General features: G+C 71.6%; 192 protein-coding genes, 1 tRNA gene, 10 pseudogenes and 2 CRISPR repeat arrays (2 of these 205 running past the window's edge). Of the genes and pseudogenes, 135 read left to right on the forward strand and 68 right to left on the reverse strand.

All coding sequences use genetic code 11. The annotated features are described in order from the left end of the window. Positions 1-801: the 3' portion of a patatin-like phospholipase family protein gene (locus tag OG900_31960; GenBank protein ID WUH96005.1), read on the forward strand. The gene continues 165 nt to the left of window position 1, outside the view; only the last 801 of its 966 coding nucleotides appear in the window; its start codon lies off the left edge, out of view; it ends in the stop codon at positions 799-801. Positions 802-829: 28 nt separating this feature from the next. Continuing rightward, positions 830-3,475: a hypothetical protein gene (locus OG900_31965; protein WUH94295.1), complete on the forward strand. Its 2,646-nt coding sequence runs from the start codon at positions 830-832 to the stop codon at positions 3,473-3,475. Between the two features lie 21 nt (positions 3,476-3,496). Here the strand turns inward: OG900_31965 and OG900_31970 are convergent, their stop codons facing one another. Next, positions 3,497-5,656, reverse strand: coding sequence for a hypothetical protein (locus tag OG900_31970; GenBank protein ID WUH94296.1), 2,160 nt, complete (start codon positions 5,654-5,656; stop codon positions 3,497-3,499). Positions 5,657-5,676: 20 nt separating this feature from the next. Continuing rightward, the gene (locus OG900_31975; protein WUH94297.1) at positions 5,677-6,774 is read right to left on the reverse strand and encodes a toll/interleukin-1 receptor domain-containing protein; all 1,098 of its coding nucleotides are present in this window, start codon (positions 6,772-6,774) and stop codon (positions 5,677-5,679) included. 169 nt (positions 6,775-6,943) lie between these two features. Here OG900_31975 and OG900_31980 point away from each other — a divergent pair, with 169 nt between their 5' ends. Continuing rightward, positions 6,944-8,167 (forward strand): CHAT domain-containing protein, encoded by a 1,224-nt coding sequence (locus OG900_31980; GenBank protein ID WUH94298.1) that lies wholly within the window; start codon positions 6,944-6,946, stop codon positions 8,165-8,167. 81 nt (positions 8,168-8,248) lie between these two features. On the opposite strand, the gene OG900_31985 is transcribed toward OG900_31980, so the two are convergent. Next, positions 8,249-9,487, reverse strand: a complete 1,239-nt coding sequence (locus OG900_31985; GenBank protein WUH94299.1) for an IS256 family transposase — start codon at positions 9,485-9,487, stop codon at positions 8,249-8,251. 1,234 nt (positions 9,488-10,721) lie between these two features. Here OG900_31985 and OG900_31990 point away from each other — a divergent pair. Then, positions 10,722-10,892, forward strand: a pseudogene (locus OG900_31990) (ISL3 family transposase). 429 nt (positions 10,893-11,321) lie between these two features. On the opposite strand, the gene OG900_31995 reads toward OG900_31990, so the two are convergent. The 3 genes from OG900_31995 to OG900_32005 form a co-directional block, all read right to left on the reverse strand. Next, positions 11,322-12,559, reverse strand: a protein-coding gene (locus OG900_31995) for an IS3 family transposase (protein ID WUH94300.1) whose coding sequence is annotated in 2 segments (ribosomal slippage) — positions 11,322-12,233 and positions 12,236-12,559 — 1,236 coding nt in all. Because the reading frame shifts where the segments join, the coding sequence is not laid out codon by codon here. A gap of 346 nt (positions 12,560-12,905) precedes the next feature. Further along, the gene (locus tag OG900_32000; protein WUH94301.1) at positions 12,906-13,709 is read right to left on the reverse strand and encodes a nucleotidyl transferase AbiEii/AbiGii toxin family protein; all 804 of its coding nucleotides are present in this window, start codon (positions 13,707-13,709) and stop codon (positions 12,906-12,908) included. Then, positions 13,709-14,032 carry a hypothetical protein gene (locus OG900_32005; protein WUH94302.1) on the reverse strand — a complete coding sequence of 108 codons (324 nt, stop codon included), beginning with the start codon at positions 14,030-14,032 and terminating at the stop codon, positions 13,709-13,711. The genes OG900_32000 and OG900_32005 overlap by 1 nt, the downstream gene beginning before the upstream one ends. A gap of 45 nt (positions 14,033-14,077) precedes the next feature. On the opposite strand from OG900_32005, the pseudogene OG900_32010 reads away from it, so the two are divergent. The 5 genes and pseudogenes from OG900_32010 to OG900_32030 all read left to right on the forward strand — a co-directional run bounded on the left by OG900_32010 (position 14,078) and on the right by OG900_32030 (position 18,588). Further along, positions 14,078-14,203, forward strand: a pseudogene (locus OG900_32010) (type IV secretory system conjugative DNA transfer family protein). Between the two features lie 331 nt (positions 14,204-14,534). After that, entirely contained in the window at positions 14,535-15,518 is a 984-nt protein-coding gene (locus OG900_32015) for a hypothetical protein (GenBank protein ID WUH94303.1), read from the forward strand. Between the two features lie 644 nt (positions 15,519-16,162). Then, complete coding sequence (locus OG900_32020) at positions 16,163-16,594, forward strand: hypothetical protein (GenBank protein ID WUH94304.1); 432 nt, start codon at positions 16,163-16,165, stop codon at positions 16,592-16,594. A gap of 102 nt (positions 16,595-16,696) precedes the next feature. After that, positions 16,697-16,927 carry a hypothetical protein gene (locus OG900_32025; GenBank protein ID WUH94305.1) on the forward strand — a complete coding sequence of 77 codons (231 nt, stop codon included), beginning with the start codon at positions 16,697-16,699 and terminating at the stop codon, positions 16,925-16,927. Positions 16,928-17,193: 266 nt separating this feature from the next. After that, positions 17,194-18,588 carry an IS30 family transposase gene (locus tag OG900_32030; GenBank protein WUH94306.1) on the forward strand — a complete coding sequence of 465 codons (1,395 nt, stop codon included), beginning with the start codon at positions 17,194-17,196 and terminating at the stop codon, positions 18,586-18,588. A 598-nt stretch (positions 18,589-19,186) separates the two neighbouring features. Here the strand turns inward: OG900_32030 and OG900_32035 are convergent. Beyond that, positions 19,187-20,458 carry a ThiF family adenylyltransferase gene (locus OG900_32035; protein ID WUH94307.1) on the reverse strand — a complete coding sequence of 424 codons (1,272 nt, stop codon included), beginning with the start codon at positions 20,456-20,458 and terminating at the stop codon, positions 19,187-19,189. Next, on the reverse strand, positions 20,433-20,708 hold the full coding sequence (locus OG900_32040) for a multiubiquitin domain-containing protein (protein ID WUH94308.1): 276 nt from the start codon (positions 20,706-20,708) through the stop codon (positions 20,433-20,435). The genes OG900_32035 and OG900_32040 overlap by 26 nt, the downstream gene beginning before the upstream one ends. A gap of 207 nt (positions 20,709-20,915) precedes the next feature. On the opposite strand from OG900_32040, the gene OG900_32045 reads away from it, so the two are divergent. Further along, on the forward strand, positions 20,916-21,227 hold the full coding sequence (locus OG900_32045) for a hypothetical protein (GenBank protein WUH94309.1): 312 nt from the start codon (positions 20,916-20,918) through the stop codon (positions 21,225-21,227). Beyond that, positions 21,224-22,324, forward strand: coding sequence for a hypothetical protein (locus OG900_32050; GenBank protein ID WUH94310.1), 1,101 nt, complete (start codon positions 21,224-21,226; stop codon positions 22,322-22,324). The genes OG900_32045 and OG900_32050 overlap by 4 nt, the downstream gene beginning before the upstream one ends. A 294-nt stretch (positions 22,325-22,618) precedes the next feature. Here the strand turns inward: OG900_32050 and OG900_32055 are convergent, their stop codons facing one another. Then, on the reverse strand, positions 22,619-25,588 hold the full coding sequence (locus OG900_32055; GenBank protein WUH94311.1) for an AAA family ATPase: 2,970 nt from the start codon (positions 25,586-25,588) through the stop codon (positions 22,619-22,621). Between the two features lie 245 nt (positions 25,589-25,833). Here OG900_32055 and OG900_32060 point away from each other — a divergent pair, with 245 nt between their 5' ends. Next, positions 25,834-30,129, forward strand: a complete 4,296-nt coding sequence (locus tag OG900_32060; protein ID WUH94312.1) for a WD40 repeat domain-containing protein — start codon at positions 25,834-25,836, stop codon at positions 30,127-30,129. Between the two features lie 62 nt (positions 30,130-30,191). On the opposite strand, the gene OG900_32065 is transcribed toward OG900_32060, so the two are convergent. Further along, entirely contained in the window at positions 30,192-31,058 is an 867-nt protein-coding gene (locus OG900_32065) for a hypothetical protein (protein ID WUH94313.1), read from the reverse strand. A 653-nt stretch (positions 31,059-31,711) separates the two neighbouring features. On the opposite strand from OG900_32065, the gene OG900_32070 reads away from it, so the two are divergent. The 3 genes from OG900_32070 to OG900_32080 all read left to right on the forward strand — a co-directional run bounded on the left by OG900_32070 (position 31,712) and on the right by OG900_32080 (position 35,186). After that, positions 31,712-33,295 (forward strand): IS1182 family transposase, encoded by a 1,584-nt coding sequence (locus tag OG900_32070; GenBank protein WUH94314.1) that lies wholly within the window; start codon positions 31,712-31,714, stop codon positions 33,293-33,295. Between the two features lie 252 nt (positions 33,296-33,547). Then, positions 33,548-33,862, forward strand: coding sequence for a hypothetical protein (locus OG900_32075; protein ID WUH94315.1), 315 nt, complete (start codon positions 33,548-33,550; stop codon positions 33,860-33,862). A 5-nt stretch (positions 33,863-33,867) separates the two neighbouring features. Beyond that, positions 33,868-34,200: direct repeats of the CRISPR family, unit length 29 nt; unit sequence CGGACCACCCCCGCCTGCGCGGGGAGAAC. Between the two features lie 659 nt (positions 34,201-34,859). Further along, complete coding sequence (locus OG900_32080) at positions 34,860-35,186, forward strand: helix-turn-helix domain-containing protein (GenBank protein ID WUH94316.1); 327 nt, start codon at positions 34,860-34,862, stop codon at positions 35,184-35,186. 57 nt (positions 35,187-35,243) lie between these two features. Here the strand turns inward: OG900_32080 and OG900_32085 are convergent, their stop codons facing one another. Then, positions 35,244-36,398, reverse strand: coding sequence for a tyrosine-type recombinase/integrase (locus OG900_32085; protein ID WUH94317.1), 1,155 nt, complete (start codon positions 36,396-36,398; stop codon positions 35,244-35,246). Positions 36,399-36,493: 95 nt separating this feature from the next. Here OG900_32085 and OG900_32090 point away from each other — a divergent pair. The 12 genes and pseudogenes from OG900_32090 (at position 36,494) to OG900_32145 (ending at position 48,079) form a co-directional block, all read left to right on the forward strand. Next, positions 36,494-36,665: pseudogene (locus OG900_32090) on the forward strand (pirin family protein). A 301-nt stretch (positions 36,666-36,966) separates the two neighbouring features. Continuing rightward, positions 36,967-38,343 carry an IS1380 family transposase gene (locus tag OG900_32095; GenBank protein ID WUH94318.1) on the forward strand — a complete coding sequence of 459 codons (1,377 nt, stop codon included), beginning with the start codon at positions 36,967-36,969 and terminating at the stop codon, positions 38,341-38,343. Between the two features lie 465 nt (positions 38,344-38,808). Then, the gene (locus tag OG900_32100; protein ID WUH94319.1) at positions 38,809-39,498 is read left to right on the forward strand and encodes a response regulator transcription factor; all 690 of its coding nucleotides are present in this window, start codon (positions 38,809-38,811) and stop codon (positions 39,496-39,498) included. 417 nt (positions 39,499-39,915) lie between these two features. Further along, a complete protein-coding gene (locus tag OG900_32105; GenBank protein WUH94320.1) occupies positions 39,916-40,701 on the forward strand; it encodes an AfsR/SARP family transcriptional regulator in 786 nt (261 codons plus the stop codon). A gap of 109 nt (positions 40,702-40,810) precedes the next feature. Then, positions 40,811-41,011 carry a hypothetical protein gene (locus OG900_32110; GenBank protein ID WUH94321.1) on the forward strand — a complete coding sequence of 67 codons (201 nt, stop codon included), beginning with the start codon at positions 40,811-40,813 and terminating at the stop codon, positions 41,009-41,011. Positions 41,012-41,170: 159 nt separating this feature from the next. Continuing rightward, positions 41,171-42,751 (forward strand): acyl-CoA carboxylase subunit beta, encoded by a 1,581-nt coding sequence (locus tag OG900_32115; protein ID WUH94322.1) that lies wholly within the window; start codon positions 41,171-41,173, stop codon positions 42,749-42,751. Continuing rightward, positions 42,748-42,966: an acyl-CoA carboxylase subunit epsilon gene (locus tag OG900_32120; GenBank protein WUH94323.1), complete on the forward strand. Its 219-nt coding sequence runs from the start codon at positions 42,748-42,750 to the stop codon at positions 42,964-42,966. The genes OG900_32115 and OG900_32120 overlap by 4 nt, the downstream gene beginning before the upstream one ends. A gap of 49 nt (positions 42,967-43,015) precedes the next feature. After that, positions 43,016-43,927, forward strand: a complete 912-nt coding sequence (locus OG900_32125; GenBank protein ID WUH94324.1) for an MBL fold metallo-hydrolase — start codon at positions 43,016-43,018, stop codon at positions 43,925-43,927. Between the two features lie 34 nt (positions 43,928-43,961). Continuing rightward, positions 43,962-44,591, forward strand: a complete 630-nt coding sequence (locus OG900_32130) for an antibiotic biosynthesis monooxygenase (GenBank protein WUH94325.1) — start codon at positions 43,962-43,964, stop codon at positions 44,589-44,591. 86 nt (positions 44,592-44,677) lie between these two features. Then, positions 44,678-46,384, forward strand: a complete 1,707-nt coding sequence (locus OG900_32135) for a tryptophan 7-halogenase (protein WUH94326.1) — start codon at positions 44,678-44,680, stop codon at positions 46,382-46,384. Then, positions 46,381-46,905 (forward strand): flavin reductase family protein, encoded by a 525-nt coding sequence (locus OG900_32140; GenBank protein ID WUH94327.1) that lies wholly within the window; start codon positions 46,381-46,383, stop codon positions 46,903-46,905. Before OG900_32135 ends, OG900_32140 begins: the two co-directional genes overlap by 4 nt. A 25-nt stretch (positions 46,906-46,930) precedes the next feature. After that, positions 46,931-48,079, forward strand: coding sequence for a hydrolase (locus tag OG900_32145; protein ID WUH94328.1), 1,149 nt, complete (start codon positions 46,931-46,933; stop codon positions 48,077-48,079). Between the two features lie 96 nt (positions 48,080-48,175). On the opposite strand, the gene OG900_32150 is transcribed toward OG900_32145, so the two are convergent. Continuing rightward, entirely contained in the window at positions 48,176-48,976 is an 801-nt protein-coding gene (locus tag OG900_32150; protein ID WUH94329.1) for an SDR family NAD(P)-dependent oxidoreductase, read from the reverse strand. A gap of 123 nt (positions 48,977-49,099) precedes the next feature. Here OG900_32150 and OG900_32155 point away from each other — a divergent pair, with 123 nt between their 5' ends. Genes OG900_32155 through OG900_32185 form a run of 7 tightly spaced genes read left to right on the forward strand, consistent with a single transcriptional unit; the run spans position 49,100 to position 55,994 of the window. Continuing rightward, entirely contained in the window at positions 49,100-49,543 is a 444-nt protein-coding gene (locus OG900_32155; GenBank protein WUH94330.1) for a nuclear transport factor 2 family protein, read from the forward strand. A 14-nt stretch (positions 49,544-49,557) separates the two neighbouring features. Then, positions 49,558-50,829 (forward strand): beta-ketoacyl-[acyl-carrier-protein] synthase family protein, encoded by a 1,272-nt coding sequence (locus tag OG900_32160; GenBank protein ID WUH94331.1) that lies wholly within the window; start codon positions 49,558-49,560, stop codon positions 50,827-50,829. Further along, a complete protein-coding gene (locus OG900_32165) occupies positions 50,826-52,103 on the forward strand; it encodes a ketosynthase chain-length factor (GenBank protein ID WUH94332.1) in 1,278 nt (425 codons plus the stop codon). Before OG900_32160 ends, OG900_32165 begins: the two co-directional genes overlap by 4 nt. 10 nt (positions 52,104-52,113) lie before the next feature. Further along, a complete protein-coding gene (locus OG900_32170) occupies positions 52,114-52,371 on the forward strand; it encodes an acyl carrier protein (protein WUH94333.1) in 258 nt (85 codons plus the stop codon). Then, positions 52,368-53,321, forward strand: a complete 954-nt coding sequence (locus OG900_32175; protein WUH94334.1) for an aromatase/cyclase — start codon at positions 52,368-52,370, stop codon at positions 53,319-53,321. The genes OG900_32170 and OG900_32175 overlap by 4 nt, the downstream gene beginning before the upstream one ends. After that, the gene (locus OG900_32180; protein ID WUH94335.1) at positions 53,318-54,865 is read left to right on the forward strand and encodes a fatty acid--CoA ligase family protein; all 1,548 of its coding nucleotides are present in this window, start codon (positions 53,318-53,320) and stop codon (positions 54,863-54,865) included. The genes OG900_32175 and OG900_32180 overlap by 4 nt, the downstream gene beginning before the upstream one ends. Then, positions 54,858-55,994, forward strand: coding sequence for an esterase FrsA (locus OG900_32185; protein WUH94336.1), 1,137 nt, complete (start codon positions 54,858-54,860; stop codon positions 55,992-55,994). The genes OG900_32180 and OG900_32185 overlap by 8 nt, the downstream gene beginning before the upstream one ends. Positions 55,995-56,039: 45 nt before the next feature. On the opposite strand, the gene OG900_32190 is transcribed toward OG900_32185, so the two are convergent. Further along, positions 56,040-56,528, reverse strand: a complete 489-nt coding sequence (locus OG900_32190; protein ID WUH94337.1) for a MarR family transcriptional regulator — start codon at positions 56,526-56,528, stop codon at positions 56,040-56,042. A gap of 67 nt (positions 56,529-56,595) precedes the next feature. Here OG900_32190 and OG900_32195 point away from each other — a divergent pair, with 67 nt between their 5' ends. After that, a complete protein-coding gene (locus tag OG900_32195) occupies positions 56,596-58,302 on the forward strand; it encodes an MFS transporter (GenBank protein ID WUH94338.1) in 1,707 nt (568 codons plus the stop codon). After that, on the forward strand, positions 58,299-58,613 hold the full coding sequence (locus OG900_32200; protein WUH94339.1) for a hypothetical protein: 315 nt from the start codon (positions 58,299-58,301) through the stop codon (positions 58,611-58,613). The genes OG900_32195 and OG900_32200 overlap by 4 nt, the downstream gene beginning before the upstream one ends. Before the next feature lie 153 nt (positions 58,614-58,766). Here the strand turns inward: OG900_32200 and OG900_32205 are convergent. After that, positions 58,767-58,880 (reverse strand): annotated as a pseudogene (locus tag OG900_32205) (IS5/IS1182 family transposase). A gap of 460 nt (positions 58,881-59,340) precedes the next feature. On the opposite strand from OG900_32205, the gene OG900_32210 reads away from it, so the two are divergent. Next, on the forward strand, positions 59,341-59,667 hold the full coding sequence (locus OG900_32210; GenBank protein ID WUH94340.1) for a helix-turn-helix domain-containing protein: 327 nt from the start codon (positions 59,341-59,343) through the stop codon (positions 59,665-59,667). Between the two features lie 57 nt (positions 59,668-59,724). Here OG900_32210 and OG900_32215 read toward each other — a convergent pair whose 3' ends face one another. Both OG900_32215 and OG900_32220 read right to left on the reverse strand, forming a co-directional pair. Continuing rightward, on the reverse strand, positions 59,725-60,174 hold the full coding sequence (locus OG900_32215) for a hypothetical protein (GenBank protein WUH94341.1): 450 nt from the start codon (positions 60,172-60,174) through the stop codon (positions 59,725-59,727). Positions 60,175-60,448: 274 nt separating this feature from the next. Then, positions 60,449-61,237: a DUF2846 domain-containing protein gene (locus OG900_32220; protein ID WUH94342.1), complete on the reverse strand. Its 789-nt coding sequence runs from the start codon at positions 61,235-61,237 to the stop codon at positions 60,449-60,451. A 539-nt stretch (positions 61,238-61,776) separates the two neighbouring features. Here OG900_32220 and OG900_32225 point away from each other — a divergent pair. After that, positions 61,777-62,529 (forward strand): GNAT family N-acetyltransferase, encoded by a 753-nt coding sequence (locus OG900_32225; GenBank protein ID WUH94343.1) that lies wholly within the window; start codon positions 61,777-61,779, stop codon positions 62,527-62,529. A 53-nt stretch (positions 62,530-62,582) separates the two neighbouring features. On the opposite strand, the pseudogene OG900_32230 reads toward OG900_32225, so the two are convergent. After that, positions 62,583-62,836, reverse strand: a pseudogene (locus tag OG900_32230) (hypothetical protein). A 57-nt stretch (positions 62,837-62,893) separates the two neighbouring features. Between OG900_32230 and OG900_32235 the strand changes: the two are divergent. Next, positions 62,894-63,373, forward strand: coding sequence for a diadenosine tetraphosphate hydrolase (locus OG900_32235; protein WUH94344.1), 480 nt, complete (start codon positions 62,894-62,896; stop codon positions 63,371-63,373). A gap of 154 nt (positions 63,374-63,527) precedes the next feature. On the opposite strand, the gene OG900_32240 is transcribed toward OG900_32235, so the two are convergent. The 3 genes from OG900_32240 to OG900_32250 all read right to left on the reverse strand — a co-directional run bounded on the left by OG900_32240 (position 63,528) and on the right by OG900_32250 (position 64,574). Further along, complete coding sequence (locus tag OG900_32240) at positions 63,528-63,815, reverse strand: hypothetical protein (GenBank protein WUH94345.1); 288 nt, start codon at positions 63,813-63,815, stop codon at positions 63,528-63,530. A 126-nt stretch (positions 63,816-63,941) separates the two neighbouring features. Beyond that, complete coding sequence (locus tag OG900_32245) at positions 63,942-64,127, reverse strand: hypothetical protein (GenBank protein WUH94346.1); 186 nt, start codon at positions 64,125-64,127, stop codon at positions 63,942-63,944. Between the two features lie 78 nt (positions 64,128-64,205). Then, positions 64,206-64,574 (reverse strand): SDR family NAD(P)-dependent oxidoreductase, encoded by a 369-nt coding sequence (locus OG900_32250; protein ID WUH94347.1) that lies wholly within the window; start codon positions 64,572-64,574, stop codon positions 64,206-64,208. Between OG900_32250 and OG900_32255 the strand changes: the two genes are divergently transcribed. The 4 genes from OG900_32255 to OG900_32270 all read left to right on the forward strand — a co-directional run bounded on the left by OG900_32255 (position 64,473) and on the right by OG900_32270 (position 68,557). Next, a complete protein-coding gene (locus OG900_32255; protein ID WUH94348.1) occupies positions 64,473-64,967 on the forward strand; it encodes a winged helix-turn-helix transcriptional regulator in 495 nt (164 codons plus the stop codon). The two genes, OG900_32250 and OG900_32255, sit on opposite strands and share 102 nt — an antisense overlap. A 121-nt stretch (positions 64,968-65,088) precedes the next feature. Further along, on the forward strand, positions 65,089-65,823 hold the full coding sequence (locus OG900_32260) for an alpha/beta hydrolase (GenBank protein ID WUH94349.1): 735 nt from the start codon (positions 65,089-65,091) through the stop codon (positions 65,821-65,823). 70 nt (positions 65,824-65,893) lie between these two features. Further along, positions 65,894-66,877, forward strand: a complete 984-nt coding sequence (locus OG900_32265) for a hypothetical protein (GenBank protein WUH94350.1) — start codon at positions 65,894-65,896, stop codon at positions 66,875-66,877. Positions 66,878-67,093: 216 nt separating this feature from the next. Further along, positions 67,094-68,557: a glycoside hydrolase family 6 protein gene (locus OG900_32270; GenBank protein WUH94351.1), complete on the forward strand. Its 1,464-nt coding sequence runs from the start codon at positions 67,094-67,096 to the stop codon at positions 68,555-68,557. Positions 68,558-68,653: 96 nt separating this feature from the next. Here OG900_32270 and OG900_32275 read toward each other — a convergent pair whose 3' ends face one another. Together OG900_32275 and OG900_32280 are read right to left on the reverse strand one after the other, a co-directional pair. After that, positions 68,654-69,046, reverse strand: a complete 393-nt coding sequence (locus OG900_32275; protein WUH94352.1) for an ATP-binding protein — start codon at positions 69,044-69,046, stop codon at positions 68,654-68,656. Positions 69,047-69,226: 180 nt separating this feature from the next. Next, positions 69,227-69,502, reverse strand: a complete 276-nt coding sequence (locus tag OG900_32280) for a hypothetical protein (GenBank protein ID WUH94353.1) — start codon at positions 69,500-69,502, stop codon at positions 69,227-69,229. Positions 69,503-69,874: 372 nt separating this feature from the next. Between OG900_32280 and OG900_32285 the strand changes: the two genes are divergently transcribed. From OG900_32285 to OG900_32295, 3 genes are all read left to right on the forward strand, one after another. Next, complete coding sequence (locus OG900_32285; protein ID WUH94354.1) at positions 69,875-70,249, forward strand: hypothetical protein; 375 nt, start codon at positions 69,875-69,877, stop codon at positions 70,247-70,249. A 147-nt stretch (positions 70,250-70,396) separates the two neighbouring features. Then, positions 70,397-71,020 (forward strand): histidine phosphatase family protein, encoded by a 624-nt coding sequence (locus OG900_32290; protein ID WUH94355.1) that lies wholly within the window; start codon positions 70,397-70,399, stop codon positions 71,018-71,020. Positions 71,021-71,303: 283 nt separating this feature from the next. Further along, on the forward strand, positions 71,304-72,032 hold the full coding sequence (locus tag OG900_32295) for a Crp/Fnr family transcriptional regulator (protein ID WUH94356.1): 729 nt from the start codon (positions 71,304-71,306) through the stop codon (positions 72,030-72,032). Here the strand turns inward: OG900_32295 and OG900_32300 are convergent. The 7 genes from OG900_32300 to OG900_32330 form a co-directional block, all read right to left on the reverse strand. Next, on the reverse strand, positions 71,965-72,453 hold the full coding sequence (locus OG900_32300; GenBank protein ID WUH94357.1) for a hypothetical protein: 489 nt from the start codon (positions 72,451-72,453) through the stop codon (positions 71,965-71,967). The genes OG900_32295 and OG900_32300 overlap by 68 nt on opposite strands. Continuing rightward, positions 72,450-73,553, reverse strand: coding sequence for a hypothetical protein (locus OG900_32305; protein ID WUH94358.1), 1,104 nt, complete (start codon positions 73,551-73,553; stop codon positions 72,450-72,452). Before OG900_32305 ends, OG900_32300 begins: the two co-directional genes overlap by 4 nt. Then, on the reverse strand, positions 73,553-75,505 hold the full coding sequence (locus OG900_32310) for a dynamin family protein (GenBank protein WUH94359.1): 1,953 nt from the start codon (positions 75,503-75,505) through the stop codon (positions 73,553-73,555). Before OG900_32310 ends, OG900_32305 begins: the two co-directional genes overlap by 1 nt. Before the next feature lie 40 nt (positions 75,506-75,545). Further along, the gene (locus OG900_32315; GenBank protein ID WUH94360.1) at positions 75,546-77,528 is read right to left on the reverse strand and encodes a dynamin family protein; all 1,983 of its coding nucleotides are present in this window, start codon (positions 77,526-77,528) and stop codon (positions 75,546-75,548) included. A 5-nt stretch (positions 77,529-77,533) separates the two neighbouring features. After that, positions 77,534-79,456, reverse strand: a complete 1,923-nt coding sequence (locus OG900_32320; protein ID WUH94361.1) for a dynamin family protein — start codon at positions 79,454-79,456, stop codon at positions 77,534-77,536. A 147-nt stretch (positions 79,457-79,603) separates the two neighbouring features. Then, entirely contained in the window at positions 79,604-80,653 is a 1,050-nt protein-coding gene (locus OG900_32325; GenBank protein WUH94362.1) for an ABC transporter permease subunit, read from the reverse strand. Positions 80,654-81,059: 406 nt separating this feature from the next. After that, the gene (locus tag OG900_32330) at positions 81,060-82,244 is read right to left on the reverse strand and encodes a pentalenene synthase (protein ID WUH94363.1); all 1,185 of its coding nucleotides are present in this window, start codon (positions 82,242-82,244) and stop codon (positions 81,060-81,062) included. Between the two features lie 348 nt (positions 82,245-82,592). Here OG900_32330 and OG900_32335 point away from each other — a divergent pair, with 348 nt between their 5' ends. The 3 genes from OG900_32335 to OG900_32345 all read left to right on the forward strand — a co-directional run bounded on the left by OG900_32335 (position 82,593) and on the right by OG900_32345 (position 87,482). Then, positions 82,593-85,517: an AAA family ATPase gene (locus OG900_32335; GenBank protein WUH94364.1), complete on the forward strand. Its 2,925-nt coding sequence runs from the start codon at positions 82,593-82,595 to the stop codon at positions 85,515-85,517. Positions 85,518-85,664: 147 nt separating this feature from the next. After that, positions 85,665-86,528, forward strand: coding sequence for a helix-turn-helix transcriptional regulator (locus OG900_32340; GenBank protein ID WUH94365.1), 864 nt, complete (start codon positions 85,665-85,667; stop codon positions 86,526-86,528). Between the two features lie 126 nt (positions 86,529-86,654). Continuing rightward, a complete protein-coding gene (locus tag OG900_32345; protein ID WUH94366.1) occupies positions 86,655-87,482 on the forward strand; it encodes an SAM-dependent methyltransferase in 828 nt (275 codons plus the stop codon). A gap of 18 nt (positions 87,483-87,500) precedes the next feature. On the opposite strand, the gene OG900_32350 is transcribed toward OG900_32345, so the two are convergent. Both OG900_32350 and OG900_32355 read right to left on the reverse strand, forming a co-directional pair. After that, positions 87,501-88,412 (reverse strand): helix-turn-helix domain-containing protein, encoded by a 912-nt coding sequence (locus tag OG900_32350; protein ID WUH94367.1) that lies wholly within the window; start codon positions 88,410-88,412, stop codon positions 87,501-87,503. Between the two features lie 96 nt (positions 88,413-88,508). After that, positions 88,509-88,769 carry a DUF397 domain-containing protein gene (locus OG900_32355; protein WUH94368.1) on the reverse strand — a complete coding sequence of 87 codons (261 nt, stop codon included), beginning with the start codon at positions 88,767-88,769 and terminating at the stop codon, positions 88,509-88,511. A gap of 475 nt (positions 88,770-89,244) precedes the next feature. On the opposite strand from OG900_32355, the gene OG900_32360 reads away from it, so the two are divergent. From OG900_32360 to OG900_32370, 3 genes are all read left to right on the forward strand, one after another. Beyond that, positions 89,245-89,547: a helix-turn-helix domain-containing protein gene (locus tag OG900_32360; protein ID WUH94369.1), complete on the forward strand. Its 303-nt coding sequence runs from the start codon at positions 89,245-89,247 to the stop codon at positions 89,545-89,547. A 43-nt stretch (positions 89,548-89,590) separates the two neighbouring features. Next, entirely contained in the window at positions 89,591-90,067 is a 477-nt protein-coding gene (locus tag OG900_32365) for a GNAT family N-acetyltransferase (protein WUH94370.1), read from the forward strand. 343 nt (positions 90,068-90,410) lie between these two features. Continuing rightward, the gene (locus OG900_32370) at positions 90,411-93,425 is read left to right on the forward strand and encodes a beta-galactosidase (protein WUH94371.1); all 3,015 of its coding nucleotides are present in this window, start codon (positions 90,411-90,413) and stop codon (positions 93,423-93,425) included. A 60-nt stretch (positions 93,426-93,485) separates the two neighbouring features. Here the strand turns inward: OG900_32370 and OG900_32375 are convergent, their stop codons facing one another. After that, entirely contained in the window at positions 93,486-94,169 is a 684-nt protein-coding gene (locus OG900_32375; protein WUH94372.1) for a hypothetical protein, read from the reverse strand. A gap of 40 nt (positions 94,170-94,209) precedes the next feature. After that, entirely contained in the window at positions 94,210-96,207 is a 1,998-nt protein-coding gene (locus tag OG900_32380) for an alpha/beta hydrolase family protein (GenBank protein ID WUH94373.1), read from the reverse strand. A gap of 75 nt (positions 96,208-96,282) precedes the next feature. Here OG900_32380 and OG900_32385 point away from each other — a divergent pair, with 75 nt between their 5' ends. After that, complete coding sequence (locus OG900_32385) at positions 96,283-96,552, forward strand: hypothetical protein (protein WUH94374.1); 270 nt, start codon at positions 96,283-96,285, stop codon at positions 96,550-96,552. 234 nt (positions 96,553-96,786) lie between these two features. Continuing rightward, positions 96,787-97,743 carry a DUF642 domain-containing protein gene (locus OG900_32390; protein WUH94375.1) on the forward strand — a complete coding sequence of 319 codons (957 nt, stop codon included), beginning with the start codon at positions 96,787-96,789 and terminating at the stop codon, positions 97,741-97,743. Positions 97,744-97,783: 40 nt separating this feature from the next. Here the strand turns inward: OG900_32390 and fahA are convergent, their stop codons facing one another. After that, positions 97,784-99,016, reverse strand: coding sequence for a fumarylacetoacetase (fahA, locus tag OG900_32395; protein WUH94376.1), 1,233 nt, complete (start codon positions 99,014-99,016; stop codon positions 97,784-97,786). Between the two features lie 170 nt (positions 99,017-99,186). Between fahA and OG900_32400 the strand changes: the two genes are divergently transcribed. The 6 genes from OG900_32400 to OG900_32425 all read left to right on the forward strand — a co-directional run bounded on the left by OG900_32400 (position 99,187) and on the right by OG900_32425 (position 106,167). Next, positions 99,187-100,665, forward strand: a complete 1,479-nt coding sequence (locus OG900_32400; GenBank protein WUH94377.1) for an SDR family NAD(P)-dependent oxidoreductase — start codon at positions 99,187-99,189, stop codon at positions 100,663-100,665. A 757-nt stretch (positions 100,666-101,422) separates the two neighbouring features. Next, entirely contained in the window at positions 101,423-101,860 is a 438-nt protein-coding gene (locus OG900_32405; protein ID WUH94378.1) for an SRPBCC family protein, read from the forward strand. Between the two features lie 96 nt (positions 101,861-101,956). Beyond that, positions 101,957-102,352, forward strand: a complete 396-nt coding sequence (locus OG900_32410; GenBank protein ID WUH94379.1) for a glyoxalase — start codon at positions 101,957-101,959, stop codon at positions 102,350-102,352. Between the two features lie 338 nt (positions 102,353-102,690). After that, complete coding sequence (locus OG900_32415; protein WUH94380.1) at positions 102,691-104,445, forward strand: multicopper oxidase family protein; 1,755 nt, start codon at positions 102,691-102,693, stop codon at positions 104,443-104,445. A 69-nt stretch (positions 104,446-104,514) separates the two neighbouring features. Further along, the gene (locus tag OG900_32420; GenBank protein ID WUH96006.1) at positions 104,515-105,513 is read left to right on the forward strand and encodes a zinc-dependent alcohol dehydrogenase family protein; all 999 of its coding nucleotides are present in this window, start codon (positions 104,515-104,517) and stop codon (positions 105,511-105,513) included. Positions 105,514-105,555: 42 nt separating this feature from the next. Then, complete coding sequence (locus OG900_32425; GenBank protein ID WUH94381.1) at positions 105,556-106,167, forward strand: hypothetical protein; 612 nt, start codon at positions 105,556-105,558, stop codon at positions 106,165-106,167. Between the two features lie 35 nt (positions 106,168-106,202). Here OG900_32425 and OG900_32430 read toward each other — a convergent pair whose 3' ends face one another. Both OG900_32430 and OG900_32435 read right to left on the reverse strand, forming a co-directional pair. Further along, positions 106,203-106,967, reverse strand: coding sequence for an alpha/beta hydrolase (locus tag OG900_32430; protein ID WUH94382.1), 765 nt, complete (start codon positions 106,965-106,967; stop codon positions 106,203-106,205). A gap of 68 nt (positions 106,968-107,035) precedes the next feature. Then, positions 107,036-107,123, reverse strand: a tRNA-Leu gene (locus OG900_32435). A 188-nt stretch (positions 107,124-107,311) separates the two neighbouring features. Here OG900_32435 and OG900_32440 point away from each other — a divergent pair. The 4 genes and pseudogenes from OG900_32440 (at position 107,312) to OG900_32455 (ending at position 109,579) form a co-directional block, all read left to right on the forward strand. Next, positions 107,312-108,649, forward strand: coding sequence for a M20/M25/M40 family metallo-hydrolase (locus tag OG900_32440; protein ID WUH94383.1), 1,338 nt, complete (start codon positions 107,312-107,314; stop codon positions 108,647-108,649). A gap of 148 nt (positions 108,650-108,797) precedes the next feature. Next, on the forward strand, positions 108,798-109,031 hold the full coding sequence (locus OG900_32445; GenBank protein WUH94384.1) for a chaplin: 234 nt from the start codon (positions 108,798-108,800) through the stop codon (positions 109,029-109,031). 128 nt (positions 109,032-109,159) lie between these two features. Continuing rightward, positions 109,160-109,396 (forward strand): annotated as a pseudogene (locus tag OG900_32450) (chaplin). Next, positions 109,373-109,579 (forward strand): annotated as a pseudogene (locus OG900_32455) (chaplin). The pseudogenes OG900_32450 and OG900_32455 overlap by 24 nt, the downstream one beginning before the upstream one ends. Before the next feature lie 515 nt (positions 109,580-110,094). Here the strand turns inward: OG900_32455 and OG900_32460 are convergent. Further along, positions 110,095-110,283 (reverse strand): DUF5703 family protein, encoded by a 189-nt coding sequence (locus OG900_32460; GenBank protein WUH94385.1) that lies wholly within the window; start codon positions 110,281-110,283, stop codon positions 110,095-110,097. Between the two features lie 47 nt (positions 110,284-110,330). On the opposite strand from OG900_32460, the gene OG900_32465 reads away from it, so the two are divergent. Then, positions 110,331-110,939: a hypothetical protein gene (locus OG900_32465; protein ID WUH94386.1), complete on the forward strand. Its 609-nt coding sequence runs from the start codon at positions 110,331-110,333 to the stop codon at positions 110,937-110,939. A 66-nt stretch (positions 110,940-111,005) separates the two neighbouring features. Here OG900_32465 and OG900_32470 read toward each other — a convergent pair whose 3' ends face one another. Both OG900_32470 and OG900_32475 read right to left on the reverse strand, forming a co-directional pair. Then, positions 111,006-113,570, reverse strand: coding sequence for an AAA family ATPase (locus OG900_32470; protein ID WUH94387.1), 2,565 nt, complete (start codon positions 113,568-113,570; stop codon positions 111,006-111,008). 32 nt (positions 113,571-113,602) lie between these two features. Then, complete coding sequence (locus tag OG900_32475) at positions 113,603-114,583, reverse strand: aldo/keto reductase (protein ID WUH94388.1); 981 nt, start codon at positions 114,581-114,583, stop codon at positions 113,603-113,605. Between the two features lie 129 nt (positions 114,584-114,712). Between OG900_32475 and OG900_32480 the strand changes: the two genes are divergently transcribed. Further along, positions 114,713-115,762: an LLM class F420-dependent oxidoreductase gene (locus OG900_32480; protein WUH94389.1), complete on the forward strand. Its 1,050-nt coding sequence runs from the start codon at positions 114,713-114,715 to the stop codon at positions 115,760-115,762. A gap of 45 nt (positions 115,763-115,807) precedes the next feature. On the opposite strand, the gene OG900_32485 is transcribed toward OG900_32480, so the two are convergent. Then, the gene (locus OG900_32485; GenBank protein WUH96007.1) at positions 115,808-116,419 is read right to left on the reverse strand and encodes a hypothetical protein; all 612 of its coding nucleotides are present in this window, start codon (positions 116,417-116,419) and stop codon (positions 115,808-115,810) included. A gap of 225 nt (positions 116,420-116,644) precedes the next feature. Between OG900_32485 and OG900_32490 the strand changes: the two genes are divergently transcribed. The 4 genes from OG900_32490 to mshC all read left to right on the forward strand — a co-directional run bounded on the left by OG900_32490 (position 116,645) and on the right by mshC (position 120,193). Then, positions 116,645-117,343: an MSMEG_4193 family putative phosphomutase gene (locus OG900_32490; GenBank protein ID WUH94390.1), complete on the forward strand. Its 699-nt coding sequence runs from the start codon at positions 116,645-116,647 to the stop codon at positions 117,341-117,343. Between the two features lie 148 nt (positions 117,344-117,491). Then, positions 117,492-118,082, forward strand: a complete 591-nt coding sequence (locus OG900_32495) for a DUF3090 domain-containing protein (GenBank protein WUH94391.1) — start codon at positions 117,492-117,494, stop codon at positions 118,080-118,082. After that, positions 118,046-118,864, forward strand: a complete 819-nt coding sequence (locus OG900_32500; protein ID WUH94392.1) for an SCO1664 family protein — start codon at positions 118,046-118,048, stop codon at positions 118,862-118,864. Before OG900_32495 ends, OG900_32500 begins: the two co-directional genes overlap by 37 nt. 99 nt (positions 118,865-118,963) lie before the next feature. Beyond that, positions 118,964-120,193, forward strand: coding sequence for a cysteine--1-D-myo-inosityl 2-amino-2-deoxy-alpha-D-glucopyranoside ligase (mshC, locus tag OG900_32505; GenBank protein WUH94393.1), 1,230 nt, complete (start codon positions 118,964-118,966; stop codon positions 120,191-120,193). 182 nt (positions 120,194-120,375) lie between these two features. Here mshC and OG900_32510 read toward each other — a convergent pair whose 3' ends face one another. Beyond that, positions 120,376-120,630 (reverse strand): DNA-binding response regulator, encoded by a 255-nt coding sequence (locus tag OG900_32510; protein ID WUH94394.1) that lies wholly within the window; start codon positions 120,628-120,630, stop codon positions 120,376-120,378. Between the two features lie 322 nt (positions 120,631-120,952). Here OG900_32510 and OG900_32515 point away from each other — a divergent pair, with 322 nt between their 5' ends. Continuing rightward, positions 120,953-121,951 carry a helix-turn-helix domain-containing protein gene (locus OG900_32515; protein ID WUH94395.1) on the forward strand — a complete coding sequence of 333 codons (999 nt, stop codon included), beginning with the start codon at positions 120,953-120,955 and terminating at the stop codon, positions 121,949-121,951. Between the two features lie 48 nt (positions 121,952-121,999). Here OG900_32515 and OG900_32520 read toward each other — a convergent pair whose 3' ends face one another. Both OG900_32520 and OG900_32525 read right to left on the reverse strand, forming a co-directional pair. Continuing rightward, positions 122,000-122,995, reverse strand: coding sequence for a PAC2 family protein (locus OG900_32520; protein WUH94396.1), 996 nt, complete (start codon positions 122,993-122,995; stop codon positions 122,000-122,002). An 84-nt stretch (positions 122,996-123,079) separates the two neighbouring features. Beyond that, positions 123,080-124,054, reverse strand: coding sequence for a hypothetical protein (locus tag OG900_32525; GenBank protein WUH94397.1), 975 nt, complete (start codon positions 124,052-124,054; stop codon positions 123,080-123,082). A gap of 171 nt (positions 124,055-124,225) precedes the next feature. On the opposite strand from OG900_32525, the gene OG900_32530 reads away from it, so the two are divergent. From OG900_32530 to OG900_32560, 7 genes are all read left to right on the forward strand, one after another. Next, entirely contained in the window at positions 124,226-125,551 is a 1,326-nt protein-coding gene (locus OG900_32530; protein WUH94398.1) for an L-fuconate dehydratase, read from the forward strand. Then, entirely contained in the window at positions 125,548-126,354 is an 807-nt protein-coding gene (locus OG900_32535) for an SDR family oxidoreductase (protein ID WUH94399.1), read from the forward strand. The genes OG900_32530 and OG900_32535 overlap by 4 nt, the downstream gene beginning before the upstream one ends. A gap of 90 nt (positions 126,355-126,444) precedes the next feature. Further along, positions 126,445-127,482 (forward strand): sugar ABC transporter substrate-binding protein, encoded by a 1,038-nt coding sequence (locus OG900_32540; protein ID WUH94400.1) that lies wholly within the window; start codon positions 126,445-126,447, stop codon positions 127,480-127,482. 6 nt (positions 127,483-127,488) lie between these two features. Continuing rightward, entirely contained in the window at positions 127,489-129,057 is a 1,569-nt protein-coding gene (locus OG900_32545; protein ID WUH94401.1) for a sugar ABC transporter ATP-binding protein, read from the forward strand. Next, a complete protein-coding gene (locus OG900_32550) occupies positions 129,054-130,091 on the forward strand; it encodes an ABC transporter permease (protein ID WUH94402.1) in 1,038 nt (345 codons plus the stop codon). Before OG900_32545 ends, OG900_32550 begins: the two co-directional genes overlap by 4 nt. Positions 130,092-130,180: 89 nt before the next feature. Continuing rightward, complete coding sequence (locus OG900_32555) at positions 130,181-131,170, forward strand: aldo/keto reductase (GenBank protein WUH94403.1); 990 nt, start codon at positions 130,181-130,183, stop codon at positions 131,168-131,170. A 3-nt stretch (positions 131,171-131,173) separates the two neighbouring features. Then, positions 131,174-132,004: an amidohydrolase family protein gene (locus OG900_32560; protein ID WUH94404.1), complete on the forward strand. Its 831-nt coding sequence runs from the start codon at positions 131,174-131,176 to the stop codon at positions 132,002-132,004. Positions 132,005-132,400: 396 nt separating this feature from the next. Here the strand turns inward: OG900_32560 and OG900_32565 are convergent, their stop codons facing one another. Together OG900_32565 and OG900_32570 are read right to left on the reverse strand one after the other, a co-directional pair. Beyond that, entirely contained in the window at positions 132,401-133,072 is a 672-nt protein-coding gene (locus OG900_32565; GenBank protein ID WUH94405.1) for a FadR family transcriptional regulator, read from the reverse strand. Between the two features lie 99 nt (positions 133,073-133,171). Continuing rightward, positions 133,172-133,969 carry a helix-turn-helix domain-containing protein gene (locus tag OG900_32570; protein ID WUH94406.1) on the reverse strand — a complete coding sequence of 266 codons (798 nt, stop codon included), beginning with the start codon at positions 133,967-133,969 and terminating at the stop codon, positions 133,172-133,174. A 67-nt stretch (positions 133,970-134,036) separates the two neighbouring features. Here OG900_32570 and OG900_32575 point away from each other — a divergent pair, with 67 nt between their 5' ends. Together OG900_32575 and OG900_32580 are read left to right on the forward strand one after the other, a co-directional pair. Beyond that, complete coding sequence (locus OG900_32575; GenBank protein WUH94407.1) at positions 134,037-134,600, forward strand: TIGR03086 family metal-binding protein; 564 nt, start codon at positions 134,037-134,039, stop codon at positions 134,598-134,600. Then, on the forward strand, positions 134,597-135,355 hold the full coding sequence (locus OG900_32580; GenBank protein WUH94408.1) for a hypothetical protein: 759 nt from the start codon (positions 134,597-134,599) through the stop codon (positions 135,353-135,355). The genes OG900_32575 and OG900_32580 overlap by 4 nt, the downstream gene beginning before the upstream one ends. Positions 135,356-135,368: 13 nt before the next feature. Here the strand turns inward: OG900_32580 and OG900_32585 are convergent, their stop codons facing one another. From OG900_32585 to OG900_32600, 4 genes are all read right to left on the reverse strand, one after another. Beyond that, positions 135,369-136,979, reverse strand: coding sequence for a glycerol-3-phosphate dehydrogenase/oxidase (locus tag OG900_32585; protein WUH94409.1), 1,611 nt, complete (start codon positions 136,977-136,979; stop codon positions 135,369-135,371). Positions 136,980-136,989: 10 nt separating this feature from the next. Continuing rightward, the gene (gene glpK, locus OG900_32590; GenBank protein WUH94410.1) at positions 136,990-138,546 is read right to left on the reverse strand and encodes a glycerol kinase GlpK; all 1,557 of its coding nucleotides are present in this window, start codon (positions 138,544-138,546) and stop codon (positions 136,990-136,992) included. A 62-nt stretch (positions 138,547-138,608) separates the two neighbouring features. Then, entirely contained in the window at positions 138,609-139,397 is a 789-nt protein-coding gene (locus tag OG900_32595) for an aquaporin family protein (protein ID WUH94411.1), read from the reverse strand. A gap of 203 nt (positions 139,398-139,600) precedes the next feature. After that, a complete protein-coding gene (locus OG900_32600; protein WUH94412.1) occupies positions 139,601-140,365 on the reverse strand; it encodes an IclR family transcriptional regulator in 765 nt (254 codons plus the stop codon). Positions 140,366-140,590: 225 nt separating this feature from the next. On the opposite strand from OG900_32600, the gene metH reads away from it, so the two are divergent. From metH to OG900_32640, 8 genes are all read left to right on the forward strand, one after another. Next, positions 140,591-144,109, forward strand: a complete 3,519-nt coding sequence (gene metH, locus OG900_32605) for a methionine synthase (GenBank protein ID WUH94413.1) — start codon at positions 140,591-140,593, stop codon at positions 144,107-144,109. A gap of 222 nt (positions 144,110-144,331) precedes the next feature. Beyond that, the gene (locus OG900_32610) at positions 144,332-145,048 is read left to right on the forward strand and encodes an HAD family phosphatase (protein ID WUH94414.1); all 717 of its coding nucleotides are present in this window, start codon (positions 144,332-144,334) and stop codon (positions 145,046-145,048) included. A 315-nt stretch (positions 145,049-145,363) separates the two neighbouring features. Next, positions 145,364-146,941, forward strand: a complete 1,578-nt coding sequence (locus OG900_32615) for an ABC transporter substrate-binding protein (GenBank protein ID WUH94415.1) — start codon at positions 145,364-145,366, stop codon at positions 146,939-146,941. A 119-nt stretch (positions 146,942-147,060) separates the two neighbouring features. After that, positions 147,061-148,080: an ABC transporter permease gene (locus OG900_32620; GenBank protein ID WUH94416.1), complete on the forward strand. Its 1,020-nt coding sequence runs from the start codon at positions 147,061-147,063 to the stop codon at positions 148,078-148,080. Then, positions 148,080-149,123 (forward strand): ABC transporter permease, encoded by a 1,044-nt coding sequence (locus tag OG900_32625; GenBank protein ID WUH94417.1) that lies wholly within the window; start codon positions 148,080-148,082, stop codon positions 149,121-149,123. Before OG900_32620 ends, OG900_32625 begins: the two co-directional genes overlap by 1 nt. Beyond that, positions 149,120-150,181 carry an ABC transporter ATP-binding protein gene (locus OG900_32630; protein WUH94418.1) on the forward strand — a complete coding sequence of 354 codons (1,062 nt, stop codon included), beginning with the start codon at positions 149,120-149,122 and terminating at the stop codon, positions 150,179-150,181. Before OG900_32625 ends, OG900_32630 begins: the two co-directional genes overlap by 4 nt. Beyond that, the gene (locus OG900_32635) at positions 150,165-151,520 is read left to right on the forward strand and encodes an ABC transporter ATP-binding protein (protein ID WUH94419.1); all 1,356 of its coding nucleotides are present in this window, start codon (positions 150,165-150,167) and stop codon (positions 151,518-151,520) included. Before OG900_32630 ends, OG900_32635 begins: the two co-directional genes overlap by 17 nt. Positions 151,521-151,546: 26 nt before the next feature. Continuing rightward, positions 151,547-153,142: an ABC transporter substrate-binding protein gene (locus OG900_32640; protein WUH94420.1), complete on the forward strand. Its 1,596-nt coding sequence runs from the start codon at positions 151,547-151,549 to the stop codon at positions 153,140-153,142. 100 nt (positions 153,143-153,242) lie between these two features. Here the strand turns inward: OG900_32640 and OG900_32645 are convergent, their stop codons facing one another. Both OG900_32645 and OG900_32650 read right to left on the reverse strand, forming a co-directional pair. After that, positions 153,243-153,914 (reverse strand): response regulator transcription factor, encoded by a 672-nt coding sequence (locus OG900_32645; GenBank protein ID WUH94421.1) that lies wholly within the window; start codon positions 153,912-153,914, stop codon positions 153,243-153,245. A gap of 19 nt (positions 153,915-153,933) precedes the next feature. After that, positions 153,934-154,806 (reverse strand): PD-(D/E)XK nuclease family protein, encoded by an 873-nt coding sequence (locus OG900_32650; GenBank protein WUH94422.1) that lies wholly within the window; start codon positions 154,804-154,806, stop codon positions 153,934-153,936. A gap of 125 nt (positions 154,807-154,931) precedes the next feature. Between OG900_32650 and OG900_32655 the strand changes: the two genes are divergently transcribed. From OG900_32655 to OG900_32665, 3 genes are all read left to right on the forward strand, one after another. Next, a complete protein-coding gene (locus OG900_32655) occupies positions 154,932-156,152 on the forward strand; it encodes a site-2 protease family protein (GenBank protein ID WUH94423.1) in 1,221 nt (406 codons plus the stop codon). 85 nt (positions 156,153-156,237) lie between these two features. Beyond that, positions 156,238-157,149 carry a tRNA (adenine-N1)-methyltransferase gene (locus OG900_32660; GenBank protein WUH94424.1) on the forward strand — a complete coding sequence of 304 codons (912 nt, stop codon included), beginning with the start codon at positions 156,238-156,240 and terminating at the stop codon, positions 157,147-157,149. A gap of 184 nt (positions 157,150-157,333) precedes the next feature. Beyond that, on the forward strand, positions 157,334-157,933 hold the full coding sequence (locus OG900_32665; GenBank protein ID WUH94425.1) for a hypothetical protein: 600 nt from the start codon (positions 157,334-157,336) through the stop codon (positions 157,931-157,933). Positions 157,934-157,997: 64 nt separating this feature from the next. On the opposite strand, the gene OG900_32670 is transcribed toward OG900_32665, so the two are convergent. Continuing rightward, positions 157,998-158,288, reverse strand: coding sequence for a ferredoxin (locus OG900_32670; GenBank protein ID WUH94426.1), 291 nt, complete (start codon positions 158,286-158,288; stop codon positions 157,998-158,000). Positions 158,289-158,529: 241 nt separating this feature from the next. Between OG900_32670 and arc the strand changes: the two genes are divergently transcribed. The 5 genes from arc (at position 158,530) to prcA (ending at position 164,004) form a co-directional block, all read left to right on the forward strand. Next, entirely contained in the window at positions 158,530-160,296 is a 1,767-nt protein-coding gene (gene arc / locus OG900_32675) for a proteasome ATPase (protein WUH94427.1), read from the forward strand. A gap of 93 nt (positions 160,297-160,389) precedes the next feature. Continuing rightward, complete coding sequence (gene dop / locus OG900_32680; protein WUH94428.1) at positions 160,390-161,901, forward strand: depupylase/deamidase Dop; 1,512 nt, start codon at positions 160,390-160,392, stop codon at positions 161,899-161,901. Positions 161,902-162,023: 122 nt separating this feature from the next. Further along, entirely contained in the window at positions 162,024-162,242 is a 219-nt protein-coding gene (locus OG900_32685; GenBank protein WUH94429.1) for a ubiquitin-like protein Pup, read from the forward strand. Positions 162,243-162,349: 107 nt separating this feature from the next. Further along, positions 162,350-163,195 (forward strand): proteasome subunit beta, encoded by an 846-nt coding sequence (prcB, locus tag OG900_32690; protein WUH94430.1) that lies wholly within the window; start codon positions 162,350-162,352, stop codon positions 163,193-163,195. A gap of 65 nt (positions 163,196-163,260) precedes the next feature. Beyond that, positions 163,261-164,004 carry a proteasome subunit alpha gene (gene prcA, locus OG900_32695; GenBank protein ID WUH94431.1) on the forward strand — a complete coding sequence of 248 codons (744 nt, stop codon included), beginning with the start codon at positions 163,261-163,263 and terminating at the stop codon, positions 164,002-164,004. 393 nt (positions 164,005-164,397) lie between these two features. Here prcA and OG900_32700 read toward each other — a convergent pair whose 3' ends face one another. After that, positions 164,398-165,405 (reverse strand): LacI family transcriptional regulator, encoded by a 1,008-nt coding sequence (locus OG900_32700; protein ID WUH94432.1) that lies wholly within the window; start codon positions 165,403-165,405, stop codon positions 164,398-164,400. Between the two features lie 526 nt (positions 165,406-165,931). Here OG900_32700 and OG900_32705 point away from each other — a divergent pair. The 12 genes from OG900_32705 (at position 165,932) to OG900_32760 (ending at position 178,049) form a co-directional block, all read left to right on the forward strand. Further along, positions 165,932-167,179, forward strand: coding sequence for an MFS transporter (locus OG900_32705; GenBank protein ID WUH94433.1), 1,248 nt, complete (start codon positions 165,932-165,934; stop codon positions 167,177-167,179). A 9-nt stretch (positions 167,180-167,188) separates the two neighbouring features. After that, positions 167,189-168,550 carry a Pup--protein ligase gene (pafA, locus tag OG900_32710; protein ID WUH94434.1) on the forward strand — a complete coding sequence of 454 codons (1,362 nt, stop codon included), beginning with the start codon at positions 167,189-167,191 and terminating at the stop codon, positions 168,548-168,550. 163 nt (positions 168,551-168,713) lie between these two features. Next, positions 168,714-169,736 (forward strand): FKBP-type peptidyl-prolyl cis-trans isomerase, encoded by a 1,023-nt coding sequence (locus OG900_32715; GenBank protein ID WUH94435.1) that lies wholly within the window; start codon positions 168,714-168,716, stop codon positions 169,734-169,736. A 40-nt stretch (positions 169,737-169,776) separates the two neighbouring features. Next, positions 169,777-170,148 carry an FKBP-type peptidyl-prolyl cis-trans isomerase gene (locus OG900_32720; GenBank protein ID WUH94436.1) on the forward strand — a complete coding sequence of 124 codons (372 nt, stop codon included), beginning with the start codon at positions 169,777-169,779 and terminating at the stop codon, positions 170,146-170,148. Between the two features lie 81 nt (positions 170,149-170,229). Next, a complete protein-coding gene (locus OG900_32725; GenBank protein WUH94437.1) occupies positions 170,230-171,168 on the forward strand; it encodes a WYL domain-containing protein in 939 nt (312 codons plus the stop codon). A gap of 78 nt (positions 171,169-171,246) precedes the next feature. Then, positions 171,247-172,206, forward strand: a complete 960-nt coding sequence (locus OG900_32730; GenBank protein ID WUH96008.1) for a WYL domain-containing protein — start codon at positions 171,247-171,249, stop codon at positions 172,204-172,206. Next, positions 172,196-172,462, forward strand: a complete 267-nt coding sequence (locus tag OG900_32735) for a CpXC domain-containing protein (GenBank protein WUH94438.1) — start codon at positions 172,196-172,198, stop codon at positions 172,460-172,462. Before OG900_32730 ends, OG900_32735 begins: the two co-directional genes overlap by 11 nt. 11 nt (positions 172,463-172,473) lie before the next feature. Next, entirely contained in the window at positions 172,474-172,677 is a 204-nt protein-coding gene (locus OG900_32740) for a hypothetical protein (GenBank protein ID WUH94439.1), read from the forward strand. 235 nt (positions 172,678-172,912) lie between these two features. Next, positions 172,913-173,191 carry a Sec-independent protein translocase subunit TatA gene (gene tatA / locus OG900_32745; GenBank protein ID WUH94440.1) on the forward strand — a complete coding sequence of 93 codons (279 nt, stop codon included), beginning with the start codon at positions 172,913-172,915 and terminating at the stop codon, positions 173,189-173,191. A 104-nt stretch (positions 173,192-173,295) separates the two neighbouring features. Further along, on the forward strand, positions 173,296-174,219 hold the full coding sequence (gene tatC, locus OG900_32750) for a twin-arginine translocase subunit TatC (GenBank protein WUH94441.1): 924 nt from the start codon (positions 173,296-173,298) through the stop codon (positions 174,217-174,219). A 19-nt stretch (positions 174,220-174,238) separates the two neighbouring features. After that, positions 174,239-175,126 (forward strand): diacylglycerol kinase, encoded by an 888-nt coding sequence (locus OG900_32755; GenBank protein WUH94442.1) that lies wholly within the window; start codon positions 174,239-174,241, stop codon positions 175,124-175,126. A gap of 97 nt (positions 175,127-175,223) precedes the next feature. After that, entirely contained in the window at positions 175,224-178,049 is a 2,826-nt protein-coding gene (locus OG900_32760) for a DEAD/DEAH box helicase (GenBank protein WUH94443.1), read from the forward strand. Between the two features lie 7 nt (positions 178,050-178,056). Here the strand turns inward: OG900_32760 and OG900_32765 are convergent, their stop codons facing one another. From OG900_32765 to OG900_32785, 5 genes are all read right to left on the reverse strand, one after another. Then, positions 178,057-178,611 carry a hypothetical protein gene (locus tag OG900_32765; protein ID WUH94444.1) on the reverse strand — a complete coding sequence of 185 codons (555 nt, stop codon included), beginning with the start codon at positions 178,609-178,611 and terminating at the stop codon, positions 178,057-178,059. Positions 178,612-178,682: 71 nt separating this feature from the next. Next, the gene (locus OG900_32770) at positions 178,683-180,314 is read right to left on the reverse strand and encodes an allophanate hydrolase (protein ID WUH94445.1); all 1,632 of its coding nucleotides are present in this window, start codon (positions 180,312-180,314) and stop codon (positions 178,683-178,685) included. 307 nt (positions 180,315-180,621) lie between these two features. Continuing rightward, complete coding sequence (uca, locus tag OG900_32775) at positions 180,622-184,191, reverse strand: urea carboxylase (GenBank protein ID WUH94446.1); 3,570 nt, start codon at positions 184,189-184,191, stop codon at positions 180,622-180,624. Then, complete coding sequence (locus tag OG900_32780) at positions 184,188-184,805, reverse strand: DUF1989 domain-containing protein (protein WUH94447.1); 618 nt, start codon at positions 184,803-184,805, stop codon at positions 184,188-184,190. Before OG900_32780 ends, uca begins: the two co-directional genes overlap by 4 nt. Then, complete coding sequence (locus tag OG900_32785; GenBank protein ID WUH94448.1) at positions 184,805-185,599, reverse strand: urea carboxylase-associated family protein; 795 nt, start codon at positions 185,597-185,599, stop codon at positions 184,805-184,807. The genes OG900_32780 and OG900_32785 overlap by 1 nt, the downstream gene beginning before the upstream one ends. A gap of 142 nt (positions 185,600-185,741) precedes the next feature. Here OG900_32785 and OG900_32790 point away from each other — a divergent pair, with 142 nt between their 5' ends. Beyond that, complete coding sequence (locus OG900_32790; protein WUH94449.1) at positions 185,742-186,353, forward strand: TetR/AcrR family transcriptional regulator; 612 nt, start codon at positions 185,742-185,744, stop codon at positions 186,351-186,353. A gap of 210 nt (positions 186,354-186,563) precedes the next feature. Here OG900_32790 and OG900_32795 read toward each other — a convergent pair whose 3' ends face one another. Then, positions 186,564-188,111 carry an amino acid permease gene (locus tag OG900_32795; GenBank protein ID WUH94450.1) on the reverse strand — a complete coding sequence of 516 codons (1,548 nt, stop codon included), beginning with the start codon at positions 188,109-188,111 and terminating at the stop codon, positions 186,564-186,566. A gap of 325 nt (positions 188,112-188,436) precedes the next feature. On the opposite strand from OG900_32795, the pseudogene OG900_32800 reads away from it, so the two are divergent. From OG900_32800 to OG900_32810, 3 genes and pseudogenes are all read left to right on the forward strand, one after another. After that, a pseudogene (locus OG900_32800) lies at positions 188,437-189,018 on the forward strand (PadR family transcriptional regulator). Between the two features lie 363 nt (positions 189,019-189,381). Continuing rightward, positions 189,382-190,410: an ATP-binding cassette domain-containing protein gene (locus OG900_32805; protein ID WUH94451.1), complete on the forward strand. Its 1,029-nt coding sequence runs from the start codon at positions 189,382-189,384 to the stop codon at positions 190,408-190,410. Further along, the gene (locus OG900_32810) at positions 190,407-191,186 is read left to right on the forward strand and encodes an ABC transporter permease (protein ID WUH94452.1); all 780 of its coding nucleotides are present in this window, start codon (positions 190,407-190,409) and stop codon (positions 191,184-191,186) included. Before OG900_32805 ends, OG900_32810 begins: the two co-directional genes overlap by 4 nt. A gap of 83 nt (positions 191,187-191,269) precedes the next feature. On the opposite strand, the gene OG900_32815 is transcribed toward OG900_32810, so the two are convergent. Further along, on the reverse strand, positions 191,270-192,118 hold the full coding sequence (locus tag OG900_32815) for a siderophore-interacting protein (protein WUH94453.1): 849 nt from the start codon (positions 192,116-192,118) through the stop codon (positions 191,270-191,272). A 449-nt stretch (positions 192,119-192,567) separates the two neighbouring features. Here OG900_32815 and OG900_32820 point away from each other — a divergent pair, with 449 nt between their 5' ends. Both OG900_32820 and OG900_32825 read left to right on the forward strand, forming a co-directional pair. Further along, positions 192,568-193,023, forward strand: coding sequence for a hypothetical protein (locus tag OG900_32820; GenBank protein ID WUH94454.1), 456 nt, complete (start codon positions 192,568-192,570; stop codon positions 193,021-193,023). Positions 193,024-193,100: 77 nt separating this feature from the next. Further along, on the forward strand, positions 193,101-196,055 hold the full coding sequence (locus OG900_32825; protein ID WUH94455.1) for a M48 family metalloprotease: 2,955 nt from the start codon (positions 193,101-193,103) through the stop codon (positions 196,053-196,055). Between the two features lie 96 nt (positions 196,056-196,151). On the opposite strand, the gene OG900_32830 is transcribed toward OG900_32825, so the two are convergent. Next, positions 196,152-196,295 carry a hypothetical protein gene (locus tag OG900_32830; GenBank protein WUH96097.1) on the reverse strand — a complete coding sequence of 48 codons (144 nt, stop codon included), beginning with the start codon at positions 196,293-196,295 and terminating at the stop codon, positions 196,152-196,154. On the opposite strand from OG900_32830, the pseudogene OG900_32835 reads away from it, so the two are divergent. The 5 genes and pseudogenes from OG900_32835 to OG900_32855 all read left to right on the forward strand — a co-directional run bounded on the left by OG900_32835 (position 196,252) and on the right by OG900_32855 (position 206,510). Beyond that, positions 196,252-196,933, forward strand: a pseudogene (locus OG900_32835) (discoidin domain-containing protein). The gene OG900_32830 and the pseudogene OG900_32835 sit on opposite strands and share 44 nt — an antisense overlap. Positions 196,934-197,590: 657 nt before the next feature. Next, positions 197,591-199,222: a cellulase family glycosylhydrolase gene (locus tag OG900_32840; protein WUH96009.1), complete on the forward strand. Its 1,632-nt coding sequence runs from the start codon at positions 197,591-197,593 to the stop codon at positions 199,220-199,222. Between the two features lie 176 nt (positions 199,223-199,398). Then, complete coding sequence (locus tag OG900_32845; GenBank protein WUH94456.1) at positions 199,399-201,093, forward strand: MFS transporter; 1,695 nt, start codon at positions 199,399-199,401, stop codon at positions 201,091-201,093. A gap of 107 nt (positions 201,094-201,200) precedes the next feature. Further along, positions 201,201-202,196 (forward strand): LuxR C-terminal-related transcriptional regulator, encoded by a 996-nt coding sequence (locus tag OG900_32850; protein WUH94457.1) that lies wholly within the window; start codon positions 201,201-201,203, stop codon positions 202,194-202,196. Positions 202,197-202,364: 168 nt separating this feature from the next. Continuing rightward, the gene (locus OG900_32855) at positions 202,365-206,510 is read left to right on the forward strand and encodes a carboxypeptidase regulatory-like domain-containing protein (GenBank protein ID WUH94458.1); all 4,146 of its coding nucleotides are present in this window, start codon (positions 202,365-202,367) and stop codon (positions 206,508-206,510) included. Positions 206,511-206,759: 249 nt separating this feature from the next. Here OG900_32855 and OG900_32860 read toward each other — a convergent pair whose 3' ends face one another. From OG900_32860 to OG900_32870, 3 genes are all read right to left on the reverse strand, one after another. Then, complete coding sequence (locus OG900_32860) at positions 206,760-207,449, reverse strand: GntR family transcriptional regulator (GenBank protein ID WUH94459.1); 690 nt, start codon at positions 207,447-207,449, stop codon at positions 206,760-206,762. A gap of 157 nt (positions 207,450-207,606) precedes the next feature. Then, positions 207,607-208,386: a polysaccharide deacetylase family protein gene (locus OG900_32865; GenBank protein ID WUH94460.1), complete on the reverse strand. Its 780-nt coding sequence runs from the start codon at positions 208,384-208,386 to the stop codon at positions 207,607-207,609. 188 nt (positions 208,387-208,574) lie between these two features. Beyond that, positions 208,575-209,516, reverse strand: coding sequence for a 5'-3' exonuclease (locus OG900_32870; GenBank protein ID WUH94461.1), 942 nt, complete (start codon positions 209,514-209,516; stop codon positions 208,575-208,577). A 48-nt stretch (positions 209,517-209,564) separates the two neighbouring features. On the opposite strand from OG900_32870, the pseudogene OG900_32875 reads away from it, so the two are divergent. Continuing rightward, positions 209,565-210,203: pseudogene (locus OG900_32875) on the forward strand (helical backbone metal receptor). Here OG900_32875 and OG900_32880 read toward each other — a convergent pair. Beyond that, positions 210,173-211,426, reverse strand: a complete 1,254-nt coding sequence (locus OG900_32880; protein WUH94462.1) for a TDT family transporter — start codon at positions 211,424-211,426, stop codon at positions 210,173-210,175. The pseudogene OG900_32875 and the gene OG900_32880 overlap by 31 nt on opposite strands. 197 nt (positions 211,427-211,623) lie before the next feature. Here OG900_32880 and OG900_32885 point away from each other — a divergent pair, with 197 nt between their 5' ends. Further along, positions 211,624-212,502: a LysR family transcriptional regulator gene (locus OG900_32885; protein WUH96010.1), complete on the forward strand. Its 879-nt coding sequence runs from the start codon at positions 211,624-211,626 to the stop codon at positions 212,500-212,502. A 65-nt stretch (positions 212,503-212,567) separates the two neighbouring features. Beyond that, complete coding sequence (locus tag OG900_32890) at positions 212,568-213,569, forward strand: DUF2510 domain-containing protein (GenBank protein ID WUH94463.1); 1,002 nt, start codon at positions 212,568-212,570, stop codon at positions 213,567-213,569. A 90-nt stretch (positions 213,570-213,659) separates the two neighbouring features. Here the strand turns inward: OG900_32890 and OG900_32895 are convergent, their stop codons facing one another. Beyond that, positions 213,660-214,862, reverse strand: a complete 1,203-nt coding sequence (locus tag OG900_32895; protein ID WUH94464.1) for an amino acid deaminase/aldolase — start codon at positions 214,860-214,862, stop codon at positions 213,660-213,662. A gap of 755 nt (positions 214,863-215,617) precedes the next feature. Here OG900_32895 and OG900_32900 point away from each other — a divergent pair. From OG900_32900 to OG900_32915, 4 genes are all read left to right on the forward strand, one after another. Continuing rightward, positions 215,618-216,595, forward strand: coding sequence for a hypothetical protein (locus OG900_32900; GenBank protein WUH94465.1), 978 nt, complete (start codon positions 215,618-215,620; stop codon positions 216,593-216,595). A 94-nt stretch (positions 216,596-216,689) separates the two neighbouring features. Beyond that, a complete protein-coding gene (gene mycP / locus OG900_32905; protein WUH94466.1) occupies positions 216,690-217,925 on the forward strand; it encodes a type VII secretion-associated serine protease mycosin in 1,236 nt (411 codons plus the stop codon). Continuing rightward, positions 217,916-218,650: an SseB family protein gene (locus tag OG900_32910; protein WUH94467.1), complete on the forward strand. Its 735-nt coding sequence runs from the start codon at positions 217,916-217,918 to the stop codon at positions 218,648-218,650. The genes mycP and OG900_32910 overlap by 10 nt, the downstream gene beginning before the upstream one ends. Before the next feature lie 142 nt (positions 218,651-218,792). Then, a complete protein-coding gene (locus OG900_32915; GenBank protein ID WUH94468.1) occupies positions 218,793-219,581 on the forward strand; it encodes an MIP family channel protein in 789 nt (262 codons plus the stop codon). A 13-nt stretch (positions 219,582-219,594) separates the two neighbouring features. Here the strand turns inward: OG900_32915 and OG900_32920 are convergent, their stop codons facing one another. Beyond that, positions 219,595-219,948 (reverse strand): DUF1844 domain-containing protein, encoded by a 354-nt coding sequence (locus OG900_32920; GenBank protein WUH94469.1) that lies wholly within the window; start codon positions 219,946-219,948, stop codon positions 219,595-219,597. A gap of 356 nt (positions 219,949-220,304) precedes the next feature. On the opposite strand from OG900_32920, the gene infC reads away from it, so the two are divergent. From infC to OG900_32960, 8 genes are all read left to right on the forward strand, one after another. Beyond that, a complete protein-coding gene (gene infC / locus OG900_32925; protein WUH96011.1) occupies positions 220,305-220,973 on the forward strand; it encodes a translation initiation factor IF-3 in 669 nt (222 codons plus the stop codon). Between the two features lie 109 nt (positions 220,974-221,082). Next, on the forward strand, positions 221,083-221,277 hold the full coding sequence (rpmI, locus tag OG900_32930) for a 50S ribosomal protein L35 (GenBank protein ID WUH94470.1): 195 nt from the start codon (positions 221,083-221,085) through the stop codon (positions 221,275-221,277). 98 nt (positions 221,278-221,375) lie between these two features. After that, complete coding sequence (rplT, locus tag OG900_32935) at positions 221,376-221,759, forward strand: 50S ribosomal protein L20 (protein WUH94471.1); 384 nt, start codon at positions 221,376-221,378, stop codon at positions 221,757-221,759. Positions 221,760-221,909: 150 nt separating this feature from the next. Continuing rightward, positions 221,910-222,770 carry an RNA methyltransferase gene (locus tag OG900_32940; GenBank protein WUH94472.1) on the forward strand — a complete coding sequence of 287 codons (861 nt, stop codon included), beginning with the start codon at positions 221,910-221,912 and terminating at the stop codon, positions 222,768-222,770. A gap of 42 nt (positions 222,771-222,812) precedes the next feature. Further along, positions 222,813-224,015, forward strand: a complete 1,203-nt coding sequence (locus tag OG900_32945) for an ATP-binding protein (GenBank protein WUH94473.1) — start codon at positions 222,813-222,815, stop codon at positions 224,013-224,015. Positions 224,016-224,197: 182 nt separating this feature from the next. Next, entirely contained in the window at positions 224,198-225,319 is a 1,122-nt protein-coding gene (gene pheS, locus OG900_32950; GenBank protein WUH94474.1) for a phenylalanine--tRNA ligase subunit alpha, read from the forward strand. Further along, a complete protein-coding gene (pheT, locus tag OG900_32955) occupies positions 225,319-227,802 on the forward strand; it encodes a phenylalanine--tRNA ligase subunit beta (protein WUH94475.1) in 2,484 nt (827 codons plus the stop codon). Before pheS ends, pheT begins: the two co-directional genes overlap by 1 nt. 97 nt (positions 227,803-227,899) lie before the next feature. After that, a CRISPR array of direct repeats spans positions 227,900-228,071; the repeat unit is 22 nt; unit sequence CGCGCAGTTCCCCGCGCCCCTG. Between the two features lie 497 nt (positions 228,072-228,568). Then, entirely contained in the window at positions 228,569-229,780 is a 1,212-nt protein-coding gene (locus tag OG900_32960) for a serine/threonine-protein phosphatase (GenBank protein WUH94476.1), read from the forward strand. On the opposite strand, the gene OG900_32965 is transcribed toward OG900_32960, so the two are convergent. Then, entirely contained in the window at positions 229,714-230,325 is a 612-nt protein-coding gene (locus tag OG900_32965; protein ID WUH94477.1) for a TetR/AcrR family transcriptional regulator, read from the reverse strand. The two genes, OG900_32960 and OG900_32965, sit on opposite strands and share 67 nt — an antisense overlap. A 105-nt stretch (positions 230,326-230,430) precedes the next feature. Between OG900_32965 and OG900_32970 the strand changes: the two genes are divergently transcribed. Next, positions 230,431-230,686, forward strand: partial view of an ABC transporter permease gene (locus OG900_32970; GenBank protein ID WUH94478.1) — the 5' portion only. The gene runs 617 nt beyond the window's last position; the window shows 256 of its 873 coding nt (coding positions 1-256); the start codon lies at positions 230,431-230,433; the stop codon falls past the right edge of the window.

Below are 230,686 nucleotides of genomic sequence, written 5' to 3' on the forward strand. Positions count from 1 at the left end.
CTGTCGATCTACTTCCAGGATCTGATCAGTCCGCAGTTTTTAGACTTCCGCAGAGTCCTCCGGGGCAGGAGCGTGCTCAATCTGCCGTATGCCTTCGAGGTGTTGGAGACTGGCAAGCCACTGGACTACGAGGCGGTTCTGGCATCTCCGGTGCCCTTGCAGGTGATGATCACCGATGTCGACGCGATCAGGACGCTGAGCGTCAAGGACTTCGCCGACCGCGCTGACCTGCGGGAAGCCCTGCAGTCGTCCTGCTGGCTGCCCATCGCAGTGAGCGGGACCTACTCCTTCCGAGGCAGGCGCACGGTGGATGGCGGAGTCCTGACAGCTCATCCTTTCATGATCGCGCAGGAGGAGTGCACACACGTCCTCTCGCTGAGCACCCGGGCCATGGCGCCGCCGAGAAACAGGATGTCGCTGATGAACCGGATTGTCAGCTGCTACCTGGAGCGGCTGCGTGCGGGACTCGGCTCCGGATACCTGTCGGCCGTCTCTCACTACCGATCCGAGCGTGTGCGGCTCGCCGAGCAGCGCTTGAGGCCGAGCGGGCCGCCCTACGTACTGGACCTGGCGCCGACCTACGGAGCACCGGAGGTGAGCCGGCACGAGGTAAACCCCGGCCGACTGCTCCTGGACGGAGCGGCGGTTGGGCACGAGATCGTGCACTGGGCGGTGGAGGGAACCTACATTCAGGCGGTGCCGCGCATGATGCTCGGCACCTCGGACGACCGGCGCACTGCGGTCGGCACACAGAACATCACCACGGCACCAGTCAGTCGGCTCCGCGACGGAGAGGGCTGAGCCGGTGGCGTACGAGGTACTCAGAAGCGTGTTCAAGCTCGCCGAGTCCGAATGCCATGTGGTCGGGCCACCCCCTGACCGGGCTGGCCTGATCGAGAGGATGCGTGAAATCCGGGAGGCGGTCGAACAAGTGGGTGCGGGCTCGGTCGGTGATCCGGGATCCGGAAAGGCCGAGACCGAGAAGAGGAGGACCGAACAGGGCTGGCGGACCGTGCTGGCGACTGCCCCGGTGGACTCCTACCGCTTTCAGGTCTACTACGGTGCGGAACTGATCCGGGCGCATCCCGCCGGACCTTCGGAGGAACGGGCGGCAGCCGACCCGCCTTCCGCTCGGGAGGAGTGGGAGACGCCCGAGCAACTTGCTCGGCTGGTCACCGGGTTCCTGAGCGGACAGCCACCGCAGGCGGAACATGAGGAGGAGGCCGAGTGGGTGGCGGGATGCCTGGGCGTGCTTGCCCTGACTCTCCTCACCCTCAAGGACGCCGAAGAGCGTCGCGATCTCGACATAGCCACCAGAACTACTGTGAAGCGGACTCGCGCGCTTTTCGCGGCCTCGGCCAACCGCATGAACGTGGCAGCGGAGTTGCTTCGGTTCTCGTCCGTGCGGGAGGCGATCAGGGACATCTACCGTCCGCTCGCGCCGGATGAGTTCCTGGCGACGGCCGAGGACGACCAGGCAGCAGTCCCGTTCAATCGCTACGATCCCGAGTTTGCCAAGTACGACCAGAACCGGAACGTCTGGTCGGCGTTTCCGTTCTCCCAGCTCCGCTTCCTGGAGTTCGGCACCACCTCGGTCGTTTTGGAGGCCCCAGTCGTCGGCTCGGACCCGAGAGCGCAGAACGGCACGGGGTTGCAGGTGCTCAAGTGCGTCCTCCTCCCGTACGCAAGCACCCCGGCTGTGGCCGAGGCGACCCTGAAGTACCACGAGACTTACGGCAACCTCGTGGTCAAGGACGCAGATTCGAAGGACGTCCAATGCAGGGAGGTGGTCCGGGTGGAGGCCAGTTCCTCTAACTGGATTGTCATGGACAAGGCCGAGGGCCGGACTCTGCACGACCTGCTGAGTGCGCTCGTGGAGACCAAAGCCGACGGAACTTCCGAGGTGAACGGGCGCGCGCCTTACCGACTGCTGCCTCACGGACTTCGCCGTAGCTGGGAACTGCCCCGGCTTCGGTTGGTCAGCGAGGTGATGCCGGTTCTCCTGGATGCCCTGCGCTCACTTTACGCGGCAAGGGCGGCGGACCCGCCGAAGTCGGCCGAGTCGAACTCGGTCCTAACGGGAGCAGGCACGCGGCCGGAGACTCCGGTCGCTCCGCTGTGTCACGCGGACCTCAATCCCAGGAACGTCATGGTGCTGGAGAAGCCGCCCGTGAACGGGCTTCGCGTCTTCCAGGTCACTCTCATCGATCTGGGCCGCAACCACCTGCTGGGTCGAGGGCCGACCGCCCGGCAGCGCACGGACGGAATCTACATCGCACCGGAGGTCCCGCAGGGCCATAAGCCGGACGCCCTTGCCGACCTCTATGCGATCGGCCAGATCATCATCGGGCTCTGCGGAGTGGGCCGCGGCCAAGACGGCACCGTCCCGGACACCCTTTACTCAGTCACACCCACGCTGGCTCGACTCCTAGAGGACCTCATCGACCCGGTGCCGGAGCGACGGCTGCGTCTCTTCGCTGCCGTACGCCGACAGCCGGGGGACTCCAAGCCCACCTCGTTCTCGCTGGACCGTCTGAAGCAGACGCTCGAACAGGAGTTGAAAGCACTGGAGGAGGCTGAGTCCCGCTCCGGACTCCTCCGGGAGGTCGGTCCGCTTCATGCGGCGTACCTGATTCTTGCGCCGCTCTCGGCTTCGCCTGGCCGGCTTGGTCGGCTGCTCAAAGCCCGGAACAATCAGAAGGAAGCGTCGATACAGCGCAATGACGAATATGTGCGGTGGCTGGCCGTCTGGTCCTGGGCCAATGCCGTTTCCTGGGGTCTTTGCCTACTGAGCCTGGCGCTCCTGACGCTCTCGGACGCCGCGGTGCCGATCCCCTGGCCGACGGTGATCGCGAACGCACAGCACTCGGCCGGCCTGGCGGACCGATTGGCAGCCAGACTGACCGGATTCACCTTCGCCCTCTGCGCGGTGAAGTACTACCAGGGCATCTATGCCGGACTGACCGTGCGATGGGCGCAGTCACGAAGCCGCAGCGCATGGTGGGCCGAACTGTGGGTGCGGTCGAACGCGCTGCTCGTCGGCCTGCTGGTGATCCCGGTGAACCTGCTGATGCCGCACGCCTGGACGGTGGCCAGTGCCCTGGGCCTCACCAGTGCCTTCTTCGTGAACAGGAGCGGCTACGCCTACGCCCGTTCGGTTGTCGTGTCATCCGATGGCGCGCTCATCGCGCAGGACCCGGGCCGCATCCCAGGGTTGGCCATGTACCGGGACTGGGGGCCCTCCATGCTCGTCTACGTCGTGGTGGTCTGGGTGTTCGCCGTGCTCATCAACCTTCACGTGCTCAGGGACGTCCCCGCTTACGCGAGCGTCGTCTCGGCCATCAACCTCGCCCTCTTCTACCTGTTGAAGTGCGCCATCGACGCGATTCCCGTCAGGGCCGCACTCACCCGGTGCTACCTGGCGGCCGAGCGACTGCACCTGGGCCACCCAGGAGACGAGAAGACACACGTGTGACGGCCGGTAGTGTGCGTACGTTCACCGGCTGAGTTCCCGACCCAGCGCACGCAGGCGCGCGGCGAGGTCGGGCTCGCTGTGGTCGAGCGAGTCGAGTTGCGCCGTCCACAGCTGATCGCGCCAGCGGACGCCCCGGCCTGCCTCGAGCATCGTGGTGGCGACATCGAGATCGCCCACGGCGAGCGCGGCGGCGGCGGCGTCGGAAGGCAGACTGTTGAAACGTATGAGTGCGGTGTCCCGATCGGAAGGAACGAGCCCTATCCACGCCGCGCGCTCGGCGAGCTCGATCGCCAGGCTCAGCGCGGGGAAGGCGGCCCCGGTGTCACCGGAGGCGCGGACCGAAAGGTCGCCCAGTCGCCACGCGGCGATCATGCGGTCCTGCGGGTTGGTGGCGGCGTCGGCGCTGATCTCCTCAGTGGTCTCGATCGCCGCAAGCAGGTCCTCCCGGACTCCGGACGCTTCATAGGCGGCGACGTGGGCGTTTGCGAGATTTCCCAGCACTGACGTGCGGTTGGCATGCCCGTCCGGCAGCGCGTCCAGAGCACGACGCTGGATGGCAACGGCATCAACGATCCCGTCCGGATCATGACGGAACTCGGCTCGCATGAGCACGGCGTTTCCGAGATTCGACAAGTAGCGGGAAGAGAAGATCGAGTTGGCACCGCTCAGGTCCACGGCCTCGGCATGGCTCTCCACCGCCTCGTCGAGCCCGTCCGGATCGTCCCTGATCTGGGCTCGGGACTGGAGGGCGGCGCCCAGGTTCGTGAGGTGGCCCGCCCGCTCTGCCGCTGAGAAATCGTGCCTGCCGACAACCGTCCGCAGTGCTCTCACCGCGTTGTCCAGGTCAGGCACCCACCGGTTGCGCAGGCCGCGCAGGACCAGGACATTGGCGAGGTTGGACAGCCGCCGCGCATGTTCCGGATGCTCCGGCGGAACGGTGAGGTTGACCGCAGCGGCCATCGCCCCGATCGACTTGCTCAGGTCGGTGCCCCGGCTGGTCAGCAGGTAGCGCGCCTGCAGGATCAGGCCCCACGCTGCCAGTGCGCCGACGCTGCGCGGGTTGCCCTGGCCCTGGATTTCCATCGCCTCCTGCGCTGCCTCCGCGGCTCTGTCGAGCAGATCTGGGTCTCCCGTGCGGACGCTGGACATACGCAGGATCTCAGCGAGGTTCGTCAGCCGATCGGAGCGCTGAGAGTCGGCCGCCTCCGTGCTCTCCAGCGCCCGCTCGGCATGGACCAGCGCCTGATCGAGGATGGATCCCGCCGTGGAGTCCGTCTCGGCCCAATGCGTCATCCTCACCGCGAGATTGCTGTGGATCAGAGCTCGGGTGCGATCCGACCGGGAGGTCTGCGACAGCGCGGTTTCCAGGAGCTCCAGTGCCTTGCCGAAGGCTGTCGGATCGCGAGCGGCGATGGCCCGGTCGGTTAGCGCGTTGCCCAGATGGCAGAGTCGTTGGGGCAGTTCGGGACTTCCCAGAGGCGTCGCCCGGATCGCCGCGTCGAACCAGCCAATCGACTCGTCCAGTGGGCCGGCCTCCCCGGTCAGCCTGGCCCGGTCGACCAGGGCGCCGCCCAGGATGGCGGCTATGGCCGGCCATCGCTGACTGCCCGGTTTGGCCGTGCCGACCGCCTCGCGAGCGGCTTCGACCGCGCGGGCGTTGTCCACCGCCGACCATCGGGCGGTGGACAGACCGCGCAGCGCTTCGGCGAGGTTGGCAAGGAATTCCGGTCTGGGATCATTGGGCCCCGCGGCGACGACGGCCCGCTCCAGGATGTCTACTGCTAGGTCCAGGTCTGCCGGGTCGTTCCGCGCCCGGCTCCGTCCGGCGAGCGCCGTCCCGAGTGTGGCCAGACAGGTGGGAAAGAGGACTGAGCCGGAACCGGTCAGTTCGACGGCCTCAAAAAGTGCGGCGACCGCGCTGTCGAGATCATCAGCAGAGCGCCGAGTGATGAGCACATTGCTGTAATTGAGTAGGCAGAGCGCCCGATCCGGATGGTCACGGCTGGTGTCGGCGACCGCCTCGCGCAGTACGGTCGTCGCGCGTTCGAGGCCGTCGGGGACGAGGCCCGCGAGCCACAGCCGTCGCAGGGTTGAGCCGAGTCGCGCGCGGGCAGCTGGAATACGCGGATCATCGGGCGGGAGGGTGCCGATCCAAGCTTCGAGGCCACGTGCCGAGTCCACCGGGTCCTGCTCCCCTGCGCTCATTCGCCGTGGCCAGCACGGATCGTTCGCACCAAGCCCTTGATCCCGTCCTCAGTAAGACTTGGTACGAGAAAGTGGTCGGCGTCATGGGGCTGCAGGCCCACCGGGATCTCCGCCACAGTCCGGCCCTGCAGCACGATGGGAAGGATCTTGCGTGTCCAGCGGATCCGGTTGTCGTGCATGCCTTCCATTAGCAGCCTGTACTCGCACTGCACTCCTGTGTGGGTCCGCTCGTCCAACTCGTACAGGCCAGCCGCCCGGTAGACGGAGGAGGCGATGACAAGCACGTAGTCACTCCGCATGACCCCAGTCGTCATCCACTCGTTCCAGTCGCGCCGCACGGGCGACTGCTTCTGGTCTACCGTGACGTCGATCCCCTGGGCCTCCAGTAGTTCGCACAGTGCCAGCACCATGGCCTGATGAGCGTCGTCGTCCCAGGCGTAGGAGACGAACGCTCTCGGGCATCCGACCGCCACCCGGTGGACGACTGTCCGCGGGGCGGCCGTCTGCCGGTCGGGGAGGGTGATCGTGAACACATCCGGCCAGGAGGCCTCGTGCAGCCCGTCCCGCTCCTCGGAGGGAAGTGAAAACCTTGCCGTCGCGAGCACCGGGACCTTGCGGCGGTCAGGGGGAACGAGCAGTAGCATCCAGCCCGTCCGCGATCCTGCTCGTACGGTACTCCCCGCGGTGCCGAGGTGCCGCCAGCGCAGAGTCGAGCCGTTCAGTCCGAAGACCTGGATCTCCGGTCGCACAGCGGGCAACTGGATGTCCGATACCAAGCCGGTGGCGCCGCGCTCCTGTGGGGTAAACAGCAACCGGCTGTCGAGCGCATAGATCCGCGCCTCGTCGAGACGGTCGATGTGCTGTGGTATCGCGTCGTGGACGGTCGTGACGTCGTCGGCGAAAGTGAAGCCGATCTCGAACCAGTCCGGACCCGGGGCGTCAGGCTCGATGTCCAGATCGTAGACGATTCGGACGAGATAGGCGGAGAGCCCGCTGTGGCTCTCCGGAACGGGTTCGACCGCGTCGATCTGCCACGCGCGCAGAGTGATCGACCCGATCTCGGCTCCCGACGGGGCCTGTTCGGTTCTTCGCACCGCATGTTCCGTCAGGAGGAGCGGGATGTCCCCCAAGGGTGGTAACGCGACGTCATCGCCAAGGGAACCCACGACACCTCAGATCAATGGCACAGAACATATGGGAACGTACGAATCTGGAGCAGCTTTTGAGCCAGCATAGCTTTGTCGGAACCGGAGGCGGGGGAGTATGACCAACGACGGAGAAAACTGGATCGATCGGCGCCGGGCTCTGGCCCGGGAATGGGACGAGCTCGTGGAGCTGGTCCGGTCCAAGCCTGGGTTTGCGGACTTCATGAAGCGGCCGCAGCTCGCGTCGCTGCTTCCGGATGCCGGGTGCGTCCCCATTGTCATCGTCAACGTCAGCCGGTGGCGGTGCGACGCTCTGATTGTCACCGAGCACGGGATCCAACCGGTGTCGCTGCCGGATCTGGATGCGGCCACGGTTCGCAGTCGCGTGAGTGACTATCTGAACGTCCTTGATGATCGCGGTCGCGGTCCTCTGCCGAAGGGCTTCCGCGAAGCCAAAGCGGAATTGTCGGCGCGGAGGCGGGAGAAGGAGGAGACGGTCCGGACAACTATGGAGTGGCTCTGGGACACCGTCGCCTGTCCTGTAATGAACGCGCTCGGCTTCGAGCCGGGAAAGGCCGACTTGCCTCGTCTGTGGTGGTCCCCGACCGGAGTCCTGACGCTGCTTCCCCTGCACGGCGCCGGCTATCACGACGGATCGGGCAGGACGGTTGTCGAGCGGGCCGTCTCCTCCTACACACCCACGCTCCAGGCCTTAAGCCGCTCAACGCTCGCCTCCCCCTCCCGCTCTGGCGCCGATCCGGAACTGCTCGTGGTCTCGGCTTCAGAGAGAGTGGGCTCTGCCGCGTTGCCAGAGGTGGAAAGGGAGGTGAAAATGCTGCGCGACCTCCTCGCTGACCGGTGCAGGGTCATTTCCGAGGACACGGCCACACCTGGGAGCGTGCTCGACGCGATGGCCGGGAAGAGCTGGGTGCACTTCAGCTGCCACAGCCACCAGGACCTGGAGGACCCGACCTCGGCCGCGCTGGTCCTGAACGGCGGTCGGCTGCGCATCGGCGACATCAGCGCCAGGAATTTCACAGGCGACCTCGCCTATCTGTCCTCCTGCCTGTCGGCGACCGGGGGGACTCACCTGCCCGACGAGGCAGTCACCCTGTCTGCGGCGCTCCAACACGCCGGCTACCGACATGTCATCGGCACGCTCTGGATGGTCCGTGACGACATCGCCGCCGACGTCGCAAAGGCCTTCTACACCTCACTCGCCGCAGTCGGCTTCGATGCTGACCGCGCGGCTTCGGCCCTGTACCAGGCGGTCACCGAGGTTCGGGTTCGACGGGATCTGCCGCTTGTGGACTGGCTGGCCTATACCCACACCGGCCCGTGAGAGTGCTTCGGAGAGGTTCGGCGCTGGGTCACGTCCGCTGGAGTGGTGTATCGACGGCCACTCGGCGATCTTGTTTTGAGGCTATGCGGTGAGTTCGGTGGGCAGGGCGGTCTCGTCGGTTTCTGACCCGATCGAGTGGAGGCGGGCTTTGGCGAGCAGGTCGAGCCCCATGTAGCGGCGGGCTTCGGTCCATTCGTCGTTCTGCTCGGCCAGGACTGCGCCGACCAGGCGGATGAGTGCGGTGCGGTCGGGGAAGATCCCGACGACGTCGGTGCGGCGGCGGATCTCCTTGTTCAGGCGCTCCTGCGGGTTGTTCGACCAGATATGCCGCCAGATCTCGCGGGGGAAGGCGGTGAAGGCCAGCAGGTCATGCTGGGCGGTGTCCAGGTGTGCGGCGGCCTTGGGGAACTTCGCCTCCAAGGCGTTCAGCACGTGCGTCATCTGGGCTTTCACCGCATCGGTGTCGGGTTGTTCGAAGACCGTCCGCAGCAGGGTGGCCACCCAGGGCTGGGCGGATTTCGGCACTTGGGAGAGCAGGTTGCGGGCGTAGTGGGTGCGGCAGCGCTGCCAGGACGCGCCGGGCAGGACCGCCCCGATCGCATTGACCAGGCCGGTGTGGGCGTCGGAGACGACGAGCTGGACTCCGCTCAGGCCGCGGGCGGTCAGCGAGCGCAGGAACGCCAGCCAGCCGGCGCCGTCTTCTGCGGTGGCGACGTCGATGCCGAGGATCTCGCGGTGCCCGTCGGCGTTGACTCCGACCGCGACGAGGGCGTGGACGTTGACGGTCCGGCCCTGCTCGCGGACCTTCTGGGTGAGGGCGTCGACCCAGACGAAGGCGTACGGGCCTGCGTCCAGGGGCCGGTTGCGGAACGCGGTGACTTGCTCGTCCAGGTGCTTGGACATGGCGCTGACCTGGGATTTCGACAGCTGGGTGACGCCGAGGGACTGGGCGAGTTTCTCGACACGGCGGGTTGAGACGCCGAGGAGGTAGGCGGTGGCGACCACGGAGATGAGGGCTTGTTCGGCCCTGCGGCGCCGTTCCAGCAGCCAGTGCGGGAAGTAGCTGCCTTGCCGCAGCTTGGGGATCGCGAGTTCGACGGTGCCGGCGCGGGTGTCCCACTCCCGCGGGCGATAACCGTTGCGGTGGTTGACGCGCTCGTCGCTGGCCTGCCCGTACTCGGCGTTGCAGAGCGCGTCGGCCTCCGCCGACATCAGCGCGTCGGCGAACGTCTTGATCATCGCGCGCAGCAGGTCAGGACTCGCCGAGGCCAAGTTCTCCTCGGTCAGGGCGTGCAGGGGCAGACTGTCATGTGCGGTCATCGTGCTGATCTCCTTCGAGGCTTAGACACTTCGAAGATCAGCCGGTGGCCGTCTCTCTATGCGGGCACCAACCCGGACGCCGGGACAAACCCCCGGATCAGGTCCAACCCGCTACACCACTTCCAAGGACGCAACCCGGCGCTGCGAGGAGTTACCGCACGTCGGGTAGTGTCGAAGTGTCTTTCAGGCAGTGCGGATCCGCCCCGACAGCCCGATCGCGTTCCTTGTCGTTAAGTCGATGCTGCTCACCGGCTTCGACGCGCCGCGTAAGAGGACGAGTGGAAGTGGGCCGCGTTCGACATGCCTCCGGCTTGCCCAGACCCTTGCCGTCAGTCCCCTGGCCGTCGGCCCCGACGCTCCGATGCGGGGGAAGGGCCTGCTGGTTCTGACTCTGTAAGGATCGGCCGGACAAGTACCAACAGGGTCCTATCGCATCTGAACCTGCCGCGACGAGCCCCGATACACGCCCGTACCCATGCCGGAAGCGCGTCGCGAGCGGGATGATTGGGATCAGACGGAGCATCGCACAGCTCCACGAGTATCTGCGGAGCGATCTCGCCAGGCTCGCAACTTGAGCGGCGAGGGGGCTTCAGCAGGATGCGGCTGCGGGAACATCGTCCGCGTCCATGTGCTGGCCCACGCTCGACGCGAAGCGGCCCAGTTGGCTGTGGGAACAGAAGAAGAGGTGGCGTTCGGCGACGAGGATCTGCACCAGGTTCATCAAGTCGACGGTCTGGCGCGGGACGTGGATCTCGCGGTCCACCGGGCCCACGGCGATCATCTGGAGGGGGCTGATCGGCAAGACGACGGTGCGGGCATCTCCCAAAGCCATGCCCAAGGACAGCCGCGTGCCGGCGCGCCCGAGGGTGACCGCGGGCGGGTCTCCGATCAGGAACTCGCCCTCCGTGGGGAGCACGACCTCCAGGCCCGAGTTGCCGGTGATCTGGTGGGCCATCTCGTACATTTCCTCCATGCGCACCCGCAGCAGCGCACCGCTGTTGTATGTCTCGACGGAAGGGGCGAGCCATTTGTCGGTCACCCACTCCATCCCTTGCGGGCCCATCGGGTGAAGCCCGGACACTTCCACAGCTGCCGCCTGGAGGAAACCGAGGCGCTCCGAGAGCGGGTCCGTACGGTGACTGGCTCTGTTCCGTAGTCGGTGGTGACGGTAGGTCACGGACGTCGTTGACGTATCACTGCTGTCCGCAGCGTCAACCTGCCCCACCTGCAAAGCTTCTGCAACGGCCTCGAACTCGACCGCGCCGCTGTCAATGCCGGCCTGACCCTCCCCTGGAGCAATGGCCGCACCGAAGGCGTCAACACTCGAACAAAGAGGATCATGCGGCAGATGCAGGGCCGAGCAGGATTCGAACTCCTCCGCCACCGCATCCTGCTCAGCCCATAGGCACACAACGTCACCACCGACTACGGAACAGAGCCAGTCGCTGGACAGACCCCTCGACTCTGTGGGCTGCCCACCTACACGCAGGCGCCTGACACCCAGATTCCACCCGGGGTTCGGCACGGCTCCTTGCGCGTCTGTCGGCATCTGCTCCTGCCATAGCCACCAGGGTCAGTAGGGAGGAACAGCGCGCGGCTCGCCCATCTACTGTGTGGCATCTCGACAAGGGACCAGTGGGTCTGTACTGGTGACCCGAGCCGCCACCGGTGGCCGGTCGGTGGCCGGACGCCTTTGGACGACGTAACCCGAGGCAGCACAGGCCAACCAGGCGTCGGTGCTCTGATCAGGCAGAACGGCACCAGGTGGCACTGCCTGGCACCACGTAACACGACCTCGGGCCTTCCCCCATGAAGGTGGGCACGCGGTTATTGATCACGCGGCGAGTGTGAGTTTAGCGGTGTGGTGTCGGTGTTCGTATTCGTTGGGGCTGAGGTAGCCGTTGGCGGAGTGCCGGCGGCGGGTGTTGTAGCGGGTCAGCCAGGCGAAGACAGTCCGACGGCAGGTGTCGGAGTCGCCGTAGTCGGTGGCGCCCTGGAGGGTCTCGCGTTTGAGGGAGGCGTGGAAGCTTTCGCAGGCCGCGTTGTCGGCGCTGGTGCCGATCGCGCCCATCGAGCGGGTGACCCCGAGCTGGTCGCAGAGGTCGGTGTAGGCCCGGGATCCGTATTGCGCTCCGTGGTCGCAGTGGAACACTGCGCCGTCCAGGCGGCCGCGGGTCGAGGCTGCCATCCGCAGTGGGTCGGTGACCAGACTGGTGCGCATGTGGTCGGCGATGGACCAGCCCATGACCTTGCGGCTGAAGCAGTCCAGCACGGTCGCGAGATAGAGGAACTCCCCGCCTGCGAGCGGGAGATACGTGATGTCGCCCATGTATTTGCGACCCGGCTCGGTGGCGGTGAAGTCCCGCTGGAACAGGTCTGGGACCGGTGAGGCTGCCGGGTCCGGGACGGTGGTGCGCACGCGTCTGCGCAGGCGGATGCCGGTGATGGAGAACGTCCGCATGATCCGGGCGATCCTCTTTTCGTTGACCCGCTGCCCTTTCTCGCGGAGCTCGGCCGTGATTCGCGGGGAGCCGTAGGCGCCGCCGGACTCGCCGTGGATCTGACGGATCTCCTCGGCCAGGATCCGGTCCTGCCGCTGCCGGGTGGCCCGGGCCTCGGCGCCGGCGAGCCACTTGTAGTAGCTGGACCGGTTCACGTCCAGGACCTGGCAGAGCCGCTTCACCTCGTAGGTGTCCCGGTGGTCGTCAACGAACTGGAAGCGGCTGATCACCAGTTCGTCTCTCCGGCGAAATACTTGGCCGCCTTGCGGAGGATGTCCCGCTCGGTGGCGAGCTTGCGCTCACTTGCCTCGAGTTCGGCCACCCGGGCCTCCAGCTGTCGGACCCGCTCGTGCGGATCAGCGGACGGCACGGCCTCCCGGGGCTGGGCGCCCGGCTTCGCAGCCGCGGCGGTGATGCCACGGCGTTCGCGGTCCCGCAGCACCCACTCCCGCAGGGTCGCCCGGTTGACGCCCAGGTCAGCGGCGATGTTCTTGTAGATCGCCCCGGGTGTGGACTCGTACAGGGCCACGGCATCGGCCTTGAACTCGTCCGAGTAGTCCTTCATCGCCATCGGCGGTCTTCTCGCTTCCTCCGGATCAAGCAGATCCAGTATCAGCGTGTCCACCACTCAGGGGGAGGCCCCCTTCGCCAACGGAATCAGACCTACGCATTACGAGACCGTGAGCGATCGTGCTGCGTGATGCCGGGTCGTGCTGGCTGATGCTGTTCTGCCTGATCAGAGCACGTGCGAGTTGTTGGCTTGTGCTGCCCCGTGTTACGTCGTCCGAAGGCGTCCGGCCACCGGCTGGCCACCGGGAGGGTTTCGGGCCACCAGTACGGCGCGCTTGGCCTCTTGTCGAACCCCTCCAAGTACAAGGGAGCACATCCGGTAGAAGGCCGCTGCCCTCCCAGAGCGCTCAACGCCTACGGTTGTGATCGCTGTCCGGATGCTCCCGGCCGACCCTCTCCTGCTTTCCAGACGCAGAATCGGGCGGCGGAACACCGTCTCGGGCTGCGCGCGCCCCTTCCGTAGCAGGCGAAGAAGCACGTGCAGCCTCCGCACGAGCACTGTCCGCACGTGGGCTCTGCAACTCCTGCCGCCAGTCATCGAACTGTGCGCGAATGCCGTCGACCCTGGCTTGGTCGACCCCGTAGACCAGGAACTGCCGGTCACTGAATCGCCCGGCGCCAGCGAACATCTGGGCCAGGACAGTTTTGTCGAAGCCCGAGTCCCGCTCGGCCGCGAGCTCGATCAACCGCTCCCGCGTATACCCGGCCTGGACAAGAGCGTCGACATCGATAAAGTCACGGGCTTCAGCGCGAGAGAACAGCGCCTCCATTTTTCCTGCCGCTACGTCATCCCGATGGAGTACCGGCCCCCACTCGGAGGCCACCGGTGACTGCTGAAGGAACTCCGCAACCAACTCGATCTTGGTGTCGTGCCCGCTCACCGGATCCGTGACCATCAGCCGCACATACGTGTCAGCCTGCTGGACGATCTCCACCCGATACCCGTGCTCACGGAGGACACTCACGATCCGTTCCGTGGCGGCCGGCATTTCGCCCCGCCGTTCAATCGGCGCGAACAGGTCCACATCATCGCTCAGTCGCTGGACGATGTGGTGCGCCTGAACGGCGTACCCCCCAGCCAGAGCGAAGCCGAAATCCTCGCTGAGCGCTTCGAGACCGAGACGAATCAGCCGCAGGTGCAGGTCGTCCACTACGCGGCAGCCGCCCGCCGAGCCGCAAGCTCCGGGAACCGGCACTCCCACAGCGCCCTCACCGGGGCCGGCAGCACAAGCTGCCCCCAGAGGCGACGCAAGGTACCGTCATCGAGATACGCCTCAAGGTCCTCTCGCGAGCGCGCTTCACGCAGGATCCTCTCGTACATCACGGCAAGATCCGCCGCGTCCGCGAGTTCGTACTCGTATGCGGGCCCCCAGTCGAGATACCGGGGCAGCCGGACAAGACCCTCCGTAGGCCCGGCCAGCTCCTCCAGCGACTCAGGCACCACATACAATCGCGCCTCCGCATACCTGCTCATGACACCAGCATGCCCCATCCGACGATCGCCCGCGAAGCACTCACCATGCGCGCCGCCGTGATCGTCGCCGAACGCTCCGGCGGACGCCTCGCACCGCCCGCACTGTGCGTGTTGGACGAGGCCGCCAACGTCTGCCGGATCTCCAAACTCCCAGACCTGCACTCCTACCTGGTACCTGGGCAGCGGCTTCACCTGGGGCGCCCGCAAGGGAAAGCTCACCCGCCCGACCCCGCCACCTCAAGGTCCAGGCCGGCCACCGGCGCCTCCAGCCGGGCACTGGAAAGCCCCCGCCGTTCGCCCCGCCGAGCAGCCCAGCCAGCCGTTCCCTCGGCGCCGTCACCACAACCCTGCCCTCCACCCCCTGCGGGGTCCGTCGTTCTCGGCTCGATCCTGCGAACCCGGCGACACCGCCGGGACCGTAACCGTAGATGGGCCCCGAACGAGGGCTCATGTCCAGGTCTCGTGATGCGAGCCGCAACGCCTGTCGGTAGTCTGCGTGGACGTGAGCGAGTACCAGTACTACGAGTTCCAGGCCATCGACCGACCGTTGACGGAGGTCGAGCTCGACGGAGCGCGGGCGCTGTCGAGCCGGGCCACAATCAGCGCGACGCGCTTCGTCAACGAGTACCACTACGGCAACTTCCGCGGCGATGAGCGCAAACTCATGGAGCAGGTGTACGACGCCCATCTGTACTTCGCCAACTGGGGCTCCCGGCGCCTGATGCTGCGCCTGCCCACCACGTTGCTGCCCGCCCGCAGCGCCGAACCGTACTGCGCGGAAGACGCCTTGACCTGCTGGACCAGGAAGGGGCAATTGCTGCTCGACTTCTCCTACGCGGCCGAAGACGGCGGCGAATGGGACGTCGAGACCTCCTTCACCCTCGCCTCCTTCATCCCCCTGCGCACCGAACTCGCCGCAGGCGACCTGCGCCCCCTCTATCTGGCCTGGCTCTCCGCGCTCACCCGCTGGGAGCTGGAGGAGGACGTCGACGAGGACGAATACACCTCCACCATCGAGCCTCCCGTACCCGCGGGCCTTGGCCAACTCACGGGCCCGCAGCATGCTTTGGCGGACTTCCTGCGCATCGACCCGCACCTGCTCACCGCGGCCGCCCTCACCAGCGGTACCACCCTTCCCAGGCAATCGACGAGGACGCACTCGCTGCCTGGATCCGCGCCCTTCCGCAACCAGAGAAAGAAGCCCTGCTGCTGGACGCCGCCCTGGGCACCACCCCGCAGCCAGGCCCCGCACTCCTGGCCCGCCACCGCGCCGCGTCCCGCGGCACAGCCGAACAGTCCACCGCTGCCCCACGCCGCTCAGCCGCAGAGCTCCTCGACGTCGCCCACGAAGTACGCAGCGAGCACATCCGGCAGCAGCAACAGGCCCGCGCCGAGGCCCACCATGCCCAACAACTGGCCCGCGAGGGCCACCTGGACCACCTGGCCGAGAACACCGAGCAAGCCTGGCAGGACATCGCCAACCTGATCGGAAAAAAGCAGCCCGCCCCCTACGACGCCGCCGTCGCCCTTCTGAAGGATCTCCGCGACATCCACGACCGGGCGGCCACCCCCGGGGAATTCGCCCAGCGCCTCAACAACCTGCACGAGCGGCACCACGGCAAGCCCTCACTGATGCGACGCCTCGCCGACGCAGGATTGACAACCCGCTGAGGCACGCTCAAGGCCTCATCGCGGGCATCACTCAATGGATTCCGCACCCAACGCGGCCTGAGGCGCAGGAAGTCCATTTCGAGAACCACTTGCGGTACTGAGTACCGCTCCCGTACGGTACTCAGTACCGCAAGGCTACGTGCCCTCCGACCACATTCGCCAGGACGGCACCGCACCACCACTACACCAAGCCCGTCGGTATCCTGAACGGCGACTTCACCGACCTTGAGGAATGGAAGATAACACCCGGTACATCAAGGCCGAGCAGCACGATCACGCCGCCCAGCACCGACAGCGAGGCCACCGCAGGCAGGTGGCGAGGCGAGTGGATCTGTGCCCGCATCCCCGCACCGGCGCTGTTTGCGCTCCCCGCAAAACAGGGCGCCCTTTCACCTGCCCAGCCCCGGCCCTGGTGCACCCCGCGTCCGGACCCTCGACTGCGACCAGGAGCAGCCCGACATGAGCACCAACGACAAGTACCGCCGCCTCCGCACCTTCACCGGTCAACAACTCCGCGAGGCCGCGATGGACCTCATCGACCACCTTGAACGCAGTCAGGCCGCCGCTCAGGGATCCGTCGCATCGTCCACGCTCATCGCCCTTGCCCAGGACTATGACGAGGCCACTACCGACTCGCACCGCGCCCTACTCGCCTCCCACATCGCCGAGAGCATCCCCCTTGCGGAGGCCGGCACGATCCGCCGCGCCGCCGAAGCCATCAAGCTCGCCACCCCCGGCATCATCTGTCGCGCCGCCGCCGACGGCATGGAACCCAACGCCATCGCCCGCGAACTCGGCGCCACCGGCTCATACGTCCGCCGCATCCTCCGCGAAAACCCCGCTCTGGCCGCCGACGCCGCCAAGACCCGCGCCGCCGCCGACAACGAATGACCCACCGCTGGTGGCCTGGGATCTCTCGCCAGCCGGCGCCGAGGCCACCCGAGTGGGACTGTTATCGGAACCCTCACCGGATACCTCAGCTTTCGCGCGGACATGTTGCTGATGCCGGGTATCGCCCTCGCTGTCATGGCACCGATCTCGCTTGCCCTTGGTTGGATGTTCGCCGGGCGCATGCTGCGTACGCACCTCGACACCGGCCAAGCGGTGCTGGTCATTGCGAACACCGGATTCGTGGCCCCGCCCGACAGGGCGCAGCGTCTCTTCGAGCCGTTCCAGCGGCTGCAGCTAGTATCCGACAACGCTCATCACGGGCTCGGCCTGTAGATCGTCCGCGCCATCGTGGCCGCGTACTCCGTTGAGCCAAACGGTACTCAGGCCGGAGAGCGGTCCGATGGTCGAGATCACGTTCCCAGCTGCCGAAGCGAACCCCAACCCGCCGGCTGAGGCCACCCGCAGAGAAGAACGGGCGGGCGTCGTGCGCAGTCCGGCCGCAGACGATGCGACGGCGGGCATGGTCTTCCACTGGGATCACGGGACATAGGGCGGATTCAACTGGTCGTCGCAACACCTCGTGAACAGGGAGGTGTTGGATGGTGCGTCGTCAGCAGGCAGCGGACCGGGCGCTGCGTCCGAAGCTGAAGTCTCCGGGGCATCCGAAGTATCAGCGTCATGTCGAGGCGGCGTTCTGGACGGAGATCGCCAAGGGCCTTCTGCCTGAGGAGGCCGCCGCCGTCATCGGTGTGGCGCCGGCGGTCGCGACGCGCTGGTACCGCCAGTGTGGCGGCATGCGACCGTTCGATTCGAAGCCGCCCTCGGGCAGGTACCTGTCGTTTTCCGAGCGAGAGGAGATCGCGTTGCTCAGGGCACAGGGCAAGGGAGTGCGCGAGATCGCTCGAGACGTGGGTCGTAATCCGGGCACGATCTCCCGTGAGCTGCGACGCAACGCCGCGACAAGAAGTGGGAAGCTCGACTACCGGGCGTCGGTGGCGCAGTGGAAAGCAGATTTGGCTGCCCGGCGTCCCAAGACGGCGAAGTTGGTCGCCAATCCGAGGTTGCGCGCCTACGTCCAGGAGAGGCTGTCCGGCCAGATCACCACATCTGGCGGCCTGCCGATCGCGGGACCGGTGACGGGCTCGTGGACGGGCCGGAACAAGCCGCATCGCAAGGATCGTGAGTGGGTTCAGGCATGGAGTCCAGAGCAGATCGCGAACCGGATCAAGCTTGATTTCCCGGATGATGAATCCATGCGCATCAGTCACGAGGCGATCTACCAGGCCCTCTACATTCAGGGCCGCGGGGCGCTGAAACGCGAGCTCATCCTGTGTCTTCGGACCGGTCGCGCTCTGCGTGCGCCTCGGGCGCGTTCACGGCGGAAGACCTGGGCGCACGTCACGCCCGAAGCGTTGATCAGCGAGAGGCCCGCCGAGGCCGAGGACCGCGCTGTCCCCGGCCACTGGGAGGGGGATTTGATCATCGGGCTGGAGCGTTCCGCGATCGGCACCGTTGTCGAGCGGTCGACCCGGTTCACCATGCTGGTTCATCTGCCCCGCGAAGAGGGATACGGCACGATCCCTCGAACGAAGAACGGCCCCGCACTTGCCGGCTACGGAGCGATCTCCATGAAGAAGGCACTCGCCAACACGATGTCGATGCTCCCCGAGCAACTGACGCGGTCGCTGACATGGGACCGCGGCAAGGAAATGTCGGCGCACACGCAGTTCAGGGTCGAGACCGGTATCCCCGTGTTCTTCGCCGATCCGCACAGCCCATGGCAGCGAGGAACGAACGAGAACACCAACGGACTCCTGCGCCAGTATTTCCCGAAGGGCACCGACCTCTCGCGCTGGTCCGCCGAAGAAATCGAAGCCGTTGCTCACGCGCTGAACACCAGACCCCGCAAGACACTTGGTTGGAGGACCCCGGCCGAGGCATTCAACGAGCAGCTACTCTTGCTCCAACAAGCCGGTGTTGCAACGACCGGTTGAGTCCAGTTAGAGAACTCTGTGATCTTGGAAGCCTGTGCTTGTCTCGTTCCCAATGACCGTAGGACTGGGAAATCGCCGCGGCCCGGAAGCCCTACAACTCCGCCGAAGCGCTGACAGCAATCGCAGCTCATGATGTGGATGGCGTCCGAGATGACCGGCGTGAAGTCCGCGGCCTTCCTCCGGTGCGTTCAATCGATCGTGCGGGAGGGGCGTCGCATGCGCTTCCAAATCCGCCGCCACCAGTGCGCCTGCCCCGTCAGTGGCTGTAGTACCGCCTCGACTTGCGCGGCGCGATCGCGGGAGCTAGCGGCTCGTGTGGCCGCTGCCGAGACTTGCGGCAGCCACACGATGCGGTCGTTCCGGACGTAGTAGTGCGATCGACACTGCTGCTGTCCGTTTCCGACGGACGGTCGCAGGGACACAGTGCCGTCGAAGGTCAGGGCCCAGTCGTGTGGTCCGAACGGTGTGACGACCCTCGACCCGCATCCGCACGCGCACAGATGGACCGCAGTTTCGAACGGCATCGAGATGTACAGGTTACCCGGCTCGGGTTCGGCCGGGATGTACTCGGTGAACACCGGTGTCAGGGCTCGAGCTTTCACGCGGCGGCCTCCGACTTGTCCCCAGCGTCAGCACTAGTCAGGGTCGGCTCGGCACCAGGTTCGACGCGTTCGTCCTGGGTGGTAGAGGCGCCGTAGCGGCTGTAGAGCCCATTCGAGTCGACCGCGTAGACGGTGTGCAATTCACTCTCGGTGTCGGCATAGAACCCGAGGTACTTCTTGTACCGGAAGATGGCCAAGTTCGCAGTGAAGGAGTTCAACTCGGCGACCTGCAGATTGGTGTCGTACTCGGCGTCCTCTCCGGAGAAGTACGAGACCAGCCCATCTCGCTCGATGTGCTCGGTGCGACCCGGAAGAGATGCCGTGATACGCACCTGTCCGTCGATGCCGTCGGCGTCCTTGCTGACCCCGACTCCGGTATCGATGAACGGGACGCCGTTGACGGTCAGTGCCTCGATGATGACCTTCTTGTCCTGACCAGTGTCCATCGCGAGAAACACGAAGTCAGCGTCGAGTAGTTCGCCAACGTTTTTCGAGGTGATGTTCACTGGGTGAGCCTCGATGCCACGACGCATCCGCGAATACATCCGCTTGAAGTATTCGACCTTCTTCAGGCTCTTCTGCAGGTCCGCAAGGCTCGCGACACCGGGTGCCCGGAAGGCGTTGTGCGTGTGGAAAACATCACCGTCGTAAAGATGAAGCGTGTGTATCGGGGTTTTGGCAAGTAGGTCGAGCAGGTACGCGCCGGTACCCCCGAGACCGACGATCACCACCTTCTTCAGGGCGAGGTGTGCATTGACCTCGGTGATACCAGCCCTGCTGGAGAAGGTGTCGAGGTAGAGGAATACACCGTCGGCTTCGTCGGTCTCGATAGGATTGAAGGTCAGTGGGGTCGCCTCGGGGTCGATAGCCTGGGCGGGCCCGATGACCATCGCGGCGTAGTAGGTGACCTTCTCGTAGTAATCCGGATAGCTGCCGCTAGGCTTCTGGGAAAACCCGCAGTTGGCGGTGAGGTCCGGACTGGCGGACCACTTCTGAACGTCGTCGTTTACGAGCCCGTCAATGGCATTGCCATTCTTATCGTGGGGCATCCCGCCAACGAAACACATCACGTGGGTGCTGGGGGTCGTCGTGGTGTCGCCGCATAGATCCAGTGGGCAGAGGAAGGATCCCCACTGAACCTGAGCAGCGTCGTCCACGAACGGGATGTCGTCGATGACGAGGAACCCGTTGACGACCCGGACGGCGTACCCGTCCTGGACCAGGCGAGTCAGGTCGGCGCTCTTACGAACGAGTTGTGAGCCGGACATTGAAGCGCGTGCCCTTCTTCTTGACCTCCACGGACTCGCCGACGAGCAGCGTGCCATCCCCACCGTGGGGTGTGATGGCGTTGCTATAGGTGACGGTGAACATTGCTTGCGGGTCGTGACCGGGGTACGCGAGCTGCCCGAGTCTGTCGTAGGTCACGGTGTCGTGGTCGAGGGTGACCCGCGTGCCGTTGATGATCACCTCGAACTCCCTGTCCTTCTTGTTGTCGTCCTGCCCATGAGCGGATGCCACAGCCATGACAGTCCCCTTTCGTCATGCCCTCCGCTGGTCGGTGGGCATGACGCGAGTGTAACATAGACGTGATCACCCCATGGGTGAAGGCCTTCATGTGAGTAGCATCTAGCCGCTGTCAACGACCGTGGGCTTCGGTGGGGCCTGTAACATCCGCACGGGGCAGGCCGGCACGTCGTCAGCCAATAGGTGATGGAGAGTGGACACGTGGACCGGGAGTACATGGATGAGGAGTTGCATCGCCTCGCCACGGACCCCGGATTCCGGCCGGACGGCTGGAGCGCGCAGGAGGTCTCGGACTTTCGCGTCCTCGTTCAGTGCACGCGGGCAGCGCGGCTCGACACCGACCTGCGGAACTCGCGCATGCTGCGCATCCAGCCCGGTGACCGCCACGACCTGAGCAAGGCGCGAGCAACGTTGAGTTCCGGCCGCGTTATCAACCTGACGTTCAAGAGCACAGAGAGCCACAGCGCCGTGACTTTCGAGCTATTGACTCCAGAGATGGAAACCTTGCGATGAGCAACCCTCCACACGACCCGCTGCCAATTGCCCAGGTGCCGGTTGGCGAACTCCTCGGGAGGGAACTTGAGGCCAGAGACTGGTCTCAGGCGGATTTCGCTGCGGTTCTGGATCGCCCGACTCAGTTCGTCTCCGAGATCATCACCGGAAAGAAGGAGATCACCAGGGAATCGGCGGCGCAGATCGGCGCCGCCCTTGGCCATACAGCCGAGTACTGGCTTAACCTTCAGGACCAGTACCTGCTCGCCGAGCAGTCCAAGAACAAGAACACCCAGGTCAAGCTGGATGAGGTGCGTCGACGTGCCCGCCTAAACGACAAGGGCCCGATCCAGCTGTTGATGAAGCGCGGCTTCCTCACCGGCACGACCTTGGATGCCCTCGAGGCCGAGGTGAAGGAACTGTTCGAACTGGATTCCCTGGATGACGAGCCCAGATTCGCAGCGGCGGCGAGGCGCACAAACCGTAGCGGCGACATCAGCTCACTACAGCGAACATGGGTTGCGTGCATCAGGAGGGAAGCCCGCAAGTTTCCGCCGCAGGATAGATACTCCGCGAAACGCCTGAGGAAGCTTGCGGGTGCCCTTTCACGGACACTCAAGTCTGCCGCCGACTTCGAGGATCTACCCAACCAGTTGAGGGCGGTTGGTGTGCGCCTAGTATATGTCGAATCGCTTCCGGGCGCCAAGATCGACGGGTGCGCGATGCTGGTCGATGGGTATCCGGTCATTGGCTTGTCAGGTCGCGGCAAAAGGCTCGACAAGGTCCTATTCACCGTGTTGCACGAGATCGCGCACATCCTGCTTGACCACGTCGACTCCGAGCACCTCATCGTCGAAGGACTCGATGACGTTCAAAGCAACGAAACGGGGTGGGAGAAGGACGCAGACAGTGAGGCCACGCAATGGGTGTTTCCACACGGAATGCCGGACGTCCCAGCCCGCATCGGCGCACATTGGGTCAATCAGACGGCCGCTGAACTTGGAGTGGCACGCATCGTCATCGTCGGCCACCTTCAGCACCGCCGTCGCCTTGACTGGAGGACAACACTGGCGAAGAACGCTCCTTCGGTAAGCGGCGCTCTCGAGGCGTGGGAGTAGCTAACTAGTGGGGCCCTGCCATTATTCGAGGACCCTCTGCTCGTCAAGGAAGCGATCAGAGCGCTCACGATTGGTTGGCCTGTGCTGCCCTGTGTTACGTCGTCCGAAGGCATCCGGCCACCGGCTGGCCACCGGAGGTGGCCATGCGTCGACGCAAGGGCATTGTCAGCACCCCACAGGGGCGTAGTCGCGCCGGCGTTGCTGCCGACTGGAGGACCCCTAAAAACTCTCCTTCATCCCAGCGGCAGCGCCAGTTCCGTGAGCCTGACTTAGCTAGGAGAGCGCCCCCACGGCTCACCGGCTTCTACCAGAGCGGATGAGGTGATCGGCAAAGGCGAGGTCGCCGCGGAAAGCCAGGATCTCGTCGTCGATGCCGACGAACAGCTCGCCCTCGGCGGAGACGTCCAAGACGCGGATCGGTCGATCCAGCAGCAGGATCTCCTTGCTGTCGCCGCGTCCCGGGTACCACAGTCGTACCGTCCCGTCGGTTCCCCCTGTGAAGACCATGAGATCGTTTGCGCTCTGCCGGGTGCTCACGGCGGTCACCCGTCCGTTGTGCGCCCTTCTCTCGTCCGCAACGAGGTGCCGGTTGATGACGTCTTCGATGATCAAGGTTCCCTCCGGGGTACCCAACGCCACCACTAGGCGGCCGTGCAGTGTGCCCTCCGCGGAGATGACCCCGTCCGGTGCGAACCGGGGGAAAGCCTCCGCGAACCAGTGCCCCGCGTCGATCAGTCGCGGCGCCTGGGGGTCCCAGATGGAGCGGGTTCCGTTGGAGTCTTCCAGGAGCGCCACCGTACGACCTGCCAGGTCGTATCTGCGCGCCGCCACGAATACGCCCGGGTGGGGGGACAGCCGCTCCTCGCGCTCTCCTGTTGAGCCGTTGAGGACCGCGTGGCGGTCGCCGTCGTCGGACAGGACGAGCAGCGCGCTCCGATTTCCGGCCGGCAGAGCGATGATCCGGCCGGGAGACACCGGGCCCCGCGCCGTCCACCACGGCTGCCAGGGCAGGCTGGGCTCGTGACGCGGCGTGGCAAGCCGGTGTGCGAGCTCGCTGAGGCCGGTCCGGACCGCGGTGAGACTCGCGGCGAATCGCCGGTGTTCCAAGGCAGGCCGGCGGTCCAGCAGTGAAGCGAGCAGGGGAGCCGGGAAGGGCGCCGTGAGGTGGCCGTCCCGCAGTACATCGTGGACCGCCGGGGGATCGGCCCGGAGCAGGAACTCGGGATCGTCCAGCACCTCTTGGGCCCGCTCGGCGGCGACGGCCAGGGCGGCGCCGTGCCGGAGCAGGTAGGGCTCGGCCAGCGACCAGTCCCGGGCCTCGCGGGGGCCCAACGGCGCCAGCAACGGGTCCAGCAGATCGCGGCGCCAGGTGTGATGGCCGGTGGAGCGGGTGAAGCCGCCCAGCAGATGGTCGCCGATCGACTGGTGGAAGAGCCGGTACAGCGTCGTGCCGTCGGAGTCGGTGACCGTACGCAGGTAGAAGCGCCCCGCCGTCAGGGTGTCCCGGATCTCCTGCTCCGAGGCGACCGGCCCGGCGTCGCCGTTCTCGATGAACAGATGGGCGATCCGGGTCAGGACCGATGCCGGCATGCCCAGGCCCCGGGCGGATCCGAGCGCGGTGAGAACAGGACGGAGCCAGAACCGCCCCGGCTGGGAGCGCAGGTCGAGTTCGAGCACCCCGATCGGATCGCGGGGAGCCTGCCGGGCGGCTTCGGCGGCTTCCTCCCAGTCCATCACCGGCATGCCGGCGTGGGAGACGATGAAGTAGCGGGTGCAGAGACCGGCGACGAGAAAGCCGCCCCATCCGCGCGAGCCGGGGCCGGTCAGTGCGGCGGCGAGCTCATCGGCAAACGCCGCGACGACCGACCCCCGTGACCGGTACTCCCGTACGGTGCGCAGGATTCCGGTCACATAACTGCGCAGGTCCGCTGCCAGGACGCTCGGCGGTACGGCGTCCAGGTCGATGAGCAGCCCGCGGCGCAGCGCCTCGTCCAGTAAGGGGCGGAACTCGGCGTAGTTCCGAGTGGCCACGAGCACGCGCGCCGCGGGCCCGCCGCCCGGGCGACGCTGCTGTGCCAGGGGGAGCAGGAGCTCTTCCATGACGTCGACGCCCTGGACCATTTCGTCCAGCGCGTCGATCACGATGACCGGTGGTCCAACGAGATGCCTCAGTGCGTCGACCAGTTCCGCCGGGGACCGTGCGGGCAGGTCGAGTTGGTGGGCGATGGACCCGCAGATCTCGGACAGGTCCCGCTGACGCGCGTGCACTGCCGCGAAGCCCCGGACGGCCTCGCGCGGCGCGTTCGCGGCGCGCGACCACAGTTCCCGGCTCGCCTCGCGCAGCCGGGGATGAGCGGCGCAGACCAGGAGTCCGAGCAAGGCTGATTTGCCAGCGCCCGGTGAGCCCGTGACCACGGCGAGGCTCTCGTCCGCGTCGCCGTGGTCGAGCCATGCCGTCAGGGCTCGCAGTTCCCTGTCCCGCCCGGCGAACTGGCCGACCACACCGTGTCCGTACTCGGCGACCGCTGAGCTTCCGGAGGCGCGTTCCATGAAGTGCGAGGGGTCGAACCCTTCGTCGGCCCCCTCCAGGAACGGCAGCACCGCGGGATCGAGGGTCGGGCGCAGCCGCCCGCGCGACTGGCCGCCGGCGTAGGCGGGATTGGGAAAGAAGGGCGGGTCGTCGAGTTCGAAGGACGGGTCATGGGCCGATGTCCAGATACTCGCTGGCGACGATCCCGCGCCGGCGATCTGCCGCCGGATCTCGCGGGCGACCGTCGGCAGCGGCACGCTGGCCATGCTTGGGTCGATGCCCAGGTCACCGGCGCGCAGGCGACGCAGGACCGCGGCGGCGGCCCTGCTGAGGGCTCCGTCGATCTGCGGGTGGTCCCGTCCGTCGGTCGCGATCAGCCATGTCCTCGGCGAGGTGTCCGGTATCCGTGGCCTGTCCGGCAGCCGATCACCGGCCTGGCACGCGTCGAGGAAGAACAGCGTGGCCGGGGCATCCGGTCGGCGCTGGATCCGGCGCAGCCAGCCCTCGCCGCCGCGGCCGTCGGGGTCCGCCGGCCCGGAGGCCGACTCGGAGCGCGGCTCGGAGGTCCCGTGCCCGACGAGGTGCACCACGCAGACGTCGTCGGGATGCCGACGCACGAGGAAGTCCTCGACGCGGCGGCCGACTTCCCCGGACGGGGTCTCGAAGGAGGTGGTGCACGAGTAGCCGACCGACTCCAGGGCCTCGGCGAGTTCCCGTACCCGCGCTGCGGCCAAAGGCAGCGGCGGCCCCTTGCGTGAACGCCATGCGCCGGAGTCAGGATCGGACGGCACGTCGTGGCCGCCCACAGCGATGCACAAAGCCACGCGCCTGACCGGCGAGTTCAACGGCAGACCTCCGCTCCGTCCTGCTGACGACCCCAGCGTAGACCCAGGTCTCTCGCGTCGGCCTCGCTTCGCAGGGCATTCCAGTAGCCTGGCCCGAACAGCGTGGACATCGGACGATCGCCGAGGATGTTCGGATGCCGGACGGCCCCCAGGAACCCCGGGAATACCTGGGAAAGGCGATAAGCCTGGCCGTCTACGAGTTCGGCGCCGGTTTTCGCGGATTGCCTTTCCATGACGAGACGTCGGCACTGCGTTCCGCCCTTGAGTCAGCCGGCTACGACCTTGAGGTCCATGACGGGTTGAGCGCCGCGGAACTCGGCACCGCTGTACGGGACTTCCTCAAGGCCCCCGGCCCGCAGGCGCGGATTGTGCACGTCCTCACGCACAGTGCGCGTCCGCAGCCCGACGAGCAGCTGCATGCGGTGGGTTGCGACGGCAGGTACACCGAGGAGACCAATGTCCTGCGCTGGCTCTCCCTCGTCGACACGTACACCGACGAACCGCCGTACACCCTGTTCCTGCTCGACCTGTGCAACGCGGGCCAGGCGGCCTGGCCGGACTGGATCGGCAACGCGGTCGCCGAGCACCGCGCGTGGGTCATCGCGGCCACCCACGAGCAGGATGCCGCGTACAACGCCCGGCTGACCGGAGCACTGGCCGAGATCCTCGGCGGCCTCAGCGCGGAGCCTCCGTCGCTCGACCTGGACACGCGGTCTCCGTACGTTCCCTTCGACGTACTGGTCGCCTCCACGCGTGCGCTGGTCGACGTGTTCGGAAACGGACCGGGCGCGCTGCCGCAGCGGGTCACCGCCACTCCGTACGACGGCAGTTACCCGCCGCTGCCGTTCTTCCGCAATCCACGGGCACCGGTCGCCGCCGTCCAGCTGGACGAGATCCTGGACATCGGCCACTGGCAACGGGCGTCCACCGGACGCCTGTCGGCCTGGCCGCACAAACGCGGTGTCGGCTTCACCGGGAGAGCGCGTGAACTCGGGGAGCTCGTCGGCTGGCTGGACGCCACACTCGACGCCGACGCGCAGGTCGGCTGGCTCTACCTCGTCACCGGGCGACGCGGCTCGGGCAAGTCCGCGCTCCTCGGTATTCTCGTCTGCGCCACCCACGAGGACTTCGGGAACGGTGACGACCAGATCTGGCTGTCGGCGTTCGGGGCCCGGGCACCTTCGCGGCACCCCCGCGGCCGGTTCGCCGTCGCGCATGTCCGAAGGCGCGGCCTGATGGCCGTACTGCGGTCGCTGGCCCGGCAGTTGAGGCTCGACGGTCAGCTGGAGGAGGACCAGAGCGAGGCTTCCATGGCGCGGAGCCTGCGTGACGCCATCGCTATGCGGCCGGACCCGCCGGTGATCGTCATGGACGCCGTGGACGAGGGCGACGACCCGGTGGCGTTCATCGATGAGCTCATCCGGCCGCTGGCGGCGCCCCGCCCGGACGGCAGACCCCTGGCCTACTGCCTGATCGGCATCCGCGACGAGGAGTACGCCGAGTATCTCCGGCCGCTGGCCCGTGAGTTGGACCAGTACGTCGATCTGGAATCGATAGCCGCCGACACCCTGCGCAAGGACGTGTCGGACTACGTGGCGACGCTCGTGCGCATGGACAATGCTTACGCCGGCGGCCGGTTCACCACCGCCCGACCGGACTTCGCCGCCGGCGTGGCCTCGTCCCTGACCGACAGGGCGCCCGACCGGCGCGGCGGCGAGTTCCTGATCGCCGGGCTCTACACCCATCATGTGCTGTCCCTGGCATGGCCCGCCTTCGAACAGGCGACCGCCCGGGAGCGCGGCGCCCAGGTGCCGCGCGATCTGTCGGGCGTGCTGGAGATGGATCTGGGCTCGCGGGCCGCCGTACGGCCCTGGCGGCGTCCGCTGCTGGCGGCGCTCGCCCACACCTACGGGGCGGGCATGCCGGCGGAGGTCGTACGGACCGTCGCCGGGCTGTGGGGTCCGGCCGGGCCGCCGCCGGAACCCGGCGAAGTCCGCGAGATGCTCGACGGCGAGGGTTTCTACCTGCGCGTTTCCGCCGACACCGACGGCACGGTCCTTTACCGGCTCTACAACCAGGGACTCGACGAGCACCTCAAGGGCCGCCCGGGTGATGGGGACCGGGAGACGCGGCCCGGGAGCCTGCTCGACGCCATACTCCGCTCGGCGCACACGACCGTCCTTGCGCGTCCGCAGTGGTCCGAGGCGGGCCCGTACGTTCGCCGGCATGCCGCCCAGCACGCCGACGACGAGGGAAGGCTGCCGGAACTCCTGGCCGACCCCGGGTTCCTCATCCATGTCGACGTCGACCTCCTCAACCCGCTGCTGGCACGCCAGGAGACCCGGCCCAGCGGACCCGAGGCACTGCTGCTCCGGATGGCGCCGGCCCGGCTGCGGGATCTGTCCTTCGGCGACCGACGGCAGTTACTCGGGCTGGAGGCGATGCGCTGGGGACAGGCCGTGTTGTCCCGGGACCTGATCGACACGCCCGCTCGCGGCGCCCCGAAGGCGGCCGCGGCACCTCTGTGGTCCAGCGGCTCGAATCTCGACGCCCGGCAGGTCTACCTCTTCACGGAACACAAGGAAGCCGTCAACACGGTGATCGTCGCCGACCTCGGGGACCGGCGCGTCACGGTCTCCGCCGGAGCGGACGGCACCATCCGGCTGGCGGACCTGCACGACGGACGCCCGCTCGGTGAACCCATGGTCGGCCACACCGCCGAGATCACCGCCATGGCGGCGTGCACGCTGCTGGATCAGCCGGTCCTGCTGACCGGCTCGGCCGACCAGACGGTCCGGATGTGGGATCTGCGGACCCTCCAGCCGCTGGGCGAGCCGTTCGTGGGCCACACGGACATGGTGACCGCCCTGACCACCTGTGTGATCGACAGGGAACTCCGGCTCGTCACGGGGTCCGCCGACACCACCGTCCGGGTCTGGGATCTGCGGACCCGTCAGCCGCTGGGTGAGCCTCTCACCGGCCACACCGACACGGTGACCGCCCTGGCCGTCGGCACCATCGGCAGGAAGTCCAGGTTGATCAGCGGATCGGCCGACCGGACCGTGCGGATATGGGATCCGGCGGACCACCGCCCCACGGGTGAGCCTCTCGTGGGCCATACCGACACGGTGACGGCCCTGGCGGTCTGCGCGGTGACGGGCAAGCCGCGGCTGATCACCGGATCGGCGGACCGGACCGTACGCATGTGGGATCTGGCGAGCAGGCGGCCCGTAGGGGGTCCGCGCCGGGGGCATGCCGATACGGTCACTGCCCTCATCGCCCTTAGGCTCGCGGGCAAGCTGACCGTGTTCAGCGCGGACGCCACCGGACAGATCCGGCGGTGGCCGGTGCGAGGCTTCCCCGCGAGCGGCGCCGTCCTACGGGGTCACGCCGGTGCGGTCACTGCCATGGGCTGTGACCAAGCGGAGGATCCCACGATGTTCGTCACGGCCGGCTCGGACGGCACTGTGCGGGGCTGGGATCTCACGACGCCGGCGGACGTGGCCGCCCCGCCACCCGGTCACAGCGGCCCGGTGCGCCAGTTGGGGTGCTTCGCGTTCGGCGACCGCCGGGTGGGCATCAGCGCAGCCAGCGACCGGACCGTCAGGTTCTGGGAGTTGGGCGACGGCAGCCCGGTCGAGGACCTTCCGGCGATCACCGTCGCCTCCGGCCCCACCTCCGTCGGCTGCTCGCCGGACGGCCGCCTTCTGGTGGTCGGCACACAGAACGGCTCGGTGCTCGTGCACCGCCTCGACGGCCCCTCACTGGTCTTCCCACCGCCGAGCCGAGCCGGGGTCGTCACAGCTGTCGCCTGTACGACGGTCGACGGTGTGTCGTACGCCGTCACCACCCATCAGGAGGGCACGGCGCAGATATGGAATCTGGACGCGATGGAGCTGGTGGGCAGCCTGTCCGGCCACACCGCGGCCATCACATCGGTCACCTGCACCGTCCTCCGCGGGGTACCCACCGCCGTCACCACCGGCTACGACCGCACCGTCCGGCTCTGGGACCTGCTGACCGGTAAGGAGTCCGGCCGCCTCACCGGCCACACCGCGGCCATCACGTCGGTCGCCTGCATCATCATCGGCGGCGTCCCCAACGCTGTGACCGCCGGCGCCGACGGGACCGTCCGGTTGTGGGACCTGCTGACGGGTGAGGAGTCCGGCTGCCTGACCGGCCACACCGACACCGTCACGTCGGTCGTCTGCACCGTCCTCGACTCTGTCCCCACCGCTCTGACGACCAGTTGGGACCGTACGGCGCGATTGTGGGATCTCACCACCGGCCGCCAAGTAGTCCGACTCGTCTTCCCCGAGATCGTTCAGAGCGGCTCGTGGCTCCCTGGGGAACGGCTTCTGGTGGGATTCGGCATGGATGTGGCCGCTTTCTACGTCGGCGGTCTGTACGACGACGACGACGAGGACTGACCCGACCGGCTCCATAGGCGGCCGCTTCGCAGGCGAAGGCGCTTCGGTAACGGCGAGGCGGTTCAGGGCAGATACGTCTGGAGGACCTCGGCGAACTTGCGGCACCCCAGGTAGTTCTTCACGGAGTGCGGGTTGGCGACGTTGAGCGACACCTGGATGTCCTCGTCCAGCCCATCGAACCTCTCCGTCAGGCGTCCGGCGGGCAGTGCCACGGGGTCACCGATCTCCGCGAGGTTGACCCATGTGCCGACGCCCGGCGGTCGGATACCTCTCGCGCCCGGCTTCGGGTCGAGACGCTCGAAGACCACCCGCGGCACACCCAGTGGGCTGCCCAGCGTCACCAGCAGCTCGATCCCCTTCCCCAGATCCGAGTCCGCGCAGAGCGCCTCGTACACCACCACGCTGCCCAGGGAGTGCGCCAGCAACGTCCGCGGCCGGTGGCGGCGGATCGCCTCGGCGACCCGCCGCCGTGCATTTTCCCTCCGCTCTCCGTGGTCCGGTCCGAAATAGCTCGCAAGATCGCCGGAAAGGCGCGAAAGAATTCCGCAGAGCTGCTCTCCATAATGATTGACAACGAATGCGGCGGGCTTGCCCACAGCCCATTTGTGCGCGGCGTTCTGCGAAAACTGCTCCGCACCGAATCGCTCCCGGCTGATCTCCTCGACCCATGTGACGAAGAGTTCCTGTCCCAGCGAGCCGAGGTGCTCCGGGTCTTCGGGGCCCATCGCGACGTCCCCCGCGAGACAGTCGGCGTAGTAGCCGATCGACACCGCACCGGGCGGCTGTCGTGTGGGCGTGTACTTCGCCACGCCCCTGTCGATCCAGGCCGTCCAGTCCACGCCCATGGCGTCCGCAGCCGCAGCGGGATCCTCACCTGCCCGCCGGAAGTACGCGATCTTGGATATTCCGTGCACCCCGAGAACTGACATCACTGCCCCCTGAACGACCGTCCGCTACCGAATTGTCAGCGTATCGGTCATCGTGGCCTAGCCCCGGCCCGAACTCCTGATCCGCTGTGTCCTGCGGTCGTTCGGCCACAGCGCCGCCCCTTGGACTCAGAGAGTCACGCTAGGTGCCTTGTCGGAACTCAACAACACCTCAGCCTTACGCAGCCTGAGTTCCGGCAGCACCGTTGCACGCTTCCTGCACAGATGGCCACCGGATGGCCACCGGGCCCAGCCTTCGGAGCGATGACTAGAAGGCGCATAGCCATAAAGCCGCAGGTCAGAGTAACTACGCCGAGAAATGGCTACCGTCGGCCAACCGGAGAGCTACGCATTACGATGCGTAGACTACACGTGTCCGATTAGCCCGAATTCCATGGTCATCCGAAACAAGAAACCCCAGGTCAGAGGCCCGACCTGGGGTTTACCGTGGAGCCGCCTTCGGGATTCGAACCCGAGACCTGATTCCGTTGGCGAAGTAGCTGAGTGTGGTTGTGGGACATTGGTGACGCTCGCCCACTAGGGGTGGGTGTGGCCTGTGTTGGGGGCGGACTGTGTTGCGGCCGGTGGGTGTGGGGGAGATTCCGGAGGACACGGCTTCGTTGGCTCGGCGGGTGCATCCTCGGGGGACCGATGAGATGCGGGTCCGGGATGCTTTGGGTCCGCTGTTCACTGATGAGGACTTCACGTCGGGCGAGTTCGAGGGCATGTACTCCTCGCTCGGGCAGCCGGGTCTGTCACCGGCGTTCCTCCTGGTCGTGACCATCCTGCAGTTCCGGCACAACCTCGCCGACCGTGAGGTTGCCCAGGCCGTCGCAGACCGTATCTCCTGGAAATACGCGCTCGGCCTCGGGCTGGACTACGCGGGTTTCGACTTCTCCGCCCTGTCGGAGTTCCGCTCCCGCCTGGCGCAGGAGGGCCGGGCCGACCGGCTGCTGAGCCTGATGGTGGAACGCCTCAAAGAGGCCGGGCTGGTCAAGGCCGGCGGGCGCCAGCGCACCGACTCCACGCATGTCATCGCCTGCGTGCGGCGGCTGAACCGGATCGAGAGCCTGGGCGAGGGACTGCGGGCGGCACTGGAGGAGATCGCTCGGACCAGCCCCGGCTTCATCGTCCCGCTGCTCCGGCCGGGCTGGGACGAACGCTACGGCCGCAAGGTCGAGACCAGCCGTCTGCTGCGCCGCAAGAACGCCTCCGCCGACAAGCTGGTCGAACGGATCGGCGTGGACGGCCTGTCGTTACTGGACGCCATCGACGCCGATCCCACCGCGGCCTGGATGAACCAGTTGCCGCAGGTCACCTTCCTGCGGACGCTGTGGGACCAGCACTTCCAGCGCACCGCCGCAGGGCGTCTGCGCTACAAGGACGTCAAGGAACTGCCTCCGGCCTCGGAGCGGCTGCACTCGCCCTATGACCCTGATGCCCCCTACAGCACCAAGGGCGACACGGAATGGGTGGGCTCCAAGGCGCATCTGAGCGAGTCCTGTGACGAGGACCTCCCGCATCTGGTCACCGATGTCCACACCACCGGCGCGACCGATCCGGACGTCACCACCACCACCGTGATCCAGGACCGGCTCATCGCGCGGGGCCTGGCGCCGGGCGAGCACCTGATGGATGCCGGGTATCCCAGCGCGGAGGCCATCGCCGCCTCCGCCCAGCGTGGAATCTCCCTGATCGCGCCGGTCATTGTCAGCACCGGCCGCAACGCCCGCGCCGGCACCTTCACCCCCGCCGACTTCACCGTCGACTGGGACGCCGGTACCGCCCGCTGCCCGGCCGGTGCACTCAGCCGTTCCATGAAAGAGGATGACCGTGGCCTGATCAGGTTCGCGTTCTCCCGGAACGACTGCGGCCCCTGCCCGGTCCGTGACCGGTGTACCCGGTCCAAGAACGGCGCTGCCCGCAACATCGCCGTCCATCCGCAGCCGGTGCACGAGGCGAGGACGCGTGCTCTCCAGGCCCAGGGCACCGATGAATGGCTGGCCACCTACAACGCCCGGGCCGGGATCGAAGGCACCATCTCCCAGGCCGTCCGGGGCCCTGGCCTGCGACGTTCCCGCTACCGGGGTCTCCCCAAGGTCCATCTGCAAAACGTCCTGACCGGCCTGGCACTCAACCTCACGCGCCTCGGCGCCTACTTCAACCCCACCGCCACCCCCACGACGCGTCCCAGCAGAATCCGCGAACTATGCACCGCTTACGACCTCACCGCGGCCTGACCTCAACCAGCCGACTTCGCCAACGGAATCAGGTCTCGGGTTCGAATCCCGAAGGCGGCTCACCAAAACCCCTAGTGTGAAAGCGCGCAAGACCTGAGCGACTGACGGCGACGGAGCCGCCCCGCTTCCCACCCCACGACGAGAGGGGCAGCACCCCCAAAGGTGCCCCTTCGTCGCGTCACCCCCGTCCCGAGGGCGTTGGCGACAGCTTCCAGCCCAAGGACATTCGCCGCCTCGACCAGTTACGACATCGTGCGGCTCGATCAGCTCGTTCGCCAACTCGGCTGCGTCCGAGCCTGTGAGAACGCGGTGGATCACAAGGCTCGGGTCCGATTGCGGTGCTTCGCCCAGTGCGTCCGCGCCTTCTCCACCAACGATGATCAGGTGGAACAGTCCGGTCTTGGCGGCGACTTTGCCGACCTGCTGATGCCAGTACAAGGCTTCTGGTCCCAGTTCCGCCATGCGTTCGAGGACCGCCAGCCTTCGACGACCTACGCCGATGTCGGCCAGCCACTTCTTGCCCCAGTCCGGGATGCCGCCCATGCCGGCCACGACGTCGACGGGTAGCTGCTCGGACCACCCCCGCCTGCGCGGGGAGAACCCGACCGCGACCGACAAGTCCATCAGGACCTGCGGACCACCCCCCCTGCGCGGGCAGAACGCCGCCGGCGGGTGACGGCGCTGATGCCTCGTCGGACCACCCCCGCCTGCGCGGGGAGAACGTGAGCAGGGTCGCAAACCGGGATCAAATCCGCGGGCCACCCCCGCCTGCGCGGGGAGAACCGCCGCACGCGGCCGCCGCCGCTGCCCAGCTTCGGACCACCCCCGCCTGCGCGGGGAGAACGTAACGGCGCCCCGGCCATACGGGGCGCCGTGCGGACCACCCCCGCCTGCGCGGGGAGAACCCCTCTACCACCTGCGGGTTTAGAGAGGGTTTGCAATCCCTTGACTCGGCAACCGCAGGCTCATGAGATGAGTCTGGCAGAAGCCGGAGCACAGACGTTGAGGGGGCAGTACGGAGAGGGCCTGAGGGGTGTGCGCGGTGTTGCTGTTGCCACTGAATGACCGTCAAGTCTCCAGCCCCGAAGCGGCTCCCGCGGAAGGCTCGGGCTCGCTGGAGCGTCGTGTCAGGGACGGTGCCAGCGCCCGCTTTCGCCAAGGACTTTTTCGGGGACTTTCAGCTCTGTCGGAGGGACTTCGGAGGGACTTTTTGCTGTACAAGCCTGGAAGGCTCCGACAGAGCTGAAAGACGAGAAGTCACAGGTCAGGGCCGAGGGATCAGCACGTCGATGACGTTGACCGCGAGGCCGCCGCGGGCGGTCTCCTTGTTTGACCTTCAAGGGGTTGCGGCGAACGGGGAGCAGCGGCAGTGGTCTTTGCGCGAGCGGAGGTTGCCCGTCATGCGTAGAAGCGGTCGACGGTTGGCGCTGGTGCTCTCTGGGCGAGTGGAGGCGGTCCAGCGATTGTTCCGGGAAAGGCCCGGCGTGGCTTTGTGCGAGTGTGCGACCTTCAGTCCCCCTGACAGTCGGCTGTGCGCCGGGTGCTCGGTGGCAACCAGTAGTTGGTGACCGTCATCCTTGCGGATCGGCGGCCCTTTACCGGGATTCGGCGGCCCGTCCAAATCCGCGGTGAACAGGCACGGTTCTGGCCATCCGGGCGGATCTGCTTGGCGCGGGTCGACGAAGTAAGGGAGCTGCTCATGCCGACGGCGCAGTTTACGGACGCCAAAGAGACGGCCGAGTACTTGAACATGTCGGTCCAGTGGGTGTATCGCGAGGCGCCGCGGGTGGGGTTGGTGCCGTACAAGTTCGGGAGGGGGATGAATGCGAAGATCCAGTTCAAGGTTTCCGAGGTACAGGCATGGGCCAGGCAGCGGCGGACTGCCGGCTGATCTCGTGGTGCCGACGGGCCCTCTTGCCTTGACTGGGGCAGGAGGGCCCGCCCTTGGTCATGCAGCCAGGCCGAGGTCCAGGATCTTGGCGGCCTTGTTGATCGAGCCGGGCATCAGGCGGCGGTAGATCCTGAAGGTGATGTCGAGGCTCCGGTGGCCCATCCACTCGGCGACGTCGGTGATGGGTATGCCGTGGGAGAGGCAGTTCGAGGCGAAGAAGTGGCGGAAGCCGTAGAGGGTCATGCCGTCAGGAACCTCTACGGCTCCGGACTTCTTGATGCGCTGCCACTGGTTGGACAGGCAATAGTACGGATACGGCTGGCCGGAGTCGCGCGGGTGGGGCAGCAGGTACCCGTCCACGGTGCCGTGGGTGTCCGCGTACTGCTGGATGGATTTGCGGACCCTGGCGGGCAGGGGGACGTCCCGGTACTCGCCCGTCTTGCGGTGCTTGAGCCTGGCGTAGGTGTTGGTGGTCTGGTTGACCTGCTCGCGGACGCGGTAGGTGTCGTCGGCGACGATGTTGTCGATGTGGACCGCGGCTGCTTCGCCGTTGCGCAGGCCGCAGCCGCTCATGAGCTCGGCGATCAGGCCGAAGGCGTCATCGCCTACCGTTCGCAGGCCATCGAGCTGGGCCAGGGACGGGATCACCGCACGGCTCGGGTCGTATTGCGGGGGCTGGACACCATCCAGTGGGCTGTCGTCGTAAAGGCCGAGCCGGTGGGCGTCGAGAAGGATCGCCTTGAGCTTGTCGAAGGCGTTGGACTGCGTCGCCAGACCGACGCCGCTTCGCTCCATGGACTGGATGAAGGCGTCGACGACTTTGTGGTCGAAGCTGCTCATCCGGCGGCTTGCGAACGCGGGCAGCAGGTGGTGTTTGAGGAGGGAGTCCAGGTGCCGCAGTGAGCCGTCGGCGAGGTGGCGCTGACCAGCCCGCCACTCGGCCGCGAAGTCGGCGAACTGCATGGGGCCGTACTTGCGGATACGTTCTGCCTTGCTCCGGTTGTGGGTCTGGGACTTCTTGGCGCGGAAGATGTCGGTGAGCCGCTCGATGGCAGCGTCCTGGCTGGTGAAGCCGGATTCCTCGACCTGTTTGCCGGAGGCGTCGCGGCACCTGATCTTGTAGGTGTGGGGGCACTTCGACCAGCGCGAGGCGGGGTGCTCGCACTCCTTGAAGAATGCGCCCATTCCATGGGGCAGTGCCTTGGTGGCCATCCCTGTTCGACTCCTCGGCGTCCAGTGCTGACGTTTTGCTGACCGCCGAGGGTGGTTCACCCTCCTGAGCTGGGAAGAGTCCCCAACTGTGTGGTATGTGGTGGAACTTCGTCGGCCGCACGGGCGACGAGATCGCCCAGGCCCGCACCGAATGGCAGGACGGCACCCGCTTCGGCGAAGTCCACGGCTACGCCGCCCCCCGCCCCCCGCCTCCCGGCCCCCGACCTCCCCCCGACCCCGCTCAAGCCCCGGGGACGTGTGCGCTGACCTGGTAAGTCCCGCCGGGCAGGCGACTGCCGAGACGTACCCTGACGGACGACCTCACCCTCCAACGGACATCGTGCCGTGGGTGCGCGGACGAACCCTGCCGGCCTGATTCGTGTGCACCGACACTTCGCGTGTGAGACCGGCTGTGGCTACCTGTGCCAGAACCAATGCTGACTTAGCCTCGGGCTTTCATGAAGCGGGTTGTCCGATGGGTGGTCAGGCAAGCGAAAAGTGCCTCTGACCAGCAAGAACGAGGATTGTGGAGGTCCTTGTTCCTGCCACCGCCGGAGGCACTTCCCAGGTGAAGAAGGGTATCGGGTCCTGTCCCCGCGTCCGCGTTGAGGGCGGTGGCCGGGCGGTGGTGTCCCAGGCCGGGGCCGTGCTCCTGGTCGAGACAGTCCGCAGGGCAGGGCTTGACCAGGCGATATCGGCGGCGCTGACGCCGTGGCGACGCCCGAGGGCGGTGCACGATCCTGGCAAGATCCTGCTGGACGTGGCCCTGGCGGTCGCTATGGGCGGGGACTGCCTTGCGGATGTCGGAGCGCTGCGGGCAGAACCGGCCGTGTTCGGCCCGGTGGCCTCCGACCCGACCGTCTCCCGACTCATCGACACCCTCGCCGCGGCCGGGCCGAAGGCCCTGTCCGCGATAAGAGCCGCGCGCGCTCAAGCGCGTGAGCACGTCTGGAACGTGGCCAAGAGTGCGGCCCCGGATGCCGCAGGACAAGTGATCGTGGACCTGGACGGGGTGCTCGTGCCGGCGCACTCCGACAAGCAGGACGCCACCGCGACCTGGAAGAAGACCTTCGGCCACCACCCTTTGACGGGGTTCGTCGACCACGGCGGTGGCGGCAGCGGGGAGCCGGTGGCCGGCCTGCTGCGGCCGGGCAACGCCGGCTCCAACACCGCCGCCGACCACATCACCACGACCCGACTCGCCCTGGCCCAGCTGCCGAAGAAGTACCGGCGTGGACGCGAGACGCTGATCCGTACCGACTCTGCAGGCGGCACCCACGAGTTCGTTGCCTGGCTCGCCCGGCGGGGCCGGTGGCTGTCCTACTCGGTAGGCATGACCGTCACCGCCGCTGTCCACCAGGCCGTCCTCAAGGTTCCGCCCGCCGCGTGGACGGTGGCCGTCGAGCCGGGCGGCGAGATCCGCGACGGAGCCTGGATCGCCGAACTCACCGGCGACTGCCTCAAGGGCTGGCCGAAGGGAGTGCGGCTGATCGTCCGCAAGGAACGCCCGCACCCCGGCGCCCAGTTGCGGATCACCGACGCCGACGGTTTGCGCGTCACTTGCTTCGCCACCAACACGGCGGACGCTCCGATGGCCGCACTCGAGCTGCGGCACCGCCGGCGAGCCCGAGCCGAGGACCGCATCCGGGCCGCCCGTGCCACCGGCCTGCGCAACCTGCCCCTGCATGACACCGCACAGAACAGGATCCGGCTGGAGATCGTCCAGATAGCCCTCGACCTCCTGGCATGGATGCCCATGCTCGCTCTGACCGGCGAAATCCGCAGGTGGGAGCCGCGCCGACTCCGGCTCCGCCTGTTCTCTGCCGCCGCCCAGCTCGTCATGACCGCCCGCCGCCAGCACCTGAGATTCGCCCGCCATTGGCCCTGGACCGACGTGATCACCGACGCCCTGGCACGGCTCGAAACTCTCCCGAACCCCGGCTGACCAGCCCGTTCCCGTCCCTGCGAGCAGCAACATGCCGACCGGAGCCGTGGAACCCGGCGCCCACCCGACGCGACAGCCGGGCCATCAACCTGACCACCACCAGCCCAACAACCGAAACGGCCCGCCAAAGAAGCCGACGAACCGTCACGAAAGATCGAGGCTAACCAGTTGAAAAATCACGTTGATTCACACTGACAACACCTCCAGGACCGCCCTGACCAGCAGGCTGGCCGCATCGGCGATACCGACAGCCAGCCGCCGGAAGCCGAGGACGTGATTCCAGTCCGTGATGTCAGCCTGTGATATCGTCGGCTACTCGGAAAACATGGGGGAGACATGGAAATAAACCGCAGGCCGGACATTGACTCCGCAATATGGAATTCGGAAGTCCGTTTACCCGGGCGTCCGGGCCAGTGCGGCTTTCCGGGCGCTCGCCAGTCCTCCTCAATGGCCTGCGGAGATTGAGTGACCCGGGGATCTGTACGGATCGTCGTGGTCGACGACCACCGCCTCCCACGCGAAGCGCTCTGTCACGTCCTGGACTCCGAGCCGGACCTGGAGGCCCACGGCGTGGACTCCGGGGCGTCCGCGGTGCGGGCGGTCCGCGAGTGCCGGCCGGACGTCGTCCTGCTCGACATCGAGATCTCCGGCACGGACGCGGCCGTGACCGTGCGGGACTTGCTGGCCTGCGGCCGACCTGTGGGCATCGTCGTGCTGCACGCGCGGCGCGACCTGGTGCTGATGCAGCAGTTGCTCGATCTGGGCGTGCGGGCCTACCTGCACAAGAGCGTCAGCCAGGGCCTGCTGCTGTCGACCATCCGGGACGTTGCTGGGACCAAGGAGGAGACGGCCACCATCACCGTGCTGCCGGGCAGTGCGCGGGGGGATGCCGAGGCGCCCCGGCTGCCGCCGCCCGCCCCGGAGGCATGCGCCGCCCACCTTCTGTCGGCACGGGAAGTGGAGGTGCTGACCCTGGTGGCCGATGCACTGACGAACCGTCAGGTCGCAGCCAGGTTGGACATCACCGAGGCCACAGTCAAACGCCACCTGCGCAACGTCTTCAACAAACTGGGCGCCACCTCACGCATCGACGCGGTCAACAAGGCAGTCGACGCTCTGGCCGGCTGGCCCGCGACAGCGCGCGAGGGCCGGTAAGCCGCCCGCGGGTATCCGGGAGATGCCCCCAAAGGGGCCGCCCGCGGGTATCCGGGCGATGCCTCCAAAGGGGCACCATCGCCCCTCGACGGCGGGCAGGAGACGCACCACCCGCCATTCCGCGACCAGAAGCGGACACATCGCCCGCATTCCGCCTACGGAGTGAATGTTCCCGACAGGTGCACCGTTCGGCAACAAGGATTTAACAATCTGCGGACCCTTGGGTATCCAAAGGAGTACTCTCCCTGCTCCTTTGGATTTGCGCGGCGCTCGAGAAGCGCTCAAGCAGACCTTGAGCGGCTCTGGCGCAGGGGCCGATAAAAAGGCATTGTGGCCTCGGCGGGCTCGGAAAATCGTTGAAAGCGAATCGAGACCGCGTCGAGGAGAACGTTACAACTTTGACCGGGGGAACAGATCGTGGTCACGTTCAATGTGCTCGGGCAGTTAGAGGCCATCCAAGCTGGGCGCGACTTCGCGCCCACCGCGCCGCGGGTGAAGGCGGTACTGGCGCTACTGGCGCTCAACGCGAACCGGGTGGTCAGCACTGACACCCTGTTCGCGGAACTGTGGGGCGACCGGCCGCCGCGCAGCGCGGCCACCACCCTGCAGACCTACGTTTACCAGTTGCGCCGCATCCTGGACGCGATCCCGCAGGGCGAGCAGTGCTGCGGCATCGTCACCCGGGCTCCCGGCTATGTGCTGTGCGTCCCCGACGGGCGGATCGACGCCGACCGCTTCGTCGCCCTCGCCGACCAGGGCCGCGCCCTGTGGCGGCAGGAGCGCGTCGAGGAGGCCGCCGAGCGGCTTCGGCAGGCGCTCGGCCTGTGGCGCGGCCGTGCCCTGGCCGACATCAACCCGGGGCCGGAGCTGACCATCCACAGGGCGCACCTGTGCGAGCTGCGCCTGCGCGTCCTGGAACTGCGGATCCAGGCCGACGCCCGGCTCGGCCAGCACCACGAACTCATCCCCGAACTGCGCTCGCTGGTCGCCGAGCACCGGCTCAACGAGCGGCTGCACGCCCAGCTGATCGACTCGCTGCGCCAGGCGGGCTTCCGCGCCGAAGCCCTGCAGGCCTATCAGAACCTGCGCCGAGTGCTGAGAACCGAGCTCGGCCTGGAGCCCGCTCAAGAGGTGCAGCGCCTGCAGGCCGAGGTGCTGGGCGGGGTCCGCAGCGGCTCGCTGACCGCCCTGCGCACCGGCTGACTTCCCGTCATCCGGCCGACCGGCCCGGGGCCGGCGCACTGCCCCACCCCGGGCCGGTCTGCGGCTGCCCGCGGACCGGCCCGGGTCGGAGTCGGTCACCGCCTTCCCTGTGCTGGCCCGGATCCTCTCCGACCGCGGGCTCGTCGATACCCGATGGGGTGCCGTGAACCTGGCGATGGCCGGCGTCGGCGACGTGACCGCCTGGTGCCCGCTGGGCGGGATGGCCGCCCAGGTGCGCAACGACTCGCCGCTGAACGCCGGCCTGTCGCTCGGGGTCATCGGCTCCCGCTGTTCGCAGTGCCGGTGGTGACAACCCCGGTGACCACGGTGTCCACCGGCCGGCTCCTGCGCCTGCTGCGGCTCGACCGCCTCTCGAATGCCTCTGGAGGCGGCTTGCCGCCGATCGAATCCCCCGCCCAGACTCGGAAAACGGCCGAGGCACGTCAGCAACAGAAACGGGGAGGGATCGATGGGTGATCGCGACACAGCAATTCCGGCAAGTGCGATGCGGCAACGCGTCGACGAATTGCGCGACTTGAAACAATCCGTCCTGGACGGCCCGAATCCGGCGGCCACCGAGCGCCAGCACGCCAAAGGAAAGCTGACCGCTCGTGAACGAGTCGCCCTGCTGCTCGACAAGGACTCGTTCCAGGAGGTGGAACCGCTTCGCCGGCACCGGGCCAGCGGATTCGGGCTGGAGAGCAACCGTCCGCACACGGACGGTGTGGTCACGGGGTGGGGGACGGTCGAGGGCCGTACGGTGTTCGTGTACGCCCACGACTTCCGGCTGTTCGGCGGCGCGCTGGGCGAGGCGCACGCCCAGAAGATCCACAAGATCATGGATCTGGCCATCGCCGCGGGCGCGCCGCTGGTGTCGCTGAACGACGGCGCGGGCGCCCGGATCCAGGAGGGCGTTTCGGCGCTGGCCGGCTACGGCGGGATCTTCCAGCGCAACACCCGCGCCTCCGGGGTGATCCCGCAGATCTCGGTGATGCTCGGCCCGTGCGCGGGCGGCGCGGCGTACTCGCCCGCGCTGACCGACTTCGTGTTCATGGTCCGCGAGACCTCACAGATGTTCATCACCGGCCCGGACGTCGTGCAGGCCGTCACCGGCGAGAAGATCACCCAGAACGGCCTCGGCGGCGCCGACGTGCATGCCGAGTTGTCCGGGGTGGCGCACTTCGTCTACGACGACGAGCAGTCCTGCCTGGAGGAGGTGCGCTACCTGCTGTCGCTGCTGCCGCAGAACAACCGGGAGCAGCCGCCCTCCGTGGCAGCCGAGGACCCGGTCGACCGGCGCGGCGAGTCGCTGTACGAACTGGTGCCCGCCGACGGCAACCGTCCGTACGATATGCGGGCGGTGATCGAGGAGCTGGTCGACGACGGCGTGTACCTGGAGGTGCACGAGCGCTGGGCGGCCAACGTGATCTGCGCCCTGACGCGGCTCGGCGGGCGGGTGGTCGGCATCGTCGCCAACCAGCCGCGCTCACTGGCCGGGGTGCTGGACATTGACAGCTCGCAGAAGGCCGCCGGTTTCGTGCAGACCTGCGACTCCTTCAACGTTCCGATCGTCACCCTGGTCGACGTCCCAGGCTTCCTGCCGGGCGTCGCCCAGGAGCACGACGGCATCATCCGGCACGGCGCCAAGCTGCTGTACGCCTACTGCAACGCAACCGTCCCGCGGATCTCGGTGGTGCTGCGCAAGGCGTACGGCGGCGCCTACATCGTGCTGGACTCGCGGTCGATCGGCGCAGACCTGGCGCTGGCCTGGCCGACCAACGAGATCGCGGTGATGGGGGCCGACGGGGCCGCCAACGTCATCTTCCGCCGGGAGATCGCCGCCGCCGAGGACGGGGAGGCGGTGCGCAAGGCGCGCACCGAGGAGTACCGGACCGAGCTCATGCACCCGTACTACGCGGCTGAGCGCGGCCTGGTGGACGACGTCGTCGACCCGGCCGAGACCCGCGCGGTGCTGATCCGCAGCCTGGACATGCTCGCCGCCAAGCACGCCGACCTGCCGATGCGCAAGCACGGCAACCCGCCACAGTGAGCGGCCCCGCCGCCGACGAGCGGGCGCTGCTGCGAATCGAACGCGGGCGCCCGACTCCAGAGGAGACGGCAGCGGTGACCGCAGTGCTGCTCGCAGTGGCGGCCCGCAGTGCCGCGGAGCAGCCCGGGAGGCCGTCGCCCGCAGCCGCCCGCTGGTACCGCTGGGAGCGCACCGCCGCGTTCCGGCCCGGGCACAGCTGGCATCTGGTCCGATGATCAGGGCCGCTTCGAGCGGCCGTCGAGCGCCTGGGATGAGAGTGACGGCATGGCAGCTTTCACCGGTGAATCACGACTCGAAGAGATCGCCGACGGGGTCCACGCCTTCGTACAGCCCAACGGCGGATGGTGCCTCAACAACGCGGGGCTGGTGGTCGACGGCGACAGCACCCTGCTGATCGACACCGCCGCCACCGAAGCCCGTGCGGGCCGGCTGCGCGAGCTGGTCGCGGGCACCGCGCCGCAGCTACCGCAATTGCTGGTCAACACCCATTCGCACGGCGACCACACCTTCGGCAACCACCTCTTCCCGGAGGCCGTGGTGGTGGCCTCGGAGGAGACCAGGCAGGAGGCGGTCCGCACCGGACTGCACCTGACCGGCCTGTGGCCCGACGTGGACTGGGGTGCGGTCGAACCAGCCGTGCCCCAGGTCACCTTCGCCGACGGGCTCACCCTGCACGTGGGCGCGCAGGAAGTGCGGCTGCGCGCCCTCGGGCCTGCGCACAGCGCCGGCGACACGGCGGTGTGGCTGCCCGAGCGCCGGGTGCTGTTCACCGGCGACCTGGTGATGAACGCGGTCACCCCGTTCCTGCTGAGCGGCTCCGTCGCCGGCCTGCGCGATGCCGTGGTCCGGCTGCAGGCGCTCGGCGCGGCGACCGTGGTACCCGGGCACGGCCCGGTCGGCGGACCGGAGCTGCTCGACACCACCGAGCGGTACCTGGTCTGGCTGCTGGATGTGGCCAAGGCCGGCCTCGCGGACGGACTGGACCCGCTGGCGGCGGCCCGCGCCGCCGACCTCGGCGAGTTCGCCGGGTTCCTGGACACCGAACGCCTGGTGCCCAACCTGTACCGCGCCTACGGCGAACTGCGCGGCGGACGCCCGGAGGACTTCGCCGGCATCGACGAGATGGTGCGCGGCATGGCCGAGCTGCACGGCGGCTTCCCCGCTTGCCATGCCTGACGACACGACGATTCCCACGGGAGAGGACGGACGAGTGAGCACGAAGCACGAGAGCGGCCCGGTCACCCTGATCGCGGTGCTCGAAGCGCCGACCGAGAACACCGAGGAGTTCATCGGGGGCTGGCGCAGCCACCTCGGCACCCTGCGCGCCGCGCCCGGCTTCCGCGGTGCCCGGCTGCACCGCGCGCTGCGCGCCGAGCACCGCTTCCAGCTGGTCGCGCTGGCCGACTGGGCGAGCGCCGCGGACCTCGCCGCCGCGGCGGCCGGCGAGCAGCGCGGGCCGGGTGCCGAGACGTACGCCAAGACCGTCCACCGGGGGGTGTACCGGGTGATCGGCGAGGTCGTGTCCGGGCAGCAGCCGGACGGCGCGGGCGTGACCATGATCAACGCCTTCGAGCTGCCCGACGAGCGGGTCGAGGAGTTCCTGGGCGCCTGGCGGCCCCGGGCACAGCGGGCCAGCGAGTCGCCCGGATTCGTCGGCCTCCGGATGCACCAGGCAGTCGGCGACGCCTCGCTGCCGCTCGTGAACGTCGCGCGCTACGCAAGCGTCGAGGCGTGGAAGGCGCTCCAGGCCGACTCGGAGTTCCAGGCCCGAAAGGCCGTCAACCCGCCGTACGCCACGGCCAATCCCGGCCTGTTCGAGGTAGTCGCCGAGGTCTCCTGACCGCCGGCTGCTTCCACGCAGGCTTGAGCGGGCCGCGAGAGTGCCCGCCCAGACTTCTTGACGACGTGAAATCAGCAGGAGGAGTGATGGTGGATCAGGCTACGACCGATGTGTTGATCCTCGGCGGTGGGCTCGCGGGCCTCTCGCTCGCGGTCCAGCTCAAGAAGGCACGTCCGGAGACGGATGTGGTGGTCCTCGACAAGCGGGAGGGCCTGGCGCCGGAGGCTGCGTTCAAGGTCGGCGAGTCGACGGTGCCGGCGGGTGCGCACTACTTCGCCGACATCGTCGGGATGAAGGATCACCTGGACAAGTTCCACCTGAGGAAGAACGGCCTGCGATTCTTCCAGCCCGCCGGCGGCAACGAGGACCTGACCAAGCGCGTCGAGCTGGGTCCGCGGGACTACCCGGCCCACGACAACTACCAGATCGACCGCGGCCGGTTCGAGAACGAGCTGACCCGGATGGCGCTGGAGGCGGGTGTCGACCTGCGCCAGGGCGCCGCGATCACCGACGTCGAGGTGCGCGGGGGCGGCGACCACACGGTTGCCTTCACCCAGGGCGGCAAGGAGCACTCCCTCACCGGCCGCTGGCTGGTCGACGCGGCCGGCCGCGCCCACTTCGTCAAGCGCAAGCTCGGCCTGTCCCGCGATGTGAAGCACACCATCAACGCCTCCTGGTTCCGGCTGACCGGCGGCATCGACCTGGAGGAGTGGGGCAAGGACAACCCGCAGTGGATGGAGCGGATGAGCCGTACCGGCATCCGCAAGTTCTCCACCAACCACCTGATGGGCGACGGCTACTGGGTGTGGCTGATCCCCCTGGGCTCGGACCACATCTCGGTCGGCATCTGCGCCGACCCGCGGATCCACCCCTACGAGGAGATCCAGACCTTCGAGAAGGTCCAGGAGTGGCTGCGTGCCAACGAGCCGCAGCTGGCCGAGGTGGTCGACGGTCGCACCGGCGACGTCGCGGACTTCATCGCCCTGAAGGACTTCGCGTTCGGCACCGAGCGGGTCTACTCGCCGGACCGCTGGACCCTGGTCGGCGAGGCGGGCGCGTTCGCCGACGCGTTCTACTCCCCCGGCTCCGACATGATCGGCTATGGGAACAGCGTCACCACCGATCTGGTCACCCGGGACTTCGCGGGCGAGGACATCACCGAGCGGGCGGAGTTCTACAACGACTTCCACCTGCGCACCTTCGACTTCGTGCTGTCCAAGGTCGAGGACCACTACCTGGCCTTCGGCAACCCCGCGGTGATGGTCCCCAAACTGTGCTGGGACGCCATGCTGAACCACGTCGGCGTGGTGCTGGTCTTCGTCCAGAACCGCTACCTGGACTACGACTTCATGCGGCGGGTCCGAGGGGACATCGACAAGCTGTTCGCCGTCAACGAGGCCGTGCAGCAGGTCTTCCGGGACTGGAACGTGCTGGAGAAGACGGTCACCGACCTCGCGGCCAAGGCGTACAAGGCGGCCAAGGCGATCAAGGACAGCCACGCCACCCTGGTGGTCGACTACACCGACGACGAACTGGCCGCCGAGCTGACCCGCAACGTGGCGGTCGCCGAGGCGCTGGCCGTCTCGATCTTCCACCGCGCGGCCCGCAACCTGGGCGTCACCCCCGACCCGCAGGTGCCGGTCAACCCGTACGCGGTCAGCCTGCGGCCCGACGACTGGCAGTCTGGCGGCCTGTACGCCGGGAAGGTGCTGCTGACGCTGGCTCAGGCGGAGGATATCTCCGAGGGCAGCCAGGGGCTGTTCGTCGACCCGCTGCTCGACGTCTCCGCATGAGCAAGCACGGCGCGACCGGCGTGCTCCAGCCGGACCCGGCCCTGGTGGACCCGCAGGCGCTGCGCAGCGTCTGCTCCAACTGGGTCTCCGGCGTCACCGTGATCACCAGCGGCAGCACCGAGCAGATGGCGGGGATGACCGCGAACTCCTTCACCTCGGTGTCGCTGGACCCGGCCCTGATCCTGGTCTGCATCCACAACGACTCCAGCGAACTGCCGCTCTTCCGGCGCACCGGCGCCTTCGCGGTCAACATCCTGGCCGCCGACCAGGAGGACCTGTGCCGGTCCTTCGCCAGCCGGCAGAGCCGGCACAGCACCAAGGCCGACACCCGGCCCGGGATCACCGGCGTCCCGGTGCTCGCCGACGCGCTGGCCTACCTGGAGTGCCTGGTCCACCGCGAAGTGGACGGCGGCGACCACGTGATCGTCATCGGCAAAGTGGTCGACCTGGCCGTGCAGCGCGAGGAGGGGCCGCTGGCCTTCTTCCGCAGCACCTTCCACCGGCTGCCGGCCGCCTCCTGAGCACCCGAGAACGAGGAGAAGACAGATGCCCACCGCCGGGTTGTTCACCGCCGCGGCCGCGCTGGCGCCGGCCGCGGGCCGCCGCGCCGAGGCCGCCGAACGGGTCCGCGAAGTAGACGCCGCCGTGATGGGGGAGATCGTCAGGGCGGGTTTCGCCCGGCACTTCGCCCCAGCGGCGGTCGGCGGCGCCGCCGGCACGTTCACCGAACTGGTCGATGCGGTGGAGGTGATCGCAGAGGAGTGCCCGGCCAGTTCGTGGTGCGCCTCGCTGATCGCCTCCATCGCCCGGATGGCGGGAGGGTTCCTGCCCGAGCAGGGGCAGGCGGAAGTCTGGGCCTCGGGCCCGGACGCCGTGCTGGTGGGATCGGTGACGCCGTTCGGCACCGCCCGGCCTGCTCCCGGCGGCTGGCTGGTCGCCGGCCGGTGGCCGTACATCAGCGGCGTCGGCTACTCGGACTGGGCCCTGATGTGCGGCCTGGTGGAGTCCGGGGCGGACGGCCAGGCGCGGCTGTTCGCCCTGCCGCGCTCCGCGTACCGGATCGAGGACACCTGGCACAGCGTCGGCATGGCCGCGACCGGCAGCAACACCCTCGTCCTGGACGAGGTGTTCGTGCCCAGCCACCTCTCCTTCGATCGGGCCGACCTGTTCGCCGGACGCACCGTCGGCGCCTGGGGCGATTTCGCGCCGGTCTGCCACCGCGTCCCGCTCCAGGCGGTCAACGGGCTGATGTTCGCGGCGCCGGCGGTCGGTGCCGCGCTCGGCATGGTCCGCACCTTCACGGCGTACTTCATCGACAAAGTCGGCAACGCCCCGCAACTGCCGGGCACCACGGGGGTGCAGGGCGTGCGGGGCTCCGCCGAGCAGGCGCTGGCCCGCTCGGCCGGCGAGGTGGACGCGGCCCGGCTGCTGCTGGGGCGGGCCGCCCGGCTCGCCGACGAGGGCGTCGCCACCAGCCCGCTGGACACCACCCGCAACCTGCGGGACTGCGCGCTCGCCGTCGACCTGTCGGTGGCCGCGGTAGACCGGCTGTTCCGGCAGTCCGGCACCCGCGGGCAGTCACTCTCCGGTTCGATGCAGCGGCTGTGGCGGGACGTCACCGCGATCTCCACCCACGTGGCGCTGCAGTTCGAGCCGGCCGCCCGCGGCTGGATCGACCAGGTGCTCAAGGCCTGAATCCCCGCGGCCCGCCAACGCCCGGGCGCCGGGACTTCGGTAGAAGTCCCGGCGCCCGGGCGTTGGCGGGCCGTTCGGCTCTACGGGCCGGACCGGTCAGTAGTTGCCGAGGCCGCCGCAGACGTTCAGCGCCTGCGCCGTGACTGCGGCGGCACCCGGGGAGACCAGGTAGGAGACCATCGCGGCCACCTCGCTCGGTTCCACGTAGCGGCCGAGCGGCACCCGGGTGGTGATCCGGCTGTGCACCTCCTTCTCGTCCACGCCCCAGATCTCGGCGTAGTGCTCGCGTACCCGCTCGGCCATCGGGGTCTCCACGAAGCCCGGGCACACCGCGTTGACGGTGATGCCGGTCTTGGCCAGCTCCAGGCCCAGCGACTTGGAGAAGCCGACCACGCCGTGCTTGGAGGCGGTGTACGGCGCGGCGTGCACCACGCCCTGCTTACCGCCGGTGGAGGCGATGTTGACGATCCGTCCGGTGCCGCGCTCCAGCATGCCGCCGCGGGTGAGCGCGGTCTTGGTCACCAGGAAGACGCTGTTGAGGTTGGTGTTGATGACGTCGAACCACAGTTCGTCGGAGACCTCGACGGTGGCTCCGCCGCCGGGCCGGCCGGCGTTGTTGACCAGCACGTCGAGTCGCCCGTAGCGCCCGACGGTGGCGGCGACCAGCGCCAGCACCTCCTCGGGTGAGGTGACGTCGCAGGTGCTGCCATCGACGTCGAGGCCCTCAGCGCGCAGCTCGACGAGCGTGTCCTGGAGCGTCTTGTCGGTGCGGGCGCACAGGTAGACGGAGTAGCCCTGACGGGCCAGGGCGCGGGCGATCTCGTGGCCGATGCCGCTGGTGGCGCCGGTGACCAGCGCGACCTCGCGCCCGGTGGCGCTGGAAGTGGATGCAGTCATGCACACCACCGTCGCGGTCGCGGCTCGGGGCCCGGTCGAGCCCCGCTCCAGTCCTGCGGCGTCGAGTCGTCCTCGACCACGGCTCTTGGGCGCGCTTGAAGACTGATCGCATTCAACGGTCCTGTGAAGGAGTTCGAGGAGATGGAGCCGACCGGCGTCAGCGCCGAGTTGTACGCAGAGGTTCTTCAGTACTACGCCCACCAGATGCAAGCGCTGGACGGTGGGAAGGTGGAGGAGTACGCCGCCACCTTCACCGAGGACGCGGTCTTCGGCCACACTCCCGGCCGCGAGCCGGCGCGCACCCGGGCCGGGATCCTCGCCGACCTCTACGAGGTGCGCGAGCGGTTCACCGCAGACCCGCAGCAGCGGCGTCACCTGTTCACGATGGTCGATGTCGAGCAGCCGGCAGACGGCCGGCTCCGCGTCACCTGCTACGCGCTGGTGCTGACCACCCGGCCCGGCAACGGTCCGGAAATGGTCCGCAGTTGCGTCGTCCACGACGTCCTGGTCCGCGAGGACGGGCAGTTGTGCAATCAAGAGCGGCTCGTCGACCACGACGGTTTCTGAAAGGGGTGGTTGTGATGAGCCGACGCGTGGTCATCACCGGGATCGGTGTACGCGCCCCGGGCAGCCAGGGCACCAAGGAGTTCTGGGATTTGCTCACCTCGGGCCGCACTGCGACCCGGCGGATCAGCTTCTTCGACCCGTCGCCGTACCGGTCGCAGATCGCCGGCGAGACGGACTTCGACCCGGTGGGGGAGGGCCTCACCCAGCGGGAGGTCCGCCGGATGGACCGGGCCACCCAGTTCGCCGTGGTCTGTGCACAGGAGGCGATGCAGGACAGCGGTCTGGACTTCGCGGGCGTCGACCCGTCCCGGGTCGGCGTCACCCTGGGCAGCGCGGTCGCCGCCGCGACCAGCCTGGAGCGCGAGTACCTGGTGCTGTCCGACTCCGGACGGAACTGGCTGGTGGACAGCGAGGAACGGCTGTCCCCGCACATGTTCGACTACCTGGCGCCGAGCGTGATGCCGGCCGAGGTGGCGTGGAAGGTCGGTGCGGAGGGGCCGGTGTCGCTGGTCTCCAACGGCTGCACCTCCGGGCTGGACGCGGTCGGGCACGCCCTGCAGCTGATCCAGGAGGGCTCGGCCGACGTGATCGTCGCCGGCGCCACCGACACCCCGATCACCCCGATCGTGGTGGCCTGCTTCGACGCGATCAAGGCCACCACCGCCCGCAACGACGAGCCGGAGACCGCCTCCCGCCCGTTCGACCGCTCCCGTACCGGCTTCGTGCTCGCCGAGGGCGCCGCGATGTTCGTACTGGAGACGGCGGAGTCGGCGCTGCGCCGCGGTGCCCCGATCTACGCCGAGGTCACCGGCTACGGCACCCGCTGCAACGCGTACCACATGACCGGTCTCAAACCGGACGGTCGGGAGATGGCCGAGGCGATCCGGGTCGCTCTGGACCAGTCCAGGATCAACCCCACCGACGTGGACTACATCAACGCCCACGGCTCCGGCACCAAACAGAACGACCGGCACGAGACCGCGGCCTTCAAGCGCGCCCTCGGCGACCACGCGTACCGCACGCCGATCAGCTCGATCAAGTCGATGGTCGGACACTCGCTGGGCGCCATCGGCTCGGTCGAGATCGCCGCCTGCGCGCTCGCCATCAAGAACGGCGTCGTCCCGCCCACCGCCAACCTGCACGAGGCCGACCCCGAGTGCGACCTCGACTACGTCCCGCTGACCGCGCGCGAGAAGAACATCGGCTCTGTGCTGACGGTCGGCAGCGGCTTCGGCGGCTTCCAGACCGCGATGGTGCTGCGCCGACCGACCGGGGAGATCCAATGACCAGGACCGTCGTCACCGGGATAGGTGCGATCGCCGCCAACGGCCTCGGCACCCAGGACTTCTGGGCTGCCACCAAGCAGGGCCGGCACGGCCTCGGCGAACTCACCCGCTTCGACCCGGCGAAGTACCCGGCACGGCTGGCCGGCGAGATCCGCGGGTTCAACGCTGCGGACCACCTGCCGGACCGGCTGCTTCCGCAGACCGACGTCTCCACCCGGTACGCGCTGGTCGCGGCCGGCTGGGCGCTCGATGACGCCGAGGTCGACCCGGCGGGCATGGTCGACTACGACATGGGCGTGGTCACCGCCAACGCCCTCGGCGGCTTCGAGTTCACCCACCGCGAGTTCCACAAGCTGTGGACCGAAGGCCCGCAGACGGTCAGCGTCTACGAGTCCTTCGCCTGGTTCTACGCGGTGAACACCGGTCAGATCTCCATCCGGCACGGCATGCGCGGCCCGTCCACCGCTCTTGTCACCGAGCAGGCCGGCGGCCTGGACGCCATCGGCCACGCCCGGCGCACCGTGCGCCGCGGCACCCCGCTGGTGCTTGCCGGCGGTGTCGACTCCGCGCTCGACCCGTGGGGCTGGGCCTCGCAGATCGCAAGCGAGCGGCTGTCCACCGGCACCGACCCGGACCGCGCCTACCTGCCCTTCGACCGGAACGCCGCCGGCTACGTCCCCGGCGAGGGCGGCGCCCTGCTGGTGCTGGAGGACGCCGAGGCGGCGCTGCGACGGGGCGCACCGCAGATCCTCGGCGAGATCGCCGGTTACGCCAGTGGCTTCGACCCCGCGCCGGGCTCCGGCCGCCCGCCGGCGCTGCGCCGCACCATCGAAGCGGCGCTCGCCGACGCCGGGGTGGCGCCCGATCAGGTCGACGTGGTCTTCGCCGACGCGGTCGGCGTGCCCGTACTGGACCGCGCGGAAGCGGCCGCGCTGCGCGCGGTGTTCGGCGCCGGCGCGGTGCCGGTGACCGCGCCGAAGGCCGCGTCCGGCCGCACCTACGCGGGCGGCGGTCCGCTGGACGTCGCCGCCGCGCTGCTGTCGATCCGCGACGGGGTGATCCCCCCGACCGCGGGCACCCGCGAGGTGCCCACCGAGTACGGCATCGACCTGGTCAGCGGCCAGGCCCGCGAGGCGACCGTGCGCACCGCGCTGGTCGTCGCCCGCGGCCTGTGGGGCTTCAACTCTGCCGTCGTGGTCCGCGCCTGGGCCGCCGACACCGCCGACGCGGGCACCACTGCCACCACCACTGCCACCACCAACGACGTTGCCTGAGGAGATAGTTGTGACCATCACTGTGACCGAGATCTGGCGCATCATCATCGCGAGCGCCGGCGCCCCGGAGGCCGGCGTCGGCGAGGTCGACTTCGCCGACATCTCCTTCGACGAGCTGGGCTACGAGTCGCTGGCGCTGATGGAGACCGCCTCCGCGATCGAGCGCGAGTTCAGCGTGTCGGTGCCGGACGAGCTGCTCTTCGAGGCCCGCACGCCGCGCGAGCTGGCCGAGCTGGTCCGCTCCGCGAAGGAGGCAGCGGCCGCATGAGCCCGATCATCCGAGAGACGGAGCACAGCCGGGTGGTACGCGCCCCCGCCGCCCGGCTGTACGCGCTGGTCGCGGACGTCAGCCGCTGGCCGGTGGTGCTCGGGCCGTGCGTGCAGGCCCGGCAGACCGAGCAGCACGGCGCCGACGAGCGGATCGAACTGTGGGCGCAGACCAACGGCAAGGTCGCGACCTGGACCTCCCGCCGCACCCTGGACCCGCAAGGCCTGCGGATCTCCTTCCGGCAGGACCGCTCCACCGCGCCGGTCGCCACCATGTCCGGCGACTGGTCCTTCCACCCGGCCGGCGACGGCCGGACCCGGATCGTGCTGACCCACGCCTTCACCGCCGTCGACGACGACCCGCAGTCGCTGGACTGGATCGCCCGCGCGGTGGACCGCAACAGCACCGAGGAGCTGGCCGCACTCGGCGAGTTCGCCGAACGCCCGTACCCGCTGGAGCAGTCGGTCTTCTTTTTCGCCGACCGGGTGGAGGCGGCCGGGGTCTCCCCCGCCGACGTGTACGACTTCGTCTACCGCTCCGACCTGTGGCCCGAGCGGCTTGCGCACGTCGGCCGGGTCGACCTCACCGAGGACCCGGCGGGAGTGCAGCTGATGCAGATGGACACCATCACCCGCGACGGCGCTACTCACACCACCGCCTCGATCCGGCTGTGCGTCCCCGGCGAGCGGATCTCGTACAAGCAGACCGTGCTGCCCGCCCTGCTGTCCGGGCACAGCGGTCTGTGGGAGTTCGAGCAGGCGCCCGGCGGCACCGTGATCGTCTCCCACCACGCCGTGGCGGTCGACCCGGCCGCGGTGGAGCGGGTGCTCGGCGCGGGCACGACCTTCGAGCAGGCGTGCGCGCACGTCCGCGACACCTTGGGCGCCAACAGCCGCGCCACCATGGAGGCGGCGTGCGCGTACACGGCATCGGTGGTGGGGCGCCCATGACCCTGACGCGCAAACTTGTCGGCCTCGCGCTCTCCCCGGACGCCGAGGCCGACCGGGTGTGCATGGTCGCGGGCACCCGCTCGCTGACCCGGCGCCAGGTCCGCAACGAGGTGGCCCGAACCCAGGCCGACCTCCTTGAGCGCGGCCTGGCTCCGGGCCGGCGGGTACTGGCGCTGCTCGACCACGGCCCGGAGGCCGTGTTCTTCCTCGCGGCGGCCAGCTCGCTCGGCCTCCGTCTGATGATGCCCTACGGACTGCAGGCGGCGGCGCTCCCCGAGTGGCTGTCCGTCGCGGACGCCGCCAAGCCCGACGCGGTACTGCATTTCAAGCGCGACCGGGTCGGGCTGGACGTGCTGCGTGAGCGCTGCGGCACCGTGGTGGAACTGCCGTTCCGCGCCGACGAAGCGCCCGAGGCCGCAGTGGAGGTGGTCCACCCCGAGCCGGTGGAGCACTTCCTGGTGCTGTTCACCAGCGGCACCACCGGCAATCCGAAGGCGATCAGCATCGACGAGGCGCACGTCTGCGCCCGGGTCGGCTGGGTCACCCGGACCATGGGCTACGGCCCGACCGCCCGGATCTTCATGACCGGGCTGATGAACAACACCACCGGCGTGATCAACTCCTTCGGCGCACTGCTGCACGACGCCGTCGTGGTCTTCCCGGAGACCCCCGACGCCGCGCAGTGGCCCGAGCAGGTGGCCCGCCACCGGGCCACCCACCTGGCGCTGCGGCCGGTGGCGCTCAAGCAGTTCGTCGCCGCCGCAGCCACCGGCGAGGACGACCTGTCCTGCCTGCGGGTGGTCTCCTACGGCGGGGCGGCCGTCCCCCGGGCAGTGCTCGAACGGGGCCGCGAGCTGGTCGGCTGCGACTGGATCCAGGGCTACGGCCTGACCGAGACCTATGGCCCGTTCTGCTTCCTCGGCGAGCAGGGCCACGCGCAGGCGCGCTACCTCAAACACGTCTACTGCATCGGCCGGCCCGACGACTCCCTCGAAGTCCGGCTGGGGCCGGTGGTCGGCCATCCGGAGGGCGTTGGGGAGATCCTGGTCCGCGGCGCGACGGTGATGGAGGGCTACGCGGACGTTGCCACCGGCGTCGTCCAGCCGGTCGGTGAATGGCTGCGCACCGGCGACCTCGCCGAGTGGAGCCCCGACGGCGACCTGGTCCTCAAGGGCCGGATCTCCGCGGTGCTGCTCAGTGAGAACGGCCACCGCATCTACCCCGAGGAGGTCGAGGGGGTGCTCGCCGGCACCCCCGGGGCGGACGAGGTCGTGGTGGTCGGCCTGCCCAACCCGAACGGCCCGCACGAACTGCCGGTGGCCTGCCTCTGCGGCCCGATCGGCGAGCGCGGCCCCGAAGAGCTGCGCGCCCTGGTCACGGCCGAACTGCGCGGCGCACTGGCCCCGGAGAAGTGGCCGGACCGGATCTGGGCCACGTCCGAGCCGTTCGACCGCAGCGCCAACGGAAAGATCATGCGCGGCGAGGTGGCCGCGGCCGTCGACCCGGCCCGCATCGTGCTGCTCGGAGGTGAAAGCGGTGGGTGAGGCCGCGGAGCGCCTGCGGGTGCCCGAGCATATGTACCGCGCGCTCGGCTACCTCTTCCCGCGGCTGGCCTTCCTCAACGCCCGGTACGCCCCGCAGGTGCACTGGGGCGACATCGCGGCAGCCCTGGACGGCTTCCCCGCCGATGACCTGGACCTCGCCTCGGCGCGGTTCTGGAACCGCTGGCGGGAGCGCTGGACCGCCCAGGCCGAGGGCTGGACCGCCCTCGCCGAGGCGTCCACCACGGTGGCCGGCCGCTCCCGCGCGCTGCGCAGCGCCGCGGCCGCCTACCACTGGGCGGAGTTCCAGTACTTCGACGACCGGGAGGTCAAGCACCAGCTGCGGCAGCGCATCCGGGACTGCTTCCTGGGCAGCCTGGCGGGCACCGACCTGGAGGTCACAGAAGGGGAACTGCCCGGCACCGGCGCGGGCTACTGGGTGCTGCGCACCAAGGCGATGCGGGAGTCCGGCGAGCCGCTCCCCGCCGTGCTCCTCTGCAACGGCCTGGACTCTGCCACCGAGGTCGAGGTGGTGGCGCTGGCCGAGGCGTACCTGGAGCGCGGCATCGCCGCGGTCCTCTTCGAGGGCCCCGGGCAAGGGCTGCGGCTTGGCCGCACCCCGCTGCTGGTGGAGATGGAGCGGGTGGTTGCGGAGCTGCTGGAGCGGCTGAGCGCAGGACCGGAGATCGAAACCAACCGGCTGGCCTTCGCGGGCATCAGCTTCGGCGGCTATCTGGCACTGCGGGTGTCCAGGGAGCTCGGCGAGCACTTCCGATGCGTCGTCAACTTCGGCGGCGGACCGGCACTCGCGAAATTCGACAGCCTGCCGCGCCGGCTGAAGGACAACTTCCGGTTCGCCTTCGACGCCGGACCGGGCGCCGACCTGCAACCGCACTTCGACCGGCTGGCGCTGGAGCCGGGCCCGGCGCCGGCCACCGAGGTGCTGAGCATCTCCGGCGCGCTGGACGACATCTTCCCGATCGAGGGGCTGTACGACCTCGACCGGGCGTGGTCGGGCCGGCACTCGCTCGAGGTGCACCCCAGGGAAGCGCACACCAGCCTCAACCTGATCAACTCCTACACCCTGCGCACCGCCGACCTGGTCGCGGACCGGCTGGCCGGACGCGCCTGACCGAGGGGCCGGCCGGCGATCCGCCGGCCGGCCCCTCGTGCATGGTCAGCCGTGCGCTGCGGGGGCGGCGTCGACCGCCAGCAGCCCGGGGTGCAGGGCGTGATCCAGTCCGGCGTGCACGAAGACCCGCTTCAGCAGGGCGACGAAGATCTGCGCCTCGTCCGGCTCCAGCCCGCCGAGCAGCCGGGTCTCGAAGCCGCTGACCAGGGCCTCTGCCTCGGCGTGCAGGCTGCGGCCGGCCGGCAGCACGTGCACGGCGTGGGCACGGCGGTCGGTGGGATGGCGCCGACGCTCCACCAGGCCGCGCCGCTCCATCTCGTCGACCAGGCCGACCATCACGTTCCGGTGCACCTTCAGCTGTCCGGCGAGCTGGTGCTGGCTGAGGCCGTCCGCCTCGATCAGCAGGTTGAGCAGGCCGAACTGGCGTGGGTGGATGCCCAGCGGGGCGAGCACGTCCACGAGCTGCCCCTGCACGTGTGTGCTGAGGTGGGTCACGACGCAGGCGGGGTGGTCGAACAGCAATTGAGTACTCACGCCAGTTATTGTACCTCCGAGGTATACTCACCTTGAGGGATAGACACTCAATGGGCATACTTCTCGCATGACCCAAGAAATCTCCGCAACGACTCCCGCCGCGTCGCCGGGGGAGGCCCCGGGCGCCGCCCCGCCCGACCCGAAGCGCCGCCTGGCCTTCGCGGTTGTCCTGATCGCCGGGTTCATGGACCTGGTCGACACGACGATCGTCAACGTCACCGTCCCGACCATCCAGAGCGACCTGCACGCCGACTACGCCCAGGTCGAGTGGGTCATCGCCGCGTACGTGCTCTCGTTCGCCGTCCTGCTGATCCTCAGCGGCCGACTCGGCGACATCTACGGACGCAAGCGCGTCTTCCTGGCCGGCATGGCCGCCTTCACCGCCGCCTCGCTGCTGTGCGGCGTCGCGGTCAACCCCGAGATGCTGATCGTCTCCCGGTTCCTCCAGGGCGCCGCGGCCGGCCTGATGGTCACCCAGATCCTGGCGATCCTGCACGTGGTCTTCCCCGCGGACGAGCGCGGCAAGGCAGTCGCCGTCTTCGGCGCGGTCACCGGCTCCTCGGCAGTCTTCGGCCTCGCCCTCGGCGGCGTGGTCGTGCAGTGGAACCTGTTCGGCTGGGAATGGCGCCCGATCTTCCTGGTCAACGTCCCGGTCGGGATCGCCGCGCTCATCGCCGGCGCCCTGGTGATCCGCGAGTCCCGCGCACCGCGGCGCCCCAAGCTCGACCTGCTCGGCATGCCGATGGCCATCGCCGCTGTGGTGCTGCTGGTCTTTCCGCTGACCGAGGGCCGCCGCCTCGGCTGGCCCGCCTGGACGTACGCGATGGTCGCCGGCGCGCTGGTGCTGCTCGCGCTCTTCCTCGCCTACGAGAAGCGCCGCTTCGCCAAGGTCGGCTCCGCGCTGGTGGAATTCGGGGTGTTCCGCTCCCGGTCGTTCTCCGTCGGCATGGCGATGTGGTTCCTGTTCTGGATCGCGGTCGGCGGCTTCTTCTTCGTCTGGACGCTGTTCCTGCAGCAGGGCCTCGGCTGGACGCCGATGCACGCCGGCCTGACCGCCGCCACCTTCGCCATCGGCGTCGGCATCGGCGCGGGCAACGCCCCCGACAAGCTGGTGCCGAAGTTCGGCCGCAACGTGCTGGTGGCGGGCGGCGTCGTCAACGCGATCGGCTTCGTCACCTTCTCCGTCCTGGTCGCCGAATACGGCCACCGCCTGGCGTCCTGGCAGATCATCCCGGTGCACATCGTCTCCGGCGTCGGCTTCGGCCTGATCGTCGCTCCCACCCTGGACCTGCTGCTGGGACAGGTCCCCGGCGAGCAGGCGGGCAACGCCTCCGGTTTGCTCAACACCGTCCAGCAGCTCGGCATGGCGCTCGGTGTGGCGCTGACCGGTGTCATCTTCTTCGCCCAGGTCGGCAACACGGCGGACCACGCTGCCGACCAGGCCGCCCCAACGCTGAAGTCCGCGCTGAGCAGCGCCGGCGTCACGGCACAGGACCAACTGGTGGCCGACCTTCGCAGCTGCGTGCGACAGCGCGCCGACTCGGTCGACCCGAGCAAGGTCCCGGCCGTCTGCCTGAAGGACGACCCGAAGGCGGCCGGCGCCTTGACCGGCGCCATCGCCCGCGCCGACTCGGTCAGCTACTCTTCCGCGTTCCGCACCGTCCTGCTGGTGGACGCCGGCATCCTGCTGATCGTCGCCGCCGGCTTCCTGACCCTGCCCAAGCAGTCCCGGCCCGCCGCGGCGGTCGCCGAAAACATCGAGGTGACGGTATGAGCATCCCGAAGAACGTCCTGGTCCTCGGACGCGAGCGCCACCTGGTCGACGCCTCGACCGGCATCATCGAGTCCAGCGGCTTCGAGGCGGTCGGCGTGACGCACGACGAGGAGGCCCTCGCCCTGCTGGACACCGGCCGGTTCATCGCCGTCCTGGTCGGCAGCGGCGTCGAGTGGGAGTCCCGCCCGTCGGTGCGCGAGCACGCCGCCCCGCACGGCACCGTGGTCCTCGAGGCCCAGCGCATCCCGATGCAGACAGTCCAGGACCACGTCCGCGACGTGATCGTCCCGCGCCTGCAGCAGATCGCCTAGGACTCGCACGGCCGCAGACCGGGAGTCCATCGGGCCGCATCCGCCGCCCGGCAGATGCGGCCCGTGTCCCCATCCTGCTTCGCCGCATCCTGCGGGGTGGTGGCCCGCGCCGACCGTGGCCTTCACCCGCGGGTACTGCTCGGACAGGCTGCAGACGCCCTCGACCTTGAGCGCAGTTTGATCACGCATACGGCCAGGCCGGAAGGCGCCGGTCCACAGGGTGCGGCCCGTGCCATCGCAGATCACGGTGGCCTTCTTGGTGTTCTGGGCCGCCGTACCGCGTCTCGCATCTGCCGCTTCGACCGGGGATTCGAACTGCCCGAGTCCGAGTACAGCTGGCCCGCCACCCTCGACAGAACTGCAGACCGGAGACCGCAGGTCAGGGCTGCCCGGTCAGCACTCGATGACGTTCACCGCGAGGCCGCCGCGGGCGGTCCCCTTGTACTTGACCTTCAAGGGGTCGCGGAGCCACGGGTCACCTCAGCTCGAGCTGAGGTGACCCGTTCGCCGCGCTGCGAACGGGGAGCAGCGGCAGTGGTTCTTGCGCGAGCGGAGGTTGCCCGTCATGCGTAGAAGCGGTCGACGGTTGGCGCTGGTGCTCTGGGCGTGTGGAGGCGGTCCAGTGATTGTTCCGGGAAGGGCCCAGCGTGGTTTTGTGCGAGTGTGCGACCTTCAGTCCCCCTGACAGTCGGCTGTGCGCCGGGTGCTCGGTGGCAGCCAGTACTTGGTGACCGTCATCCTTGCGGATCGGCGGCCCTTTATCGGGATTCGGCGGCTCGTCCAAATCCGCGGTGAACAGGCACGGTTCTGGCCATCCGGGCGGATCTGCTTGGAGCGGGTCGACGAAGTAGGGGAGCTGCTCATGCCGACGGCGCAGTTTATGGACGCCGAAGAGACGGCCGAGTACTTGAACATGTCGGTCCAGTGGGTGTATCGCGAGGCGCCGCGGGTGGGGTTGGTCTCGTACAAGTTCGGGAGGGGGATGAATGCGAAGATCCAGTTCAAGGTTTCCGAGGTACTGGCATGGGTCAGGCAGCGGCGGACTGCCGGCTGATCTCGTGGTGCCGACGGGCCCTCTTGCCTTGGCTGGGGCAGGAGGGCCCGCCCTTGGTCATGCGGCCAGGCCGAGGTCCAGGATCTTGGCGGTCTTGTTGATCGAGCCGGGCATCAGGCGGCGGTAGATCCTGAAGGTGATGTCGAGGCTCCGGTGGCCCATCCACTCGGCGACGTCGGCGGTGGGTATGCCGTGGGAGAGGCAGTTCGAGGCGAAGAAGCGGCGGAAGCCGTAGAGGGTCATGCCGTCAGGAAGCCACTCGGCCGCGAAGTCGGCGAACTGCAGGGGGCCGTACTTGCGGATACGTTCTGCCTTGCTCCGGTTGTGGGTCTGGGACTTCTTGGCGCGGAAGATGTCGGTGAGCCGCTCGATGGCGGCGTCCTGGCTGGTGAAGCCGGATTCCTCGACCTGTTTGCCGGAGGCGTCGCGGCACCTGATCTTGTAGGTGTGGGGGCACTTCGACCAGCGCGAGGCGGGGTGCTCGCACTCCTTGAAGAACGCGCCCATTCCGTGGGGCAGTGCCTTGGTGGCCGTCTCTGTTCGACTCCTCGGCGTCCAGTGCTGACGTTTTGCTGACCGCCGAGGGTGGTTCACCCTCCTGAGCTGGGAAGAGTCCCCAACTGTACGGACGGCCTCGTCCTCCAACGGACATCGTGCGGTGGGTGCGCGGACGACCCCTGCCGGCCTGATTCGTGGGCACCGGCACTTCGCGTGTGAGACCGGCTGTGACCTTGTGTTCTCACGTCTGCCCGTTTCACGGTGTGCAGGAAGGCGGTCCCTGTCACACGGCGCGCAGTACCAGGAAATCGTGCCGGAGGCGGTACACCGCGGTGGGATCGGTCTCCACCCCGGACCGGGCGCGGCAGAGGAACCTCAGCCGGTCACCGGGCGCCACGCCGACGCGGCACACCGAGCTCGTGCACCAGGAGATCTTGACCTGGACGGTGTGCGAGCCGGGGGCCACGGATGTCACGCAGTTCTCCCCTCGTCGGAGGTTTCCCGCGCGCTTGCCGTCCACGTAGACCTTGTAGCGGCGCAGTTGCGCGTAGGGGTCAGCCTCGTCACGGATCACCAGGATCTCGGCTGTGCCCTCGCGTTCGACGGGCAGCGATGCGGACACCGAACCGGCTCCTTGGCCAGGGGACGAGCCCCTTTCCGGGCCGGGCGGGCGACCGATCATGCCTCCGTTGTCGTCCCGGGCGTGCTTCGGCAGGACGAAGCGAGGTCTGCCCAGGAACACCAGCGAGACCTGGCCCAGACATCCGGCGAGAAAGACCGCGAGTCCCCCAAGGGCCACGGTGAATGCGACCGGATTCTGCCTGCCGGTGCCACCGTGCTGGGGCAGCCAGGCACCCCCCAGCAGCAACAGCGTCACACCGCTCAGGCATACGGAATTGAGCAGGGATCCCTGCGTGAGCCGGCGCTGGGCTGCGGGTCCGGCGAACCGGGCCAGGGCCGTCGGTTTCGGGTGCGCCGCGGGATCGCCCCAGTAGCGTGCCACCTGCCCCCAGGATCGGGCGGAGAGCCCGCCGAAGGCGGCACTGCCCGCAAGCGCAACCCACGAGACCATGTCGGATCCGACTCCTGATGTCCGAGATGACGTTTTTGACGAATCTATGTTCTAACGTCCATGGTGCGTGGGCTTGTTGGACTGGGCAAGTCCACGAGAGCCGGTGAGTGCGACGGCGCGGCCCTGGTGTGTCGGTGAGATCGACTCCACCCAGGCGTCTCGACCGGCCCGGTCATGGGCTTTACGGGAGTGTTCTTCATCCGTTCCACGCGTGTGGTCCGCGTCGCCGGGCTGTTTGGTCGGGCGAACATGCGGGCCCGTGTTGGGCAGCGGACCTGATGCCGTGTGTCGGTGCCGGAGCGCACAGACGGCGGAGACCCCTCTGTCCAGCTGCTTGTCCACCAGGCAGCGGACATGCCAAGATCGCCGCTGACTGCAAGCACTCACAGAGCTGGAGCTGAAGCCAATTGGATGCGGGCGAGTTCGCTACTTGAGCCGCCGATGCACCGGATGGATCACCTGGAGTGTCCCTGTTTGCGCGCCCGGGTGATATCGGCGGCATGTCCGAGTCTTTACATGCCTTCAGAGGGATCTTCATTATGGAGTTCGACGTCCAAAACCATGCGCGCACGCGCGCCCTGCGTTCCGACGGCCACGTGCGGAGCGGCCCGTTCGTGGTGCGCTACGACCGGAACTGGCCGAGCCCGTTCGCCAACTACGCGATCCCGGATGACGGGGCTGCGCCGACCGCGAGCGAGGTCAGCGCCCTCATCAGCACGTTTCGCACGCTCGATCGGGTGCCGCGCCTGGAGTACCTGCCCTCCTGCGCGCCGCAGGTCGAGCCGGCCCTGCTCGCGGCGGGGTTCACGGCCGAGAACCGCGCCGCGGTCAAGGTCTGCTCCGCTGAAACACTCGTCACCCCCGCAGCGGCGACCGACGTCCTGATCACCGAGCCGACCGATGACGCCGGGCTCCTTGCCACCGCGCTGGTGCAGCACGCCGGATACGGACAGCCGGGCGAGCCGACAACGGGTGAGACCGCCTGGCTGCGCGACACCATCGAGGGCGGCGGCGTGGTCGCCCTGGCCAGCGTCGGCGACGGCACGGCGGTCGGCGCCGGCGTCTGCTCATCGCCGGTGGACGGCTTGGGCGAGTTGGCAGGCCTCGCGGTCGCCGAGAGCTTTCGGCGGCGCGGTATCGGCGCGATGCTCTCCGCCTACCTGACCGCTGCAGCCCTGGACCGAGGCTTCCGGACGGTGTGGCTGGAGCCGGCGGATCCGGGTATCGAGAGGATCTACGCTCGGATCGGCTACCGAACCGTCGGCGAGAAGCTCAACATCTCCCTGCGGTAGGCCGGCGGGGGCGGGCGCGAGGGCACCGCGAGATGCCCGGTCTGCGGGCGCACCTGGGTGACGGCGGTGCGGCGCACGTCGAGCGGCGTCGGCGCCCGAGGAGTCGCCTGGGAGTCGACGGGGGTGAGCGTGACCAAGCGCCCCATGCTCCGGCTGATCGCGTGCCGTTCGCGGATCACCGGAGTCGGGTCGACATGGCGGCTGCGGTGGCGGCGATGAGGTGGGTGGGGGTGCGGGAGCTGAAGACCGCCTTCGCGCGGGTACCCCAACCGGGTGGCCCGGCCCACAGCGTGACGGCCTCGTCGTCGCTGCTGGAGCGGCGGTTGAAGAGTGATCTTTGACCAACGGCATATAGGTTCGGGCCATGACTGGTGACTGGCGGATGGATCGGATCGGGACTGCGCTGCGGGGTGAGAACCCGACCGTGTTGCGGCGGTTGACGTCGGGCTTCGCGGTGATCGGGGACGTCCAGTTCTTGCCGGGGTACTCGGTTCTGCTCGTGGACGAACCGGATGTGCAGCGGCTGTCAGACCTGCCGAAGGCGAAGCGGCTGTCGTTCCTGTCCGACATGGACCAGCTCGGTGAAGCGGTTGAGCGGGCCTGCCGACGCCTGGACCCGGCTTTCCGACGGGTCAACCTTGAGATCCTGGGAAACACGGACCCGTTCCTGCATGCGCATGTCTGGCCGCGGTTCGAGTGGGAGCCGGCCGATGTGGTGGGTGCTCCGGTGTGGCTCTATCCACGTGACCGATGGAGCGACGAGCAGGTCAGGCTCGGTCCGCAGCATGACGTGCTGCGGGAAGCGATCGGCAGCGAACTGGATCAGCTGCGCTCGCTGGTCTGACGGTGGTGGGCCCGCCGACCGTCAGGTCGGCGGGCCCGATGACAGGTGACCGTCAGCCGAGGCTCACGGAAGTCGCCGTAGCGGGGCGACCTCGGCGACACGGTTGGTGATGGTGGGCCGGGCGGCTTCCGGCGTCGCGAGCAGCGCGACGATGTCAGCGCTGCCTGAGCGGGCGCCACGTCGACCCCTGCCCATCTCCCGGGTAGTAGACCTCGCGCGTGTCGTCTTCCGGATACTCGCGGCCCACCATGGCGTCGAGTTCGTATCGAACGGATTCCAGGACCCTCAGGGCCTCTATCAGCAGATACTCCGGTACGGCTTCCGGTCCCGCTTGCGGGTAGGCGGCGGCGAGCTGGGCGCTCCGCTTCTGCAGCTCTTCTCGGACGCCGGCCAGGGCAGTGGCGAGGTCTTGGTGCTCCTCCAAGGTCAGCCTCGGGCTCATGACTGGGTTCTCCTTCTGGCGGGGTCACGGTCGATCGCCGGGCCAATGATGCAGTACCCCGTTCGGCCCTCCTCGACCTGCGCCGCCACGGGAAGGACGCGCCATGCCGGCGCCTGACGGGTGGCCTCAGAGCTGACCGCCGAGGGCGTCGACGCGGGCGGTGACCTTCGCCATTTCGGCGGCCGCCGCATTGATCTCCCCGTCGGCCTTGGCGAGCGCGTCGGTGTCTCCGGTGTGGCGCTGTTCGAGCAGTCCCGGCTGCCCGCGGTGAGGCCGTCGAGAGCTGCGGCCCAGTGCTGTTGGGCGGACCACCCCCGCCTGCGCGGGGAGAACTTTACTACCTGCAGGTTGAGAGAGGGTTTGCAATTTCTTGACTCGGCAGCCGCAGGCTCATGAGATGAGTCTGGCAGAGGCCGCAGCACGGACGTTGTGGGGGCCGGTACGGAGGGGGCTTGAAGGGTGGGCGCGGCGTCGCGGTCGCCACTGCGTCACCGTCAAGTCTCCAGCTCCGAACCGGCCTCGGAAGACTCCGGCTCGCCGGAGCGTCGTGTCGGGGATGGTGCCAGCCCGTTCTCGCCAGGGACTTTTCAGCTCGAAGGAGGCCCTGACGTCGCTGTCAGGTGTGCCCTCGACGGAGCCGTACCAGCCCCGGCCGGCATGGTTGGCCAGGACGTCGATACCGCCGAAACGGTCTTCGGCGGCCCCGACGGCGGCCTGGACCCGCTGGGCGTCGGTGACGTCCAGGGGGTGGACGAGCACCCGGTCGCCGTGGGGGCCGCCCAGTCGTCGAGCAGGCAGGGGCGGCGGGCGGCCGGTCGAGGGGCGATGGACGACCTGCTGGAACGGCGGATCTGCCAGGACAAGCCGGCCCGCTACGAGTACGTGCTCACCGAGCGGGGCCGATCCCTCCGGCCGGTGATCGTGGCCCTGGCCGCCTGGGGGAACCGGCACCTGGCCTCGCGGGAGCGGTCCATGATCCTGGTGGACGCCGCCAGCGGCGAGGAGGTCGAGCCGGTCCTGGTCGACGCCCGTACGGGAAGAAGCCTCGACGACAGCGAGGCGTTCGTCTTCACCGCCGGCCCGGCCGCGAGCCCCGCGACGCGCTCGCGGTACACGGAGGTACGGAGCCGGGCCGCGGTCGACGCGCCGTAGGCGCCGTTCAGACCCGCATCTGGATCCGCGACGAACCGCCCTGCCGGGGCTGGGAATGCCGACCGGCCCGCGGCGCCATACGATGAGTGACGTCGTGACCACCCACCGCTAGGAGACCGAGATGGCCGACTCCGCGAAATCCTCAGGTCCCACCGTCGTCCTGGTGCATGGCGCGTTCGCCGACGCGGGCAGTTGGGCGTTCGTGACGGAGCGCCTGGTGAAGGCCGGAGTGCCGGTGCGGGCGATCGTCAACCCGCTGCGCGGCATCAGCCACGACGCCGCCTATGTGGCCGGCATGATCAACCAGATCCCCGGCCCGGTGCTGGCTGTCGGGCACTCCTACGGCGGCGCGGTCATCACCAACGCCGTGCCCCAGACCAGCAATGTGGTCGGCCTGGTCTACGTCGCCGCGTTCGCTCCGGACGAGGGCGAGGTCCTCGGCGACATCGTGGGCCGCTCGAAGGACAGCGTCCTGACCACCGCCCTGGAGGAATACCAGTACCCCACGGGGAACGGTTCCGAGACGGCCACGGAGGTCCTGATCGACGCCGCGAAATTCCGCGCGGTCTTCACCGCCGACCTGCCTCAGCTGCAGTCCGACGTGTACGGCCTCTCCCAGCGGCCGATCGCCGCCGGTGCCTTCGCCGAGAAGAGCGGGCCGCCCGCCTGGAAGAACCTGCCGGTCTGGGCGGCCGTCGGCACGGCCGACACCGCCGCCGGCGCCGACGTCGTTCGTGAGATGGCCCAGCGCGCGGGCGCCGACATCACCGAGATCGAAGGGTCCCACGTGATCATGATCTCCCAGCCCGACGCCGTCACCCAGGTCGTCCTCAAGGCGCTGAAGAGCGTCAGCTGACCACAGGCCGCCCCGAGCCTCCCGAAAAGCGTTCGGCGCCCGGTGTCCGGCGGAGCTAGCCTCGCCGATCATGGGAGCACGAGCGCAGTACGTGGTGGTCGAGAACGGCGCCTGGCGGCGGTATTACTCGCACTGGGCCGGCAACCGGGTGGTCGACGACCTGCTGCCCGGTCCGGACGCGGCGACACGCTGCTTCCGCGCCGACCGGGAGATCGACGAATGGCTCGACGACGTGTGGTGCGAGGGCGCCGCACTCGTCGACCACGACCGCCGGACCCTGCTCTGGTTCACCTGGGTGGGCAGCTGGACCGACCACATGGCCGCCCGCGCCGTACTGGCCCGGACATGGCCCGGCTGGGACGTCCGGTTCGCGCACGACGGCATGGGTGATCTGACCCACCACCTCGGTCTCGGGAGGGACTTGACCCGTGAGCCGGGCTGGTTCGAGACCTTCGAGGCCTCAGGTTTCGCGGACTCCGAGCACACCGAGCCCAGCTCCGTCGTCTCCCTGCGCCTGCCCGACGGAAGCGTTCGCGCGTGGGGCAGCGACTGGGACCCCGCCGAGCACCTCGGCGCCGGACCCGCCCTGGTCGACCTGCTCGCCGCGTCGCCGGGCACCCCCGTGCTCACCAAGATGCCGTACAGCGGCGGCGTCCATCTCGACCCGCGGGCCCGCACGGTCTCGCTCTGGGCGGTGGGGACCGTGCTCGGCATCCACGACTGGCCGCTGCCGCGCTGGGAGGACTGGACCCTGGACTTCCGCGGCGACGACTCCACCCAGCAGGCCGGGCTGCTCCCCGCGGACTTTCCCTTCCCGCGGGCCCCGCTCACGGCCGCCCTGCGCCGGCTCGGCGAGGGCCTCGGCACCCCGCCCTCCGACAAGGGCCCGCTCCTCCTCGCCGCCGCCGCGGCCGTGCCAGGTCCGGAGGGCACCGTCCCGGTGGTCGATCCGGCCGGGCTGATACCGCACGAACCGGCCGATCCCGCCCCGGCCGAACTGGCCGCACTGCGTACGGCGCTCGACGCGCTGGTCGCCGAGGCCGAGGCCGGCTGACACCGCAGCCACGACACCGCAGTCGTCCGTGCGGAGGGCGAATCGATGGGAGCGCTCCCACCCTCGGGCGAAATGTATGCCGCACAGGGATTACGCACCCCTCGCCGCGCTGGTTAGGCTCAAGTCCGGTTGTGCGGGAGCGCTCCCATGAATGCCCGCCGCATCCGGCCCTCACCCCGAGGGCACTCTCCCCCCACGAGAGCACGGAGGACAGCTGTGACACCCCCCACCCCCACCCCGCGCCCCGCAGGCACGGCCGCGGCCCCCGCGCGCGGGTCCCGTCGGCGCAGGGCCATCGCGCTCGGTCTGGCCACCGGGCTCGCCGCCACCGGTATCGCGCTGAGCACCCAGATCAGCGCGGGCGCCGCCGCGCAGGGCAGCCTCCCCACGGGCACCCAGTTCTACAAGGACCCCGCCTCGCAGGTCGCCCGCTGGGTCGCCGCCCATTCCGGCGACTCCCGCCAGCCGATCATCTCCCGGCGGATCGCCTCCCAGCCGCAGGCGGTCTGGTTCGCCAACTACAGCCCCTCCACCGTCACCAACGACGTCAAGGCGATCACCACCCCCGCGGCGGCCGCCGGGCAGGTGCCGGTGCTGGCCGTGTACGAGATCCCCAACCGCGACTGCGGCGGCGCCTCGGCCGGTGGCGCGCCCGACCTGTCCTCGTACGACGCCTGGGTGCGCAACTTCGCCGCCGGGCTGGGCAGTGGGCGGTCGATCATCATCCTGGAGCCGGACTCCGTGTCCCTGACGACCTGCCTGTCCTCGCAGCAGCAGGCCGACCGCTTCGCCTCGCTCTCCCGGGCGGGCGCCGCCATCCACTCCGCCGCGCCCAACGCCAAGGTCTACCTGGACGGCGGCCACTCGGCCTGGAACAGCGCCTCGGAGCAGGCCAACCGGCTGCGCAATGCCGGCATCCTGACCAACGCCGACGGCCTCTTCACCAACGTCTCCAACTTCAACACCACGGCGAACGAGGTCAACTTCGCCAAGAACGTGCTGTCCGCGCTGGGCAACCCGGGCAACCTGCACGCCGTGGTGGACACCAGCCGCAACGGCAACGGTCCGGCCGGCGGCGGGGCATGGTGCGATCCGTCCGGCCGGGCGATCGGCACCTACCCCACGAGCAGCACCGGTGACTCGGCGATCGACGCCTTCCTCTGGGTGAAGCCGCCGGGCGAGGCGGACGGCTGCGCCGGCACCGCGGGCACCTTCCTGCCGGACGTGGCCTACGCACTGGCCTCCGCCGGAGCGTCCGACCCGACGCCCCCGACGACGCCCCCGACGACTCCGCCCACGACACCTCCGACGACTCCCCCGACCACACCTCCGACGACTCCGCCCACGACCACGCCCGCGGGCGGGCCCTGCTCCGTGAGCTACAAGGTCGCCAGCGCCTGGTCGGGCGGCTTCACCGCGGACGTGACCGTACGCAACACCGGCGGCAGCGCCGTCAACGGCTGGTCGCTCAAGTGGACCTTCCCCGCCGACCAGAAGATCACCAGCGCCTGGAACGCCAAGACCACCCAGTCCGGAACGAGCGTGACGGCCACCGACCTCGGCTACAACGCGAGCATCCCGGCGGGCGGCTCCACCGGCTTCGGGTTCCAGGGGACGGGCACCGGCACCTCGTCGCCCACCTCGTTCACGCTCAATGGCGCCGCTTGCAGCGTGTCCTGACGCACCACCCGCTCCGACGCGGCGGCGGGCCCGGACACCTCCGGGTCGGCCGCCGCCTCAGGCGACCGGCGACGGCACCGGCAAGCCGGCGGGCGGCTACGGGAGCAGGAGCGGTATCCGTGCGGTGATCCGCTTTCCCGTCGGGGTGTCCGCCACGTCGAAGCCGCCGCAGATCATGCGCACGATCTCCAGGCCGTGCCGGCCCACCCGGCCCGGATCGGGTCCCATCTCGGCCACGGGCCCCTGCGACGTGTCCCACACGGAGACCTCGACCGTGTCCCCGACGACCTGCAGGCCCACCCCGCACGGGCCTTCGGCGTACTTCACCGCGTTGGTGACCAGCTCGCTGACGACCAGCTGAACGTTCGCGACCACGGCACCGGGCGCGGGTCTCCCCGCGCTCCGCAGCCGGTCGAACAGCTCTCCGGCAAGGCGCCTGGCCCTGGCGATATCCCCCGGCTCACCCTTGTACACCTCGCCTGCGCGCACCACACCACCTCAACCGGCGCCTGCCTCTGGACAGCCCCTGTGCACCGCCGCTCGGCTCCCGCTGACCCCGGCGTGGTCGAGCGCGCGGCAGCGGCCGCTTCTTGCACCTTCCCCGGCAAGGTCACTCGCACGCGAAACCGCTGACTTCGGTAGCTCTCGCTCCCGGCGGGACCGTGCGGATCACGGGCTCATCACCGTCACCGCCGTGCCGGCGACCGCGGCCGCCGGTGCGGGCACCAGTACCGCGACGCCGAGCCCGACGGCTGCCCCGAGCCCGCTGTTGCGGGAGACCTTCGGGGCGCCATAGCGGGTGGCCAGGCGGTCACCGACCAGGCGTACGGCGGCCTGGCCCGCCGCGTAGGCCGTGACGGCGGTCGCGGCCAGGCCCAGCGAGACGCCCCGGCTGTCGTGCAGGAAGATCGACCCCCAGCCGGGCACGGCCCCCTCGCAGATCATCAGGGCCGTACCGGCGAGGCAGAACGCCGCGAACGCCCTGCTCCAGCCGCTGCCCGAACGGCCCGCGTCCGAACGGCCCGCGTCCGAACGGCCCGCGTCCGAACGGCCCGCGTCCGAACGGCCGGGGTCGCGCCGCGCCGGAGCCGCGCGTCATGCGGCCCTCCGTCTGCGTTCGTCCACGGCCCCGGAAGCCGGTTCCCTACCAACGACGAACGGGAAGACCGCTGATCGACACCTGGCGGCAGGCAGCCACCCGCCCCGGGGGCCGGCCACGGGGGATCGCTTCTCGACACCGATGGACAGCGCGGTGTTGTGATATTACCGACGGGTAGTCGGTCGTTCGGGCCGGCGCCGTCCACGTGGAGGCCCACGGTGTCCGCTCGCTCCGCCCATCTGCTCGCCGGACTGCTCGCGACCGCCGGCGTCACGCACTTCGCCGCGCCGAAGCCCTACGACGCGCTGATCCCCAAGTCCCTTCCCGGCCGCCCCCGCACGTGGACCAAGGCCAGCGGCGCGGCCGAACTCGCCCTCGCCGCCGCCCTGGTGGTCCCCGCCACCCGGCGTCCCGCCGCGCTGCTGACCGCGGGACTCTTCGTGGCCGTCTTCCCGGGGAATGTGAAGATGGCCTACGACTGGCGCCACCGCCGCCCCGTACTGAAGGCCGCGGCATACGGCCGGCTGCCCGTCCAGGTCCCGCTGGTGGCCTGGGCCTTGCGGGTCGCCTCCGACGCCGCCGACAGGGTGTGAGCCGGGCACACCGCCGGGCGGCACGGCGAGTCGTCCTGCGACACGCTGATCCGGCTCGCGGCCGGCTCCCCCCTTCGGGGAACCGGGCGGCGCGGGGCGGAGTCCCTCCATGCGTCCGCAGGATCGATCTCGCCGAAGGGCGCATCCATGACCGGTACGGCCGCCCGCCACCTCTACCTCGCCCGTCATGGCGAGGCGTCGCAGGACGAGAGCGAACTGACGGACGCGGGCCGCCGCCAGGCCGTCCTGCTCGGGGAGCGGCTCCGTGGCATCCCGCTGGCGGCGATCCACCACGGGCCGCTCGCCCGCGCCGAACAGACCGCCCGGCTGGTCGGTGAGCAGCTCGACGCAGTCCCCTGCCGTCGATCGGAAGCGGCCGGCGACTACGTCCCCTACCTGCCCGCACGCGAGGAACTGCCGCCGGAGGCAGCCGACGCCTGGAGCGGGTTCCTGGACCGCTTCACCGCCGAGGAACGCGAGCAGGGCCCCGGGCTCGCGGCGGCGGCACTCGCGGAGTTCACCGGGACCGTCGTCGGAGACGAGCCGCGGCACGAGCTGGTCGTCACCCACAACTTCCTCGTCGGCTGGCTCGTCCGGGCCGCCCTCGACGCACCCGAGTGGCGGTGGCTGGGCATCAACCACGCCAACGCGGCGCTGACCGTCATCCGCTACTCACCCGACCGGCCCCCCGCGGTCCTCCTCTTCAACGACACCGGCCACCTCCCCGCCGAGCTCCGCTGGACCGGCTTTCCGCGGGAGCTCCACGTCTGAGGCCCGCTCGACGGCTGTACCGACGTGGGCAGTGAGGCCCGCGGGCCCCGAGACCGGCGGCATCCCGCGGCACCTCCCGTATGCCCCTGGCGCCTCACTGCCAGCGGGCGTACCAACCCGGGTGATTTGGGGGCGCTACGGGCGATCCGACCCCCATACTGAGCCTCGGCCGCCTCTCCGGCCGGCCGCGCAACGGCGTCGCTGGGGGATCCGCTTGAACTCGACTCTGCAGGGAAAGTCCCACTTATCAGCCGTCTCCGGCGTCCCGTGGCCCGCCTCCAGCGTGCTGGGCGGGCTGAGGGCCGACACCCGGGAGCGGTTCACCGCACTCGGCCGGGGGGTGCGCTTCAGCGGCGGGGAGCGGCTGCTGCGCGAAGGCGAGCCGGGAACCGAGGTCTATCTGCTGCTCCAGGGCTGGTTCAAGGTCCTGGCCACCATGGACGACGCCCGCGAGGCCCTGCTCGCGGTAAGGGCCGGCGGCGACATCGTCGGCGAACTCGCCTGCTTCGACGCGCAGCCCCGCTCCGCGACCGTAATGGCCGTCGGCAAGGGCACCGCGCGGCTCATCGGGCGGCAGGAATTCCTCGGCTTCCTCTCGGACGACGACGTCGCGGCGCAGGCCGTGATGCGGGCGGTCGGCGGGAAGCTGCGCTGGGCCACCCGCCGCAGGCAGGACTTCGGCGGCAGCGACGTGCACACCCGGGTCGCCCGGGTGCTGGTCGAGCTGGCGCGCTCGTACGGCCGCAGGGAGGGCGAGGGCATCGCCATCGGTGTGACCCTCAGCCAGCCCGAACTGGCCACCCTGGTCGGCGCCTCGGAGCCGAGCGTGCACCGGGTGCTGCGCAGCCTGCGCCAGCACCGCGTCATCGACACCGGATACCGCAGGATCTTCATACGGGACGGCGCGCGGCTCGACGCGATCGCCGCCGCCGACATGACGGCGCTCACCGCACCAACCCCGCGACCACCAGCCATACGCCCGCCGACACGACGGTCCCCGCGACCCACATGACCGCGCGCGCGGTGTAGGCGTTCTTCTGCTCCGCGATCCTGGCGATGGCGCGCGCGGTCGCCCAGGCGTCGTCCACCAGCCGCTCCGGCCGGGCGCCGACATGGTCGGCGACGTCCAGCGAGAAGCGGTTGGGCGTCCCGGGGGCCGCCATGCGCGGCCGGATCACCTGGATCAGCAGATAGCCGGAGACGGCGAAGGCGATCGAATACGCCAGGCTCGCCACCCAGAAGAGCACCGCCGCGGGACGGGACGGCTCCGGCAGCCCGGCCTGCCCCACCTGGGAGGCCACCACCGCGGCGAGCCCGACATGGACGGTCGCCATGGTCCCGGCCTTCGCGTCGGCCTGCTGCGTCACCTGCTGGAACGACACCATGGCGGCGACCGCGCCCGCCATCTCCGCGCCGTTCTCCTCCCCGCTCACGAGCCGTGCCCCCCGAAGTGGAAGAAGTGGTGGCCACCGTGCCCGTGGTCCGTGGTGTGGTGGTGCGGATCCGCGTCGTGGTGCGCGTCGTCGTGCCCGTCCGAGTGGTGGGGGTCGGAGTAGTGGGGGTCCGAGCGGTGCGGATCGTGATGTCCGTCCCCGTCGTGCCCGTCCGCGTGATGACCGTCGTGGTGCGCGTCGTGGTGCGCCTCCCCGTGATGACCGTGCCCGTGGTGGCCGTCGTGCCCGTCGTGATGCGTATCCGTACCGCCGCCGTCGCCGTGGTGGCCCGTGCCGGCCGGCTCCGAGTACGCCACCCCCGAGTCGTCGAAGTCGGCCGCCGCGGCGGACGCGCCGTGCTCGATGCCGGGCAGCAGCCATTCGCGCAGCCCCGCGCTGTGCGCGATCACGGTCGCGGCCAGGTGCGCGGCGCCCAGGGCGGGCACCACGAATTCCTTCGTGGCCGTACGGGCGGGGGAGTGCCCCCAGATCACCGGTTCGTGACCGAGGTCGGCCGACGGCGCCGAGCGCGGGGCGTGCAGCCACGCGGTCGCCGTGAAGTCCTTGGCCGGGGTGGCGATCTCGGCGCGGTGGAAGGCGGCGGCGGGCAGGCCGCGCGACTGCGGGACGACCGCGTCCCGGTAGAGGTCGTCGGACACCGCGAGGGCCAGGTCGCTGTCGGCGCTGCGCTCCAACTCCCCGCGCAGCGCCTCCGCGTCGACCAGGCGGTTGACCAGGACCACGCAGTCTCCGACGTAGCCGCGGTCGGCCCGGGACAGCGAGCCCTGGCCGAAGGCGGCCCGCATCCGCAGCCGGCCGAAGGCCCCCGGCGCCTGGTTGGCCCAGTACAGCCCGTCGCGCAGGCCCAGGGCCAGCGCGGGCACCGCCCGCACCACGTCGGTGCGGGGCGGGAAGACCACCAGCTGGCCGTCGCCCTGGAGTTGCTGCTGCACCCGGACCCGCGGGACGCGGGCCCGGCGCAGCGCGTGCTCCACGACGAGCCGCAGCCGGTATTGGGCGTCGGTCTGCTCGTCGTAGGGGTGGCGGCTGTAGTGGCGCAGGTCCACCGCCATCAGCAGCCGCCTGGAGAAGCGGGCCATCACATGACCGCCAGCTCGTCCACCACGTCGCCGATGTCGTCGCTGACCCGGTTCAGCTCCTCCTCCAGTTGCTTGAGCTCCGACCTGCGCAGCTCCACGGCCTCCGCGCCCTGCTCGCGGGCGCTGCGCGCGCTGTCCACGGCGCGGGAGACCTCGGCGATACGGGCGTCGAGCCCGCTGGACAGGGCCGCGGAGAACGGCTCCATCGTGGCGTCGGCGAAGGCCTGCGCGGACTCCCGGGCCTGCTTGGGGGCCTCCATCGCGATCTGGGCGGCCATCTCCCTGCCGATGGCCTCGCGCATCTTCCTCTCCAGCCGCTCGCCGGCGTAGTTGCCGCGCAGCAGACCGTGGACGACGGTGGCGGCGATCAGCGTCGGCAGGCCGAACGGGGTGAGCAGCCAGGCCAGCGCGATGACGATGGACATCGGCATGGTGCGCAGCGCCTCGCGGGCACCGAAGCGGGCGCCCATCATGCCGCCCGCGACGCCGCCGAAGACGAAGCCGCCGACGCCGGCCAGGAAGCGCTGCAGCGGCGCCTCCTCCTGCCGCTCGCCGAAGGCGGCCGCGTCCCTGGGGTCGACGAGTTGCAGCCGCAGCTGGTCGAGCCGGGCCTCGAAGGAGGTCAGCTCGCCGTGCAGCTGCTCGGCGATCCGCTCCATGTCCTGCCGGACCACCGGTTCGAGCGAGGTCTTCACCCACTCGGCGACCCGGTCCTCGACCGTCTTGGCGGTGCCCTCGGCGATCTCCCTGGCGACCTTCTCCGCCCGCTCCTTGGCCTTGAGCGGGTTGAGGCCGAGCTTGGTGGTGACCGGCGCCCGGTCGGCGAAGGACGGCACCCGCTCGGCGATGGTGGTCAGGAAGCCGCCGAGCAGGCTCTCCACCCGGTCCTGGAGCTGCCGGGTCTGGTTGCGGGTGTCGGCGCTGATCTGCCCGGCCTGCTCGCGCAGCGCGTTCAGCGGCTGCTGCGCCGCCTTCCAGCGCCGCTCCAGGTCCTCGGTGCGCGAGTCGAGCAGCGCGATCTCGTACGGCACCGCGCGGTCCAGCTCGCGGGCGACACCGTGCAGCGCCCTCGCCGGGGACAGCAGCTTGACCTTGTGCCGCTCGGTGGACAGGTAGTGCTCGAGGGCCTGCCCGAGCCGCTCCACGCCGGAGCGGGAGAAGGCCTCGGCGTCGCCCGCCTCCCTGGCGCGCAGGGCGCTGCGGCCGTCGACGAAGTGCAGCCGGTCGCGGTCCCGGTCGTTGCCGCGCACGTCGACGATGCGCTGCCGCGCGGCGCGTATCACGTCCTCGCGGTCGCCCGGCTCGATCGCGTCGAAGTAGGTGAAGACGAAGAAGGGGTCGTGGCTGTCCAGATACGACTCCAGGAACCGCGACTCGCTCAGGCTCATCGGGGCGATGGCGTGCTGCAGGAAGATCACCGCGTCGGCCTTGCTGAGGTGGGACAGGGTGATCTCGTCCTGGCTGACGTGCTCGTTGAGGCCGGGGGAGTCGATGAGGACGACATTGTGCCTGCACAGTTCGAGCGGCCAGAACACCTCGGCCTTGACGTACGGGTTGCGCTCGTCGCGTGCCTCGTTGTTGATGGTGATCAGGTCGGTCAGCCGGGCGGGGTCGACGCTCTCCGGGGCGGCCGCGCCCTCCCGCCACAGCTGCGCCGCGGGGGTGTCGCCGTAGCGGACCTCGGTGATCACCGCGGTCGCCGGGGTGGCCTTGACCGGCAGCACCTGCGCGCCGAGCAGGGCGTTGACGAAGGTGGACTTGCCGCGGTTGAAGTCGCCCACCACCATGACGTGGAAGGCGTCGCTGTCCAGCCGCGCGAGCAGCGCGGCTGTCGAGTCCTTGGCTCCCTCGTTGCCGATCCGCGCGGCGATCTCGCCCACCTGGCGGCCGATGCCGGTCAGCCGGGAGCGCTGTCCTGCGGCGGCCTCGTAGCCGCTGTTCTCCGTGCTCATGTTCCCGGGTCTCCTGTCTGTGCCGTCGGCTGTCTGTGCCTCAGCCCCGAAGGGCGGTACGGATACGGGTGGCGAGGCCCGTCGCGGTCCTGGCCAGGTCCGACCAGTCGGTGCCGGGGTGCTGGGCCGCGGCGGCGCCGGGGTCGGCGGCCTGCCGCCAGGCCCGGCGGGAGCGGTCGAGGCGCTCGAACAGCTCGCCGTGCACGTCGGCGAGCACCTGCGCGGTCTGCCGCTGGAAGGCGGCGGTGCTCTCGCCGACCACCCGCACCAGCACCGCGTCGACCTCGCGGCGCTGCTCCTCGGTGGCCGACCTGATGGACGCCTCGGCGATCAGGCCGCCGAGGATGCTGAAACCGGCGCCGTAGACCATCGGCATGGCCGCGGAGCGGGCCGCCGCCACCAGGTAGCCGACGATCGCCCCGCCCTGCGCGCCGAGGCGGTTGAGCAGCCGGGTCCTGGTGAGGTCGGACACCTCGCCGGACAGCAGCGGCTCCGCGGTCAGCCGCAGATCGGTCGGCGCGGGGCCGCGCGGCGCGTCCGGCAGCAGCGCGGCGATCTCCCGGTCGAGCCGGCGGGCGTCCTCGGTGAGCGCGGGCAGCGCGACGGTACGTTCGCAGCCGGCCGCCATCAGCGCCAGTTCGCGGCGCAGCCGGACCGGCAGGTCCCGCTCCCACCACAGCCGCGGGTCCTGGGCGCGCTCCAGCTCCCAGCGCAGCCCCTCCACCAGGCCCTCGCGCCGCTTGTGGACCTCCTCCCGCACGGCGGCGCTCAGCGCCAGCTGCCGTGAGGTCAGGTCGATACGCAGCTGCTCCCAGCGACGTCCGGTCGCCGCGACCTCCTGCCGCCGCGCCTCGCGCTCGGCCTCCGCGTCCTCGGCCTGCCCTGCGGCCAGCGCACGGGCGGCGAAGGCGCTCAGCGCGGCGCACTGGTCGGCGACCTGGGCGGCGATCCGCCGGTCCCGCCACAGCGCCCGCCCGCCCGCGGCGGCGAAGTCCGCCATCGCGGCCGGCACGGCGGGCGGTTCCGCGGCGCCCGGGGCGGGGGCGGCCAGCACCCTTGTCGCGGACAGGTCGGCGAGCCGCTGCTGGATGTCGAGCAGCGCGGGCTCCCGGTCCTCCGGGTCGAGCAGGTCGAGCATGGTGACGACGACCGCCGCGTGGACCACGTGGCGGCACAGCACCTCCTCCTCCAGCAGGCGGCGCTCGGTCGCGCCCATCGGGGACAGCGCGGAGACCACGAAAAGGGTGGCGTCGCTGGCCGCCACCGCCTGCCTGACCTGCTCGAACCGGTCCTCGTTCGCGGAGTTGACGCCGGGGGTGTCCAGCAGCTCGGCGTTCAGCGACCGGAGCCAGTCGCTCACCACGGTGAGCGTGAGGGTCGGCGTGCCGGCGTCCGCGGCGGTCTGCTCGGCCGTGGCGGCTCGGCTCGCGGGGGCGCCCGGGGGCAGGATCAGGCCGCGCCAGGCGTCTGCGGCGTCCGGCCGCCGGTCCTCGCGGGAGCCGTCGGGCCACTCGACGCTCAGCATGTCCTCGGCCCCGGCACGTACCGCGATCGGCGTCCGGGTGACCGGCAGCGGCCCGGTCGGCAGCACCTGGCGGCCGAGCAGCGTGTTGAGCAGGGTCGACTTGCCCCGGTTGAATTCCCCGACGACCGCGATACGGAAGGTCGGCCGCCCCCGGCCCGCGGCCAGCTCGTCCATGACGGCGACGGTCTCCGGCAGCGCGGCCCGCTCGGCGAGGGTGCGCGCCTCGCGCAGCCAGCCCGGCGTCAGGGCGCTGACGTCGGGCACATGGGGCGAGGGGGAGACGGCCGGGGCGGGTGCGGCGCCCTTGCCGCTCGCGGCGTCCCCGGCGTCGCTGCCGTCCGCGGTCCTCCCGCCGCTCCCGGCCGTCGCGGCGGACCGTACGCCCTCGGCCGGCGGCTTTCCTGCGGCGTCGCCGGAGGGTGCCTCGGGGGTGGCGCGGCCGGCCGGCAGTTCGCGGGCCTGGGGTATGGCGGCGGTGGCGTCCTGCTCGGCGTCCACGGCGATCACTCCTTTGCTGAGGCCGGGGTGCGGCTGATGTCGTGGCGCAGCGAGGTGATGTCGGCGCGGCGGCGCCGCGCCTCGACCGCGATCCGCTCGGCGGCGCCGATCTGCTGGGTGTAGGCGGCCTGCCGCCGGGCGTTGGAGGTGTTGAGCCGGGCGATCTCCTCGCTCCACTGGGCCAGGTAGCGGGCGCGCAGCCCCACGACGCTCTCCCCCAGCTCCGCGGCCACCTGCCCGACGGCGTCGGTGACGGCCTCGGCCACGGTCTCGGTGGCCTCGGCGATGACCGGCCTGGCCTGGGCGAGGAATTGCTCGCGGGCCGCGTCGTGGCCCCGCTTGCCGATGATCGCGCCCAGGATCCCGCCGACGATGGTGCCGACGACGGGCGCGACCATGCTGCCGGCCAGCGCGCCGGCCGCCGCCCCGCCGCCGGTGCGCCAGTTGTCGCTGAGGGTGAGCTGGGTGCCGATCCTGGCCAGCGCCGCGTCGGTGCCCGACAGGTCGGGGGCGGGCACCGACGCCGCGGACAGCGTGAAGGGTGCGGCGCTCCGCCGCTCGCCCGCCAGCCCGGCGAGGGCGCTGTATTGGGCGCCGAAGTCGCGTGCCAGGTCGTCGGCGGCGGACTTCAGCGCCCGGTCGGCCCGGTCGGCGGCCGCGTCGACGGTGCGCTGGGCGTCGCGCCGCAGCCGTTCGCGTACCAGCACCGAGACCGCGGCGGCGGCGTCGTTCATCTGGGCGATACGGTCGCCCGCGACGGCCTCGGCGACCTCGGAGTCCAGCGAGGCGATCGCCGCGTCGAACTGGAACAGCAGGGTCGGGCGGTCCAGTTCGCGTGCGGCACCCCGCAGCGCGCCGGCGGTCCACGTGTCGAGGAAGGCCGGCAGGTCGGGCAGCGACAGCCGGCCCAGCGCGGCGCGCTCGGCGGCCAGCCGGGCCCGCTGCTCGCCGGCCGTCTCCTCGACCGCCGCGAGCAGGCCGGAGAGCAGCCCCAACACGGTCGCCGTCACCGCGGACTGCCGCTGCTCGGCGGCGAGTGCGGCGATCCGCGCCTCCACGTCGAGGAAGCGCGCCACGTGCGGGTCGGCCCCTTCGCCGGTCGCCCCCGAGGTGAGCGCGCCGAGGGCGCGGCCGGGTGCGCAGGGCAGGACGACGGGTTCGGCCACGCCGAGTTCGCGCAGCCGCCCCTCGACCAGCGCACGGACGTCGTCGAGGTCGCCGGCGTCCAGCAGGTCGGTCTTGGTCAGCACGAAGGCGCACCGGTCGAGGTGGTCGTGCAGCGGCCCGGTCAGGAAGTCGACGAGCGTCATCGACATCGCGGCCGTCGCCGGGACCACGACCAGCGCCAGGTCCGCCTGCCGGACGGCCGCCTCGGCGAGTTCGCGGTGGCCGCGGTCCACCACGGAGAAGCCCGGGGTGTCGAGCAGCACGATGTCGTCCCCGAGCAGCCGTGCGCGCTGCGCGACTTCGAGCCGCAGCACCTCCTCGGCCAGCGAGGTGGTCAGCACCTGCTGCAGCGCCTGCTCAAGTGTCGCCGAGGCGGCGGGCCCCGCCGCCCGCGTCCACCGGGTGAACGACCCCGAGGGCCAGCTGAGGTCCCCGCGCCCCGCGACGGTCGCCACCAGCCCCTCCGCGCCCGCGACCTGGCGCAGCACCGTGGTCGTACGCGTGGTCACGTCGTTGGACGACGGCAGCAGCCGGCGCCTGACGAACCCGTTCAGCAGCGTGCTCTTGCCGCTCGACGCCTCCCCGAAGACGGCGATGCGCAGCCGCGGGTCGGCGACCCGCTGCTGCACCGCGCGCAACCGGTCGCCGAGTTCCGCTCGGCGACCGGCCGGTATGCGCTGGTCGCCGAGCACCGAGTCGATCCACTGCAGGTGGCCGCCGATCGCCGGCCTGCGCACCTGTCCCGCCCCCTGGCTGTTCACCCTTTCACGGTAGGGAGGCCCGGCGTTCGACATCTCATCAGATGACGGGATCTGCCTGACTTTCCTCACCCGCGCCGGAACCGCGCCTCACCCGCGCCTGACCCGCGCCGGAACCCCCCGCAACCGCGCCCCGGCGCAGGGCGCGGGTCAGCCGCCCGCGCCCACCGGGGCCATCGCGTCGATGACGCGGGGATTGGCGGCGATCCACTTCTGCACGCCCTCGGCGGTGTTGCCCCGGCCCGCCGCCTGGATGGCCGCCCCCAGCGAGCTGAGCTGCGGCTCGGTCATCCGGAAGTTCCGCATCCAGGAGCTGACCTGGGGGAGCCGGGTGGCAGCGGACCTGCCCGCCAGGTCGTGGATCGAGTCGCCGGGCCCCCACAGGGACTTCGGGTCGGCCCAGCTTGGTGTGCCGCGGGCCAGGCCGGTGAAGGCCGCGCCCGGGTCGTACGTCTTCACCTGGGCCGGGTAGCCGCGCGCGTCGAGGGCCGCCTTCCACAGGTTGGCCGACGCGATGGACTCGTCCCAGTTGAAGGAGCCGATCGTGACGCTGCGGCCCTTGCCTGTGTCGGCGCCCGCCGCCGTGGGGGCGGCGGTCGGGCTGTTGCCGGCGAAGACGCCTGTGCCGCCCGCCACCAGGGCCAGCGCGACGACGCAGGACAGGCCCACCGCGGGGCGCGGCCGGTAGCGCAGCACCGCGAAGCCGCGCAGGGAGCCGCGGGAGCGGGCCGCCGCGCGGCGGCCGAGCGCGGAGACCTGCTCGCCCATGGCGCCGGTGAGCCGGTCGAGGCAGACGGCCAGGACGACGACGGACACGCCCCCCTCGAAGCCGAGCCCGATGTCGACCTGGCTGATCGCGCCGAAGACGGTCGAGCCGAGGCCCTCCGCGCCGGCCATGCCGCCGATGACGACCATCGACAGGGCCAGCATGATGACCTGGTTGACGCCCGCCATGATCGTCGGCAGCGCCGGCGGGAGCTGCACCCGCAGCAGGGTGCGGGCCGGGGTCGTACCGAAGGCGTCGGCGGCCTCGACCAGCTCGGGGTCGACCTGCCTGATGCCCAGCTCGGTCATCCGCACGCCCACCGGCATCGCGAAGACGATGGTGGCGATGACGGCGGGGACCGTGCCGAGGCTGAAGAAGATGATCGCCGGGATCAGGTAGACGAACGCCGGCAGCGTCTGCATGACGTCGAGCACCGGCCGCACCACCACGCTGGCGCCGCGGCTGGCCGCCGCCCACACGCCGAGCGGTGCGCGCCGACCACGGTCGACGGCTGGTCGCCGAGCGCGGCGAGCAGAGCGTCGCGGGGGATGACGCCGGTGAGCCGGCCGTCGTCGTCCACGGCGGCCAGCGGCTGCCTGGTCCGGGACGCGGGCGTCAGCGTGGAAAGCCAGGTGGCGGCGCGATCATGGGACTTGTCACATCTCGGGCGGCGTGCCCGGACGGCGGCCGCCTGAATCAGTGGCTTCTGCAACCTGCCGCCGCCGTGCCGGTCCGGGCACGCAGCGTGAGGGGTGGCCGGAAGCGGAATGACCGCCTTCGTTTGGAAGGGTGCGGTCGGGCTCGCGGAATGACCGTTTTTAGGCGGATATGAGCGCCCGGTCATCGTGGTTGAACCGTGTCCGGAGAGTCTCCGACCTGTGCCCGACCCCGAGGGTTGGAATGCGTCGGGACCGGTTGAAGGTCGCTGCGGTACGGCGGCGCGGCCGTCTCCAGGGCCGCGGTCAGCAGGCTCCAGGGGCGCCGGCGGCCGTCGCTCACCGCCGCGATGCCGGTCTCGTCGTAGCGGGAGGTCGCCAGTGACCAGGTCAGATTGCCCGCCATGAGATGCCGCATGGCGTCCACGTAGTGGTCGACGTGCTCGCGCGTCTCGCGGGCGGCACCGCGCAGGGCGGGCGTGCCGGGCAGGGCGGCGGCGACCCGGGCGAAGCGGGCGGTGCGGGCGTTGGCGAGCGCGCTGACGTGCTCGACGGACTCCTCGACCGTGCAGCCCTTGTGCGTGCGGTGGACGACCACGCTGTTGTTCACGTCGCCCGCCGCCAGCTCCTTGGTCAGCGACACGATGTCGTTGACGAAGATCACCACGTCGCCGGTGATCTCCCGCATCTCCCGCAGCGCCGGCGAGTCGTGCAGCTCGTCGGGCAGCGCGTAGCCGCCGCACCGCTCGGCGAAGTCCAGGCAAGGCCGCACCCCGATCGTCTCGCGCCGGACGTCGAGGAAGCGGTCGAGGGAGGGCAGCCGGACGGCGGTGCGGTGCTGGGCCTCGCCCTCGTGGGCGGCCAGATAGGCCCGCCAGTGCTCGCGGAAGCGTAACCGCCAGCCGGGCGGCGTCCCCGCCGTGGACCGCAGCCAGATGTCGCGGAAGGCCCGCACCAGCGGGGTGTCCCCGGTGGCCGCCGGCTCCGGCCCGCCCACCGCCATCGCGTCGACGAGGGCGGCGACCACCTGCCGTATCTCGTCGGGCCGGGTGCCGAGACCGCCGTCGAACTGGTCGTCGAAGATGAAGAACCAGGCGTTGAAGTCCGCTGCCAGCTCCAGGTCGGACGCGCTCGCGTCGGGATAGAAATACGCCATCAGCCGCTCCAGGCGCAGCGCGTCGTATTCGGCCACCGCGACGTCCCCGGTGAGCAGGCCCATGCCCTGCGCCCATTGCAGGGTGTGCTGCCTGGCCCGCTCGGCGTGCAGGTTCAGCCGGGCGGGGAAGGGGATCCTGATCGCCGCGGCGCGCCGGGTCGGGTCCAGCGGGCCGCCGGGCAGAGCCGGGCCGGCGGCGGTCTCGTCTGACATGAGCCCTCCAGGGTGCCGCGAAGCGCCCGGCCGCCTGCCGCGGTGCGGGCCCGAGGTGTGCCGGGTGCCGTTCGGATCGCCGTGCAGAGAGCGTAGGCGCCGCGCACGCCGGGGGACCGCGGCGCGCGGGCGCCACAAGGGGCGCGACCGGCGCACACCCCGCCTCGTGCGCCCCCGGGACGACCCCGGTTCGGAAGGGAGGGTAGCGGCCGCGCCACGGCAGCGCACCGACTCGCCCCAAGCAGGCCGAAGAAGGCCCGCGGCAGACCGCATTTCGTGTCCACGTGCGTACGCTGTGCCTACCCGGGGGACGGGTGAAGGGGACACCGCGTGTTCGAGGGAACTGACATGGCGTACACCGCTGATCAACCGCCTCGGCGGAAGCGACTGCTGCTGGAGCGCGAGACGGAGACGGCCGCGCTGGAGGCCCTGCTCGCCGATCTGAGCGGCCCCTCCCAGGGTGCGGTCGCCCTCGGCACCGGTGGCCTGCTGGTCTTCGCGGGACCCGCGGGACTCGGCAAGACCACGCTGCTCGGCGAAGTGCGCAAAAGGGCGACGGCCCGCGGCTGCACCGTGCTGTCCGCGCGCGGCGGCGAGCAGGAGCAGGGCGTCGCCTTCCAGGTCGTGCGCCACCTCCTGCAGCCGCTGCTCGCCACCGGCACCGAGGCGGAGCACCGCGAGGCGCTGGGCAATTGGTACGACATCGTGGCGCCCGCCGTGGGCCTGGTCGCCGGCGCCGCGAACGGCTCGCCCGACCCGCAGGGCGTGAGGGACGGCCTGGACTGGATCGTCACCCGCTTCGCCGTGCAGCGCGCCCCGCTGGTGGTGATGCTGGACGACGCCCACTGGGCCGACGCCGAGTCGCTGGCCTGGCTCACCGGCTTCGCGCCGCGCGCCGACGAGCTGCCGATGCTGCTCGTCATCGCCTACCGGCCCGACGAACTGCCGCGCGACGCCATGGCCTTCGGCAGGCTCGCCGAGCGGCACGGCTCGCGCACCCTGGACCTCGCGCCGCTCACCCCCGGCGCCGTCAGCCGGATCGTCCGCGACACCCTGGGCGAGGACGCCGACGAGGCCTTCTGCCGGGAGACCTGGGCGGTCACCGGCGGCAATCCCTTCGAGGCCGTCGAAGTCGCCGCCAGGGTCGCGGACCGCGGCCTCAAACCGCAGGTCGCCAACCTGCCGGAGCTGCGGGAGCTGGCCTCCGCGGTCAAGGGCGGCGGCCTGGTCGAGCGGCTGGAGCGGCTCGGCACCGCCGCGGTCCGCTTCGCCTGGAGCGTCGCCGTGCTCGGCGCCGAGGCGTCCCGCAGCCGGGCGGCGAGCGTCGGCGGACTGGGCGAGTCGGAATCCGCCGCCGCGGTCGCCCTGCTGCGCGAGGCCCGCATTCTCGCGGCGGCCTCCCACGACCTGCTCGAAGCGGCCGACAGCCGACTGGAGTTCTTCCACCCGCTGGTCTCCACCGCCGTCTACCGGGCGATCCCCGCGGCCTTCCGGGTCGCCATGCACGGCCAGGCCGCCGCGGTCGTCTCGCAGGCCGGCCTCGGCTCCACCGCGGTCGCCCGGCACCTGCTGGAGACCCACCCCGAGAGCGACCCGTGGGTGGTGCAGCAGCTGTCCGACGCCGCCCGCGAATACCAGCGGGCCGGCGCCCCCGACGCCGCCAGGCGCTGCCTCGCGCGGGCGCTGCGCGAGCCCCCGGCCATGGAGGACCGCGCCCAGGTGCTCTACGAGCTGGGCTGCTCCGCCCTGCTGACCGAACCCGCGATCACCGTCAACCACCTGCGGGCCGCGCTGGACGAACCCGTCCTGACCCCGGATCTGCGCGAGGCGATCGTCTACCGGCTGGCGCAGGCACTCGGCCACTCCGACCGGACGGCGGAGGCCGCCCAGACCGTCGCCGACGCGACCCGCTGGGCCACCGACGTCAAGACCCGGCTGCACCTCCAGGCCGAGCAGTTCATGTGGAACGCCTTCCGCGCCGACGAGCAGGACTCCACCGCCCGCTCCCGCAAGCTCGCCCGCCTCGCCGACCACCTGACCGGGCGCGGCACCGCGGAGCGCTACATCCTGGGCCTGCGCGCCTGGGACGCGATGGTCAGGGGCGAGCCCGCCGCGACCGCGCTGCACTGGGCGGAGCAGGCACTCGGCGACGGCCTGCCCTGGACCGACGAGCAGTGGGGCTTCGAGGTGCCGGTCCTGGTGGCCCTCACCTTCATGTACGCCGACCAGCCGGGGCGGGCCGAGGAGCTGTTCACCCGGGGCATCGTGGAATGCCAGGCCAGGGGCTGGCGCGGCGCGCACCTGTCCTTCGGCTACACGCTGCTCGGCTATATCCGCTTCCGGCGCGGGCGGCTCGGCTCCGCCGAGTCCATGGTCCGCGACGGCCTGCGGATCGCCGACCGGGTCGGCCACCAGGTGCCCGCGCAGTATTTCGCGGTCGGCATCCTCATCGAGATCCTGCTCGCCAAGGGCCGCGCCGACGAGGCCCAGGAGCTGGCCGCGACCTACCGCTACGGCGAGATCACGCCCAGCGCCGTGGTCTATCCCGACGCGCAGGCCGTCTTCGGCGAACTGCTGCTCGCGCTGGGCCGGCACCGCGAGGCCGAGGAGCAGCTCACCCGGGTCGGCGAGCGCCTCGACGCCCGCGGCATGCGCAATCCCGCCTGGTGCCCCTGGCCGCTGCACCTGGCCCTGGCCAAGGAGGTCACCGACCCGGAGCGGGCCGCGGAGGTCGCCGAGGAAGGGGTGCGCAGGGCCCGCAGGTTCGGTACGCAGTCCGCCATCGGCCAGGCGCTGCACGCCCTGGCCGCGGTCACTCCGATGACGCGCAGGGCCGGCGTACTGGCCGAGGCCGTCGCGCACCTCGAAAGGTCGCCGTCCGGCTACGACCTGGCGCGCGCCCTGGTCGACCACGGCGCCACCCTGCGGCGTACCGGACTCGCACAGCACGCCGCGGAACAGCTGCACCGGGGCCTGGAGGGCGCCGTGCAGTGCGGTGCCGACGCGCTCGCCGCGCGGGCCCGCACCGAACTGGACGCCACCGGCCTGTGGCCGCTCCAGCCGCGTACCGCCGACGCCGACTCCCTCACCGTCCAGGAGCGCACGGTCGCGGAGTGGGCCGCGGGAGGCTGGTCCAACGCCCGGATAGCCGAGGCGCTCGGCGCCTCCGACGCGGTCGTGACCCGCCTGCTGTCCGACATCTTCCTCAAGGCGGGCTGCGACCACGCGGGCCTGCCCCGGCTGGTCGCCGGCCCTGACGGCGAGGCGGTGTAGCACCCGGGCACGCTGCTCGCCGGCTGTTTCCGCGCCCGGCCGCGGTCGGCGACCCGGCTACGCCGAACGACGGTTCCTGGCCCGCGATCGCGCGCCGCCGGGTGTCGCGGCCAGGGGCGGGCGGCAGGCGGTGCCTAGGGTCGGCCTGTGGACTCCTGGAGCGGCCGAGGCGGGCCGGAGCGGCCCGGGGGCGAGCCGCTGTCGAGGCTGCTGCCCGCCTGGCGGCGGCGCGCCGAGCCGTTCGGGCCCCCGGTCCTGTACGAGACCCCGGGGGCCGCCCCCGAGCGGGTGGGCGCCGGCCTGTCCCGCGCCGACGTCGCCCGGCTGACCGGGGTGACCGAGGAGTGGTACGTCTCGCTGGAGCGCGGCGAGGCGTACCGCTGCACCGAGGACTTCCTCGACCGGCTCTCCACCGCCCTGCGGCTGAGCCCGGCCGAGCGCGGCACGCTCTACGAGCGGGCGGTCGGGCGGCCGCCCGGCTCCGCCGCCATCCCGCAGGCGGAGGCGGCGGTCCAGATGGACGACGTCCTCCAGCGCTTCGTCGACAACCAGTGGCACCCCGCCTGCGTCATGGACGCGGCGTGGAACGCGGTCGGGCACAACCAGCCGATGCGCGACTGGTTCCCGTGGACGGCCCATCAGGGCAACATGCTCCGCTGGGCCCTGCTCGGCCGGGACGCCCGGGAGCAGCTGGTCGACTGGCGGGAGGACTGGGCCCGTTCGTACGTGGCCCAGCTCCGCTTCGCGCGCGCCCACGACCGGAGGAGCAGAGCGCTGCGCACCCTGGAGCGCGAGGTCCTCGCGAACACCCCGGGAGCGCGGGAGCTGTGGCACCGCAAGGAGTCCCGCGAGAGCGGCGACGGCGGCCTGCGCCGGCTCCGGCTGCCCTTCCACCAGGGCCGGGAGGTCGCGGTGCGGATCGTCGAGCTGCGGCCGCTGCGCGGCGACCGGCTCCGCGTCCTGGTCCTCATGGAGGACGGCCCGAAGGCCGCCGGCAGCCGAACACCTTGACGCGGCCGCGGTATTCAGGATCGGCCCGCCCGTGCATAAAGTGATCGCAGCGGATGCGCAGATCCGGCTCAGTTCCGCTCCCGGCGCCCGGCGCGGCCCGAGGGCGCGATGGATGGGGGCAGTGGCGTGAGCGACGAATTACCGCAGATCACACAGGACCGGCTGCGGCAGGACCTGCCGCACAGCGCCCGGATGTACGACTACTACCTCGGCGGCAACACCAACTACGCGGTCGACCGGGAAGCCGCCGAGCAGGTCATCGTGACCTTCCCCGCGGTGAGGACCGCCGCCCGCGTGAACCGCGCCTTCGTGCACCGCTCGGCACGCCTGCTGGCCCGCGACCACGGCATCCGGCAGTTCCTCGACATCGGCACCGGCATACCGACCGCGCCCAACCTGCACGAGGTGGTCCAGCGCGAGCAGCCCGCCGCCCGGGTCACCTACGTCGACAACGACCCGATCGTGCTGGTCTACGCCGACAGCCTGCTGCGCAGCTCCCCGGAGGGCGCCACCGGCTACGTCGAGGCCGACGTGACCGACCCCGTGCGCCTGCTGGACGTCGTACGGCGGGAGGGCTGCGTGGACCTGGAGCGGCCGCTGGGGCTGAGCCTGAACGCGCTGCTGCACTTCGTCCCCGACGACCAGGACGCCTACGGGGTGGTGGAGACCCTGGTCGGGGCGCTCGCGCCCGGCTCGTACCTGACGATCTCGCACTGCACCCCGGACTTCGCGCCCGAGGTGTGGGCGGCGATCGTGGAGGTCTACACCAAGGGCGGCACACCGCTCCAGGTCCGCAGCCGCAGCGAGGTGCTGGACTTCTTCACCGGCCTGGACCTGCTCGACCCGGGCGTGGAGGTGGCCCACCGCTGGAATCCGGAGCCGGCCAGCGGGCCGAGCCTGATCTCGGACGCTGACGCGTCGCTCTACGCGGGTGTGGCGCGCAAGCCCTCCTGAGCCGCGGGGGGCGCGGGCTCAGCGGTACTTCTGGCAGTAGTCCTTGAGCTTCTGCAGACAGGCCGCGGAGCCCAGCGAGTTGACCATCAGGCGGTCGAAGCCGCGCTCGTAGGCGTCGACCTCCTGGTGGTCCTGGAGGTACAGGCCCCCGTTGCAGCGCTCGACGTAGACGATCGCGGGCAGTTGGTCGGCGGCGAAGTCGAAGACCGTGGTGGTGCCGATCTGGACCGGCAGGTTGAGCCGGGCGGAGGGGGCCAGCCGGAAGCTGATCCGCTCGTGCCCCGCGAGCTCTATCAGGTGCTCGATCTGCCGGCGCATGATCGGGTTCGTGCCGTAGCCGCGGGACAGGGTGACCTCGTCCACGACGCAGATCAGCTGGGTCGCGGACTCGTGGAGGAAGCGCTGGGCCCGCATGGCCCGCAGCTCCATGATCCGCTCGGCGGTCCGCACACCGGGCTCCAGCGAGTTCGCCTTGACCAGGGCCCGGGTGTAGTCGGGGATCTGCAGCAGGCCGAGCAACTGCCCGCTCTCGTACGAGCGGATGCGCGCGGCGATGTCCTCCAGGCTGACGTAGGTCTGGAGTTCCTTGGGCGCGACATCGCGCCAGGCCTCCCACCAGCCCTTCTCGTTGGCCTGCTGGGACAGTTCGAGCAGCCGGGCGCGCTCGGCGGGGTCCACGACCTGGTAGACGTCGAGCAGGCACAGCACGTCCTTCTCCTTGAAGTCGTGCTCGCCGCTCTCCAGCCGGCTGATCTTGGAGGCCGAGCAGCCGCCGATCTCGTGCGCGACCTCCTTCTCCGTCAGACCGAGCGCCTCGCGGTGTTTTCGCAGCGTCTCACCGAAGATCATGCGCTGCGCGGTCGGCGCCCGGCCCGACAGCGGACGGACATGGCGGACTCCGCGCGGGGCGCGGGACGGCTGGGCAGGCACGGGCGGACTCTCCCTCGCGCTGAGCGGGCGGCGATCTGGACCCCCTCATCCTGCCTCAGTCATATGAGATCGGAAGTTGCCGACCAGGGCGTCCGGTTACCGAACCTCAGTGAACTCGCCCGCGGCCACGGCGGCAACGAATGCCCGTACCGCGGTCCGTTCGAAGGTCAGAACCGCGCCTTCCGGGTCCTTCGAGTCACGGAAACCGATCAACTCCCGACCGATTGCGCCCACTTCCACGCAGGCGCTCTGGTGGTTGCTGTAGGAGCTTTTCCGCCACGCGACGGCTAAGCCGCCGGGACCGTCCGCTCCCATCAGGTGTTTCCCTTGGCCCTCGCGGTGGTCGTGATCGGTCATGTGTCCTCTTTTCGTGCCGGAACCGATGATCAAGCGGGCCGTCTGCAAATGCAGGTGATACGGCCCCATGGAAAGGATGACCGGCTGCCGCCGGCTTCATGCGCGGCCGGTGGACCCGGCGGATACAAGGGTGCTCCGCCGGAAGCAGGAGGATCTGCAAATGCGCGCCCGAGGCAACTTCTTTCCCCGCCTCGCGCCGGAGCGCCGGGAAGCGCCGGTGGACTACCGGCCGCGATGCCGCACCCCGGCGCGAAAGGCCGCGTGCGCACCCATCGCCCTGCCGTCCACCAGCGCCTACCCGCCGCGCGAGGCGGCATGACAGCCCCTACCACATGAGGCTTTGAAGGACCCGGTTCGTCCGTCGAGGCGGGCGCCTGGCCGCCCCGCGGGAGCCGGCTCCCCGTCAGGGACGGCAGCGGACCGCACCCGGCGTGGGGCACGCTTGAGACACCGCACTCCGAGGAAGGGACGCCCTTTGCCCGCCCGCTCCCACCTCGCGCCGGTCCTCAGCCAACTCAAGCGGGCCTCCGGCATGCCGCTGCGTGCCCTCGCGGCAAGGCTGGGCATAGCGGCCGCGGACGCCGCCGCGATCCTGTCGGGCGAGCGCTTCCCCGACTGGGGCCTCACCGAGCGCTTCGCGCTGGCCTGCGGCGCCGACCCGCTGGTCCTGCGCAAGGTGTGGGAGGACGCCAGGCTCAGGGCCGACCCGCACCACCGCCTCGACCTCCCGGACGCCGATCCCGTACGCCGCCGCCCCGCCGCGGACCGCCCCGCCTGACGTACCATCCGGCACGGCGGAGAACGACACGCGGGAGGCCCTGATGGAGATAACGCTGCGCGAGGTGCGGGACGGCGACCTGCCCGTCCTCTACGTCCAGTCGATCGACCCCGAGGCCATCGCGATGGCGGCCTTCACCGCGAAGGACCCCGCCGACCGCGAGCGCTTCGCGGCCCACTGGGCGCGGATCCGCCAGGACCCGGACATCATGGCCCGCACGGTCGTCGGCCCGGCCGGCGAGATCGTCGGCCACGCGGCGGTCTACGGCCCGCGGGGGGAGCGCGAGGTCACCTACTGGATCGGCAGGGAGTTCTGGGGCCGCGGCGCGGCCACCGCCGCCCTGCGCGGGCTGCTCGCCCTCGAACCCGCGCGCCCCCTGCGCGGGCGCGCGGCAGCGGACAACGCCGCCTCGATCCGGGTGCTCGAACGGTGCGGCTTCGTGGTGACGGGTCACGATCGGGGCTTCGCGAACGCCAGGAACGAGGAGATCGACGAGGTCGTGCTCCTCCTGGCCGGATGAATCCGCGCCGCTTGAAAGCGTTCAACCGCCCGATGGGTGCTGGTGCTGCCTGATGGAACGTGTCGGAACCTGATGGGTCGCGGAGCCATCCGCGATCCGGTCGGGGCCATCCGTATACCGCCGTCTGACCAGGTGTTTCGTTGATCCCTGCAGCTTTTCCCGCCGCTCCGGCCGGCCTTCGCGGCCCGCTGGGCGAGCGCCCTCGCGTGAGCGATTGTGTGCGAAGTCTTGCGCGCCGAACGCCCCGGGGCTACCTTTCCAGCGCGTTAAGACGATTCAAGCCCGCCCCGGCGCAGGTGGTGGCGGCGCGCTTCCCACCGCAACCGCTGTCGAAGGGACCCCCGTGGACATATCCCGCCGCGTCTTCTCCACCCTGACCGGCTCCGCCGCCGCCGCACTCGCCCTGCCGGCCGCCGCCCACGCGGCGGCGCCCGCGGCCCCCGCCGGGCCCGCGCCCACCCCCGCCGCAGGACACCCCGGGCACGGCCCGGCGCACACCGTGTCCTTCGACCGCTACGCGCTGGTCATCGACGGGCAGCGGGTGCCGATCTGGTCCGGCGAGGTCCACCCCTTCCGGCTGCCCAGCCCCTCGCTGTGGCTGGACGTCCTGCACAAGATGAAGGCCAACGGCTACAACGCGGTCAGCATCTACGTGGCCTGGAACTACCACTCCCCGGCCCCCGGCAGCTACGACTTCACCGGCGTCCGCGACCTGGACCGCTTCCTCGACCTGGCCGCGGAGGCCGGGCTGTACGTCATCGCCAGACCCGGCCCGTACATCAACGCCGAAGTGGACGCCGGAGGTTACCCGGGCTGGCTGGCCACCGCCCCCGGCCGGGCCCGCACCAGCGACCCGGCCTACCTCGCGCACGCCGACGAGTGGCTCACCGCGGTCAACCGGGTCATCGGCCGCCACCTGTACACCAAGGGCGAAGGCACCGTCGTGCTCTACCAGTTGGAGAACGAGTACGCCTCCTTCACCACCAGCTCCACCGGCACCGACTACATGGCGCACCTCTACGCGAAGGTGCGCGCCGACGGCATCGACGTACCGCTCTTCCACAACGACAAGGGCCGCAACGGCTACTGGATCCCCGGCAGCTTCGACACCGGCGGCGAGCAGGGCCGCTACCTCTACGCCTTCGACGGCTACCCCTCGCCGTCGAGCACCCCGCCCGACTGGGGCTACTTCGGCACCGGCGGCGCCAAGGGCGGCACCACCGCCAGCCCGGAAACCCCCGGCTTCACCGCCGAGTTCGGCGGCGGCTGGTTCGACCCGTGGGGCGGCGCCGAATTCGGCGGCCTGGGCTATGCCGAATCCCGCAGGACCCGGGACGCGGCCTTCGAGCGGCGCTTCTACCTCACCAACCTCGCCAACGGCATCAAGATCCACAACGTCTACATGACCTTCGGCGGCACCTCCTGGGGCTGGCTGCCCGCCCCCGTCGTCTACACCTCCTACGACTACGGCGCCGCCATCGACGAGGCGCGCAACCAGACGTCCAAGCTGCTTCCCATGCGGCAGATCGGCTCCATGCTCGCCGCCTTCCCCGACCTGGCGCACCTGGACCGCGCCGAGGACACCGCGGCCGCCGGCGGCGCCGTCCGCGTCTACCACCTGGCCGACCCCGACCGCGGCTCGCACCTGTACTTCCTGCGCAACGACAGCAGCCAGGACGCCACCGTCACGCTGCCGGCGGCCACCGCGGCGGGCACCGTCACCGTGCCCGCCGCGCCCGGCGGGATGCGGGTCGCCGGCAAGGACATGAAGGTCGTCGCCGCCAACCTGTCGCTGGGCCGCCGCGCCCTGCTCTACACCACCGCCCAGCCGATGTGGCGGGCCGCCGGCGACGACCAGGACATCGCCCTGCTCACCGGCAGGCCGGGCGACCCGGTCGAGACGGTCCTGGTCTGCCGCAGCCGCCCCACCGCCACGGTCACCGCGGGCAGCGCCGACGCCGTCTACGACGAGGCTGCGGGCACCCTGCGGGTCAACGCGGTCCTCGACGGCCTGACCCGCATCCGCGTCCAGGACGGCGGCAGCGCCGTACCGCTGCTGCTCCTGCTCGCCGACGACACCGCGGCCGCCACCCTGTGGCCCCGCGACACCCCGGACGGCCCGGTGCTGGTCCGCGGCCCCGCGCTGCTGCGCACCGCCGAGGTCCACGGCGCGAACCTGGACCTGACCGGCGACACCGCCGCGCCCGCCCCGCTGGAGGTGTGGGCACCGCAGCACGTCAAGCACGTCGGCTGGAACGGCCGGCGCGCGTCCGTGCACACCACCCGGGACGGCAGCCTCGCCGCCGACCGCACGCTGGCCGGGCCCGCCGCCGTGCAGCTGCCCGCGCTCACCGGCTGGCGGTATGCCGCGGAAAGCCCCGAGGCCGAGGCCGGCTTCGACGACCGCCACTGGCGGGTGTGCGACCTGACCGCCTCCCACAGCTCCACCGCCGTGCCCGCCGGGCAGCCCGCCGTCCTGTTCGCCGACGACTACGGATTCCACTACGGCGACGTCTGGTACCGCGCCACGGTCGACAGCGCCGCCGACGCGCGGACCCTCGCCCTGACCTACCAGGGCGGCACGCTGGGCCTGCTCATGGCCTGGTGGGACGGCCGCCCGCTGGGCACCCACCGGCTGCCGGCCCCCACCAAGGCGCAGGACACGGTGGCCAGTTGGACCGGCAGCGCGGAATTCGCCGTGCCCGCCGACCTGCGCGGCGAAGGGCCGCACACGGTGGCGGTGCTGGTCAGGCCGATGGCCCACGCGGAGGACGGCGGCGCCAACGACGCCTTCAAGGCCGCCCGCGGCCTGCTCGCCGCCACCCTCGACGGCGCCGCGCCGACCTGGCGCATCCAGGGCGCCACCGGCACCGAGGACCCGGTGCGCGGCCCGCTCAACACCGGCGGCCTGTACGGCGAACGCGCCGGCTGGCACCTGCCCGGCTTCCCCGACCGGCACTGGTCGCCGGTCGCCCTGCCGCACACCGACTCCCGGCAGGGCGTGGCCTGGTACCGCACCGACTTCACCCTGCGGATCGACCGCGGCACCGACGCCTCGATCGGCCTGACCCTCACCGACGACCCGGCCCGCGCCTACCGCGTGCAGATATTCCTCAACGGCTGGAATCTGGGCCAGTACGCCAACGACGTCGGCCCGCAGCACACCTTCGTGCTGCCCAACGGCATCCTGCGTACCGACGGTTCCAACTCCCTGGCGCTCGCCGTCCTCACCGACGGCACCACCCCGGCCGGCCTGCCGGCGCCCGCCCTGACCCTGCTGGGCGCCGTCGCGGGCGGCGTCCCCGTACGGGACGTGCCCGCGCCCGGATACCAGGTGCACGGGCAGCGGGGGATCTGAGAGCGGCCGCACCAGGAGCGGGGGCCCGGCACCCGTGGGGGGCGCCGGGCCCCCGGCGGGTCAGCCGCCGGTGAGGCTCCCGACGAAGGTCAGGCCGCCGTCGGAGGCGAGCAGGCGGCCGGCGGCAAGGCCCGGTTTGGCCACCACCGCTGAGCGGTCGTCGCTGTCGGTCCACATGTCGGGCGTGACCTGCCAGCCGTGGCCGGCGAGGAAGGCGCCGGCCTTGCCGAGCAGCGCCTCGTCGGACCCGCGCCCGTCCGGGTCCCAGCCGGCGACCCGGACCCGGTCGCCGTCGAAGTCGTCCCGCGGGTGGACGGCCCCGGGGGCGGCGGAGCGGATCGCGGCCCGGATGTCGCGGGAGACGCCGAGCTGCCGCCCGGTCGGCCCGGGGCGCTCGGCCGCGGCGGGCCCGGGTTCGCCGTAGTCGGGGACGCCGGTGAAGGAGACCACCCCGGTCTGCACCCCGAAGACCCCGCCGCCGACGCGGTCCCGCGCGACGTTCAGGCCCGCGGTCGCGCCGTCCCCCGACCGTACGGACCGCCAGCCGTCGGCCCGCACCGCCGCGTCGAGCGCGGCGACGATCTCGGCCGCGGGGCGCCGGTCGTCCTCGTCGTAGGCCGACATCGACACGCTGTCCTCGCCGAGGACCGGGGCGAGGTCGAGGAAGGCCGCCCCGGGCATGGCCGCGCTGACATATCCCCTGATCCGCTCGGCGAATCGGGCACGGTCCTGGTCGTCGCTCACAGCTCTCCTTCTTCCCCGGTGTCCCTTCATAAGCGCGCGGTCAGCCGAACGGGTTCAGGAAGTCCCCGGCGGACCTGACGAGGTCCGCCCCCCTGCCGGCCGCGGTCCTCCCGGCGTCGGCGACGGCGTCCACCGTGTCGCCCGCGTCCCGCGCGAGCCCCGGCAGGTCGCCCGAGGTGAGGTCCCGCCACGCGCCGGCGCCGTCGTCCGCGACCCGGCCCGCGTCACGGGCCACCCCGGTCCACAGCTGCCGGACGTCGTTCTGCGACCGGTCGGCCTCCAGCACCTTCACCACCGGCACCGTCACCGCGAAGGCCGCGCCGCGCGCGGTGAACTCCGCCGTGGCGGCGAGGGACCTGGCCACCGGGTCGGGGACATCCCGTTCCCTGGCCGCCTGGTAGGCCTGCTTGTACGCCAGGTCCCCGGCCAGGCCGACCAGTTCGTCGCGCAGGTCGTCGGGGGTGACGCGGTCGAGCATGCCGTGGGAGTTCAGCACCGCGTTGACGGGCTCCAGCGCGGCGGCGTACGAGGTGCGCCCGGCCAGGACGTCCTGCAGGATCGGGTCGAGGTCGGCGCCCATCCGCGCGACCACGCCGGGCGGCACCCTCGCGTGCAGGAAGGACACCAGCTCCCGTATCTCCGCGGCGCCGGTCATCTCCTCGTCCAGGGTGGTGTGCGTGAAGGTGAGGCCCTGGGCGCCGCCGAAGAGGACGCGCTGGAGGTTCGCCAGCGCCTCGGTGTCCTTGTCGTAGTAGTCCGAGTGCGCGGTGGCGCCGCTCGTGGCGAGCCGGGTGATGTCGGGGAAGTCCGCCGGGTCGCTGCCCAGGCCCTGGGTGTACGACACCAGGTCCTCCGGCGCGCGCATCGCGAAGAAGCGCGTGTCCGGCAGGTGGAAGTCGGCGGCCGACGTGATGTCCGGGCCGAGGCCGGGGCTGCCCATGAACACGACGGCGCCGACGCGCATGCCGTCCTGAAGTGCCTTGCTGGTGCACAGGGTTCCGTAGCTGTGCGCGAAGACGTCCGTGGTCGCGTCCGGTCTGAGGTCCACCGATATCCCGGCCGTGAAGTCGGCCAGCGCCCGCCCGCCGGCCACCGCCTTCGACGGGTCGACGGAGTCGCCGAGCTCGGGTGTGTCGTAGCCGAGCCAGCTGACGACGGCGGTGTCCTGCTGCTCGACGCCGTTCGCCCCGTCCTGCACCAGGTTGTAGCCGCCCTCGCCGAACCCGTCGAAATTGTCCAGGCGGTTGGTGATGCCGGGAATCCGGAAGGCCACATGCGCGGCGGTCGTCAGATCGCCGACCACCTCGGCCACCCGGCCGTCCGGATACGGCGCCGCCTCGGGGTCGGCGACGCTGCCGGCCGCGGGGTCGAAGACCAGGAACTGTCGGGGGACTTCGCGGGTGGCGATCCGCCCGGTCCCCGGGTCGACGAGCTTCTGCTCACGCGGGTTGAGGAAGCCGCGCAGCGTGTCGACACGGGCGCCGGTCCGCTTGTACGCGGGGTCGTCCGGCCGGAGCGTCCGGAAGTAGGCCGACTCCCTGGCGTATTCCCGCTGGATGCCGATGCGGTTCGCGGCGAAGCGGACGGTGGGCGGGACACCGTCGAGATTGCCGACGACTCCGGGCTCGGCGTCGGCCAGTTCGGCCTGTCGCAGCGGGGTGAGGGTGCCGAAGAAGTCCTTCACGGCCTGGGCCCTGACGGCGGGCGGGTCGTCCCCGTGGGCCGCGAGCAGACCGGCCAGGTCCGCTTTGAGCCGGTCGGCATCGGGGGAGCCGGCGGCGAATCCGGTGGGCAGGCCGAAGGCGGCCAGCGAGGCGAAGGGGTCCGTGCCGGGGTCGCGCAGGCCGCCTGCCTTGGCACGCAGGTCCCGTGCGGTGTCGGTGAGATAGGACTGGAGCGGCTTGAGGCCCGCGACCTTGTCGGCGGCGGACAGTGCCGCGGCCCGTGCGAGGGCCCGCGGGATGTCGTCCCGGGCTTTGCCCTCACAGGAATCGGCCAGCCGGTCGAGCATGCCCGGATCCACCGTCACTATCCCCATGCGGACGTACGGTAGCCATACTGGCGTCCGAGGCACCGGAGTTGGCGTGATCGCGCGAGACACGGCGGGAGCGGGATGAGCACCGAGGGCGACAGGCTGCGCACCGAGCAGGCCGGTCTGGCCCGGCTCGCCGCGGACGTACGAAGCCTGCTCGACGCCACCGCGACGCTCGCCGAGGACCGCGCGGCCGGCGACAGCCGCTGGTCGGGCCCGCAGGCCGACCGGGTCAGGGGCGAACTGTCCGTGTGGAAGGGCAGGGCGCGCACTGTGGCCGACACCCTGGACACCGAGGCCGCGCAGCGCGGCAAGGACGCGGTGAAGGCCGACAAGGCCCCCGGCGGCTGAGTCCCAGATCGTCGCTGAGCCCGGGTCCCGGCCCGGGGCCGGCAGGCGGAAGCGGCAGGCGGCGCCGTCCCGCCGCTACCGGGGCATCCTGTCGGCAGGAGGGGGGCCGTCCGTGTCGTGTTGCGGGCGGCCGCCGCGCTTGGTGGAATCGTGACTGGCCGTATGACCACTCTCCGTGTTCAGGGGAGGCCGCACCGCCGTATCGGGGGCACGGCCACCTACGGAAGGACCGCCATGGCCGGCGACATCACCAACCCCGACTTCGCGGAGCCCGGCATCGGGGTCGCGCCGAAGCACAAGGTCTTCACCGTCAAGAACGCCGACGGCATCCCCGGCTGGGAGGTCACCCAGGACGCCGTCCAGCTCGTCGCGCTGGCGCCCGGCGCGGGCCCCGCCGGGTCCGGCGGCGGACAGGCGCTGCGGCTCAAGGGCGAGGACCCCGGGCACGTCGGGGCTGTCAGCCAGACCGTGCCGACCACCCCGGGCCGCAAGACCTCCATCAGCTGGATGGAGTCGCCCGACCCCGCAGGGCGGCCGGAGGCGAGCGCCGCCGAGCAGGAGTACGCGGTGGTGGTCCGCCCGGTCGAGACGCCCAAGGGTCCGGGCCTGACGAAGGAGGCCTTCGCGCCCGCCGTGAGCGCGGGGCCCGCCTGGGTCCGCCGCTCGGTCGAATTCACCCCGTCGGGTGCGAACGTGACCGTCGAGTTCGGCGCCGGCCTCCCCGGCGCGCTGTCCCCGCTGATCACCGGCCTCGCCCTGGCCACCGGCGACGGGCGTACGCGGCCGCCGGTCCTCTTCGGCACGGTGACCGGCAGCCCGGTGACCGCCGAGCCGGACGAGACGATCCCGCTGACCTTCGCCGTCGGCAACCGCACCGCCGCCCCCGCGTACGGCGCGAAGGCGACCGTCGTCTTCCGGCCGCTGCCGCCGCTCGCGCCGGCCACGGGCGGCACCGGCACCCTCACCTTCCCCGGCAGGGAACTCATCGCGGCGGAGCCGCCCGCGCAGGGCGCCTTCAAGGTGACCGTCCCGCCCGACACCGCGCCGGGTACCTACCAGGCCGTCGCCGACATCTCCTACGACGGCGCCCCGGTCGCCGACGGCACGCTGACCTGGCTGATCGAGGTGGTGGCCGCCCGCACCCGCACCGGCACGGACATGGACGAGACCGGGCTGTCGACCTCCCGGTGACCCCGGCGGGCGGGCTCGGGCCCAGCGGGCGCGCTCCGGCTCAGCGGGCGGGCTCGACCCGGCCCGCGACCTCGCCGAGGCCGACCCGCACACCGCCGGGACCGGGCGCGGTCGCCCTGATGACGACCTCGTCGCCGTCCTCAAGGAAGGCCCGGCTGCTGCCGTCCGGCAGCTCCACCGGCTGCTCGCCGCCGCGGGTCAGCTCGATCAGCGCGCCCACGCTGTCCGCGGCCGGCCCGCTGACCGTGCCGGAGGCGAAGAGGTCGCCGGGGCGAAGGCTCGCCCCGTTCACCGTCATGTGCGCCACCATCTGCGCGTAGGTCCAGTACATCGCGGCGAAGGGCGGCCGGGAGACCGTGTGCCCGTTGAGCCGCAGCTCCATAGCGATGTCGAGGCCGCAGGGCGGCCGCACGGCGCTGTCGTCGAGATAGGGGAGCAGCGGGGTGTCACGCGCCGGCGGGGCCGTCCTGGCGTGGGCCAGCGCCTCCAGCGGGACCACCCACGGCGAGACCGACGTGGCGAAGGACTTCCCGAGGAAGGGCCCGAGCGGCACGTATTCCCAGGCCTGCACATCGCGCGCCGACCAGTCGTTGAGCAGGCACACCCCGAAGACGTGGTCGTCCGCGTCGGCCATCGCGACCCGCGAGCCGCGCTCGGAGGCGCCGCCCACCACGAAGCCCAGCTCCGCCTCGACGTCCAGCCGCAGCGAGGGCCCGTACGACGGCGCCGCCTCGCCCGCCGCCCTTCGCTGCCCGCACGGCCGCACCACGGGGGAGCCCGACACCACGACGGTGCCCGCCCTGCCGTGGTAGCCGATCGGCAGGTGCTTCCAGTTCGGCGTCAGCGGGTCCGCCCCGGCCCGGAAGATCCGGCCGACATTCACCGCGTGGTGCTCCGAGGCGTAGAAGTCGACGTAGTCGGCGACCTCGAAGGGCAGTTGGAGCTCCACCTCGGCGAGCGGCACCAGCAGCGGCCCGACCGCCTCGCGGTACGCCTCGCCCGTCAGCCACGCGGTGAGCGCCGTCCGCACCCGGGTCCAGGCCGGGCGCCCCGCGGCCAGCAGCGGGTTCAGCACCGGCGCGGCCAGCAGCTCCGCGACCTCGGGCGGCGCACCCGCCGCCCGTGCCGCGGCCCCCGCGTCCAGCACCCGGTCGCCGTAGCGGACCCCGATGCGCGGGCGCGGTTCCGCGGCGGTGCGGAAGACCCCGTAGGGCAGGTTGTGCGGCCCGAAAGGATCGTCGTGCGGCACGGTGAACGGGCTCTCGGTGCTCAACGGACCTCCAGTGCGGGGCGGCGCGGCCGCCCCGAGACTACCGGCCGGGGCCACCGCCGGGTTTGGAGCTGCCCGCAGGTCAAACGTAAAGTTCGCCGGGAGACCCGGGGCGTACCCGGGCTGCCCCGGGACCCGCGAGGACCCGGGCGGACAGGGAGAGCAGCGGCGGGATGACGGCGACAATCCAGGACTTCCACGACCTCGGACCGGAGGAGGACGCGCCCGGCATCGACCCGGCACGCCTCGAGGTCTGCCTGGCCGTGCTCGCCGAACTCGACGAGCTGCCCGTCGACCACCCCGACGCCATCGCCGTCCGCCGCGCCACCGCCGGCGTCTACCGCATGGTCAAGCAGCGCCGCCGCCAGGAGCGCAGGGCCGCCAAGACCGCCAACGACAAGGCCGTGACCGAGGCCACCGCCACCGGCGCCGCCGACCGCATCGACGACGAGACGCTCGGCATCCAGTTGACCGCCTCGGTCAGCACCGAGATCGCCGGCATCCTGGAGCGCCCCCGCTCCTGCTACGTCTGCAAGACCCGCTACGTCGAGGTCGACGCCTTCTACCACCAGCTCTGCCAGGACTGCGCCCGGGAGAACCGGGCCAGGCGCGACGCCCGCACCGACCTGACCGGGCGCCGCGCCCTGCTCACCGGCGGCCGCGCCAAGATCGGCATGTACATCGCGCTGCGGCTGCTGCGGGACGGCGCGCACACCACCATCACCACCCGCTTCCCCAGCGACGCCGTCCGCCGCTTCAAGGCCATGCCCGACAGCGACCGGTGGATACACCGGCTCAAGATCGTCGGCATCGACCTGCGCGACCCCGCCCAGGTGGTCGCCCTCGCCGACTCCGTCGCCGCCGACGGCCCGCTGGACATCCTGATCAACAACGCCGCACAGACCGTACGCCGCTCCCCGGGCGCCTACCGCGAACTGGTCGCCGCGGAGGCCGCCCCGCTGCCGGCCGGCGAACTGCCCGCCACCGAGGTCTTCGGCGCCTTCGGCAGCGGCGCGCAGACCGCCGCCGCGCTGCCCGCCCCCCGCGGCGAGGCGCTCACCGCGCAGGACGTCACCGACCTCGCGCTGGTCAGCGGGTCCGCCTCGCTCGCCAGGATCGAGGCCGGCACCGCCATCGACGCCGGCGGCCTGGTGCCCGACCTGGACGCGACCAACACCTGGGTGCAGACCGTCAGCGAGGTCGACCCGGTCGAGCTGCTCGAAGTCCAGCTGTGCAATGTGACCGCGCCCTTCGTCCTGGTCAGCCGGCTGCGACCGGCAATGGCCGCGGCGGCCGCCCGCCGCAAATACGTGGTCAACGTCTCCGCCATGGAGGGCCAGTTCTCCCGCGGCTACAAGGGTGCGGGCCACCCGCACACCAACATGGCCAAAGCCGCGCTCAACATGCTCACCCGCACCAGCGCGCAGGAGATGCTCGACACCGACGGCATCCTCATGACCGCCGTCGACACCGGCTGGATCACCGACGAGCGCCCCCACCCCGACAAGATCCGCCTCGCCGCCGAGGGCTTCCACGCCCCCCTCGACCTCGTCGACGGCGCCGCACGCGTGTACGACCCGATCGTGCGCGGCGAGCAGGGCGAGGACCTCTACGGCTGCTTCCTGAAGGACTACGCCCCCGCCGCGTGGTGACCCCGCCGCGGCCTGGACAACCGGTGGCCCCCGCGGGCCGCCCGCGGTGGCCATGGCCCGATGGACGACGGGACGTGCGTGACGGGCGGGACGGACACGGCGGAGGGCGACCGGGCGCCGGCCCCGGCCCGCGACGGGAGTGCGCGCGGACTGGCTGGCCGGCGGTGCCCGGCGCCCTGCGGGCGGCCGTCGAGGACCGCCTCGGGGCGCGCGTCGCCGCCGCCGAGACGCGGCGCGGCGGCTTCCCGCCAGGAGTTCGCCGCCAGGCTGCGGCTCGCCGACGGGCGGCGGGCCTTCGTCAAGGCCGTCAGCGAGGCGCGGAAGCCGGAAAGCCCCGGCATCCACCGCACGGAGGCCGCCGTCGCCCGCGCCCTTCCCGCGCGGGTGCCCGCCCCACGGCTGCCCGCGTCCTTCGACCAGGACGGCTGGGTGGCGCTGCTCTTCGAGGACATCGACGGCCGCACCCCCGCGCAGCCCTGGCGCCCCGCCGAACTGGCCCGCGTCATGGCAGCGGTGGGCGAACTCGCCGCCCTCCTCGCCCCCTGCCCGATCGACGTACGGCCCGTCGCCGAGAAGCGGGCCGCGGCCTTCCACTCCTGGCGCACGATCGCCGCGGGCCGCGACGACGTGGCAGGCCTCGGCCCCGCCCCTCCCAGGCGGCCCAGGGCCGGGCGGCCGCCTCGCGGACTGACGGCCGTCCGCGTGGCGCGGGGTGTTCCGGCCGGGGCGCCCCGACCCGCCCCGGTACGCTCGGCCTGTGCCCAGCTTCACGGTCGAACGCCGTACGGCGCTGCCGCCGGTCGAGGCGTGGCGGCGGCTGACCGCGTGGGAGAAGCACACCGCCACCGTGCCGCTGACCCGTATCACCGTGCTGACCCCGCCCCCTTCCGGCGCCGGCACGGTCTTCGTCGCCCGCACCGGTCCGGGCCGCGCTTCCTTCGCCGACCCCATGCGGGTCGCCGTGTGGCAACCGCCCACCGCCGGCGGCGGCCCCGGGCGGTGCCGGCTGGTGAAGACCGGACGGGTCGTCACCGGCTGGGCCGAGATCGCCGTACGCCCCGACGGCGCGGGCTCCGCCGTCCGCTGGGAGGAGGACCTGCGGCTGCCCTGGCTGCCCCGGGCCTTCGACGGCCTCACCCGAGGCGCGGGACGCCTGGTCTTCTCCCGGGTCGTGGACACCCTGCTGGCCGGCTGACAGGTTGCCACCGGTGCTCCCGATGAATTCCGCGCACCACACCGGTCTGCCCCCGTGAGGCACACACCGGTGCCCGACCCGAGCAGAGGCGGAAGCATGCCCAGCAAGATGTTCGTCAACCTCCCGGTGAAGGACCTGCCGGCGTCCAAGGCCTTCTTCGAGGCCCTCGGCTTCACCTTCGACCCGGCCTTCACCGACGAGAGGGCGGCCTGCATGGTCGTCGGCGAGAGCAACTTCGTGATGCTGCTGACCGAGGCCTACTTCACGTCCTTCACCGGCCGCCCGGTCGCCGACACCTCCACGACCACCGAGGTGATCGTCGCGGTCTCGCAGGACACGGTGGACGCGGTCGACCGCATGGGCGCCGCCGCGTCCGCCGCGGGCGGCAAGCCCGCCGAGGCCACGCAGGAGGCGTCCCCGATGCACACCCGCGCCTTCCACGACCTCGACGGCCACCTGTGGGAGATCTTCCACATCCCGTCGACGTCCTGACCCGGCCCTCCCAACGGACGGGCCGCCGATCCCCGCGCCCCTGGAAAACGCTCACCCTCCAGGGGCAGACCCTGGGCGCAGGAGGACGCAGGCCAATAGGGGCGCGGGGAACTGCGCGCCCCGCCGAAGAGGCGGGAAAGAAGGCAACGCCACAGCAAGTGGCACCCAGCCCAGGGGCGCGGGGAACGGCGCGCGCAGCCCCCACCGGGGGAAAGGTGACCGCCCACCGCGAAGGGCAGCCGCACTCGCGGCAGGGGTGCCCGACACGGTCGGAAATGGTTGACGATGTGCCATATGGATGCTTATCGTCGAGCGCGCCCACCCCCAGAGGAGCCCGCATGCCGCAAGGCCCGTCCCGCCGCTCGCTGCTCACCGCCGGAGGCCTCGGCGCCGCCGGTGTCCTGGGCGGGCTCACCGCCCCGAACCTCCTCACCGCCAGCGCAGCGGCACCGGCGGACGCGCTGACCTTCGCCTCCCCCCAGCTGACGCCGTATGTGGACGAACTGCCCGTACCCCCCGTGCTGGCGGGCGACCGCACCATCGCGATGGGGGAGTCCGCGCACCGCTTCCACCGGGACCTCGGGGTCGCGAAGACCTGGTCGTACGGCGGGCAGCCGTATCTCGGGCCGACGGTCGAAGCCCACCAGGGCGTACCGCTGGCCCTGACGTTCAGCAACGGCTTCGCCGGCGGGCACCTGTTCGCCGCCGACGTCGATCCGACGCTGGAGGGCGCTTCGGAGCTGGACCGGACGCAGCCGCGCACGTCGGTGCATGTGCATGGCGCGGTCACCCCGCCGGAGGCGGACGGGCACCCGGAGAACACCTTCCGGCCCGGCGGCAGCATGACGTACCGCCATCCCAACGGGCAGGACGCGGCCCACCTCTGGTATCACGACCACGCGATGGGCATCACCCGGCTCAACGCGGTGGCGGGCCTGGCCGGCATGTACCTGCTGCGGGACGCGTACGACACCGGCGCCGCCGGCAATGCGCTGGGGCTGCCCAGCGGCGAGTTCGAGGTGCCGCTGACGCTCGCCGACCGCCGTTTCGGGGCCGACGGGTCGCTGAATTTCCGTACCACCCGCAAGGTGCCGCAGGGGCACTGGGAGGGCGGGATGTTCGGCGACCTGATGACGGTCAACGGGGTGGTGTCGCCGTATCTGAAGGTGGCCCGCGGCCTCTACCGCTTCCGGGTGCTCAACGCCTCCAACGCCCGCGCCTACCGCCTCTTCTTCGGCAACCGGATGTCCTTCTGGGTGGTCGGCACCGACGCGGGACTGCTCGACGCGACCGCCCGCACCACCTCCGTACGGCTCGCGCCCGGCGAACGCCTCGACCTCGTCGTGGACTTCGGCTCCCTGGCCGCCGGCGACCACGTGGACCTGACCAACGACCAGCAGGAGTCACCGGAGGTGGTGGCCGCCACCGGCGTGGTGCCGCCCGCCGACATCATGCGCTTCGTCGGCACCGGCGTCCGCGGCTTCACCGGCTCGCCGCCCACCGTGCTGCGCGGCGCCGCGGGCCTGTCCGCGGCGCTGCCCGCCATGCCCGCGCCCGGCAGCCTCCCGCGCCGGATCGTGACGCTGACCTCCGCGATGTCCGCCGGCTGGCCGTTCGCCGGGATGATGATGAACAACCTGCGGTACGACGACGGGCCGACGCTCACCCCGCGGCAGGGCACGGCCGAGGTGTGGGAGTTCGTGAACACCTCCTCCCAGGCGCACCCGATGCATCTGCACCTGGTGCACATGCGGATCGTGGACCGGCAGCGCTTCGACGTGGCGGCCTACCGCAAGGCCAACCCGCGCCCGGAGCCCGGCACGATGTGGGCGCCGTCCCCCGACGCGTACCTGCTGGGGGCCGCGCAGCCGCCGCCGGCCTGGGAGGCGGGCGCCAAGGACACGATCGGCTGCCCGCCGGGGACGGTGACCCGGGTGCTGGTCCGCTTCCCCGCGGCGGCCGACGTGGGCTTCGACCCCGACGCGTCCTTCACCGCGGCGAGCGGCGCGTCGCTCCAGGGCTACGTGTGGCACTGCCACATCCTCGACCACGAGGACGACTGCATGATGGCCCGCTACCGCATCGCGGTCTGAGCCGGGCCGATTGCCGGGGTCCTGCCCCGGCCGCATGCTGGAGGTATGGCGCTCGACGGGACGGCGCGGATGCGCGGCTGGGCGGTCGGTACGCCGGGGCCGGCCGGCGGCGGGCCGCTGGTGCCGGTCGACCGTACGATCGGCCCCCCGGGCCCTGGCGAGCTGCTGGTCGACGTCGAGGCGTGCGGGGTGTGCCGTACCGACCTGCACCTGGCCGAGGGCGACCTGCGACCGCACCGCCCGAAGACCGTCCCCGGGCACGAGATCGTCGGCCGGGTGCTCGCCGCGGGCGAGGGCGTGACCCGCTTCGGCGCGGGAGACCGGGTGGGCGGCGCCTGGCTGCGCGGCACCTGCGGGGTCTGCCGCTACTGCCGGACGGGCCGGGAGAACCTGTGCCCCTCCTCCGTCTACACCGGCTGGGACGCCGACGGCGGCTTCGCCGACCGCACCCTGCTGCCCGCCGACTACGTCTACCCGCTGCCCGGCGACGCCGACCCGGCCCGGCTCGCGCCCCTGCTCTGCGCGGGCATCATCGGCTTCCGCGCCCTGCGCCGCAGCGACCTCCCCCCGGGCGGCCGGCTCGGCATCTACGGCTTCGGCGCCTCCGCCCACCTCGCCGCCCAGGTCGCCCTCGCCGACGGCGCCACCGTCCACGTACTGACCCGCTCACCGGCCGCCCGCGACCTCGCCCTGTCCCTGGGCGCGTCCTCGGCACGCGACGCCTACGACGAACCGCCCGAGCCCCTCGACTCGGCCATCCTCTTCGCCCCGGTCGGCGACCTGGTCCCGGTCGCCCTCGCGGCCCTGGACCGCGGCGGAAGCCTCGCGGTGGCCGGCATCCACCTGACCGACATCCCCCCGCTGAACTACCAGCGCCACCTCTTCCAGGAGCGCGACCTCCGCAGCGTCACGTCCAACACCCGCGACGACGGCGCCGCCTTCCTGTCGACCGCCACCCGCATCGGCCTCCACCCGACAGTGACGGCCTACCCCCTCGACGCCGCCCCCCGCGCCCTGACCGACCTCGCCGCCGACCACGTGAACGGCGCCGCCGTACTGCTGCCGTGATATGCCACAGGGACCAACGGGGATGCGGAGGGTGGGGAGCTGATGGCAGAGCTGACCGGGGTGGTCTTCGACACGGTCGACGTGGAGGCGCTTGCGCGGTTCTGGGCGGCGGCGCTGGGGTGGCCGGCGGACGCGGACGGGAGCGCCGTACGGCCGCCCGGAGGGGGCGTGGAGCTGCGCTTCAGGGCGGGCGGGCGACCCAAGCGGGGGAAGAACCGGCTGCATCCGGATCTCGCGGGCGGACCGGACGAGGTGGCGCGGCTGCTGGGGCTCGGCGCCGTGCGGGCGGACATCGGGCAGGGTGAGGTGCCGTGGGAGGTGCTCGCCGATCCCGAGGGCAACGAATTCTGCGTGCTGCCCGAGCACCGCGGTCCCGCGGGAGCCCGGCTCGTGCACCTGTGCCTGGACGCGGCGGACCCGGACACGCAGGGGCCCTTCTGGGCGGCGGCGACCGGCTGGGCGGTGGTGGAGCGCGCCGCGTGGGGCGTATGCCTGCGCGACCCGGCCCGTACGGGCCCCGCGCTGGTGATGGGCCCGCCCGCCACCGCGAGGACCGGCCCCAACCGGCTGCGCTTCCTGGTCGCCGGGGACGGCCCTGCCGCCCTCGCCGACCCCGAGGGCAACGAGTACGAGGTCGCGCCGGCCACGGCCTGAGCAGGCACCCTGAGCCGGGCCGCAGGCCGTCGGACTCAGCCGGTGGGAACCGTCTCGTGCAGGAAGGCGAGCAGCAGGTCCGTGACCGTGGTGGGGCGTTCCAGGCTGGGAAGGTGGCCGGCCCAGGGCAGTTCGAGGTGGCGGGCGTCGGGCAGCAGGTCCGGCAGTTGGGCCGCGATCTGCCGGAAGGCCGCCAGGTCGCGGCCGCCCGAAAGAGCGAGGCAGGGTGCCTTGACCGCCGACAGGCCGACCTCGATCCCGATGCGCCCGGCCCCCTCGGGAGCCGCCAGCTGCACCTCGAAGGCGTGCCGCTGCATCGCGCGCACCTCCTCCCGGACCGCCTCCTCGGCGTCCGGGCCCAACCACGTGTCCACGTTCAGCTCCACGGCCCCCGCGACATCGCCCGCCGCGAGCAGCGCGTCCTCCCGCTCGCCGAACGCCCGCAGCTCGTCGGTGGGTTCACGTCCGGGCTGCCCGGCGCACAGCAGCGCCAGGGCGGACACCCGGTCCGGTCGGCGTGCGGCGATCTCCAGGGCGACACGTCCGCCGTAAGAGGAGGCGACCAGCGCAGTCCGCTCGACGCCGAGGGCGTCCAGCAGGTCCAGTACGTCCTCGGCGTCGTTGTGGCGCCGGTCCGGCAAGGGGCTCAGGCCGAAGCCCCGGAAGTCGCAGCGCACCACCCGGTATCCGGCGTCGACCAGGGCGGGCCACTGCCGGTCCCACATCCTCCGGTCGCATACCGCGGAGTGCAGGAGAACCAGCGCGGGACCGTCCCCGGCCGCGTCGTAAGCAAGAGTCATGCGGAAGACCCTAGGCGGGCGAGTGATCTTTGAAAACAGAAAAACCCCTGCTCGGAGGGGTTTCCTGCTGGTGTCCGAGGGGGGACTTGAACCCCCACGCCCGATAAAGGGCACTAGCACCTCAAGCTAGCGCGTCTGCCATTCCGCCACCCGGACGGGTGTGACGACACGGCCTCGCGGCCGTGGCGACGGGGTAAACCATAGCAAAGATCAGGAGGTGCCGATCACCGCCGCCGGGCGCGCTGGCGGGGGTGAGCCTTGGGGGTCGCGGGGGGCGCGGGGCAGGATGGGGGAGGCATCCGCCGCGTGCGGCGGGCGGGTGGGCGACGAGGAGGAGAGACAGCGTGAGCGAGTCCAGGCCTGGCAGTGCGGACAGCGGGAAAGTCACCGGTGAGGACGAGGTCGTCGACCTGTGCAGTGAGCTGATCAGGATCGACAGCAGCAACTACGGCGACCACTCGGGCCCCGGGGAGCGGGCCGCGGCCGAATACGTGGCGGAGAAGCTCGCCGAGGTCGGGCTCGCACCGCAGATCTTCGAGTCCCACCCGGGCCGTGCCTCCGTGGTCGCCAGGGTCGAGGGTGTGGACCGGTCGCGGCCCGCGCTGCTGATCCACGGGCACACCGACGTCGTACCGGCCAACGCCGACGACTGGACCGTGCACCCCTTCTCCGGCGAGGTCGCCGACGGGTGCGTGTGGGGCCGGGGCGCGGTCGACATGAAGGACATGGACGCGATGACGCTCGCGGTGATCCGCGACCGGCTGCGCAGCGGGCGCAAGCCGCCGCGGGACATCGTGCTGGCCTTCCTGGCCGACGAGGAGGCCGGCGGCACCTTCGGCGCCAAGCACCTGGTCGCCAAGCACCCGGACCTCTTCGAGGGCGTGACCGAGGCGATCGGCGAGGTCGGCGGCTTCTCCTTCACCGTCAACGACGACCTGCGGCTCTATCTGATCGAGACCGCGGAGAAGGGCATGCACTGGATGCGGCTCACCGTGGACGGCACCGCGGGCCACGGGTCGATGACCAACAAGGACAACGCGATCACCGAGCTGTGCGAGGCGGTCGGGCGGCTCGGCCGGCACGAATTCCCGGTCCGCGTCACCAAGTCCGTCCGCGGCTTCCTCGACGAGCTGTCCGACGCGCTCGGCACCGAACTCGACCCGGAGGACATGGAGTCGACGCTCGCCAAGCTCGGCGGCATCGCCAAGATGATCGGCACCACGCTGCGCAATTCCGCCGCCCCCACGATGCTCGGCGCCGGCTACAAGGTCAACGTCATCCCCGGCCAGGCCACCGCCCACGTCGACGGGCGCTTCCTGCCCGGCTACGAGGACGAGTTCCTGGCCGACCTCGACCGCATCCTCGGCCCGCGCGTCAAGCGCGAGTCCCTGCACAGCGACAAGGCGGTCGAGACCGACTTCGACGGCGCCCTGGTCGACGCGATGCAGGCCGCGCTGGTCGCCGAGGACCCGGGGGCGCGGGCGGTGCCGTACATGCTCTCCGGCGGCACCGACGCCAAGTCCTTCGACGACCTGGGCATCCGCTGCTTCGGCTTCGCGCCGCTGCGGCTGCCGCCCGAGCTGGACTTCGCCGGGATGTTCCACGGAGTGGACGAGCGGGTGCCGGTCGACGGCCTGCGTTTCGGTGTCCGCGTGCTCGACCGCTTCATCGAACACAGCTGACCTGTCGGTCGTGTGTACCCGTACCGGTGATCTCCTTCGCCGGTACGGGTGAACGGCCCGGTGCTTTCGTAGCGCAATTCCTCAGGACGTCGTTACGACGGTGTGGTCCGCAGGCTGGGACCGCACTTGTCCATGAGGAGGAATGAGAATGATCAAGAAGGTCGTCGCCGCTGCGGTCGCCACCGGCGGTCTCGTGCTCGCGGGTGCGGGCATCGCTGCCGCCGACTCCGGTGCCCAGGGCGCCGCGGTGCAGTCCCCCGGTGTGCTGTCGGGCAATGCCGTCCAGGTCCCGGTCCACATCCCGGTGAACCTCTGCGGAAACACGGTCTCCGTGATCGGGCTGCTCGACCCCGCCTTCGACAACGTCTGCGTCAACGACTGATGCCGCCGCGGCCGCGCCCCCCGGTGCGGCCGACGCAGGATCGGCCCCGGGCGCACCCACCTGCGTTCCGGGGCCACTCGCCATTTCCAGGCAAGTCCCCGCACGCGGGGGAAGGTTAGGGGTAACACATGCGACAGGTCGCAACAAAGGGCCTGCTCACCGCGGTCGCCACCGGCGGCGTGATCGCCGCGACCGGCGGTCTCGCGTACGCCGAGGCGGGCGCGTTCGGCACAGCCGCGGACTCGCCGGGCGTGCTGGCCGGCAACCAGCTCCAGGCACCGGTGCACGTCCCGGTCAACCTGTGCGGCAACACCGTCAACGTCGTGGGCCTGCTGAACCCGGTGTTCGGCAACCGCTGCGCCAACGTCTCCGCCCACCGGGGCGTCGGCTCGGGCGGCTCCGTCGCACACGGCGGCGCCCACGGCTCGCCGGGCGTCGGTTCCGGCAACTCCGTCCAGGCACCGGTGCACGTCCCGGTCGACGTGTGCGGCAACGCCGTGACGGTGGTTGGCGCGCTGAACTCGGCACTCGGGAACAACTGCGCGAACGTCAGCACGCCGCCCGGCCACCCGGGAGCCCCGGGCAATCCGGGTACGCCCGGCACCCCGGGCACCCCGGGCACCCCGGGGACTCCCGGCACCCCGGGCAACCCCGGTACGCCCGGCACCCCGGGTATGCCTGGCAACCCGGGCACCCCGGGGACTCCCGGCACCCCGGGGACTCCCGGCACCCCGGGCAACCCCGGTACGCCCGGAACCCCGGGTACGCCTGGTAACCCCGGCACCCCGGGTACGCCCGGCAACCCCGGCACCCCGGTGAACCCGGGTACCCCCGGCACCCCGGCCGCACCGGTCACCCACCGCACGCCCACCGCACCCGGCACGGGCGCCGGCAACCTCGCGCACACCGGCGCCGACGGCATGGCCCTCAGCTCCTTCGCCGCCGGCGCGCTGCTGCTCGGCGGCGCCCTGCTCTACCGCCGCGGCCGCGGAGCCCGGGGCTGAGCCTGTGCGGGCACGGCCACCGGGCCGGTCCGCGGCAGGACCGGCCTGAGCGGGTCACCTCACCAGGTGGCCCGCACCTGACGGATGATCCGGCGCCTGAGCCGTACGCGTCTGCTCCCGTCGGGATAGAGGCGGAGGCGGTCGACCTCCCAGTGTCCGTACTCCGCCTCGTCGGTCAGCAACCGTGTCGCGTCCTTGCGGGAGACCCCACGCGGCACGTACATCTCTCTGAATTCGTATTCCGGCATCGCATCTATTGTGCAAGCAACGCCCCGGTGCGGATAGCGTCTCCCTCATGTCTGATGACGTGCAGCCCACGGCGGCCGAGGTCCGTGCCGCAGTCGAGGCGGTCAAAGCCGCGCTCGACCGGCATCTCGACGCGATCGAGAAGCGCAGCGGCGAGGACGACCCCGCCGTTCACGAGGCGTTCGAGGCGCTGGCCTCGGCCGCCGAGTCGTACGACGAGTTGCTGTACGACGCCTACGACGAGGTGACCCCGCTCGAAGTGCCCACCGGCGGCTCGATGCCGGAGTACGAGGGTCCCGAGGAGCCCGAGGCGATCAGCGTGCTGATCCGCCGCGACTACACGATCGTGGCACCCGACCGGCTCTTCTCGCAGGCCAGACATGCGAGCGAGGACACCGACGGGTCGGCGACCGCGACCGTCAACGCGGCGCTGGGAGTGATCTTCGGGGAGTACGAACCCGACGAGATCGCCCAGCGGCACAAGGACTTCGGCTTCGAGGAGGGCGACTCCACCGTGTGGGTCTCCGCGGTGGAGCCGGCCGAGCCGGGGGAGTGGCTGGAGACCCCCTTCGACCAGGCCGACCCGCACCTGGTGGTGTGCCGCTTCGACGTCAGCGCGGTCTTCGACGACGAGCTGGGCGTGCTCGACCGCGACTGACCCCCGCCGGGGCCCCGGGGACTGCGCCCCCGGGGCCGCGCTGTCGCCGGCAGGTCCTCCTGCGCGTCAGCCCCGCGCCGTCAGCTCGCGCAGGACGGACACCAGCCGGGTCGTGCGCTCCGTCGCCGGCGGGCCCGCCACCGCCTGGGCCAGGTGCTGCTCCGCGCCCTGCACCACCGAGAGGTGGCGCTCGCCGCGGCCGAACGCCGTATAGACCCAGGAGCGGGTCAGCAGCGGCCCCGCGTCGCCCGGTACGACCACCACCGCGGCGGCCCAGCGCATGCCGGCCGCCTGGTGCCCGGTCACCGCCCAGCCGTGCCGTACGGTCGCCGCCACGTCCTCGCGGGGGACGACGACCGGTCCCCGCTCGCACTCCAGCCGCAGGCCGTCCGGCTCCGCGCCGGTGACCGTGCCGGGCAGCGTACGACCGGGCACGGGCACGTGCACGACCCGGTCGCCCGGGTCGAAGCCGCCGAAGCGGCCGGGGCCGGGGTTGAGGCGCTCCTTGAGCGCGGTGTTGAGCGCCCGGGTGCCGACAGGGCCGCCGTGGCCGGTGGTGACCACCTGGACCTGCGCCCCCTCGACGCCGAAGGCCCGCGGGACCGAGTCGGCGACCAGCTGGACCGTACGGTGCACGGCCTCGCGCGGATCGCGCACCGGCACCACCACGACCTCCTTGTCCGGCGCGTCCACGGCGGTCAGCTCGCCCTCGCCCACGCAGGACACCAGCTCGCCGATCGGCCCCGGGTCCGGCGTGCGGGACACCACCCGCGGGCACACGCGGGCCGCCAGCAGGTCCGCGAAGACCCGGCCGGCGCCGGCCGACCACAGGGCGTGCGGGTCGCCGCTGAGCACCAGCCGGGCGCCGTCGGGGACCGACTCCACGAGGGTCGTGGCCTCCTCGACGGACAGCTGCGGCGCGTCGAGCACGGCCAGCAGGTCGAGGTCCAGGCTGCCGTCCGCGGCCCGGCCGGGGCCCTCGGCGCCCGAGAGCAGGCCGTCCACGGTCACGGCCGCGTCCTCGCCCACCGCGGCGGCGAGCCTGCGGCGGCCGTTCTCCGTGTACGCGGCGGCATACGCGCGCAGGCCGGCGGCCCGTGCGGCGGCCACCAGGGCGGCGGGTTCCGCGCGGGCCGCCTCGCCGCCGGAGTGCACGACCAGGCCGCTGCCCGCCGCGGCCTTGATCAGCTCGGCGGCCGACGGCGTCGGGGCGGCGGCCCCCGCCCAGCCCGCGTCCGCGTCCTCCAGGGACCGCAGCAGGCGGAAGAAGCCCTCGGCGAGGCTCTCCTCGGCCATCGCGTAGCGGTCGAGGCCGAGCAGCAGCGAGACGTCCCCCGCGTCCTCCGCATCCTCCTCGCCCTCCTGGAAGACCAGCACCTGGCCGTCGGCGACGGCCCCGGCGACCGCGGCCTCCGGGTCGGGCACGGAGTATCCGCCCAGCGCGGCGTGCAGGTCGGCGGGCGCCAGCGCGGTGTGCCCGCGCAGGGCGGCGTCCTCCAGCACCCGGGCGACCAGCGCACGGCCCCGCCGCTCGTCCCCGGGCCCGACGGCCCCCCCGAGCAGCCCCCGGGCGAACGCGTCCCCCTGCTCGACCCGCACCCCGCCGATCCCGAGCACCAGCCAAGGATCCCCCCGCAACTGCCCGGCGGCCCCCTCCCCGAGCACCCGCACCACTTCCCCGGCCAACTCCCCGGGCGCCCCGCCTTCGACCAACACGGCAGCAGCCGCGGCCACGGCCCCGGCATCCACCCTCACCCGCCCCGCAGCGTCCCGACCTGCCCCGACCTGTCGGCCACCGAGCGGGCGGGAGTCGCCCGCAGGACCGGGGGCGGTGCCCTGCGGCCGGGAGGTGTCCAGGTCCGGGGCCGCGGTCCCGGCGCCCGGGTGCCCGAGGGGGTCACCCGCAGGCCCGCGGGCCGGGCCCTGCGGCAGGGCGCCGCCCCCGCTCGCGTCTGCTGTCCCGGTGCCGGGTTGCCCGGCGGAGCCGGCCGCCAGGCCGCCCTGCGGGCGGGCGGAGTCCGCGCTTGGGCCCACCGGCCCGCTGCCGGGCCGGTGGGCAGATGCCGCAGCGCCGGTCGCCGGGCGGTCGGCGCCCGCCGGGCTGCCGTCCGAGCCCGGGGCGTCTGCGCCTTGGGCGGCTGTTCCGGCGGAGTCGCCCGCCGGGCTGCCACCCGGCCGGGCGGCGTACGCGCCTTGGGCCGCTGTTCCAGCGGCGGACGGCTCGGCGGAGTCGTCCGCCGCGGCGGCGGACGCTCCGGCCGCAGGCTCGTCCGCCCCTCCGTCAGCGTCAGTCGGGGCGTCGGCCCCAGCGGAATCCGTGCCGCCGTCCAGGGCCGGGTCCGGGCTGTCGGCGGGACCGGGGCCCTCGCCCGGCGCAGGAGCGGCGTCGGGGCCGCCAAGGGCCGGGGTGGAGGTCTCGGCTGCCTCAGCCGCCTGCAAGGCGGCCACTTCCGCCGCCATCGCCTCGCGGCGCTTGCGGCGGGCCTCCGCCGCGTCGCCGCGGGGGGCCGGAGCGGCGGGGCTTTCGCCGCGCTCGATGGAGCGCATGGCCGCCGCGAGGTCGGCGAGGCTCACCGAAGGGCGCTCGGGGGCGGGGCCCGCCGGAGGCGGTGGCGGGGCGGTGGGGGGCATTGCGGCCTCCGTCGGGGGAGCGGGGCGCGGCTTCAGAGCGTGCTCCAGTCGTGGTCCGGGTAGCGGTGCAGCGGCGCTGACACGTCGTCCAGCGCCTGGCGGATCTCATCGGGAAGCGTAAGGGCCTCCACTGACAGCGCCGCCGTGAGCTGCTGGGCGTTGCGCGCGCCGAGCAGCGGTGCGGCCACGCCGGGGCGGTCGCGTACCCAGGCGAGGGCGACGTGCAGGGGGGAGACGGCGAGGCCGTCGGCCGCTATGGCCACCGCGTCCACGATGAGGGCGGCGGTCTCGTCGAGGTAGGGCTCGACGAAGGGCGCCATGTCCTCGGAGCCGCCGCGGGAGTCCTGCGGGGTGCCGCCGCGGTATTTGCCGGTGAGGACGCCGCGGCCCAGCGGCGAGGAGGGCAGCAGCCCGAGCCCCAGGTCGAGGGCGGCGGGCAGCACCTCGCGTTCGACTCCGCGCTGGAGCAGGGAGTATTCCATCTGCGTGCTGGCCAGCGCGGTCCGCCCGGACCCGGCGAGCTGCCAGGTCGCGGCCTTGGCGAGCTGCCAGCCGCAGAAGTTGGACACCCCGACGTAGCGGGCCCGGCCGGAGCTGACGGCGATGTCGAGCGCCTGGAGCGTCTCGTCCAGCGGTGTGCCCGGGTCGAAGGCGTGCACCTGCCACAGGTCGACGTGGTCCGTGCCGAGCCGCTGCAAGGACGCGTCCAGCGCGGACAGCAGGTGGCCGCGGGAGGTGTCGAAGCGCCGGTCGGGGTCGGGCACGCTGCCCGCCTTCGTGGCGATGACCAGGTCGGAGCGCGGCACCAGGTCCTCGATGAGGCGCCCGAGCAGGTATTCGGCGCCGCCGTCCGCGTAGACGTCCGCGGTGTCGACCAGTGAACCCCCGGCGTTCCAGAAGGTCTTGAGCTGGTCGGCGGCGTCGCGTTCGCCGGTGTTGCGCCCCCAGGTGAGCGTGCCGAGCCCGAGCCGGGACACGCGCAACCCGGTACGGCCGAGGTGCCTATGCTCCATGGGCGCTGAGATTACTGCCCGCACCGCCCTCATGGGCGGCAGTGACGTACCCGACAGGCCCCCGTGGCGGCGCCGCGCGCTACAGTCCGGGGGGACAACGACGTTACTGACCAGTACAAGGGGAGTGCGATGAAGCTCGGGATCAACCTCGGCTACTGGGGCGCCGGTATGGATTCGGACAACCTCGCCGTCGCCCAGGAGGCGGACCGCCTCGGCTACTCCGTCTGCTGGGCCGCCGAGGCCTACGGCTCCGACGGCCCCACCGTGCTGTCCTGGGTGGCCGCGCAGACCGAGCGGATCGACGTCGGCTCCGCCATCTTCCAGATCCCGGCCCGCACCCCGGCGATGACCGCGATGACCGCCGCGACCCTGGACTCCCTGTCGGGCGGCCGCTTCCGCCTCGGCCTCGGCGTGTCGGGACCGCAGGTCTCCGAGGGCTGGTACGGCGTGAAGTTCGACAAGCCGCTGTCGCGGACCCGCGAGTACGTCGAGATCGTCCGCAAGGCGATGGCCCGCGAGCGGCTGAGCTACGAGGGCGAGCACTGGACGCTCCCGCTGCCCGGCGGCCCCGGCAAGCCGATCAAGCTGACCGTGCACCCCGAGCGCGAGCACATCCCGCTCTACATCGCCGCGATCGGCCCGAAGAACCTGGAGCAGACCGGCGGGATCGCCGACGGCGCCCTGCTGATCTTCCCCTCCGCCGCCCATCTGGAGGACACCGCGCTGCGCCACCTGCGCGCGGGCCGCGAGAAGGCCGGGCTGACCCTCGACGGCTTCGACGTCTGCCCGACCCTGCCGCTCGCGGTCGGCGACGACATCGCGGCGCTCGCGGACGTCTTCCGCCCGTACACCGCGCTCTACGTCGGCGGCATGGGCAGCCGCAAGCAGAACTTCTACAACCGGCTCGCGCAGCGCATGGGGTACGAGAAGCAGGCCGCCGAGATCCAGGACAAGTACCTGGCGGGCGACAAGAACGGCGCCGCCGCTGCCGTACCGCAGGAGCTCATCGACTCCACCTGCCTGCTCGGCCCGGTCGCCCGCATCGCCGACGGGATGCGCGCCTACGCGGAGGCCGGGGTCACCACGCTCACCCTCGCCCCGGCCGGCTTCACGCTCCAGGAGCGCGTCGCGGGGCTGCGGGCGGGCGTCGAGGCGCTGGAACTGGCCGGACTGGCGTAGGGGCCGGACTGGCACAGGGCGCCGCCCGGACGCGGCGGGGAGCCCTCAGCTGGGGACGAGCCGGCCGAGCAGCCGGCCGAAGGCGATCAGCCGGGCTATCTGACCGGCGCCCCCGTCGTCCAGCGACTTGCTGAACCGGAAGGCCTCGGGCCGGAATTTCGCCGAGGCCACCGGCAGCGGCGAGTCCGGGTCGGCCTGCACCGCGCTCAGCTCGTGCGGCATCGCGGTGGCCAGCACCACGTAGACCCCGCGGTCGATGCGCCGGCCCAGCTCGTCGTGCCCGACCAGGGTGCGCATCCCGACGTGGCCGATCGAGTCCAGCGGCAGCACCTGCACCGACGAGTCCAGGACCGTACCGCCGGGCGCCTTGGCGTCGGCCAGCTCCTCGCTGTGCCACAGGATCAGCCGCCGGCCGTCGCACACCGCCGCCTCCTGCCACACCGAGGCCCCTGCCTCGGTCAGGTCCACCACCCGCTCCAGCGTGAAGCCGCGCACCCGGCGCCGGCCCAGCACTCCCTCGATGGCGTCCAGCGCGACGTCCGCGTGCAGGAAGTACACCTCCGCGGCGTCCTCCAGCCGACCGTACGGAGCCCAGTCGGTGCCGGCGGGGCGCGCCCCGCTCGCAGCCGGGCGGCTCCTCGTCGCCTTGCTGAACATCTCCACCCGCTTCGCGATACCGACTCCTGAGGCCCCCTCGACCTCTGCTGCACCTTACCCAGGGGGCGGTACGGCGGGACCTATGCCGGGGACAGCGGATCGTAAGGAATATCGCGGCGGTGCCACAGGAATCCAGCGGCCGTGGTGGGGGCTCGGGGGGATCATCCCCGCCACGGCCGTCACCCAGCACAACGGAGAGCGCGCGGAAGGGTTACGGTGGCGGACATGCCCACCGCGATCCTTGTCCGGCACGGCCGGTCCACCGCCAACGCCGAGGGAGTGCTGGCCGGCTGGAGTCCGGGCGTCGCCCTGGACGAAGCCGGCCGTGCGCAGGCCACCGCGCTGGCCGCCAGGCTGGCCGCCCTGCCGCTCGCCGCCGTCGTCAGCAGCCCGCTGCAGCGCTGCCAGGAGACCGTACGCCCGCTGCTCGACACCCGCGCCGGGCTGCCGCTGCACACCGAGGACCGGATCGGCGAGTGCCACTACGGCGACTGGACCGGCCGCAAGCTGGCCGAACTGGCCGACGAGCCGCTGTGGGCCACCGTGCAGCGGCACCCCTCCGCGGCGGTCTTCCCCGGCGAGGGCGGCGAGTCGCTGCGCGCCATGCAGGCCCGCGCGGTCGACGCGGTCCGCGACTGGAACGCGCGGATCGAGGCCGAGTACGGCCCGGAGGCGATGTACGTGCTGTGCTCGCACGGCGACGTCATCAAGTCGGTGGCCGCCGACGCGCTCGGCATGCATCTGGACCTCTTCCAGCGGATCAGCACGGATCCGTGCTCGGTGACCGTCATCCGCTACACCCCGCACCGCCCGTTCCTGCTGCGTCTCGGCGACACCGGCGATCTGGGCGGCCTCGTGCCGCCCGCGCCCCCCGAGGGCGCCGCGGAAGACGCGGTGGTCGGCGGTTCCACCGGCGCCCCGTGATCAGCTTCCGCAGTAGGGTGGTGGCCACACCGCTTCGACGGTGACGGCGACACCGCACAGGCGACACCGCACCGCCAGAACGACAGCCGTCCGCAGTGCACCGCGGACCGCGCACCACAGACACGCAGCCGAGCAAACGGAGCAGGACGTGCCCCGCCAGGTCTTCTTCTACGAGCACCCGGACCGCTTCGTGGCCGGGACGGTCGGACAGCCGGGCCAGCGCTCGTTCTTCCTGCAGGCCACCGCGTCCGGCAGGACCACCAGTGTGGCCCTGGAGAAGACGCAGGTCGCCGCACTGGCCGAGCGCGTCGACGAGCTGCTCGACGAGGTCGTGCGGCGCAGCGGCGGCAATGCCCCGGTGCCCGCCGTCGCCCCCACCGAGATGCACGACACCGCGCCCCTCGAAGTGCCCGTCGAGGAGGAGTTCCGCGTCGGCACGATGGCCCTGGCCTGGGACGGCGCCCACGACCGGATGGTCATCGAGGCGCAGGCGCTGGTCGAGCTGGCGGGCGAGGACGACGACGACCTGGAGGCGGCCGAGGAGGAGATGCTCCAGGACGACGAGAACGGGCCGCCGCTGCTGCGGGTGCTGCTGACCGGCGCCCAGGCCCGCTCCTTCGCCAAGCGCGCCCTCGACGTGGTGTCGGCCGGCCGGCCGCCGTGCCCGCTGTGCAGCCTCCCCCTGGATCCGGAAGGACACGTATGCCCGCGTCAGAACGGGTACCGGAGGTCGGCCTGAGCGCCGCCACCGCGGCACTGGCCGACGGCGAGCTGACCGTGAAGGGCCGGGTGCAGGGCGCGTCGAACGCCGTGCTGTACTGCGAGATCGCGCACGAGGGCAGCGCCCTGCCGTGCGTCTACAAGCCCGTCGCGGGGGAGCGCCCGCTGTGGGACTTCCCCGACGGCACCCTGGCGCAGCGCGAGGTCGCCGCCTACCTGGTCTCCGAGGCCACCGGCTGGGGCCTGGTGCCGCCGACCGTGCTGCGCGACGGGCCGTACGGCGAGGGCATGGTCCAGCTGTGGATCGAGTCCGCCGCCGAGGACGCGGAGCTGCTCGCCCTCACCGAGGACGACGAGCCGGCGGCCGGCTGGAAGGCGGTGGGCGAGGCGCAGGTGGCGCCCGGCCGCACCGCCCTGCTGGTGCACGCGGACGACCAGCGGCTGCGCAGGCTCGCGGTGCTCGACGCGGTCATCAACAACGCCGACCGCAAGGGCGGCCATCTGCTGCCCGCCGCCGACGGCCGGCTCTACGGCATCGACCACGGGGTGACCTTCCACACCGAGGACAAGCTGCGCACCCTGCTGTGGGGCTGGGCGGGCGAACCGCTGCCCGCCGAGGCCGTCACCGTGCTGGCCGGGCTCGGCACCGCCCTGGACGCCGAGCTGGGCGAGCGGCTGACCTCGCTGATCACCCTCGCCGAGACCGACGCGCTCAGGGCCAGGGTCGGCCGGCTGCTGGAGACCGGGCTGCACCCGGAGCCGAGCGGCCTGTGGCCGCCCATACCATGGCCCCCCGTCTGACCTGCGGACGGCACCCCGCGTGCCCGGTCCGGTAGGGGGTCGGCGGAAACGCGCTGCTCCCAGTCGTTTGACCCGGAGCCGCCCGGTTAATCTCATGACATGCATGCCTGGCCCGCTTCCGACGTCCCTGCCCTTCCCGGCACTGGACGCGCACTCCGTCTCCACGACTCCGCGACCGACGGCCTGGTGGCCGTCGAGCCCGGACCGGTCGCCCGCCTCTACGTCTGCGGGATCACTCCCTACGACGCCACCCACCTGGGGCACGCGGCCACCTACAACGCGTTCGACCTCGTCCAGCGCGTGTGGCTCGACACGAAGCACCAGGTCCACTACGTGCAGAACGTGACGGACGTCGACGACCCGCTGCTCGAGCGCGCCAACGCCATCGGCGAGGACTGGACCGCGCTCGCCGAGCGCGAGACCGCGCTGTTCCGCGAGGACATGACCGCGCTGCGAATGCTGCCGCCCACCCACTACATCGGCGCCGTCGAGGCCGTCCCCGGCATCGTGCCGCTGATCGAACGGCTCAGGGAGGCCGGTGCCGCCTACGAGCTGGACGGCGACACCTACTTCTCCGTCGAGTCCGACCCGCACTTCGGCGGCGTCTCCCGGCTCGACGCCGGCGCGATGCGCCTGCTGTCCGCCGAGCGCGGCGGCGACCCGGACCGCCCTGGCAAGAAGAACCCGCTCGACCCGATGCTGTGGATGGCGGCCCGTCCGGGCGAGCCCAGCTGGGACGGCGCCTCGCTGGGCGCCGGTCGCCCCGGCTGGCACATCGAGTGCGTCGCCATCGCGCTCGACCACCTCGGCATGGGCTTCGACGTCCAGGGCGGCGGCTCCGACCTGGTCTTCCCGCACCACGAGATGGGCGCCTCGCACGCCCAGGTGCTCACCGGCGGCTTCCCCTACGCCAAGGCATATGTGCACGCCGGGATGGTGGCGCTGAACGGCGAGAAGATGTCGAAGTCCCGGGGCAACCTGGTCTTCGTCTCCACCCTGCGCCGCGAGGGCGTCGCGCCCGCCGCCATCCGGCTGGCGCTGCTCGCCCACCACTACCGGGCGAACTGGGAGTGGACCGACGCCGTCCTGGACGAGGCGCTGGCCCGGCTCGGCCGCTGGCAGGCCGCGGTGTCCCGGCCGGACGGACCGCCGGCCGAGGCGGTGGTCGAGGAGATCCGCGATGCGCTCGCCGACGACCTGGACGCACCGCGCGCCCTGGCGGCCGTGGACGGCTGGGCGACAACGCAGCAGGCGGAGGGCGGCACCGACACCGGGGCGCCCGGACTGGTCTCGCGCGCGGTGGACGCGCTGCTGGGGGTGGCGCTCTAGGGGCTGTCGGCTGTCCGGCCAACAAGCCGCCGACGGCACGTCGGAAGGGCGGCCACCGCTGAGCACGCGGTGTCCGCCCCTCCGTCCCCCCCTCCTCGGGACTGATCCCGGAGGCCCCCGGTATCCCCCCCGGTCCGCCGGAATTCCCCCGCTCCCGAGGAAGACCTCGGCCTGCTACGTGCTTATTGGCGCAGGCCGGTCAGTTCCCTGGCATGCCCGGTCGCGTCCTGGCCGGCCAGTAAATTGAGCTCCGCCACTTTGAGCCCGAGCGCGAAGCGTCCGGAGACGCCGAGGCTGGCCATCATGTGGCAGACACGCCGTTGAATCGTCCGATGTCCGCGTGACAATCTTCTTCCTATCGTGGCGTCGGAAAGCCCGTCGCGCATGAGAGCAAGAATTCGGAAATCCACGTCGTCCATATGTTCGTCGATTGCCATAATCCCCCCCCGGGGAAAACGTTCCAAAGGAATGAACCGTCTTATGGTAACGCGCGGCAGCGGCGTTGCGACAGCGAGAACGGGCGGGCGGTGTGACAGATGTGACGCGGTGGTCCCGACGCGCGGGGCGTAATCATCACATCTGTTCCTTCCTGTCCGGTCTGCGCTGCCGGAATACCCGCTACCGGCCGACCCCTAGAGACTGGCAGGCCTTTGTAGGGTGGCTTTGGCACTGCGTGCACAGGAGCTTGACGATCCGTGGCCGGGTGCCGGACTGCCCGGCCCGGGGGTGACGGCGGCGTCGGACGACAAAGGGCGAGGGATGATCAGGACCGTATTCCGCAGCGACGACCTTCCACCCGCGCAGCGGCTGGCCCGCTTCGACGAACTCCAGGCCACGAGCATCCATCCGATGCGGGTGCGCAGCGACGACGACCTGGGATTCCGGGCCACGGCGCGGGAGCTGGAGCTGAGTTCGGTCAACGCCGTCGAGCTGACCTGCTCGTCCGCCGAGGTCTGGCGCACCGCGCGGCTGATCCGCGCGGCCGACCCGGAGCTGCTGTCCGTGATCTTCTGCCGCGACGGCGGCCTGCGGCTGGCACAGCTCGGCCGCGACGCCGTGCTCGGCGCGGACCACTTCGCCGTCTACGACAGCTCACGGCCGTTCGACCTGCGCATAGCCGCCGACGAGGAGGCCGACGTGACGCTGATGCGCATTCATGTGCCGCGCGCGCTGCTGGCGCTGCCCCCGAACCGGATCGACCGGATCCTGGCGGTCCCGCTGCCGGCCACGCAGGGATTCGGGGCGCTGCTCACGCAGTTCTTCACCGCGCTGACCGCCGACACCTCGCCCTACGGGCCGGCCGACATCCCCCATCTGGGCAACATCGCCGTCGAGTTGCTGACCTCGACGCTCGCCCACCACGTCGAGGCGGCCGGCCAGGCCCCGCAGGAGTCGCGCAGCCGGCTGCTCCACCTGCGGGTGCAGACCTTCATCCGGCAGCACCTGCACGACCCGCAGTTGACCCCCGGCGTCATCGCCGCGGCGCACCACATCTCGGTCAGCTACCTCCACCGCCTCTTCCAGGCGCAGGGGACCACCGTCTCGGCCTGGATACGCGGCCAGCGCCTCGAACACGCCCGCCGCGAGCTGGGCCAGCCCGCGCTGCGGGGCGTACCCGTACACCGCATCGCGGCCCGCTGGGGCTTCAACGACCACGCCACCTTCACCCGCGCCTTCCGGGCCGCCTACGACATTCCGCCGAAGGACTACCGGCACCTCGCGCTGGGCCGGCTGCACGAGCCGGCCGGCCGGGACTGAGCGGGCCGGGGGCTGACGGCACCGGAAAAGGCCCGCCCCCATGACCCGTCAGGAGGCCCCGTCGTCCGCGCCCCCGTGCTCGGTGCCTTCCTCGCCGCTTTCCGCGCCGTCGGCGGAATCCTTTTCCTCCTGCCGCGGCTGCCTGCCGAGGTCACGGAATTGCGGTACGCCGTCGCCGCCCTCGCTGGCGTAATCGCCCGGCTGCGGATCGCGGCGCCGCAGATAGCGCTCGAATTCCTTGGCGATGGCCTCGCCCGACGCCTCCGGCAATTCCGCGGTGTCCCGCGCCTCCTCCAGCGTCTGGACGTATTCGGCGACCTCGCTGTCCTCGGCGGCCAGCTGGTCGACGCCGACCTGCCAGGCGCGGGCGTCCTCGGGCAGCTCGCCCTGCGGGATGCGCAGGTCGAGCAGGTCCTCCAGCCGGTTGAGCAGTGCCAGGGTCGCCTTGGGGTTGGGCGGCTGCGACACGTAGTGCGGCACCGCGGCCCACAGGCTGACCGCCGGGATGCCGGCGTGGGTGCAGGCCTCCTGGAGGATGCCGACGATGCCGGTGGGCCCCTCGTAGCGGGACTCCTCCAGATTCAGCGCGGTGGCCAGGTCCGCGTCGGAGGTGACGCCGGTGACCGGGACCGGGCGGGTGTGCGGGGTGTCGCCGAGCAGCGCGCCCAGCACCACCACCATCTCGACGCCCAGCTCGTGCGCGAAGCCCAGGATCTCGTTGCAGAACGAGCGCCAGCGCATGCTGGGCTCGATACCGCGGACCAGCACCAGGTCGCGGGGCTTGGGCGTCTGGATCCTGACCACCGACAGCCTCGTGGTGGGCCAGGTGATCTTGCGGACGCCGTCCTCCATCCACACCGTCGGCCGGTTGACCTGGAAGTCGTAGTAGTCCTCCGCGTCCAGCGCGGCGAAGACCTCGCCCTTGAACTCCCGGTCCATGTGCCCGACCGCGGTGGAGGCGGCGTCCCCGGCGTCGTTCCAGCCCTCGAACGCGGCGACCATGACCGGATCGATCAGCTCGGGTACCCCCTCAAGCTCGATCACCCGGCGCCTCCTTCCGGCCGGCGGGGGCGTGCCGTCCCCTGACCGGCTGCTGCTGTGCTGCTCTTCCTGCGTGCGCCACCAAGCCTACGTGCCCCAACCGTCCCGGAAGGCGGTCCAGTCGCTCTCGGTGGCGTAGAAGTCCACATAGAGGGCCAGTCCGAAGGCCTGCCGGTCGCGGGCGTGCCGGGCGAGCGAGACCCGGGCGCCGCGGACGGCGGCGGCCACCGTCTCGGCGTAGCCGTGGTGGCCCATGTTCTCGGTGTGGTAGCCGGGCAGCCCGATCAGCAGGTCGGTGCCCTGCGGGGTCGCCTCCAGGGCCAGGGCGGTCTGCTGGGCGATGTAGCCGCCGAAGAGGGACGAGGCAGGCAGCGCGGTGTCGTAGGCCATCACCGCGATCTGGTCGCAGCGCTTGGCGACCTGCGCGAAATAGCCCTGCGACCACCACTTGGGGTGGCTGAAGGGCAGGTGGGCGATCGAGTGCAGGCCGGGCAGGGGGTCGATCTGCGGGACGGCGACCGACAGCGGCACGTCCCGCACCGCGGTGAGGGTGTGCACCGAGTCCAGCACCTGGAGGTAGCCGCTGTCGCCGTCCGCGACGGGCTCCAGGTCCAGGTGGACGCCCTGGAAGCCGGCGTCCAGAATCTGGTCGGCCGACACGCGGACGCGGTCACGTACGGCGGGATCCGACAGGTGCAGGCCCGGCTCGCCGCCCTGGGCGATCCTGTCGCCGAGCCAGGCCTGCACCCGGACGCCCGGCAGCACCCGGTGCATGTCGGCGATCATCCGCGCGGCCCGCGGGTAGAGGGCCGGGTCGAGGCTGCCGTCGTGCTCCAGCGGCCCCGCGTGCACGTACAGGTCGTGCACACCGGTGCCGGCCAGGTGCGCCCGCAGCGCCTCCAGGTCGGCGGGTGTGCGGCGGCCGTCGACCCAGGCGTGGCCGAGCCAGACCGCGTCATGCCCGCGGCTGCGCCCCGCGGCGGCGGGATCGCCCCGGAATTCCAGCCGCAGCGCGGCCGTCGCGGCCAGCACGGCGAGTACCGCCACTACCGCCAAAGTCATCGCCGCACGTCGCAGCCATGTCAGCCAGGTCAGGCCAGACACCGTGGCGAGACGTCGAGACATCCGATCTGTTATCAACAACTTCCGGCTTTCCCCTGGACGAGCACCCTTGCGCGCCGCTATACATCGGATCATCAAGAAAAGATCCGATGTCTCGCGACGGGAGTGTGCATGAGTCCGACCATTACCGAGGTCGACGTGTACGACATCCGCTTTCCGACCTCGGAGCAGCTCGACGGCTCGGACGCCATGAACCCCGACCCCGACTACTCCGCCGCCTATGTCGTGCTCCGTACGGATTCCCCCGGCGGTCTTGCGGGGTACGGTCTGTGCTTCACGATCGGCCGCGGCAACGACGTCGTCGCGGCGGCGATCAGCACACTGCGACCCTATGTCGTCGGCCGCTCGGTGGACAGTGTCACCGGCGACCTCGGCGCCTTCTACCGGCTGCTCACCCATGACTCCCAACTCCGCTGGCTCGGCCCGGAGAAGGGCGTGATGCACATGGCGGCCGGGGCGGTGATCAACGCCGCCTGGGACCTGGCCGCCCGGCAGGCAGGACGGCCCGTGTGGGACCTGCTGGCGTCCCTGAGCCCGGACCAGCTCGTCGACCTGGTCGACTTCCGCTACCTCAGCGACGCCCTGACCCGCGACGAGGCGCTGGACATCCTGCGCCGCGCCGAACCGAGCAGGGCCGCCCGCGCCGAGAAGCTGCGCAAGGAGGGCTACCCCGCCTACACCACGGAGCCGGGCTGGCTCGGCTACTCCGACGAGAAGCTGACCCGGCTGGCCAAGGAGGCGGTCGCCGCCGGCTTCACCCAGATCAAGCTCAAGGTCGGCGCCGACCTCCAGGACGACCTGCGCCGGATGCGGCTGGCCCGCGCCGCGGTCGGCCCGGACATCCGCATCGCGGTGGACGCCAACCAGCGCTGGGACGTGGCCGAGGCGCTGGAGTGGATGAAGGCGCTCGCCCCGTACGACCCCTACTGGATCGAGGAGCCCACCAGCCCCGACGACGTGCTCGCGCACGCCGCGGTCCGCGCCGGGCAGCCGGTCAGGGTCGCCACCGGCGAGCACGTCGCCAACCGGGTGGTCTTCAAGCAGCTGCTCCAGGCCGGCGCCGTGGACTTCGTCCAGATCGACGCCGCCCGGGTCGCCGGGGTCAACGAGAACCTCGCGATCCTGCTGCTGGCGGCCAAGTTCGGCGTCCCGGTCTGCCCGCACGCCGGCGGGGTGGGCCTGTGCGAGATGGTCCAGCACCTCGCGATGTTCGACTACGTCGCGGTCTCCGGCAGCCTCGAAGACCGGGTCATCGAGTACGTTCCCCATCTCCACGAGCACTTCACCGACCCCGTCGTGGTGGAGAACGGGCGTTACCAGGCCCCTTCGGCACCCGGCTTCTCCGCCCGTATGGTGCCGGAAACGCTGGCCGACTACCGCTTCCCCGACGGCCCGGTGTGGCAGGAGCGGCAGGAGCGACAGGAGCTGACCCGATGACCGGTACGACCCCCCGCAGCGACGCCCGGGAATTCCCGCAGGACTTCGCCGGACTGACCGCCCTGGTCACCGGCGGCGCCTCCGGGATCGGCGCCGCCACCGCGGCACTGCTCACCGCCCGCGGCGCCCGCGTCGCGGTGCTGGACCGCGACCCTTCCGGCGCCCCCGAGGGCACCTTCGCGGTCGCCGCGGACGTCACCTCCGACAGCCAGGTGCGCGCCGCGGTCGCCGCGGCCGTACGCGAACTGGGCGGCCTGCACATCCTGGTGGGCAATGCCGGCATCGGTTCCGTCGGCACCGTCGAGGACAACGCCGACGAGGAGTGGACCAGGGTGCTGGACGTCAACGTCCTCGGCATGGTCCGCACCGCCCGCGCCGCGCTGCCGCACCTCAGGAAGGCGGCCGCCGCCCGGCCCGGCAGTGCCTCGATCACCCACACCTGCTCCATCGCCGCCACGGCAGGGCTGCCGCAGCGTGCCCTGTACAGCGCGAGCAAGGGCGCGGTCCTCTCGCTGACCCTGGCGATGGCCGCCGACCACGTACGCGAGGGCGTACGGGTCAACTGCGTCAATCCCGGGACCGCCGACACCCCGTGGATCGCCCGGCTGCTCGACCAGGCCGACGACCCGGCCGCCGAGCGCGCGGCACTCGACGCCCGCCAGCCGCTCGGCCGACTGGTGTCCGCCGACGAGGTCGCCGCGGCGATCGCCTACCTGGCCTCACCGGCCGCGGCGAGCGTCACCGGCACCGCGCTCGCCGTGGACGGCGGAATGCAGGGCCTGCGCCTGCGTCCCGCCGACTGAACGACCCGCACCACCCCTTGGCCACCCTCACCACCCCTTGAGCACCGCACCACCATGAGCCGACACACTTCCGAAGGGCAGAACTCGACGATGAGACTGCGTAAGACGACCGTCGCCGCCATCGCGGCCCTCCTCGCGGTCACCGCGCTCGCGGGCTGCAACAGAGGCAGCGACGACAAGGCCGGCACGTCCGGCAAGGTGGGCATCGACCTGCCGCGTTCCGACAGCGACTTCTGGAACTCCTACAACGGCTACATCGAGAAGGGCGTCAAGGCGGGCGAGGTCTCCGCGCTGCCCCGCACCAACTCGCAGAACGACATCGGCAAGCTGGTCGCCAACGTGCAGACCTTCACCGACCAGGGTGCCAAGGCCATCGTGATGGCACCGCAGGACACCGGCGCCATCGCGTCCACCCTGGACAAGCTGGCCGGCAAGAACATCCCGGTCATCAGCGTCGACACCCGCCCCGACAAGGGCAAGGTCTACATGGTGGTGCGCGCCGACAACAAGGCGTACGGCACCAACGCCTGCGACTACCTGGGCAAGCAGCTCGGCGGCAAGGGCAAGGTCGTGGAGTTCGAGGGCGCCCTCGACTCGATCAACGGCCGGGACCGCTCCGAGGCCTTCGCGTCCTGCATGAAGACCAAGTTCCCGGCCATCAAGGTGATCGCGCTGGCCACCGACTGGAAGGGCGACGTCGCGTCGGCGAAGCTGCAGACCACGCTCGCCTCCGACCCGGACGTCAACGGCATCTACATGCAGGCCGGCGGCGTCTTCCTGCAGCCGACGCTGGCCCTGCTGGAGCAGAAGCACCTGCTCAAGCCGCCCGGTACCCCCGGCCACATCACCATCATCTCCAACGACGGCATCCCGGACGAGTTCAAGGCGATCAGGGCGGGCCAGATCGACGCCACGATCTCCCAGCCGGCCGACCTCTACGCCAAGTACGCGCTGTACTACGCCAAGGCCGCGCTCGCCGGACAGACCTTCAAGCCCGGCCCGACCGACCACAACTCCACGATCGTCAGCATCCCCAACGGCCTTGAGGACCAGCTGCCGGCGCCGCTGGTGACCAAGGACAACGTGGACGACCCCAGCCTGTGGGCCAACCAGCTCGGAAAGAGCTGAGCGCACATGAGCAACGGTCAGGCCTCAACCCCTCCTCCCGCGGTGCACGCCGAGGGCGTCGTCAAGCGCTTCGGTCCCACCGTCGCGCTGGACCAGGTGGGCATCACCGTGGCGGTCGGCGACTCGCACGCGCTGGTCGGCCGCAACGGTGCGGGCAAGTCCACCCTGGTGTCGGTGCTGACCGGGCTGCACGCACCCGACGCGGGCCGGGTCGCCTTCCTCGGCGAACCCGCGCCCGCTCCGGGTGACACCGCCGCCTGGCAGGCCAGGGTCGCCTGCGTCTACCAGAAGTCCATGGTGGTGCCGGAGCTGACGGTCGCCGAGAACCTGTACCTCAACAGGTTCGAGCGCGGCCGGATCCGCTGGTCCGCACTGCGGGCCGACGCGGCCCGCCTGCTCGCCGAGTACGGCGTCGACGTCGACCCCGCCACCCGGGCCGGCGACCTCACCGTGGAGCAGGGCCAGTTCGTGGAGATCGCGCGAGCGCTCTCCTTCGGCGCCCGCTTCATCATCCTGGACGAGCCCACCGCGCAGCTCGACGCGGCAGGCATCGAGCGGCTGTTCACCAAGCTGCGCGAACTGCAGCAGCAGGGCGTCGCGTTCCTCTTCATCTCGCACCACCTGCAGGAGGTCTACGACCTCTGCAGCACCGTCACGGTCTACCGCGACGCCCGCCACATCCTCACCGCGCCCGTCGCGGACCTGGGCAAGGCGGACCTCGTGGCGGCCGTGACGGGCGAGACCGGGCAGTCCGCCACGACCTGGCACGCCAGGTCCGCGGCGGCCGGGACGCCGGCGGACACGCCCGCCGGCCCGTCGGACGACACCGTGCTGCGGGCCGAGGCGCTCGCCCTGGAGGGCGCCTTCCAGCCGATCGACTTCGCGGTACGCGCCGGCGAGGTCCTCGGCCTGGCCGGCGCCACCGCCAGCGGCAACACCGCGCTCGGCGAGACGCTGGTGGGCCTGCGCAAGGCCACCGGCGGCAGGGCGTCGGTCGACGGCAAGGGCGTACGCCCCGGCAGCGTGCCGCACGCCCTGAACGCCGGCATCGGATACGTCCCCGAGGACCGGCACCGGCAGGGCCTGGTGCTGGGCCGCAGCGTGGCGGAAAACGCCACGCTCACCGTGACCGACCAGCTCGGGCCCTACGGCACCGTGCTGCCGTCGCGGACCCGCAACTTCGCCCAGCGGATGATCGACTCGCTGGACATCAAGACCTCAGGACCCGCACAGCCGGTCTCCGACCTGTCGGGCGGCAACCAGCAGAAGGTCGTCATCGCGCGGGCACTGGCCCGCGACCCGCGGGTGCTGGTGGCCATCCGGCCCACCGCGGGAGTCGACGTGAAGTCCAAGGACGCGCTGCTCGGCGTGGTCCGCGGGGTCGCCGACCGGGGGGACGCGGCCGTCATCGTCTCCGACGAACTCGACGACCTGCGGGTCTGCGACCGGGTGATCGCGCTCTTCCACGGACGGGTGATCGCCGAGTTCGGCAGCGGATGGAACGACCGGGACCTGGTCTCGGCCATGGAAGGGCTGCCCGCGGGCGCGGGCGGCGACAAGGGAGCCGAGGAATGAGTGAGACCACCCAGTTGACCCCCGACCTGGCCGTGCCGGGCAAAGCCCGTGCCGCGGCACCGCGCTTCCGGCTCGCCCGCTTCCGCGACCTGTCGCTGATACCGGTGATCTTCGTGCTGGGCGTCATCGGCTTCATCGTGTCGCCGGTGTTCCTGACCTCCGACAACCTGATCGGCGTGCTCCAGCAGAGCAGCGAACTGAGCCTGCTGGTGCTCGCCGAGGCGATGATCCTCATATGCGGCCGGATGGACCTCTCCCTGGAGTCCACCATCGGCGTCGCGCCGGTCATCGCGATGTGGCTGGTGCTGCCCAGCAGCGGCCCCGCCACCTTCCACGGCATCGGGCTCTTCCCGACCTGGTCCTCGATCCCGGTCTGCCTGGCCGTCGGCCTGGTCATCGGCGCGGTCAACGGCTTCCTGATCCTCAAGCTGCGGGTCAACGGCTTCATCGCGACACTGGGCATGCTGACCATGCTGCGCGGCCTGCAGGACGGCGTCGCGCAGGGCAAGTCCATCGTCGCGGTGCCGGCGTCCTTCTCCTACCTGGGCAAGACCGAGTGGATGGGCGCGCCCGCCGCGGTGTGGATCTGCCTGCTGCTCTTCGTCATCGGCGGCCTGGCGCTCGGCTACCTGCGGCACGGCAGGGCCCTCTACGCGATCGGCGGCAACACCGAGGCGGCCAGGGCGGCCGGCATCCGCGTCGACCGGATCACCTGGATCGTGCTGGCGCTCGGCGGCCTGATCGCCGCCTTCGCCGGCGTGCTCTACGCCGGCCACTACGGTGCCATCTCCGCCACCCAGGGCGACGGCTGGATCTTCCAGGTCTTCGCCGCCACCGTCATCGGCGGGGTCAGCCTCAACGGCGGCCGCGGCACGCTCTTCGGCGCCCTCACCGGTGTCGTCAGCCTGCAACTGGTCGTGAACGTCACGACCCTCGGCGGTGTGCCGCCGCTGTGGGACAAGTTCCTCTACGGTGCCATCATCATCGTCGCCCTGATCATCTCCCGCTTCGCCGGCGGCGAGAAGCAGGACTGACCCGGGCCCCGACCCGTATCCGACCCCGTACCCGCCCCGACGGTCCGACCGCAGCGCAGCCGGCCCAGCCCAGCAGAAGGACACCCCGTATGCCCGTACCGGAACTGCCCCGGCTCGGCCTCGGCTGCGCGCCGCTGGCCAATCTCTACCGCGCCATCACCGACGAGGAGGCGCAGGCCACCGTGGCCGCCGCCTTCGACGCGGGGCGGCCCGTCACCTACCTCGACACCGCGCCGCACTACGGCCTGGGCCGCTCCGAGGAGCGGCTCGGCCGGGCGCTGGCCGGCCGGGACCGCGCGTCCTACGTGCTGTCCACCAAGGTCGGGCGCCGGCTGCGCGACCTCGGGCCCGGAGAACTGCCCGACGGCCAGGGCTTCACCGACGTCCCCGAACGGGCCAGGGTCTGGGACTTCACCGCCGACGGCATCCGGGCCACGCTGGAGGGCTCCCTGGAGCGGCTCGGCGTGGACGCCGTCGACATCGTCTACCTGCACGACGTCGAGGACCACCTGCCCGACGTCTACGCCACCGGCTTCCCCGCGCTCGCCGACCTGCGCGACCAGGGGATGGTCAAGGCCATCGGCTTCGGCATGAACCACAGCGACGTCCTGGCCCGGCTCGTCGCCGACCTCGACGTCGACGTGGTGCTGTGCGCGGGCCGCTGGACACTGCTGGAACGCACCGCCTACGACGACCTGCTGCCGGAGTGCGAGCGCCGCGGCACCAAGGTCGTCGTCGGCGGCGTCTACAACTCCGGGCTGCTGGCCGACCCCAGGCCCGGAGCGCACTACGACTACGCCGCCGCGCCGCAGGAACTCCTCGACCGTGCGCTGGCGATGGCCGCGGTCTGCGGCGAATTCGGCGTCCCGCTGCGGGCCGCCGCCCTGCGCTACCCCTTCGCCCACCCCAGCGTGGTCTCCGCGGTCGTCGGCGCCGCGAACCCGGACGAGGTGCGCGACAACACCGCGATGTTCCACCACGACATCCCGGACGCGATGTGGCACGCGCTGGTCGAGCGCGGGCTGCTCGACGAGGACGTGCCGCTGCCGCTCGCTGCGAACCTCCCGGTGGGGGAGTAGCCCGTGCGGATCGACGCGCACCACCACCTGTGGGACCTCGCGCGGCGCCCGCAGCCCTGGCTGACCGGTGCCGCGCTCGACCCCATCGCCCGCACCTTCGACCTGGCCGAGCTGGAACCGCTGCTCGACGCGCACGGCATCGACGCGACCGTGCTCGTGCAGTCCAGCTCGTCGCTGGACGAGACCCGCGAGCTGCTCGCCGTCGCGGCCGGGTCAGGCGGCCGCGTCGCCGGCGTCGTCGGCTGGGCCGACCTCACCGACCCCGCCCTCGCCGACGTCCTGGCCTCGCTGGGCGGCCCGCTGGTCGGGATACGCCACCAGGTCCAGGACGAGCCCGACCCCTGGTGGCTCGCCCGCGCCGCGGTCCGCCGCGGCCTGGCCACGGTCGCCGCCGCGGGCCTCGTCTACGACCTGCTGGTCACCCCGCGCGAGCTGCCCGCGGCGCTGGAGACGGCGGCGGCGCTGCCCGAGCTGCGCTTCGTGCTCGACCACGCGGCCAAGCCGCGCATCGCCTCCGGCGGGTGGGAGCCGTGGGCCGCGCAGCTCTTCGCGCTGGCGGCCCTGCCCAATGTCAGCTGCAAGCTGTCCGGGCTCGTGACCGAGGCCGCCTGGTCCGGCTGGGAGCCGGCCGACCTTCTGCCGTACGCACGGCACGTGCTGGACGTTTTCGGGCCGGCCCGAACCCTTTTCGGCTCCGACTGGCCCGTCTGCACGCTTGCCGCTCCCTACGGCGACGTGGTCGCCCTCGCGGAGTCCGCCACCGCCGGGCTCTCCCCGTCCGAGTCCGCCGCGGTCTTCGGCACCACGGCCACCCACATCTACGCCCTCCGCTAGCCCCGGGGGCCCGGCGATGCGCCGCCTGCCTCCGGCCCGGTGGGGGCTTGTCGCGCAGTTCCCCGCGCCCCTGGGTGATTGCCCCTTGCGGTGCGTTGCTTGCCTGCGCGTGCATCGTGATGGGGCGCGCAGTTCCCCGCGCCCCTTCTGGCCTGCGTCCTCTTGCGCCCAGCGTTTCCTCTGCCCCTGGCAGGGGCTCTGCGCGCAGGAGGGTGAGCGTTTTTCAGGGGCGCGGGGAACTGCGCGCCCCGCCGAAGAGGCGGGAAAGATGCGAACACCACCGCAAGTGGCACCCACCCAGGGGCGCGGGGAACTGCGCGAACAGCCCCCACCGGGCCGCAGGTAAGCAGCGTGCCGCAAGGGGCAATCAGGGGCCGGGGGCGGGGCCCCCGGCGGTCAGAGGGTGGAGCGGAGCCATTGTTCGACGCTCGCGACGTGGACCGTGGCCCACGATCGCGCGGCCTCCGCGTCACGATCCCTGAGCGCGCTCAGAATCGCCCGATGCTCATGCAGCGTCCGCGACACCGCGTCCTCCTGCGTGAGGCCCCGCCAGACCCGCGCCCGGGTGGTGGGCCCGGAGAGGCCGTCGAGAAGTGAGCACAGGACGGAATTGCCGGAGCCCTGCACGATGCCGCGGTGGAATTCCAGGTCGGAGGCGACCAGCTCCTCCACGGACGGCTCGGGCCCGAGCGCGTCGAGCTTGCCCTCAAGGACGTCGAGCTCTTCCGCGGGGATGCGGAGCGCCGCCATCGCGGTGGCGGCGGGTTCCAGGATGCGGCGCACCGCCAGGAATTCCAGCACCGTGTCGTCGCGGTGGAAGTCCACCACGAAGCTCAGCGCTTCGAGCAGCAGCTGCGGGTCGAGGCTGGTGACATATGTGCCGTCACCCTGGCGGACGTCGAGGATCCGGATCAGCGACAGGGCACGCACGGCCTCGCGCAGCGAATTGCGGGACAGGCCGAGTTCGGCCGCCAGTTCGCTCTCCTTGGGGAGGCGGTCGCCGGGCCGCAGGGCCCCGGAGACGATCATCTCCTTGATCTTCTCAATGGCCTCGTCGGTGACCGCCATCGCGCCCTCCCCATGTTCCGGTCCCGCAGCGCCGCCAGACCTCCGATGTATGGCCTCATTATGTGCCCGGAGAGCCCGATCACCTAACGAAACGGGAATTCAGCGACCGGCGTACCTGCTGGGCGGCGCGCCGACCGCGGCGGTGAAGTCCCGTGTCAGGTGCGCCTGGTCGGCGTAGCCGAGGTCGGCCGCGAGGACGGCCCAGTCGATGCCGGCCCCCTCGTCGGCCCTGGCGGCGGCTTCGTGCAGCCGCGCCCGCCGCAGCACCCACTTCGGCGAAGCGCCGACGTATTCGGCGAAGAGCCGCTGGAGCCGGCGTACCGGCATGTCCAGCTCTCGGGCAAGCTCGTCCACCCGGAAGAGCTGCGGGCTCGCGGTGATCGTCTCGACGAGTTCGGCGACCTCGGCGACCTGCGGGTCCCGCGGCAGGCCGGGGAGCAGGCCGAGCAGGAAGCGGTCGGCCTGCGCGGCCATGTCCGCCAGGTCGTCCAGCGCCAGGATCCGCCGGCCCACCTCGGCGACCCCGGGCCCGAAGACGCCGGCCGCCGGCACCGTACGGTCGGCGAGGTCGGCGACCGGGCCCTGCGCGAAGGGCCGGAAGGCGCCTGGCCGGAATTTCACCCCGAAGACCTGCCCCGCACCTTCCAGGCGCCGCACGAAGACCCCGCGCTGCACCCCGTAGACCGTCGGCCCGTGCGGCTCGAAGACCAGGTGCACGTTCGGGTGCGCGAGCACCTTCTGCTCGTAGGGGTCGCGGCCGCGCAGGTCCCAGCGGGGATTCCAGTAGAAGTCGACCAGGCCGGCGAGGCCGGGCGCCGGGGCCTGCTGCCGCACGTCGAGGAGGCCTGCCGCCCGGTCCGGCCGCAGCACCCCGCGGCCCAAGCCGTGCCTGCTCATGGGCCCAGCCTATGCCGTGTCGCGTTTGTTCAAGACGGGCCGCGGGGCGCTGCGTAGCGTCGTGGGCATGAACTTCCACGCAGAGATCGCCGACAGCGCGCGGGAGGCGGCCCGTATCGCCGCCGGGGTCGGACAGGACCGGCTCGGCGGGCCCACGCCCTGCCCCGACTACGACACCCGCGCCCTGGTCAACCACCTGGTCGCCTACACAGGGATCGGCATGGAGCTGCGGGCCAGGCGCGAGCCGCACCCCGAGGACCTCGCCACCCGGGACTTCACCGCCGATCCGCGGTGGGCGGCGCAATATGCCGAGCAGCTGGACCGGTCGGTCGCCGCCTGGGCGGACCCGGCCGTCTGGGAGGGCGAGATCAACTCCACGCCGGCCGACGGTGTGGCCGCCATGCTCTTCCTCGAACTGTGCCTGCACGGCTGGGACCTGGCCAAGGCCAGCGGGCAGGACTACCGGGTCGCCGACGCCACCGCGGAGCGGTTGCTCGCCTCGGTGCGCGAATACGCTGAGATGTACCGCGAGTACAAGGGCTTCGGCGAGCCGGTGGAGGTCCCGGCGGCCGCGGGCGACGTGGAAACCGCTGTCGCCCTGTCCGGTCGCGACCCATACTGGGCCGGATGATCCAACACGACCTCGTCTCCGCGGTGAGGCAGTTGTGCCGCGCGGACCCCGGCGTCCGCGCGGCCCTGATGTACGGCTCGTTCGCGGCCGGGCAGGGCGACGAGCACAGCGACATCGAGTTCTGGCTGTTCTTCGACCCCGCCGCCCGCGCCGCGCTCGACCCGGCCGCCTGGTGCGCGGAGGTCGCGCCGGTGAATCTGGTGGTGCGCAACGAGTTCGGCACCCATGTCGCCTTCTTCCCCGGCCCTGTGCGGGGCGAATTCCACTTCGCCACGACCGGCGACATCGGCTCGGTCGCCGACTGGCCGGCCCGCGGCGCCGCGGTCGACGCGATGGTGGTGGTCGACAGGGACGGGCGGCTCGCCCCGGTGCTCGCCGGGCTGCCCGAGCACCCGGCGATCCCCGGCGACCCGGCGGAGATCGCCGACCTGTGCGGCAGGTTCGCCAACTGGCTGGTGCTCGCCCTGCACGTGACGGCCCGCGGCGAGCTGCTGCGGGCCCGCGACGCGCTGGGGCACGCCGCCCGCCACCTGCTGTGGATGGCCAGGCTCGCCGAGGACAGCACCGCCCACTGGCTGACCCCGTCCCGCGCCGCCGAGGCCGAACTGCCCGCCCGTACGGTCGCGGCCGTCGCCGAGTCCTCCCCGGCGTCGCTGTGGCGCGAGGGCCGCGAGCGCTGGCTGGCCCTGCTGGCCGCGGCCGGCGGCGAACCGCCGGCCGCGCTCTTCGCCGAACTGGACCGGCTGACCGCGTAAGGCGCCTACCGGGTCAGTCGCCCACGGCCAGCAGCCGCTCCACCCGCGCCCGTATCTCCGGGGTGTCCAGGCCGCGGATCGTGAGCGTCGTACGCCGCCGCAGGACGTCGTCCACGCCCTGCGCCCACTCGTGGTCGCGCGCGTAGACGACCTGCGCCCATATCTCCGGCGCGTCCGGGTGGATGCGGGCGGCCAGCGCCGGGTCCTCGGCGGCCAGCCGGGCGATGTCGAAGGCCAGCGATCCGTAGTGCCCCGCCAGGTGCCTGGCGGTGTCGGGTGCCATCCGCGGGCCCGGGACACCCGCGTCGGCCTGCAGGCGGTGGGCGACCGCGCCCCGGCTGGCGAAACCGGGCAGCGGCGCCCGGCGCGGCAGCGACGACATCGGCTCCATGCCGTCGGCCAGCGGGTGGCCCGGCAGTTCGGCCAGCTTGTTCATCACCGTGCGGCCGATGTGCCGGAAGGTCGTCCACTTGCCGCCCGCGACCGACAGCATCCCGCCGCGGCCCTCGGTGACCACCGTCTCGCGCTTGGCCTTCGCGGTGTCGCCGGGGCCGCCCGGCAGCACCCGCAGCCCCGCGAAGGCGTAGGTGATCAGGTCCCTGGACAGCTGCTGGTCGCGGACCGACAAGGCGGCCTCGTCCAGGATCTGCGCGGTGTCCGCCTCGGTGACCCGCACGTCGGCCGGGTCGCCCTCGTAGACCTCGTCGGTGGTGCCCAGCAGCAGCATGTCCTCCCACGGCAGGGCGAAGGTGATGCGGTACTTGTCGATCGGGGTGGCCAGCGCCGCCCGCCAGGGCGCGGTGCGGCGCAGCACCAGGTGGGCGCCCTTGGACAGCCGGATCGACGGGTCGGCCGCCGGGTCCTCCATCCGCCGCAGCCGGTCCACCCACGGCCCGGTGGCGTTGAGCACCAGCCGGGCGTCCACCCCGAAGTCCGTGCCGTCGATCCGGTCCCGCAGCTCGGCCCCGGTGACCCGGCCGCGGGTGAAGCGCAGCCCGGTCACCTCGGCGTGGTTGAGCACGGTCGCGCCCGCGTCCACCGCGGCTCTGACCGTCATCAGGGCCATCCGGGCGTCGTTCATCTGCCCGTCCTCGTAGACCGCGACCGCCCGCAGGTCGTCGGTGCGCAGCTCGGGCACCTCGCGGGCGGCCTTCGACGGGCTGATCACATGCCCGACGCCGTCCCTGAAGGCGGACAGCGCCGAATAGGCGAAGACGCCCGCGCCGAGCTTGGCGGCGCCGTGCGGGCCGCCCTTGTAGACCGGCAGGTAGAAGGTCAGCGGATTGGCCAGGTGCGGCGCCACGTCCCGGGACACCGCACGCCGCTCGAGGTGGTTCTCGGCGACCAGCCGCACCGCGCCGGTCTGCAGATAGCGCAGCCCGCCGTGCAGCAGCTTGGAGGACGCCGAGGAGGTGGCGCCGGCGAAGTCGCCGGCGTCCACCATCGCCACCCGCAGGCCCGACTGCGCGGCGTGCCAGGCGGTGGTGATGCCCAGGATGCCGCCGCCGATCACCAGCAGGTCGTATGTGGCGCGGCCGAGCAGGTCCCGGGTCTCGGCCCGTCCCGGGTTCGCGCCGGCAGTCGGATGCGTCCCCGGTGCGGGGGCGCTCTGCGGGGTGGTCATGAGTAGTACCTCAGTCCTCGTCTTCGTCCAGCCAGCCCATGGAGGACTGCACTGCCTTGAGCCACTGCTTGTATTCCTTCTCGCGCTGGCCGGCGTCCATCTGCGGGGTCCACTCGGCCGCGCGCTTCCAGTTGGCCCGCAGGGCCTCGACGTCCGGCCAGAAGCCGACCGCCAGACCTGCCGCGTAGGCCGCGCCCAGTGCGGTGGTCTCGGCGACCATCGGGCGCACCACCGGCACGTCCAGGAAGTCCGAGAGGGTCTGCATGAGCAGGTTGTTCGACGTCATGCCGCCGTCCACCTTCAGGGTGGTGACCTCGGTGCTGGAGTCCTTGAACATCGCGTCGGCGATCTCCCTGGTCTGCCAGGCGGTCGCCTCCAGCACGGCCCGCGCGATGTGCGCCTTGGTCACGTACCGCGTCAGTCCGGCGATCACCCCGCGCGCGTCGGAGCGCCAGTGGGGGGCGAAGAGGCCGGAGAAGGCCGGTACGAAGTAGGCGCCGCCGTTGTCCTCCACCGACGAGGCCAGCGTCTCGATCTCGGGGGCGGTGCTGATCAGGCCCATCTGGTCGCGCATCCACTGGACCAGCGCGCCGGTCACCGCGATGGAGCCTTCGAGGGCGTAGACCGGCTTGGCGTCGCCGATCCGGTAGCCGACGGTGGTGATCAGGCCCGCGTAGGAGTTCACGGGGGTCTCACCGGTGTTCATCAGCATGAACGTGCCGGTGCCGTAGGTGGATTTCGCCTCGCCCACCGCGAAGCAGGTCTGGCCGAACAGCGCGGCCTGCTGGTCGCCGAGCGCGGAGGCCACCGGGACGGCGTCCAGGCCGGCGACGTCGGTGGTGCCGTAGACCTCGGAGGACGACCTGATCTCCGGCAGGACCGACATCGGGACGCCGATGGACTCGCAGATCTTCGCGTCCCACTGGAGGGTCTTGAGGTCCATCAGCAGGGTCCTGGAGGCGTTGGTGACGTCGGTGACGTGCTTGCCGCCGTTCACGCCGCCGGTGAGGTTCCAGATCACCCAGGAGTCCATCGTGCCGAACAGGAGGTCGCCGCGCTCGGCCCGCTCCCGCAGCCCGTCGACATTGTCGAGCAGCCAGCGGACCTTCGGCCCGGCGAAGTACGACGCGAGCGGCAGCCCGGTCTGGCGCCGGAAGCGGTCCTGGCCGACGTTGCGGCCCAGCTCCCTGCACAGCGCGTCGGTGCGGGTGTCCTGCCAGACCAGCGCGTTGTGCACCGGCTCGCCGGTGTTCTTGTCCCACAGCATCGTGGTCTCGCGCTGGTTCGTGATGCCGATCGCCTTGACGTCGGACGGGGTGAAGCCGGCGATGTCCTGGCCGGCCTTGGTGATGGCGCCGCCGACCACCTCCTGGACGTTCGTCCAGATCTCGGCGGCGTCGTGCTCGACCCAGCCCGGCTTCGGGAAGATCTGCTCGTGCTCCTTCTGGTCGACGGCGACGATCCGGCCGTCGCGGTCGAAGATGATGCAGCGGCTCGATGTGGTGCCCTGGTCGATCGCCGCGATGAAGGGTCCTGTGCCGTGGCTGCTGCTGGGCGTGTCGGTCATGGTGTGCTCCTCGTCGGGTCTGCGCTCGGTGGTCCGGCTGACGACAGTGGTCCCGTACGGCTCTATGTGAACGCGAGCCGGTAAAGTCCGCCCGCGATAGCGGCGCCGGCCAGCGGGCCCACCACCGGGATCCACGCGTAGCTCCAGTCGGAACCGCCCTTGTTCGGCAGCGGCAGCAGGCTGTGCACGATCCGCGGGCCGAGATCCCGGAAGGGATTGATCGCGTAGCCGGTGGGCCCTCCGAGTGACAGACCCAGTCCTACGACGATCAGCGCCGTGAGCAGGATGCCCATTCCATTCTCCGCCAGACCGGCCGTCATGCCCTGCGTAAGGATGAAGAGCACCAGGACGGCGGTGGCGACGGCCTCGGTGAGCAGGTTCTGCAGCGGATTGCGGATCTCCGGGCCGGTGGCGAAGACCCCGAGCACCGGGCCGCCGGGCTGGGCCTTGTTCCCGGTGGCGGGACCCGCCGGGTCGGCGTCCAGGCCCGCGAGGACCTCCGGGTCGGTCAGATGGGCCTGGAACTGCCCCAGGTAGGCGACCCAGACCAGAAAAGCACCGATGAGTGCGCCGATCAGCTGACCCAGCAGGTAGTAGGGCACCTTCGACCACTCGCCGGTCTTGATCGCGATACCCAGCGTGACCGCGGGGTTCAGATGCCCGCCGGAGTAGCCGTTGGCTATGTAGGCGCCGCCCAGGACGGCGAATCCCCAGCCGAAGGTGATCGCCAGCCAACCGGCGTCCCTGGCCTTGGACCGTTTGAGTGTCACGGCGGCGCAGACGCCGCCGCCGAGCAGGATGAGCACGGCGGTACCGAATAGCTCGCCGATGACGATATGGCCGTTGGACACAGCGACTCCCTTGTCACAATCCGTCCGGTGTTCGACATTGTCGATCGCAGGACGAGAGTTTTCTCCCCTTGGGTTACGCAGGTCAAGAGGGATGTGACGCATAACTCGCCGGAGGCGGGAGAGCCCGCGCGGCCGGCCGGGCAGGCGGAAGCCGCCCGGCGGGAGGGGTGGGAGCCACCGGGCGGGCAAGGGCGGGGCAGGCCCTAGAAGCGTCCTGCGCCCAGATCGCGGGAGACGGCCCGGGCGCAGTCCCGTACCGCCGCCACCAGGCGGGGCTGGATGCCGTCGGCGTCGCAGACGCGCTCCACCGCGCCGGTCACGCCCACCGCGCCCACCGGCATCCGCCGCCGGTCGTAGACGGGCGCCGCGACCGACGCCACGCCGTCCCAGGTCTCCTCCAGGTCCGCGCCCCAGCCGCGGGCCCGGGTCAGGTCCAGCAGCGACTCGAAGTCGGCGGCGCCGGTCACCGTACGGTTGGTCAGCGCCGCCAGCTCGCCCTCCGCGACCTCGTTGTGCGCCACCGGGTCGAAGGCCGAGAGCACCTTGCCCAGCGCGGTGCTGTGCAGCGGCTGCATCGCCCCGACCTCCAGGACCTGCCGGCCGTCGTCCGGGCGGAAGACGTGGTGCACGATGAGCACCCCGTGCTGGTGCAGCACCCCCAGATACGCCGCCTCGCCGCTTGACCTGGCCAGGTCGTCGGTCCACACCAGCGCGCGGGCCCGCAGCTCGTGCACGTCCAGATAGCTGTTGCCCAGCCGCAGCAGCTCCGCGCCCAGCTGGTACTTGCCCGACACCGGCTCCTGCTCCACGAAGCCCTCCTGCTGCAAGGTGCGCAGGATGCCGTGCGTGGTGCCCTTGGCCAGGCCCAGCGACGACGCGACGTCCGACAGGCCCAGCCGCCGCTCACCCCCGGCCAGCAGCCGCAGAACCGCGGCCGCGCGCTCCAGCGACTGGATCGAACCGGGCATCGCATGCACTCCAGGGACGGAAATGGACGGACATCGGGGAAACGGGGGGTGGTCGGCATTGTCGACCCTCATCATCGCAGAGACGAGTCTCGCACCACTCGTCCGCCCTTCGGAATGCCTTCGAGTCGCGGCACCCCTGGCGGCTACTCTGGCGTGGTGTGCGTTCCGCCCCTCGCGGGCGGACGGCGCATAGCCGACAGCCGTCGCATCCCAGGGAGCATCTCCATGGCCTCGCCGTCCCCTTCGTCCGCCGCACCCGCCGCCGCGAGCAACGCCCGCGCCGCCGCTCTGCGCCAGGCCCTCGCCACCCGCGTCGTGGTCGCCGACGGCGCCATGGGCACCATGCTCCAGGCGCAGGAACCCACCCTCGACGACTTCGAGCAGCTCGAAGGCTGCAACGAGGTACTCAACATCACCCGCCCGGACATCGTCCGATCGGTGCACGAGGCCTACTTCGAGGCCGGCGTCGACAGCGTCGAGACCAACACCTTCGGGGCCAACCACTCCGCGCTGGGCGAGTACGACATCCCCGAGCGGATCCACGAGCTGTCCGAGGCCGGCGCCCGCATCGCCCGCGAGGTCGCCGACGGCTTCGCCGCCGACGGCCGCCCCCGCTGGGTCCTCGGCTCCATGGGCCCGGGAACCAAGCTGCCGACACTCGGCCACGCCCCCTACGGCGTCCTGCGCGACGGCTACGAGGCGAACGCCGCGGGCCTGATCGCCGGCGGCGCCGACGCGCTGCTGGTGGAGACCACCCAGGACCTGCTCCAGACCAAGGCCGCGGTGATCGCGGCCCACCGCGCCATGAAGTCGGCCGGGGTGAGCCTGCCGCTGATCTGCTCGGTGACCGTGGAGACCACCGGCACCATGCTGCTCGGCTCGGAGATCGGCGCCGCGCTCACCGCGCTGGAGCCGCTCGGCATCGACATGATCGGCCTCAACTGCGCCACCGGCCCCTCCGAGATGAGCGAGCACCTGCGCTATCTCGCCCAGCACTCCCGTATCCCGCTGTCCTGCATGCCCAACGCGGGCCTGCCGGTTCTCACCAAGGACGGCGCCCACTACCCGCTCACACCGGGCGAGCTGGCCGACGCCCACGAGGTCTTCACCCGCGAGTACGGCCTCTCGCTGGTCGGCGGCTGCTGCGGCACCACACCGGAGCACCTGCGGCAGCTCGTGGAGCGGGTCGGCGGCCAGGACCTGCACCCGCGCAGCCCCCGCCCCGAGCCGGGCGCCGCCTCGCTCTACCAGACCGTCCCCTTCCGCCAGGACACCTCCTACCTGGCGATCGGCGAGCGGACCAATGCCAACGGGTCGAAGAAATTCCGCGACGCGATGCTCGAAGGCCGCTGGGACGACTGCGTGGAGATGGCCCGCGACCAGATCCGCGAGGGCGCCCACCTGCTCGACCTGTGCGTGGACTACGTCGGCAGGGACGGCGCCGCCGACATGGCCGAGGTCGCCGGACGCTTCGCCACCGCCTCCACCCTCCCGATCGTGCTGGACTCCACCGAGGTCCCGGTGCTCCAGGCGGGCCTGGAGAAGCTCGGCGGCCGCGCGGTGCTGAACTCGGTCAACTACGAGGACGGCGACGGCCCGGAGTCCCGGTTCGCCAGGGTCACCGCGCTCGCCCAGGAGCACGGCGCCGCGCTGATCGCGCTCACCATCGACGAGGAGGGCCAGGCCCGTACGGTCGAGAAGAAGGTCGCCATCGCCGAGCGGCTGATCGAGGACCTCACCGGCAACTACGGCATCCACGAGTCGGACATCCTCATCGACTGCCTGACCTTCACCATCTGCACCGGCCAGGAGGAGTCCCGGGGCGACGGCGTGGCCACCATCGAGGCGATCCGCGAGCTGAAGCGCCGCCACCCCGACGTGCAGACCACCCTGGGCCTGTCCAACATCTCCTTCGGCCTCAACCCGGCCGCCCGCGTCGTCCTCAACTCGGTCTTCCTCGACGAGTGCGTGAAGGCCGGCCTCGACTCGGCGATCGTGCACGCCAGCAAGATCCTGCCGATCGCCCGGCTGGAGGAGGAGCAGGTCAAGACCGCCCTCGACCTGGTCTACGACCGGCGTGCCGAGGGCTACGACCCGCTCCAGCGGCTGATGGAGCTGTTCGAGGGCGTCGACAACAAGTCGCTGAAGGCGGGCCGCGCCGAGGAGCTGCTCGCGCTGCCGCTGGAGGAGCGGCTGCAGCGCCGGATCATCGACGGCGAGAAGAACGGCCTGGAGGCGGACCTGGACGAGGCGCTGACCGGGCGCCCGGCCCTGGAGATCGTCAACGACACGCTGCTGGCCGGTATGAAGGTGGTCGGCGAGCTGTTCGGCTCGGGGCAGATGCAGCTGCCCTTCGTGCTCCAGTCCGCCGAGGTCATGAAGATCGCGGTGGCCTACCTGGAGCCGCACATGGAGAAGTCGGACGACGAGGGCAAGGGCACCATCGTGCTGGCCACCGTCCGCGGCGACGTCCACGACATCGGCAAGAACCTGGTCGACATCATCCTGTCCAACAACGGCTACACCGTCGTCAACCTCGGCATCAAGCAGCCGGTGTCGGCGATCCTGGAGGCCGCGCAGGAGCACCGGGCCGATGTGATCGGCATGTCGGGGCTGCTGGTGAAGTCCACGGTGATCATGAAGGAGAACCTGGAGGAGCTGAACCAGCGCGGCCTGTCCGCCGACTTCCCGGTGATCCTCGGCGGCGCCGCCCTGACCCGCGCCTACGTGGAGCAGGACCTGCACGAGATCTACGAGGGCGAGGTCCGCTACGCCCGCGACGCCTTCGAGGGCCTGCGGCTGATGGACGCGCTGATCGGCGTCAAGCGCGGGGTGGCAGGCGCCGCGCTGCCCGAGCTGAAGCAGCGCCGGGTGGCCAAGCGCGAGCAGCCGGAGCCGGAGGAGGAGCCCAACCTCGGCCAGGTCAGGTCCGACGTCGCGACCGACAACCCGGTGCCCGCCCCGCCGTTCTGGGGCAGCCGGGTCGTCAAGGGCATCCAGCTCGCCGACTACTCCGCCTGGCTGGACGAGGGCGCGCTCTTCAAGGGCCAGTGGGGGCTGAAGCAGGCCCGCTCCACCGGGCCGACGTACGAGGAGCTGGTGGAGGCCGAGGGGCGGCCGCGGCTGCGCGGGCTGCTGACCCGGCTGCAGTCCGAGAGCCTGCTGGAGGCCGCGGTCACCTACGGCTACTTCCCGTGCGTGTCCAAGGGCGACGACCTCATCGTGCTGCACGAGGACGGCACCGAGCGCACCCGCTTCACCTTCCCCCGGCAGCGCAGGGGGCGGCGGCTGTGCCTGGCCGACTTCTTCCGGCCGGAGGACTCCGGTGAGACCGACGTGGTCGGCTTCCAGGTGGTCACCGTCGGCAGCCGCATCTCGGAGGCGGCCGCCGAGCTGTTCGCCGCCGACTCCTACCGCGACTACCTGGAGCTGCACGGCCTGTCGGTGCAGCTCGCCGAGGCGCTGGCCGAATACTGGCACGCCAGGGTGCGCTCCGAGCTGGGCTTCGCGGGCGAGGACCCGGGCGACGTCGAGGACATGTTCGCGCTGAAATACCGCGGCGCGCGCTTCTCGCTGGGCTACGGGGCCTGCCCCGACCTGGAGGACCGGGCCAAGATCGCGGCGCTGCTCGAGCCGGAGCGGATCGGCGTGAAGCTGTCGGAGGAATTCCAGCTGCACCCCGAGCAGTCCACCGACGCGATCGTCATCCACCACCCTGAGGCGAAGTACTTCAACGCCCGCTGAGCGGCGGCAGGGCCGGGCGCCGCCGGCCCGTCACCGGGTCGTCACCCGCGCGTCGCGTGCCCGCCGGGCGTGCCGCGACGCGGGGACGTAGACTTATCGGTCCGGCAGAGGCCGGTCGCCTTCCCGTTCGCGGGATGCGGCGACCGGCCTTTGTGTCCCCAGGAAAGGGCACGTCGGCACCACTGCGGCGCCCGGTCAGCAGCCCGGCCGAGGAGTGAGCCTATGACCAGCAGCGTCCCCGTCGTCGACACCCGTCCGGCGGACGGCCGCGGTCTGCAGGCCGTGCTGCTGGACATGGACGGCACCCTGGTGGACACCGAGGGCATCTGGTGGGCGGCGGAGACCGGGGTCTTCGCCGACCTCGGCCATGTGCTGGACGAGGTGCACAAGGCGGTCGTGGTGGGCGGGCCGATGGCCCGCAGCGTCGGCCACCTGATGGAGGTGACCGGCACGACGGCGACGCTGGCGGAGCTGATGGTGGCGATCGACACCCGCTTCGAGGAGCTGATCTCCCGCGGCGCCCCGCTGATGCCGGGCGCCAGGCGGCTGCTGACCGAGCTGGCGGCGCACCAGGTGCCCACGGCGCTGGTCTCCGCCTCGCACCGGCGCACGATCGACGCGATGCTGCGCACCCTGGGCGCCGAGAACTTCGCCTTCACCCTCGCGGGTGACGAGATCGCCCGCACCAAGCCGTATCCGGACCCGTATCTGGCCGCCGCGGCCCGGCTCGGCGCCGACCCGGCCGCCTGCGTGGTGGTCGAGGACACACCCACCGGGGTCGCGGCGGCGGAGGCCGCGGGCTGCCAGGTGATCGCGGTGCCGTCGGTGGTGCCGATCGAAGCGGCCCCCGGGCGTACCGTCGTCACATCGCTCGACCAGGTGAATGTCCCTTTTCTGCGGTCCCTGGTCCGCCGCTCTATGAACGTGGATCTTCACTGAGTGTGATGCCTGAATAAAATCTCACGAAGTGGAATCCGGCGGGTGTGATGATTGTCACACGACGTCCCATCGACAGCGGGTCCCCCGACTGGATGAGATTTCACTTACCGCATCTTTACCCGGGCGAACTGTCCGTTTTGACGTGCCGAGGGTCGATAGCCCACACGTCCGCATATCGGAGGTGAACGTCCTGTTACCGGTATGTAATGTCCCCTCAATCACTCCGTGTCCCGGTGAGCCACGGCCGCCCCGCTAATGTCCCTGACGGTCGATGCCGACTCAACCGACCGGCATGTGAGCAAGGGGATTCACTGGATGTCACGAAACAAGCGTGTCGTCGCCGCAGCCGCCGTGGCCTTCCTGGCCATCGGCGCCTCCGCATGCGGTGGCAAGAAGGACAATTCCTCCAGCAACGGCGACAGCGGCGGTGGCGGCGGCAAGGGCGCCGTGATCGTCGGGACCACCGACTCGGTGTCCTCACTGGACCCCGCGGGCGCGTACGACTACGGCTCGTGGGAGATCATCGACAGCGTCTACCAGAAGGTCATGCACTTCCCGACCGGCGCCACCACGCCGTCTCCGGACGTGGCCAAGGCCTGCAGCTTCACCGACCCGAAGACCTACTCCTGCGACCTGCAGACCGGTCTGACGTTCTCCAACGGCGACGCCCTGACGGCGACTTCGGTGAAGTTCACCTTCGACCGGATGCTCAAGATCGCCGCCCCCAACGGCCCGTCGAGCCTGCTGGCCAACCTGGACAGCACCACGACGACCGGTCCCGACAAGGTGGTCTTCCACCTCAAGAACCCCGACTCGACCTTCCCCTCGGTGCTCGCCACCGACGCCGGCGCCATCGTCGACGAGAAGGTCTTCCCGGCCGACAAGCTGCTCGACGGCTCGAACATCGTCGGCTCCGGCCCGTACACGCTGGACAAGTACACCGCCAAGCAGCAGGCGTCGCTGAAGGCGAACCCGAAGTACAAGGGCACCAACAAGCTGAACAACAGCCAGGTCGTGCTGCAGTACTTCTCCGAGGCGTCCGCGCTCAAGCAGGCCGTCAAGGACGGCACGGTGACCGCCGCCTTCCGCAGCCTGTCGCCCACCGACACCGATGACCTGAAGAAGACCTCGGGCGTCCAGGTGCTCGAAGGCACCGGCACCGAGAAGCGCTACATGGTCTTCGACGCCAAGGTGAAGCCGGCCGACCAGAAGGCCGTCCGGCAGGCCGTCGCCCAGGTCATCGACCGGGCCGGCATCGCCAAGGACGCCTACAACAACACCGTGGCCCCGCTCTACTCGATGGTCGGCAACGGCATCGAGGGCCACACCGAGGCCTTCAAGGACAAGTACGGCGCCCCCGACACCAACAAGGCCAAGGCGCTGCTCAGCGCCGCCGGCATCGCCACCCCGGTGCAGCTGGCGTACGCCTGGACGCCCAGCCACTACGGTGCCGCGTCCGCCGACGAGGCCACCGCGATCAAGCGGCAGCTGGAGGCCACCGGCCTGTTCAAGGTCACCCTCAGCTCCACCGAGTGGCAGCAGTACCAGAAGGACGAGAAGGCCGACACGTACGCCTCGTACATGATCGGCTGGTACCCGGACCTGCCCGACCCCGACAACGACGTCGCGCCGTTCCTGACCAAGGAGCCCTTCCTGGGCACCGGTTACGTCAACCCGCAGATCCTCACCCTGCTCAGCAAGGAGCAGGGCACGGACGACAAGACGGTGCGCGACCAGGCCTTCGCCGACATCCAGAAGATCGTGGCCGAGGACGTCCCGATCATCCCGCTGTGGCAGGGCAAGCAGACGGTCGTCATCCGCGACGGTGTCACGGGCGCCGACAAGGCCCTCGACCCGACGATGTTCCGGTTCTACGAACTCGGCACGAAGTGACCGACGGCCGGCCCGCGGGGGAGTGACCCCCGCGGGCCGGCCCCGGCACGCGGCACCCCCACGCGCATCCCGTCGTCCACGGTCCGGGCCAGACCGGACAGCCACCGGAAAGTCACCGCATGAGCAACACGAGCAAGCAGTCGGGCTCGCTGCGGCGCTACATCCTCACCCGGATCGCGCTCGCCGTGCCCATGGTCCTGATCCTGCTGATCCTGGTCTTCGTCATGATGCGGGTGGCACCCGGTGACCCGATCTCGGCGTCGCAGGGCGGCAAGCTGAACGCCACGGAACTGGCCGCGAGACGGCACGCGGCGGGCTTCGACGCGCCGCTCTACCAGCAGTTCTGGGACTACCTGAAATCGGTGGTCACCCTGAACTTCGGCACCACCTTCTCCGACCGCCGCAGCGTGCGCGACATCATCATCGAGAACGGCGGCGCCACCCTGACCCTCACCGCGGGCGCCCTGGTCTTCGCGACCGTCATCGGCATCCCGGTCGGCCTGCTGGCCGGCCGCTACCGCGACCGCCCCGTCGACGTGATCAGCCGGCTCGCCAGCACCATCAGCTACGCCGCCCCGGTCTTCGTGACCGCGCCGCTGCTCATGCTCGCCTTCGGCTCCACCTCGGGCCAGGCCTCGCCGCTGATCCAGCTGAACGTGCCCACCCAGACCCACATCCTGATCCTGGACGCGGCCCTGGACGGCGACTGGAGCGCGGTCACCGACATCCTCCAGCACCTGCTGCTGCCGTCCATCGCGCTCGGCCTGCTGATCGTCGGCGTCTTCATCCGGATGATCAGGATCAACCTCATCCAGTCGCTCCAGGGCGACTACATCGAGGCGGCCCGCGCCCGCGGCGTCAGAGAGCGCCATGTGGTGGCCCGGCACGGCTTCCGCAACGCCCTGGTGCCGGTCATCACCGTGCTCGGGCTCCAGGTCGCCATGCTGCTCGGCGGCGCGGTGCTCACCGAGAAGATCTTCAACTGGCCCGGCATCGGCCGCCAGTTGATCGACTACATCAACCAGCGCGACTACGTCGCCGTGCAGGGCATCGTCACCGTCTTCGCCCTGGTCGTCGTCGTGATCAGCCTGCTGATCGACTTCGTCAACGCGCTGATCGACCCGAGGGTGCGCTACTGATGGCCACGACGACTCTCCCCACCGGGCCGATCGAGCCCGACGCGTCCGCCAAGGGCGCCCGCTTCGGCGGCCTGCGCCGGATCACCGCGGCGATCCGCGAGGCCCGCGGCGTGCCGAAGTTCATGCTGTGGGCCGGCGCGGCCATCTCCGCGCTGTTCGTGATCACCGCGGTCTTCGCGCCGCTCATCGCGCCCTACAGCTTCGACACCTACCGGTCCGGCGGCCACAACTTCCCCAAGCAGGGCTCCCCCGACGGGGACCACTGGTTCGGGACCACCGTGCAGAGCCTCGACGTGCTCTCCCGCACCATCTACGGCGCCCGCACCGCCCTTGAGGTGATGATCCTCGCGGTGATCTTCTCGCTGATCCTCGGCGTGCTGCTCGGCCTGGTCGCCGGCTACTTCGGCGGCTGGCTCGACCGCATCCTGGTGCTGGTGATGGACGCGCTGTTCGCCTTCCCCTACCTGCTGCTCGCCATCGTGGCCGGCTTCGTCTTCTCCGGCATCGCCGGCGGCGGCGTGGTCACCGCGGCGCTGTCCATCACGGTGGTCTACATCCCGCAGTACTTCCGGGTCGTCAGGGCCTCGGCGCTGTCCGCCAGGGAGGCCACCTTCGTGGAGGCCGCCCGCGCGATGGGCGCCAAGCCGTCGGTGGTGATCCGCAAGTACCTGTTCGGCAACGTCATCCAGTCGGTGCCGGTCATCACCACCATGAACGCCGCCGACGCCATCGGCACCCTGGCGGGCCTGGGCTTCCTGGGCCTGGGCATCCAGCCCACCCAGGCTGCCGAATGGGGCTACGACCTCGACCGCGCCATCGACGACGTCAACGCCGGCATGTGGTGGACCTGCCTCTACCCGGGCCTGGCCATGGTGATCGCCATCCTCGGCTTCACCCTGCTCGGCGAAGGCCTCAACGACGTGCTCAACCCGACCATGAGGCGCCGCAGGATCCGCAAGGTGCTGCTGCCCGCCCACACCCGGCGCCGTACCGTCACGGCTCCCGCGCTGCCCGACGTTTCCGAAGGTGAGGCCGTCAAGTGACCGAACCCGTCCTGTCCGTCCGCGACCTGCGTGTCTGGTACGGCACCGACCGCGGCCCGGTACGAGCCGTGGACGGCGTCACCTTCGACGTACGGCCCGGCGAGACCCTCGGCCTGGTCGGCGAGTCCGGCTGCGGCAAGTCCACCCTCGGCCGCGGTGTGCTCGGCCTGACCCCGGCGGCCGCCGCCGTCGACGGCGAGGTCGTGCTGCGCAGCCCCGGCGGCGCCGGCCGCAACCTGGTCGGGCTGCCCGCCAAGGAGATCCAGCGGCTGCGCGGCCCCGAGATCGGGCTGATCTTCCAGGAGCCGATGACCCGGCTCAACCCGCTGATGCGGATATCGCAGCACTTCGAGGAAGCGCTGCGCGCCCACCACAAGGGCCTGCCCAAGCAGGAGATCAAGGCCCGCGCGCTGGCCGCGCTGCGCGGCATGGGCATCCCGGAGAGCCGCTACGGCAGCTACCCGCACGAATTCTCCGGCGGCATGCGGCAGCGCATCATGATCGCGCTCGCACTGGTGCTGCGGCCGGCCTTCATCGTCGCCGACGAGCCCACCACCGCACTCGACGTGCTGGTCGAGGCGCAGATCATCAAGATCCTCGCCGACCTGCGGAAGAACTTCGACACCTCGCTGGTGCTCATCACCCACAACCTCGGTATCGTCGCCGAGGCGTGCGACCGGGTCGCGGTGATGTACGCCGGCCACATCGTCGAACAGGGCGACGCCCGCGAGGTGTTCGCCAACCCGCAGCACCCGTACACCAAGGAGCTGCTCCGCTCCACCATCTCGCTGGCCACCACCGGGCTGCACTTCATCCCCGGCAGCCCGCCCGATCTGGTGGAACCGCCGCAGGGCTGCCGCTTCCACCCCCGCTGCCCGGTCGCCATGCGCGGCTGCGCCACGGTGGAGCCGCCCGAGGTGGTCCTGCCGACCGGAGTGGTCAGCGCCTGCTGGCAGCAGGCGATCGAGGCGGACCCCGCACTGGTGGACGAGCTGGGACCGGGCGGGCGCGAGCCGCTCGCCGCTGTGAAGGAGATCAGCGTTGCTGACGAAGCCTGACATCGAAGAGCCCGGCGAGGGAGCCGCCCCCCAGGTCGGCGAGACGCTGGTCGAGGCCGGCGGCCTCGAAGTGCACTTCGGCCTGCGCGGCGGCCTGCTCGGCCGCCTCTCCGGCCGGGCCGGCGGCGCGGTCCGCGCCGTCGACGGCATCGACCTGACGCTGCGCAAGGGCGAGGTCCTCGGCCTGGTCGGCGAGTCCGGCTCCGGCAAGACCACCCTGGGCCGCACCCTGATCGGCCTGACCAAGGCCACCGCGGGCACCGTCCGCTACCGCGGCCAGGACATCACGGCGCTCGGTGAGCGCGGGCTGCGCCCGCTGCGCCGCCGGCTCCAGATGGTCTTCCAGGACCCGCACGCCTCGCTCAACCCGGCGATGGACATCCGCACCGCCGTCGGCCACCCGCTGCGCATCCACCAGCTGGTCGCCGACGAGCAGGAGTACGAGGCCAGGGTCGTCGACGCGCTGGAGCGGGTCGGCCTGACCCCGCCGGAGCGCTACCTCGGCAAATTCCCGGGCGACCTGTCCGGCGGCCAGAAGCAGCGTGCCGTCCTGGCCAGGGCGATCATCGCGGAACCCGAACTGCTCGTCGCCGACGAGCCGATCTCCATGCTGGACATGAGCGTCCGCGCCAAGATCCTCCAGCTGATGCTGGACCTCAAGCGCGATCTCGACCTCACGTATGTCTACGTCACCCACGACCTGGCCAGCGCGAAGTTCTTCTGCGACACCATCGCGATCATGTACCTGGGCCGGATCGTGGAGTACGGGCCCACCGCGGAGGTCTTCGCCAACCCGCAGCACCCGTACACCGAGGCGCTGCTCGCCGCGATCCCCGAGCCCGACCCGGAGCGCGCGCTGCCGCGTGAACTGCCGCGCGGCGAGATCCCCGACGCCGCCAGGCCGCCGGTGGGCTGCGCCTTCCACCCGCGCTGCCCGGTCGCGGTGGAGGCGTGCGGCTGGGAGGCGCGAGACCTGCGCACCCTGCTGGAGAGCCGGTGGCTTGAACTCGCCCCCGAAGTGGCAACGCGGGAGAAATCCCTCTTCGCCGACGTCGATTCGCTCGCCGTCGAGGGCCTGAGCACCGTCGCAATAGCACCCGGCCGAGGCCACTCACCCGAAGATGTGTTGGAATATCTCCGGCATCTGCGCGAGGAGGCATCGGAAGCCGAGCCGCGTGAGCCGTTCTGGCGCGGCGTGGTGTCGTTGCACGCCGAAAACGGCCGGGCCGTGGTGGAGTTCGCGCCATCACGGGACCCGCGTCTCAGCCTGATTCCGGCCACCGGCGTGCAGGTGGCCTGCCATCTGCGTGAGCCCGTCGCGAGCACCACAGGTACATGAGCAGGATAAAGAGGAGAACGACGACGATGAACCGCAAGCTTCTGGTGCTGCCCGCCCTGTTGGGCGTGATGACACCCCTGCTCACCGGGTGCGGCGGTTCCGGCGGGGGGAGCGGTGGCGGCAAGGCCATCGTCGTCGGCACCACCGACACCATCGAGCTGACCAAGGACAACCCGGCGCCGCTCGACCCCGCGACCTCGTACGACAGCGCCACCTGGAACGTCTTCTACAACACCTTCCAGATGCTGCTGACCTACCAGCGCGGCAGCACCACCCCGAGCCCGGACGCGGCCAAGGAGTGCCACTACACGGACGCCAGCGTGGTGACGTACCAGTGCACGATGCGCGGGGACCAGAAGTTCTCCAACGGCGACCCGATGACGGCGCAGGATGTGAAGTTCTCCGTCGACCGGATGCAGAAGATCAACTGGGCGGCCGGTCCCGCCACGCTGATATCCGGCGTCAAGTCGGTGGACGCGCCGGACGACAAGACGGTGGTCTTCCACCTCAAGGCGCCGGACGCGACCTTCCCCGCCAAGCTCGCCACCCCGGCCGCGGCGATCGTGGACAAGAAGGTCTACGCCGCCGACAAGCCCTACACCGGCTTCCGGCTGGTCGGCTCCGGCCCGTACACGCTGAATTCCTTCGTGCAGGCCAAGCAGGGCGACTTCTCCAAGAACTCGCACTACACCGGCTCCCTGAAGGTCAACAACAGCGCGATCGAACTGAAGCTGTTCACCGACCCCCACAAGATGGAGTCCGCCCTGCGGGCCGGCTCCATCGACGTGATGGCCCGCACCCTGAGCCCGGACCAGATCGGCACCCTGCTCAGCAGCAACGACCCGGACGTCAAGCTCACCGAGTCGCCCGGCGGCGAGGCGCGCTTCCTGTTCCTCAACACCGACTCGCCCGAGCTGAAGAACGTCGCGGTGCGCAGGGCGATGGCCCAGATCATCGACCGGCAGGCGATCACCCGCGACGTCTACAAGCGGACCGCCGACCCGCTGTACTCGGTGATCCCGCAGGGCATCACCACCCACACCAACTCGTTCTACAACACCTACAAGGACCCCTCGGTCCCGGCGGCCAAGGCCCTGCTGCACGACGCCGACATCACCGAGAAGGTCCCGCTGACCATCAACTACCGCCGCGACGACGGCGGCACGATGAACGAGGCCGAGGCCAAGACGATCGCCCAGCAGCTCAACGCGAGCGGGCTGTTCGACGTCACGACCAAGAGCGAGCAGTGGAACACCTTCCTCAAGAAGGCCACCCAGCACGAATACGACGTCTTCGCCCTCAGCTGGCTGCCGGACTTCCCGGACCCGGACAACTACATCGCGCCGTTCTTCGACAAGGACAACTTCCTCGACCTCGCCTACAACAACAAGACGATCCAGGACCAGTTGCTGCCGGCCACCCGCAAGCAGGCCCAGCGCGGTGCCACGGCCATGGACTTCACCAAGGCGCAGAACCTGATCGCCTCTGACGTGCCGATGCTGCCGCTGTGGCAGGGCAAGCAGTACATCGCCGCCCGCAGCAACATCACCGGTGTCGAGTGGGCGCTGAACTCCTCGACCACCACCCAGTTCTGGGAGCTGGGCCGGGGCCAGAGCGGCTGACGCCCTCCGGAATCCCGGGAGTCGGGCCGCGGTCAGGACAACTGACCGCGGCCCGCCGCCTTTTCCGGCCGCTCAGCTCGCGCCTGGGAACGCTTGCGGCTCAGCTCGCGCCGGGGCGCACCAGACCGCTCTCGTAGGCGTAGACCGCGGCCTGCACCCGGTCGCGCAGGCCCAACTTGGTCAGCACATGCCCGACATGGGTCTTCACGGTGGTCTCCGAGACGAACAGCTCGGCGGCGATCTCCGCGTTGGACAACCCCCGGGCCACCAGCCTGAGCACCTCGACCTCGCGCTCGGTCAGGGTGTGCAGCGGCTGCGGCACCGACTCGTCACCGGACGGCAGCCGGCCCGCGTACTTGTCGAGCAGCCGCCGGGTGATGCTCGGCGCGAGCATCGCCTCACCCGCGGCCACCACCCTGATCGCCTGCACCAGCTCGGCCGCCGGGGCGTCCTTGAGCAGGAAGCCGCTGGCGCCGGCCCGCAGCGCCTCGATCACGTACTCGTCGAGGTCGAAGGTGGTCAGCACCAGCACCTTCGCCGGCCCCGACCGGTCGGGCCCGGTGATCTGCCGGGTGGCCTCCACCCCGTCCATCCGGGGCATCCTGATGTCCATCAGCACCACATCGGGCTGCAGCGCCCGCACCTGGTCCAGCGCCTGCTGGCCGTCCCCGGCCTCACCGACCACCGCCAGGTCGGGCTCGGCCTCCAGGATCATCCGGAAACCGGTACGCAGCAGGGGCTGATCGTCCACCAGCAGGACGCGGATCGCCACGGGTACTCCTCCGTCTTCGCTAGACCGGACCATTCTCGCCCACCAGGGGCAGGACACCGGCTGTCGCCGCCAGCGGATAGGGTGGCGGAGTCCCGCCGAATTCCGGGCAGAACGCCTGGTGGTCGCACCAGCCGCACAGCGGGGTGCGGCGCGGCCGCCAGTCGCCGCTCTCCGTCGCCGCCCTGATCGCCTCCCACAGCGCCAGCAGCTTGCGCTCGGTACGCAGCAGGTCCGCCTCCGACGGGTCGTACGTCAGCACGTCCCCGCTGCCCAGATACACCAGCTGCAGCCGCCGCGGCACCACCCCGCGCAGCCGCCACAGCACCAGCGCGTAGAACGACATCTGGAACATCGGCTCGTCTTTGTACTCCGGGCGCGGGGCCTTGCCGGTCTTGTAGTCCACCACCCGCAGGTCGCCGGTGGCCGGCGCGACGTCCAGCCGGTCGACATAGCCGCGCAGCGTCAGCCCCGACTCCAGCACCGTCTCCACGTACAGCTCGCGCTCCGCCGGTTCGAGCCGGGTCGGGTCCTCCAGGGTGAACCAGCGGTCCACCAGGGCGCGGGCGCTGTCCAGCCAGCCGGCCAGCGCCGCCGGCTCCGCCGCGTCGAACAGCACGGAGAGCTCGGGCCTGGCCGCCAGCAGCCGCTGCCACTCGCCGGGCACCAGGTCCCTGGCCCGCTCGGCGGTGCGGTCCGCCGCCGGGGCGTCGAAGAGCCGCTCCAGCACGGCGTGGACGACCGTGCCGCGGGTCGCCGCCTGGGTCGGCTTCTCCGGCAGCCGGTCGATCACCCGCAGCCGGTAGAGCAGCGGGCAGCGCATGAAGTCGGCCGCGCGCGACGGCGACAGCGACGTCGGCGGTCGCGGCGGAATGCTCTCGGTGCTGGTCCCCATGGGGCACGACCCTACGGCCTGCCACCGACAAGCCGGTGCCCGCCGGGCGTAACGGCGCAATAGCATGGCAGCGAGGCCTCGATCCGAGCGATCGGTACGAGGTCGGTTCCGAACGAGGGGAAGCAGTGAGCGAGAGCGGTCGGCCGCCGTCCCGGAAGAGCGACGCCCCTGGCCAGAACGGCGACCCCGGCACCTCCGCGCGAGGGCCCGGCGGCGGGATCCTGATGGGCCGCTTCTTCGGCGTGCCCATCTACGTGGCTCCCAGCTGGTTCCTGGTCGCGGCCCTGATCACCTGGGTCTTCGGCGACCAGCTCGACACCGTGCTGCCCGACCTCGGCGGGATCCGCTACCTCGTGTCGCTGTTCTTCGCGGTGGCCTTCTACGCCTCGGTGCTGGTCCACGAGCTGGCGCACACCGTGGCCGCGCTGCGCTTCAAGCTGCCCGTACGGCGTATCCAGCTGCAGTTCTTCGGCGGCGTCTCGGAGATCGAGAAGGAGTCCGACACCCCTGGCAGGGAGTTCGTGCTGGCCTTCGTCGGGCCGCTGCTCTCGCTGGTCCTCGCCGGCGTCTTCTTCGGCGGCATGCAGCTGGTCGAGTCCGGGACGGTGCCCGGGGTGCTGCTCGCCGGGCTGATGATCAGCAACCTGATCGTGGCGATCTTCAACTTCCTGCCCGGCCTGCCGCTCGACGGCGGCCGCATGCTGCGGGCCGTGGTCTGGAAGATCAGCGGCAAGGCCATGACCGGCACGGTCGCCGCGGCCTGGGTCGGCCGCGGGCTCGCCCTCGCGGTGCTCATCGGGCTGCCGATGCTCTCCTACGCCCGGGACGGCGACAGCGGCGGCTCCGGCTTCGACTCGCTCACCGACGCGCTGCTCGCCGCGATCCTGGCCGCCATCATCTGGACCGGCGCCGGCAACAGCCTGCGGATGGCCAGGCTCCGCGAGCGGCTGCCCGACCTGCGCGCCCGCACCCTGACCCGCAGGGCCGTCCCGGTCTCCTCCGACACCCCCCTGTCCGAGGCGCTGCGCCAGGCCAACGAGGCCGGCGCCAGGGCCCTGGTCGTGGTCGACGGCCGCGGCGCCCCCATGGCGCTCGTCCGCGAGTCCGCGATCGTCACCATCCCCGAGCACCGCCGCCCCTGGGTCGCGGTCAGCGGCCTCGCCCAGGACCTCACCCCGGGTATGCGGGTCTCCGCGGAACTGGCAGGCGAAGCCCTGCTCGACACCCTGCGGGCCACTCCCTCCACCGAATACCTGGTGGTCGAGCCGACCGGTGAGATTTTCGGCGTGCTGGCCACCTCCGACGTCGAGAAGGCCTTCCTGGCCGCCATGTCGCGCCCTTCCTGAGCGGCCCGCGCCGGGCGCCCGCCAGGCCCTCCGGCGGCGGACTCGCCGGTCAGGGGCGGCGGAAAAGCCCGATAAGGTGATCCCCATGTCCGAACCGACCGGTGCCGCCCGCCGACGCGGGCCCTTCAAAGTCGGGGACCAGGTCCAGCTCACCGACCCCAAGGGACGCCACTACACCTTCACGCTCGAAGCCGGGAAGCAGTTCCACACCCACAAGGGTGCCTTCCCGCACGACGAGCTGATCGGTGCTCCCGAGGGCAGCGTGGTCCGAACCACGGGAAACGTCGCCTATCTCGCGCTGCGCCCGCTGCTCCCCGACTACGTCCTGTCCATGCCCCGCGGGGCCGCCGTGGTCTACCCCAAGGACGCGGGGCAGATCCTGGCGATGGCCGACATCTTCGCCGGCGCCCGCGTGGTCGAGGCCGGCGTCGGCTCCGGATCGCTGAGCAGCTTCCTGCTGCGGGCGATCGGCGACCACGGGATGCTGCACAGCTACGAGCGCCGCGCGGACTTCGCCGAGATCGCCACCCAGAACGTCGAGCGCTACTTCGGCGGCCCGCACCCCGCCTGGCAGCTCACCGTCGGCGACCTCCAGGACCACCTGTCCGACACCGACGTGGACCGCGTGATCCTGGACATGCTGGCGCCCTGGGAGTGCCTGGAGCCCGTCTCCAAGGCCCTGGTGCCCGGCGGCATCCTGTGCGCCTACGTGGCCACCACGACGCAGCTGGCACGTACCGTCGAGGCGATCAGGGAGCACGGCAGCTTCAACGAGCCGGCCGCCTGGGAGACCATGGTCCGCACCTGGCACGTCGAGGGCCTCGCCGTCCGCCCCGACCACCGGATGATCGGACACACCGGCTTCCTGCTCACCGCCCGCCGGCTCGCCGACGGAGTGGAGCCCCCGCTGCGCCGCCGCCGGCCCGCCAAGGGCGCCTACGGCGAGGACTACACCGGACCGGGCAGCGCGAGCGGCGGCGCCGGCACCGACCGCTGAGTCCGCCGGAGCGGGTGGTTTTCGGCCAACTTCGCCAAGCCGCCGCCGGTTTGTCCGTTCCGGACAGCCGGCGGCGGCTTTTTCACGGCCCGGCCGCGGCTCGGCGGCCCCCGCCGAGACGGCCCGATGTGACGTGTGGCACGATGCTGGCCAATCCCGCAGAACGACCCCAGGAGACAGGCGAGTGCAGCCGTCCGCAGGCCAGGAGTTTCCGCACACCCGCACCCGCGGCGTCCACTGGATCAGTACGGCCGCCGCCCTCGGCGCCGTGGTCGCCGCGGTGGCCCTGGTCCAGCCCGCCGACGCCTCGCCCGGCAAGCCGGCCGCCGCGGGCCGCGCCCCGGCCGCGGGCAGCACCCACGCCGCACCGGTCGCACCCCCCGACCCGGCCGCCGCGACCTACCCGCTGAACTGCGGGGACGGCGTGAAGACCGATGTGGTCGGCAAGGTCTCCGGCGACCTGGACGGCGACGGCCGCCCCGAGACCGCCGTGGTGGTGCGCTGCCACACCGACACCGGCACCCCGCCCAGCGGCGTCTACGTCCTGTCCGCGCCCACGGCCGCGGGCGGCCCGCCGCGGATCGCCGTCACCCTGGTCAAGCCGGAGGACAACCGGCAGATCAGCGGTTTCCGCCTGGAGGGCCGCACCGTCAAGGCCACCGTGCTCGGCTTCTCCTCGGACAGCGTCCCGCAGTGCTGCCCCGACCTGCGCCGCGACTACTCCTGGGAGTGGCGGGACGGCCGCTACGTGGCCCTCCCCGGACCCGCGGGCACCAGCGTCTGAGCGCCGCCGCCCGGCTCCCTCACGACACCCGCGGCCGCGCCTTCGCACCGCACCCGCCGCGGGCTCATTCCGCGTCGGGCCCGTAGACCTCGACGCGGTCCGCCGCCCGCCGCACATGGATGCAGTCGCCGGGGCACTCCTTGGCCGAATCCACCACATCCCGCAGCAAAGCCACCGGGACGGGTACGGTGGCACCAGCGGCCTGCCGCAGCTCGTCGTCGTCACCCTTCACATAGGCGAGGCCGTCGATGTCCAGCTCGAAGACCTCCGGCGCGTACTGCACACAGATCCCGTCGCCGGTGCACAGGTCCTGGTCGATCCAGACCTCGAGTGCTTCGGCCGTCTCGTTGCTCACGGAAACTCATCCCTGCCGTTGGTCGTTCGGGAAGCAACCGCCCTGTCCGGCTGTTGACCGAATCGACGATACAACCGGCGGCTTTCCGGGCGTGCTCGGTGGGTATCTCAGTGGCGGAGGGACGTACGCAAGGGTGAAGATCGGACACACCGCGATCGTCTTTGTGATCTAGGGGTTTCAACCCCCACCGGCCCAGGTAGGGTCTGGAAACGTCCAGCTCCCCTTGGAGGAGGTGAGGACCGTGGCGGCCCACGACGACGACATCAACCGTGGCGGCCGACCCGCTCGTGGTTCGGAAGACCCCATGAGCCAGGTCGCCTTTCTTGAGCAGGAGATCGCCGTCCTGCGACGCAAGCTCGCCGACTCTCCGCGTCACACGAGGATTCTCGAAGAGCGGATCGTCGAGCTGCAGACCAATCTGTCCGGCGTGTCTTCGCAGAACGAACGGCTGGCGAGCACCCTTCGCGAGGCCCGCGACCAGATCGTGGCCCTCAAGGAGGAGGTCGACCGGCTCGCGCAGCCACCGGCGGGCTTCGGCGTTTTCCTGCAGGCCAACGACGACGGCACGGCGGACATCTTCACCGGCGGGCGCAAGCTCCGGGTGAATGTGAGCCCGTCGGTCGACCTCGACGACCTCAGGCGCGGACAGGAGCTGATGCTCAACGAAGCGCTCAACGTGGTCGAAGCGATGGAATTCGAGCGGGTCGGCGACATCGTCACCCTCAAGGAGGTCCTGGAGGACGGCGAGCGCGCCCTGGTGATCGGGCACACCGACGAGGAGCGGGTGGTCCGGCTCGCCGAACCGCTGCTCGACGGCACCCTGCGCACCGGCGACGCCCTGCTGCTCGAACCCCGCTCCGGATACGTCTACGAACGGGTGCCCAAGAGCGAGGTCGAAGAGCTCGTCCTCGAAGAGGTGCCCGACATCGACTACCGCCAGATCGGCGGCCTCGGCAACCAGATCGAGCAGATCCGCGACGCGGTGGAGCTGCCCTACCTGCACGCCGACCTTTTCAAGGAGTACGAACTGCGCCCGCCCAAGGGCGTCCTGCTCTACGGCCCGCCCGGATGCGGCAAGACGCTCATCGCCAAGGCGGTCGCCAACTCGCTGGCCAAGAAGGTCGCCGAGGTCACCGGGCAGCCGCAGGGCAAGAGCTACTTCCTGAACATCAAGGGCCCGGAGCTGCTGAACAAGTACGTCGGCGAGACCGAGCGGCAGATCCGCCTGGTCTTCCAGCGCGCCAGGGAGAAGGCGAGCGAGGGCACCCCGGTCATCGTCTTCTTCGACGAAATGGAATCGCTCTTCCGCACCCGCGGCAGCGGCGTCAGCTCGGACGTGGAGAACACCATCGTCCCGCAGTTGCTCGCCGAGATCGACGGTGTCGAGGGCCTGGAGAACGTCATCGTGATCGGCGCCTCCAACCGCGAGGACATGATCGACCCGGCGATCCTGCGCCCCGGCCGGCTGGACGTGAAGATCAAGATCGAGCGTCCGGACGCCGAGGCGGCCAAGGACATCTTCTCGAAGTACCTGGTCGACACCCTCCCGCTGCACGGCGAGGACCTCTCCGAGCACGGCGGGTCGAAGGCGGCCACCGTGGACGCCATGATCCAGTCCGTGGTCGAGAGGATGTACTCCGAGACCGAGGAGAACCGCTTCCTGGAGGTCACCTACGCCAACGGTGACAAGGAGGTCCTGTACTTCAAGGACTTCAACTCCGGCGCGATGATCCAGAACATCGTGGACCGGGCCAAGAAGATGGCGATCAAGGACTTCCTGGACCACGAACAGCGCGGACTGCGCGTCTCCCACCTGCTCGCGGCCTGTGTCGACGAGTTCAAGGAGAACGAGGACCTGCCCAACACCACCAACCCCGACGACTGGGCCCGCATCTCCGGGAAGAAGGGCGAGCGGATCGTCTTCATCCGCACCCTGGTGACCGGAAAGCAGGGCGCCGACACGGGACGCTCCATCGACACCGTGGCGAACACCGGACAGTATCTGTAAGCACTACCCTCCGGCTGCGGGTCCCGACAGCGGGTACCCGCAGCCGGTGTGTTTTCCGGCCCGCACGGGCCGGAGCCGGGCAAGGAGGGCCGCATGACCGTACGGCGAGTAATGGGCATCGAGACGGAGTACGGGATCTCCGTCCCCGGCCACCCGAACGCCAATGCCATGCTCACCTCGTCCCAGATCGTCAACGCCTACGCGGCGGCGATGCACCGGGCGCGCCGCGCCCGCTGGGACTTCGAGGAGGAGAACCCGCTGCGGGACGCCCGCGGCTTCGATCTCGCACGGGACGCCGCGGACTCCACCCAGCTGACCGACGAGGACATCGGCCTGGCCAATGTCATCCTCACCAACGGCGCCCGGCTCTACGTGGACCACGCCCACCCCGAGTACTCGTCGCCCGAGATCACCAACCCGCGCGACGCGGTGCTGTGGGACAAGGCCGGCGAGCGCATCATGGCCGAGGCCGCGGTGCGGGCCGCCCAGCTGCCCGGGGCGCAGCCGATCCACCTGTACAAGAACAACACCGACAACAAGGGCGCCTCCTACGGCACCCACGAGAACTACCTGATGAAGCGCGAGACGCCGTTCTCCGACATCGTCAGGCACCTCACGCCGTTCTTCGTCTCCCGGCAGGTGGTGACCGGCGCGGGCCGGGTCGGCATCGGCCAGGACGGCCACGAGCACGGCTTCCAGCTCAGCCAGCGCGCGGACTACTTCGAGGTCGAGGTCGGCCTGGAGACCACCCTCAAGCGCCCCATCATCAACACCCGCGACGAACCCCACTCCGACGCCGAGAAATACCGCCGGCTGCATGTGATCATCGGCGACGCGAACCTCTCGGAAATCTCCACCTACCTCAAGCTCGGCACCACCGCCCTGGTGCTGTCCATGATCGAGGACGGCTTCATCAAGGTGGACCTGGCCGTGGACCAGCCGGTCCGCACCCTGCACGACGTCTCCCACGACCCCGGCCTGCAACGTCTCGTCACACTGCGCAACGGTCGCACGCTGACCGCCGTCCAGCTCCAGATGGAGTACTACGAGCTGGCCCGCAAGTACACCGAGGAGCGCTACGGCTCCGACGCCGACCCGCAGACCAAGGACGTACTGGCCCGCTGGGAGGACGTGCTCAACCGGCTGGAGAGCAATCCGATGAGCCTGGCGGGCGAGCTGGACTGGGTCGCCAAGCTGGAGGTCCTGGAAGGCTACCGGCGCCGCGACAACCTGGGCTGGGACGCGGCCCGCCTGCAGCTGGTCGACCTGCAGTACGCCGATGTGCGCCCCGACAAGGGCCTCTACAACCGGCTGGTGGCCCGCGGCCGCATCAAGCGGCTGCTGGACGAGCAGGAGACCGTCAGGGCCGCGACCAAGCCCCCTGAGGACACCAGGGCCTACTTCCGCGGCCGCTGTCTGGAACAGTACGCGGACGACGTCGCCGCCGCCTCCTGGGACTCGGTCATCTTCGATCTGCCGGGTCGTGACTCACTGCAACGGGTGCCCACGCTGGAACCCCTCCGCGGCACCCGCAAGCACGTCAAGGAGCTCCTCGACCGCTGCCGTACCGCCGAAGACCTGGTTCGCATCCTGTCCGGCGGCTGAAACGGGCCAGAACCGGGAATCAACCGGGTAGCACTCGGACGTTGACGTATTCGAGAGCCGGGGACGGACCCTCCTTGTAGGGTCTGATCTTGTAGGACACGCAACCGAGCGGGGTGAGGGACATGGCAACCAAGGACACCGACGGCGGACAGCAGAAGGCGACGCGTTCCACGGAGGAGGTCGAGGAGGTCCAGGAGGACGCCCAGTCCGCCGAAGACCTCAAGGAACGCCACGAGAAGCTCTCGGACGACGTGGACTCCGTCCTCGACGAGATCGACGACGTGCTCGAGGAGAACGCTGAGGACTTCGTGCGCTCATTTGTCCAGAAGGGCGGCCAGTAGGCGCTCCCACCCCGCCCCGCGGCCGTTATCCGGGCCGTGGGGCGGATGGATTTCCGGACCGGCGGGTAGGGTCCGTACCGACCTCAAGATCGTGTGGAAGGAATCGCGTGGAAGCCAACTCTCGCAGCACCGGGCGTCTGCCGGCCGCCTTCCTGACGCCCGGCTCGTCGTCCTTCCTCGACTTCCTCGGGGCGCACTCGCCCGAGCTGCTGCCGGGCAATCGGACGCTGCCGGCGCTCAAGGGGGCGATCGAGCTGCCGCACGGCACCACGATCGTGTCCGCGGTCTTCGACGGCGGGGTCATCCTCGCCGGCGACCGGCGGGCCACGATGGGCAATGTCATCGCCCAGCGCGACATGGAAAAGGTCTTCCCCGCCGACGAGTACTCGGCGGTCGGCATCGCCGGCACCGCCGGCCTGGCCGTCGAGATGGTCAAGCTCTTCCAGCTGGAGCTGGAGCACTACGAGAAGATCGAAGGCGCCACCCTGTCCCTGGAGGGCAAGGCCAACCGGCTGTCCACGATGATCAGGGGCAATCTGAGCATGGCCCTGCAGGGCCTCGCCGTCGTGCCGATCTTCGCCGGCTACGACACCGACCGCGGCAAGGGCCGGATCTTCTCCTACGACGTCACCGGCGGCCGCAGCGAGGAGACCGGCTTCGCCGCCACCGGCTCGGGCTCGGTCTACGCGCGCGGCGCCCTCAAGAAGCTCTACCGCCAGGACCTGACGGAGCGCCAGCTGTCCACCGCGGTGATCCAGGCCCTCTACGACGCCGCGGACGAGGACTCGGCCACCGGCGGCCCCGACATCGCCAGGCGGGTCTACCCGCTCATCACCGTGATGACCGAGGACGGCTTCCGCCGGGTGCCCGACTCCGAGGTCGCCGCGCTCGCCCGCGAGGTGATCGACGCCCGCCTCGAGCGTCCCGACGGCCCGCAGGCCCAGGTGCTGTGACCCCAGGTCAGCCGACCCCCCTCCGCACTGTCCCAGCGCCGACTGCAGAAAGGCACGGTTAGCCGGTGTCCACGCCCTTTTATGTCTCACCCCAGCAGGCCATGGCGGACCGCGCCGAATACGCCCGCAAGGGCATCGCGCGTGGCCGCAGCGTCGTCGTGCTCCAGTACACCGACGGCATCGTCTTCGTCGCCGAGAACCCGTCCCGCGCGCTGCACAAGGTCAGCGAGATCTACGACCGGATCGCCTTCGCGGCGGTCGGCAAGTACAACGAGTTCGAGAACCTGCGGATCGGCGGGGTGCGCTACGCCGACCTCCGCGGATACACCTACGACCGGGACGACGTGACGGCCCGCGGCCTCGCCAACGTCTACGCGCAGACGCTGGGCACGATCTTCTCCAGCGTCGGCGAGAAGCCGTACGAGGTGGAGCTGATCGTCGCGGAGGTGGGCGCCGCCCCCGAGGACGACCAGATCTACCGGCTGCCCCACGACGGCTCCATCGTCGACGAGCACGGCGCGGTCGCCGTCGGCGGCAATTCCGACCAGATCGGCAGCTACCTCGACCAGCGCCACCGGGACGGCATGACGCTGGCGGAAGCGCTGGCGCTGGCGGTGGAGTCCCTCAGCCGCGACACCAACGGCAGTGACCGGCAGCTGACGGCCGAGCAGTTGGAGGTCGCGGTCCTGGACCGCACGAGGCCGCAGGCGCGGAAGTTCAAGCGCATTCTCGGGCGTCAGCTCACCCGTCTCCTTGAGGCGGAGAGCGCCGCCACGACCACGACGGACGACCCGTCCGACGAGGAGTGATCCGTCCCCCGGGTGCCCCCGGTCCTGCCGGGTGGTCCCCGACCTGGGACCTTCCCCCGGCGGGGGGCTGGTCGCGCAGTTCCCCGCGCCCCTGGGTGATTGCCCCTTGCGGTGCGCTGCTTGCGTGCGGCCCGGTGGGGGGCTGAGCGCGCAGTTCCCCGCGCCCCTATGGGCTTGCGTCCTCCTACGCCGAGCGTTTGCCCCTGGCTGTGGGCTTGCTCTCTGGGCGGAGGGCACGCGTTTTTCAGGGGCGCGGGGAACTGCGCGCCCCGCGGAAGAGGCGGGAAAGAAGGCAACGCCACAGCAAGTGGCAATCACCTGGGGGCGCGGGGAACTGCGCGACAAGCCATGACGTACCCGCGGGCAGGCACCGCGCCGCAAGGGGCAGGAGCCTCAACCGCGCGGGGCCGACGCCGTCGAGGCGCGGGGCAGGAGGGTGAGGGGGAGTTCGACCGGCGGGGCGGGCCTGCCCGCGAGGAGGGCCAGCAGGGCCGTCATCCCATGACGCCCGATGGACTCCGCGGGCAGCCGAACCGTCGTCAGCTCCGGATCGAGCGCCGCGGCCAGCGCGAGATCGTCGAAGCCGGAGACGGACACGTCCTCCGGAATCCGCAGCCCCAGCGCCCTGGCGCCCTTGCACGCACCGGCCGCGAGGATGTCGTCGTCGCACAGCAGCGCCGTCGGCCGGGGTCCGGGCGCGCTCAGGGCGCGTACGGCCGCGTCCCTGGCAGCGGCCACGTCGAGCGCGGCGAGCCGGCGCGGGGCCGGCGGCAGACCGGCCGCGGCCAGTTCGGCGGTGACTGCCTCCGTGCGGACCCGGAAGGTCCAGGTGTCCACGTCGGCCGCGATATGGGCGACACGCCGGTGGCCGAGGCCCAGCAGGTGCCTGGTGACCTGGCGCATGCCGTCCGCGACGGCGAGGTTGACGGTGGGCGGGCCGCCCGGCACACCGGGGTCGCTGTCGAGCATCACCAGCGGCAGCCCGCCGTCGCCGATGGCGGCGAGCGCGTCCGCGGCCATGGACGAGGCGATGACGCCGTCGATCGCGGTCCGGGCCGAGCCGAAGGGGTCGCGGGCCGGGCCGATGCCGGCGGGGGAGGGGTAGAGCACGACCCCGAAGCCGTGCGCGTCGGCCACTTCGGCGGCGCCGGCGTAGACCCGGGCGAAGTATTCGTGGGTGAGCGCGGGGACCACGAGCAGCGCCGTCCTGGTCGCGCCGAGCCGCAGGCTGCGCGCGGCCAGGTTGGGGCGGTAGCCGAGGTCCCCGGCGGCGGCCCGTACCGCCCGCGCGGTCCGCTCCGAGACCCGCCCCCGCCACTTGTCCCCGAGCACGAGCGACACCGTCGCCTGCGACACCCCGGCCGCCCGCGCCACATCCCGCGAAGTGGGCCGCCCGACCACCCCGGCCCGCGCACCCGCGTCGTGCCCTTGGGGCCCGCCCTCCCCGGGGCCGGGCCGGGCATGCGGACCGGGCGCCGTATCGGCGTCGGCCCCTCGGGGCCGGCTCTCTCCCGAGCCGGGCTGTGAGTCAGGACCGGACGCTCCCCGGCGCACTCCGGACGCCGCGTCGGCGTCACCCTCCCCGGGGCCGGGCCGGGCATGCGGACCGGGCGCCGCGTCGGCGTCGTGCCCTCGGGGCTCTCCAGCGCCGTGCCGGGCGTGCGCGCCGGGCGACGCGCCCGCGCCGGCGTCAGTCCGCCCGGGACCGGGCGCCGCGTCCGCGTCGTCCCCCCGGGGCCCGTCCTCCCCGGGGCCGGAGCGGGCGTGCGCGTGCGCGCCCGGCGCGGCGTTCGCGTCGGCTTCAGGCACCCCGGTACCCCTTTCCGCGTCGTTCGGCGCTGTCGCGCGGGTGGACCGCGCAGTTGGCGCCATGGTACGTATAGGGCCGGACGTTATACGTAACACTAGCGCGGCGGGAAGGGGCGGGATGGCCACCGGTTACGGGGACCTGTTGCGGACGCCGCATGCCGCGAGGCTGCTGGGCGGGACGTTGCTGGGGCGGCTGCCCAACGCCATGGCCGCGCTCGCCATCGTGCTGTACCTGCGCTCGCAGGGGGCGGGGTACGGGCTGGCGGGGGCGCTGTCGGCGGTCTACGGGTGTGCCGTCGCCGTGGGGCAGCCGCTGCTCGGGCGGGCGGTGGACCGGCGGGGGCAGCCGCGAGTGATGGCGGGGGCCGCGCTGCTGTCGGCTGCCGGGTTCGGGCTGCTGGCCGCCGTCGGGCCGGAGCCGCTGCCGCTGGCGACCGCCGCGGTGGTGCTCGCGGGGGTGGCCACGCCGCCGCTGGAGGGCGGGCTGCGGGCGCTGTGGCCGGACGTGCTGGGGCGCGAGGACCGGGTGCAGCGGGCGTACGCGCTGGACGCGGCCGCGCAGGAGGTGCTCTTCGCGGCCGGGCCGCTGCTGGTGACGCTGGTCATCGCGGCCGCCTCCCAGGCCGCGGCCGTGGTCGTGACCGGGCTGCTCGGGGTCGCGGGGACCCTGGTGGTGGTCACCTCGGGGCCCTCGCGGCGCTGGCGGGCCGCGGATCGCGAGGCGCACTGGCTCGGCGCGCTGCGCTCGGTGGGCCTGGCGGTGCTGCTCGGCGCCTTCTTCTTCGTCGGTGTGACGCTGGGCGCGATCTCGCTGGCCGCGGTGGTCTACGGCGACGCGCACGGCGGCGGCCCGGTGGCCGCGTACGTCCTGGCCGCGAACGGCGTGGGCGCCCTGGCCGGCGGGCTGACCTACGGGGCCAGGGGCTGGCCGGGGCAGCCGGAGCGGCGGCTGCGGGTGCTGAGCGTGGCGCTCGCGCTCTGCTACCCGCCGCTGATGCTCGTGCCCGCCCTGCCCTGGATGCTGCTGCTCGCCGCGCTGTCCGGGCTCTTCCTGGCGCCCGCCCTGGCCTGCGGCTTCCTGGTGGTGGACCGGCACGCCCCGGCCGGCACCGTGACGGAGGCCTTCTCCTGGGTGGTGACCGCGGTCGGCGTCGGCGCGGCACTGGGCACCGCGGCCGCGGGAGTGGCCGCGCAACAGGGCGGCGCGGTCGCCGGATTCGGCGTGGCGGGCACCGGCGCGGCCGTCGCGACGGCCGTACTGCTCTCGACCGGCGGATTCCTGACGGCGCCAAACCTCGAAACCCGGCAGGAAAAAGATCCAAACCGTGCCGTCGAACCCCGTTTCAGCTCCACGCATCAGGCGTAATGTTCAGACATGGACCGCCGCATTTTCGGGCTGGAGAACGAGTACGGCGTCACATGCACGTTCAGGGGACAGCGGCGTCTGTCCCCTGACGAGGTGGCGCGGTACCTCTTCCGCCGTGTCGTGTCATGGGGCCGGAGCAGCAATGTTTTCCTCCGCAATGGTGCCCGTCTCTATCTCGACGTCGGATCGCACCCGGAGTACGCCACTCCGGAGTGCGACAACGTCACCGAACTGGTCACCCACGACAAGGCCGGCGAGCGCATCCTCGAAGGCCTTCTGGTCGACGCGGAGCGCCGGCTGCACGAAGAGGGCATCGCCGGGGATGTGTACCTGTTCAAGAACAACACAGACTCGGCGGGCAACTCCTACGGATGCCACGAGAATTACCTGGTGGCCCGGCACGGGGAATTCTCCCGCCTCGCCGACATCCTCATTCCCTTCCTCGTCACCCGGCAGCTGCTGTGCGGCGCGGGCAAGGTGCTGCAGACCCCGCGGGGCGCGGTCTTCTGCGTGAGCCAGCGCGCCGAGCACATCTGGGAAGGGGTCAGCTCGGCCACCACCCGCTCCCGGCCGATCATCAACACCAGGGACGAGCCGCACGCCGACGCCGAGCGCTACCGCAGGCTGCATGTCATCGTCGGCGACTCCAACATGTCCGAGACCACGATGCTGCTCAAGGTCGGCGCCACCGACCTGGTGCTGCGCATGATCGAGGCCGGCACGGTGATGCGGGACCTGACCCTGGAGAATCCGATCAGGGCCATCCGCGAGGTCAGCCACGACATCACCGGCCGCCGCAAGGTGCGGCTGGCCTCGGGGCGCGAGGCGTCCGCGCTGGACATCCAGCAGGAGTATTACTCCAAGGCCGTCGAGTTCTGCGAGCGCCGCGGCATCCGCAGCGGCGTGATCGAGCAGGTGCTGGAGCTGTGGGGTCGCACCCTGGAGTCGATCGGCAGCGGTGACCTGTCCAGGATCGGCACCGAGATCGACTGGGTCATGAAATACCAGCTCATCGAGCGCTACCGGAACCGCGACAACATCACCATGTCGCACCCCCGGGTCGCGCAGATAGACCTCGCCTACCACGACATCCACCGCCGCCGCGGTCTGTACTACCTGCTGGAGCGCAAGGGGCAGGCGGCCAGGATCTGCAACGACCTGAAGATCTTCGAGGCCAAGTCGGTGCCCCCGCAGACCACCAGGGCCAGGCTGCGCGGCGACTTCATCCGCCGCGCCCAGGAGCAGCGCCGCGACTTCACCGTCGACTGGGTGCATCTCAAGCTCAACGACCAGGCGCAGCGGACCGTGCTGTGCAAGGACCCCTTCCGGTCGGTGGACGACCGGGTGGAGAAGCTCATCGCCGGGATGTAGCCCGTCCCGGGCGCGGCAGCGGCCCTCGCCGTCAAGGCGACGGCCGTCACAGCGGACCCACAGGCCCCGTGCGGAACTCGTACGGGGCCTGCGGTACGCCGTAGGGTGTGGGGCGGTATCTAGACACCTCCGACCCCGACTCCGACCCGAACCGAGGGAATCCGTGCGCCGACGCTCCGTACTGCTCGCCGTGCCCGCGCTCATGCTCACTGCCGCCGGCTGTGGTGACGACTCCAAGAAGAGCGATTCAGCGGCCTCCGACTCGCCCTCGGGCTCGCCGAGCACATCGGCGAGCGCCACGCCCAGCGCGACCCCCAGCGCGACGCCGAGCACCAAGATCGTCAGCGGCCCGGTGCCGAAGGTCACCAGCGGCACCGCCTTCAACACCAAGCCGACCGTGGCCAAGGGAACCGGCACCCCGTCCACCGACCTCGCCGTCAAGACGCTGATCCCCGGCGAGGGCGCCGCGGTGGCTTCCGGCGACATCGTTCAGGTGAACTACCTGGGCCAGGTGTGGAGCACCGCCAAGGTGTTCGACACCAACTTCGGGAAGACGCCGTACGCCTTCCAGACCGGCAGCCAGGCGGTCATCCCGGGCTTCGAGCAGGCCGTGATCGGCGCCAAGAAGAACGGCCGGGTCATCGCGGCCATCCCGCCGGCCCTCGGCTACGGGACCTCGGGCAACGCCCAGGCGGGCATCAAGGGCACCGACACCCTGGTCTTCGTCGTGGACGTGCTCAACGTCTACACGGGCAAGGACTCCGCCAAGGGCAAGACCGTGCCGCAGACCGACGCGGACCTGCCCAAGGTCGGCACGAACACCGACGGCAAGGCGCCGTCCATCACGGTGCCCAAGACCAAGGCGCCCACCAAGCTGGTCTCGAACTACGTGCTGGAAGGCGACGGCAAGGCCGTCAAGGCCTCCGACACGCTGGTGGTGCAGTACAAGGGCGTGCTGTGGGACGGCGGCAAGGAGTTCGACTCCAGCTACTCCCGCAAGCAGGTCACGCAGTTCCCGCTGTCCAGCGTCATCCCGGGCTGGACGCAGGGCCTGACCGGCAAGAAGGTCGGCAGCCGGGTGATGCTGGTGACGCCGCCGGACCTGGCCTACAAGGACCAGGCCAACGGACCGGTGCCGGCGAACGCCACACTGGTCTTCTCGGTGGACATCATCGCGGTTCTGTAAGACTGTCCCGGTTGCCCGCAACCGTACAAGGAGCATCGAAGTGAGCATCGACAAGCCCGAGATCGACTTCCCGGGCGGCGAGCCGCCGGCCGACCTGGAGATCAAGGACATCTGGGAGGGCGACGGGCCGGTCGCCAAGGCAGGGGACACCGTCTCCGTCCACTACGTCGGCGTGGCGTTCTCCTCCGGCGAGGAGTTCGACGCGAGCTGGAACCGCGGCACACCGCTGCAGTTCCAGCTGGGCGTCGGCCAGGTCATCGCCGGCTGGGACCAGGGCGTGCAGGGCATGAAGGTCGGCGGCCGCCGCCAGCTGACCATCCCGTCCCGCCTCGCCTACGGCGACCGCGGCGCCGGCAGCTCCATCAAGCCGGGCGAGACGCTGATCTTCGTCTGCGACCTGGTCGCTGTCTGACGGAGTGGTCCCCCCGGACACCACCGGGGGGACCGCTTTTCGATACGGTTCGCCGAGCGAACGCACAGAAGGGGGACCGGGATGGCGATTGCCAAGGCCGAGCGGCTGATGAATCTGGCGCTGTGCCTGATGAACACCCGTCGCCCGGTCAGCAAGCGCGAGCTGCGGGCCTCCATCGAGGCCTACCACGAGGTCACCTCGGACGACTCCTTCAACCGGATGTTCGAGCGGGACAAGGACGACCTGCGCGAGCTGGGCCTGGTCATCGACACCGTGGAGAACCTCGAAGGCGAGTACGGCTACCTCGCCCGCCGCGACCGCAACCGGCTGCCCGACATCGCACTCGACCCCGAGGAGGCCGCCGCCCTGGCGCTGGCCGCCAAGGTCTGGCAGCAGGCCAGGCTGGCCGAGGCGGCCAGCGGGGCGCTGCAGAAGCTGCGCGCGGCGGGGGTGCCGTACGAGGACACCCACAGCGCGCTTGAGCCGCGGATCCCCACCCCGGAGCCGGCCTTCGAGGCGCTGATGCTGGCCACCCGCGAGCGCCGGGCCGTCGCCTTCGACTACCGCAAGGCCAGCGCGGTGCGCCCGGAGCCGCGGCAGGTCGAGCCGTGGGCGCTGGAGTGCTGGCGCGGCCACTGGTATCTGGCCGGCTACGACCGGGACCGCGGCGCGGTCCGGGTCTTCCGGCTGTCGCGGATCAGCGGCCGGGTCAAGGCGCGCGGCGCCTTCACCGCCGAGGTGCCCGCGCATGTGGACGTACGCGAGACCGTGGCGCGCTGGGCCGGCGAGGGCGCCACCACCACCGCCACGATCCGGCTGCGCCGCGACAGCGGCTATCCGCTGCGGGCCAAGGCGGTCGCCACCACCCCGGTCGACGCGGACTGGGACGAGCTGGAGGTGCCCTACGGGCACGGCCTGGACGCCTGGCTCGCCGAATTCGGCCCCGACGTGGTCGTGCTGGCGCCCGACGAGCTGCGTACCGAGGTGCTCGACCGGCTGCGCGCGGTGGCCAAGGGCTGAGCGGGTGGCGGCGATGAGCGGGGGAGCGGACCGCCGGACGGGCGGCCCGGAGAGCTGGCAGGACGGCAGGCGGGACACCTGATGAGCAACGCGATCGACCAGACCCGCAGGATGCTGTCGCTGGTCACCTATCTGCGCGAGCGGCCCGGCGCCCGGGTCAGCGAGGTGGCGCGGGCCTTCGGGGTCAGCGAGGCCGAGCTGATCGGCGACCTCAACGTGCTGCCGCTGTGCGGCACCAGCTTCCGCGGCGGCGACCTGCTGGACATCGACACCGACGGCGAGCGCATCTGGTGGCACAATCCCGGCACCGCCGACGACGTGGCCCAGCCGCTGCGGCTGGCCGCCGACGAGGCGACCGCGCTGCTGGTCGCCGCCCGCGCGGTGGCGAACCTCCCCGGCCTGCGCGACAGCGACCGGCAGGCGCTGCTGCGGGCCGGCACCAAACTGGAGGCGGCGGCGGGCGAGGCGGCCGGAGCCAGCGCGCAGCTGTCGGTGACCTTCGAGTCCGAGGGCAGCGTCTTCGCGACCGTGGACCGGGCCATCACCGAGCGGCGCCGGCTGTGGATGCGGTATTACTCGCCGGCCCGCGACGCGCTGACCGAGCGCGAGGTCGACCCGATCCGGCTGTTCGCGGTCGGCCACACCTATGTCGAGGGCTGGTGCCGGCTCTCCGAGGACCGGCGGACCTTCCGGCTCGACCGGGTCGCCGAGATCCGGCTGCTCGACGAGCCGTCGGACCCGCCGCGGATCGAGCCGCGCGACCTGTCGCAGGGGCTGGTGCAGCCCGCGGGCGACGACCCCGAGGTGGTCATCGAGGTGGGCCCCGGCGGCCGCTGGGTCGCGGAGTACTACCCGCACGACAGCGCCGACGAACTGCCCGACGGCGGCCTGCGGATCACCCTGCGCACCCCCGACCCCGGCTCGCTGCGCCGTCTCGCGCTGCGGCTCGGGCGGGACGGCCGGATCGTGTCGCCCGCCGCACTGGCCGGCGACGCCCGCGACGCGGCTGTACTCGCCCTTGCCGGCTATGGGGAGTGAGGGACCCGCGATGACGACGACCTGCCCACCGCCCGACGCGGGCCCCGCCGTCTTCCGGGCCGGCTGCCCGCACTGCAGGACCAGCTTCGAACTGGGCGCGGACGCGCTGCGGCTGGCCATCGGCGGCAGCGCGAAGACCACCTTCTACTCCTTCACCTGCCCCGGGTGCGGCGAGGCGGTGCGCAAACCGGCGGGGGAGCGGATAGTGGAGCTGCTGACCGTCGGCGGCGTCCGTACGATGCGGCTGGAAAGGTAGGCTGCCGGACCATGTGGTGGCTCTTTCTCAGCGTCGGCCTGGCGGCGGCGGGACTCGCGGTGCTCGCGGTCTTCGCCGCCCGGGTCTTCACCGCGGTGCGCGAACTGGCCGCCCAGGTGGCCGTCAGCACCGACGCCCTGGCCGCCGCCGGCGACCGCCTGCAGCGGGCCGCGGCCCCGGTGGCGCAGCGGGCCGGCGAGATCAGCCGCCGCTGAGCCTGCCACGGGACCGTAGGTGAAGGTACGCTGACCCGGCGGCCCGACGTCGTCCCGCACCTCAGCCGCGGACCGCGGCGGGGCCGCAACCTGGTGGATTCCGGCGCATATTCCGGCGTTCACCGGTGCACGCTACGATCCATGCGTAAGCGACGGCCGGAAACGTCCGACGACCGGTCGCCGCAGACGTACCGCACGGACCACGCCGCCAACCCGGTGAGAAGGTAGACCTATCATGCTCGGCAATCTCAAGCCCCTTGAGCTAGTCCTGATCCTTCTCGTCGTCATCCTCCTCTTCGGTGCCAAGAAGCTGCCCGACATGGCCAGGTCGCTCGGCAAGTCGGCCCGCATCCTCAAGAGCGAGGCCAAGGCGATGAAGAACGACGACCCGACGCCCCCGGCCGGCACCGCCGCGCAGGAGCAGGCCCCGGCCCGTACGATCCAGGCCGCCCCCGGCGACACCGCCAGCGCCCGCCCGGTCACCGAGCAGGACCGCACCACCACCACCGGCTGACCGGCCACCGGCTACCGGCGGCCCGCCGGTAGTCCCGGGCCCCAGGCGAACGACACAAGCCGAGACACGCTGCCGACGGCTGCCCGTACGAGACGAGGACGTGGGTGCTCAAGACTGCCCGCAAGCAGGAGAAGGACCCCGAAGGGCGGATGCCGCTCGCGGACCACCTGCGAGAGCTGCGCAACCGGCTGTTCAAGTCGGTGCTGGCGATCATCGTCATCACCATCGTGGCGGCGTTCTTCTACAAGCAGATCATCCACCTGCTCCAGCAGCGGATCCCCGATCAGGTGCAGTGCCTCAGCAAGGAGTCGAAGACCACGACGGACGGGCAGGCCTGTGCCCAGATGACCGTCAGCGGCCTGATGGGCGGCTTCTCCATCGCGCTGAAGGTCTCGCTGATGGCCGGCGTGGTCGGCGCGTCCCCGATCTGGCTCTACCAGCTGTGGGGCTTCCTCGCGCCCGGCCTGCACAGGAACGAGAAGCGCTACACCCTCGGCTTCGTCGCCGCCGGTGTGCCGCTCTTCCTCGGCGGCGCGGTGCTGGCGTACGAGATCCTGCCGCAGACCGCCAGGATCATGATCGGCTTCGTGCCCGACGACACCACCAACCTGCTGCCGCTCGACGACTTCCTCGATCTCGTGATCCGGATGATCATCGTCTTCGGCCTCGCCTTCGAGCTGCCACTCGTGCTGGTGCTGCTGAACTTCACCGGCATCGTCAGCGGCAAGCGCATGCTCGGCTGGTGGCGCGGCATGGTCATAGGCATCACCGTCTTCGCCGCCGTCGCCACCCCCACCGGCGACCCGCTGACCATGACACTGCTGGCCGCGCCGATCGTCCTGCTGTACTTCCTGGCGATGGGCATCTGCTTCTTCAACGACTCCCGCCGGGCCCGCCGCCGCTCCGCCGACCCTGACTTCGGGCTCGACCCGGACGAGGCCTCCAGCCTCGACCACATCCCCGAGCAGATCGACGCCGAGTCCGCCCGCGACGACGGGCGCGGCGACGACTACGACGACGCGACCTGACGCCGCCGGCCGTACGTCCGTGACCAGCGACATCACCCTGCTCGTCAACCCCACCTCCGGCCGCGGCCGCGGTGCGCGGGCGGCCGCGCCCGCCGCCGACGCGATGCGCGCGGCCGGCCTCACGGTCCGCACCGTCGTCGGCGCCGACGCCGCCGACGCCCTGGAAAGGGCGCACAAGGCCGTCGACGGCGGCACCGGCGCCCTGGTCGCGGTCGGCGGCGACGGCATGGTCTCCCTCGCACTCCAGGCGGTGGCGGGCACCGGCACGCCGCTCGGCATCGTCGCGGCGGGCACCGGCAACGACTTCGCCCGGGTCAGCGGCCTGCCGGTACGCGAACCCGCCGCCGCCGGCACCACCATCGCCGAGGCGCTGCGGGACGGCCGCACCCGGTCGCTGGACCTCGGCAGGATCGGCGAGCGCTGGTTCGGCACCGTCCTGGCCTCCGGCTTCGACTCCCGGGTCAACGACCGGGGCAACCGGATGCGCTGGCCCAAGGGCCGCTTCCGCTACGACGTGGCGATGCTCGCCGAACTGGCCGCGCTGCGCCCGATCCGCTACCGCGTGCAGTTCGACGACGCCCCGGAGCGGGAGCTGGACGCCACCTTGATCGCGGTCGGCAACGGCTCCTCGTACGGCGGCGGCATGCGGATGTGCGCCGACGCCGAGATGGACGACGGCCTCTTCGACATCTGCGTGGTCGGCCCCTGCTCCCGCCGCACCCTGCTGCGGGTCTTCCCGCTGGTCTACAGCGGCTCCCACCCCCGGCACCCGGTCGTCACCGTCCACCGCGCCGCCCGGGTCCGGCTCGCCGCCGAGAACGTCACCGGATACGCCGACGGCGAGCGCGTCGGACCGCTGCCGCTGGACGCCAGGACCGTGCCGGGGGCGCTGCGGCTGCTGGTCTGAGCAGGGCCGGGCGCACCTCGGCGCCGCAGGCAACCGTGCTCCGAAGAAAGAAAGATCACGCGGTGTGTCGGTGCTGCCGGGTAGGCTCGTGAGCGAGATGACAGAAGAAATGTCGCCAGCCGAGCGCTACGCCGCCAGCCGTCGCCGCGCGGCGGAGAACGCCACCGCACTCGCACAGTTCCGCGAGCTGTACGAGTTCGGTCTCGACCCGTTCCAGATAGAGGCCTGCCGGGCCCTGGAAGCCGGCAGCGGCGTCCTCGTCGCCGCCCCGACCGGCTCGGGCAAGACCATCGTCGGCGAGTTCGCCGTCCACCTCGCCCTCGCCGAGGGCCGCAAGTGCTTCTACACCACCCCGATCAAGGCCCTGTCGAACCAGAAGTACAACGACCTGGCCAAGCGGTACGGCGCCGGGAAGGTCGGCCTGCTCACCGGTGACAACAGCGTCAACGGCGACGCACCGGTGATCGTCATGACCACCGAGGTGCTGCGCAACATGCTCTACGCCGGCTCCGCCGCCCTGGACGGCCTCGGCTACGTGGTCATGGACGAGGTGCACTACCTCTCCGACCGCTTCCGCGGCGCCGTCTGGGAAGAGGTGATCATCCACCTCCCGCAGTCCGTGACCCTGGTCTCGCTGTCCGCGACGGTCTCCAACGCCGAGGAGTTCGGCGACTGGCTGGACACCGTCCGGGGCGACACCGAGGTGATCGTCTCCGAGCACCGCCCGGTCCCGCTGTGGCAGCACGTGCTGGCCGGCCGCCGGATGTACGACCTCTTCGAGGAGAAGGCCGGCGCCACCGACAACCGCGGCCGCCGCGAGGTCAACGCCGACCTCGAACGGCTCGCCCGGATGGAGAACCAGCGCAGCTACCACCCGCGGGCCAAGCGCGGCAAGGAAGCCGACCGGGAGCGCGAGCGCAGGGCCCGCAGCCGGGTCTGGACGCCCAGCCGCGCCGAGGTCATCGACCGGCTGGACTCCGAGGGCCTGCTGCCCGCCATCACCTTCATCTTCAGCCGCGCCGGCTGCGAGGCCGCCGTCCAGCAGTGCCTCTACGCGGGCCTGCGGCTGAACAACGACGAGGCCCGCGCCCGGGTCCGCTCCATCGTCGAGGAGCGCACCCGCGCCATCCCCGACGAGGACCTGCACGTCCTCGGCTACTTCGAATGGCTGGAGGGCCTGGAGCGCGGCATCGCCGCACACCACGCCGGGATGCTGCCGGCCTTCAAGGAGGTCGTGGAGGAACTGTTCGTCAAGGGCCTGGTCAAGGCGGTCTTCGCGACCGAGACCCTGGCGCTCGGCATCAACATGCCGGCCCGCTCCGTGGTGCTGGAAAAGCTCGTCAAGTGGAACGGCGAGACCCACGCCGACATCACCCCCGGCGAATACACCCAGCTCACCGGCCGCGCCGGGCGCCGCGGCATCGACGTCGAGGGCCATGCCGTGGTGCTGTGGCAGCGCGGCTTCGACCCGGGCGCCGTCGCGGGCCTGGCCGGCACCCGTACGTATCCGCTGCGGTCGTCCTTCAAACCGTCGTACAACATGGCGGTCAACCTCGTCGGCCAGTTCGGCAGGCACCGCTCCCGCGAGCTGCTGGAGACGTCCTTCGCGCAGTTCCAGGCGGACCGCTCGGTCGTCGGCATCTCCAAGCAGGTGCAGCGCAACGAGGAGGGCCTGGAGGGCTACCAGGAGTCGATGACCTGCCACCTCGGCGACTTCGACGAGTACATGCGGCTGCGCAGGGACCTCAAGGACCGCGAGGCCGACCTGTCGCGGCAGGGCGCCGTGCAGCGCAGGGCCGCCGCGTCCGACGCGCTGGAGAAGCTCAAGCCCGGCGACATCATCCACGTGCCCGCCGGCAAATACGCCGGGCTCGCGCTGGTGCTCGAACCCGGAGTGCCGGCCGGCCGCGCCGCCGGGCACCACCCCCGCGACGGCGAATACCACGACGGGCCGCGCCCGCTGGTGCTCACCGCCGAGCGCCAGGTCAAGCGGCTCGCGCAGCTGGACTTCCCGGTGCCCGTCGAGGCGCTCGACCGGATGCGCATCCCCAAGTCGTTCAACCCGCGCAGCCCGCAGTCCCGGCGCGACCTCGCCTCCGCGATGCGCAGCAAGGCCGGCACCGCGGGCTGGGCGGCGCCGTCCAGGCACCGCAAGGAGCGGTCCCCGGCGGCCGACGACACCGAGATCGCCCGGCTGCGCAGCGCGATCCGCACGCACCCCTGCCACGGCTGCGACGACCGCGAGGACCACGCCCGCTGGGCCGAGCGCTACCACCGGCTGCGCCGCGACACCCAGCAGCTGGAAAGGCGTATCGAGGGCCGCACCAACACCATCGCCAGGACCTTCGACCGGGTCTGCGCCGTCCTGACCGAGCTGGACTACCTCAAGGGCGACCAGGTCACCCCCGAGGGCCGCCGGCTGGCCAGGCTCTACGGCGAGCTGGACCTGCTGGCCAGCGAATGCCTGCGCGACGGGGTGTGGGACGGCCTCGGTCCCGCCGAGCTGGCCGCCTGCGCCTCGGCGCTGGTCTACGAGTCCCGGCAGGCCGACGACGCGGCCACCCCGAAGCTGCCCAGCGGCAACGCGCGGGAGGCCCTGGGCGAGATGGTGAGGATCTGGGGCCGGCTCGACGCCCTGGAGGAGGACCACAAGATCAACCAGACGGAGGGCGTCGGCCAGCGCGAACCCGACCTGGGATTCGCCTGGCCCGCCTACCGCTGGGCGTCCGGCCACCCGCTGGACGCGGTCCTCAACGACGCCGACATGCCGGCCGGCGACTTCGTGCGCTGGTGCAAGCAGCTCATCGACGTCCTGGGCCAGATCGGCAACGCGGCGCCCGACACCGGCACGGTCAGGCGCAACGCCCGCAAGGCCGTGGACGGGCTGCTGCGGGGCGTCGTGGCCTACTCGTCGGTGGGGTGAGGCGCGGTCAGCCGTCCAGGTGCGTGCAGGTGAACGTGCCGTTCAGGGTGACCACGCCACCCGAGCCGCTGTAGTCCTGGGCGATCTTCAGGTCCTGCACCTTCACCGTCCAGGTGCCGCCGTCCTTCCGCGCGGTCACACCCTCGGTCTTGGAGACCCGCCCCGAGTAGGTCTTCTTGTCCGGGGCGGCGAAGAGCGCCACCTGGGCGGGGCTGTCGGCCGTGGTCGCGATGAACGACGGGAAGATCTGCGCCTTGGCGAGCACGTCGGGCGTGGTCACCCCGATCAGCTTGCCGCCCTTGATCTCGCACTTCACGCCACTGGTGAAGTCGGCGCTGCCGGTGTCGTCACCGGTGAAGTCCAGGTGGCCCACCATCTTGCCCGCCGGCTTGCCGGGCGCGGCGGCGCTGCTGCTCGGGGCGGTGCCGCCGGTGGCCGCGGCGGACGTGCTCGGCTTCGCGTCGTCGGACTTCTTGTCGTCCGACGACGAGCAGCCGGCCAGTGCGGTCGCGGCCAGTGCGGCAGTGAGCGCGCCAGCGGTGAGTATCGTGCGGTGGCGCATGCGGCCGTGGTCCTCTCCCCGTGGGTCTGTGTGCCGCACAGTGTACGTACCCGCGGTACGAACGCCGCGTTTCAGGTACTCCCCCGGCCCAGGTAGCCCCGCCAGCCGCCGTAAGCGGTGATGTCCTCGGCCCCGGCCAGCGCGGCCGGCTCGCACAGGAAGCCGGTCACCTCGGAGCCGTCGCGCAGCGCCACCGGGCCCAGCGCCATCGGGCGGGGGAGCGCGGCCAGCAGCGCGCCCAGCGCCGCGGGCGCCAGCTCCCACACCTCCGCCTCGACCGCGGCCCCGCCCTCCGCCACCCGCACCAGGCCCGGCTTGGGCGGCACCGTGCCCAGGGCGTGCAGCCGGTAGGCGGGCGCCGTCGTGGTCGTCGCCGCGAGGCGGGCGCCCAGCGCGAGCAGCTGCGGATTCAGCGGCTGGCCCGACAGGTGCGCGCCCACCACCGCGAGCCGCAGCGGCGGCTCCAGCAGCGCCGCGACCTCCGCGACGCGCTCGTCGCAGCCCGCCGCGCCCAGCAGCATCACCCCGAAGGGCCGCCCCGCCACCTCGCCCGCCGGCACCGCGACCGCGCACAGGTCCAGCAGGTTCGCCGAGTTCGTGAAGCGCCCGAGCCGGGTGTTCGCGCCCACCGGGTCCGCGGCGACCTCCGCCAGGGTCGGGTGGCCCGGCGTGGTCGGCAGCAGCAGCGCGTCGGCGTCGCCCAGCTCCGCTCCCGCCCGCCGGCGCAGCACCGCCAGCCGCTCGCGGTCCGCGAACAGCCGGTGCGCCGGCAGGTCGCGGGCCGCGCGGATGATACGCGCCACCGTCGGATCGAGATCCGCGCCGCCGCGCTCCACGAATTCGCCCACGGCCGTGTAGCGCTCGGCGACGAACGCGCCGTCGTAGAGCAGCGACGCCGCCTCGCCGAAGGGCGTCAGGTCGATCGTCCGCAGCTCGGCGCCGGCGCGGGCCAGCCGCTCCTGCGCGGCCTCGTACGCCGCCGCCCAGCCGTCGTCAAGCTCGCCGAGCTGGGCGGTCGGCGCGACCGCGACCCGCCACGGGCCCGGGCGGCGCGGCGGCGGCACGGGGCTCGCCAGCAGCGCCAGGGCCCTGCGGGCCTCGGGCAGGGTGCGGGCGAAGACGCTCACGCAGTCCAGGCTCGCGCAGGCCGGCACGACGCCGTCCGTCGACACCAGGCCGCGGGTCGGCTTGAGCCCGACGATCCCGTTGAAAGCCGCGGGCACGCGGCCCGAGCCCGCGGTGTCCGTGCCCAGCGCCACATCCACGAAGCCCAGCGCCACGGCGACGGCCGAGCCGGAGCTCGACCCGCCCGCCACCCTCTCCGGCGCCGCCGCGCTCGCCACCGCGCCGTAGGGGCTCCTGGTCCCGACCAGACCGGTCGCGAACTGGTCCATGTTCGTCGACCCGAGCACGATCGCGCCCGCCGCGCGCAGCGCCGCCACGGCGGGGGCGTCGGCCTCCGGCTCGTACCCGTACGACGGGCATCCCGCGGTGGTCCGCAGACCGCCGACGTCGATGTTGCCCTTGACGCCCAGCAGCGTCCCGGCGAGCGGAAGCGCGTCTCCGGCTTCCGCCCGGGAGTCCACGTCCTTCGCCTCGGCGCGGACCTCTTCCTCGGACCGCAGCCCGATCCACACGTCAGGCCGTCCGGCCCGGCCCATGCTCTCGTACGCCGCCACGACGCGGCGCTCTGCGTCACCCATCACGATGGGCACCCCTTTCCTTGACCCTGCCTGTCCGTCTCGACTGCCCGCGCAGTTCCCCGCGCCCCGGAAAAACGCTCGCCCTCCCGCGTAAAGGACCCCTGCCAGGGGCGAAGGCCCGGTCGGCGGAGGACGCAGGCCCCAGAGGGGCGCGGGGAACTGCGCGCCCCGCCGAGACGGACCGTCACTGTGAACGCAACAGAACGACGCACCCGCCCAGGGGCGCGGGGAACTGCGCGACAAGCCACCCACACAGCGCAACTGCGGAGTCCGTAACCGCACCCCGCAGGGGTGCGCCGCCCGGGGGTCAGGACGCACCGGAGGTGGGTGGTGGCGGGGCGAGCGTCAGCAGGACCGTGCCGGGGGCGACCTGGTCGCCCGGGGCGACGTGGACGGACGCCACGCGGCCGGCGACAGGCGCGGCAACCGGGGACTCCATCTTCATCGCCTCCAGAGTGACCAGGTGCTGGCCCGCGGCCACCACGTCGCCGGGGCGGACGGCGAGCCGCCAGACCCCGGCGGCGAATTCCGCCTCGACGGCGCACCCGCCAGGAGGCACCGGGATCGCGGGCCCCGCAGGCGCCGGCGCCGCGACGGACTCGGCCCGTGCGAATTCCCCGGCCTCCTCCCAAGCGGAGCGCTCCGCCGCGAAGGCGGAGGCCTGCCGCCGGCGGAAGGCCTCGATCGGCCCCGCGTTCGCCGCGAGGAACCGCTGGTGCTCGGCGAGGGCGAAGTGCCCTTCCTCCACCCGCAGCCGCAGGCGCCCGGCCGCCATGTCGGCCCGCAGGTCGAGGAGTTCCTCGGCGCTGACCGGATACCACCGGATCCGGTCGAAGAACCGCAGCAGCCACGGCGGCTGCCGGTCCGCGTTCCGCCGGGACCAGACCTGCACGGTGCGGCCCACGAACTGGTAGCCGCCCGGCCCCTCCATGCCGTAGACGCACAGGTAGGCCCCGCCGATCCCGACGGAGTTCTCCGCGGTCCAGGTGCGTGCAGGGTTGTACTTGGTCGTGACGAGGCGGTGCCGCGGGTCGAGCGGTGTGGCGACGGGTGCGCCCAAGTACACGTCGCCCAGGCCGAGTACGAGATACTCCGCGTCGAAGACCGTGCGGTAGACGTCCTCGACGGAGTCGAGCCCGTTGATGCGGCGGATGAACTCGATGTTCCACGGGCACCAGGGCGCGTCGTCCCGGACGCCGGCCATGTAGCGGGCGATGGCCTCCCGGGTGGCCGGGTCGTCCCAGGACAGCGGGAGGTGGACCGTGCGGCTGGGCACGACCAGTTCGTCGGTCGGCGGCAGCGCGTCCTCGGCCTCGCGCACCAGGTCGAGCAGCTTGGCCGTCGGCAGCTCGTCCGGGTCGACGTGGATCTGCAGTGAGCGGATGCCGGGCGTGAGGTCGACGACGCCGGGCAGCCGCTGCGCGGCGAGGTGTTCGGCGAGCGCGTGCACCCGCATCCGCAGCGCGAGGTCGAGTTGCATCGGGCCGTATTCGACGAGCAGGTTGTCGTCGCCGCTGCGCCGGTAGGTCACCGCGGGCCGTGCCGCGGTCGGTTCGGCGCGGCCCAGTATGCCGCCGTCGCCCAGGATGGGCCTGGACGGCACCGGGGGCGTCGCGGGGGCCGACCGCAGCGCCGCCGCCGCGTCCTCGGTGACGGGCACGAAGCGCACGGTGTCGCCGGGCCGCAACTGGCCGAGCTTCCACCGCTGCCCGGTGACGACGGTGGCCGGGCAGACGAAGCCGCCGAGCGAGGGGCCGTCGGGGCCGAGCAGCACCGGCATGTCGCCGGTGTAGTCGACGGCGCCGACCGAATACGGCGTGTCGTGGATGTTGGACGGGTGCAGGCCCGCCTCGCCGCCGTCGCCGCGGGCCCAGCGCGGTTTCGGGCCGACGAGCCGTACGCCGGTGCGGGCCGAGTTGAAGTGGACGCTCCACGCGGCGGCGTAGAAGTCCGCGATGTCCTCCTCGGTGAAGAACTCGGGTGCCGCGTGCGGCCCTTCGACCGCGCCGATCGCCCATTCCGTGCCGATCGCGGGGCGCAGCCCGGCCGGCACCGGCCGCCCGCCGGCGGTGCCGCCGCCGTGCAGGACGTCCGCGGCCCGCAGCGCCCGGCCGCCGTGCCCGCCGAAGCGGCCGAGCGTGAACGTGGCGGTGCTGCCCAGGAATTCGGGCACGTCGAGCCCGCCGGCCAGTAGCACGTAGGTGCGCAGGCCCGCCTCCTGCGGCGCCCCGACGTCGAGCACCGCCCCGGCCGGCACGGTCACCGGCTCCCACTGCGGGACCGGCCGCCCGTCGACGGTGACCGGCGCGGGCGCCCCGGTCACGCAGACGGTGGTGGCGTGGCTGAACCGCAACGCCGGTCCCTGCAAGGTGCATTCGAGCCCGGCGGCGCCTTCCCCGTTGCCCAGCGCCTCATTGCCGAGCCGGAAGGACAGGTCGTCCATCGGCCCGCACGGCGGCACTCCGACGTGCCACAGGCCGGTGCGGCCCGGCCAGTCCTGGACGGTGGTCATGGTGCCGGCGCGGACCACGTCGATCCGCCGCGATCCGTCGCCGACACCGTCCAGGGTGGCGGTGCTGTGGGTGGCGGCCCGCAGGTCGGGGTCGGTGAGGGCGGCGCGCAGCAGCCCGAGGTTGGTCTCGATGCCGTCGACGCGGGTCTCGGCCAGCGCGTCGGCGAGCCGGTCGAGGGCCTCCGCGCGGTCGGCGCCGTGCGCGATGACCTTGGCGAGCATCGGGTCGTAGGAGGTGGTGACCTCGGTGCCGGTCTCGACCCAGGTGTCGACGCGCACGCCGGGTGGGAAGGCGACGCGGGTGAGCACCCCGGCGCTCGGCCGGTGCCCGCGCGCCGGGTCCTCCGCGTAGATCCGCGCCTCGACGGCGTGCCCCGCGGCCTGGGGCGGCTCGCCGGGGCCCGTGCCGTCCATGGCGAGCCGCAGCATCCACTCGACCAGGTCGACGCCGTGGGTCTCCTCGGTGACCGGGTGCTCCACCTGGAGCCGGGTGTTGACCTCGAGGAAGTACGCCTCGGCGCGCTCCGCGTCGTAGACGAACTCGACGGTCCCGGCTGAGCGGTAGCCGACCGACGCGCACAAGGCCCGCGCGCTGTCGCTGAGTTGCCGCCGCACCGCGGCGGGCAGTCCGGGCGCGGGGGCCTCTTCGAGGACCTTCTGGTGGCGGCGCTGGAGCGAGCAGTCGCGGTCGCCGAGGGCCACCACCTTGCCGCGGCCGTCGCCGAAGACCTGCACCTCGACATGCCGGGCGCGCTCCACCAGGCGTTCGAGGAAGACCCCGGCGGAGGAGAATCCGGCGGCGGCCGCGCGCTGAACCGGCTCCCAGGCCGCGGCCAGTTCGGCGGCCGAGTGGCAGGCGCGCATGCCGATGCCGCCACCGCCGCCGGTGGCCTTCAGCATCACCGGGTAGCCGAGCCGGCCGGCGGCGGCCAGCGCGGCGTCCAGGTCGGGAAGCAGCCCGGTGCCGGGCAGCAGCGGTACTCCGGCCGCCTCGGCGGCGGCCCGCGCGGTGTGCTTGGCGCCGAAGACGTCGAGGTGCCGGGGCTCGGGGCCGACGAAGGCCAGGCCCGCGGCCTCGCAGCGGCGGGCGAAGTCCGCGTCCTCGGACAGGAATCCGTAGCCCGGGTGGATCGCGCCGGCGCCGGTGTCCGCGGCCGCGGCCAGCACCGCGTCGACGTCCAGGTAGCTGGACTTGGCGGGCGCGGGCCCCAACCGCACCGCGGCGTCGGCGAGATGGACGTGCGGGGCGCCGCGGTCGGGGTCGGAGAAGACCGCGACCGTACGCAGGTCCATGCGCTTGGCGGTGCGGATGACGCGGGCGGCGATCTCGCCCCGGTTGGCGACCAGCAGCGTGTCGAAGGTCATCCCCGGACCTCCGGAGCCTCGGGCGCGGTGACCGTCATCCGCACCGGGGTCGGGTCGAAGCCGTTGCAGGGGTTGTTGATCTGCGGGCAGTTGGAGACCAGCACCAGGACGTCGGTCTCGGCCCGCAGGGTCACTTCGAGGCCGGGCGCGGAGCGGCCGTCGACGATGCCGAGGGTGCCGTCGTCCTCGACGGGGACGTTCATGTACCAGTTGACGTTGCTCACCAGGTCGCGCTTGCCGAGGCCCCAACGGGCGCCCTCGGCCAGGAAGTTGTCCACGCAGGCGTGCTGCGACCAGGTGTGGTGGCCGTAGCGCAGGGTGTTGGACTCCTTGGAGCAGGCGCCGGCGATGGTGTCGTGCCCGCCGCAGCCGTCGGCGACGACCGTCATCAGCGCCGTGTGCTCGCCGGACAGCAGCACACTGCCGGTGGTCAGGAAGATGTTGCCCTGCGCCTGGATGGTGTCGGGGGCGCTGTAGCGCACGGCGGTGTCGTGTGCGTCGTAGACGAGGAAGTCCACCGCCTGGTTGCCGTGCAGGTCGGTGATGGTGAGCAGGCCGCCCGCGGGGATCACCGCGGACCAGGGCGCGCGTGCGGGTACGGTCGCGGTCGTCATCACAGCCCCCTGGCGGTGAGGTGGTCGGCGGTGTTCAGGAACGCCCTGCGCCCCTCGGGGGTGGCGTCCCACAGCGGGTCCCCCGGCCCGGTCGGCGCGCCGGCCTTGGCCCGTATCTGCAGCGGCCCGCACACGTAGGCCTCCCGCGGGTCCAGCGGGTGCGGCACGTTGGCCAGCAGGACGGTCAGCGGCTGCTCGGCGCGCAGGGTCACCGCGGCTCCCGGCCCCGCGGAGCCGATGAATTCCAGCGAGCCGTCGGGGTCGACGCGTACGCCCTGGAAGAACGACAGCGACGGCGGCAGGTCGCGCGGCTCCAACCCCTGCTTGGCGGCGGCCAGTTTGAACAGCTCGCGCCCCGCCGGGGAGGCGCCCTGCGGGGAACCGTCCCCGTAGCGGGCGGTGTTGCGCGCCGCCGACGACGTACCGCACAGCGTGTCGTGCCGGCCGCTGGTGTCGGCGACCAGCGAGGCCAGCACCCGGCCCTGGTCGGACAGCAGCAGCCGGCCCGCGCCGAGGTAGGCGTTCCACTGCACCTTCACGGTGTCCGCGACGTTCAGCCGCTCCCACGGGCGGCCCTCGGCGAACAGCAGCAGATGCGCGCACGCGGTGCCGGTCGGGTCGGCGAGCCGCAGCTCGGTGCCGCGGGCCAGCGTCTTGTGCGTGTAGTTGCCGCCCGCCACCGTCTCGGCCCACACCAGGCCGTCGGGCGCCGGCACCAGCGGCATCGCGGCCGCCCGCTTGCCGCCCTGCGCCCGAGCATGGTCCCTGGCGCCGTACGTCGTCCCTGTCGCCACGGTGCACCTCCCATTTCTGTCGTGCGACAGAAATTAGGCGGCAGCGGATTCGGGCCCGTTGCCCGCGTGTTGCACCCGGGTTACCGGCCCCTCACGCCCGCCGGGCTGCTCGTACGGCCGGCCGCTGTGCGACGATCACGAGGTGAGCACCAGCGGACGGCGAGTCGGGCGGCCCAGGGCGCAGCCGCGGCCCGACAACGGGCTGAGCCCCAGGCAGGAACTCCTCGCGGCGGCCGCCGAACTCTTCACCACCCACGGCTACACCGCCACCACCACCCGGGCGGTCGCCGAACGCGCCGGCATGCGGCAGGCGTCGATGTACCACTACGTCGGCGGCAAGGAGGACCTGCTCGCCGAGCTGCTCGAAGGCACGGTCACCCCGTCGCTGGCCCTCGCCCGCGCCCTGCTCGCCGACCGGTCGCGCCCCGCCGAGCGCCGCCTGTGGGAATTGGCCCGCGCCGACGTCGAACTCCTCTGCGCCGGCCCCCACAACCTCGGAGCCCTCTACCTCCTCCCCGAGGTGCGGGCGGCCCGCTTCGCCCCCTTCCGCGCCGCCCGCGCCGACCTCAAGTCGGCCTACGCCGCCCTGCTCGCCGCCACCTCGGCCGGCGCGGCCCTCCCCCCCGACGAACTCGCCGTCCGGGCCGACCTGCTCTTCGCCCTGATCGAGGGCGTCATCCTCATCCCCCGCCCCCCGGCCCCGACTCTGGCCTCGGCCACGGCGGACGCGGCCCTCCGCGTGGCGGCCTGCTGACCGCGGCCCCGCCATGTCGGTGCTCAGCGGGTCGGACGCCGAACCGCTCGTGCGGGACGCCGCCTTCCCAGCTGCTCTCGACGGCACCGGACACGTTCTCGATGACGTCGGGGCCGTCGGACAGGGCACGCCCGGACGGCGAGAGCGCCCCAGCCCTCCCGAAGGAGGGCTGGGGCGCCGTGGTGTCCGCAGGAGCTGATCCCGCAGGGGTCATCGAGTCGGCGACGGGACCGCCGACGGCAGCGCCGCCTCGCGGGCCGAGCGGCCGCGCAGGGCTCGCCAGGTGAAGCCCGCCACCAGTGCCGCGGCCAGGAAGAGCAGGGTGAACCACTGGAAGTACCAGTGCGTGCCCGAGGGGTCGTAGACCGCGGCGCGGGGCCAGGCGAGGTTGACGGTCATCACCAGGCCGTAGAGGAGGGCGGCCGCGTTGACCGGGACGCCCCAGCGGCCGAGGGAGAAGACGGGGGCACCGGACTCGTCCGTCGCGGGTGGGAAGGGGGTGCGCAGGCGGCGGAGCAGCAGGGGTCCGGTGACCATGGAGTAGGCCAGGTAGAGCATCACGATGCAGGTGGTGCCGATGGCCAGCCAGGCCTCGGGTGAGGCGAAGGCGATCAGCAGCAGCGCGGCGGACAGCACGCCGACGGCCAGCGCGGGGGCGTAGGGCTGGCCGGTGCGGCGGGAGACGCGGGCGAGGGCGGGGGAGAAGGGGAGCGCGCGGTCGCGGGCCATCGAGAAGAGCATCCTGGTCGCCGACGTCTGGATCGCCAGGGTGGCGACCGCGACCGCGACGGCCACGTCGCAGAGCAGGGCGCGGCCGACGCCGCTGCCGAGCCGGCTGGTGAGCACGTAGGACAGGCCGTCCGTGCCGAGCTTGCCGTCGGTGAGGCTGGGGGCGGCCAGCAGCGCGGCCAGCACGAGCAGGGACGCCAGCAGGCCGGCCGCCGTCAGGGCGGTGAGGATGGTGCGCGGCGCGACCCGGCGCGGGTGGCGGGTCTCCTCGCTCATCTCGCCCGCGCTGTCGAAGCCGATCATGACGTAGGCCGCGGCGAAGGAGCCGACCAGCAGCGCCGATCCGCCGCCCCCGGTGTGCACGGTGACCGCGGGGGAGCGGTCGGCGTGGGTGAACAGCAGCACGATGATGAGGACCGCGCCGATGATCTCCGCGGTCACGCCGATCCGGTTGACCAGCGACATGACCTTGTTGTCGAGCAGGTTCACCGCCGTGGTGAGCACCAGCAGCACGATGCCGAGCAGCGCCGCGTTGGCCGCGCCGTCCGAGGAGACCGGCGAGGTGTCGGTGCCGATCAGCTGGAAGCCGGACCAGACCGCGGGCAGCACCACTTGGAGCGCGAGCGCCGCCGCCGCGACGACCACGATCTGGCCGAGCACCATGATCCAGCCGGCGTACCAGCCGAAGACGGCGTTGCTGAGCCGGCTGGACCACTGGTAGATGGCCCCCGATATCGGGTAGCGGGCGGCGAGTTCGGCGAAGCACGCGGCGACCAGCAACTGGCCGATCAGGACGGCGGGCCAGGTCCAGAAGAAGCGCGGGCCGCCGAAGGAGTAGCCGAAGGCGAAGAACTGGAAGACGGTGGTCAGCACCGAGATGAAGGAGAAGCCGGCCGCGAAGGACGCGTAGCGGCCGAGGCTGCGGTGCAGTTCCTGGCGGTAGCCGAAGTCCGCGAGCCCCGCGGTGTCCTCGGTGCCGTGCTGCTCCGGCGGTTGCGAACGGGCGTCCGATGGTGCGGTGGCGGTCATGGGCCGGCCCCCTAGGTCAGGTATTCCTGTCGATCGACAGAAATTAAGGAGCAGGTGTTTCAGTCGAATGACGCGGCCATGTCGGGCGCGGGCCGAAGTGCTCACGTGGCCCCTGCGGCCTCCCTGCTTGCCCGTACGCCCCCGTGGCCCCTCGTACGCGATATACGCTGGCGCCGAAATTCGCGATACATCGCGGTTGCCTGATTCCCGCAAACGCGATATGTTCGGCTGCGGATATACGGCAGCGAGCAATGTGGCGAGCAAAGGCGAGGTGAGGACGACGGCAGCGCGGCGCAAGCTCTCCAACCCGCTGGCCCTGGCGGTCATGGTGCTGCTCTCCGAGCGCCCGATGCACCCGTACGAGATGGCACGGGTGATGCGGCAGCGCGGCAAGGAGCACAGCATCAAGATCAACTACGGCTCGCTCTACACCGTCGTCCAGAACCTGGAGAAGCACGGCTTCGTGACCGTCGCCGAGGTCCAGCGGCAGGGCAACCGCCCCGAGCGCACCCTCTACGGGCTCACCGCCGAGGGCCGCGTCGAGATGCACGACTGGCTCGCCGACACCGTCGCCGTGCCGGCCCGGGAGTATCCGGCGTTCGAGGCCGGGCTGTCGCTCATCGCGGCCCTGCACCCGCAGGACGCGGTGGAGCTGCTCACCGAACGGGTCGCCGCCCTGGAGGTCCAGGCCGCCGCCTATCGAGGGGTGCTGGCCAAGCTCGGCGAGGAGCTGCCGCGACTCTTCCTGCTGGAGACCGACTACAAGGCCCGCATGCTCGCGGCGCAGGCCGCCTGGATCCGCGAACTGCTCGCCGAGATCGCCGCGGGCGAGCTGACCGGCGCCGAGGAATGGCGTGCCTGGCACGAGACCGGCGACATGCCGGACGGGTGGTCGGAGCTGGAGGAGCAGTTCCGCGACCTGGACGCGGCGGACGCGATGGGTGCCCCCGGCGCGGCGGGTGCCCCGGACACGGCGGACGCGGCCGCCGTGTCCGGCGGGCGGCGCCCGTCCCGGACCGGACCCGCCACCGCGGAGAAGGAGCGCCCCGACGACACCATCTGACCTGGAGCACAGACCCCGGCGCCCGCTGCTGCAACAGCGGACGCCGGAACGCGAACCACCGACCGGACGCCTGCGGCAGCGGACGTCGGGCGATCGAGGTGCGGCACACCCACGATAGCCCGGCCCCTCCCCGCAGGCGCTCCGCTGACCCCGCGCAACCGGCGCGGCGGGACCAGTACGCACGCCACACCCGGAGGATCACCGACCATGACCACCGCAGCGCCCGCCGTCCAGGCGGACGGGCTGATCAAGACCTATCCCGGCGGGGTGACAGCCCTCGACGGCATGGGCATCACCGTCGCCGCAGGCACCGTCTTCGGACTCCTCGGCCCCAACGGCGCCGGCAAGTCCACCACCGTCAAGATCCTCACCACCCTCGCCCGCCCCGACGCGGGCACCGCCCTGGTCGCCGGGCACGACGTGCTGCGGCACCCCGACCGGGTCCGCCGCGCGATCGGCGTCGTCGCCCAGAAGTCCGGCGCCGACCCGGTCGCCACCGGGCGCGAGAACCTGCTGCTGCAAGGACGGCTCTACGGCCGGCGCGGCGCGGAACTCGGACGCCGGGCCGACGAGTTGCTGGAGCGCTTCGACCTGGCAGCGGCCGGCGGCCGGCTGGTGCGTACGTATTCCGGCGGCATGCAGCGCCGCCTCGACGTGGCGCTCGGCCTGATGCACCGCCCGCAGGTCCTCTTCCTCGACGAGCCGACCACCGGCCTCGACCCGGAGGCGCGCACCGCGATGTGGGAGGAGATATCCCGGCTGGCCGGCGAGGAGGGCCTGACGATCCTGCTCACCACGCACTACCTGGAGGAGGCCGACCGGCTCGCCGAGCGCATCGCGATCGTCGACCGCGGCCGGGTGGTCGCCGAGGGCACCCCCGACGAGCTCAAGGGCGAACTGCGCGGCGACGCCGTCCACGTGGAGCTGCGCGACACCCCCGACGAGGTCGACGCCCGCCTGCTGGCCACCGCGCTCGGCGAGTTCGCCGCGGTGCGCGACGTGACGGTGGACGGCCGCCGGCTCAGCGCGCGCGCCGACGACGGGCCCGCCGCCGTACCGCACGTCCTGACCGTACTCGACCAGCAGGGCGCCGCGGTGGCGTCCGTCACCGTGGCGAGGCCGTCGCTCGACGACGTCTATCTGCGATACGCGGGGCGCCGGTTCGCCGACGCGGACACCGGCGGCGCCGCGGCGAAGGCCGCGGTCCCCGCGACAAGCGCGGGAGGCGCCCGATGAGCACGGAAACCCTCCACCAGACCTGGTACATGACGCAGCGCCAGCTGATGGCGATCCTGCGCCAGCCGATCTTCCTGCTCATCACCCTGGTCCAACCGGTCATCTGGCTCTTCCTGTTCGGCTCGCTCTTCCGCAAGGTGGTCGAACTGCCGGGCTTCGGCGCCGGGTCGTATCTGGACTACCTGGTGCCGGGCGTCGTCGTGATGAGCGCGGTGTCCTCCAACATGTGGGCCGGCATGGGCACGTTGGAGGAGATCGAGCGCGGCACCCTGAACCGCTTCCTGACCACCCCGGTCAGCCGCACCGCGCTGATGAACGCCAACGTGGTGCAGCAGGGCTGCAGTACGGCCCTCCAGTCGGTGCTGATCGTGCTGCTCGGCAAGCTCGGCGGCGCCGACTACCCGGGCGGCGTCGGCGGGTTGCTGCTGTTGCTGCTCGCCTCGGTGCTGCTCGGCACGATCTTCGGGGCCGGGTCCAACGCGGTGGGCATGCTGGTCAGGCAGCGCGAGAGCATCATCGGGATCAACTCCTTCCTGCTGCTCCCGCTGACCTTCCTGTCCTCGGCCTTCATGGCGCCCGGCCTGATGCCGTCCTGGATGCGGCACATCGCCGACTTCAACCCGGTCAACTGGGCACTGGTCGCCGGACGTTCCGCGATGTCGGCGGACCCGGACTGGGGCGACGTGCTCAGCCGCGGCGGCGCGCTGCTGGCGCTCGCGGTGGCCACGGTGTGGCTGTCCACCCGCACCTTCCGCTCCTACCAGCAGTCGGTCTGACCGGGCGTCCGACCCGGCGGCCGGCCACCGCCACGCACTCGTGAGGTGACCGGCCGCCGGGTCGGCGACGTGGCAGGCGTGCCCTACTGCGCGCCGCCGGCCTCCTGTTCGCGCTCCACCTCGGCATTCCACTCCCGCTTGGACGACTGCCAGCCGTCCTCGTCGGCGCCGCGCCGCCAGTAGCCCGACACCGACAGGCGCTCGCGCGCGACACCGCGGTCCAGCCGCACGAAGCGGCGCAGCTCTTTGACGAAGCCGGCCTCGCCGTGGACGAAGACCTGCACGTCACCGGGTGGGAAGTCCGATCCGGTGACCGCGGCCACCAGCGCCTCGCCGACCGGCCGTTCGCCCCGGTGCAGCCAGGTGATCTCCACCTCGCCGCGGGCCAGCAGCTTCTGCTCGTCCGCCGGTCCCGGGACCTCCACGAAGACCTTCGCCACCGCGCCTTGCGGCAGCCGCTCCACGGCCGCGGCGATGGCGGGCAGCGCGCTCTCGTCACCCGCGAGCAGGTGCCAGTCGGCCGCCGGGTCGGGGGCGTAACCGCCGCCGGGGCCCATGAACCAGATGCCGTCGCCCGGCCGCGCGGCGGCCGCCCACGGGCCGGCCAGGCCCTCGTCGCCGTGGTGGACGAAGTCCAGCGCCAGCTCGCCGGCCGCCGGGTCCCAGGCCCTCACCGTGTACGTACGGGTCCGCGGCCACTGCTCGCGCGGCAGGTCGCGGCGCACCGCCTCCATGTCGAGCGGCTCGGGATAGGTGACGCCCTCGGCCGGGAAGACCAGCTTGACGTAGTGGTCGGTGTAGGCGCCGATCTCCGGCCGGTCGGCCGGGTCCACCACCAGCACCACCCGGATCATGTGCGGGGTCAGCCGCTCGGTGTGCACCACGGTGGCGTGCCGGGGTGTGGGAGTCCTGCGTGCCGGTCGGTCCGCCATGGATGGGCCCCGCTCTCTGCTCGCCTGGGTGCGTACGGCCGTACGTCCGCCGTCCGCTTCTCGATGGTGCTTAGGCAAGCCTAACTGACCGCCGTGGCGCCACCGATTTCCTTCGCTTCACAACTTGAAGGCTGCGCGACCCCTTGACGGCCCTCGGGTGTCATCGCTTCCCTGCATCTGCCTGGCCGCGAGCAGCGGACGACCTGTGTCCTCGGGCCCGCCACCACGGCTCGGCCGAGAATGCCCCAAGGGGAGCGTTTGAGCCGACACACCTCGGTTCGGCGTCCTGATAGCGGTTTCGTGGGTGATCACGGGACTTGTCTGTCAGCATGGCCCTCCGGGAGTGGCTCTGGTCGGACAGCGGGTGTGACGTGCCGGATCGGCGGGTGCTTGCTGAGGGGGAAGCGTGCGGTGCAGTGGTGAATTCTGAGACGGATGGCGCTTTACCGGTGACCATCCTTTTGGCGGATCTGGCACGGAGCATCGTGGTGTCAGTCGTGCCCGACCAGGCGGAGTTGGTGGAGCGGATTCCTGCTCGGTGGACGAGCGATCCGAGCTCGGCCGGCAGTGCTGGGGATTGGAGCGGCGGGTCGGTCGACGCCGATCTGACGCCGATGGTGATCAGCGAGGTTGTGTATCCGCTGCTCACCGGCACGTTCGCCCAGGTGCTGGGGACTGGGGCGCTGATCGGTTTGCGGCGGCGCCGGGCGCGTCGCCGCGGTGGTGATGAGCCCCCCGCGCAGGTGCAGCTGAACCTGGACACAGAGTTGTCCGACCGCCTCAGGAGCGCGTGCGTCGAGCACGGAGGCGTGCTCGGGCTGACCACGGCCGAGGCGACGATGCTTGCGGACGCCCTGCACGGCGTGTTGCAGCAGGCCATCACTGACTCCCAGCGGCGGCCGTGAGATCGTGGCCGTCCGCCGAAGCGGTAGAGCCCGAACCCCCGCGGTGGGGCGAGCCGTTGGCCCAGGGCGCCTCGCAGGTGGCTGCTCCGCGTCATATGTGGTGGACGTATGCGCTGGTTGTCCTGGCGCTGGTGGTGATGGGCAGCGGGGCGGCGCAGGCCCTGTTCCTCACCGGGGACCTCGGCCATGTCGCAGAGCCGATCGCATGCCTGCGTGATCGGGGTGTCTCCCTCGATGACCCGTCGTTGAGGCCGTCGGCGGCCGGTGCGTGGCAGTACGCGTTGTGCGTCGGTCCGTACGACCGTCGGCAGGTGGTCGCGATGGCCCTCGGGGCGGGCTCAGCGCTGCTGGCGGTGGTGCTGCTGATGGTCGGCGACGGGGTGCGGATGCGGTGGCGGCTGAGTGCCGGACCGGGGATACGTGTCGCAACCGACGCCGAGCGGCGTGCAACTGCGCGGTTCGAGGCATGGTGTGACGTGTGGGAACTGGCCGGACGGCGTCGGCCGCGTCTTGTGCTGGCGGCACCCGGCCGGTTCGGCGGGCGGGCGTTCACCACCGGACTCCCTCTGGGCCGGCCGGTGGTGGTGATACCGGTGGCGTATGCCTATCTCGAAGCCGCCCCGTTCGATGTGATCGTGCTGCACGAGCTTGCACACGTGCGTGCCCGTGACCTCGTGTGGGCCGGATCGGTGTGGTGGATGGGCTGGCTCAACGTCCCGGTGCTGCTGATCGCGTTCAGCCCGGCAGCACTCCACCCCCGCTCCCATCTGGCCCTCTACGGCACCGCGTTGTGGACTGCCACTGCTTTGTCCACAGCAGTGCTGGTGTTGCGCGCGTCGCTGCTGCGCCGCCGCGAACTGGCAGCCGACCGGTACGTCGTGGATGTGACGGGGACCGCCGAGGCACTGCGCGCCGTGCTGGCACGGCGTCGTGGAACGCTCCCCGCGAACGGCACGCTCGCCGCCCGGGTGGCGAGCGTGCGGCGCCATGTGCGCCGGATGACAGCCTCTCACCCGACCGCTGAAGTACGCGCTGCTGCGAGGCGGGGCGATCTGGACCGGTGGGAGGGCGGATTCGCCGTCTCGGCAGCGGCGAGCCTCATCGCTGTCTTCCTTTACCAGGCCGTCCGCACCCTGCTGAACGACTTCGCCCGTTTCGCCTGGGCTCACCCAGCTCTGCCGTCGGCCCTGGCATTCGCCTCGGCCGCCATGGTGTGGGCGTGCGTCGTCGTTCCCGCCTGGAGCCGGCGAGCCCGCGTCGCGAGCCGCGACAATTCGGTCCCCACATGGTCCGGTGCGGTAACCGGAGTCGTTCTCGGTCTCGTCGGGGGGTACCTGCTCCAAGTTCCGGGCGCCGCGACGCTGGCGAGCCGCACCGCATTCCGGGGTCATCTCCTCCTGGCATCAGCGTGGTTGGCCATCGCTGTCGCGGGCGTCGCCGTGCTGACTGTCGGACTCGCCGCCGCCACCGCCACCGCGAGAACGGTGAGCGTGCGGCGCTTGCCGACACTGACCTGCGCTGTTCTCACTGCTGCGGCCACGCTGGCGTCAGTCCTCATCGTGACCGTCGGCGTCATCGAGGGCCACATCCGGTTGGGAAGCGCGGCCGAGGACCGGCGGCTGCTCTCTTCACTGGGCGACGTCCACTACTGGGTGTGTCTGCCACCGCTGTTGCTCGTCGCCTGCATTCTCTGTGCGCGGCAGCCGGCCGGTGTGCGCTTGCGTGCCTTCATTCCGCTTCGCCCGCACTGGCCGGTTTCGGTCTCTGCCGCAGCAGTCGGGGCATGGGGCGCCCATCACAACTGGAATACCGGCACTTTCGCATCCAGCGACGCCAGGGAGGTCTCGTACTTCCTGCTCCTGCAGGGCTGGTGGATCTGCGCGTTTGCCGGTTGGGCCGCAGCCTTTGTCGTCCTGCTCACCACCCGGCCCGCGCCCCGTGCGGCGGCTGGAGCGGAGGCCGCGCCCTGGGCCGCAGTACCGACCGCGCTCGCTGTCGGGCTGCTCACCACAGCGTCTGCGGGCTTGGGCCATTTCCTCCTGCGGGTCGCCGACGGCAACCCGGCCACCCTGCACGGGTGCCTGGTTTTCGTACGCATACCGATGTGGCTGTTCGTCGTGACAGCGGTCGTGACATTGCCCTGGATGCTCGTGGGGACGCGCCTGCTCCGGCGCCTTTCGTGGCGCGCGTGGCCGGTACCGACGGCAGGACTGAAGCCGGTGAGCGCGGGCGCGGCTGCCACGGGGCTCACTCTCGCCCTGGCCACTGGGCTTCTGTCGCCGGTGACTGTGTCACCGCACGACCGGAGCAACAGCTCCGCCTCGCTCCAAAGGCTGAGAACACCCGTGTCCAGGGTGCCAGTGGTGCCCAGACCGGTTGCCCACCCGAAGGACCCGCACAGGGCCGCCGATCCGCGGCGCCTGCTGGACCGTACCTCGGCCGAAGCGGCCTTGGCCGGCTTGACGGATCTGCTGCCTCCTGGTTCGAAGTCCGACTCCGTCGGCGAGGACGGGGAGCTCGATATCACCCCGGCCTCCTGCCAGACCCTGTTCCGTGATGACGACGCCGCGGAGAAGGCGATGCCGCGGACGGTCGACATCACCCATAGGTACAGCATCCCCGTCGAAGGCACCCGGAGTGCGGAGGTCTCCTTCGCCCTCACCTCGTACCGCGTGCCGCCGGCGGGCTTCACAGCGCTGCGCACAGAGGCCATCCGATGCCCCCGCGTGATATTCCTCGACAGTAACCTGGAAAAGGGTCGCAGATATGCCTCACTGAGCACGCGCGATCTGCGCACCATGCCTTACCCGGCCCTCCAACTGATGGAGCAGGATCATTTCAGAATCGAGGGCCGCGAGATGAAGATGAATGTGCTGATGATCTATGAGCTGGTCGGGCACAATATGCTCTCAGCTGGGATCTTTTATGTCTATCAAGACACCGTGTCGCCCAGAATTCAAAAACACCAGCAGACACTCGTCACCGCCGCACTGCACAACCTCATCGCCAACCTCAGGGACGGTGCGCTCTGACATGGTGCAACCGACCAAGCCTTGCGGCAGGTCGGGGCGGCCTGCACGGACTGAGGAGTGCAGGCCGTGCAGGCCACTTTCAGGGATTCGGGTCGGTCAGTGGTCAGTGACCCACCAGAGGGCCAGATTGATCAGGGAGGTGACGGTGGCGACGACGACGGCCGGCCTTCGACGGGGACCCGGCACCCGCTGGTCGAGCGCGTTCAGCGACCCGCAATGGGTGCAGGTCGACCTCGGCACCTCGCAGAGGATCTCCAAGGTCGTGCTGACCTGGGAGTCGGCCTACGCCACCGCGTTCCAGATCCAGACGTCCGACAACGGCACGACCTGGACGCCGATCTACTCCACCACCGCCGAGACCACCGGCACCGGCGGTACCCAGACGTTGAACGTCTCCGGCTCCGGCCGCTTCGTGCGGATGTACGGGACCGCGCGCGCCACGCCGTACGGCTACTCGCTGTGGGAGTTCCTGGTGTTCGGCGGGGGCACGCCCCAACTGCCGTGCACGGCGTGGGTGGGGACAGGCAGGCCCACCACGGCCTCGCCCGCCGAGAACGCCGGGACTCCGGCGTCGGCGGCCTTCGACGGATGCAACAACACCCGCTGGTCCAGTGCGGCAGCCGACCCGCAGTGGCTCCAAGTGGACCTCGGCTCCCCGCAGGACATCTGCGGAGTCCCTCTACTGGGAGACGGCCTACGCGACCGCGTACCAGATCCAGGTCTCGTCCAACGGCACGACCTGGAACACCGCGTACTCAACGACCGCCGGGGCGGGCGGCGTGGAGACCCACAACTTCGCCGCCGCCTCCCGCTATGTACGGATGTACGGCACCGCACGCGCCACCCAGTGGGGCTACCCGCTCTGGGAGTTCAGGGTGCTGACGGGGACTCCTCCGCCGGGCGGCGGCAACGGCGCCTCGTCCTTGCCGACAACCTCATCCACGTAAGTCACGCGGCAAGCCCGGGTGCAGCCCTTCACACGTTCGGGACTCCACGAACCCGCGCGCCTGCAGCCGCACCGACAACAAGGCCTCGCTGCTGCTTGCCGGGCCTGTGGGAACGCGGCAGGCCGGCCGGTTCGTAGACCGGCCGGCCTGTCCGTGTCGAGAGGCTTCACCACCAGCGACGACATGACGGTGCGGCTCCGGGATCCGTGCACACGATCAGTGGTCTGGGTGCTGCGTCGGCTTGGCACGGAGGGGACCGGTGCCCGGCTGCCGTTCGACCACCCCTACAACCGCAATCCGCCGGTCGCCGGTGGCTCCGGCGGGGCGCTCGGGGTGGCTCTGATTTCCTTCGCTTCACAACTTGAAGGCTGCGCGACCCCTTGACGGCCCTCGGGTGTCATCGCTTCCATACACTTGCCAATGGGAGCGCTCCCACACGCTTCCTGACAACCCGTCACGCCACGAACTGAAGCGTTCCATCCCCCCACCGAGAGGAAGCGCACCGTGGTTCCCAATCCGGACGTCCGAAGTCCGCTGACAAGCCTGACCCGGCTGCGGGTGGTGCTCGCCGCCGTCGTCGCGGCGGCGATGCTCGCGCTGCTGTCGATCGCCGGGCAGACCCACGCCCAGGCGGCGGCCGCCCCGGCCGCCGGCGCCGGCACGGGCTACTGGCACACCAGCGGCCGGCAGATCCTGGACTCAAGCAACCAGCCGGTGCGTATCGCGGGCATCAACTGGTTCGGCTTCGAGACCAGCAACGAGGTGGTGCACGGCCTCTGGTCGCGCGACTACAAGAGCATGATCGACCAGATGAAGACGCTGGGCTACAACACCATCCGACTGCCCTACAGCGACGACATCTTCAAGTCCGGCGCGGCGGCCAACAGCATCACCTTCTACAACATGAACACCGATCTGCAGGGCCTCAGTCCGCTGCAGATCATGGACAAGATCGTCAACTACGCGGGTTCGATCGGCCTGCGGGTGATCCTGGATCGGCACCGCCCCGACTCCGGCCAGCAGTCCGCGCTGTGGTACACCAGCGCCGTCCCCGAGTCGACCTGGATCACCAACCTCAAGGCGCTGGCGACCCGTTACCAGGGCAACACCGCCGTCGTCGGCATCGACCTGCACAACGAACCGCACGACCCGGCCTGCTGGGGCTGCGGCGACACCACGATCGACTGGCGGCTCGCGGCCCAGCGGGCGGGCAACGCGATCCTCGGCGTCAACCCCAGCCTGCTGATCTTCGTCGAGGGCATCCAGACCTTCAACGGCGTCTCCGGCTGGTGGGGCGGCAACCTGATGGGCGCCGGGCAGTACCCGGTGCAGCTCAACGTGGCCAACCGGGTCGTCTACTCGGCCCACGACTACGCCACCAGTGTCGCCCAGCAGACCTGGTTCACCGACCCGTCCTTCCCGTCGAACATGTCGGCCATATGGGACAAATACTGGGGCTACCTCTTCAAGCAGAACATCGCCCCGGTGTGGGTGGGCGAGTTCGGCACCACGCTCCAGTCGACCGTCGACCAGCAGTGGCTCAAGGCCCTGGTCAGCTACATGCTGCCGACCTCCGGCCACGGCGGCGACAGCTTCAGCTGGACCTTCTGGTCGTGGAATCCCGACTCCGGTGACACCGGCGGCATCCTCAAGGACGACTGGCAGTCCGTCGACACCGTCAAGGACGGCTACCTGAGCAGCATCAAGGCCCCGGGCTTCGGCGGCTCGTCGGGCAGCACCAACGGCGGTACGTCGAGCGGCACTTCGACGGGGACGTCGACCGGCACGTCCACGGGTACCAGCACCGGTACGTCCTCGGGCACGTCCACCGGCACCTCCACGGGTACGAGCACGGGCACGTCGACCGGTACGAGCACCGGCACGTCCACCGGGACCACCGGCGGCACCGGCGGGAACAAGGGCTGCACCGCCGCCCTGCACGTGGACAACCAGTGGGACGCCGGCTTCACCGCCAGCGTCACGGTGACCAACACCGGCACCGCGGCGACCACCGGCTGGAAGGTCGGCTGGACCTGGTCGGGCAACCAGCAGGAGACCTCCGGCTGGAGCGCCACCATCACCCAGAGCGGCACCGCGGTCAGCGCCGTGAACCTCTCCTACAACGGGGCGATCGCCCCCGCGGCCTCGACCAGCTTCGGCTTCCAGGGCACCTCGACGGGATCGGTCGGCACCCCGACGCTGACCTGCACCGCGAGCTGACACCCGCACACGATTCCCCCGCGGTACGACGCCGGCGGGCTCCCATCAGGGGGCCCGCCGGCTGCCGTGTGAATGACCTCGTGCAGACCCCTAGGCATACCGACTGGTCGGTACTAATCTCTGGCCACACTCCGTCACTTCACCCGGTTTTTTCCCGTACCTCCAGGAGGAGCCGCATGTCCGCCACACCGACGTCGTTCGACGCCAACAGACCCGGACCGCAGGCCGCGGGCGGCGACACCCGCACCCTGCTGCAGCGGCTCTACCGCCGCGACCTGGCCGCGTACCCGGCAACCGGGCCCCGGATGGCGTATCTGGCCATCGTGGTGGTCACCACGGTCGTGCTCTACTTCATGCTCTACATCCAGTACGCCGTCGCCACGTCGATCATCACCCACTTCGACATGACCTACCGCTACTTCGTGTGGGTCTCGGTGATCGGCAACGCGGTCGGCGCCTTCGCCTCCCTGGCGGCAGGCCTCGCCGACCGCTGGGGCCGGGCCAACATGGTGGTCTACGGGCTGCTGATCGCCTCGCTGCTGGTCTTCTTCGGGCTGCCGAACGCCGGCGGCAAGGCCACGTATCTCGTGCTGTTCGCGCTGGTCAGCATCGTCGAGGGCATCGTGCTCGTCGCGACTCCCGCGCTGATCAGGGACTTCTCGCCGCAGCTCGGCCGGGCCACCGCGATGGGCGCCTGGACGATGGGCCCGGTCGTCGGCAGCCTGGTCGTCACCACCGTCACCAGCCAGACCCTGGACACGTCGAGCTGGCAGGACGAGCTGCGCTACTCCGCCATCGCCGGCATCGTCGTCTTCGTCGTGGCGGTCTTCGCGCTGCGCGAGCTGTCACCCGGGCTGCGCGACCAGATCATGGTCACCCTGCGGGACCGCGCCCTGGTCGAGGCCCGCGCCAAGGGCATCGAGCCGCAGGCCGCGCGGCGCGGCGAGTGGCGGCAGATGCTGCGCCTGGACATCGCGGGCTCGGGCCTGGCCATCGCCCTCTTCCTGCTGCTGTACTTCGCCGCCGTCGGCAACTTCGTCGTCTACTTCGCCACCACCTACGGCTACAGCGAGCAGCGCGCCAACGCGGTCGCGAACTGGTACTGGGCCGCCAACGCCATCGCCCTGGTCGTCGTCGGCCTGCTGTCCGACCGGCTCAAGGTGCGCAAACCGTTCATGATCGTCGGGGCGGTCGGCTCGATCGTGATGACCGCGATCTTCGCCACCAGGGCCACCCATCCGACCACCGACTACTACACCTTCGCCTGGCTCTTCGTCGGTATCGGCGTCTTCAGCGGGGTCGCCTACGGCCCGTGGATGGCGGGCTTCACCGAGACCGTGGAGAAGCACAACCCGGCCGCGACGGCGACCGGGCTCGCGGTGTGGGGCTGGACGATACGGATCGTGGTCGCGGTCTCCGCGGCCTTCATCCCGGTACTGGTCACCTCGGTGACGCCGCTGGTCGACCACGGGGCGCAGGTCACGGCCGCCCAGGCGCAGGCGGCACCGGCGCTGGCGATCGTCGGCGCACACCCCGACATCTTCGCCGAGCTGGGCAAATACCCCGCCGGCAAGACCCCCGCGGATGTCACCGCGCGGGCGGTGCAGGAGGTCGGACCCGCCGACCTCGCCACCGTGCAGAAGGCCCAGCCGCAGCTGGCGGTGCTCCAGGAGTACGGCACGAAGGTCCAGAAGGCCGCCCACGACGGTCCCGGGCAGTGGCGTACCTGGTGGTGGATCTGCGTCGGCGGCCAGGTGCTCTTCCTGCCGTTCGTCTTCCTGATGGCCGGCCGCTGGAGCCCGCGCCGCGCCCGCGAGGACGCCGCGCTCCACCAGGCCGCGGTGGACCGCGAACTCGCCGCCCTGACCTGAGGTCCGGCCCGGGGAGGCCCCGCCCCCTCCGGGGCCTTGCCGGGCCACACGCGCAACTGTGGTGACCCCAGGGCGCACCGGCGCGGGAGGCGCTACAGTGCGGCGGCATGACCGAACGTCCGTTTGAGGCCCTGGGATTGACCCCGGACGCGGACCGGGCGTACAGCCTGCTGGTGTCGACCCGGGGGATCGAGAGCGGCGAGCTGGCCCGCCAGATGGGCGTGCCGACGGACCGGGGGCAGGCGGCCTGCGGGGAGTTGGCAGCGCGGGGGCTGGCCCGGCGCGGCCGGGACGGGCAGTGGTATCCCGTCGCGCCGCACGCCGGCTTCCGGCCGCTGCTGTCACGCGCGCAGGAGCAGTTACGGCTCGGCTCGGAGCTGCTCGACCGGCTCGACGTCGAATACCAGCGCGTCCACCAGGGCCACCGTGCCGACGAGGCCGTGCAGGTGGTGGCGGGCCGGGTCGCGATAAGGCGCCGGGTCGAGGAATTCCGCGGCTCGGCCCGGCACGAGATCGCCTCGTTCGTACCCGGCCCGGCGGTGGCGCCGCGCGAGCCGCTGCCCGGGGGGGTGCGGCGGCGGGTGGTGTTCGAGCGGGCCGGGCTCGAAGCGGCCGGGGCCTTCGGACCGCCGGGCGACCCCCTGATGTCGGCCAGGGTCGCGGGCCGGCTGCCGGCCCGCCTGGGGATCGCCGACCGCGAGGTCGCCCTGCTGCCGCCGCCCGCGGAGGACGACGCCGACCCGGTGATGCTGGTGGTGCTGCCCAGCCCGCTGCTCGACACGCTGACCGCGCTGTTCGACGCGGTGTGGGCGGGCGGGGTCCCGCTGGTGCGCCGCCCGGACGACCGGCAGCCGCGCAGCGCCCTGCGGTCGCGGATCCTGGCGATGCTGGTGAGCGGCAGCACCGACGCGGCGATGGCCCGCTCGCTCGGCGTGGCGGTGCGCACCGTGCAGCGGCACGTCGCCGCGATGCAGCGCGAGGCGGGCGTCGACAACCGCATCCAACTGGTCTGGCACGCCGCCCGGCACGGCTGGCTCGACGACCTCCCGGGCGAGTTACCGGGCGGTCACCCCGGGGGAGACGCCCGCCGACCGTCCGGATGACGGGAAGGCGACTCCGCCCAGCGGGACTTCCGGTGTCAGGTATTCGTCAAGGGTTTGACGAATCCTTGGTGCATGTGTGGCACAGGTATACGCCAGCGGTCTGATCGACCGTGACCACCCGCGGCGGCCGCCGCCGCGAGCGGTCCCACTGCCCACAGGGAGAACCCCTTGCGCATACCCGTTCCCAGACGCAGCCGCCGCACCGCCGGTGTGGTGGCTTCCCTCGCGTCGGCCGCTCTCGCCGTCGTTGGCCTGCAACTTCCCACCGCCACAACGGCGTCGGCCGCGCCTTCGCACCGGCCCGACGTCGTACGCCAGTGCGCGGACGCCAAGCCCGGGGAATTCTCCTGCTTCGCACTGCGCAGGACGGACATCCCGGCCAAGGCAGGACTGCAGCCCGCGGCGACCACCCCCGAGGGCTTCGGCGCAACCGATCTGCAGAGCGCGTACGCACTGCCGCCGGACGGCGGCGCGGGACAGACCGTGGCCATCGTGGACGCCTACGACGACCCGACCGCGGAGGCGGACCTGGCGGTCTACCGCCAGCAGTACGGGCTGCCGGCGTGCACCACGGCCAACGGCTGCTTCAGCAAGGTCAGCCAGCGCGGCGGCAGCGACCTCCCCGACCCCGACCCCGACTGGTCCGGCGAAATCTCGCTCGACCTCGACATGGTCTCGGCGGCGGCGCCCAACGCCCACATCCTGCTGGTCGAGGCGGACTCGGCCTACTTCGACGACCTGGGCGCCTCGGTGGACCAGGCGGTCGCGCTGGGCGCGAAGTACGTCTCCAACTCCTACGGCACGGGCTACGACAGCACTCCCGGCAGCGGTGAGGACCCGTCAGAGGCCACCAGCATGGACCCGTACTACAACCACCCGGGCGTCGCGGTCGTCGCGTCGAGCGGTGACGACGGCTACGGCGTCAGCTACCCCGCCGTCTCGCCGTACGTCACCGCGGTCGGCGGCACCGCGCTCACCCGGGACTCCAGCACCCGCGGCTGGAGCGAGTCGGTGTGGAACAACGCCTACGGCGGCCCGGGTTCGGGCTGCTCGCTCTACGAGCCCAAGCCCGCCTTCCAGACCGACACCGTCTGCGCGAAGAGGGGCGAGGCCGACGTCGCGGCGGTCGCCGACCCGGACACCGGCGTCGCGGTCTACCAGACCTACGGGAACGACGGCTGGGCGGTCTACGGCGGCACCAGCGCCTCGTCCCCGCTGATCGCGGGCGTCTACGCGTCGGCCGGCACCCCCGGCTCCGGCACCTACCCCAACGCCTACCCGTACGCCAAGCCCGGTTCGCTCAACGACGTGACGGAGGGCGACAACGGCTCCTGCAGCCCCGCCGCCCTGTGCACCGCGGGACCCGGCTGGGACGGCCCCACCGGCCTCGGCACGCCCAACGGCCTCGCCGCCTTCTCCAGCGGACCGCACGGCGTCTTCTCCGGCACCGTCACCGACCACGCCACCGGCGCCCCGATCGCCGGCGCCGTCGTCAAGGCCGGTGACCACAGCGCCACCACCGCCGCCGACGGCACCTACAAACTGGACGTACCGCCCGGCAGTTACGACCTGACCGCCGCCGCGTACGGCTACGGCACCGCTTCCGCCACCGCGGTCGACCTCGCCGACGGCGCCACCGTCACCGAGTCCTTCGCGCTGGACGCCGTGCCCACCAAGACCGTCTCCGGCCGCGTCAACGACGGTTCAGGGCACGGCTGGCCGCTCTACGCCGCCATCACGGTCGACGGCGTCCCCGGCGGAGCGGTCTACACCGACCCGGCGACCGGCGCCTACACCCTGAAGCTGCCGCAGAACGCCACCTACACGCTGCACGTCGCCGCCAACTACCCGGGCTACCAGGCGGTGAGCAAGACCGTGCAGCTCGCGGCGGCCGACAAGACGCTCAACGTGGCGGTGCCGGTGGACAGCGCCTCCACCGACGCGCCCGGCTACGCGGTGAACCTCGACGGCGCCACCGAGCCCTTCACCGCCACCACCGCCCCGCCCACCGGCTGGAGCGTCGTCAACGCCGACGGCACCACCGGCGGTTGGACCTTCGACGACCCGGGCAGCCGCGGCAACCGCACCGGCGGCAGCGGCGGCTTCGCCATCATCGACAGCGACGACATCGGCCAGGACCTGGACCAGGACACCTCGCTGCTGTCCCCGTCCTACGACCTGAGCGCCGCCACCGGGCCGATCCTCGGCTTCGACACCGACTACAAGGAATTCTCCAACTCCACCGCCGACGTCGACGTCTCCTCCGACGGCGGCACCACCTGGACCACCGTCTGGACGAAGACCACCACCTCGGTGGCCGGCCCCGCGCACGTCGAGATCCCGCTGAGCGGCTACGCGGGCAAGAGCGACGTGCGGCTGCGCTTCCACTACACCGGCACCTGGGCCTACTGGTGGCAGCTGGACAACGTCTTCGTCGGCAAGCGCACCTTCGACCCGGTCCCCGGCGGCCTGGTGGTCGGCACCGTCATCGACGGCAACACCAAGGCCGGCGTCAACGGCGCCACCGTCACCAGCACCGACAGGCCCGCCGACCACACCACCACCAGCGCCACCCCGAACGACCCGAACCTGGGCGACGGCTTCTACTGGACCTTCTCGCACCTCACCGGCAAGCACCCGATCAGCGCGGCGGCCTCGCACTACACCTCGGCCTCCGGCACCGCCAACATCCCGCCGGACGGCACCGTCCAGCGCAACCTCACCCTCAAGGCCGGGCAGCTGAAGGTCACTCCCGCCTCGATCGACAAGACCGTCGCCTGGGGCAAGAGCGCCTCGCAGAACGTGACGGTCAAGAACACCGGCGGCGCCCCGGCCACCCTGACCCTGGGCGAGACCCCGGGCGGTGTCGTCGTCGCGAAGGCCGGCGCCCCGCTCAACCTCGTCAAGGGCCACTTCTCGCCGCTGTCGCTCGCCGCCCACGGCGCGAAGGCCGGCGCCACATCCAAGGCCGCGGCGCCCGCCGCGGCCGCCGCGGGTGACGCCTGGCTGCCGGTGCCCGACCTGCCGGTCACCACCGGCGACAACGCGGTCGCCGGCTACCAGGGCACCGTCTACTCGGCGTTCGGCTACACCGGGCTCGACGACACCAGCGACCTCTACGCGTACAGCGCCGACAGCGGCGCCTGGACGAAGCTCGCCTCCGCCGCCGACACCCGCGAGGCGCCGGCACACGGCATCATCAACGGCAAGCTCTACGCCTCCGGCGGCTGGGGTGCCAACGGCAGCCCCGACGCCAAGCTGGAGATCTACGACATCGCCACCAACACCTGGAGCACCGGGGCCAGTTCACCCAAGCCCTACGCCGGCGCCGGCACCGCGGTGCTCGACGGCAAGCTCTACTCCGTCGGCGGCTGCACCGCCGACGCCTGCGGCACCACGGACGTGACGGCGTACGACCCGGCGACCAACACCTGGTCCAACGCCGCCGCCTACCCCGAGGACGTCGCCTGGGAGTCCTGCGGCGGCATCAGCGGCAAGCTCTACTGCGCCGGCGGCACCATCGACGCCGGCACCCTCACGCACGGCTACGTCTACGACCCGGCCGCCGACGCGTGGTCGCCGATCGCCGACCAGCCGACCGACGCGTGGGGCGCCGCCTACACCGCCGCCAACGGCCTGCTGCTCGTCAGGGGCGGCGCCGTCAACGGGGGCGCCGCACTCACCAACCAGACCTGGGCCTACCAGCCCAACGACAACACCTGGACAGCCCTGCCCAACTCCACCGCCTCGCTCTACCGCGGTGGCGGCGGCGCCGGCTTCTACGCCGTCGGCGGCCTCGCCGGGCAGGTCCCCGCGAAGACCGCGGAAGTCCTGCCGGGCTACGACCAGACCGACACCGCCGACGTCAGCTGGCTGAGCGAGAGCACCGACTCGGTCACCCTGCAGCCGGGTGCCAGCGCGACCGTCACGGTCACGCTCGACTCGTCGGCGCCGGACATCAGCCAGCCCGGCACCTACACCGCGGCGCTCGGCCTCGGCTCCGACACGCCCTACCCGCTCTCCCCGGTGGGCGTCTCGCTCACCGTCAAGCCGCCGGCCACCTGGGGCAAGATCACCGGAACGGTCTCCGCGGCCGGGGCGCCGCTGAGCGGTGCGACGGTGCAGATCAACACCTGGGCGACCCATTACACCCTCAAGACCGCCAAGGACGGTACGTACGCGCTGTGGCTTGACGTCCGCAACAATCCCTTGCAGTTGATCGTCGCGAAGGACGGCTTCCAGCCGACGACGACGACGATTCGCATCGTCAAGGGGACGACGACCACGTCCAACTTCACCCTCCTGAAGGACTAGCCCACCCCGGCCGGGCAGGCTTCCCCGCCTGCCCGGCCGGCCCCCTTCCCCGTGACGCCGTCGCGGCTTGTCGCGCAGTTCCCCGCGCCCCCGAAAAACCAGGGGCGAGCGCCGGGCGCAGGAGGACGCAGGCCCAAAGGGGCGCGGGGAACTGCGCGACCAGCCACGACGGCAGCCGCAGGAAAGCAACGCACCGCAAGGGCAAAACCCCAGGGGCGCGGGGAACGCGCCGCGAAGGGGAGGCGGGGCTCAGGCCCCGTGGAGTCGGGTGAGGGTCGCGGAGAGTTCGGCGGAGAGGATGCTCACCGCCTCCCCAGCCTCGCCGGAGGCGATGGCTGAGACCAGCGCCGCATGCGCCGCATCCCCCGTCGCGGGATCGACGGCCCGCAGCCCGAGCAGGTCGACGACGTCGACCAGCGCCCCCCGCAGCGCCGGCGCGAACTCGGCGAAGAGGTCGCTGAGGACGGCGTTGCCGGCCGCGGCCACGATCGCCGCGTGCAACGCGATGTCCGCGTCGACGAAGGCCTCGTCGTCCTCGCCCGCGGCGAGCCGCCGCGCGGCAAGCGCGGCGACCATCGCCTCGACGTCCGCCCTGGTGCGCCGCTCCGCGGCGAGCCGCGCCGCCTGCACTTCGATCATGGCCCGCACCTCGTAGACGTCCGCGACAGCGGCCCGCCGCAGCCGTGTGCCGAAATCCTCGTGCGGCTCGGTCGAGATGACGAAGACCCCGGCGCCCTGCCGGGACTTGACCAGGCCTGCCTCGGCGAGGGCCCGTACCGCCTCGCGTACGGTCGAGCGCCCGACGCCGAGCGACGCGGCGAGCGCGGTCTCGCCGGGCAGCTTCGTGCCCACCGGCCACTGCCCGTCGAGGATCTGCTCGCGCAGGTGCTCCGTGGCCTGTTCGACCAGCGGGCTTGGTCGCAGGGAACCGAGCGGCATGGCCGTCTCACCTCTCAGGTTGTCTGATGACTTTTGCGCGGCCAGTTTACCCGCCATGACGCGGCGGGGTCTCCTTCTCGGATGCCGTGGCGGGGCCGCCGCGCTCCTGGAGGTCTGCAACGGGCTGACCGCGCTGTGGGACGCCGGGGGTGAGCGGTCAGGGCCGGTAGACCTTCCCCGGCTCGGGCGCTGCGGGCGCGAGCAGTTCGGGCACCGTCACGAAGGTGTAGCCCTGCGCCCGCAGCGCGTCGATGATGCCCGGCACGGCGGGCACCGTCCCCTTGTAGAGGTCGTGCAGCAGGATGATGCCGTCGCGGCTGGCGTCCTTGAGTATCCGCTTGTGTATCAGCGCCGAGTCGGTGGTGGCGTAGTCGCTCGCGGTGTCGCTCCACAGCACCTGCGCGAGCCCCAGCTCCTTGCAGACCTTGGAGACCTTCTCGTCGGTACGCCCCTGCGGCGGCCGCATCAGGGTGGGCCGCTTGCCGGTCAGCTTCTCCACCTCGGTGTCCAGGTGGTCCAGCTCGGCGCGTATCTGCGCCGGCTTGAGGTCGGTCAGCCGGGGGTGGGTCCAGGAGTGGTTGCCCAGCACATTGCCGTTCTGGCCCATCTGCTTGACCAGGTCGGGGTATTTGTCGACATGGTTGTGGCCGAGCAGGAAGAAGGTCGCCCGTACCTTCTTCTCCGCCAGCACCTTCAGCAGCGCGGGGGTGTGCTCGCTCGGCCCGGCGTCGAAGGTCAGGGCTATGCACTTGGCCTTGCGGCAGTCCACCGCCCCGGCCGGCAGCGCCCCCGCGGCCGCTTTGTACGCGGCCTCGCGGGCGCTCTTCGGCGACTGCGCGTCGTAGCTGGCGCAGCCGGTCAGTGCCAGGGCCAGCGACGCCGCCGCGAGTACGGCGGTCAGGCCCGTCCGCCGGACTGTACGGGACGTTTTCGGCATGGCGGATCCTCCGGAAGTCGGTGCTCGGCTGGTGGGACGCTGTGTGCCGGGCGGCGTGGCTGGCCACTCTACACACCCGCTATACATGCGGCGTATAGCGGGTGAGCTGCACGTGAGTCCGGAGCCCCTGGGCTCTAGGGTCTGTCGTTCGGATCTCCGCGGCGTCGCGGAGATCCGAACGACAGACCCTAGCCGCGAGCGGCGAGCGCTTCGAGCAGGCGGGAGAGGGAGCCGCCTAGGCCCCAGCGGGTGGCGAGCGCGTCGAGCGCGGCGGGTGACGCCGGAGCGCGGGGGAGGGCCGGGTCGAAGACCGGGAGCGGGACGTCCTTGGCGACGGCGACGACCGTCGGGGCGACGTCGAGATAGTCCGCGGCCGCGATGATGTTGCGCCGCCGCGCGGGCGTCAGGCGCGAGAACGGGTCGACGGCAGCCGCCCGCACCCCGGCGAGGTCGCCGTACTCCGACACCAGCTGCGCCGCGGTCTTCTCGCCGATCCCCTTCACCCCCGGCAGGCCGTCACTCGGGTCGCCCCGCAGGGCCGCGAAGTCCGCATATTGCCCGGCCCTGACACCGTAGCGCTCCGCGATCGCCGCCTCGTCGACCACGTCGCTGTCCCCCACGCCCTTGCGGGGATAGAGCACGCGCACTTCCCGCGCGTCGTCGACCAGCTGGAAGAGGTCGCGGTCGCCGGTGACGATCGCGACGGGTCCGGTGGCGGCGGTCGCCAGGGTGCCGATGACGTCGTCCGCCTCGTAGCCGGCCACGCCGACCCGGGCGATGCCGAGCGCGTCGAGCACCGCCTCGATGACGGGCACCTGCGGCGAGAGGGTGTCGGGCACCTCCTCGACGTCCCCGCCGTCCTCGACCTCCTCGGCGACGCGATGCGCTTTGTAGGACGGGATCAGGTCCACCCGCCACTGCGGGCGCCAGTCCGCGTCCATGCAGGCCACCAGGTCGGTGGGGGAGTGGTCGGTGACCAGCCGGGAGATGAAGTCCAGCAGCCCGCGCACCGCGTTGACCGGGGTGCCGTCGGGGGCCTTCACCGATTCGGGCACGCCGAAATACGCGCGGAAGTACAGACTCGCCGTGTCGAGCAGCAGCAGCTTGCCGCTGTTTTTCTGGTCGGTCACCGTGCCAGCATCGCACGCACCACCGACAGCGGCCCGTACGGTGGGCGGATGGCTCAGCTGAACCGGGGGCGCGGCGGCGCCGTGCGCCGTGTCGTGTCGCTCGTGCCGTCCCTCACCGAGGCCGTCGCCGAGACGGCGCCCGAGCTGCTGGTCGGCGCCACCGACTGGTGCACGCACCCCGCCGACCTGCCGGTGGCCAGGATCGGCGGCACCAAGAACCCCGACGTGGCGGCGGTCGCCGCGCTCGCGCCCGACCTGGTGGTCGCCAACGAGGAGGAGAACCGCCCCGCCGACCTGGACGCGCTGCGCGCGGCGGGCCTGGCCGTCCTGGTCACCGAAGTGCGTTCGCTGCCCCAGGCCTTCACCGAGCTCGACCGGATGCTCACCGGGGCCTGCGGCCTCCCCCGCCCCGGCTGGCTCGACGCGGCCGAGGCCGCCTGGCGTGGCATCGCCCCGGGGCCGCGCCCGCGGCGCGCGGTCGTCCCGATCTGGCGCCGCCCCTGGATGGTCCTCGGCCGCGACACCTTCGCGGGCGACCTCCTCGCCCGCCTGGGCGTGGCCAACGCCTACGCGGCCCACACCGAGCGCTACCCGCGCGTCCCCCTCCCCGAGCTGCTGGCCGCAGACCCCGACCTGGTCGTACTCCCCGACGAGCCCTACCGCTTCACGGCCGGCGACGGCCCCGAGTCCTTCCCCGGCATCCCCGCGGCACTGGTGAGCGGCCGCCACCTGACCTGGTACGGCCCGTCGCTGGCCGCGGCGCCGGCCGTCCTCGCCGACGCGCTGGCCGCGGCGACCGCCGGCTGAGCCGCGGGCGCCGGGAGCCGGCCGGTCAGCAGGCCGCGCGCCGTGCCCGCGGCGGCGGTGGCCCAGGCCGCGACCAGCACCGAGTAGAGGGCCGCCGCCAGCCAGGCCGCGGCGTGCAGCCCGGTGTGCCGGGCCAGTGCCGTGGCGCCGGTCGCGCACGTGCCGACCGGGAAGGTGAAGGCCCACCAGGTCATCGAGAACCGCAGGCCCCCGCGGGCCGCCCGCGCCACCATCGCCGCGGCCAGCGCCAGCCACAGCAGGGCGAAGCCCATGACCGGGACGCCGTAGAGGACGGCGAAGGCGCGCAGCGCCGAGGCGTACGGCGGCGCGACCGCGGAGGGAGCGTTGTCGGCGAGCGCGCCGACCGCCGTCGTGGACTGGCCGAGCGGCCCGAGCACCAGGAAGAGCGCCGGGGTCAGCGCCACCGGCAGCGGCCCGTACCGCAGCAGCCGTCCCCACACCAGCGGCAGCAGCATCAGCGTGGCCAGCAGGCTCAGGCCGAACATCGCGTAGCAGCCCAGCAGCAGCGCCTCCCGCGCCTGCCGGGCGCCGGGCGGCAGGTGCGGCACCAGCGGGGGGCCGAGCGCGGCGGCGACCATCGGCGCCACCACCGGCAGCAGCCATACGGGCGAGGCGTCCGCCGCGCCGATCCGGTGCCGCGTCACCATCAGATACGGCACCGCCGCCGCGACCAGCAGCGCGCTCGCCGCCCCCGCCGTCCACAGCGCCGCGTCCACCGCCACCGCGGCGTGCCCGCCGATCACCCGCGGCCCCAGCGTCAGCGCGCCCCCGCCGACCGAGAGCAGCGCCATCGGCAGGCAGCCGTAGAAGGGCGCGACCGCCGGGTCGAGCAGCTGCCGCCGCGCCTCGTCGCCGTGGCGGGCCCAGTGCGCCGCGCGGGCGGCGAGGACGAGCCCCAGCAGCACCGCGGCCAGCACCCACACCCCCGTGCACCCGTCCCGCACCCAGCCGGGGCTCCCGGGCAGCCCGGCCCCCGCATTCCCGACGATGGCGGTGCCCATGACGGCGGCGTACCAGTTCGGCCCGACATGCCGGAAGCCTTCGGCGCGCACGCCCACCCGCGCGGGGACAACAGTGACCATGCCCCCACGATCACCCGACCCCCCACCGCGCCGGTAGCACCCGCGGAGCTATCAGGTCATAAGCTGGCCTTATGCCTGTCCCCGACCCCACCGACCCCGCAGAAGGGGCGGGCGCGGCCCCGCCCGGCCGGCGCGGAGGGCGGGAAGGCGCAGGTGGCGGGGGATCCGTGGCGCGGCGGGTGCCCGACCTCGGGGCGATGGAGCTGCTGGTCGCGGTCGCGCGGCTGGGAAGCCTGGGGCGGGCCGCACGGGAGCTGGGCATCAGCCAGCCGGCCGCCAGCGCGCGGATGCGGGCCCTTGAGCGGCAGCTCGGAGTGGCACTCGTACGGCGGTCGACGGGCGGGTCGGCGCTGACCGAGTCCGGCGCGCTGGTCACCGAATGGGCGCGGCGCGTGTTGGAGGCGGCCGAGGACTTCGACGCGGGAGCGCGGGCGCTGCGCGGGCAGCGGGACTCCCGGCTGCGGGTCGCGGCCAGCATGACCGTCGCCGAGTATCTGCTGCCCGGGTGGCTGACCGCACTGCACGGGCGGCACCCCGGCACCGCCGTCTCGCTCGCGGCGGGCAATTCCGTGGTCGTCGCCCAGCAGGTCACCGCGGGCGAGGCGGACCTGGGCTTCGTGGAGGGCCTCGACGTGCCCGCCGCCCTGGACGCCGCCGTGATCGGCCACGACCGGCTGCTGGTCGTCGTGGCGCCGGGCCACCCGTGGGCGGCCCGCCGCCGGCCGCTGCCCGCCGCCGAGCTGGCCGGCACCCCGCTGCTGCTGCGCGAGGAGGGCTCGGGCACCCGCCAGGTGCTCGACGCGGCGCTCGCCCCGCACGGCGGCCCGGCCGTACCGCTGCTCGAACTCGCCTCCACCACGGCCGTGAAGAGCGCGGCCGTCGGCGGCGCGGGCCCCGCCGTGCTGAGCGAGCTGGCCGTCGCCGACGAGCTGTCCGCCCACCGCCTGGTCGCCGTCCCCGTCGCCGGACTCGACCTGGGCAGGGCGCTGCGCGCGGTGTGGCCCGCCGGGCACCGCCCTGCGGGCCCGGCCCGCGACCTGCTCACACTGACCCGCCATCCGGCCCCCCGCCGATAGCCCGCGGGCAGCGGCGGAACCGCCCGCTTACGGGATTCTCATGCGGGGGCCATAGGGTGACCGCCGTGACGACGACGACCCCGCCCGGCTGGTATCCAGAACCCGGGCACACAGGCAACGGCCCGGCGATGGAACGCTGGTGGGACGGATCCGCTTGGACGGAGTACACCAGGACCGCACCGGTCCCGGCGGCGGCTCCGCAGGCGTACGGCTACCCGGCGGACGCCGGCTATCCGGGCTATCCGGGATATCCGAGCGACGCCGCGGGCGGCACCGGCGGCAAGCGCACCGGGACGGTGGTGATCGCCCTGGTCGCCTCGCTGGTCCTGATAGCCGCGATCGTCGCCGGCGTCCTCGTCCTGGGCAAGAACGGCGACAAGGACGACGCGAAGACGACCCCGACGCCCACCTCCACCGGCGGCAAGATCCCCGGCCCCGCACCGAAGCCGTCCGACGGCGGCGACGGCGGCAGCGACACCGGAGGCGGCAGCGGCGGCTCCGACGACTCGCCGCGCGGCGACGGCAAGTCCGCCATCGACGCCTACGACGCGATCAGCCTGCCGGTGCTCGACGGCTGGACCGGCACCTCCGGCGACGTCGTCGCCCGCCTGTCGACCGGCAGCTACAAGTGCCCCGGCACCACCCCGGGCACCTGCTCCCTCGGCGGCGTCTCGGCGGAGCCGACGATCGCCGAGGAGATCACCGCCACCACGGCGGAGGCCGCGGCCAAGGCGGACATCGCCAAGAACGCCGCGGCCTCGTACAGCAAGGACACCTACGGCGCGACCACCTCGCACCAGCAGCTGAAGGCCGGTCCGGTCACCGTGGCGGGCCGGCAGGGCTACCTGGTGCGCTGGAAGGTCGTCACCGCGTCCGGGACCAAGGGCTACGTCGAGTCGCTGGTCTTCCCCTCGCCGACCACCAAGCAACTGGTGCTGGTCCGCTTCGGCTTCGACATCGCCGACAAGGCGCCGGGCCTCGACGTGATGGACCAGATCACCCAGGGCATCAAGACCGACACCAGCCAGGGCAGCGGCAGCACCGGGGGCACCGGCACGGGCGTCTGAGTCCCGCCGTCGCCGTCGCCGTCGCCGTCGGTCCGCGCCCGGGTCCGTCACCGCCGTCACGGCGGCGGCGGACCCGCCCCGGTCCTCAGATCACAGGAAGGTCTTGCCCTCGCCGCGGTAGGTCGGCACCACCGCCGTCACCTCGTCGCCCTCTATCAGGTGCAGCTCGGCGAACCGCTCGCACATCTCCCCGGCCTTCGCGTGCCGGAACCACACCTTGTCGCCGATCAGCAGATCGTCCGCGGCCGACCCCAGCAGCGGGGTCTGCACCTCGCCCGGCCCCTCCTGCGGGTCGTAACGCAGCCCCTCGGGCAGATACGGCACCGGCAGCCGGTCGCCGCCCGCCGCCCCCGAGGCCGGGTAGCCGCCACCGAGCACGGTGACCACACCGACGCCAGGGCGGCGCACCACGGGCTGCGCGAAGAGCGCGGCCGGGCGGCCGCGGAATGACGTGTAGTTGTCGAAGAGCCGCGGCAGGTAGAGGCCGGAGCCCGCCGCGATCTCCGTGACCGCGGCCTCCACGGCGGTGTGCTGCACACTCCCTGTGCCGCCGCCGTTGACGAACTCCAGCCCCGGCTCGACAGCCCGCACCGCCCGTACGGCCTCGGCCCTGCGCGCCGCCAGCTCCTTGCGCGCGGCGGACTGCATCAGGCGTATCGCGAGCGACCGCGCGGGCCGCCCCCGCACCGCGTCGCCGACACCCGCGATATGCCCCTCGTAGGCCATGATGCCCACCAGCCGGAAGCCCGGCCGGGCGGTGATCGTACGCGCCAGGGCCGCCAGCGGCTCCGGGTCGTGCAAGGACGAGCGCAGCGCCCCGATCCGCAGCCGCCCGGCCAGCTTGCGCAGGCTGGTGTCGAGTTCCAGGCAGACCCTGACCGTCTCGGTGCCCGAGCCGCGGGCCGCGTCGATCAGGTCGAGCTGCGCCACATCGTCCACCATCACGGTGACCGCGGCCGCGAGCTTGGGGTCGGCGGCCAGTTCGGCGTAGGCGGCGCGGTCCGCCGAGGGGTAGGCCAGCAGGACGTCGGTGTGGCCCGCCCTGGCCAGCCACAGCGACTCGGCGAGCGTGAACGACATCAGGCCCGCGAAGCCGTCGTGCTCCAGGGCGCGTTCCAGCAGCGCCCGGCACCGTACCGACTTCGTCGCGATCCGGATCGGCTTGCCCCCGGCCCGCCGCGCCAGGTCATCGGCGTTCGCGTCGAAGGCGGCCAGGTCCACGACGGCCACCGGGGCGTCGAGATGGGCGGTGGCCCGGTCGTACCGGGTGCGGTCGGCTGTGCGCTCTGACATGTCGCGCAGCTTGCCAGACCGGGCCTACCGAACGGTAGGCCCGCGGCGCACGGCCCGTGGGAACCGTAGGCCCCAGCTACCCCGTAGAGTGACGCGCAAGCCGCGCGGATACAGGTCATACGAGGGGGCGCCGGGTGAGCACCGGAGTGGACAACGGAGAACCCCCGGCGTCTCCGTTCCCCACCCTCCACCCCCGCACGCCCCGCCAGGACCACCCCGACGGCACGGTCCCGCCGCCCCCGCGCCACCGCCCCGTCCCCCCACCCCCCAACCCGGCCACCCGCCTGTCCGAGCTGACCGACCCCGACGCCCCGGCTGACGCCGGCCCGGGGGCGCCGCCGGTGAACGAGGCTGCTGGGGTTGGGGCTGGGGCCACGACGCCGACGCCTGTGTCTGTTCCTGTGCCGCCTCAGGCCCCCGCGCCCGCGGCGCCCTCGCTGCCCGCCGCGGCTCCGCCCGTCCCGCCCCGCGTACCCGCACCCGCTGCGGCGCCCGGCGCGGCCGGCGCGGTGCCGCCCCGGCCGACCGCGCCGCCTCCGCCTACTGCCGAGCCTTCGTCGTCGGCGCCGCATATTGCGGCGCCGTCCGGCTCGGTTCCGCCTGCGCCTATCGCCGAGCCTTCGGCGTCGCGCAATGCGGCGTCCTCCGCCGTGGCCCCGCCTCTGCCTGCTGCCGAGCCGCCAGCCTCGCGTATTGCCGCGCCGTCCCCCTCCGCCCCGCCTCAGTCGGAGGCCGAGGCACGTGTGGGTGCGGGGGTGCCGGACGCCCCGCCCGTACCGCCGCCCCCGGTGCACCCGCCGCGGCCGGTGACCGTCACGCCGCTGCCCGCGGCCGCGGGGCCGCCGCAGGCCGCGCACATGGCGCCGCCTTCCGCGCCGCCCCTGCCCGCGCAGGCCGCGCACATGGCGCAGCCCCTTCTCCCCCCTGCCGCAGCGCCCCGGCGCAGCCGCGGGGTCAGGGGTGCCGTGGCAGTGTGCGTCGTCGTCGGGCTCGGCCTGATCGGCGGCGCCATCGGCGGGGCCGTGATCGACCACGGCCCGCACGTGGTGCCGCAGGCCGCTCCGGGGAGTGCCGCCGAGTTCGGGCAGGCGCGGCAGGTGTGGCACAGCGCGCCGGTGGACACCCTCTTCCCGCCGACCGTGGCGGGCAAGGGCGCGGGACCGGGCGGAGCGGACCGGGTCTGGACACGGGTCGGGGTCGCCGCGCCGGGGGACTGCGCGGGGGCGTTCGACACGCTGCTCGACCAGGTGCTCGCGCCCACCGGCTGCCTGCGGCTGCTGCGGGCGACCTACGTGGACAGCACGTCGACCACCGTCACGACCGTGGGCCTGCTGGTCACTTCCGCGGACCGGGCCGGGATGCAGGCGCTCAGCCGGCGCTGGACCGGCGAGCACCTGGGCGACCGTACGGACCTGATACCGCGGCCCGTGGCCTTCCCCCGCACGCCCGCGGCCCGCTTCGGCACGGCGCAGCGCGGCAGTTGGAGCGTGGAGGTCTCGTCCGACCTGCCCTTCGTCGTCTACGCGGTCAGCGGCTTCGCCGACGGCCGCAAGGTGTCGAGCCCGCAGCCCGCTTCCCTCGCGACGGCCGCGGGCGCCACCACCGCACCCGCCCAGGCGGGCCTCGGCCACGACGCCACCGGCCTGGCCAAGGCCGTCTACGACCGGCTGACCGCCACGGTGGCCGCGCGGCTGCACCCGACCGCCACCCCCGGGACGGAGAAGCACCGGTGACCGCCGTGAACGCCGTGACCGGCCCCACCGGCCAGGCGCCGGCAATGTACGCAGCCGCGGCGATGCGCCCGGCCCCCGGGACGGAGAAGCCCCGATGACCCGCCGCATCACCCTGCCGGTCAGGGCGGTCGCCGTCGTCGCGGCCGCCGGCGCGCTGCTCGCCGTGGGCGGCGGGCCCGCCGCCGCGGACACCGTCAGGGACCGGGAATGGGCGCTGGCGGCGCTGCACGCGCAGAAGGCCTGGGAGACCAGCAAGGGCGCGGGAGTGACCGTCGCCGTGCTCGACACCGGGGTGGACGCCACCCATCCCGACCTCACCGGCCAGGTGCTGGCGGGCAAGGACATGGTCGGGTTCGGGTCCTCCCGGGGGGACAAGACGTGGGCCAACCACGGCACCGGGATGGCCGCGATCATCGCCGGGCACGGACATGGGACGGGTGACGGCAAGGGCGTGCTCGGGATCGCGCCCGAGGCGAAGATCCTGCCGGTGCGGGTGATCCTGGAGGAGAAGGACCCGCAGCGCGACAAGGCAAGGAAGAGCCGGGGCGGGGCGCTGCCCGAGGGCATCAGGTGGGCCGCCGACCACGGCGCCGACGTCATCAACCTCTCCCTCGGGGACGACAGCGCGACCGCCGCACCGGTCGCCGCCGAGGCCGACGCCATCCAGTACGCCCTCGGCAAGGGCGTCGTGGTGGTCGCCTCCGCGGGCAACAGCGGTGACAAGGCGGACCGTTCCTCCTACCCGGCGGCCTACCCGGGCGTGATCGCGGTGGCCGCGGTCGACCAGAGCGGCGGCCACCCGGCCTTCTCCACCCACCGCTGGTACGCCGCGGTGGCCGCGCCCGGCGAGGACGTGGTGATCGCCGACCCGAACCGCAAGTATTACGACGGCCTGGGCACGAGTGCCGCCTCCGCCTACGTGTCGGGCGCGGCCGCGCTGCTCAGGTCCGCGTATCCGAAGCTGAGCCCGCTGCAGATCAAGCAGGTGCTCCAGGACACCACCCGGCACAAGCCCAAGGGCGGCAGGAGCGACGAGATGGGCACCGGCGAGATCGACCCGGCCGCGGCGCTCGCCGCGGCCGCGAAGCTCACGCCGGGACCGGTCGCGCCCGCCGCGGCGACCTATCCGCACCGCTACTTCGGCTCGGGCCCAGACCCGCTGCCGGTGCCGGCCGCCGGGTCGAGCGTCCTCGGCAACGGCGTCGCCGCCGCCTTCGGCGCCGTCGGCGCGGTGCTGATCGCACTGGCCGCGCTGCTGTGGTTCCGGCCGCGGCGGTCCACCCCCGCGGGCGACGTGACCCCGCCGGATAGAGTGCCCGAGTGGCGCTGAAGAACATCCCCGACCCCGGTTACGCCGACGACGACGGCTCCGCCGCCCCCGCCCTGACCGCGGCCCTTGCCGCGTGGGACGCGGACCGCGGCCAGGAGGGTGCGGTGATCGAGGCGCTGCGGACCGCCAGGCTGCTGGTGCCGGTGATCGCGGTGCTGGGCGAGGCCGAGACCGGCGAGGACGGGCTGCGCCGGGAGAAGAGCAGCGACATGGCGGTGCCGACCATCCAGGCACCCGGCGGGCGGAAGGCGCTGCCCGCCTTCACCTCCACCGCCGCGCTGGCCCGCTGGCGGCAGGACGCGCGGCCGGTCGCCGTACCGCTGCACCAGGCCTTGCGCGCGCTCGCCCAGGAGGGCGCGGACACGCTGCTGATCGACCTCGCGGGGCCGGTCGCGTACGAGCTGACGGGCGCCGCGCTGCGCAGCGCCGCCGACGGCCCGGGGCACGGCGAACCGCTGGCGGACCCGGCGGTGCGTGCCGCGCTGCGGGCTGCGGTGGCCGCGGAGCCCGGCGTGGCGCGCGCCCACCTGACTCCCGGCACCGACAGCGACGGCACCCTCGGCCTGGTCCTCGCGCCCGGCGCGGACGTCGTACGCACCGGGCAGGCGCTGGCCGCCGCCCTGGCCGCGGACGACACGCTGCGCGCGGGGCTGCGCCGAGGCATCGACCTGGCCCTGCTGCCGCCGGACGCCACGCTGCCGGGGGAACCGCTCTTCACCCGCTGACGGCCGTCCTCGGCCCGCGGACCTGCGGACCGACCCGCGAAGCCGGCCTCTCCCGCTCCGCCCGCCTTTCCTCCGAGATGTGCGTCTCACCCGGAAGGCCGAGAATGCGAGCAGGCAAGAGATCATCTTCGTGGAGGTCCGGATGGACATGCGAACGATCACCGAGAACCGGACGCCCGAGGACGAGCGTGCGTTCATCTGCGAATTCCTCGGCACCCTGGTGCTGGTCTTCTTCGCGGTGGGCGCGGCCGTGCTCTCCGGGCAGTTCATCGGCACCCTGGGCATCGCGCTCGCGTTCGGCCTGATCCTGCTCGCCGTCGCCTACGCCGTCGGCCCGATCTCGGGCAGCCAGCTGAACCCGGCGGTCACCCTGGGCATGCTGGTCGCGCGGCGGATCTCGGTGCGTACCGCTGTCGAATACTGGATCGCCCAGTTCCTCGGCGCCATCGTGGGCGCCGCGCTGCTGCTGCTGGTCGCCAAGCAGGTGCCGGCGCTCCAGACGCACGGCGCCTTCGGCACCAACGGCTACGGATTCCGCTCGGCGGTCGGCATCAACATCTTCGGGTCCTTCGTAGCCGAGCTGATCCTGACCTTCCTGCTGGTCTTCATGTATCTCGCGGTCACCCACCGGATCGCGCTGATCGGCTTCGCCGGGCTGCCGATCGGCATGGCCTACGCCGTGATCCACCTGATCGGCATCCCGCTGACCGGTACCGGTGTGAACCCGGCCCGCAGCCTGGCCCCCGCGCTCTTCGCGGGCAGTCCGGCGCTGACACAGGTGTGGCTGTTCCTGGTGGCGCCCCTGGTCGGCGCGGTCCTGGCCGCGTTCGTGCACGAGGTCACCCACCCGGCGCTGGCCGCGGTCCGCGCGGCCAGGGCGGCGGCCGCCGAGTCGGAGACCGCCGCCAGGGCGCTGGGAGAAGAGGGCTGAGCGGGCGGTCGGCTCAGCGTGCGAAGACCGGGCCGGTGTACTTCTCGCCGGGCCCCTTGCCGGGCTCGTCCTGCACCACCGACGCCTCGCGGAAGGCCAGCTGCAGCGACTTGAGCCCGTCGCGCAGCGGCGCCGCGTGGAAGGTGCTGATCTCGCCGGCGCTCGCGACGACCAGGCCGGCCAGCGCCTGGATGAGCTTGCGGGCCTCGTCGAGGTCCTTGTGGTGCTCGCCCTCCTCGGCCAGGCCGAGGTTCACCGCCGCCGCGCTCATCAGGTGCACGGCCACCGTGGTGATCACCTCGACCGCGGGCACGTCCGCGATGTCGCGGGTCATATCGTCGAAGCCGGGGGCAGGTGCGTCGTTCATGTCCGACACGATATGCCCCGTCCGGCCGATTACGGCCCTCGGCCCCACGCTGCTATGCTGGGGTTACGACCGGTCGGTCACCAGTGTGTCCGACCACCAAGTGGAGGCTCCGATCTCCCACCTGATCGGCCGGAAGGCCGATGGGTCCCGGTCAGACGGTAATCGCCGGTAGGACGCCGGTGAGCACCGTTGATGCGCCCCGCGGAATAAACGCGGCGGTGCTCCCGGTTGTGAGGAGCCCCGCCTGTGTCCCGTACGGGGCGTTTTCTGCGCCTTGGGTACGGGTCGGTCAGACGAAGACAGACTCAAGCGCGGCTGTCGGCCAGTCAGCCGCGTGGTGCAACCGAGGAGGCCCCATCAGCGCCGAGCCCCGCATCAACGACCGGATTCGCGTTCCCGAGGTGCGACTTGTCGGTCCCAGTGGCGAGCAGGTCGGCATCGTGCCGCTTGCCAAGGCCCTGGAGCTTGCGCAGGAGTACGACCTCGACCTGGTCGAGGTAGCGGCGACCGCACGTCCGCCCGTGTGCAAGCTCATGGATTACGGGAAGTTCAAGTACGAGTCGGCCATGAAGGCCCGTGAGGCGCGCAAGAACCAGGCGCACACGGTCATCAAGGAGATGAAGCTCCGGCCGAAGATCGACCCGCACGACTACGACACCAAAAAGGGTCACGTCGTCCGGTTCCTCAAGCAGGGCGACAAGGTCAAGATCACGATCATGTTCCGCGGACGCGAGCAGTCCCGGCCGGAGCTGGGCTACCGGCTGCTGCAGCGGCTCGCGGAGGACGTCCAGGACCTCGGCTTCATCGAGTCGAATCCGAAGCAGGACGGCCGGAACATGATCATGGTTCTCGGTCCGCACAAGAAGAAGACCGAGGCCATGGCCGAGGCCCGCGAGGCCCAGGCCGCCCGCAAGGCGAGCCGTCAGGGTGACGCCGCGGGCGACGCCCAGGCCGACGCGGATGCGGACGTGGACACGGACACGGACGCGGACGAGCAGGTCGAGGCCCCGGCCGAATCCGGCTGAGACGAAGAACATCCCGGAGCCCCCGGCTTCCGGGTCGGTAATGCAGGACTGACGCTCTCCGTGCGCCCTCGGGCGGACGGGAGGGCAGCGACGAGGAGACTACGGCGCCATGCCGAAGAACAAGACGCACAGTGGTGCGAGCAAGCGCTTCAAGATCACCGGCTCCGGCAAGGTGCTGCGTGAGCGCGCCGGCAAGCGCCACCTGCTCGAGCACAAGCCGTCCAGCAAGACGCGTGCCCTGACCGGCACGGTCGAGGTCGCCAAGCCCGACGCCAAGAAGATCAAGAAGCTGCTCGGCAAGTGACGGCCGTGCCCCTACCGGGGCGCACCGTCCCGGGTCGGGAGTCCATTCGCTTTCGGATCGCGTGAGTAAGACCGCGGTCCCCTAGAAGGAGTCATCAAGTGGCACGCGTCAAGCGGGCAGTCAACGCCCAGAAGAAGCGCCGGGCGATCCTGGAGCAGGCCAGCGGTTACCGCGGGCAGCGTTCGCGCCTGTACCGCAAGGCCAAGGAGCAGGTCACCCACTCCCTGGTCTACAACTACAACGACCGCAAGAAGCGCAAGGGCGACTTCCGTCAGCTGTGGATCCAGCGCATCAACGCCGCTGCCCGCGCCAACGGCATCACCTACAACCGCTTCATCCAGGGTCTCAAGGCCGCCAACGTCGAGGTCGACCGCAAGATCCTCGCCGAGCTGGCCGTCAACGACGCCAACGCCTTCGCGGCCCTGGTCGAGGTCGCGCAGAAGGCGCTGCCCGCGGATGTGAACGCGCCGAAGGCGGCGTGACGCCGCGCACGGAGCGCGGAGCGGTTCCCCGGACCCGCGGGTTGTCATGACGCCCGCGGGTCCTTCGCTGTCCGCCGCGACCGCGGTCGCGGTTCCCCCGGCCGCGGTCCGCGGCGGCGGAAAGACCCAGGAGCAGGCACCCTGATGGGCATGGGCACCACCCCCGAGCTGACCTCGCTGCGTTCCGCGCGGGTCACCGCCGCGCACCGGCTGGCCCGGCGCAGCTTCCGGGGCAAGGAGCGGCGCTTCCTGGCCGAGGGCCCGCAGGCCGTACGGGAGGCCGTCGCGCACCCCGGGGGACCGGCGGGGCGCACCCTGGTCGAGCTGTACGCCACCCCCGAGGCCGCCGAGCGGCACGCCGACCTCGTCGCGGCCGCACGGGCCGCGGGGGCGCCGGTGCTGACCGCGACCCCCGAGGTCATGGCCGAGATTTCCGACACCGTCACCCCGCAGGGCGTCGTCGGCCTGTGCCGCTTCCTCGACACCCCCTTCACCGAGGTGCTGCGCGCCCGGCCCCGGCTCGTCGCCGTGCTGGCCCACGTCCGCGACCCCGGCAACGCCGGCACCGTCCTGCGCTGCGCCGACGCGGCAGGCGCCGACGCGGTGGTCCTCACCGACGCCTCGGTCGACCTCTACAACCCCAAGGCGGTACGCGCCTCCGCCGGCAGCCTGTTCCACCTGCCCGTCGCGGTCGGCGTCCCCGTGCACGACGCCGTCGCCGGGCTGCGCGCCGCGGGCGTACGCGTGCTGGCCGCCGACGGCGCCGGGCAGCGGGACCTCGACGCGGAGCTGGACGAGGGCACCATGCAGGGCCCCACCGCCTGGATCTTCGGCAACGAGGCCTGGGGCTTGCCCGAGGAGACCAGGGCGCTCGCCGACGAGGTCGTGCGCGTCCCCATCCACGGCCGCGCGGAGAGCCTCAACCTCGCCACCGCCGCCGCCGTGTGCCTCTACGCGTCCGCTCGTGAGCAGCGTGCGCCCGCAGGGTGCCGCAGCGTGACCTCCAGCTAGTAGGGTGGCGGCCCGGGGGACCCTGAGAGGGGGGTGGCGCGCATGGGTGTCACGGCGCGAAGGAACGGCGCGCACAGCGCGCCGACTGTCCTGCCCGCAGGCTCACGGGAGCCACCGGGGCCCGGCTCCGGGCAGGACCAGGCGGCGGACGCGTACGCCACCGCCGCCGACTGGCGCGGCCTGCACCCGGACGACCTGCCCGACGGGCTGCTGGTCGCCGACCAGGACGGCCGGGTGATCTGCTTCAACGCCGCCGCCGCCCGGATCACCGCGCTGCGCCCGCAGGACGTGCTCGGGCTGTCGGTGGAGCAGGCGCTGCCGCTCGAAGACCTCGAAGGCCGCCGCTGGTGGGCACTCACCGACCCCTACGGCGGCCTGGCGATCAGGGCCGGCCAGCCCGAGCGCAACCTGCTGCTGCCCGGCGGCCGCGAAGTGCTCGTCGCCGCCCGCTACGTCCGCGAGCGCCCCACAGGCCCGGTGCGCCGCCTGGTGGTCACCCTGCGCGGCACCGACGCACGGCGCCGGACCGAGCGCAGCCACGCCGAGCTGATCGCCACCGTCGCCCACGAGCTGCGCTCGCCGCTGACGTCGGTCAAGGGCTTCACGGCGACGCTGCTCGCCAAGTGGGAGCGCTTCACCGACGACCAGAAGAAGCTGATGCTGGAGACCGTCGACGCCGACGCCAACCGCGTCACCCGGCTGATCGCCGAACTCCTCGACATCTCGCGCATCGACTCGGGCCGCCTCGAAGTACGCCGCCAGCCCGTCGACCTGGCCGCCGCCGTCCAGCGCCACGTCGACGCCCATGTCGCGGCCGGCCAGCGGCCCGACCGCTTCAGCGTGCGGGTCGGACAGCCGCTGCCCCCGCTGTGGGCCGACCCCGACAAGGTCGACCAGGTGCTCGGCAATCTGCTGGAAAACGCGGTGCGGCACGGCGAGGGCACTGTCACCATCGAGGTGGGGCCCTCCTACGCCGGCGCTTCCTACGCGAGCGGCGACCGGTGGTCCACCGGCACGGCGGTCACCGTGAGCGACGAGGGGCCAGGCATCCCGGAGGAGTCCATGAGCCGTGTCTTCACCCGCTTCTGGCGGGGCAGCAAGCGCGGTGGCACGGGCCTGGGGCTCTACATCGTCAAGGGCATCGTCGAAGCGCACGGCGGCACCATCGCCGTGGGCAGGGCCGCGGGCGGCGGCGCCGAATTCCGATTTATCCTGCCCGTCGGGGCACCCGCGTTCATGGCCTGAGGCGGCACCGCCTCCGAGACCGGCGCGACCCCGGCGGGCCGTCCCGCGGGGCGGGCGAAAACCGCCGGTCCCCGCCACGCCAGTAGACTCGTGCCCTGGCATGTGTCCGGTCGGGCAGAGCCTCCACCGGAAGGCCGGCACGCGAGGCGCCCCCAACATCATCCATTTCGGAACGGGAAGAGATGTCGGCACCGAATAAGTCGTACGACCCTGTCGAGGTCGAGGCGCTCAAGCCCGACGCGATCGAGCGGATGCGCGCTGACGCGCTCGCCGCCATCGCGGCCGCCGGCGACCTCGAAGCGCTCACCCATGTGAAGACCGCGCACACCGGCGGCGGCTCGCCGCTGGCGCTCGCCAACCGCGAGATCGGCGCCCTGCCCCCGCAGGCCAAGGCCGAGGCGGGCAAGCGGGTGGGCCAGGCCCGCGGCGCGGTCAACCAGGCACTGGCCGCCCGGCAGGCGGAACTGGAGGCCGAGCGCGACGCCCGGGTGCTCGTCGAGGAGGCCGTCGACGTCACCCTGCCGTACGACCGCCGCCCGGCCGGCGCCCGGCACCCGCTCACCACGCTGTCGGACCGTATCGAGGACATCTTCACGGCCATGGGCTACGAGGTCGCGGAAGGTCCCGAGGTCGAAGCCGAGTGGTTCAACTTCGACGCGCTGAACTTCCCGCCCGACCACCCGGCCCGCGAGACCCAGGACACCTTCTTCGTCGAGGGCTCCGACGGCGGCAGCGAGTCCGGCGTCGTGCTGCGCACCCACACCTCGCCGGTGCAGATCCGCGCCCTGCTGCAGCGCGAGCTGCCCGTCTACGTGATCGCGCCGGGCCGCGTCTACCGCTCCGACGAGCTGGACGCCACCCACACCCCGGTCTTCGCGCAGGTCGAACTCCTCGCGGTGGACGAGGGCCTCACCATGGCCGACCTCAAGGGCACGCTGGACCACATGGTGGTCTCGCTGTTCGGCGAGGGCATGACCACCCGGCTGCGCCCCAACCACTTCCCCTTCACCGAGCCGTCCGCCGAGATGGACATGCTCTGCTACGTCTGCCGAGGCGAATCCGTCGGGAATCCCGACCGCCCCTGCCGCACCTGCTCCTCCGAGGGCTGGATCGAGCTCGGCGGCTGCGGTGTCGTCAACCCCAGGGTGCTCACCGCCTGCGGCGTCGACCCGGAGAAATACAGCGGCTTCGCCTTCGGCTTCGGCATCGAGCGGATGATGATGTTCCGCCACAACGTCGAGGACATGCGAGACATCGTCGAGGGTGACGTGCGTTTCACCCTCCCGTTCGGGATGGAGATCTGATGCGGGTCCCGCTTTCTTGGCTGCGGGAGTACGTCGACCTGCCCGCCGGAGTCACCGGCCGCGACGTCCAGGCCAAGCTCATTTCCGCCGGCCTGGAGGTCGAGACCGTCGAGCAGCTCGGCGCCGGCCTCAAGGGCCCGCTGGTCGTCGGCCAGGTGCTGACCATCGAGGAGCTCGAAGGCTTCAAGAAGCCGATCCGCTTCTGCACGGTCGACGTCGGCGACGCCAACAACACGGGCGAGCCGCAGGAGATCGTCTGCGGCGCCCGCAACTTCGCCGTCGGCGACAAGGTCGTGGTGATCCTGCCCGGCGGCGTGCTGCCCGGCGACTTCCACATCGCCGCCCGCAAGACCTACGGCCACACCTCGCACGGCATGATCTGCTCCGCCCGCGAGCTGGGCATGGGCGACGACCACGACGGCATCATCGTGCTGCCGCCCGGGTCCGAGACCGGCGCCGACGCGATCGAGCTGCTCGAACTGGTCGACGAGGTGCTGGACATCGCCGTCACCCCCGACCGCAGCTACTGCCTGTCGCTGCGCGGCGTCGCCCGCGAGGCCGCCATCGCCTACGGGGTCCCGCTGCGCGACCCCGCGCTGCTCGACGTGCCCGCGCACAACGGCGAGGGCTACCCGGTGCGGGTCGCCGACCAGGACGGCTGCGACCGCTTCACCGCCCGCACGGTCACCGGCCTCGACCCCGAGGCGGTCTCGCCGATCTGGCTCCAGCGGCGGCTCCAGAAGGTCGGCATGCGCCCGATCTCGCTCACCGTCGACGTCACCAACTACGTGATGTTCGAGCTGGGCCAGCCGCTGCACGCCTACGACCGGTCCCGGATCAACGGGCCGATCGGCGTACGCCGCGCACAGCCCGGCGAGAAGCTGACCACCCTGGACGGCGCCGAGCGGATCCTCGACCCCGAGGACCTGCTCATCACCGACGAGTCGGGCCCCATCGGCCTGGCCGGCGTCATGGGCGGCGCGCACACCGAGATCGCCGACGGCGGCTCCAGCGACGTCGTCATCGAGGCCGCGCACTTCGCGCCGGTGGCGATCGCCCGCACCTCACGCCGCCACAAGCTCGGCTCCGAGGCGTCCCGCCGCTTCGAGCGCGGCACCGACCCGCTCACCACCTCCTCCGCCGCCCAGCGCACCGTCGACCTGCTCGTCGGCCTGGCGGGCGGCACCGCGGAGCCCGGCGTCACCGAGATCGCGGCGCCCACCCAGCCGCGGGTCATCACGATGCCCGCCGACCACCCCGACCGGGTCGCCGGCAGCGACTACGGCCGGGAGACCGTCGTACGCCGCCTCCAGGAGATCGGCTGCGACGTCCTGGGCGGCGACGAGCTGACCGTCACCGTGCCGTCCTGGCGCCCCGACCTGTCCTACCCCAACGACCTCGCGGAAGAGGTCATCAGGCTCGAAGGCTACGAGAACCTGCCCTCGACCCTGCCGCAGCCGCCCGCAGGACGCGGCCTGACCGACTCGCAGCTGCTGCGCCGCCGCGTCGGCCGCGCACTGGCCGGGGCGGGCTACGTCGAGGCGCTCAGCTACCCCTTCGTCAGCGCGGAGGTCTTCGACCACCTCGGCCTCGACCAGGACGACGAGCGGCGCCGTACGGTACGGCTCGCCAACCCGCTGGACGACACCGAGCCGGCGCTGCGCACCACCATGCTGCCCGGCCTGCTCGCCACGCTGCGCCGCAACACCGGGCGCGGCGCGCACGACCTGGCGCTCTTCGAGATCGGCCTGGTCTTCCTGCCCGGCGCCGAGCAGGCGGCGCCGCCGCGGCTGCCCGTCGACCGGCGGCCCACCGACGAGGAGATCGCCGCGCTGCAGGCCGCGCTGCCCGACCAGCCCCGCCGCGTCGGCGCCGTGCTGGCCGGCGCGCGCGAACTGCCCGGCTGGTGGGGCCCCGGCCACCCCGCGACCTGGGCCGACGCGATCGAGGCGGCCCGCACCGTCGCCCGCGAGGCGGGCGTCGAACTGACCGTACGGGCCGGCCGTTACGCGCCCTTCCACCCCGGGCGGTGCGCCGTCCTGCTGGCCGGCGAGCAGGTCGTCGGCCACGCGGGCGAACTGCACCCCCGGGTCACCAAGGCCTTCGGGGTGCCCGAGCGGACCTCCGCGATGGAGATCGACCTCGACCTGGTCGAGGCGTCCGGCGGCGAACGCGCCGGCGGGCCCCGCGTGTCGACCTTCCCGGTCGCCACGCAGGACGTCGCCCTCGTGGTCGACGCCGACGTCCCCGCCGCATCGGTCGAGGCCGCGCTCCGCGAAGGAGCCGGTGAGCTGCTCGAATCGGTCCGCCTCTTCGACATCTTCACCGGCCCGCAGATCGGCGAGGGCCGCAAGTCCCTGGCGTATGCGCTGCGCTTCCGGGCCCCGGACCGCACGCTCACCGCGGAGGAGGCCACGGCGGCGCGCGACTCCGCCATCGCCTCGGCGGCGCGCCGCACCGACGCCACCCTCCGCGGCGCCTGACCGCCCCCGGGGAGGGCGCCCCCTCACGGGGCCCCTCCCCGCACCCCTTCCCGCCCCTTGCGGCGCGTTGCTCCCCTGCGGCCCGGTGGGGGTTCGTCGCGCAGTTCCCCGCGCCCCTGGGTGACTGCCCCTGCGGTGCTTTGCCTGCCTGCGGCTGCCGTTATGGCCGGCCGCGCAGTTCCCCGCGCCCCTGAGGTGGCAGCCTCGTCCTGCCGCGTTCACAGTCGCGGTCCACTCCGGCGGGGCGCGCAGTTCCCCGCGCCCCTGGGCGGGTGCCCTCCTGCGCAGAGCCCAGCCCCTGGCAGGCGCCAATGCCTGGGCGTAGGACGCAGGCCACAAGGGGCGCGGGGAACTGCGCGCCCCGCCGAAGAGGCGGGAAAGAAGGCAACGCCACAGCAAGTGGCACCCGCCCGGGGGCGCGGGGAACTGCGCGACGAGCCCCCACCGGGCCGCAGGTAAGCGACGCACCGCAAGTGGCACCCGCCCAGGGGTGCGGGGAACGGCGCGACGAGCCCCCCCACCGGGCCGCAGCCGAGCAGCGCACCCCAGGGGGCAGCCCCCACCGGGGGAAAGGTGATCGCGGGGAACACCGCGACATGCCGTGACGGCGGGCGGCGGCAGCCGAGCCGCACCACCGCGGGGGGTGACCGTTAACCCCCGGAGGGAATTCGCTCGATCGGGTGACCGGCCCGGACGCAACGGGCGCGGCGCCGAGCCAACCGCAAGAATCGGGGGAAGCGAAGAGCCGCAAGGGGGAGCCGGCCGCATGAGCCTGATGCAAAGCATCCGCGGCGTGCGCCGCACACCCTGGGTGCCGTTGTCCGCGGTATGGGTCGCCGCGATGGGCGTCCTGGCATGGCAGGTGCCGCAGGGCACCGACGTGCTGCCCGCGCTGGCGGTGACCCCGGCGCTGAGCGTGGCGTCCGGCGGCCACCGCCGCGCGGTCCTCCTCAGCGGCACCCTCGCGCTGGCAGCGCTCGGCACCGACCTGGCGGACGACTCGATGGCCGTGTCGGGCCCGGCGGCCGGAGCCGCCTGCACCGTGCTGGCGGTGGCGGCCGCGGGCATGTGGACGGCGGCCCGCCGCAGCCGTCTGAGTGCCGAGCTGACCAGGACCCGGGAGATCGCGGTGGCGGCCCAGCACGTGCTGCTGCGTCCGCTGCCGCACGAGGTCGGCGCCGTGGCGGTGAGCGGCGACTACCTGTCGGCCAGTCAGGGCGCCCGGGTCGGCGGCGACTTCTACGAGGTGCTGGCCACCCCCTTCGGCGTGCGCGCGCTGATCGGGGACGCGCGGGGGCACGGCCTGCCCGCGATCGGCCTGGTGGCGGCGCTGCTGGGCAGTTTCCGGGAGGCCGCGCACCACGAGGCGGACCTGCCCGCCGTGGTGCACCGGCTCCACGCCGCGATGCACCGGCATCTGAGCGACCGCGACGCGGGCGAGGAGGTGACGGCGGAGGAGTTCGCGACCGTCCAGCTGGTGCAGCTCGCGGAGGACGGCGGGCTGCTCGCCGTCAACTGCGGCCACCCGCCGCCGTATGTGCTGGGGCCGCAGGTCGGCCCGCTGGCGCTGGGCGAGCCGCTGCCGCCGCTGGGCCTGTTCGACCCGCTCCGTACGGACGTCACCGTGTGCCGCGGCCGGCTGGACCCGGGGGAGGGGCTGCTGCTGTACACCGACGGCGTCCCCGACGCCCGCGACGGCACCGGCCGCTTCTTCCCGCTGCCCGAGACGCTGGCCGCGCTGGGGGCCACCCGTGTGCGGGACGCCGAGGTCGTCGCCAGGCTACGCGCGGAGATCCTCCGCCACACGGGCGGCCGCCGCGCCGACGACGTCGCCCTCCTCGTCCTGACTCCGACGCCCAAGCCCGTCGCCCCGCCGAAGCGGCAGCAGGCGCCGGCGCCTGTGGCGCGTGCTCAGCCCCCGGTGGCCAGCGCCGCCGACGTGGCCGCGGCCAGGGCGTCGAGTTCGGGCGGGGTGTAGGCGGTGCCGAGGACGGCCTGGCGCCAGTAGAGGGGGCCGGCCAGGAGGTCGACGGCGAGGGCCGGGTCGGTCGCGGCGGGGACTTCGCCGCGGGCGGCGGCCTGGGCGATGACGGCGGCGACGATGCCGCCGTGTGCGTCGCGGAGCGCGCCGTGGAGGGATTCCGCAAGCTCCGGGCTGCGGGCGGCCTCGGCCAGCAGGTCGGGGAGGATCTGCGCGACCACGGGGTGCCGCAGCGCCCGCGCGCTGACGTCGAGCAGGGCGCGTACGTCGCCGCGCAGCGACCCGGTGTCGGGCGCAGGGAGGCCCTGGGCGGCGACGGCGGGCACGACGTCGAGGACCAGCGGCAGTTTGGAGCGCCACCGTCGGTAGACCGCGGCCTTGCCGACGCCCGCCCGCCGGGCGATGCGTTCCATGGACATCCGCGCGTAGCCGGTCTCCGCCAGTTCCGCGAAGACCGCGGCCCTGATCGCCTCGGTGACGTCCGGCCGGAGTACGGCGGCGCCGGCGGGGGGTCTGCGGGACGGAGCGGGGTCTGCGGTCATACGGACGAGCGTATCGCGACGGAACGGTTGCGTTCCGACCGCAGGGAGCCGTACGGTCGTCACGACGATACGGTACCGTTCCCTCGCTACGTCCAGAGGTCACCCATGCCACCACCCACCCCGCTCGCCGCCCTGGCCGCCGCCCACGGGCTGACGGTCAGCGGCGCCCGGCCCTCGCTGGCCGGCTACACCCGGCAGCTGTGGGGCCGCCGGCACTTCATCAACGAATTCGCCAGGGCCCGCACCGCCGCCCCGTACACCCAGGCCAGGCTCGGCCAGCTGTGGCAGGTGGGGACGCCGCTGCTCAATGCGGGCGTCTACTTCCTGATCTTCGGCGCGCTGCTGGGCTCCGGGCGCGGCG

The organism is Streptomyces sp. NBC_00433 (genome assembly GCA_036015235.1).
Lineage (GTDB): Bacteria > Actinomycetota > Actinomycetes > Streptomycetales > Streptomycetaceae > Actinacidiphila.

Bases quoted from the DNA above. Each gene is read 5' to 3' on its own strand.
- OG900_32380 (WUH94373.1), bottom strand. From the start codon at position 96,207: ATGGGGATAGTGACGGTGGATCCGGGCATGCTCGACCGGCTGGCCGAT.
- OG900_32575 (WUH94407.1), top strand. From the start codon at position 134,037: ATGAACTTCCACGCAGAGATCGCCGACAGCGCGCGGGAGGCGGCCCGT.
- OG900_32565 (WUH94405.1), bottom strand. From the start codon at position 133,072: ATGGCGGTCACCGACGAGGCCATTGAGAAGATCAAGGAGATGATCGTC.
- OG900_32625 (WUH94417.1), top strand. From the start codon at position 148,080: ATGGCCACGACGACTCTCCCCACCGGGCCGATCGAGCCCGACGCGTCC.
- OG900_32330 (WUH94363.1), bottom strand. From the start codon at position 82,244: ATGTCAGACGAGACCGCCGCCGGCCCGGCTCTGCCCGGCGGCCCGCTG.
- OG900_32850 (WUH94457.1), top strand. From the start codon at position 201,201: ATGACCGAACGTCCGTTTGAGGCCCTGGGATTGACCCCGGACGCGGAC.
- OG900_32470 (WUH94387.1), bottom strand. From the start codon at position 113,570: ATGCCCCCCACCGCCCCGCCACCGCCTCCGGCGGGCCCCGCCCCCGAG.
- OG900_32805 (WUH94451.1), top strand. From the start codon at position 189,382: ATGACCACCGCAGCGCCCGCCGTCCAGGCGGACGGGCTGATCAAGACC.
- OG900_32765 (WUH94444.1), bottom strand. From the start codon at position 178,611: ATGCGCCACCGCACGATACTCACCGCTGGCGCGCTCACTGCCGCACTG.
- OG900_32585 (WUH94409.1), bottom strand. From the start codon at position 136,979: ATGACCACCCCGCAGAGCGCCCCCGCACCGGGGACGCATCCGACTGCC.
- OG900_32780 (WUH94447.1), bottom strand. From the start codon at position 184,805: ATGACGACCGCGACCGTACCCGCACGCGCGCCCTGGTCCGCGGTGATC.
- OG900_32535 (WUH94399.1), top strand. From the start codon at position 125,548: ATGACCGGTACGACCCCCCGCAGCGACGCCCGGGAATTCCCGCAGGAC.
- OG900_32550 (WUH94402.1), top strand. From the start codon at position 129,054: ATGAGTGAGACCACCCAGTTGACCCCCGACCTGGCCGTGCCGGGCAAA.
- OG900_32150 (WUH94329.1), bottom strand. From the start codon at position 48,976: ATGACTGCATCCACTTCCAGCGCCACCGGGCGCGAGGTCGCGCTGGTC.
- OG900_32400 (WUH94377.1), top strand. From the start codon at position 99,187: ATGACGGCGACAATCCAGGACTTCCACGACCTCGGACCGGAGGAGGAC.
- OG900_32280 (WUH94353.1), bottom strand. From the start codon at position 69,502: ATGATCTGCGAGGGGGCCGTGCCCGGCTGGGGGTCGATCTTCCTGCAC.
- OG900_32880 (WUH94462.1), bottom strand. From the start codon at position 211,426: ATGGTCACTGTTGTCCCCGCGCGGGTGGGCGTGCGCGCCGAAGGCTTC.
- OG900_32415 (WUH94380.1), top strand. From the start codon at position 102,691: ATGCCGCAAGGCCCGTCCCGCCGCTCGCTGCTCACCGCCGGAGGCCTC.
- OG900_32180 (WUH94335.1), top strand. From the start codon at position 53,318: ATGACCCTGACGCGCAAACTTGTCGGCCTCGCGCTCTCCCCGGACGCC.
- OG900_32705 (WUH94433.1), top strand. From the start codon at position 165,932: ATGGCCACCGGTTACGGGGACCTGTTGCGGACGCCGCATGCCGCGAGG.
- OG900_32475 (WUH94388.1), bottom strand. From the start codon at position 114,583: ATGGAGCATAGGCACCTCGGCCGTACCGGGTTGCGCGTGTCCCGGCTC.
- OG900_32025 (WUH94305.1), top strand. From the start codon at position 16,697: ATGTTGCTGATGCCGGGTATCGCCCTCGCTGTCATGGCACCGATCTCG.
- OG900_32735 (WUH94438.1), top strand. From the start codon at position 172,196: ATGGGGAGTGAGGGACCCGCGATGACGACGACCTGCCCACCGCCCGAC.
- OG900_32685 (WUH94429.1), top strand. From the start codon at position 162,024: ATGGCAACCAAGGACACCGACGGCGGACAGCAGAAGGCGACGCGTTCC.
- OG900_32070 (WUH94314.1), top strand. From the start codon at position 31,712: ATGCGGGTCCGGGATGCTTTGGGTCCGCTGTTCACTGATGAGGACTTC.
- OG900_32580 (WUH94408.1), top strand. From the start codon at position 134,597: ATGATCCAACACGACCTCGTCTCCGCGGTGAGGCAGTTGTGCCGCGCG.
- mshC (WUH94393.1), top strand. From the start codon at position 118,964: ATGCATGCCTGGCCCGCTTCCGACGTCCCTGCCCTTCCCGGCACTGGA.
- OG900_32255 (WUH94348.1), top strand. From the start codon at position 64,473: ATGGTTGGCCAGGACGTCGATACCGCCGAAACGGTCTTCGGCGGCCCC.
- rpmI (WUH94470.1), top strand. From the start codon at position 221,083: ATGCCGAAGAACAAGACGCACAGTGGTGCGAGCAAGCGCTTCAAGATC.
- OG900_32485 (WUH96007.1), bottom strand. From the start codon at position 116,419: ATGTTCAGCAAGGCGACGAGGAGCCGCCCGGCTGCGAGCGGGGCGCGC.
- OG900_32060 (WUH94312.1), top strand. From the start codon at position 25,834: ATGCCGGACGGCCCCCAGGAACCCCGGGAATACCTGGGAAAGGCGATA.
- OG900_32465 (WUH94386.1), top strand. From the start codon at position 110,331: ATGTCTGATGACGTGCAGCCCACGGCGGCCGAGGTCCGTGCCGCAGTC.
- uca (WUH94446.1), bottom strand. From the start codon at position 184,191: ATGACCTTCGACACGCTGCTGGTCGCCAACCGGGGCGAGATCGCCGCC.
- OG900_32810 (WUH94452.1), top strand. From the start codon at position 190,407: ATGAGCACGGAAACCCTCCACCAGACCTGGTACATGACGCAGCGCCAG.
- OG900_32945 (WUH94473.1), top strand. From the start codon at position 222,813: ATGGGTGTCACGGCGCGAAGGAACGGCGCGCACAGCGCGCCGACTGTC.
- OG900_32430 (WUH94382.1), bottom strand. From the start codon at position 106,967: ATGACTCTTGCTTACGACGCGGCCGGGGACGGTCCCGCGCTGGTTCTC.
- dop (WUH94428.1), top strand. From the start codon at position 160,390: ATGACCGTACGGCGAGTAATGGGCATCGAGACGGAGTACGGGATCTCC.
- OG900_32740 (WUH94439.1), top strand. From the start codon at position 172,474: ATGTGGTGGCTCTTTCTCAGCGTCGGCCTGGCGGCGGCGGGACTCGCG.
- OG900_32460 (WUH94385.1), bottom strand. From the start codon at position 110,283: ATGCCGGAATACGAATTCAGAGAGATGTACGTGCCGCGTGGGGTCTCC.
- OG900_32770 (WUH94445.1), bottom strand. From the start codon at position 180,314: ATGGGTGACGCAGAGCGCCGCGTCGTGGCGGCGTACGAGAGCATGGGC.
- OG900_32795 (WUH94450.1), bottom strand. From the start codon at position 188,111: ATGACCGCCACCGCACCATCGGACGCCCGTTCGCAACCGCCGGAGCAG.
- OG900_32035 (WUH94307.1), bottom strand. From the start codon at position 20,458: ATGTCCGGCTCACAACTCGTTCGTAAGAGCGCCGACCTGACTCGCCTG.
- OG900_32965 (WUH94477.1), bottom strand. From the start codon at position 230,325: ATGACCGCAGACCCCGCTCCGTCCCGCAGACCCCCCGCCGGCGCCGCC.
- OG900_32515 (WUH94395.1), top strand. From the start codon at position 120,953: ATGATCAGGACCGTATTCCGCAGCGACGACCTTCCACCCGCGCAGCGG.
- OG900_32555 (WUH94403.1), top strand. From the start codon at position 130,181: ATGCCCGTACCGGAACTGCCCCGGCTCGGCCTCGGCTGCGCGCCGCTG.
- OG900_32865 (WUH94460.1), bottom strand. From the start codon at position 208,386: ATGCCGAAAACGTCCCGTACAGTCCGGCGGACGGGCCTGACCGCCGTA.
- OG900_32445 (WUH94384.1), top strand. From the start codon at position 108,798: ATGATCAAGAAGGTCGTCGCCGCTGCGGTCGCCACCGGCGGTCTCGTG.
- OG900_32960 (WUH94476.1), top strand. From the start codon at position 228,569: ATGAGCCTGATGCAAAGCATCCGCGGCGTGCGCCGCACACCCTGGGTG.
- OG900_32065 (WUH94313.1), bottom strand. From the start codon at position 31,058: ATGTCAGTTCTCGGGGTGCACGGAATATCCAAGATCGCGTACTTCCGG.
- OG900_32840 (WUH96009.1), top strand. From the start codon at position 197,591: ATGCTCGCGCTGCTGTCGATCGCCGGGCAGACCCACGCCCAGGCGGCG.
- OG900_32260 (WUH94349.1), top strand. From the start codon at position 65,089: ATGGCCGACTCCGCGAAATCCTCAGGTCCCACCGTCGTCCTGGTGCAT.
- OG900_32385 (WUH94374.1), top strand. From the start codon at position 96,283: ATGAGCACCGAGGGCGACAGGCTGCGCACCGAGCAGGCCGGTCTGGCC.
- OG900_32335 (WUH94364.1), top strand. From the start codon at position 82,593: ATGGCGTACACCGCTGATCAACCGCCTCGGCGGAAGCGACTGCTGCTG.
- OG900_32845 (WUH94456.1), top strand. From the start codon at position 199,399: ATGTCCGCCACACCGACGTCGTTCGACGCCAACAGACCCGGACCGCAG.
- OG900_32490 (WUH94390.1), top strand. From the start codon at position 116,645: ATGCCCACCGCGATCCTTGTCCGGCACGGCCGGTCCACCGCCAACGCC.
- OG900_32050 (WUH94310.1), top strand. From the start codon at position 21,224: ATGAGCAACCCTCCACACGACCCGCTGCCAATTGCCCAGGTGCCGGTT.
- OG900_32480 (WUH94389.1), top strand. From the start codon at position 114,713: ATGAAGCTCGGGATCAACCTCGGCTACTGGGGCGCCGGTATGGATTCG.
- OG900_32305 (WUH94358.1), bottom strand. From the start codon at position 73,553: ATGGCCCGCTTCTCCAGGCGGCTGCTGATGGCGGTGGACCTGCGCCAC.
- OG900_31985 (WUH94299.1), bottom strand. From the start codon at position 9,487: ATGACCGCACATGACAGTCTGCCCCTGCACGCCCTGACCGAGGAGAAC.
- mycP (WUH94466.1), top strand. From the start codon at position 216,690: ATGACCCGCCGCATCACCCTGCCGGTCAGGGCGGTCGCCGTCGTCGCG.
- OG900_32860 (WUH94459.1), bottom strand. From the start codon at position 207,449: ATGCCGCTCGGTTCCCTGCGACCAAGCCCGCTGGTCGAACAGGCCACG.
- OG900_32915 (WUH94468.1), top strand. From the start codon at position 218,793: ATGGACATGCGAACGATCACCGAGAACCGGACGCCCGAGGACGAGCGT.
- OG900_32600 (WUH94412.1), bottom strand. From the start codon at position 140,365: ATGCCCGGTTCGATCCAGTCGCTGGAGCGCGCGGCCGCGGTTCTGCGG.
- OG900_32290 (WUH94355.1), top strand. From the start codon at position 70,397: ATGACCGGTACGGCCGCCCGCCACCTCTACCTCGCCCGTCATGGCGAG.
- pheS (WUH94474.1), top strand. From the start codon at position 224,198: ATGTCGGCACCGAATAAGTCGTACGACCCTGTCGAGGTCGAGGCGCTC.
- OG900_32220 (WUH94342.1), bottom strand. From the start codon at position 61,237: ATGGTCTCGTGGGTTGCGCTTGCGGGCAGTGCCGCCTTCGGCGGGCTC.
- OG900_32610 (WUH94414.1), top strand. From the start codon at position 144,332: ATGACCAGCAGCGTCCCCGTCGTCGACACCCGTCCGGCGGACGGCCGC.
- OG900_32640 (WUH94420.1), top strand. From the start codon at position 151,547: ATGAACCGCAAGCTTCTGGTGCTGCCCGCCCTGTTGGGCGTGATGACA.
- OG900_32195 (WUH94338.1), top strand. From the start codon at position 56,596: ATGACCCAAGAAATCTCCGCAACGACTCCCGCCGCGTCGCCGGGGGAG.
- OG900_32895 (WUH94464.1), bottom strand. From the start codon at position 214,862: ATGTCAGAGCGCACAGCCGACCGCACCCGGTACGACCGGGCCACCGCC.
- OG900_32410 (WUH94379.1), top strand. From the start codon at position 101,957: ATGCCCAGCAAGATGTTCGTCAACCTCCCGGTGAAGGACCTGCCGGCG.
- OG900_32725 (WUH94437.1), top strand. From the start codon at position 170,230: ATGGCGATTGCCAAGGCCGAGCGGCTGATGAATCTGGCGCTGTGCCTG.
- OG900_32425 (WUH94381.1), top strand. From the start codon at position 105,556: ATGGCAGAGCTGACCGGGGTGGTCTTCGACACGGTCGACGTGGAGGCG.
- OG900_32310 (WUH94359.1), bottom strand. From the start codon at position 75,505: ATGAGCACGGAGAACAGCGGCTACGAGGCCGCCGCAGGACAGCGCTCC.
- glpK (WUH94410.1), bottom strand. From the start codon at position 138,546: ATGACCGACACGCCCAGCAGCAGCCACGGCACAGGACCCTTCATCGCG.
- OG900_32030 (WUH94306.1), top strand. From the start codon at position 17,194: ATGGTGCGTCGTCAGCAGGCAGCGGACCGGGCGCTGCGTCCGAAGCTG.
- tatA (WUH94440.1), top strand. From the start codon at position 172,913: ATGCTCGGCAATCTCAAGCCCCTTGAGCTAGTCCTGATCCTTCTCGTC.
- OG900_32165 (WUH94332.1), top strand. From the start codon at position 50,826: ATGACCAGGACCGTCGTCACCGGGATAGGTGCGATCGCCGCCAACGGC.
- OG900_32200 (WUH94339.1), top strand. From the start codon at position 58,299: ATGAGCATCCCGAAGAACGTCCTGGTCCTCGGACGCGAGCGCCACCTG.
- OG900_32145 (WUH94328.1), top strand. From the start codon at position 46,931: ATGCCCACCGCCGGGTTGTTCACCGCCGCGGCCGCGCTGGCGCCGGCC.
- OG900_32510 (WUH94394.1), bottom strand. From the start codon at position 120,630: ATGGCAATCGACGAACATATGGACGACGTGGATTTCCGAATTCTTGCT.
- OG900_32265 (WUH94350.1), top strand. From the start codon at position 65,894: ATGGGAGCACGAGCGCAGTACGTGGTGGTCGAGAACGGCGCCTGGCGG.
- OG900_32885 (WUH96010.1), top strand. From the start codon at position 211,624: ATGGAGCTGCTGGTCGCGGTCGCGCGGCTGGGAAGCCTGGGGCGGGCC.
- OG900_32615 (WUH94415.1), top strand. From the start codon at position 145,364: ATGTCACGAAACAAGCGTGTCGTCGCCGCAGCCGCCGTGGCCTTCCTG.
- OG900_32175 (WUH94334.1), top strand. From the start codon at position 52,368: ATGAGCCCGATCATCCGAGAGACGGAGCACAGCCGGGTGGTACGCGCC.
- OG900_32420 (WUH96006.1), top strand. From the start codon at position 104,515: ATGCGCGGCTGGGCGGTCGGTACGCCGGGGCCGGCCGGCGGCGGGCCG.
- pafA (WUH94434.1), top strand. From the start codon at position 167,189: ATGGACCGCCGCATTTTCGGGCTGGAGAACGAGTACGGCGTCACATGC.
- OG900_32545 (WUH94401.1), top strand. From the start codon at position 127,489: ATGAGCAACGGTCAGGCCTCAACCCCTCCTCCCGCGGTGCACGCCGAG.
- OG900_32920 (WUH94469.1), bottom strand. From the start codon at position 219,948: ATGAACGACGCACCTGCCCCCGGCTTCGACGATATGACCCGCGACATC.
- OG900_32620 (WUH94416.1), top strand. From the start codon at position 147,061: ATGAGCAACACGAGCAAGCAGTCGGGCTCGCTGCGGCGCTACATCCTC.
- OG900_32540 (WUH94400.1), top strand. From the start codon at position 126,445: ATGAGACTGCGTAAGACGACCGTCGCCGCCATCGCGGCCCTCCTCGCG.
- OG900_32215 (WUH94341.1), bottom strand. From the start codon at position 60,174: ATGGGCGCGTTCTTCAAGGAGTGCGAGCACCCCGCCTCGCGCTGGTCG.
- OG900_32815 (WUH94453.1), bottom strand. From the start codon at position 192,118: ATGGCGGACCGACCGGCACGCAGGACTCCCACACCCCGGCACGCCACC.
- OG900_32235 (WUH94344.1), top strand. From the start codon at position 62,894: ATGACTGGTGACTGGCGGATGGATCGGATCGGGACTGCGCTGCGGGGT.
- OG900_32005 (WUH94302.1), bottom strand. From the start codon at position 14,032: ATGAGCAGGTATGCGGAGGCGCGATTGTATGTGGTGCCTGAGTCGCTG.
- OG900_32390 (WUH94375.1), top strand. From the start codon at position 96,787: ATGGCCGGCGACATCACCAACCCCGACTTCGCGGAGCCCGGCATCGGG.
- OG900_32940 (WUH94472.1), top strand. From the start codon at position 221,910: ATGGGCACCACCCCCGAGCTGACCTCGCTGCGTTCCGCGCGGGTCACC.
- OG900_32660 (WUH94424.1), top strand. From the start codon at position 156,238: ATGTCCGAACCGACCGGTGCCGCCCGCCGACGCGGGCCCTTCAAAGTC.
- OG900_31980 (WUH94298.1), top strand. From the start codon at position 6,944: ATGACCAACGACGGAGAAAACTGGATCGATCGGCGCCGGGCTCTGGCC.
- OG900_32085 (WUH94317.1), bottom strand. From the start codon at position 36,398: ATGGCCACCAAGGCACTGCCCCATGGAATGGGCGCATTCTTCAAGGAG.
- metH (WUH94413.1), top strand. From the start codon at position 140,591: ATGGCCTCGCCGTCCCCTTCGTCCGCCGCACCCGCCGCCGCGAGCAAC.
- OG900_32355 (WUH94368.1), bottom strand. From the start codon at position 88,769: ATGACCGATCACGACCACCGCGAGGGCCAAGGGAAACACCTGATGGGA.
- pheT (WUH94475.1), top strand. From the start codon at position 225,319: ATGCGGGTCCCGCTTTCTTGGCTGCGGGAGTACGTCGACCTGCCCGCC.
- OG900_32125 (WUH94324.1), top strand. From the start codon at position 43,016: ATGGCAGCTTTCACCGGTGAATCACGACTCGAAGAGATCGCCGACGGG.
- OG900_32160 (WUH94331.1), top strand. From the start codon at position 49,558: ATGAGCCGACGCGTGGTCATCACCGGGATCGGTGTACGCGCCCCGGGC.
- OG900_32525 (WUH94397.1), bottom strand. From the start codon at position 124,054: ATGACTTTGGCGGTAGTGGCGGTACTCGCCGTGCTGGCCGCGACGGCC.
- OG900_32240 (WUH94345.1), bottom strand. From the start codon at position 63,815: ATGAGCCCGAGGCTGACCTTGGAGGAGCACCAAGACCTCGCCACTGCC.
- OG900_32225 (WUH94343.1), top strand. From the start codon at position 61,777: ATGGAGTTCGACGTCCAAAACCATGCGCGCACGCGCGCCCTGCGTTCC.
- OG900_32365 (WUH94370.1), top strand. From the start codon at position 89,591: ATGGAGATAACGCTGCGCGAGGTGCGGGACGGCGACCTGCCCGTCCTC.
- OG900_32135 (WUH94326.1), top strand. From the start codon at position 44,678: ATGGTGGATCAGGCTACGACCGATGTGTTGATCCTCGGCGGTGGGCTC.
- OG900_32500 (WUH94392.1), top strand. From the start codon at position 118,046: ATGCCCGCGTCAGAACGGGTACCGGAGGTCGGCCTGAGCGCCGCCACC.
- OG900_32760 (WUH94443.1), top strand. From the start codon at position 175,224: ATGACAGAAGAAATGTCGCCAGCCGAGCGCTACGCCGCCAGCCGTCGC.
- OG900_32650 (WUH94422.1), bottom strand. From the start codon at position 154,806: ATGGGGACCAGCACCGAGAGCATTCCGCCGCGACCGCCGACGTCGCTG.
- OG900_32570 (WUH94406.1), bottom strand. From the start codon at position 133,969: ATGAGCAGGCACGGCTTGGGCCGCGGGGTGCTGCGGCCGGACCGGGCG.
- OG900_32115 (WUH94322.1), top strand. From the start codon at position 41,171: ATGGGTGATCGCGACACAGCAATTCCGGCAAGTGCGATGCGGCAACGC.
- OG900_32530 (WUH94398.1), top strand. From the start codon at position 124,226: ATGAGTCCGACCATTACCGAGGTCGACGTGTACGACATCCGCTTTCCG.
- OG900_32140 (WUH94327.1), top strand. From the start codon at position 46,381: ATGAGCAAGCACGGCGCGACCGGCGTGCTCCAGCCGGACCCGGCCCTG.
- OG900_32020 (WUH94304.1), top strand. From the start codon at position 16,163: ATGAGCACCAACGACAAGTACCGCCGCCTCCGCACCTTCACCGGTCAA.